Source organism: Rhodococcus sp. NPDC127527 (assembly GCF_042672245.1).
Classification (GTDB): domain Bacteria; phylum Actinomycetota; class Actinomycetes; order Mycobacteriales; family Mycobacteriaceae; genus Rhodococcus_G.
Genome location: NZ_JBHXVP010000004.1, coordinates 1 through 217978, shown reverse-complemented (window position 1 = coordinate 217978; position 217978 = coordinate 1). Strand labels below are relative to the sequence as shown.

Sequence of the window (217978 nt, the reverse complement as noted above, 5' to 3'; positions counted from 1 at the left end):
GACGTTGTCGTGTCCGGAGTACGTGGCGGTGATGACGCGGGCGCCTGCGGTGGTGGGTGTCCACGGCTGGGTGGCTACGCCGTCGGTGTCGACGGTTGCGGTGCCGATGACGGTGTCGCCGTCCTTGAATTCGACTGTGCCGCCGGCGTTTGCGGGGGTGATGGTGGCGGTGAGGGTGGCCTGCCGGCCTTCCTTGGCGCCGGTGACGGGTGCGAGGGTGGTGGTGGAGGCGACGTCGGCCGCGGCGACGGTGGTGTTCTGGGTGGTGGTGGAGCCGAGGACGTTGTCGTGTCCGGAGTACGTGGCGGTGATGACGCGGGCGCCTGCGGTGGTGGGTGTCCACGGCTGGGTGGCTACGCCGTCGGTGTCGACGGCCGCGGTGCCGATGACGGTGTCGCCGTCCTTGAATTCGACTGTGCCGCCGGCGTTTGCCGGGGTGATGGTGGCGGTGAGGGTGGCCTGCCGGCCTTCCTTGGCGCCGGTGACGGGTGCGAGGGTAGTCGTGGAGGCGACGTCGGCCGCCGCGACGGTCACATTCTGCGTCGCGGACTCGGAGGCGTTGGAGAACGCGGTGCCGAGGTACTTCGCGCGGAGGGTGTGAGCGCCCCCGGTGTTGGGTGTCCAGGCGAAGGTTGCGGTGTGATTCGCGTCGAGGCTGCCGGTCCCGATCTTCGTGGCGCCGTCGTAGAACTCGACGGTGTCGCCTGCGGCTCCGCCGCCGGCGAGGGTGGCGGTCAGCGTGGTCGCTGCACCTTCCCGCGCGCCGGTGACCGGGGCGAGGGTGGTCGTCGGGCTGTTCTTGGCGACGGTGATCGCGGGACCCTGCGTCGTGTAGGTACCCGCGCCCCGCGAGCCGTTGTAGGACAGGCCGGTGCTCAGGTTGGTGCCGCGGGCGCAGTCGTTGCCGACCGTGTACTGGATGCTCAGGACGGGGGTGTCGACATTCCTCTTCGCCAGCGGCTTGTAGCCGAGAGTGGCGAAGTCCACGGCGGTGTTGTCGGCGTTCGTCTGGACGTACGGCTCGATGGGGTGAACGCCGGCGGCATCGGTGAGCTTGGCGGAGCCGGGAACGTAGGTCAGACAGGTCGCGTGGTGGTCCTTCGCCCACCAGAGCTCTTCCCAGTTGGCGTCCGTGCGGGCCCACTTCGTGGTGACGGTGACAATGTCGCCGCCGGTGGGGGTGACGTTGTCGATGGTGCGGGTGAAGGTGGTTGCACCATCCGCCCAGTTGATGCTGCCCGGCGCTGCGTTGGCGACGCCGCCGGTGAGGAGGGCGAACGCGCCGATCGTGAACGTGGCGGCGGCGCCCGCGGCGACACCGCGAGAGGCTGCTCGATGGGCCATGTGTGGGTCCTTACTGTGTCCGGGGGCTACCGCTTGGTGGGCAACGGGCACCCGCGCCGCGCGGCGCGGGTGCCCGGGTGTGGCTACGAACCGAAGAGCGAGCCGAGGCTGCCGGTGGAGCTTCCGTCGCCGGATGCGGCCGTGACCGTCACGACGGCACTGGTGGTGGCGGTGCCGCCGGGGCCGTTGTAGGTGGCGGTGATGGTGCGATCGCCCGCGGTGGCGGGCGTCCAGGACTGGGTTGCGGTGCCGTCCGCGCCGACGGCGGCGGTGCCGATGACCGTGTCGCCGTCCTTGAACTCGACGTTGCCTGCACCGTGCGGGGTGACGGTGACGGTCAGGGTGGTTGCGGTGCCGACGACGGCGCCGCTGACCGGGGCCAGGGAGGCGCTGACGCTGTCGGCGGCCACGGTGACGGCCGGGCCCTTGTTGACGTAGTCGCCCTGGCCACGCGAGCCGTTGTAGCTCACCCCGGTGTACAGCGCAGTCCCGCGGGCGCAGTCGGCGCCGACGGTGTACTGGAAGCTGAGGGTCGGGGTGTCGTCGAAGTTCTTGGACAGCGGCTTGTAGCCGGAGGTGGCGAAGTCGGCGGCGGTGTAGTCGGGCTTGGTCTCGACGTACGGCTCGACCGTGTGGACACCGGCCTTGTCGGTCAGCTTGGCGGAGCCGGGGACGTACGTCAGGCAGGTGGGGTGAAAGTCCTTGGCCCACCAGAGCTCTTCGTAGTGGGCGTTGTTGCGTGCCCAGCGGGTGCTGACGGTGATCACGTCGCCGGGGTTCGGGTTGGTGTTGCTGACGGTGCGGGTGAGGTTCGTACCGCCGTCGTTCCACTCGATGGTGGCGGGGGCGGCGTTCGCGGCCGCGCCGCCGAGCAGGACGACGGCACCGGCTGCGAGTGCGGTGGTGGCGGCGGTGACGCCGCGGGTGATTGCCGGTCGAGCCATGTTGGTCTCCCTTGTGTGGTCGGAGTGCACTGGTGGTGGGTACGCGAGAGCTGAGCCGATCAGCTGCCGAACAGGGAGCCGAGGCTGCCGGCGTCGCCGCCGAGGTAGCTGATCGAGATGGACGGGCCCTTGGTGGCGTAGCTGCCGGCGCCGAGGGTGCCGTTGTACTCCATGCCGGTGGCGAGGTAGTTGCCGCGCGAGCAGTCGGCGCCGACCTTGTACTTGACGGTGAGCACGGGCGACTCGGCGGGGTTCTTCTGCACCGTCCAGTTGCCGGCGGAGATGTCGGCGGCGACGAACCCGGGCTGGACCTCCAGCTTCGGCTCGACGGCGAGGGTGCCTCGGTTGCCGCTGATCTTGGCGGAGCCCGGGACGTAGGTCAGGCAGGTGGGGTGGTGGTCCTTGATCCAGTAGAGCCGCTCGGGCGTGTCGTTGGTCCGCTCGAACTTGGTCGTCACGGTGACCGTGTCGCCCGGGTTCGGGCTGGTCTCGCTGATGGTGCGGGTGAAGTGGGAGTAGTAGTCGTCCCAGGCGGCCGACCCCTCCGCGGCGGCGGCGGTGCCACCGCCGAGCAGGGTCAGCGACCCGACCGCAACGGCGGTCGCCGCGGCGGCGACCGCGGTGCGCGTGATCGATCGATATGTCATGAGATGGTCCTTTCGAGGGCGGCGGACGGCGTCGCCTCGCTCCCGCGTCGCGCGACCGCGGCATCGGGAACGGGGACCGGCTTGCGTCCGGTGCCGACCCGTCAGGCAGTGACGGGTGCGGCGAGACATCGGATCGGTAGGGGAACCGCCATCGCAGATGGCACGAAAGCGAAAGCGTGAGAGCGGAAATCGTTCGTTCGACGGCGACGATCACCGACGAATCCCGACGCGGAGTACTCGTAGTCCTCAGTGCGGGCCGGCATGACCCGGCCCGGGTGGGGTCCGAAGTCCGTACCAGACGGTTTGTGACATCAGGCTAGGTGGGTGGGCGTCGGAACGACAAACACCTGCTTGTTGGCGATTGACAGCGTGGTGCTGTCAGTACGGCGCGGGTTCGGGCATCGCACGCTCGGTGAGGTCGGGCGTCTGCAGGCGGTCGACCAGATCCGGGTTCTCGTCGCGCACGCGCCGGGCGGTGGCGACGAACGAGCGGACCAGCTTCGACGCGTTCTCGCGCGGCCAGGCCAGCGAGACCTCGCACGGCGCGACGTCGGCGATCGGTACCAGTGTCACTCCCGGGAACGGGATCCAGCGCGCGCAGGCCGCAGTCACGCCGATACCGACGCCTGCCGAGACCTTCTGGTACTCCTCGAGGAGCGAGGCCGACCGGGACACGACTTGCCCCGGTACTCCGTCACGATGATCGTCCAGTTCCCAGTAGGCGTTCCACAACGGGTCGGTGCACGCCGCGCCGAAGATCGGCTCGTCGAGCAGCTCCGCGACCGCGACGTCGGGGCGAGCGGCGAGGCGATGGTCGTCCCGCACCATCGCCACGAGGGGCTCGGTGAACAGATGCTCGAAGTCGATGTCGCACGTCGTCAGTGGGCGCCGCACGAATGCCACGTCGACCGACCGCTCGTTCAGGCCGGCCGACGGGTCTTCGTAGTTGAACTGTCGCATCTCGATCGCGACACCGGGGTGGCGCCGGCGGAACGCCGAGATGATCGGCTCGGTCAGCATCAGTGCCGCCCCCTCGAGGAAGCCCAGCACCAGTCGCTCGCTCTCGGTGCGCTGCATCGAGCGGGCACGCTCGGCCGCGACGTCCATGGCCGTGAGCGTCGCCGTCGCGTCCTCGAAGAACGCCGTGCCGGCCGCGCTGAGGGTCACGCTGCGGGTGGTGCGGGTCAGCAGCACGACACCGAGTGTCTGCTCCAGCTGCTTGATCTGTGCGCTCAGCGTCTGCTGGGTGATGTGCAGCTTCGCCGCGGCGCGAGTGAAGCTCAGTTCCTCCGCAACGGCGACGAAATAGCGGAGATGACGCGTCTGGAGCTCCATGCCGCGAGTCTAGGCCGATCCGTGCTGCGAAAGCCGCAGATGCGGTGTACCGCTCGGTGATCCGCGTCCGGGTTGCGGCGACCGTGCCCGGAACCCGCTGTCAGCGCCGGTGGAAGCGGCTCGGGCCGGCCTGATCTCGTGGCTTCATGATGATCTGGTCGAGGTTCACGTGCGAGGGCCGGGACGCGACGAACCCGATGACCTCGGCAACGTCCGCCGCCACCAGCGGCGTGATGCCCTCGTAGACCTTCTTCGCGCGCTCGTCGTCGCCGGAGAACCGCACGAGCGAGAACTCGGTCTCCACAGCGCCGGGCGCGATCTCGGTCAGCCGCACCGGCTGGCCGAGCAGCTCCCCGCGCAGCGTCCGGTGCAGCACGGCCTGGGCGTGCTTTGCGGAGGTGTAGCCGGAGCCGTTGTCGTAGGCCTCGAAGGCCGCGACCGAGGTGATGGTGACGATCAGCCCGTCGCCGGACTCGATCAGCTTCGGCAGCAAGGCCTTCGTGACGCGGAGCGTGCCGAGGACGTTGGTCTCCCACATCCAGCGCCAGTCGTCGAGGTCGGCCTCCTGCACGGTCGCAAGGCCCTTCGCGCCGCCCGCGTTGTTGACGAGCACGTCGACCCGCGGCAGGACCGCGGCGAACGCGTCGACGGAATCCTCGTCGGTGACGTCGAGTTCGAGCGCGGTGCCGCCGATGTCCTTGGCCAGGCGTTCGAGCCGGTCGAGGCGCCGGGCCCCGACCACCACGTGAAAGCCCTGCGCGGCCAGGGTCCGCGCGGTGGCCTCCCCGATCCCGGAGCTCGCTCCGGTGACGACGGCGACGGTTGCATCAGGCGAAATGGTCATGGCCTCATCGTAGGACCGACTCGTCCGGTCGGCGTTCGGACGCGAGCAGCCCCGCCGCACCGGACGGGGTGCGACGGGGCTGCCCGCGGACCCTCCGGCGCGGAGGGGTCCGTCCGGGTGTCAGCCGGGGACGGAGAGGTTCTCGAAGACGGTGGCGTTGGCCATGCCGCCGCCCTCGCACATCGTCTGCAGTCCGTATCGAATGCCCTCGCCGCGCATGTGGTGGACGAGGGTGGTGGCCAGCCGGGCGCCCGACCCGCCGAGCGGGTGGCCGAGTGCGATCGCTCCACCGAGGGGGTTCACCAGGTCCTCGTCGGCGCCGGTCGCCCGCAGCCAGGCCCCGACGACGCTGGCGAACGCCTCGTTGACCTCGAAGGCGCCGATGTCGTCGAGGGTCAGGCCGGCGCGCTCGAGCACCCGCGCGGTCGCGGGAATCGGGCCGCCCAGCATCGCGACGGGATCGTCGCCGACCACCGTCGCCGTGTGCACCCGGGCCAGCGGGGTCAGTCCCAGCTGCCGGGCCCGTTCGCCGGACATCACCAGCAGTGCCGCGGCGCCGTCGGAGATCTGCGAGGCGTTGCCCGCCGTGACCCGGCCGTTCGCGTCGAACACCGTCTCGAGCTGTGCCAGCTTGTCGAGGGTGGTGCCGCGACGGATGCCCTCGTCGGCGTCGAACTTCGTGCCGTCCGGGAGGGTGACCGGCGCGATCTCGCCGGCGAAGCGGCCGTCGTCGGCGGCCTGCGCCGCGCGCTGGTGCGAACGCAGGCTGTACTCGTCGAGCCAGGCCCGGCTCAGTTCGTGTCGGGCGGCGAGGATCTCGGCGCCGCGACCCTGGTTGAACTCGATGCCCTCGTAGCGGCGCTTGATCGCCTCGCTGTTCGGGTCGCCGAGCCCGACGCGGCGCGCCGAGCCCATCGGGATCCGGGTCATCGACTCGACACCGCCCGCGACGACGACGTCGTACTGGCCGGAGATCACTCCAGCAGCGGCGAAGTGCAGCGCCTGCTGACTGGACCCGCACTGCCGCTCGATCGTGGTGCCGGGCACCGACTCCGGCCACCCGGCGGCGAGGACGGCGTTGCGAGCGATGTTTCCGGCCTGCTCGCCGACCTGCCCGACGCAGCCCCACACGACGTCATCGACGGTCCCGGCCTCGACACCGGAGCGGTCGAGCAGCGCGGTGAGGACGCTCGCGGAGAGGTCGACGGGGTGGACCTCGGCGAGGCTGCCCTTGCGGCGCCCGATCGGGGTCCGTACCGCCTCGACGATGACTGCATCACGCATGTTGTGTTCCTGTTCTCTCGTACCCGGTGCTCACGTAGCGGTCCAGACCGGGGTGCGTCGTTCGGTGAAGGCGGCCGCGCCCTCGCGTGCGTCGTTCGAGCCGAACACCGGCATCACGATCTGCCGGGTCCGTTCGAAGGTCTCGGTCGGTGGCCAGCCGGGGGACTCGTCGACGACCTTCTTGCTGGCCCGGACCGCGAGCGGACCGTTGGCGGCGATCTCGTCGGCGAGCGCGAGCGCCGCCGCGAGCACCTCGCCCTCGGCGGCGAGGCGGTTCACCAGGCCGTGCGGGTGGAGCTGCTGCGCCGTCATGGATCCCCCGGTGAGGATCATCTCCAACGCGACCGCGCGCGGCAGTCGCGTGGGCAGCCGGGTCAATCCGCCCGCGGCGGCGACCAGGCCACGACGCACCTCGGGCAGGCCGAAGGTCGCCGTCGGCGCGGCGACGACGAGGTCGGCGGCCAGCACGATCTCGAAGCCGCCGGCCAGCGCCGGCCCGTCGACGGCGGCGATCAGTGGCTTGGCGGGCGGTGCCTCCACGAGCCCGGCGAATCCGCGGCCCTCGACCCGCGGGCTCTCGCCCCGCAGGAAGGCCTTGAGATCCATTCCGGCGCAGAAGTATCCACCCGCACCGGTGAGCACTCCGACGCTGAGCTCCGGATCGTCGTCCAGCAGTTCCATCGCCGCGGCGACCGCGGCGGCGACCGCACCGTCGACGGCGTTGCGGGCCTGCGGACGGTTGAGCGTGATCACCAGGATCCGGCCCCGGCGCTCGGTCAGCACCACGGGCTGGTCGGTCACCGGGGTGCCATCCGGATGGCGCCGTCGAGGCGGATCGTCTCGCCGTTGAGCATGCCGTTGGAGATGATGTGCTCGGCCAGCGACGCGAACTCGGCGGGCTCGCCGAGCCGCTGCGGGTGCGGGACCGCCGCGGCCAGCGCGTCGCGGATGTCGTCGCGGGCGTTCAGCAGTAGCGGGGTGGCGAACACGCCCGGGGCGATCGTGTTGACGCGGATGCCGACGCTGGCGAGGTCGCGGGCGGCGGGCAGCGTCATGCCGACCACGCCGGCCTTGGAGGTCGCGTAGTTGATCTGCCCGATCTGCCCCTCGTAGGCGGCGACGGACGCGGTGAGCACGATCGCGCCGCGATCGCCGTCCTGCGGCTCGTTGGCGGCCATCGTCTGAGCCGCGTAGCGCAGCACGTTGAACGTGCCGATCACGTTGAGCCGGATCACCGATTCGAAGGGTTCGAGGTCGGTGGCCTTGCCCGCCTTGTCGAGGATGCGCATGGGCTTGCCGCGGCCTGCGCAGTGCACGACTGCACGCACCGGGCCGCGCTCGGCGGCGGCGGCGAACGCGGCCTCGACGGCCTCGGATTCGGTGACGTCGGTGGGTACGAACGTGGCGGCCGGGCCCAGCGCCGCGGCCTGCTCGGCGCCGGGGGAGCCGGGCAGGTCGAGCAGGGTGACGGTGGCGCCGGACTCGATCAGTCGGGTGGCGCTGGCCAGGCCGAGGCCGGAGGCGCCACCGGTGACGACGGCGTTGATGTCCTTGATCTGCATGGTGATTGGTCCTTCGGTGTGTCTGGGGCGCGGGTCTAGATTCCGAGCGACTTGGAGATCACGCTCTTCATGACCTCGCTGGTGCCGCCGTAGATCCGGGTGACGCGGGCATCGGTGTACAGGCGGGCGATCGGGTACTCGGTCATGTAGCCGTAGCCGCCGTGCAGCTGCAGGCACTTGTCGATGACCCGGGCCTGCATCTCGGTGCAGAACAGCTTCACCTTCGCGGCATCGGCCGGCGTGAGGGTGCGACCGTCGAGGGCGACCAGGGCCTGATCGATCATCGACTGCCCGGCCTGCAGCTCGGTCGCGCACTCGGCGAGCACGAACTTGGTGTTCTGGAAGCTGGCCAGCGGCTTGCCGAAGACCTGACGCTCCTGGGCGTACTCGATGGCCAGGTTCACCGCGGCGGTGGCCGTCGACTGGGCGGTGATCGCGATCGACAGCCGCTCCTGCGGCAGGTTGTGGCCGAGCATCGCGAACGCACCGCCCTCCTCGCCGAGCAGGTTGGCGACGGGCACGCGGACGTTGTCGAAGGTCAGCTCCGCGGTGTCGGACGACTTGATCCCGATCTTGTGCAGGTTCCGGCCGCGGATGAAGCCGGGCATGTCACGCTCGACCACGATCAGCGACAGGCCGTTGCGGCGGTTCGTCTCGTCCTTGGAGGTGCGCGCCACCACGATCACCAGGTCGGCGCCGATGCCGCCGGTGATGAACGTCTTGTTGCCGTTGAGGACGTAGTGGTCGCCGTCGCGGACCGCGGTGGTGGCGACGCCCGCGAGGTCCGACCCGATGCCGGGTTCGGTCATCGCGATCGAGCTCACCAGGCTGCCGTCGGCGAAGCCGGGGAACCAGCGTTGGCGCTGCTCCTCGTTGGCGTACTCGAGGAAGTAGGGCAGCACGGTGTTCAGGTGCACCTGGAAGCCGCCGAGAGACGCTGCCGCGTAACCGATCTCCTCGTAGACGACGGTGTTGAACAGGAAGCTGTCGATGCCGCCGCCGCCGTACTGCTCGGGCACCTGGAGGCCGTTGATGCCGATCTCCGCGGTCTTGTAGTAGAAGTCGCGGGGGATGCAGCCGGCCTCCTCCCACTCGGGCATTTTCGGAGTGATCTCCTTGGAGATGAACTGGCGGACCGAGTCCCGGAAGGCGTCGTGATCCGCGGTGAAAATAGTGCGCTGCATGATGATTCCTTCAAAGATGTGGTGGTGCGGGTGTTGAGGTGACTAGCGCCGGAGGACGACGCCGTCGGCTGCGAGGGCATCGATCGCCTCGCCGGGGTAGCCGAGCTCGGTGAGCAGTTCGGCGGTGTGCTGGCCCAGGTCGGGCGCGCCGGCCGTGGGCAGCTTCGGGACGCTCTCGAGGTGCCACGGCGTGCCGAGTGCGGTCGCGGGCATGCCGTCGGGTCGGCTGACCTCGATGAAGAGTCCGGACGCCTCGACGTCGGGGCTGCGCAACGCCTCGGGATAGGTGTTGATGCGACCGGCGACGACACCGTTGCCGGTCAGCATGCTCATCGCCTCGTCGCTGGTCAGCGTCGCGAACGCGGAGTGCAGTTCGGCGAGCAGGGCGGGCTTGTTGCGGACCCGGGACGGGTTGTCGGCGAAGCGGGGGTCCTCGGCGAGCTCGGGCCTGCCCAGCAACCGGCACAGCCTGCTGAAGTGAACCTCGGAGTAGGCGGAGACCACCACGCTGCCGTCGCGGGTCGGCATGATGTCCGCGGCAGGCGCCACCGTCGGCTGCCCGTTGCCCATCCGCTTCGGCTCGACCCCGGTGCTGAGGTAGGCGCCCCAGTTGGGGGTCTGCAGGTGCATGGCGACCTCGAGCAGCGAGACCTCGACGGTGTCGCCCTCCCCGGTGCGCAGGCGTCGGATGTAGGCGGCGAGAATCGCCTGGGCGCAGACGTAACCGGTTGCGGCGTCGACGATCTGGGCGCCGACCTTCTGCGGCTCCCCGTCCCGCTCGCCGGTCACCCACATCAGGCCGCTCTCCGCCTGTGCGGCGATGTCGAGGCCGGCGCGGTTGCGGGACGGCCCGTGCAGTCCGAATCCGCTGACGGTGGCGTAGACGAGGTGCGGGTGCTCGGCGCGCATGGCCTCGGCGCCTAGGCCGAGCGAGTCCATCACGCCGGGCCGCAGGTTCTGCACCACGATGTCGGCGGCGGCGATCAACTGCCGGGCGATCTCCTGGCCGCGCGGATCCTTGAGGTCCAGCGCGATGGCGCGCTTGCCGCGGTTGTAGTTCTGCACCATGGCCTCGCCGTGCGGGCCGATCCCGCGGGCGGACTCTCCGTGCACCGGTTCGATCTTGATCACGTCGGCGCCGAGATCCACGAGGACCTGGGTGGCGGCGGGGGCCGCGATGAACTGTCCGAAGTCGACGACGCGGACGTCGTCCAGAGGCTTGTCGATCATGGCTGGGGTGTTCACGCGGTCTCCTCGACGGTGGGACGTGGGGTCTGTTCGACGCTGCGGCGGATGAGGGCGATGTCGCGCTCGGGATTGACCAGGAAGACCGCGATGATCGCGCCGACGATCAGCAGGGCGCCGCTGGACTGGAAGCCGAACGCGTAGCCGGTGATCTTGTCGACGGACGAGCCGACGGCGAAGCCGATGACGAGCGGCGCGACCATGCCGGAGATGCTCGCGATCGCCGAGAGAATGCCGAGCACCATGCCGCGCTTCTTCGCCGAGACGACGTCGGCGACCGCCGAGAGCGCGACGCCGAAGGCCGCGGTGTTCAGCGAGAACGCGAGGGCGATCAGGATCAGCTGCGGGGCGCCCTGGTGGAGCAGGGTGAAGCCGGCCATCGAGAGCCCACCGCCGGCGACGAGCGCTGCGCTGAGGTAGCCGCGGGCGACCCGGCGGGAGACGCCCCGGGAGACCAGCCTGCCGGAGAACCAGCCGGCGGCGATCGCGCCGATGGCGGCGAGCCCGTAGGGCAGCATCATGAGCTGGCCGGTGGTGGCCGTGTCGTAGCCCAGCCCCTCCTGGAGGTAGACCGGCAGCCAGGAGATCTTCAGGGCAGTGGACCAGTACGAGCTGAACATCAGTACCGCGATGCCGATCACGGTGCCGGTCTTCAGGATCGTCTTGTACGGGGCGTCGACCGTCTCGACGACGACGCTGGAGGCAGCCTCGCCGCTGTCGCTTTCGCTGGCGCTGCGGCCGAGGATCAGCCAGGCCACCGCCCACAGGAGGCCCATCGCGATGAGCACGTAGAACGCGGCGTGCCAGTTCCAGCGGGAGATGATCAAGGTGAGCACCGGCGCGGCGACCAGGGTGCCGATCGAGGCGCCCGCGGAGACGAAACCGCCCGCCATGGCCCGCTTCTCCGGCGGGAACCAGGAGTGCGCGGCGTGGTTGGCCAGCGCGAAAGCGGGACCCTCGGCGAAGCCGAGGATGATGCGGGACGTGATGAGGACGCCGAAGCTGACCGAGCCGAGCAGCGGGACCATCGTGGCGACCCAGGTCAGCATCAGCCCGGCCAGCAGCCATCGGATGTTCACCCGGGACGAGAGCCAGCCGAAGAACAGCGCGCCGGCCGCGAACAGCCAGAAGAAGGCGCTCTGCAGCAGCCCGAACTGCTCCGAGGTCAGCCCGAGGTCCCGCTGGATCTGCACTCCGGCGAACGCGATGACGGTCTTGTCGGCGTGGTTGATGAGCATGAACAGGACCAGGAGGCCGACGACGATCCAGCCACGGCGCGTGTGCGAGGACTTCGTGTGCTGAGCCGGTGCACTCTCCGGCAGAGTTGTCTGTGTCATGGTGCCCCTTCGGCAACGAACTGCCGCGGCTACCTGCGTGGCAGGGTCCGATCCGGACGGGGGGAGGGGGCCGTCAGGGTGGGGGATCCGGCTCGCGCCGCGGTGTTGTGATCTGGTGCACACCATTCAAGGCGAGTGGATCAATTGGGTCAAAGACTAAAAAAGTAGCAAAAATACTGCCTCTACCTATGAATCGCCGGCCGTCCGTGCGTTGCCCTCGCGCAGGTCTCTGTCGGACTCGTCGCGGGTCAGCTTCGCGGCCTCCACCAGCGAGATGCCGGAGGACATGTGGTCGTCGATGGATGCCGCGAACTCCTCGAAGGACGCGCGGGAGGTCGCCAGGAACTGTGTGGAGGCCTCGGTGAGCCGGCCGGGACGGCGGATCACGCCCATTCCCGGGGTGAGTCGCGGCGAGAGTTCGCGGACCACCCCGCCCCGCAGCATGGCGTCGAGCCCGCTGCGTAGCGGGACGATCGACACCCCGCCGCCGGCGAGGACGATCGGCAGTACGGCGCCACGCTGGCGGACCTCCACCGCGACGTCCGGTTCCACGCCGTGCCGGCGCAGCGAGCGCTCGATGTAGTCCCTGGTCGCCGTGCCCCTTTCACCCATCACGAACTGGGTGCGCGAGAGGCGTTCGATGGGCACTGGATCCGGCCACTGCGCCTCGGTGCCCGGCGGGCACACGAGAACGAGCTGCTGGTCGATCAGCTTCTCGCCCTGGAGATCCTCGGTCGGCAACGGCGTCGAGAGGATGCCCAGCTCGCACGCCCCCGATCGCACCAGCGTGACGATGTCCGCGATCTTGTCCCGTTCCTCGATGTGGAACCGAACGTCCGGGTACTGGCGACGGAACTTGGCGACCCACACCGACAGTGGGTCGGAGGACAGATCGGAGAGCGAGGCGATGTCGATGCGGCCGCCGCGCATCGCTCCGACGTCGCGCACGGAGTTCTCTGCGGCCGTCACCTCCCGCAGGATGGTGCGGGCCGGACCGACGAGCGCCTCGCCGGCCGGAGACAGCACCAGTCCCCGGCCGACGCGGTGGAACAACTCGGTGCCCAGGTCCTTCTCGAGCTTGCGCACCGCCTGCGACAGCGACGGCTGTGCGACGCGCAGTTGAGCCGCCGCACGGGTGACTCCGCCGCAGTCGACCACAGCGAGGAAGTACTCCATCTGGCGCAGGTCCATTGCCCAAATCTATAGCCGGCGCCGTCGCTAGTCAGCCGCGAGTTCGGCCTCCCGCTCGACGCGGCCGATCACCTCGCCGGGTACCCGGACCGGCCCGGGCGAGTAGGTGACCGCACGCAGGCCGCCCGAGTAGCGGAAGGGTCCGCGGCGCTCGCGCAGGTCCCAGGACACCGGGCCGCGCGCGTCCACCCCGACCGAGATGCCGGTCCAGGGTGCCATCCCGACCAACTGCACCTGCCCGAGCAGGTCGGCGGCGGGGATGCCGTCGACCCGGACGGTGAAGTCCCAACGCAGTCGAGGCCGGACGGCCGCCGACACCTCGATCAGCCGTGATCCCACCGGCACCGGTCCCGCGTCGACCGAGGCGTACCGGCCGAAGCTGTTGAGCCCGAAGTGCAGATGGCCGTCTTCGATGTACAGCAGATAACCGCCCTGCGGGTCGCCGTGCGCAACGAGAACGCCCTCGTCGCCGTCCCGGAAGCCGTCGGCGTCGAACTCCGCGCCAATGACGAAGTCGCGAAAGGAGATCAGCCTCGACGAGCGGTAGCGTTCCAGGGTGGGGGTGCCCGCCAGGAGGCGGACCGGTCGCGACAACGCCTCCTCCGCGGGCCTGCGGACGGCGAGCCCGCTCGCGCTGACGAGCGGGAACACGGTGTTCGTCCACGCCGCGTCGTCCCAGGCCTGCGCGAGTTCGGCGACCTTCTCGGGGTGGCGGTCGGCGAGGTCGTGGAGTTCGGTCGGGTCGGTGCGCACGTCGAACAGCTGCCAGGCGGGGGCGTCCACGTCGGCGCCGGGGTGCGGGGCCAGCAGCTTCCAGCCGTCCCGGTAGAAGCCGCGGTTGCCGGTCATCTCGGTGTACTGCTCGGTGTGCGTACTCTCGGCGTCCCGATCGCGCAGCAGTGCCGACGCATCCACCCCGTCGAACTCCTTGGCGGGCAGGTTGTTCCGCACTCCCGGTGGCACGATGCCGGCCAGGGACAGCAGTGTCGGTGCGAGGTCGGTGACGTAGGCGAACTGGTCGCGGATGCCGCTGTCGTCGTCGGTCCTTCGCAGACCCTCGGGCCAGGACAGCACGAACGGTACCCGCACACCCCCGGCGAAGGACTGCCCCTTGTAGAAGCGGAACGGGGTGTTCGAGGTCTGCGCCCAGCCGCGCGGGTAGTGCACGCCGAGCCTGGCCGTGCCGATCAGTTCCTCGTCGTGTGGCACGTCGCCCACCCACGCGGGGTCGGTGACGTGGGCGAACTGCGCGAAGTAGCTGCGGGTGCCCTCGGGGCCGCCCTCCGCCGTGCCACCGTTGTCGGAGGTGAACACCACGATGGTGTTGTCGAGTTCGCCGAGGTCGGCCACGGTGTCGAGGATCCGCCCGACGCTCTGGTCGATCGAGTCGACCATGGCCGCGTACACCTCCATGTACCGGGCGAACCGGCGCTGCTGGTCCCCGGTGAGCGAATCCCAGGCGGGCACGTCGTAGCCCGGTTCGGCGTTGCGCGGGGCCTGCTCGGTGCCCTCGGGACACAGTCCCTGCGCCAGCTGTGCGGCGAAACGGCTCTCGCGCAGCACGTCCCAGCCCTCGGCGTATCGGCCGCGGTACTTGGCGATGTCGGCCTGCTTCGCCTGCAGGGGGCCGTGCATCGCGACGTGGGCGAAGTACAGGAAGAACGGCTTGTCCGGTTCGTGTGCCCGCAGGTCCTTCAGGTATCCGACCGCCTTGTCGGTGAGATCGTCGGTCAGGTAGTAGTTCTCGGGATACTCCTCGACGTCGACCACGGAACTGTCCGAGACGAGCTGGTTCGGGTGGTAGAAGGAATTGAGACCCTCCAGCGACCCGTAGTACCGGTCGAACCCGCGCTGGGTGGGCCACGAGGCCCGGGAGGCCCCGGGCCGCATGTCGGCATCGCGGACCAGGTGCCACTTGCCGACCGCGTAGGTGGCATACCCGTTGCCGCGCAGGATCTCCGGCAGTGTGAGCACGTCCTCCGCCAACTCGAGGCGTAGGCCCGGGTAGCCGGGGTCGGCGTTGGCGACGAAGCCGTAGCCCGCCCGGTGCGGGTTGAGTCCGGTGAGCAGGGCCGCGCGCGACGGCGAGCACAGCGGGGTGGTGTGGTAGTTCGTCAGCCGCACGCCCGAGGCGGCGAGTCGATCGAGGTTGGGCGTGTCGATCTCGGAGCCGAACGGTCCGATGTCGCTGTAGCCCATGTCGTCGATCAGGACGACCACGATGTTCGGTGATCCCGGGGCGGCGGTCGGAGTCGGCGTCCAGGACGGGGTCGAGTCGTCGGTGGTCCGGCCGATGCGGCCCGCGAATCCCTCGTAGCCCCTGGCGTGCGGCGGGACGGTCATCAGCTCGCGACCCGCACCGGCTGATCGATGGTCGAGTAGTGCGAGGCGTCGCCCGCGACGATGCGGCTGCGTTCCCCGTGGACGTTGACCGGGACGTCGCCGGCGAGCGTGATCCGGCCCAGACGGCGGCGCTGGCCGTCGTAGTCGTCGATCGCGTAGTGCTGAGTCGCGCGGTTGTCCCAGATCGCGACGTCACCGGCTGCCCAGTTCCACCGGGTGGTGTTCTCGAGCTTGGTGATGCGGGCCTGCAGCAGCTGGAACAGCGCCTGCGACTCGGTGGCGCCGAGGCCGACGAAGCCCTTGACGAAGTGACCGAGGAGCAGCGAGCGTTCGCCGGTCTCCGGGTGCACCCGCACCACGGGGTGCTGCGTCTCGTAGTAGGTGGACTGGAATTCCCTCCGGTACTCCTCGCCCTTGTCGTCGACGGTCTCGGCGGTGCTCGCCGCGTAGTCGTAGACGTTGGTGTGCGTTGCCCACAGGTTCTCCACCAGCGCCACGAGCGGCTCGGGCAGGGAGTCGTAGGCCGCGACGGTGGATGCCCAGGTGGTCGAGCCGCCGTAGGCAGGCAGCACCTCGGCCCGCAGGATCGAAGCCTTCGGGATGCGGTCGACGAACGTGACGTCGGTGTGCCAGCTGTTGGCGCGACCGTACTCGGAGTCGATCGGCAGGATCCTCTCGCCGCGGGAGGTGACGGTCGGGTGCGCGGTGGTGGGTTCGCCGAGCAGGCGGGCGAACTCGTACTGCGATTCCTCGTCCAGGTGATGCTGGCCGCGGAAGAAGACGACCTTGTGCTCGAGCAGCGACTGGCGGATCAGCGTGACCGTCGCCGGGTCGAGGTCGCCGCCGAGTGCAACCCCATCGACGCGGGCGCCGATGTGGGCGCCGAGCTTGACGACGGAGGCTCGTGTCGCCGCTGTCTGACTTGCGAAATCGATAGACATGAAAGACCTTTCGCCGGATTAGGGGTGGTTCTGTGCTGCGGTCCAGGCAACCAGTGGGCTCCGGTGCGGCCAAGGTTTTCCGTCACCCTGATCGCAACCGGTATCCGGAAACCGCCCATGCCGGAGGGGATTTCCCCTCGGTTGGAGGGGAATTCGACGGGGTGCTAACTTGGCGCCATGAACTCCGGCCGGCCGTCCCCGTTGCGGGTCACCTATGTGACCGCCGCACTGGGTTCTCGCCTGCCCCTGGCACGGGAACTGTGTTGTTCCCCTCGCGGTATCTGTAGCTAGTCCGCGCCGCCCGTTCTCGCACGTCGACTCCCGTTTCCGGCCGCTCTGAAGAGCGTCGCCGGCGATACGTCGGTGTCCCGTTCGACGGCAGCGCTCTCCCACACCGTGTAGGTCTGTCCCGCCAGGGACGAAGTGCAAGGAATTCGCGTGCTCACCTCAACTCTGTCGTCCGCGGCCGTGCTCGCCCGGCCCACCCCCCGTACCGCACAACGTGTCCAGATCGTTCCCCCGGAACTGCGGGTCGGCGACTCGCCGTCCGCGGCCGTCTTCCGGGTCGCATGCTCGCGCGGCCCGATCGCCCGGGACGCCGCGGCCAAGGCCACCGGCCTGTCCACCGCCACGGTGAACCGTCAGGTCGCCGCCCTCCTGGCGGAGGGGCTGCTGCGCGAGCGCGGTGACCTCACCGCGTCGGGTGCGGTGGGCAGGCCCCGGGTCCCCTTCGAGGCCAACCACGAGCCGTACCTCACCATCGGCGTTCACATCGGTGCGGTCGTCACCGGCATCGTCGCGAGCGACATCCGTGGCAAGGTTCTCGGCGCCGTGGAGATCGCCACTCCGGCCGGGCCGCAGCAGGCTGCGTTGGCCCAGATAACCCGCAGTGCAAGGATGTTCGTCTCCCGCTGGCACAAGCGCAAGCCGTTGTGGGTGGGCGTGGCACTCGGCGGCCGGGTCGACGCGACGACGGGCAGGGTCGACCACCCACGTCTCGGGTGGACCGACGCCCCGGTCGGCGCCGTTGTCGGCGAGGGTCTCGGCCTGCCGGTGTCCGTCGCCGCGCACGTGGAGGCGATGGCCGCCTCCGAGTTGCTGCTCGCACCGCAGCGTCCCGGCGACACCCCGGCGGCCGGCACCAGCCTCTACTTCTACGCCCGGGAGACCGCGGGGGTGGCGGTCACCATCGACGGTCGCGTGCACACCCCGGCCAGCGGCCCGGGCTCGATCGTGCACCTGCCGACCGGTTCCTCGGCACTGTGCTCCTGCGGAGCGCGCGGCTGCCTCGAGGCCACGGTCAGTGACCGGGCCACGATCGCCGCGGCCCGCGACGCCGGCATCCTGACCGACACGGACGAGCGGCCCGCCATCGCGGCCGTGTACCGCGCCGCATCGGCGGGATCGATTCCGGCACACGAACTTCTGGTCGAGCGAGCCCGGGTGCTCGGTCGCACCGTCGCGATGCTGCGCGACCTCTTCAACCCGGATCGGGTGATCCTCGGTGGGCAGGCGTTCACCGAGTACCCGGCCGGAATCCCGCACGTCGCGGAGGCGTTCGCGCACACGTCGAGCCTGGCCCGCAAGGACATCCGAATCACCGGTTTCGGAAACCGGGTGCAGGAGTTCGCCGCTGGTGTCGTCTCGCTCAGTGCCCTCTACGCCGATCCGCTCACCTCCATGCGAAGGACCTTCCCCCAGTGAGTTCCACGACGACCACATTCTCCGCCCTCGACCGACGCACGTTCTTCCGCGGTGCGGGTCTGACGGCCGCCGCGATCCTCGGTACCGGACTGCTGGGAGCGTGCTCCTCGGCAGTCGGCGAGCAGAAGGCGGGTGCCGGGACCGGTGCTGCCGGCACCCCCGTCCGCGGCGGCACCCTCCAGACCGGCATCACCGCCGACGTGATCCCGTCGACCTTCCTCACCAACACCGCCGGCTCGACCACCGTGATCGGCCTCGCCTACGACAGCCTGGTCCGGTACCCACACGACAAGGTCGAACCCGGTCCGCGACTGGCCAAGTCGTGGCGACTCGCCGCCGACGGGCTGTCGTTGACGCTGGATCTTCGCGACGACGTCACCTTCCACAGCGGGCGGCCGTTCACGTCCACGGACGCGGAGTTCTCGATCCGCACGTACGCGGACCCGAAGTGGACGGCGCAGTTGCGCAGTACCGCAGCCGCGATCACCGCGTTCGACACGAGCGATCCGCACCGGCTCGGACTGACGTTCGCGCATCCGCTGGGGAACATCTTCGACCTGCTCGACACGGTGCCGATTCTCGACCGCGAGTCCATCGACAAATTGTCGGCGGGAGAGGCGTTCGTCGGGACCGGGCCGTTCAAGCTGGTCTCGCGCACACCGAACACCGCGCTGGTCTTCGAGCGCAACGAGCACTACTGGATCCCGGACCGGCCGTTCCTGGACCGAGTCGAGGTCGCGATCATCCCGGACTCCCAGGCGCTGCTCAGCTCGCTGAAGTCGGGCCAGGTGGCGGTGGCGTCCGGACTGAACTATCGCGACAACGAAACACTCGGCAAGACGAACGGATTTCAGTCCGTCTCGCTCGAGGGCGCGGAGCTTCAGGTGTACGTGGGCGCCAACGTCACGCACCCGGCCCTCGCCGACGTGCGGGTGCGCAGGGCGGTCGCGTACGCGGTGGATCGCGACCGTGTCATCGCCGAGGTGTTCCGTGGTTCGGGCTACCCGGTGAACCTGCCGTGGCCCAAGACCTCGCCCGCCTACGACGAGGCCAAGAACGGGACGTACGCCCGGGACGTGGCCAAGGCGAAGGCCGTGCTCGTCGAGTACGGGACGCCGGTGCCGGAGCTGCCGCTGACCTACCAGGCCGGCAACCCCTTCTACGAGGCCACCGCGCAGATCGTGCAGGCGAACCTGGCGGAGGTCGGCATCCCCGTCCGCCTCGACCCCCAGGAGGGTGCGGCGTTCGTCAAACAGCTCATCGGTGGGACGATTCCGGGCCTGTGGACGACGTTCCACTCGTGGGCCCAGTACGTGCCCTCGACGCTCACCGTGAGCGCGTACCCGTTCAACGCGCTCAAGAATGCCTCGCACTACGAGAGCCCGGCCTACGTCGCCGCCGCCGACGAGGCCTGGCAGGTGGTCGACGGTACCGGCGCCGACGCCAAGGCCAAGTACGGGGCGGTGAGCGACCAGCTGCTGGACGGACTGTTCCTGGTGGAGATCGGGGTGGTGCTCAACCAGCTCGCCGCGGCCCAGAAGGTACACGGCATCGACTGGACCAAACGCTCGGAAATCGTCTACACGGACGCCTATCTGGCCTGACGGCCGACGCGAGAGGAGTCAACACGATGGTGCGATACCTCGCGCGCCGGCTGCCGTCGGCGCTCGCCGTTCTGCTGCTGGCCTCGCTGCTGATCTTCTTCGTGCTGCGGCTGGTGCCCGGCGACCCGGCGACCAGCCTGGCCGGACCCGATGCGTCGCCGGAAGCCGTTGCCGCGATAAGGCATTCGCTCGGTCTCGACCGGTCGATTCCCGCCCAGTACGTGGCGTGGCTCGGCTCGGTGGCCACCTTCGACCTGGGGCGGTCGTACGTGATCGGCGGCCAGATCTCCGACCTGGTGCTCGCCGGACTCGTCAACACCGTGGTGCTCGCGGCGACCGCGCTGGTGCTGGCACTGGTGGTCGCCCTGCTACTCGGCGTGGCGGTGGTGGTGTGGCCGAAACGGTGGCTGACCGGCTTCGTGGCCGGCTTCAACACGGTCGCGGTCGCGTTGCCGCCGTTCGTCAGCGGCGTGCTGCTGGTGCTGGTGTTCGCGGTGTTGGTGCCGGTGCTGCCCGCCGGTGGCATTCCGCCCGGCGGGTTCCTGGCCCGGCCCGACATCTCGATGCAGTACCTGCTGCTGCCTGCGGTGTGCCTCGGCTTGCCGGTGGCCGCTGCGCTGACCCGGTTTCTCACCGAGTCACTGCGCACCGAGATGCGTCAGCCCTACGTCCTCACCGCACGGGCGCTCGGAGTGTCTCGATGGAACCTGGTCAGCGGCAGCGCACTTCGCAACGCGCTCCCGACCATGCTGACCGTGCTCGGCCTGCAGACCGGTCAGCTGCTGGGCGGTGCGGTTCTGGTGGAGGCGATCTTCGCCTGGCCCGGCATCGGGCAGCTGATCGAGCAGGGCATCAGCCGACGCGACTACCCGGTGGTGCAGGTGCTGCTGCTGATCTCCGTCACCGTGTTCGTGTTCGTGCAGCTCGTGACGGACGTGGTGCACGCATACCTGGATCCGCGGATCCGCATCGGAGGTAGCTCGTGAGCGTCACCGAGATCGACGATCCGGCGGTCGCGAAGCGGGCGTTGCCCGCACCGGCGCCGCGCCGCCGAGGGCCGCTCGCCGCGCTCACCCGCGGGCAGGGGCTGGTCGGGGTGGTGCTGGTGGTCGCGGTGGCCGCCGCCGGCCTGCTGGCGCACTGGCTGGCACCGTTCGGGCCGAACGACCAGATCGTGGGTGCCAACCTGCTCGGCCCCAGTGCACAGCACTGGCTCGGCACCGACCAGGTCAACCGTGACGTCTACTCCCGGGTGCTGCACGGCATCACGGTCAACCTCGAGATCATCCTCGTGGCGGTGCCGGTGGGCGCGTTGATCGGATCGCTGCTTGGCCTGGTGTCCACCCTGCATCCCGTGAGCGACGTGCTGGCCCAACGGCTGTTCGACGTCGTACTCGCCTTCCCCGCGTTGATCCTCGCCATCGCGCTGGCCGCGATCATCGGGCCCGGCGCGGCGACGGTGGTCGTGGTGATCGTGGTCGCGGAGGTGCCGATCTTCGGCCGAACCATCCGCACCCAGGTGTTGCGCATCCGGGAGCAGCCGTTCGTCGAGTCGGCGGAGGTGATCGGGGCGAGTCGATGGTGGGTGCTGCGCAGGCACGTCCTGCCGAACACACTCGAACCCTTGGCCGTTCAGATCGCGCTGTCGCTTTCGATCGCGGTGTTCGTGGAGTCCGGAATGAGTTTCGTCGGCATCGGCGTCCGGCCCCCGGATCCCTCGTTGGGTTCGATCATCTCCGACGCAGTCCCCAATCTCGACGCCAACCCGGCCTTCGCGATCGGTCCACTCGTGGTCGTCGCGGTCCTGGTGCTCGGGTTCCTGCTCGTCGCCCAGGCGCTCGGTTCGGCGCGCCGGGCCTGACCCCTCTGAGAGGAGAAGACGATGGCCGACACGACCATCCTCGCCATCGACAACCTCACCATCCGTTTCGGGGACGACGCCGTCCCGGTCGTCGACGGGCTGAGCCTGACCGTGCACCGTGGCGAGATCCTCGCGCTGGTAGGCGAATCCGGCTCCGGAAAGTCGATGACCGCCAAGGCGGTGCTCGGACTGCTGCCGGAGCCTGCCACCGCGAGCGGTTCGGTCAGGCTCGGCGGGGACGAGGTGATCGGCGCCGGCGAGGACACGCTCGCCCCGTTGCGCGGCACCCGGGCGGCGATGGTGTTCCAGGAACCTCAGACAGCGCTGAACCCGGTCCGGACGATCGGCTGGCAGATCGCGCAGGCGCTGCGCGCCCACGGCCGCGTCACTCGGGCGCAGGCCAGGGCACGGGCGGTGGAGCTGTTGCGGCTGGTGGAGATTCCCGATCCCGAGGTTCGGGTGGACTGGTTCCCGCACCAGCTGTCCGGCGGGCAGAAGCAGCGGGTGGTGATCGCGCTCGCGCTGTCCGGAGAGCCCGACCTGCTGATCGCGGACGAGCCGACCACCGCGCTCGACGTGACGGTGCAGGCCGAGATCCTGGACCTGCTGCGGTCGCTGCGCGAGACGCGGGGCACGGCGATCCTGCTCATCACCCACAACATGGGGGTGGTGGCGGACGTGGCCGACCGCGTTGCCGTGCTGCACCGCGGACAACTGGTCGAGACCCGCGGAGTGGTGGAGCTGTTCACCCGGCCGAGGGAGAAGTACACCGCCGAGTTGTTGGCGGCGGTGCCGCGTATCCGGGAGGACGCGGACGGCGGCCCGTCTCGCGACGAGCCGCGACCGGAACCGGTACTGGCCGTCCGAGATCTCGACGTGGTGTACCCGGCGAGTCGTGGCGGCGAGCGGTTCCACGCGCTGCGCGCGGTGACGCTGGACGTCGCGGCCGGGGAGGTGCTCGGTGTGGTGGGGGAGTCGGGTTCGGGCAAGACGACTCTCGGCCGGACGGTGCTCGGGGCGGTGCGGGCGAGCCGCGGGCAGGTGCTGCTCGACGGCGTCGACCTGCGGTCGCTGTCGGGGCGCGAACTGCGCGCCGTGCGCCGTGGGGTCGCGTTGGTGCACCAGGATCCGGCAGCCTCGCTCGATCCGCGATGGTCGATCGGGGACAGCGTCGGGGAGCCGCTGCGAGTGCATCGGGCCGCCTCGGGCGCGCTGCTCCACGCCCGGGTGACCGCGCTGCTCGAATCAGTCCGGCTGCCACGCTCGTTCGCCACCCGCCTGCCGGGCGAGCTGTCGGGCGGACAGCGGCAGCGGGTCGCCCTGGCGCGGGCGTTGGCGTTGTCGCCGCGGCTGCTGGTCGCCGACGAGCCGACCAGCGCCCTGGACGTGTCGGTGCAGGCGGAGGTGCTCGAACTCTTCGCGGACCTGCGGGCCGAGTACCGCTTCGCCTGCCTGTTCATCAGTCACGACCTGGCGGTGGTGAGTCAGGTGTCCGACCGGGTTGCGGTGCTCAGGCGTGGGGAAATGGTCGAGATCGGCTCCACCCCAGCGGTGTTCGGTGACCCGCGTGACGACTACACGCGTGCCCTGCTGGAGGCGGTGCCGGTGCCGCACCCTATGGATCAGCGGGCGCGGCGCGACGACCGATCCGCCGCGCGGTTGGCCGCGGTCGGCTGACGCGCGGCGGATCAGTCCCCGGGTGTGCCCTCGACTACTTGCTGGAGCCGAAGCCGCCCAGCAACGAGTCGAGGCTCCCCGCGCCGTTGCCGTTGCCGCCGTCGGGGGCGACGATCACCGAGGCCTGGTCCGAGGAGGCGTTGACGTTGCCGTTTCCGGAGTACTCGGCGGTGACGGTGCTCTGGCCCGCGGCTGCCGGGGTCCACTGGGTGGTGGCGGTGCCGTCGGCCCCGACCTGGGCGGTGCCGACGACGGTGTTGCCGTTCTTGAAGGTGACGGTGCCGCCCGCGTCGGCGGGGTTGACCTTCGCCGTCAGCGTCGTGGCCTTGCCGACGGTGGCTCCGCTGACCGGGCTCAGCGTCGTGGTCGAGTTGGTCGACTGTGCCGGGGCATCGGCGACGCTGACCTGTTGGGTGGTGGTGGATCCCGCGACGCCGTCACGCCCGGAGAAGGTGGCGTGGAGGGTGTGGCTGCCTGCGGTGGCGGGGATCCACTGGTAGATCGCCCTGCCGTCGGCCGGGACGGGGATGGTGGCGAGGGAGGCGCTACCGTCGAGGAGTTCGATCGTGCCACCCGCCGCCGTGGGATTCACGGTGGCAGTGATCGTGGCGGCGCGGCCGACCTGCGCGCCGGTGACCGGGGCGAGGGTGACGGTGGAGTTGGCGTTCTGCTCGGATACCTGAATCGTCAGCGCTGCGGACTGGGATCCGTTGGCGTAGGCGGTGTCCGGGAATCGAGCGGAGAGGGTGTGGCCGCCCTTGACCGCGGGAGTCCAGGCGAGCGTCGCCGTGCCGGTAGCGTCGAGTGAGCCCTGACCGATCTTGGTGGTGGCGTCGTAGAACTCGACGGGGTTGCCTGGTGCGCCGCCGGTGACCGTGGCGGTCAGCGTGGTCGGCTGGCCGACACGAGCGCTGGGCACCGGCGCGAGCGTGGTGGTGGAGGAGTTCTTGGCCATCGTGATGGCGGGGCCCTTGGTGCCGTAGTTGCCGCTGCCGAGGGATCCGCCGTAGTCCATGCCGGTGGCGAGCGCGGTGCCGCGGGGGCAGTTCGAGCCGACCTTGTAGTCGACGCTGAACGTCGGAGACGAGTGGAAGCCCGGGCGGTTCTGGACGACCCAGGAGGTGACGCCCCAGGAGGCGCGGACGTAGCCGGTGCCGTTGCCCTCGTCGGCGTTGACCTCGGGGTTGGCCGGGGAATTGTCCATCTTGGCCGAGCCGGGGACGTAGGTCAGGCAGGACGGGTGCCGGTCCTTGACGTTGTAGATGAATTCGTCGACCCAGCTGGTTCGGTCGAATTTCGTTGTGACCGTGACGGTGTCGCCCTCGGCGGGGGTTGTGTTGCTGACGGTGCGGGTGAACCGGGAGCTGCCGTCGTCCCAGGTGATCGATCCGGGGGCGGCGCCGGCGGTGCCGGCGCCGAGGAGGGCGAGCGCGCCGACCGCGAGCGTGGTTGCCGCACCGGCGGCCACGCCGCGTGTCGTCGATCGTCGTGTCATGGTCTTCCTTCGGTCGTCGTGATGCGACCCCGACGTCGAGGTCGCCGCGTTCGGTGGGGGCGTGTGCTCGGCGCCCGGCGGTCGCGGCGCCGAGCACACAGGTCCGGCCGTCCGTGATGTCGACCGGACGATGGGGCTAGCTGCCGTTCTTGATGACTCGGGTGATGGTGTCGCCGAGGACGTCGCTGACCGAGCCGGTGGAGCTCAGCTGGCCTTCGGCGGAGCCGAGGCCGGCGGCGTCCGTGCTGCCCAGCGCGATCTCGCCCGGGTTCTTGTCGCGCACGGTGAAGCAGGCGTTGAGGTTCTCCCGCCGGATCCCGACGCCGACGGTGCCGCTGACGTCGATGCCGCCGCTGGTGATCGCCACTCCGGTCGCCGCCCCGTTCGGGACCTTGTAGGTGAACTCGGCGGTCACCGAGTTGCCCGAGTTGACGAACCATCCCGTGCTGCTGACCCGCCAGCCGCCGTCGTCGGTCGGCACCGGGGCGACGTCCTCGGTCTGCTGACCCTGGAGGAAGTGGTACGAGGTGACCTTCGCCGAGATGGGTTTGCCGAAGCCTGCCGGGGCGTAATCGCGGATGGTGTTGACGTAGGGGTTACCGATACCCGTGGTCCCGACCTCGATCTTGTAGGTCACGTTGGTGCCGGCGGCGGCCTCCTTGACTGTGACGCTCTTGGCGTAGGTGTGGGTCACCCATACCGTGCTGGCATCGTTCTTGGTGGTGTGGCTGGACTGGTTGCAGACCGGGCCGGCGGCGTTCGCGACGCCCGTTCCGAGGCCGGTCACCAGCAGTCCCGCTGGAAGGACGGACACCGCCGCGAGCGCTGCGAGGCGACGGACCGATTTCGAAGGCATGCGTGTTCCCTCACTTCTGGCTGGGTGCGGTCACGCGGAAGTGGTGACCGTGTGCTCGATTCGTGCCAGGGAAATATGTCCACGGAGAGATGAAGTTCCCCTGGGCGGGTAATTCCTATCACGGAAATCCGACCGGCGGGCGCGAAGTGCGAGAACCGCGGGACCGCATTCTTCGGTGCCGTTACGCAATGTAACGTATTCAATGTAATTCATTAGAGTGCCGTTGATTCGGAATTCGGAATATCCGGGATATTTGGGGGTATCCCCAGTTCAAAGGCATGCTTGATCGGCAGATCTCGGGCACGCGCACGGACCCCGGTGCGGAATTGTAATTCCGTGTCCGGTCCTCGACCGTTGACGCGTATTCGTGCCCGGGGGGTGAATCTCCGTCGGTCGAATGGGGCCGGTGCGTTCCTTGGGGCGGTTCGTCCGCTCCGCGCAGCCGACGACGCAAACACTAGGGCCGGGCGGGTCGGAACGGAAACACGCGTTTCCGGATGGATTGACAACATTCCGTTGTCAGTACGGGATCAGCGTCGGCATCGTGCGTTCGTCGAGGTCCGGTTCCTGCAGTTTCGTGACCAGGTCCGGCCGCGCGTCGCGCACTCGCCGGGCGGTGTCGACGAACGATCGCACCAGCGCCGAGTCGTTGTCGTGCTGCCACGCCACCGTGACCTCGGTCGGCTCGGCGTCGGCGATCGGGACCAGCTTCACGCCGGGGTAGTGGATCCAGCGGGCGCACGCGGCCGTCACCACGATGCCGACGCCGGCCGCCACCTTTTGGTACTCCTCCAGCAGGGTCGTGGAGCGGGACACCACCCGGGCCGGGGCCTCCCCGCGATGCTCGTCGAGCTCCCAGAACGCATTCCACACCGGGTCGGTGCACGCGGCCCCGAGGATCGGCTCCCGGATCAGCTCGGCCACACCGACCGAGGCGCGATCCGCAAGGGGATGGTCGGCGCGGAGCATCACCACCCGAGGCTCGGCGAACAGGCGCTCGAACTCGACGCCCTCCGTCGCGAGCGGACGGCGCGCGAACGCCACATCCACCGATCGGTCCGTCAGCCCGACCGACGGATCGTCGTAGTTGAACTGGCGCATCTCCACCGTCACTCCCGGGTGGCGATCGCGGAAAGCGGACAGGATCGGCTCGGTCAGGATCAGGGCCGCACCCTCCAGGAACCCCAGCACCAGGCGCTCGTGCTCGCTGCGCTGCATCGACCGGGCGCGTTCGGCAGCCTCGTCGAGGGCCGTCAGCAGGGCGCTCGTGTCCTCGAGGAACGCGGCACCGGCCGCGGTCAGGGTGACGCTGCGCGTGGTTCGGATCAGCAGCACCACGTCGAGGGTCTGTTCCAGCTGCTTGATCTGAGCACTGAGGGCCTGCTGCGCGATGTGCAGACGCCGTGCGGCGCGGGTGAAGCTCAACTCCTCGGCGACCGCGACGAAGTACCGCAGCTGACGCGTGTGGAGCTCCATGGCGCGAGTGTATGTCGATCGAGGGCCGCGAGGCGGGGGTCCGCGGCGATCACTGCGGCCAGGGCGGTAGGGGTGGGGCGTCGGCTGCATCGGGCCCCGCACCCCGCCGGTCGGCCTCGGCCCGGGCCAGCTTCAGGCCGCCGTGTTCGAGCGCGGCGAGGTCGGACTGCCCGGACCAGACCTCGCGCCCGCCTCGGCGCACCGTGACCGACATTTGCGCGCCGAGATGCTCGAGTGCGCCGGGGACGTTGCGCCGCTCGGCGGGCAGTGGCACCGGCAGCACGTGCGCGGCGTCGATCGCGCCGTACCCGTCGATCTCGACGCTCCAGCGGCGCCCGCGTCCGCGCAACGTCCAGTGCTCGTCGGTGACGGCGGTGCGGACCGGGGAGATCACCGGGTCACCGAGGCGCACCAACCGGCCGTCCGGCAGTCGCACCACCACCATGGTGACGTCGGTGTGCAGCGCTCCGGCCCGGACCTCGGCACCACCGAAGGCCACACATGCCGCCGGCTCGGCGAACCCCTGGGCCTGCCCCCACCACCAGGATTCGGGGAATCCCGCTCGGCCCCAGTTCTTCTCGGCGTACACCTGGGCCCCGGTCAGGTCCCACCGCTCGTCGCCGAGCACGGCGCTGCCCTCGACCCGGCCGCCGAGCAGCCATGGATGCCAGTACTGGTTGAGTCCCGGAATCGACTGGAGCACACCGGAACCGCCGAACGTCCGGCGCGGCCAGGGTGTCGGATTCGCGATCCGCACGTCGAGCCGGGCGTCCGGACCCAGGTCCACCCGCAGTCGGCCGGGCTCGCCGCGGAACGACTCCCCGGCGACGGCGCCGAGCCGGTCGGGGTCGGCGGCCGCGGCGGGATGCGCGACGGTCCGCAGGAAGCCGTTCGGGTGCCCGGCCAGGCCGAGGGTCGCCCAGGTGCCGTCGGCGGCCCGGTTGACCCCGCACAGTGCGATCACCACGCGACCCGACTCCGGATGGGTCAGTCGCCAGAAGTAGCCCTCCATGGCGACCCCGTGCGCGCACCGCGGATCGCCGAACGGGAGATCGGCCCCGGTACGGCGGTAGGCGTCCAGCAGACGCGACATTCGCCCACCGTAACCCGTGCCGTCCATGCCATCGCCGCAATCGTCGCGTGGCTAAGCGATCGCTTTTTCTCGAGCTCCAATCACCCGATCGACTTGACCATCCGTTCGGCGAGACCGGCATACGCCGTACCCACGGCCTCCGCGGTATGCAGCTCTCGGGAGGGGAACCAGCGGACGGTGTCGATGCACAGGGACAGCACGGACAGTGTCGTCGTGTCCACGCTGTCGACGGCGAACTCGCCTGTCCGGGCCCCTTCCGCGATGATCGCGCGCATCACCTGGACGATCTCCCTCCGCAGGCTTGCCACCTGGGCGCGGTTCTCCTCGGTCAGTGCGCTGCGCTCGTACTGGACGATGCGGCCGGTGGTGTGGTTCTCGGCATGCCAGTACGCGAAGGAGTACACCGCCGCACGCAGGCGTTTCGTTGCCGTACCGCCCGTCGCGGCGCCCGGTTCGAGCGCGGCGAGCGCGGACGCGTGCCCGGCGATGCTCAGCCGCAGCAGCACGTCCTGCTTGGAGTTGAAGTGGATGTACATGGCTGCCGGACTCATCCCGGCGCCCGCGGCGATCTCCCGGGTGGAGGTGCCGTGGTAGCCCTTCGCGGCGAAGGCGTCGCGGGCGGAGTCGAGCAGCCGCTGCTCCGCCTCGATCTTCCCGCGGTCGGCGCCACCGGTGCCGCCCTTCGGCCCGCCCGCTGCTGCTGCCATCGGTCCCACCTCCGTCGCCGAGCGATCGATCGTCGCCGCACAGGCATTGACTTTCTCACATCGTCACCCCAGACTAAGCGAGCGCTTAGCCGTTGACCACATGCCGGAAGGACACCAGGTGGACAGGTCCGTCTACACCGACGATCACGAGCAGTTCCGCAAGTCGCTCCACGACTTCCTCGCGCGGGACGTGGCCCCGCGGGTCGAGGAGTTCGCCGACCGGAAGCTCATCGCCCGCGAGGTGTGGCGGGCGGCGGGCGAGCAGGGACTGCTCGGCCTGGAGATCCCGGAGGAGTACGGCGGCGCGGCCGCGGGCGACTACCGGTTCAACGCCGTCGCGATCGAGGAACTCGCCGCCGTGACGATGGCGCTGGCGTCGAGCCTGAGCATCCACTTCGACGTGGTCACCCCGTACGTCGTCGACCTCGCCTCCGAGGAACAGAAGCGGCAGTGGCTGCCGCGGTTCGCGTCCGGCGAGGCGGTCTCCGCGATCGGCATGACCGAACCGTCCGCGGGCTCCGATCTGGCGAACCTGAAGACCACCGCGGTGCGCGACGGGTCCGACTGGATTCTGAGCGGCTCCAAGACCTTCATCACCAACGGCTACACCGCCGACGTCGTCGTGGTGGCGGCCCGCACCAACCCGGAGCAGCGCTCCAAGGGCATCAGCCTGTTCCTCGTCGACGCCTCGCTGCCGGGGTTCGAGCGGGGCCGCAAGCTGGACAAGGTCGGTCAGCCGGAGGCCGACACCGCCGAGCTGTTCTTCGACGCGGTCCGGCTTCCTGCCGATGCGATCCTCGGCGAGGTCGACCGCGGCTTCGTCGCGATGATGGAGCGTCTGCCCCAGGAGCGCATCGGGGCGGCGGTGTCGAACGTGGCGCACGCCAAGCAGATCCTGCTCGAGACCGTCGACTACGCCAAGGAGCGCAAGGCCTTCGGCACCGCGATCGGGTCGTTCCAGCACAACAAGTTCCTGCTCGCCGAACTCGTCACCAAGATCGAGGTCGCGCAGGCGTACGTCGACGCCGGTGTGGCCGCGCACGCCGACGGCGAGCTCACCGCGGTCGACGCCGCGAAGGCGAAGTGGTGGTCCGCGCAGGTGCAGAACGAGGTGCTCGACCACTGCGTGCAGCTGCACGGCGGCTACGGCTACATGCGCGAGTACCGCGTCGCCCGGGCCTGGATGGACGCCCGGGTCTCGAAGATCTGGGCCGGCTCCAACGAAATCATGAAGGAACTCATCGGGCGCGACCTCGCGCTCTGATCCCCGTCCGGCCCGTCGCGGCCATCGTCCTCCGAAAGGCACACCTGTCCATGACGACAACCGAAACCCAAACCACGACAACGACATCGAACGTCGCGTTCGACTTCACCGGCCAGACCGTCATCGTGACCGGTGCCGCCCGCGGCATCGGACTCGAGATCGGCCGCTTCTTCCACACCGCGGGTGCCAGCGTCTACCTGGTGGACTTCGACGGTGACGCGCTCGACGAGGCGACCGCCGAGGTCGGCTGCCGCGGCGCCGTCGCCGACGTCAGCGACACCGCATCGGTGCAGGCTGTCGTCGACAAGGTCGTCGCCGAGACCGGCCGGATCGACGTGCTGGTCAACAACGCCGGGATCCTGCGCGACCGGGTGCTGTGGAAGCTCACCGACGAGGACTACGAACAGGTGATGGCCGTGCACGCGGGCGGCACCTTCCGATTCACCCGGGCGGCCACCCCGCACTTCCGGGCGCAGCGGCACGGCCGAGTCGTCAACGTCACCTCCTACACCGGGCTGCACGGCAATGTCGGTCAGTCGAACTACGCGATGGCCAAGGCGGGGATCATCGGGTTCACCAAGACCGCGGCGAAGGAACTCGCCGGCTTCGGCGTCACCGTGAACGCGATCTCGCCGAACGCGGAGACCCGCATGATCGCGTCCATCCCGGACGACAAGCGGGCCGAGCTGACCGCACAGATCCCGGCGGGCCGCTTCGCCGATCCGCGCGAGATGGCCGCCGCCGTCGCCTTCCTGGCCTCAGCCGATGCCGGCTACATCACCGGCGCGGTAGTACCCGTGGACGGGGGTATCTCGATATGACGCACTTCGCGGACCTGCAGTCGGTGCGCGCGGCCGCCGGCGCCGATCTCGGCCACAGCGCCTGGATCGACGTGCCGCAGAGCAGAATCGACGCGTTCGCCGAGGCCACCGAGGACCGGCAGTGGATCCACACGGATGCGGTCGCGGCGGCGTCGGGGCCGTTCGGCGTACCGATCGCGCACGGTTACCTCACCCTCTCGCTGCTGTCGGTCTTCCTCGGAGACCTGCTCGTCATCGACGGAGTCGCGATGGCGGTGAACTACGGCCTGAACAAGGTCAGGTTCCCCGCACCTGTCCCTGCCGGCTCCCGCGTCCGCGGGCACGGGCGGCTCGCCGAGGTGGTCGAGATCCCCGGCGGGATCCAGACCACGACGGTGGTGACCGTCGAATGCGAGGGCGCCGCGAAACCGGTGTGCGTCGCCGAAGCCATCGCCCGTTTCCACGACCGCGGCACACCGTAGAGGAGGCACACATCATGGGAGTTCTCGACCGATTCCGGTTGGACGGCAGGGTCGCCGTCGTGACCGGGGCCTCCTCCGGCCTCGGCGTCGCGTTCGCCGTGGCACTCGCGGAGGCCGGCGCGGACGTCGTCCTCGCCGCCCGCCGCCTGGAGAAGATGGAGGAGACGGCCGAACAGGTGCGGCGCGCCGGTCGCGAGGCGCTGTGCGTGCCGACCGACGTCGCCGATCCCGAGCAGGCCCAGCGCCTGATCGACGCCGCGATGGACCGCTTCGGGCGGGTCGACGTGCTCGTCAACAATGCCGGCATCGGCACGGCGCACCCCGCCACCCGGGAAACGCCGGAGCAGTTCCGGCAGGTCATCGACATCAACTTGAGCGGCGCCTACTGGGTCGCGCAGGCGTGTGGTCGGGTCATGCGTCCCGGCTCGGCGATCGTCAACATCGCCAGCATCATCGGCCTGACCACGGCGGCGCTGCCGCAGGCCGCGTACAGCGCCAGCAAGGCGGGATTGATCGGGCTGACCCGCGACCTGGCGCAGCAGTGGGGCAGCCGCAAGGGCATCAGGGTGAACGCGATCGCCCCCGGGTTCTTCAAATCGGAGATGACCGACGAGTACCGCCCCGGATACCTGGACAGTATGGAGCCGCGGCTGGTCATCCCGCGGATGGGCGATCCCGAGGAGCTGGCCGCCAGCGTCGTCTGGTTGGCCTCCGACGCCGCGGGCTACGTCACCGGACAAACCATCGCCGTCGACGGCGGCATCACCATCACGTGACTCGCGGTGGCGGTGACGGTGCCCTTGCGGACGCTGCCCGGGTCAGGCTGTCGGCGTGACGAATTCGGGCTGATCGAGCACGCGCAACCAGCTGCCGTCGGCCTGTCTGCGGGCGACCTGGGCACGGGCTCCCGCGCCGTCGCGCGGGGGAGTGGCGGTCAGCGCGAGCTCGCCGCTGATCAGGGTGGGCAGCGGCGGCTCGGGCACCATCGTCGGGGCGTTCACGATCACCTTCTCCCACAGCCGCCGGATGGCCTCGCGGCCGACGGTCCGGCTGCCGGGCGGGTAGGCCATCACGGCGTCCTCCTCGTAGAGGGCCGCGACGCCGGCCGCGTCGCCCGCGTTGGTGCGCTCGACGAAGAGTCGGGTGAGGTCCTCGGGTCGCATCGCCTTCTCCCGGACGGGGGTGTTCTCGGTCATGGTGGGTCCTCTCGGTGGTCGGTCGACTGCGTCCAGCCTGCGGCCCACCGAGTGAGAAGTCCAACAGATAGTTCTGCTGGATACTAGAATCCAGGGTCATGGAACTGAGGCAGCTCGAGTACCTGATCGCGGTGGCGGAGGAGGCGAGTTTCACCCGCGCCGCCGAGCGGGTGCACATCAGTCAGTCGGGGGTCAGCGCACAGATCCGGCAACTCGAGCGCGAGCTCGGCGCCGCCCTGATCGACCGGTCCAGCCGGACCGCGACACTGACGGCGGCGGGCGAGGCGGCGATCGGGCACGCGCGCGCCGCGCTCGCCTCGGCGGCGGCGATGCGCCGCGCCGTCGACGACGTCTCGGCGGTGGTCCGTGGCCGGCTGGTCGTCGGGATGGTCACCGCGTGCACGGTGACCCCGCTCTTCGACGCCCTCTCCGCGTTCCATCGCGCGCACCCGGGCGTCGAGATCACCCTCGTCGAGGACGGCTCCGACCGCCTCACCGAGCAGGTCCGGTCGGGGTCGATGGACATGGCTCTGATCGGAGCAGCCACGGCAGCACCGAGCGGGCTCGGCGCGCTGCCGATCGTCAGTGAGCGACTCGTCGCCGCGGTCCCGATCGGGCACCCGCTGGCCCGTCGGCGCCGGGTCGCCCTGGCGGACGTCGCACGGTACCCGATCGTGTGCATGCCGCGGGGAACCGGCATCCGAACCGTGCTCGACCAGGCCTGCGCCGCCGCCGGTCTGCGCCCCGACATCGCTCTGCAGGCCAGCGCGCCGGATGCCGTTGCGGACCTTGCCATTCGGGGGCTCGGCGTCGCGATCCTGAGTGAGTCCATGGCGGGCGCGTACCACGGTCGGCTGAACGCGCCGGTCGTCGCGGACGTCGACATCCCCGCCGTGCTGGCCTTGATCTGGTCCGCAACCGAGAGTCCGGCGCTGCGAGAACTGCTGCGGCACAGTCACCGTGCGTTCGCCGGACCCGTCACCGAGGAGGCGCTGTCGTGAATGGACTGTCGATCGCCCGTAGTGATCTCGACCCCTTTGTTGCGCCACACCTGAATTCGTCGGCGCTGCTGGTGATCGACACCCAGCGCGACTTCGTCGACGGTGGTTCGAGCCCGATCTCCGGGACCACCCAGGTGCTGCCCGCGATCGCCGAACTACTCGCGGCGTACCGGGCCGCGGCGCGCCCGATCGTGCACGTGGTCCGACTCTACGAGGGAGCGGACGTCGACCTGGTGCGCCGGTCCGCGATCGAGGCGGGTGCGTCGATGGCCCGGCCGGGCACCGCGGGATCCCAGGTCGTGCCCGAGTTCGCCGTCGACGACCTGGACCCGGACCTGTTGCGTTCGGGCGAACTGCAGCGGGTCGGCGCCACCGAGGTCGTCCTGTTCAAGCCGCGCTGGAGTGCCTTCCACCGCACCGCACTCGAGGCGCACCTGCGCGAACTGGGTGTGGACACCGTCGTTCTCGCCGGCTGCAACTACCCGAACTGCCCGCGCGCCACCGTCTTCGGTGCGAGCGAACGCGACCTGCGGGTGCTGATCGCCTCGGACGCGATCAGCGGAGTCGATGCGCGGCACCTCGACGAGGCGGGCCGGATCGGCGCGGTGCACGGGACGGTCGAGGAGATCGTCGAGCGGTTGGGCTGAACGCGGTCCGCGCCTGTGGCGCAGAATGGTGCGCATGGCAATCCGGGAAACAACAAGTGCCGACGGCACATCCATCGTCTACCGCGTCGACGGCGAGCCCGGTTCCCGGCCGCTGGTGCTCCTGCACGGGTGGGCGCAGTCGCTGCAGTGCTGGGGCGAGGAGGTGCTCGGGGCGTTGGCCGCGAGGTACCGGGTGATCGCGGTGGACCTGCGCGGGCACGGCTACTCCGGCGCCCCCGCGACCGGCTACGACGACTCGACGTTGTGGGCCGCCGACGTCGCCGCGGTGCTCGGCGCCGAGGCGATCGAGTCGGGCGCGGTGCTGCTGGGCTGGTCCTACGGCGGCCTGGTGCTGTGCGACTACCTCGCCGTCCGCGGTGCGGAGGCGGTGGACGGGATCGTGCTCGTGGGGGCCATCACCAGCATCGGTCGAGGGGAGAAGGGCGGTCGGGTCGGTTCGGCCATGCGGGCCGCGGTCCCGGCGGCGATGTCCGAGGATCCTCGCGAGGCGATCCGCGCGCTGGGCAGCTTCGGCACCGCGCTGACCGGGCCGCCGGACGGCAAGGGCGTTGCCTCGCAAGCACTGTTCGGGGCCAGCCTCTCGACGCTTCCGCGGGTGCGCGCCGCCCTGTTCGACCGCGCGGTCGGCCACGACGACCTACTGACCGCACTCGAGGTCCCGGCCCTGGTGCTGCACGGCACCGCGGACACCGTCGTCGACGTGTCGGCGGGCCGGCACGCCGCCGAGCTGATTCCGAAGGCCACCGCCTCCTACTGGGAGGGCTGCGACCACGGCCCGTTCGTCGAGGACCCGCAGCGGTTCGTCGCAGAGGTGACTGGGTTCGTGGACGCGTTGTAGCAATCCGCACCCCGGTTGTACGCGTCGCGCCCGCAATCGAACGCGCGGAATGCACAACCGGGGCGCGGATCGGGCGGGGTGTCAGCGCGTCAGCTCCCAGGACCGCGACGCCGACGCGAGCTTGTCCGGGTTGCGCACCAAGTACACGCCCGACACCAGGCCGTCGGTGACCTCGATCAGCGCCACGAGATCCAGGACGTCCCCGGAGTAGACCAGCGCCGACGGCAGCCCGTTGAACACCCCGACCTCGAGGCGCAGGTCGGGTGGGCCGATCCGGACGAGTCCGGCCATGAACCTGGCCACCTTCTCGCGCCCGACGACGGGCCGTAGTGCGGCGCTGACCTTGCCGCCGCCGTCGGAGATCTCGACGACATCGGGCGCGAGCAGGTCCATCAGGGTCTGGATGTCACCGGTCACGGCGGCGCTGAGGAAGCTGCCCGCGATCTCCTGTGCGGCAGCGGAACTCGGCTCGAACCGCTTGCGCCGGGCGTGCACGTGCGACCGCGCGCGGTGCGCGGTCTGCCGCACCGCCACCTCCGACCGTCCCACGGCCTCGGCCACCTCCCGATGGCTGAATCCGAACACCTCGTGCAGCACGAAGACCACGCGCTCGTCGGGGCTGAGCGTCTCGAGAACCAGCAGCATCGCCATCGACACCGACTCGGCGAGCAGCGCGTCCTCGGACGCGTCGGGTGCGGTCCGGATCGGCTCCGGCAGCCAGCTGCCGGTGTAGTCCTCGCGCCGGCGCTGCACCGTCCGCAGCTGGTTGAGCGACTGGCGGGTGACGATCTGCGCGAGGTAGCCGCGCGGATTGTCGACCGTCGACGGATCCACCTCGGACCAGCGAATGTAGCTCTCCTGCAGCACGTCTTCCGCGTCGGCCGCGCTGCCGAGGATCTCGTACGCGACGGTGAACAGCAGCGGACGGTACTCGGTGAAGACTTCGGCGCCCGTCATGCGGGCACCCCCTGCTCCTCCCTGGCCGGTGCCGGCCCGGAGAGCCAACGGTACGACCCGGCCCGGGCGCCCCTCTTGCTGACGGTCTGCCTGCAGATCTGTTCCTTGACGAACGCACCCATCCGGCCCCGCAACGCCAGCTTCCGCGGGCTGTCGTCGGTGCGGACGAACTGGACCACGCCCGCCCGCCTGCCGAGGCTGACGCACTGCAGCAGGAACCCCATCGACAGCGGCTCGGGGTTCCTCCCGGCCAGCTGCGCGAGGACGGTGTCGGCGCCGTGCGCACCGAGCGGGAGCGCGGCCTGGCAGCTCATCCGGATGTGGCCGGCCACCGCCTCGGGCGGCGCGACCGCGTCGCCGACCCCGACGATCGCCGGGTTGCCGAGGCACACCAGGTTCTCATCGGTGCGCAACCGCCCTCCCGCGTCGACCGGCAGGCCGCTGCGCCGCGCCAGGTCCGGTACCGCGAAGGCGCCCGCCCACACCACGCAGTCCGCGGCCAGGTCGCTCCCGTCCGCCAGCACCACACGATCTGGTTCGATCCGCCGCACCCGGGCGCCCGCTCGCACGTCAACCCCGAGACTGCCGAGGGTCCTCGCCACCGAGCGACGCCCCCGCGGCGCGAGGCCTACCCCGACCGCCCCGGCGGAGGCCAGGCGCACCAGCAGGTCTGGGCGTCGCTCGGCGATCTCCGCGGCCGCCTCGATTCCCGTCAGTCCGCCGCCCACCACGACCACCGTCGCCCCGTCGCTCAGTTCGCGCAGCCGCGTCCGCAGCCGGTCGGCGTCCTCGAACCCGCCCACCGTGAACGCGTGCTCGGCGCCGTCCGGCCCGCCCGCGGTGCCGCTGCCCACCGCGTAGACCAGGTGATCGAAGCCCAGCACCTCGCCGTCGGCGAGCGTCAGTTCGCGTTCCCCGATCAGCTCGACGGACGCCACCCGCACCCGGGCGTCGGGGTGCAGCACCTCGGCGAGGGGGACGGTGGCGGTGCCGCTGTCGGCCGCGTACTGGTGCAACCGGATTCGTTCGACGAAGTCGGCTCGCGGATTGACCACGGTCACGGTGACGCCGGGCGGCCGAGCAGCCAGAATTCGATTCGCCGCCATCACTCCCGCGTATCCCGCACCGACCACGACAACGTGCCTGGGCTGGTTCATCTCGCATCCTCTCGTGACGAATTCGATCTCACACCCCAAGACACCGAAACCGCCGAGGACGTGACATCGCACCGGTGAGACGTGCGACACATTCGAGTCCCGGCGCCGACGGGGCCCGCGGTCGTGCGCGTGCTGCGTCACCGGCCGATCGGCCCGCAAGGCAAGATGGAGTGGTGACGCCAGCACAGAATCACCGGTTGAGACGGGTGGCCGTCCTCTCGGTCCACACCTCGCCCTTGGCGCAGCCGGGTACCGGTGACGCGGGCGGCATGAACGTCTACGTGCTGCAGAGCGCGCTGCAACTGGCGCGCCGCGGCGTCGAGGTGGAGATCTTCACGAGGGCCACCTCCTCCATGGACGCGCCGGTGGTCGAGGCTGCGCCCGGCGTACTGGTACGCAACGTGGTCGCGGGACCGTTCGAGGGACTCGACAAGCACGACCTGCCGACGCAGTTGTGCGCGTTCACGGCGGGGGTGCTGCGCGAGGAGGCGCATCACGAGCCCGGTCACTACGACCTGGTGCACTCGCACTACTGGCTCTCCGGCCAGGTCGGCTGGCTGGCTCGGGACCGCTGGGGGGTGCCGTTGGTGCACACCGCGCACACCCTGGCCGCGGTCAAGAACGCGTCCCTCGCCGACGGTGACACGCCGGAGCCGGTGGCGAGGCAGATCGGCGAGCAGCAGGTGGTCGCGGAGGCGGACCGGCTGGTCACCAACACCGGCGACGAGGCCACCCAGCTGGTCGACATCTACGGCGCCGACCCGAACCGGATCGACGTGGTCGCCCCCGGCGCGGACCTGACCCGCTACCGGCCGGGCGACCGGGGCGCGGCGCGAGCCGAGCTCGGCCTCGACCCGCGCGAGCTGATCGTCACCTTCGTCGGCCGGATCCAGCCCCTCAAGGCGCCCGACGTGCTGCTGCGCGCCGCCGCCGCGCTCAGCGAGCGCGAGCCGTCGCTGCCGCTGCGCGTGGTCGTGGTGGGCGGGCCGTCCGGCACCGGACTCGAGCGACCCGACTCGCTGATCGAGCTGGCCGCGTCGCTGGGCATCGCCGCCCGGGTGACGTTCCTGCCGCCGCAGCCGCCGGATCGGCTGGCCCAGGTGTACCGCGCCTCCGACCTCGTCGCGGTGCCCAGCTACTCCGAGTCCTTCGGGTTGGTCGCTCTCGAGGCGCAGGCCTGCGGCACCCCGGTGGTCGCCGCGGAGGTCGGCGGGCTCGGCGTCGCGGTACGTGGGGGTGAGACCGGACTGCTGGTGCCCGGCCACCGCACCGAGGACTGGGCCGCCGCGCTGGGGTCGCTGCTCACCGACCCGGGTCGGCTCGCCGAGATGTCCCGCAACGCGCCCCGGCACGCCGCGAACTTCTCCTGGGAGCACACCGCGGACGGGCTGCTCGAGAGCTATCACCGCGCCGTCGCCGGCTACCGGCGCAACACCGAACTGACCGCGCGCCGCGGCCGGGGGCTGTGGAAACTGCGACGACTGGGGGGAGTGCGGGCGTGAACGAGACCGCGACCGTGGCCGAGACCGCCACGCTGATCGACACCGAACTCGCCGAGCGGGAACTGGACTACAGCCGCAAGGGCGAGGACCAGTTCGTCGTCGAGCTGCCCGGCGAGCGCAAGCTCAAGACCACCTGCCTGCTGACGGTCGGGGTGCACGGCGTGCGGGTGGAGGCATTCGTCTGTCGTAAACCGGACGAGAACTTCGAGGGCGTCTACAAGTACCTGCTGCGCCGCAACCGGCGTCTCTACGGCGTGCACTACACGATCGACAAGATCGGCGACATCTACCTGGTCGGCCGGATCTCCACCCACGCGGTCACCGGCGCCGAGCTGGACCGGGTGCTCGGGCAGGTGCTCGAGGCCGCCGACGGCGACTTCAACGTGCTGCTCGAGCTGGGTTTCGCGACCTCGATCCGGCGGGAGTGGGACTGGCGGGTGTCGCGGGGCGAGTCGCTGGCGAATCTCCAGCCGTTCACGCACCTGATCGAGCCTTCGCAGCAGAGCGACTGACCGACCCGCACCCGATGAATGGGGGTTCAGTGGTCGGTTTCCCGGCGGAACCGCCCACTGAACCCCCATTCAATGCTTGGTGTGGGGTGGACGATGCACCGGCGGCAGGGTCATCTCGAGACGCACGCCCAGCAGCCTGACCTCCCGCCGGTGATCGAGGCGCTCGGTCAGTGCGGCGGCGGCATCTGCGATCAGATTCGCGTCGAGCGTCGGCTCCGGCAACGGTGCACTGGTCGTGTGCGTGTCGAAGGGCGCGTACCGCACCTTCAGTTCCACCCGCACCGCGGCCCGGCCCTCCCTGCGCAGGTCCTCGGTCACCCGCGCCGCCAGCCGTCGCACCGACGTCGTCACCTCCGCGGGATCGACGAGATTGTGCTGGAAGGTCGTCTCGCGGCTGTGCGAGCGGGCCACCCACGGCTCCGCGGTGACGGCGGTGTCGCCGATCCCGCGACCGAGGCGGCCCAGCCACGGCCCGATCGTCGGGCCGAGCGCGGCCGCGAGGTCCGCGTCCTCGGCGTCGGCCAGCTCCCGGACGGTGTGGATGCCAAGGGCAGCAAGCTTTTTCGCCGTCTTGCTGCCGATGCCCCACAGTGCCGACGTGTCCCGTGCGCCCATCACCTCGAACCAGTTCTCGACGGTCAGCCGGAACAGGCCGCGCGGCTTGCCGAATCCCGTCGCGATCTTCGCACGCAGCTTGTTGTCGCCGATCCCCACCGAGCAGTACAGCGCGGTCGCCTCGAGCACCGCGGCCTGCGCAGTCCGCGCGAACGCCTCCGGGTCGTCGGTCTCCACGCCCAGGAAGGCCTCGTCCCAGCCCAGCACCTCCACGACCGCGTCCAGGCCCCGCAGGGTGTCCATCACCGTCGTGGACACCACCGCGTACGCCGCGCCGTCGACCGGAAGGAACACCGCGTCCGTGACACCGCGGGAGGCGAGGCGCCGCGCGGCCACCCGCAGTGGCATGCCGGAACCGATGCCGTACTCGCGGGCCTCGTACGACGCGGTCGACACCACCGCCCGCTCGGTGGGATCGCCGCGGCCGCCGACGATCACCGGCAGGCCCCGCAGCTCCGGCCTGCGCAGCACCTCGACCGCCGCGACGAACTGGTCGAGGTCGAGGTGCAGCACCCACCGACGGCGTGTACCCATCCACACAGTCTGCGTCCGGGGCCTGTCCCGCGTGTGGCGCATGTCAGGATTGTGGGCATGAGTACCGGAACCCTTGTGCTGCTCCGCCACGGCGAGAGTGAATGGAACGCGATGAACCTGTTCACCGGATGGGTGGACGTGCCACTGACCGACAAGGGCATCGGTGAGGGCAAGCGCGCGGGCAAGCTCCTCAAGGAGCACGACCTGTTGCCCGACGTGCTGTACACCTCGGTCCTGCGCCGGGCGATCAGCACCGCGAACATCGCCCTCGACGAGGCCGACCGGCACTGGATCCCGGTCGTGCGGGACTGGCGGCTCAACGAGCGGCACTACGGCGCACTGCAGGGCAAGAACAAGGCGCAGACCAAGGCCGAGTACGGCGACGAGCAGTTCATGCTGTGGCGCCGCAGCTACGACACCCCGCCGCCGCCGATCGAGGCCGGCAGCACCTACAGCCAGGACGCCGACCAGCGCTACGCCGGTCTCGACGAGGTCCCGCTGACCGAGTGCCTGCTCGACGTCGTCAAGCGGCTGATCCCGTACTGGGAGGACACCATCTCCAAGGACCTGCTCGCCGGCAAGACGGTCCTGATCACCGCGCACGGCAACTCGCTGCGCGCGCTGGTCAAGCACCTCGACGGGATCTCCGACGAGGACATCGCCGGACTGAACATCCCCACCGGCATCCCGTTGCGGTACGACCTCGACGAGAACCTCCAGCCGCTGAACCGGGGCGGCACCTACCTCGATCCCGAGGCCGCCGCGGCCGGTGCCGCCGCGGTCGCCAACCAGGGCGCCAAGTAGCACCACTCGCATCCTCGGCCCGGCCCCGCACCCGCGGGAGCCGGGCCGCGGTCTTTCGAGTCGAACTGCAGGTGAACAGGCGGGAAACGGGGTCCGGCGGGCCCGTGACGTGCTGTGAAATGCCTCAACCCAGCGCCGGCCCGGGTTTTCGCGGCCGTACGATTCTGGTGTGAGTGTTGTTCAGGCCGTCATGCTGGCCCTGGTCGCCGCCGTCGGCGGCTACCTGGTCGGCGGTGTCCTGATCCCGCAGATCAAGAGCAGATACAGCAGGCGGGAATCCGAGCAGGCCGGGCTGACCATGTCCCAGGTGCTCGACCTGATCGTGCTGGCCTCCCGCAGCGGCATCGCCGTCGTCGACCGCTTCCACGACGTCGTCCTGTTCAACCCGCGCGCCGAGGAACTGGGTCTGGTCCACAACCGGACCGTCGAGCCGCGCGCGTGGGCGGCCGCCAACCAGGTGCTCGACACTGGGGAGCCCGTCGAGGTGGACCTGAGCATCAAGAGCCCGGTCCGGGGTCGGGGCAAGATCGCGGTCCGCGGCCTGGCCCGACTGCTCAGCGAGGAGGACCGCCGGTTCGTGGTCCTGTTCGCCGACGACGACTCCGAACAGGTTCGGATGGAGGCCACCCGCCGCGATTTCGTCGCCAACGTCAGCCACGAGCTCAAGACCCCGGTCGGGGCGATGGGGCTGCTGGCCGAGGCGCTGCTCGAGTCGGCCGACGACCCGGAGTCGGTCCGCCACTTCGGCGAGCGGGTGCTCGGCGAGTCCAAGCGGCTCGGGAACATGGTCGGCGAACTGATCGCGCTGTCCCGGCTGACCGGCGCCGAGAAACTGCCCGACCTCGAACCGGTCGACGTCGACGAGGTGATCGACGAGGCGCTGCGCCGCTCCAAGGTCACCGCAGAGACCGCCGGGATCACCGTGACCACCGATCGTCCCAGCGGGCTCGAGGTTCTCGGCGACCGCGCGCTCCTGGTCACGGCGCTGTCCAACCTCGTGCAGAACGCGATCGCGTACTCCGCAGAGGGGTCACCGGTGACGGTGAGCCGGTCCCTTCGCGGCGACGAGGTGGCCTTCGCCGTCACCGACCGAGGCATCGGCATCGCGAAGGAGGACCAGGAGCGGGTGTTCGAGCGCTTCTTCCGGGTGGACAAGGCCCGCGCTCGCTCGACCGGCGGCACCGGGTTGGGCCTGGCGATCGCCAAGCACATCGCCGCCAACCACAACGGTTCCATCACGCTGTGGAGCAAGCCCGGCACCGGGTCCACGTTCACCCTGCTGGTACCCGCCCACTTCGAACCGGACGACGAGCCGGGCGAAGCGCCGCCCGCGACCACAGTGTCCGGCTTCGGCACGACCGCTTCACCAGTGAAAACCGCATCTACAACGCACACAGTGCGGCCCGCAACGGCCGCGACGAGTATGGAGGCCAACCGGTGACGAATGTGTTGATCGTGGAGGACGAGGAGTCGCTGGCCGACCCGCTGGCGTTCCTGCTCCGCAAGGAGGGCTTCGAAACCACCGTGGTGTCGGACGGACCGTCCGCCCTCGCGGAGTTCGACCGCTCCGGGGCGGACATCGTCCTGCTCGACCTGATGCTGCCCGGGATGAGCGGCACCGACGTGTGCAAGCAGTTGCGCGCCCGGTCCGGGGTCCCCGTGATCATGGTGACCGCCCGCGACAGCGAGATCGACAAGGTCGTCGGACTCGAACTCGGTGCCGACGACTACGTCACCAAGCCGTACTCGGCCCGCGAGCTGATCGCCCGGATCCGGGCAGTGCTGCGCCGCGGCGCGGACAACGACGCCGAGGCCGCGCTCAGCGACGGCGTGCTCGAGGCGGGGCCGGTTCGGATGGATGTGGACCGGCACATCGTGCTGGTCGGGGGTGAGACCGTCACCCTGCCGCTCAAGGAGTTCGACCTGCTCGAGTACCTGCTGCGCAACTCGGGCCGGGTGCTGACCCGCGGCCAGCTCATCGACCGGGTGTGGGGTGCGGACTACGTCGGCGACACCAAGACCCTCGACGTGCACGTCAAGCGGTTGCGGTCGAAGATCGAGGCGGACCCGGCGAAGCCCGAGCACCTCGTCACCGTGCGTGGTCTCGGCTACAAGCTGGAGGGCTGACACCGCCCGCCCGGCGTCGAGTCGAAGCGTTGAATGGGGGTTCATGGTTCGGTTCCGACCCGGAACTCGACCGTGAACCCCCATTCAACGCATGCGGGGGGAGAGGGGTCAGGCGTGCGGCGTGCCGGTCCGGGCCGCGGCCTTCGCCTCGCGGGCCGCCGCGGTCGCCGGGTGCACGGCGATCAGGCCAAGTCCGGCCCGGCGACGGCAGTGCTTGACCAGTTCCTCGTACGCGGGCGCCCCGAGCAGTTCGGTCAGCTCGGGGCCGTAGCTCTGCCACACCGGCTTGGTGCCGACGTGTGCGTCCGGCGAGCCGGAGCAGTACCAGTGCAGCTCCTCACCGCCCTCGCCCCAGCCGCGGCGGTCGTACTCGGTGATGGTGGTCTTGAGGATCTGCTCGCCGTCCGGGCGTTCGACCCAGTCCTGGGTCCGGCGGATCGGCAGCTGCCAGCACACGTCCGGCTTCACCTCGAGCGGCTCGATGCCCTTGCGCAACGCCATCGAGTGCAGCGCGCAGCCGATCCCGCCCTCGAAACCCGGACGGTTGAGGAAGATGCACGCGCCCTTGTACCGCCGCGTCCGCAGCGCGGGCTCGTCGTCGAGGTCGTCCTCCTCGACGTAGCCCTTCTTTCCGAGGCCCTTGTCCATGAACTGCCAGTCCCGCGGAGTGAGCATCATCACCGACCGATCGAGCTTGTCCCGGTCGTCGGCGTCGGAGAGGAAGGCGCCGTGCGAACAGCAGCCGTCGTCGGGCCGGTCCGCCACGGTGCCCTGGCAGGCGGGGGTGCCGAACACGCAGGTCCAGCGCGAAAGCAGCCACGTCAGGTCCGCGACGATGACGTGCTCCGCGTTCGACGGGTCGACGAATTCGATCCATTCGCGCGGGAAGTCGAGGGCCACTTCGGGCGTCGGAGTCATCTTCTCCGAGGACGGGGTATTGCCTGCTGTCACAGTGCCCGACGGTAGACCCAGTACCGTGGTCACGTGCGATTAGGGGTACTCGACGTCGGAAGCAACACCGTCCACCTCCTCGTGGTGGACGCCCACAGGGGTGCGCATCCCACGCCGATGAGCTCGACCAAGTCCACACTGCGGCTGGCCGAGAACACCGACGACAACGGCGACATCACGAAGACGGGCGGCGATCGGCTGGTCGCCGCCGTCGGCGACTTCGCGTCCATCGCGGCCTCGTCGGGCTGCGGGGAGCTGATGGCGTTCGCGACCTCCGCGGTGCGCGACGCGAACAACTCCGAGTCGGTGCTGGCCCGGGTCCGGGCCGAGACCGGCGTCAACCTCGAGGTGCTGTCCGGGGTCGACGAGGCGCGGCTGACCTTCCTCGCGGTGCGCCGTTGGTACGGCTGGAGCGCCGGTCGCATCATGAACTTCGACATCGGCGGTGGTTCGCTGGAACTGACCTCCGGCGGCGACGAGGATCCGGACGTCGCGTTCTCGCTGCAGCTCGGCGCGGGCCGCCTGACCCGGGACTGGCTGCAGGGCGACCCGCCCGGCAAGCGGCGGGTCGCGGTGCTGCGTGACTGGCTCGACGCCGAACTCGTGGAGCCGGCCAAGGCGCTGCGCGCGGCAGGCACGCCGGACCGGATCGTCGGAACGTCCAAGACCTTCCGATCGCTGGCGCGACTCACCGGCGCCGCGCCCTCCGCCGCGGGACCGCGTGTGCAGAGGACACTGACGGCGAGCGGTTTGCGTCAACTGATCGCGTTCATCTCGCGGATGACGGCGGCCGACCGCGCAGAATTGGAAGGCGTGAGCGCCGACCGGTCGCAGCAGATCGTCGCCGGCGCACTGATTGCGGAGGCGAGCATGCGGGCACTGTCGGTCGATTCCCTCGAGATCTGCCCCTGGGCGCTGCGGGAAGGCCTGATCCTGCGCAAACTGGATACCGAGATGGGCGGAGAATTGGTGGTGACGAGATGAGCGAGGGTTCGGAGAACACCGGTCAGATCTCGGTCGCGGAGCTGCTCGCCCGCAACGGCCAACAGGTCGAGTCGCGCGGTGGCCGTCGGCGGCGGGGCGTCGCCGGGGGAATCAGCGTGGCGGAGCTGACCGGTGACATCCCGGTGATCAGGGACAGGGTCACCGACCGGTCGTTGCCGGAGCCGACGCCCGAACCCGCGCCCACGCCGCCCGCGCCCGCGCCCACGCCGCTCCCCACCCCGCCCGCGCCCGCCGCCGAGGTCACGCCCGCGCCTGCCGCGTCGAAGCTCGGCGCGTTCGCACCGCTGGCGGACACGCCGTCGCAGTTCCGCACCCCCGCGGCGCCGAGCGTCGAGCCGTCGACACCCTCTCCGGCCCTGCCGTCGCAGTATCAGGCGACGCCCGAGGTGGTCGACCACACGCAGCACATCCCCGCGCTGCGGCGCGCGGTCCTGGCGAAAGCGGATGCGGATCGCAAGGCCGCCGCCGCCCGCACGGCAGGCCAGGGCACGGCGACGCCCGAGCCCACGGCGTCGACCGGGCCGAAGACCCAGGCGATGGGGGCGGCCACCTTCGGTGCCGCCATCACGCCCGCGGCGCCCAAGTCCCCCGCGGCGCCCAAGTCTCCTGCCGCGCCCAAGCCTTCCGCCGCGCCAAAGGAAGCCGAGAAGCCCGCGGTTCGGGCCGGTTTCGTTCCCTACACCGGATCCGTGGTCCGCGAGCCGGCGCTGCTGTCGGGATCGTCCAGCCTCGAGGGCGACCTGATGCGGCAGGCCAGTGAGCGCACCGTCCGCAGCGAGACTCTCGACGAGGCGAGGGCGCTGGTGCACACCACAGGCGAGTTCCCGCGCATCACCGACACCCCGCGCCGCGAGGTTCCCGCACCCGTCGACGACCAGGTCTCCGACGCCGCGACCGAGCCGGACGAGGACGTCGACCTGCCGGCCGCCGAGGGGAGCGCCACCCGCCAGTGGGCGGTACTCGCGGGGCAGGCCGTCGTCGCGATCGTGGCGGGCGCGCTGCTGTTCAAGGGCTTCGAGAAGCTGTGGGAGTCACTGCCCTGGGTGGCGCTCGTCCTGGCCGTGCTGGTCATCGCGGGCCTGGTCGCGGTGGTCCGCATCCTGCGGCAGACCGAGGACATCCTGAGCCTGCTGATCGCGGTGATCGTCGGCGTCTTCGTCACCATCGGTCCGCTCGTATTCGTGCTCAGCTCGAGCTGACGGAGGCACGGTGGCCCGCGACGGCGCACGGAGGATTCTGGTCGGGCTCTCGACGGCGTCGGTGTACCCGCAGAACACCGAGGCGGCGTTCGAGTTCGCCGCGGAGCTGGGCTACGACGGCATCGAGCTGATGGTGTGGGCCGAGTCAGTGAGCCAGGACATGAGGGCGGTGCAGGCGCTGGTCCGCAAGTACGCGGTCCCGGTTCAGGCGGTGCACGCGCCGTGCCTGCTGATCTCCCAGCGGGTGTGGGGCGCGGACCCGGTCGCCAAGCTGGAGAAGTCGGTGCGCGCGGCCGAGACGCTCGGCGCACGGACCGTGGTGGTCCACCCGCCGTTCCGCTGGCAGCGTCGCTACGCGGACGGTTTCGCCGACCAGGTGCGTGATCTCGAGGAGCGCAGCGACGTGGCGGTCGCGGTGGAGAACATGTTTCCGATGCGGGCCGACCGGTTCTGGGGTCGTAAGGCGCGCTCGGCGGAGCGACTGGAGAAGCGCGGCGGTCCCGGCCCTGGGCTGTCCGCGTTCGCGCCCTCCTACGACCCGACCGACACCGGCCACGAGCACTACACGCTCGACCTGTCGCACACGGCGACCGCGGGGATGGACGCGATCGAACTCGCGGACCGGATGGGCCGCGGCCTGACGCATCTGCACCTCGCGGACGGGCGCGGTGCCTCGGTCGACGAGCATCTCATTCCCGGGCACGGCACGCAGCCCTGCGCGCAGGTGTGCCGACACCTGGTCGCGTCGGGGTTCGACGGGCAGGCGGTGCTCGAGATCAACACCCAGAACGCCCGCACCCGTGCCGAGCGGGCGTCGATGCTGGCCCAGTCGCTCAGCTTCGCGCGCGAACACCTCTCCTGACCGGTCGGATCAGAGACCGGAGACGCCCGCGGCGATCACCGAGACTCCCGCGACCACCACTCCGAGCACCAGGACGGCGAACCCGGCCCACACCGAGCGGATCCACCCGTTGGGGCGCTGGGGGTCGGTGCCGAGTACCGAGAAGAAGAAGCCGGCCGGGACGAAGATCGCCGCGCAGAGCACCAGGATCGAGCCGACGGCCGACCACACGGGGCCGACACCGGCCGCCTGGGTGAGCAGCGCGACCACCAGTCCCAGGGTGACGAGCACGCCCGCGTGCGCATGGCCGGCCCGGAACATGGTCTTCTGCAGTGCGTTGGCGCCCTGCGCGCCGCTGACGATTCGCAGCATGAAGGTGCCGCCGAACGCGATCCCCACGACGGTGAGCAGGGTGATGCCGACGACGAGAGTGAGTACGGGATCCATGGCGGGCTCCTCGGTGGTGGACTCCTACGGATTGGATAGTGATAGTATCCAAATTGGATACTAGAGCTATCCAATTTGGCCGTCAAGGGAGGATCCGATGCGCGTATCCGAGCTCGTGGAACGCTCCGGGGTGCCCCTGGCGACGATCAAGTACTACCTGCGTGAGGGCGTGCTCATGCCCGGCGAGTCGACCAGCGCGACGCAGTCCCGGTACGGCGATCAGCACGTGCAGCGGCTCGCGCTGATCAAGGCCCTGGCCGGCGCGGGACTGCCCATCCACAAGATCCGCGCCGTCGCCGCGCTCGTCGACGAACCCGGCGACGACCTCTACAGCACCCTCGGCCGCGCCATCGCCATGCTGCCCCCGTACCCGGACGGGGAGGGCGGCCGCGGCCCGGACTACCCCCGCGCCCGGCGGGTGCTCGAACGGCTCGGTCAGGTCTACGACCCCGAGTTCCCGGCGGTCGCGCAGCTCGAACGCGCACTCAAGGCGGTCGAGGAGGTCGGCATCCCGATGACCGACGAGCGCATCGATGCGTACGGCAGGCACATCATGGGCATTGCCCGGATGGAACTCGGCCTCATGCCGGAGGACTCCGCCGCGGCGGTCGAGTACGCCGTGCTCGGAACCGCCGTCTACGAGCCGGTGATCGCCGCCATGCGGCGCGTCGCCTACCAGGATCTCGCAACTCGAATCTTCTTGCAGGACATGCCGGAAACCCGAGAGGAACACTGATGACAGAACCCACCACCGTGACCTCCACCCGACCGTTCGGGGAGCTGACCACCCTCTCCGACCTCGGCGGGGGTGCGTTCGCGGCGACGATCGACGCGGTCTGGACCATCGGCCCCAAGGTGCACGGCGGTTGCATGATGGCCGTCTGCGCGGCGGCGGCCCGCGACGCGATCAGGGCGGCCGGTGACGAGGCGGGCGTGATGCAGCCGGTCTCGGTGAGCGCGAACTATCTCAGTGCGCCCGATCCGGGGGAGGTGCGGCTCGTGACCACCGTGCGAAAGCAGGGCAGACAGGTGTGCCTCGTCGACGTCGACCTCGTGCAGGGCGATCGGATCGCGGTGTCCGCGGCCGTCACGCTCGGCATTCCGGACGTCGGGGCGCCGCGCCACGAGGAGCCGTCGGCCCTCGCGGGGTTGTCCGCCGAGCCGCCTGCGGGCGCGGTCCACATCACACCCGACCATCCGATGGGCCAGATCGTGCACGTCGCCAAGGGTTGCGACCTGCGCGTCGATCCGGAGGCGGCCCGGTACCTCGCGGGCCAGCAGGGCGATCCGGTGAACCGGATGTGGGTGCGGCCCTTCGCCGAGGACGAGGCCGATCCCGACACCGCGGCCCTGTTCGCGCTGATGCTCGGCGACATCAGTGCCCCCGTGACGATGAATCGCGGGATGTTCGGCTGGGCCCCGACGGTTCAGCTCACCACCTATCTGCGGCACCGCCCGGCGCCCGGCTGGATGCGGGTGCAGGCCAGTGCGACGGTGCTCGGCGACACCTGGTTCGAGGAGGACCACGTGGTGCTGGACTCCGCGGGCCAGACCGTGGTGCAGTCCCGCCAGCTCGCCATGATCCCGAAGGGCTGACCTGCGCACGTGCATGGCAGGCTTGCCGCCATGACGAGAATTGCAGTGATCGGTGGCGGCCGGATCGGCGAGGCGCTGATCTCGGGTCTGTTGAAGGCGGGTCGCGCACCCAAGGACCTGGTGGTCGCCGAGCAGTACGCCCCCCGCGCCGAGGAGTTGGCGGGCCAGTTCGGGATCCGGGCCACGACCATCGCCGACGCCGCCGAGGGTGCCCACGTCATCGTGGTCGCGGTCAAGCCTGCCGACGTCGACTCGGTGATGACCGAGCTCGCGTCGATGGACCTCGACGGCGACGTCGAACAGCTCGTCGTCACGCTGGCGGCCGGGCTGCCGACCGCCCGCTACGAGGCCAAGCTGCCGGCGGGCTTCCCGGTGGTGCGCGTGATGCCCAACACCCCGATGCTGGTCGGGGAGGGCGTCAGCGCCATCGCCGCGGGCCGGTACGCGACCGCGGAGCACATGCAGACGGTCCGCGAGATCCTCGAGGCGGTCGGCAAGGTGGTCACCGTCGCGGAGTCGCAGATCGACGCGGTCACCGCCGTGTCCGGTTCGGGTCCGGCCTACATGTTCCTGGTCGCCGAGGCGATGATCGAGGCTGGTGTCGGCCTCGGGCTGACCCGGGCGACCACCACCGAGCTGGTGGTCCAGACGATGGTGGGGTCCGCGGCCATGCTCGCCGGTTCCGGGGAATCCGCGCACGATCTGCGGGCGGCCGTGACCTCGCCCGGTGGCACCACCGCCGCGGCGGTACGTGAGCTCGAGCGTGGGGGTGTACGGACGGCCTTCTACGAGGCTCTGGTGGCCGCGAAGAGCAGGTCCGCGGCGCTCGGCGCCTCGCCGGAGTAGGGACCGGCGCGCGGTCCGAACGGGCGGCGGAATCGAAATTCGTTTGCGTACACCCGTCGCAGTAACCCCACCAGTCCCGCTAAGCTCGTTACAGCACGTGCGTGTCTGTTCCGCCGGAGGGGAAGCCGGCGGCGCGGCACGTGCCGGAGGTATGCGGATTAATGGTGTCTACAAACAAGTCGACGCCGGCGAACAAGTCGGCTCCGACGAACAAGAGCAAGAGCTCCACCCCAGAAGGGCAACCCGTCCTCGGCGGCACTCAGTTCCTCACCGTCGCCGAGGTGGCGACCTTGATGCGGGTGTCGAAGATGACGGTGTACCGGCTGGTGCACAGTGGTGAGCTACCCGCCGTTCGGGTGGGGCGTTCGTTCAGGGTGCATGCGAAGGCGGTGCACGACTATCTGGAGACCTCGTATTTCGACGCCGGCTGAGGGCCGGGGGCGACCCCGGCCGACGGCAGAATCGGTGCTCGGTTTCGAGCAGGCACTGCCGCACCGGTACGATGACTACTTGTCGTGCCAGCCGGGTGTCGTCAGGCGCTGGGTTAGTCGAGACGAGGCCACAGCGCCACGTTGGTGGAGAGTAGCTGTAACGCACGCGTACGTGACCTGCGTGCGCAGGAACGCTAGAGAAGAACGTGAGGGACACCCGCCATGGGTTCAGTGATCAAGAAGCGACGCAAGCGCATGTCGAAGAAGAAGCACCGCAAGCTGCTTCGCAGGACGCGCGTGCAGCGTAGGAAACTCGGTAAGTAGTCTGCCGAGTCCGCAGGCTTGGGCTCGCGCCCGAACCGATGCCCGCCACCTCACGGTGGCGGGCATCGCTGCGTTCAGGGGGCGATCTGGTCGAGCGTCCATTTGTTAGGTCACAAAACGGTTGGTGGACAGTACGTTTCGGCATCGTTAAGTCTTTGGGTAGTCGCGTCGGAAGCGGCTAGGCTCGCGGGGGAGCGGGTGACGCAGTGACGAACAGGGGTGGAATCGTGACGGTCGGGGACAGGCGGGTAGAACCGCCGGGCGTGGTGCTGGTGACCGGGGCCAGCAGGTTCCTCGGTGGCTACCTGGTGACCAGGCTCGCTCAGGATCCGAGTATCGAACGGGTCATCGCCGTTGACGCCGTCTCGCCGAGCAAGGACATGCTGCGCCGGATGGGGCGCGCCGAGTTCGTCCGGGCCGACATCCGCAATCCGCTCATCGGAAAGGTGATCCGAGGCGCGAAGGTGGACACCGTCGTGCACGCCGCCACCATCGTCAAGGCCCCGAAGTCCGGTAGTCGCGCCGCGATGAAGGACATGAACGTGCTCGGTGCCATGCAGCTGTTCGCGGTCTGCCAGAAGTCGCCGGACGTGCGCAAGGTCGTGGTGCGTTCGTCCGCGGCGGTGTACGGCTGCAGCGCCAAGGACCCGGCGAAGTTCACCGAGGAGATGAGCGCGCGGAGGCCGCCGCAGGGAGCCTTCGCCCGTGACACGATCGAGATCGAGGGGTATGCACGTGGCCTCGGCAGGCGCCGGCCGGACATCGCGGTGTCGCTGCTGCGGATGGCACCGCTGATCGGGCCCCGGCTGCACGGCTCCGTCTCCCAGTACCTGAACTCGCCGGTGGTCCCGATGATCCTCGGCCGCGACGCCCGCATGCAGCTGCTGCACGAGGAGGACGCGCTCGCGGCGCTCGAGCGGGCCACGGTGACCGGTCCGGCCGGGACGTTCAACGTCGCGGCGGACGGTGTCGTCATGCTCTCCCAGGCCATCCGGCGGGCGGGCGGCGTCCCGGTGCCGGTCCCGTTCCAGCTGTTCCGAACGCTCGGGAAGGTAGTCATGGGCTCGTCCCTGCGTCAGTTCACCAAGGAACAACTCGAGTACTTCTACTTCGGCTGTGGCCTCGACACCGGGCGGATGAGATCCGAACTCGGCTTCGAACCACGCTGGACGACCCTGCAAGCACTCGACGACATGATCAGCGGCGCCGGGTTCCGACCGGTGCTCAGCCGGGACTGGCTGGAGTCGGTGGAGATCGGACTGCAGAACCTCGTCGGCGCGGGCGGAGGGGCACGGTGAACGAGGTGGCCAAGGTGATTCCGCTGCACGGCGACTCGGTCCCGCGCCGACCCAGGGCGCGGCCGCTGCGCACCGGTCCGGACGGTGGGGCCGCGAGTCCGACGCAATTGTTCGCCTCGCGGCAGCCGTCGGCCCCGCCCGCGCCGTCACTGACGGATTCGGTGCTCGAGTCGGCGCGCGGTCTGGTAGCGGACCAGGTGGTGGCGACGGCGGAGTTCATTCGTCGCCGGCTGACCGGCGACTACCAGGTCGACGAATTCGGTTTCGACCCGCACTTCGCCGAGAACGTCTGGCTGCCGTTGCTGCGACCGTTGTTCGAGTCGTGGTTCCGGGTGGAGGTGCGCGGCATCGAGAACGTGCCCGCCGAGGGCGGCGCGCTGGTGGTGGCGAACCACGCCGGCGTGGTGCCGATCGACGGCCTGATGACGTCGGTCGCGATGTTCGACAAGCATCCCGCCCACCGACCGCTGCGGATGCTCGCCGCAGACCTGGCGTTCGAGATGCCGGTCGTCGGCAACATCGCGCGCAAGGCCGGGCACACCCTGGCATGCAACCCGGACGCCGAACGACTGCTGCGCGGCGGCGAGGTCGCGGCGGTCTTCCCGGAGGGATTCAAGGGCATCGGCAAGCCGTTCGGCGAGCGGTACAAGCTGCAGCGGTTCGGCCGCGGCGGGTTCGTCTCGGCGGCCCTGCGCACGGGTGTGCCCATCGTGCCGTGCTCGATCGTCGGTTCCGAGGAGATCTACCCGAAGATCGGCGACCTCAAGTCGCTGGCACGGCTGCTAGGGATGCCCTACTTCCCGGTGACACCGCTGTTCCCGCACTTCGGGCCGTTGGGCCTGATCCCGCTGCCGTCGAAGTGGTACATCGAGTTCGGCGAGCCGATCGTCACCGACTCGTACGACACGGCCAGCGCGGAGGACCCGATGGTGCTCTTCGAACTGACCGACCACGTGCGCGAGACCATCCAGCAGACGCTGTACCGACTGCTGGCCCAGCGTCGGAACGTCTTCCTCGGCTAGGCAGTCAGGCCGCGACTCCGGCGGCTAGTGCCGCCTGCGCCCGATCACGGCCGCCAGCGCGCCGCCGACCGCGCCGAGCGCGAGGGCAGTGGGCACGCCGATCTTCGCCGCCTTTCGGCCGGTGCGGTAGTCCCGGATCTCCCAGCCACGGTTGCGGGCCAGTTCCTTCAGGTCCGCGTCCGGGTTGATCGCGACCGCGGTACCGACGAGCGAGAGCATGGGCACGTCGTTGTGGCTGTCCGAGTACGCGGTGCACCGCTTGAGGTTCAACCCCTCGCGCACCGCCAGGGTGCGCACCGCGTGCGCCTTGCCCGCACCGTGCAGGATGTCGCCGACCAGCCGGCCGGTGAACTTGCCGTCCTCGGACTCGACGACGGTGCCGAGCGCACCGGTCAGGCCGAGCCGCTTGGCGATCACCTGCGCGAGCTCCACCGGCGTCGCGGTCACCAGCCACACCTGCTGGCCCGCGTCGAGGTGCATCTGGGCCAGCGCCCGGGTGCCAGGCCAGATCTTGTCGGCGATCAGCTGGTCGTAGATGTCCTCGCCGAGCCGGGTGAACTCGGCGGTCTCGCGGCCGGCGATGAAGGCGAGGGCCTTCTCCTTGCCGCTGGCGACGTCGTCGCTGTTCTCCTTGCCGGTGACCCGGAACTTGAGCTGCTGCCAGCCGAAACGGGCCATGTCGGCGAGCGAGATGTACTTGCGGGCGGCGAGACCCCTGGCGAAGTGAATGATCGAGGCGCCCTGGACCATGGTGTTGTCCACGTCGAAGAACGCGGCGGCGGTGAGGTCGCGGGGGACCGCGGACTCGATGTCGGCGACGGCGGTGTCGCCCTCGGCGACCACCGACTCCGCCTCGTGCAACGCGAGTGCGGCATCGGCGCTGGCCTCACCGGCCAGGTTGGCGCGCAGCTGCGCGTCGCTCGGGCCCAGCGGGTTCCGGTTGCGTCGCCGACCTCCAACGCCGCGCCAGCCCGCGCCCAGTCCCGAACCCGTCGGACCCGTCAGACCAGGCACTCGTACCTCCCGTTTCGGGGTCGCACCCCGTCACTTCGCTCGCGCCAGACGACAATCCAGGTCGCTTCGCGAGCCTCGCTGCTTCTTGCCGCCAACCCTATCGTCCGTTTCGCGGGAGCACCGGCCGGATCGCCGGGCGGCGGCGCGGCTGTGACGTCCGTCTCGGCTGGTAGCCCGGCCGGCGCGGTGTGCGGTGATGGCACAGTGGACCCATGACGGCCTCCGCCCACACCATCACCCTGCTGACCCGAGCCGGCTGTTCCTCGTGCGTGACCGCCCACGATCGGTTGGTCCCGCTGTGTGAGGAATTCGGCATTCCGCTCGAATCCGTCGACGTCGACGAGGCGGCCGCGGCGGATCCCGAGCTCCGGGCCGAGTACGGCGACCGGCTGCCCGTCGTGCTGCTGGACGGTCGTGAGCACAGCTACTGGGAGGTCGACGAGGTCAGGTTGCGTTCGGATTTGACAATCTGAGGCCGACCTGCGAGCCCCCGCAGGCGGTCGCTGCGCAGGTCGCGGCGGGTGTTGTCGGAATCGTTGCGACTTTGTGCAGGGCTTCACAAGCAGTTACCGTGGTGTGAACAGTCCCCCGGATCAACGTGAAGACCGGTCGTGTGCATGGCCGGACGAGGAGCCACGAACGTGACCGAACAGCACCAGCCGCATGGGTTCTCCGCCCGTGGCGACGCCGGGGCTGACCGGGGCGCCCGTCCGGATCCGTCGCGCGCCGACACCACCGTGCGGGACCTGCCGCAAGCCACGGTCACCCGGCTCGCGGCCTACCTCCGGGTGCTCGGCCTGATGGCCGACGACGGCACGCTCATCGTCTCCAGCGAGGAACTCGCGACCGCCGCGGGAGTCGGCTCGGCGAAACTGCGCAAGGACCTGTCGTTCCTCGGCCCCAACGGTGTCCGCGGCGTCGGCTACGACGTGACCAAACTCCGCGCCCGGATCGAGGCCGCGCTCGGTCTCGACCGTGGCCACCAGGTGGTTCTGGTCGGCGTCGGCAACCTCGGCCAGGCACTGGCCCGGTACGGCGGCTTCGGCCGACGCGGATTCACCATGGTCGGGCTGTTCGACCGGGACCCCGGCCGGATCGGCACCGTCGTCGACGGGCTCACCGTCCGCGACGTCGCGGATCTCGAGTCGGACTGTCGCGAACTGCACGCCACCATCGGTGTCGTCGCGACGCCCGACGACTCGGCGCAGGAGGTGTGCGACCACCTCGTCAACGCGGGTGTGCGCTGCATCCTGACCTTCGCGGCCTCGCCGCTGGATGTACCCAGGCACGTCGAGATCCGTCGAGTGGATCTCGCCGTCGAGATGCAGGTGCTCTCGTTCCACAGCGCGCGCAACGCCGAGTCCGAGCCCGAGGTGGCCGCCACGGCGGTCGGGCTCGGTGCCGGCCGCGCGAGCACGGCACGCACCACACCTGCCCGCTCGGCTTCGACGGCTCTGGGTTCGACAAAGAATGGATCGGTGATCGCACCGTGAGTGTTCTCCTGGTCGGGATTTCGCACCGAAGTGCGCCCGTCTCCATCCTCGAGAAGGTCGCCGTCGGCGACACGGATCGGCCGAAGCTGATCGACAAGATGCTGGCCTCGCCGCACATCTCCGAGGTCATGATCGTCTCGACCTGCAACCGGGTCGAGATCTACTCGGTGGTGGACGCGTTCCACGGTGCGCTCGCCACGGTCGGGGACCTTCTCACCGAACACTCCGGACTCGCCCTCGGCGACGTCACCAAGCACGCCTACGTCCGCTACAGCGAGGCCGCCGCCGAGCACCTGTTCGCGGTCGCCAGCGGTCTGGACTCGATGGTGATCGGCGAGCAGCAGATCCTCGGACAGATCCGCACCGCCTACGCGACCTCCGACGGCCAGAAGGCCGCGGGCCGGGTGCTGCACGAGCTGGCCCAGCAGGCGCTGCGGGTCGGCAAGCGGGTGCACTCGGAAACCGGAATCGACAAGGCGGGCGCCTCGGTCGTCTCGGTGGCGCTGGACCGGGCCGCCGGACTGCTCGGCGCCAGCAACGGCCACGACGGACTCGCGGGCCGCACCGCGGTGGTGGTCGGTGCCGGCGCGATGGGCGGACTGTCGGTGGCCCACCTGACCCGGGCCGGCATCGGCCGGATCGTCGTCGCGAATCGCACCCGCGAGCGCGCCGAGCACCTGGCCGACACGGTCCGCGCCGCGGGCGTGGACGCGGACACCGTTGCGCTGTCCGATCTGACGACCGCCATCACCGAGGCCGACGTGATGGTCGCCTGTACCGGTGCGGTCGGCGCCGTGGTGACCCTCGCGGACGCGCACCTGGCGCTCGCGAAGCGCGATCCCGCGGTGCGACCGCTGGTCATCTGCGACCTCGGACTGCCCCGCGACGTCGAGCCGTCGGTCGCCGGACTGCCCGGCGTGAGCCTGCTCGACATGGCGTCCCTGCAGGCCGATCCCGCCGCCGGTGCGGCGGCCTCGGACGAGGACGCCGCCCGCGAGATCGTCGCGGGCGAGCTCGCCACCTACCTGGCCGGCCAGCGGCTCGCCGAGGTCACCCCGACCGTCACCGCCCTGCGTCAGCGCGCGGCCGAGGTGGTCGAGGGCGAACTGCTGCGGCTCGAGTCGCGGCTGCCCGGACTGGACGATCCGCAGCGTGACGAGGTCGCACGGACCGTGCGTCGCGTGGTCGACAAACTGCTGCACGCGCCGACCGTGCGGGTCAAGCAGCTTGCCTCGACGCCGGGCGGCGACGCCTACGCGGCGGCGCTGCGTGAGCTGTTCGAGCTGGCACCCGGCTCGGCGGAGGCAGTGGCCACGCCGATGGAGCTGCGCGCGGTCGAGCTCGCCGACGACTTCACCGCGGGCCGCGAGAACGAGAACGCACAGAACTGGTGGAAGGGGATGCAGGAATGAGTGCCCCGTCCCGGCCGACCGCACAGGCGGTCCCGAAGACCCTCCGCATCGGCACCCGTGGCAGCCTGCTGGCCACCACGCAGGCCGGTACGGTCCGTGACGCGCTGATCGCCGCCGGGCACCCCGCGGAGCTGGTGATCATCACGACCAAGGGCGACGTCACCGCGGGCCCGGTGCAGCGCATCGGCGTCGGTGTGTTCGTCGCGGAGCTGCGCGAGGCGCTGCTCGCCGGCGAGGTGGACGTGGCCGTCCACTCGTACAAGGACCTGCCCACCGCACAGCCGGCGGAGCTGACGATCGCCGCGGTCCCGCCCCGCGAGGACCCGCGCGACGCGTTGGTCGCCCGCGACGGCCTGGTGCTCGGCGAGCTGCCGCCCGGATCGAAGGTCGGGACCTCGGCGCCGCGCCGTCGGGCCCAGCTGCGCGCGCTCGGACTCGGCCTGGAGATCGCGCCGCTGCGCGGCAACATCGACACCCGGCTCGGGAAGGTCGCGTCGGGTGAACTCGACGCGATCGTGATCGCGCGGGCCGGACTGTCCCGGATCGGCCGGCTGGACGCGATCACCGAGTCGCTCGAGCCCGTCCAGATGCTGCCCGCGCCGTCGCAGGGCGCGCTCGCGGTCGAGTGTCGCGCCGACGATCCCACGCTCATCGCCGTCCTCGCCGAGCTCGACGACCCGGCCGCGCGCGCCGCGGTGGTCGCGGAGCGGGCGCTGCTCGCCGAGCTCGAGGCCGGCTGCACCGCACCGGTCGGGGCGCTCGCCGAGGTCGTCGAGTCCATGGACGACGACGGCAAGGTCTTCGACGAGCTGTCGGTGCGCGGCTGCGCCGCCGCGGTCGACGGGTCGGACTCGATCCGCGCGTCGGCGGTCGGCTCGCCGGCCCACGCCGAGGAGCTCGGTCGCGCCGTCGCCCGTGAACTCCTCGACCTCGGTGCCAGGGACCTGATGGCGGCCGCCGAAGCGGAGGAGGGATCGGCCGATGACTGATCCCAGGTACCGCTCGAAACCGCGCGTGCTGCCACCGCGCTGGCCCACAATCACACCCGACTCCGCACCACCCCGCACTGCTGGAATCCTGAACGCACTGGAGAACAACCGATGAGCCGAGTCCGTAAGAACACCCCCGGACGGATCCTGTTCGTGGGCTCCGGCCCGGGCGATCCGGCACTGCTCACCGTCCGGGCCCGGGACGTGCTCGCGAACGCGACCCTCGCCTACACCGACCCGGATGTCGACAAGGGCGTCACGGCCATCGTCGGCACCGCGCTCGAGGTCGCGGGCGTCGAGATCGATCCCGAGCATCCGCTCTCGGAGGTCCGTCCCGCACTCGGTGAGCCGGCCGAGGTCGCGAAGACCCTGGTGCACGAGGCGAAGAACGGTCACGACGTGGTCCGGCTCGTCTCGGGTGACCCGCTGACGACCGACTCGGTCATCGCCGAGGTCACGGCGGTCGCGCGCACCCAGGTGCAGTTCGAGATCCTGCCCGGTCTGCCCGCGGGGTCCGCCGTGCCGAGCTACGCCGGGATGGCGCTCGGCTCCGGGCACACCGAGGCCGACGTGCGCGGCGAGGTGGACTGGGCGGCGCTGGCCGCGGCGCCCGGACCGCTGGTGCTGCACGCAGGCGCCGCGCACCTGGCCGAGACCGCCAGCGCGCTGGTCGAGCACGGCCTCGCGCCGCAGACCCCCGCGGCGATCACCGTCCGTGGCACCACCCGGCAGCAGCGCACCGTCGAGGCGACCCTCGCGACGCTGAACGAGGCGGGGTCGGAACTGGTCGGTTCGCTGGTCGTCACCGTCGGCAAGATCGTCAGCCACCGAAACAAGATGTCCTGGTGGGAGTCGCGGGCCCTGTACGGCTGGACCGTGCTGGTGCCGCGCACCAAGGACCAGGCCGGGGAGATGAGCGATCGGCTCGTCACGCACGGGGCCATCCCGATCGAGGTCCCGACCATCGCCGTCGAGCCGCCGCGCAGTCCGGCGCAGATGGAGCGGTCGGTCAAGGGCCTGGTCGACGGCCGCTACCAGTGGGTGGTGTTCACCTCCACCAACGCGGTGCGTGCGGTGTGGGAGAAGTTCGAGGAGTTCGGTCTGGACGCCCGCGCCTTCTCCGGCGTGAAGATCGCCTGCGTCGGACAGGCCACCGCGGACAAGGTGCGCAGCTTCGGCATCAACCCCGAACTGGTGCCCTCCGGTGAGCAGTCCAGCGAGGGCCTGCTCGCCGAATTCGCCCCGTACGACGACGTCTTCGATCCGGTCAACCGGGTGCTGCTGCCCCGCGCGGACATCGCCACCGAGACCCTCGCCGAGGGCCTGCGTCAGCGTGGCTGGGAGATCGACGACGTCACCGCGTACCGCACCGTGCGGGCGGCGCCGCCGCCGGCCGAGACCCGCGAGATGATCAAGACCGGCGGGTTCGACGCGGTGTGCTTCACCTCCTCGTCCACCGTCCGGAACCTGGTCGGCATCGCGGGCAAGCCGCACGCGCGCACCCTGGTGGCGTGCATCGGACCGAAGACCGCGGAGACGGCGATCGAGTTCGGCCTGCGGGTCGACGTGCAGCCGGAGACCGCTCAGGTCGGACCGCTGGTGGAGGCGCTCGCCGAGCACGCGGCCCGGCTGCGTGCCGAGGGCGCGCTGCCGCCGCCGCGCAAGAAGTCCCGTAGGCGCTAGGCGCTACGCGCCCGTGAGTCCTTCCGGCCCCGTGACGGGCCGAAAGGGCTCACGGGTCCGACGAAGGAGGGCACCCTTGTTCCCGGCCGAACGACCCCGCCGTCTGCGCAGCACGAAGGCGCTGCGCCGACTTGTCGCTGAAACCTCTTTGGAGCCACGGCATCTGGTCTTGCCGATGTTCGTGGCCGACGGCATCGACGCGCCGCGCGAGATCAGCTCCATGCCCGGCGTCTTCCAGCACACCCTCGACTCGCTGCGCACCGCCGCGACCGAGGCGGTCGCGGCCGGGGTCGGCGGGCTGATGCTCTTCGGTGTCCCACGGCCCGAGGACAAGGACGCGCAGGGGTCGGGGGCGACCGACCCGGACGGCATCCTCAACCGGGGCCTGCGTGCGCTCCGCGCCGACCTCGGCGACGACACCGTGATCATGGCCGACACCTGCCTCGACGAGTTCACCGCGCACGGCCACTGCGGCGTGCTGACCGCGGACGGCACGGTCGACAACGACGCCACCCTCACCCGGTACGTGGACATGGCGCTGGCCCAGGCGGAGTCCGGCGCGCACCTGCTCGGACCGAGCGGGATGATGGACGGCCAGGTCGCCGCGATCCGCGAGGGTCTCGACGACGCCGGCCACGTCGACACCGGGATCCTGGCGTACGCGACGAAGTACGCCTCCGCGTTCTACGGGCCGTTCCGGGAGGCCGTCGGGTCCTCGCTCGAGGGCGATCGCCGCAGCTACCAACAGGATCCGGCGAACCGTCGCGAGTCGCTGCGCGAGGTGGACCTCGACCTCGAGGAGGGCGCCGACATGGTGATGGTCAAGCCCGCCATGAGTTACCTCGACGTACTGCGTGAGACCGCCGACATGTCCACCGTTCCCGTTGCGGCGTACCAGATCTCGGGTGAGTACTCGATGATCACGGCGGCCGCGCAGAACGGCTGGATCGACCGGGACGCCGCGATCGACGAGTCGCTGCTGTGCATCCGGCGGGCCGGTGCGGACATCGTGCTGACCTACTGGGCCGCCGAAGTGGCGGGCCGGCTGTGACCGCTCCGGTGCCGCCCGAGCGCGGCGGGAACTGGCCGGGTGGGGCCCAGCCGCCGATGGACCCGGTCCGCAACGGCGACCGGCAACCTCCCGTGGACGTGCTCACCGCGTTCCAATTGCTGTGCGGCGTGGCGGCTCTCGGGGTGGTCAACCTGTTCGCTTCGCTCGCCGCCGTGTACGGCGACCGTGCGACCTACGTGGACCAGTTGACGCGCGACCTGCGGGCGCAGGACCCGACGCTCGACATCAGCGGCTCCACCATGGACGCCCTGATCCTCGTCGGCCTCGGGGTGTCCGCGCTGATCGGACTCGCGATCACCGCGCTGTACCTGCTGTTCGTCTACAAGATGCGACGCGGCCGGAACTGGGCCCGGATGCTCGTCACCATGGCCGGCGTACTGATGGTGTTCCTCGCGGTGCCGACCCTGTTCGGGCTGGGGGCGGGCGGCGGGGCCGGCGCGATGATCTCCGGCGGCGCGGGCATCCTGCAGGCCGTGCTGTCGGTCGGCGCGGTGGTGCTCATGCACCGGGCGGATTCCAACCGCTACTTCCTGCCCGCGGTGAACGGCCGGTAGCGGCGGTGGGCGACGAGCCGACCCGCCCGCGGCCGGTCGAGATCGCGTACTGGCTGTGGCTGGCGAGCGCGGCGCTGCTCGTGCTGTTCGGACTGCTCGCCCTCACCACCTCCGGTTCGGCGCTACGCGAGACGCTGGCCGAACGCGGCGCCGACCCGGCCGGTGTCGACGCGCTGGTGCTGCTCCTCCGCGGCTCCGGAGTGGTGTCGCTGGTCGTCGGGCTCGCGGTCGGGCTGATGTCCGGGCCGACGAGAGCGGGGGACCCGCGGTTCCGGCGCGCGGTGGTCGCATTGTCGGTGGTCTATGCGTTGATTCAGTGCGCGCTGCTGCTCACCGGTCTGGGCCAGGCACCGATGCTGCTGGTGTCGATCGTGCTGTCGGCCGCGAGCGTGCTGGTGTACCTGCGGTCCGCGACCGGATGGTTCGTGCGTGAGTGACACCGCCGGCAAGCCGGCGCCCGACGTCGACAAGCCCGTCTTCGAGGAGCCCGGCGCCCGCTGGCGGGTGGTCGCCCTCGGTCCCGTGCTGTGCCTGGTGGTCCTCGTCGCCGACCTGTTCATCGGTGTCGGGGTGCACCTGCTGGGGCTGACGCTGTTCGCGGTGGCACTGGCGGGGCTGGTGGCCCTGCAGGTGGTCGCCGCGCGCAGGCACGCGAGCGTCGAGGTCACCGCGATCACGGTGCGCTGCGGCACGGAGACCGTGGAACTGGCGGACATCGTCGAGGTGTTGCCCGAGGCGGACCCGTTCGCGGACGATCTGGAACCGTGGGAGTCGGCGCGCGCCCTCGGCGACCTGTCGGGGGTGCCCCGTCGCCGCACGGGGATCGGACTCCGGTTGCGCGGCGGCGAGCTGGTTCGGGCGTGGGCCCGTGACGGCGACGCGCTGCGGGCCGTGCTCGAGGACGCGGTGCGTGACGGCGAGGGGGAGGGGAACGGGCGGTGAGTACACGGGTGGTGCGGCTCGCGGAGGCGGGCCTGGCGGTGGCCTTCGTGCTGCTGGGTGTGTGGTGTTGGAGCCGGGGCGTGCAGACGTCGGATTTCGCCCCGCTCGCCGAGGGGGCGCCGCCGTTCTCGACGACGCACTACTCGGGGTCCTGGATCGGTGCGGCAACGGCGTCGGCCGTCGCGGCGGGTCTGCTGGTGATCGACTTGATCCGGGGGGGACGAGCGGATCTCGGACGCCCAGGTGAGCGGGGCTCCCGGTGAGCTGGAGGCACGGCACCTGCGGTACTTCGCCGCCGTGGCGGAAGAGCTGAGTTTCACCCGCGCTGCCGGCCGGCTGCACATGGCGCAGCAGTCGTTGAGTGCGCAGATCAAGCAGCTGGAACAGATCCTCGGTGTACCGCTGCTGGTCCGGACCACGCGCAGTGTGCGCCTCACCGCCGCAGGTGAGGACTTCCTGCAGGACGCCCGGTCGATCCTGTCCGCCATGTCCGCCGCGGCGGAGCACGCACGCTCGACGCATCGCCGGGCATGCGACCGGCTGGTGCTGGGGTTCATGGAGGGAGCGGCTCTCACCCTGACGGAACCGATCCTGTCGGCATTTCGCGCGCGCCACCCACACGTGACCGTGGAGATGAGACAGTTCAATTACGACGATCCCTCGGCCGGGCTGGCCCAGGAGGCCGTGGATGTGGCGATCCTGCGTCGTCCGATCGGGACGCCAGGCATCTGCTTCGAGCGCCTGTTCGCGGAGCCGGTGGTGGCGGCGTTGCCGCAGGGGAACCGGCTGGCGGGTCGCGAGTCGGTGCAGGTGGGTGAGCTGCTCGCGGAACCGATTCTCGGGTCGGCGTGTGCCGATCGGACGTGGAATGCGTTCTGGGAGCTGGACGCACATCGCGACGGAGAGCCCGCGAACGTGGTCTCCCGGTCGACGACGGTCCTCGAGGAGCTGCAGAAGGTGTCGGCCGGCGTCGGGTTCGTGGTGACCGGCGCGGCGGCCCGGTGGCTCGACTATCCCGGGGTGCGGCTGGTGCCGATCACGGATGCCGCACCGAGCGAGGTTGCCGTCGGCTGGCGGCGGGATCGCGAGTCGGCTCTGGTGCGTGGGTTCGTGGAGGTAGCCAGGGACGTCCGGGAGGAGCACGGCGCGGTGGTCGCCCGGCTGTGTGCTCCAGACCTCGCGGAACGCACCATCAGTGCACCACTTCCCGACTGGCAGGCGCAGCCTGTGAGTGCACTCTGAACGAGTGTTTCCGTTGGCATCCCCGCCGCCCTAGCGTCACTTCTCATGGGTGAGATGACATGGACGAATTTCGCTGGCGACCAGGTCTGCCGGCCGCGATCGATCGAGCGCCCGGCGAGCCGGGACGGACTCGCGGAGGTGATCGAGCGCGCGGGGCGCGACGGCGACAGGGTGCGGGTCGCAGGCTCCGGCCATTCGTTCAACGACGGCGTGCTGACCGACGGGGTACTGGTCACCCTGGACAGGATGAACCGGGTGCTCGACGTCGACCCTTCATCGGGGCTGGTCCGGTGCGAGGCCGGGATCTCGCTCGGCGCGCTGAGCGCCGCGATGTGGGACCACGGCCTGGCGTTCGCGAACCTCGGTGACATCGACGTGCAGTCGATCGCGGGCGCGACCGCGACGGGCACGCACGGCGCGGGCATCCGGCTGCCCAACCTGTCGACGAGCCTGCGTTCGATCGAGCTGACCCTCGCCGACGGCACCGTGATCGAGGTCGATGCGGACGGCGACCCGGAGACCTACCGCGCCGCGCGCGTGAGCATCGGCGCGCTCGGTGTCGTCAGCGCGGTGACGCTGCAGGCGGTACCCGCGTTCACGCTGGAGGGCATCGACACGCTCGAACCGCTCGACGACGTCCTCGACAATCTCGGCGAACTCGCCGACAAGAACGATCATTTCGGCTTCTTCGTCTTCCCGCACACCCGGTTCGCGATGACCAAGACCTGGAACCGCACGACCGCCGAGCCGCGGCCACTCTCGAAGCGCCGGGAGTGGCTCCACGACGTCGTGATGACCAACTACGCCTTCTGGGCCGCCTGCCGCGTGGGCCGCGCACGCCCCGGGTGGATCCCGGCCATCAACCGCCTGTGCGCCAGCCAGTCCGGGACGACACACCGCATCGACCGCTCCTACCGGGTCTTCGCGACCCCGCGGCTCGTCCCCATCACGGAGATGGAGTACGCGATCCCCAGCGCGGATGCCGCACAGGCCGTGCGGCGGGTCCTCGCCGTCGCGCAGGAGTCGCGCTTCGACGTGCCGGTGCCGCTGGAGGTGCGGTTCGTCGCCCCCGACGACGCTTTCCTCAGCCCGGCCGGCGACCGCGAGACCTGCTACATCGCCGTGCACCAGTTCGAGGGGATGGAATGGGAGCCGTACTTCCGCGAGGTGGAGCGGGTGCTGCTCGAGTACGGCGGCCGACCGCACTGGGGCAAGCGCCATTTCCGCGCCGCCGACGATCTGCGCCCACACTTTCCGCACTGGGATCGATTCGCCGCGGTGCGTGACCGACTTGATCCGCAGCGACGATTCACCAACCCCTACGTCGAGCGCGTGTTGGGGGCCTGACGATGGCAATGCTGCACGACCGGTTCGGTGACCTCCGCGGCACGCTTCCGTACCTCCGGCTCGGCTCCGGCCCGACGTCGCTGCGGCCGCTGCCCGGCCTCACGGACGGTCCGGCCGAGATCTGGCTCAAGGACGAGGGCGAATACGGCGACGGCGGCTGGGGCGGCAACAAGGTCCGCAAACTCGAATGGCTCATCCCCGATGCGCGGCGTCGAGGCCGACGCACCATCCTCACCGTCGGTGGGCTGGGAACGAATTGGGGCCTGGCGACCGCTCTGTACGCGCGCGAACACGGGATGGACACCGCGATCGCCCTCGTAGACCAGCCGGTCGACGACCATGTCAGCGCGCAACTCGAACGCCTCGAAAGCAGCGGTGCCACGCTGCACTTCACCCGAACCAAGGCACGCACCGTCGCAGCCGTCCCGCTGCTGCTTGCCCGGCACGCCACCGGAGCCCGGCTGCCGTATCTCCTGCCCGCGGGCGGTTCGTCCGCGGTCGGGACCCTCGGCTACGTGGAGGCCGCGCTGGAACTGGCCGGTCAGGTATCGGCGGGGATCGTCACCGAGCCGACGCACGTCGTCACCGCTATCGGATCGGGTGGCACCGCGGCCGGACTGCTGCTCGGCCTTCGGCTCGCCGGGCTGTCCACCCGCGTGGTCGGCGTCGTGGTGAACGACAAGCTACGTCTCGACGAGACCACCCTGCTGCGCTCGGCGCGGCGCACCGAACGACTACTCCGCTCCCGCGGCGCCCGAGTACCCGAGCTCACGCTCGGCGCCGATGACCTGGTGCTGGTGCGCGACCAGCTCGGCGACGGCTACGGCCATCCCACCGACCAGGGAGACACCGCACTTGCCCTCGCCGGCGAGCGAGCCGGTCTCACCCTCGAACCCGTCTACACGGCCAAGGCCATGGCAGCGGTGCTCGCTCTCGATGCGGCCGGCCGCCTCGGCGGTGGTCCCGTCGTGTTCCTGAACACGAACGGTCCCAGACTGTCCCCGCGCTGATCGCCTGGCGCGAATATACCCATACCGGGTATCATCACGTCATGAACGGTTACTCCCCGCAGAAGGACGACCTCCTCAAGCGACTTCGCCGCATCGAGGGACAGGTCGCGGGCATCTCGCGCATGGTCGACGACGACCGTTACTGCATCGACATCCTGACCCAGGTGTCCGCGGCGACGAAGGCGCTGCAGTCGGTCTCGCTGAAGCTGATGGACGAGCACCTCGCGCACTGCGTCGTCGAGGCCGCCAGGAAGGGCGGCCCGGAGGCGGACGCGAAGGTCAAGGAGGCCTCGGACGCGATCGCCCGGCTGGTTCGCTCCTAGCGGCGACCGCGGCGTTCCGGCCGCCCGATTTGCGCTGCACTCCCTCCAACTTGAACACTGTTCAAGTTGGAGGGAGTGCAGCGATGTCGACTGAGACGGACAGGGACCGCGCCGAGCGGGTGCACCACACCGTGGTGATCGGGGCCGGGTTCGCCGGCCTCGGCATGGCCGCAGGTCTCGTCAGGGCCGGACATGCCGACTTCGTCGTTCTCGAGAAGGCGGACGACCTCGGCGGTACCTGGCGGGAGAACACGTATCCAGGCTGCGAGTGCGACGTGCCGTCGGTCCTGTACTCGTACTCGTTCGCGCCGAACAGGCGCTGGAGTGGGGTGCGGGCGGCGCAGTCGGAGATCCTGGGCTACCTCGGGCGCGTGGCAGACGAGCACCGGATCCGCGATCGCATCGAGTTCGGAGTCGAGGTCGCGGGCGCCCGCTGGGACGAGTCCGGTGCCCGCTGGCATGTGTACACCACCGCCGGCCGTGAGTACGTGGCCCGGTTTCTCGTCATCGGCACGGGCGCCCTGCACCTGCCGAAGGTGCCGAGGATCCCCGGTGCGGAATCCTTCCGGGGTGCACAGTTCCACACGGCGGGCTGGGACCACTCGGTGGACCTGGCCGGCAAGTCGGTTGCGGTGATCGGTACCGGCGCCAGCGCAGTTCAGTTGGTCCCGCAGATCGCCGAACGCGCGGGGTCGCTCCAGTTGTACCAGCGCACGCCCCCGTGGGTGCTGCCGCGCCGCGAACGGCTGCCGGTACCGCGTACCCGGCTGGGCGCCAAGATCCTTCGGGGGTTGACCTACTGCGGCGCCGAGACGCTCGCCGCCGGGCTGAACGGCCACCCGGCGCTCGTCCGGCCGCTCGAGCGCCGGGCGCTCCGGCATCTGCGCCGACAGGTCGGCGATCCGGCGCTCCGGGCCACCCTCACCCCCGACTACCGGATCGGCTGCAAGCGAATCCTGCGGTCCAACAACTATTTTCCGGCGGTGGCCGATCCGCGCACCGAGGTGGTCACCGAGCGCATTGCCGAGATCCGGCCCGACGCCGTCGTCACCGCAGACGGGACCGTCCGCCCGGTGGACGCCATCGTCTACGCCACCGGATTCCGGGTGGCCGGTGCGCTGGCCCGGCTGCCGCTCGTCGGGCGCGGCGGTGTCAGTCTTCAGCAGCGGTGGCAGCGGGACGGGATCCGGACGCACCTCGGCATCAGCGTGTCGGGGCTGCCCAACGCGTTCCTGCTGACCGGTCCCAACACCGGACTCGGCCACACCTCGGTGGTGTTCATGATCGAGTCCCAGGTCCGGTACGCGCTCGCGGCGATGGAATTGGTGGCGGACGCCGCGGCGCGAGCGATCGACGTGCGCGAGGACGCACAGTCGGAGTTTCACGAGGAACTGCACAGCAAGCTCGCCGCCGCCGTGTGGAGCACCGGTGGCTGCCGCAGCTGGTACGTGGATGCTCAGGGTGCCAATCACTCACTGTGGCCGGGCTTCTCGTGGCAGTACCGGATGCGGACCCGGCGGGTGGATCGGGGCGCGCACGAGCTGTTCTAGATGCCGGTGGACGCGGCGCCCGGCCCCACCAGGGCCGCGAGCACCTCGACCTCCTGGGTCTTGACCACGAAGTACACCCCGACGCCGGGGTGCAGGTCGAGGTCCGCGACCGCCGCGGGTGTCACGTCGGCGGTCAGGCCGGCGCTGCCGTCCGGGTTCCGCTCGCCGTGCACCCGCACCGCGGCTCCGTGTACCTCCAGCTCGGCGATCGTCACCGGAAAGACGTTGCGGGGACTGGCATGTGGTGGTTCGAGGTGCACGGCTACCGAGCCGGGCCGGAACAGTGCCACCGCAAGTGTGCCGGGCTCCACCTCGCCGATTCCGGAAATTGGGGCACCCCAGGATGTTTCGAGAGTGCCGGGTTCGACGATCCGACCCGAGACCAGATTGACGCCGGCGACCTTCGCCGCGAAGGTGCTGCGCGGGGTGGTGAGCACCTCGCGCACGGTGCCGGACTCGACCACCCGGCCGGCCTCGACCACGACCACCCGGTCCGCCAGGGCCAGGGCGTCGAGCAGATCATGGGTGACGATCACCGCGGTTCGCCCTTGCTCGCGCAGAATGCGACGCAGCAGTCGCCGCAGCGCGGGCGCGACCGTGACATCCAACGCGGCCATCGGCTCGTCGAGGAGCAGGACTCGCGGCTCGGCGGCGAGGGCGCGCGCGATCGCAATCCGCTGGGCCTGCCCGCCGGAGAGCTGTGCGGGGCGCCTGCGCGCGAGGTCCTCGGCGTCGACCTCGCGCAGCCACCTCGTCGCAGCAGCCCGCGCGGTCGACCGCCCGGCGCCGTGGCTGCGCGGGGCGAAGCCGACGTTCGCGGCGGCCGTCAGATGCGGAAACAGCAGCGGCCGCTGGCTGAGCAGGGCCACCCCGCGCGCGTGCGGCGCGACGAACACCCCCGTCTCGGTGTCGGTGAGGATGTCGCCGCCTACGGTCACGGTGCCGCGGTCGGGGCGCAGCAGTCCGGCGATCAGTGAGAGCAGAGTCGACTTGCCGGCCCCGTTGGGTCCGAGCACGGCGAGCACCTCCCCGTCCGCGATCGTGACGTCGAAGTCGACGCCTCGACGATCGAGGCGGGCACTGACCCGCACGCCGCTCACGGCGCACCCGACATCACAGCACTACCGACATTCACAGCGCGCCCGCGATCCGGCGGCCGCGGGTGGCGACCACGATCAGCGCCGCGACCACGATCAGCAGCAGCGAGAGTGCCACCGCCGCATCGGGATCGGTCTCGCGTTGCAGGTAGATCTCCAGCGGCAGGGTGCGGGTGACGCCCTGCAGCGAACCGGCGAAGGTGATGGTCGCGCCGAACTCGCCGAGGGCGCGCGCGAAGGCGAGCACCGCGCCGGAGACCAGTCCCGGCAGCACCAGCGGCAGCGTCACCCGGCGCAGCACGGTGGTCGGGCGGGCGCCGAGCGTCGCCGCCACCGTCTCGTACCCGCGGCCCGCCACCCGCAGGGATCCCTCGAGGCTGACCACGAGGAACGGCAGCGAGACGAAGGTCTGGGCCAGCACGACCGCGGTCGTGGAGAAGGCGATCCGGAGGCCGATGACCTCGAGCTGATGCCCGAGCAGGCCCTGTCTGCCGAAGGTGTACAGCAGCGCGATGCCCCCGACCACCGGCGGCAGCACGAGCGGCAGCAGCACCAGCGCGCGCAGCAGCGACCGGCCGCGAAAGCTCCCGCGTGCCAACACCAGTGCCAGCGGGATCCCCAGCAACAGGCACAGGGCGGTGCTCGCCGCCGCGGTCTTCAGGCTCAACAGCAGTGCGACGCGCGAGGATTCGGACGTGATCAGCGGCAGGAAATTCGCCCAGTCGATCTCGACGAGGATCGCGACCAGCGGCAGCAGCAGGAAGGCGACGCCGAGTGCGGCGGGCAGGTAGGCCCAGGCGGGAAGTCCCACCCGGACCGCTCCGCCGCCGCGCGCCCGGGTCACGGCGTCGCGAACCCCGCTGCGGACAGCACCTTCCGGCCGTCGGCCCCGGTGACCAGGGCGACGAACTCCTGTGCGGCGGCGGGGTTGCCGGACGCCTTCAGGGTGGCGATCGGATAGGTGTTCACCGCGCCCGCCGACTCCGGGAAGGCCACGGTGGTGACCTTGTCTCCGGCGCCCGCCGCATCGGTGACGTAGACCAGGCCCGCATCGGCCTGACCCGAGGTGACCTTCCCGAGCACGTCGGTCACCGAGGACTCCTCGCTGACCGGATGCAGGGTGATGCCGGTGGCGGTCTCGATCTTCTTCGTCGCGGCGCCGCACGGCACCTGCGGCGCGCAGACCACCACCTGGGCGTCCGGTCGCGCCAGGTCCGCGAATGTCGCGATGTGCGCGGGGTTGCCGGGCGGGGTGACGATGGTCAGGGTGTTCGTGGCGAAGTCGACCGGCGTGCCGGCGACCAGTCCGGCGTCGGTGGCCTTGGTCATGTTCGCCGTGTCGGCGGAGGCGAACACGTCACCGGGCGCGCCCTGGGTGAGCTGCGCGACCAGGTCGGAGGAGCCGGCGAAGTTCAGCTTCACGTGGGTCCCGGGGTGCTGCTGCTCGAATTGCTTGCCGAGTTCGGTGAAGGTGGACTTGAGCGATGCCGCGGCGAATACGGTGATCTCGCCGGTGACGGGTGTGGCCCCACTCGTGGTGGCCGACCCGGAATCGTCGGTGGTCGCGGTCGAACAGCCTGCCACCAGGGCCGTGGCGGCGATCGCGACCAGGGCCGCTCCGAGGGTGCGTTTCACGAGGATCCTCCAGGGTGGTGAGTGTCGGGGGTTTCGACGACGACGGTGGTGGCCTTGACCATGGCGACGGCGACCTTGCCGGGCACCAGGCCGAGCTCACGCGCGGACGCGCTGCTCATCAGGGACACGACCGTGAACGGGCCACACTGCATCTGGACCTCGGCCATCACCTTGTCCTCGGTGACCTTGGTGACGAGTCCGACGAACCGATTGCGCGCGGAACTTCCGGTGCCGAGCGGGTCGGGTGGGGGACTGGCGTGGGCTCGGGCGAACTCGGCGAGCACCTCGCCGTCGATCACCTTGCGCCCGGACTCGTCCTTGCCCGCGGCGAGGGCCCCACTGTCGATCCAGCGGCGCACGGTGTCGTCGCTGACCCCGAGCAGTCCGGCGGCGTCCTTGACGCGTATCGACGACATGTGGCCCTCCGTCCCGGTTCCGCAGATGCGTCGCAGACTGCGATACTAGGTCAGTGTTCACGCGTGTGATACCTCGAAGTATCCGCGGATGAGCTTTTAGCATCGCGTCGCTCCAGGCCGCCAGGTAAAATCACTCCCGCCGGTCGGAGGTGGTTCGATGAAACCAGCCGCGCCCCAAGTGCTGTCGGTGTTCGAGGCCGTCGCCGGGGGTCCGCTGCCGCTGCGGGTCCGCTGCTGGGACGAGTCGACCGCCGGACCGCCGTCCGCGCGGGTTGCCGTGGTCTTCCGGAACCGGCGAGCGTTGCGCCGAATTCTCTGGTCGCCGGGCGAGCTCGGACTCGCGAGGGCCTACGTCTCCGGCGATCTCGGTGTCGAGGGCGACCTGTTCGAACTGCTCGAAGGACCCGACGTTGTCGAGCGGGTCGCGCGCAGGGATCTGCGCACGTTCGGCCTGCACGAGGTGGCGCACTTCGCCTCGACGTTCCTGCGCCTCGGCGCGATCGGACCGCCCCCGCGACCCCCCGAGCTCGAGGTGGCCCGGCGGCGGGGGAGCAAGCACAGCAAGGCCCGCGACGCCGCGGTCGTCTCACACCACTACGACGTCGGAAACGACTTCTACCGACTGATTCTCGGCCCGTCGATGGTCTACTCCTGCGGCTACTGGGCGCGCGGCGAGGGCGGTTCGCTCGAGGACGCCCAGTACGACAAGCTGGATCTGGTGTGCCGAAAGCTGCGGCTGCGGCCCGGCATGCGACTGCTCGACGTCGGCTGCGGCTGGGGGGCGATGCCGATCCACGCCGCGCGGTACTACGGAGTCTCGGCGGTAGGCGTGACGATCAGCCGCCGGCAACACGACCTGGCCCGCACGCTGGTCGCGGAGGCCGGGGTCGCGGACCGGGTCGAGATCCGCCTCCAGGACTACCGCGACGTCCGGGACGGGCCGTACGACGCGATCTCGAGCATCGGGATGTCCGAGCACGTCGGGGACAGGCAGTTGAACGCCTACACGGCCGGGATGGCGGCCCTGCTGCGCCCGGAGGGACGCCTGCTCAACCACGCGATATCGTCGATCGCGCCGCTCGTGGAGTCGAGGCACGCGGCGCCGACGTTCACCGACCGCTACATCTTCCCGGACGGAGAACTGTTGCCGCTCAGCCGGATTCTCGACGGACTCGAGCACGCCGGACTCGAGACCCGCGACTGCGAGGCACTGCGGGAGCACTACGCGTCGACCCTGCGCCACTGGGTGGCGAACCTGCAGCGCGAGTGGGCCCCGGCCGTGCGTCTGGTCGGGGCGCCCCGGGCACGCACCTGGCTGCTGTACCTGACGGCGAGCGCGCTCGCGTTCGAACGCGGCCGGATCGGTGTCAACCAGGTGCTTGCCGTCCGGCCGGGGGAGCGCGGCGCGAGCGGGCTGCCCCGTACCCGTGGGGAATGGCTCGGTCCGGACGGCTCCGGATGACCGGCGGCCGGAAATATTCTGTGGCGTAAGACCGTTTCTTCTGGTGGTGTGACCTGAGCAACGGTCGACCGACAGTTCGGGAGGGAGTCGAGTGGCCGGGACACGAGATCGGGCAGCGGCGCTCGACGCCGTCGGAGCCCGGCGCCGGGTCGCGAGGCCGGGCCACAACCCGGCGTACTACGTCGGCGCCGTGGGGCTGCCGGCGATCGTGCTCGTGGTGCTCGCGGTCGGCACCGCCAAACACTTCAACGGCCACCACCTCTGGGTTTTCGCGCTCGCGCTCGCCGCTCTGTTCGTGGCACGGGGTGTGCACCTCGGCAGGCCCGTCACGGCCGCGCACGCCGCCGCAGCCGCGGCCACCGTGCTCGCCGCGCTGATGATCCAGGCGACCGGACACTCGGCGATCGCGCTCACCGTGCTCGCCCTCAGCGGACTGGTGCTGATGTGGCCTGCATCCAGCCGTCCGCAGCCGGAACGCCTGCCGAGCGTGTACGCGCTGGTCGACCGGACGGTCGCGGATCCGCTCGCGCCGTTCGCGATGCACTCGCTCAAGAGCTACTTCTTCGCGGAGGACCAGTCCGCGGCGATCGGCTACCACGCCAGGCTCGGCGTGGCGGTGGTCGGCGGCGACCCGATCGGCGACCCGGGGCAGTTCCCGGCGTTGGTGACGCAGTTCCAGCGATTCTGCCGGGAGCGCGGCTGGCGGATCGTGGTGCTCGGTGCCGGCGAGGGCCGTCGCGGGCTGTGGGAAACCGCCGTGTGGCCACCCCTTCGGGCGGTCCCCATCGGCCGCGACGTGGTGGTCGAGGTCGGCACCTTCGACATGGTCGGCAGGAGATTCCGCAACCTCCGTCAGGCCGTGAGCCGCACGCGCAACGCCGGTCTGACCACCGAGGTGATCGCGGAGACGGACCTACCGGACGAACTGGCAGCGGAACTGCGCGAGATCGCGTCCCAGACGCACGGTGTGCAGGCCGAGCGCGGCTTCTCGATGATCCTCGACCATGCCCTCGACGGCCGTTACCCCGGCATGCTGATCGTCCTGGCCCGCGACAGGGACGGCGTGGTGCAGGGATTTCAGCGGTACGCGGTCGCCGGACGCGGCACCGAGATCAGCCTCGACGTGCCATGGCGGCGTAAGGACGCACCCAACGGCATCGACGAGAGGCTGAGCGTGGCGATGATCGACTACGCCCGCGACCACGGCGGAAAACGCGTCTCGCTCGCCTTCGCGGCCTTCCCCGAACTGTTCGACGAGAAGGACCGCGGGTGGCTGCGGCAGGTGCTGTTCAACGTGATTCACCTGGGTGATCCGTTGCTGGCCCTCGAGTCGCTGTACCGCTACCTGAAGAAGTTCCACTCGATCGGCGACCGTCGCTACGTGCTGCTGAGCTTCCGGATGCTGCCGATCGCGGCGTTCGTGCTGCTGTCCCTCGAGTTCGTGCCGCACCGCAGATCCGACTAGCCAAAGCTGAGTCCGAAATATAGATTCAGCTACGTGGACGTCACTCTGGCCGAGACCCTGGCCGTGGTCGGGGAGCGCTGGGCGCTGCTCGTGGTTCGTGAGATCTCGCTCGGGTTGCGCCGCTTCGACGAACTCCGCGACGCCACCGGTGCGCCTCGCGGGGTGCTTTCGGACCGCCTGCAGCGACTCGTCGCCGCGGGCGTGCTCGACACCCGTGAGTACCGGTTGCCAGGCAGTCGGGCACGCCTCGAGTACGCGCTCACCGACGCCGGACTCGACCTGCTGCCGGTGCTCGCCGCGCTGACCGACTGGGGCGAGCGACATCTCGCGCCCGGCGCCGTACCCGAGGTGGTCTACCGGCACGGCGGCTGCGGCGGTCGCGTCACCGCCCGCCTCGTCTGCGAGTGCGGAGCGGAAGTCGGTGTGCGCCAACGACTGATCGCCCAAGTGAACCGTTGACCGGCTCGATCCCGACCCGGCCGCCCGAGAGAGAAGGACCGAACATGGCCCTCGCCGCCACCACCGACGCCGACTTCGCCGCCGACGTGCTCGACTCGAGTACACCGGTGCTCGTCGACTTCACCGCGACCCACTGCGGGCCGTGCAAGATGATCGCGCCGGTGCTCGAGCAGATCGCGACGGACGAGGCCGGGCGACTCCGCGTCGTCACCCTCGACGTCGACGTCAACCCGCTCACCACCCGCGACTACCAGGTGATGGGCACGCCGACGCTGGCGCTGTTCGTGGGTGGGCAACTGGTCGAGCGGCTGACCGGCGCCAAGCCGCGGGCGGCGATCCTGCGGGCGCTCGACCCGCACCTGGCGGTGGGGTGATCAGCCGGCGGCGATCCGGACCAACTGCTGGTGCCGCAACGGAATCGGCGTCTCCAACGCGATCGACGTCGCGGACCGCAGCACGTGCGTCCCGTCCACGATCTGGTTGATCACCCGCTGCAGGTCGGCGTGGGTGCGGGCGACCACCCGGATCAGCACGTCGCCCGCGCCGGTGATGGTGTGCGCCTCGAGCACCTCCGGGATCGCCGCGAGGTGCTCGACCACCGCCCCGTGCCCCTGCCCCTGCGCGATCTCGAGCGTGGCGAACGCGGTGACCGGGAAGCCCAGCGCCGCGGCGTCGAGGGTCGGGGCGAGGCCGGCGATCACCCCACTGCGCTCGAGCCGGGACAGGCGGGCCGCGGCGGTGCCGCGCGCGACGCCCAGCCGCCGGGAGGCCTCGAGCACCCCCACCCGCGGTTCGGCGTGCAGCAGGTCCAGCAGGTCGGCGTCCAGGCGGTCGATGCTCATCGGGCTCTCCCATCGGCGGGATCGATGGTCAACATGTCCAGCTGAACCCGCTCACAGGCCAGCATTCTGTACATGGTGACCAGCGTCAACCGGTGTCGTTGCGCAGTCGGCCGGGCGGGGTCACAGTGGGGGCATGACCACCGCGCGGCTGACCCCGCACGAGCGCGCAGCACACCTGGGCCGCGCCAGGCTGCGGCGCCTCGTCGGGCTCGTCGACCACGACGACGCCGCCGACCCCTTCCCGGTCGTCGGCATGGACGCCGTGGTGTTCGTGTGCGGCAACGCCACCCAGTGCGCGCACTACTTCGTCTCCGCGTGGGGGATGACCCTCGTCGCCTACGCCGGACCGGAAACCGGTCAGCGCGACCACAAGTCGTTCGTGCTCGAGTCCGGTTCGGTGCGGTTCGTGCTGACCGGTGCCGTCGACCCCGGCAGCGCACTGGCCGACCACCACCGCAGGCACGGTGACGGCGTCGTGGACCTGGCGATGGAGGTCCTCGACGTCGACCGGTGCGTCGAGCACGCCCGTGCCCACGGCGCCACCGTCCTCGAGGAACCGCGCGACGAGACCGACGAGCACGGTGTGGTCCGGCTCGCCGCGCTCGCGACCTACGGCAGCACCCGGCACACCCTCGTCGACCGGTCCCGGTACCACGGGGTGTACCTGCCCGGATTCGTGCCGCGGACAAGCGGATTCGAGGGCGGGCCGCGTCCCCTGTTCCAGGCGCTCGACCACGCCGTCGGGAACGTCGAGATGGGCCGGATGAACCACTGGGTGCACTTCTACAACGAGGTCATGGGGTTCACGAACCTGGCCGAGTTCGTCGGCGACGACATCGCCACCGAGTACTCCGCCCTGATGAGCAAGGTCGTCGCGAACGGCAACCACCGGGTGAAGTTCCCGCTCAACGAGCCGGCGGTCGGGCGAAAGCGCTCGCAGATCGACGAGTACCTCGACTTCTACGGCGAACCCGGCTGCCAGCACCTGGCCCTGGCCACCGACGACATCCTCGGCGCCGTCGACGTCCTGCGGGCGGCGGGGGTGGAGTTCCTCGACACCCCGGACGCCTACTACGACGACCCGCAGCTGCGGGCCAGGATCGGCCGGGTCAGGGTGCCCGTCGACCAGCTCAAGGCGCGCGGGGTCCTCGTCGACCGCGACGAGGACGGCTACCTCCTGCAGATCTTCACCAGGCCGCTCGGCGACCGGCCCACCGTCTTCTTCGAACTGATCGAGCGTCACGGCTCGCTCGGCTTCGGCAAGGGCAACTTCCGGGCCCTGTTCGAGTCCATCGAGCGCGAGCAGGCGGCGCGCGGCAATCTGTGAACCCCACTGTCACAGTCGGCCGGTCCGGCACGTCCCAGCGGGCACCGTGACCCGATCGGTATTGGTTGTCCTGGCAAATGATGCGCCGGTCGTGTTTCATCTGTGAACTATGAGCACTGTCACCCGAGTCACCCGCATCGTCGCCGCCACCGCCGGATCCGTCGCCGTGCTGGCCGCCTCGGCCGCCATCGCAACCGCGGCGCCGGCAGCGCCCGGTGCCGAGCGGTTCACCCCGCTGGCCGACGGCTCGCACACCGAGTTCCTGGTCAACCCGGTGCTCAACCAGGACGACCTGTTCAACACCAACAAGGACCTCACCACGCTGCCCGACGTGCGCGCGCACAGCATCGACGGTCGCAGCTTCTCCTTCTACCGGGTCGTCGACGGCGTCCGGATCGGGATGGTGCGCGTCAACGAGTTCTGCCTGCCGACCGGCGTCTGCCACGGCCTGATCGTGGACAACCCCACGCCCGTCATCTAGTCGGAACGATCCGTGGGCGTCACCCCGCCCAGGTCGTGGGCACGTCCCCGCCGCCCTCGGGGCTGACCCGCACCCCCACCTGAGTCAGCAGCGGAACGGGCGCGATCGGCCCGGCGAACAGCGCCTGCCCAAGCCCGAACCCGGTCGCGCGGTGCAGCATCGGGGCGGGCACGTGCGAGAACAGCGCGCACAGGTCCTCGATGTCGGCGGCACCGTTCATCCGCATCAGCACCAGGTTGTCGCACTGGGAGACCACGTTCGGGTGCACCTTCCCGGGTCGCTGGGTCGCCACGAACAGGTGCAGGCCGAACTTGCGGCCCTCCCCGGCGATCAGGATGCCGAGGTCGGCGGTGGCCTTCAGGAGCGGGTCGTCGGTGACGGCGGGCAGCACGTTGTGCGCCTCGTCGACGACCAGCAACACCGGCTCGCGGCGACGCCGGCCCGCCCAGCGCCTGCCGAGGATCGCCAGCGCCACCGCAGTCCGCTCGTCGGGCCGCGACAGGCTCCCGAGGTCGACGATCACGCAGCGGGCGGCGCTCATGTCGTACTCGACCGCCGACCGCTCGTCGCCGCGACGCCACAGATCCCACTCCGTGATGCGCAGGTTGCCGATCCGGGCGGCGAGCCGCTCGGTGTCCCGGTGGCCGGCCGCCGCGGCCGCCAGGTCGTGGACCGAGTAGGGCACGGTCAGGGTCGCGGTGACCTGGCGCAGCGCCCGAAACTCGTCGAGGTCGCGGATCGGGTCCATCCGCAGCAGCAGGGCCTGCGCGTCCAGGTCGAGGTCGCTGAAGTCGATGCACAGGGTGTGCTTCGCGTCGTAGCCGCGCGCCCGCGCGACGTGCACCCCCGGCGCGACCTCCCGGTGCCGCGCCGCCGCTTCGGACCCGTCCTCGGGATCGCAGGAGCCGAGGAACACGTGGTCGGAATTCGGGTCGAGCACCACGATCGGCAGTTCGGTCGAGCCGAGCAGCCGTTCGAGCAGCCCACCAGTGGTGTACGTCTTGCCGGAACCGGACTGACCGCACATGAAGGTGTGCCGCGCGAACCCCTTCGCCCGCAGCCGGGCCGGGACGTCCGGCGCCTGCCGCAGCACACCGATCTCTATGGTCGCCTCGGTCCCGGTCAGGCCCGCGGCGATCGCGGCGGTCTCGGCGCCGCTCGCCGGGCGAATCGGATGCTCGCCGAACGACTCGACCGCCCGCCGCTCGACGAAACCACTGTCGGTGAACTCGCCGAGGGTGGTCGCCGTCCCGTGCAGCGCGCGCATCAACGGCCGGGCGCTGGCCGAGACCACGCCGATCCGCGCCATCCCGTCGCGCACGGTGAAATCGAGCTGTGGGCCCTCGCGCTCGACCAGGTCGACCGCCCGAATCTGAACGACGACCCCGCGGCCGCCGTCGAACTCGATCACCGCGAACCCGCCGACCTCGACGCCGATCTCCAGCGGGCCCGCGAAGGACACCTCGCGACCGTCGGCGGACACGGCCACCTGGGCGACCTGGAAGCGTTCGTACAGTTCGTGGCGGTGGTCCTGCAACGCGTCGATCGTGGGTTCCATGCGGACATTCTGCGCGACCGGAGTGTCTGATATGTCACTCCGCAGGTCCGTCGAGTCGTTTCGCGGGGCGGCGTACCTGGTGTTTCGGGCGACTGTGCCGGGTGCGGTCCGGTGTTTCGCCTCGTTCCGGCGCATTCTCCTACACCCTGTCGTTGTCAAGATCGCAGGAACTGGGACACTGGGGGTCGTGACTGTATCCACCGGCGCATCCGCGCAGCCCAATCCTGGCGGCGCCGGGCATGTCCCCGCGAAGTCCGCCCAGCTCTTCGAACGGGCCAGTGCGGTCATCCCCGGGGGAGTCAACTCCCCGGTGCGGGCGTTCGGCTCGGTGGGCGGCACGCCCCGGTTCATCGCCAGCGCCTCCGGCTGCACCCTCACCGACGTGGACGGCAACGACTACGTCGACCTGGTGTGCTCGTGGGGTCCGATGATCCTCGGTCACGCGCACCCCGCGGTCGTCGAGGCCGTGCGCACGGCGGCGACGACCGGACTGTCCTTCGGTGCCCCCACCGAGGGCGAGATCGAGCTCGCCGAGACCATCGTCGACCGGGTCGGCTCCGTCGACGCGGTCCGTCTGGTCAACTCCGGCACCGAGGCGACGATGAGCGCCGTGCGCCTGGCCCGCGGCTTCACCGGCCGCACCAAGATCGTCAAGTTCGCCGGCTGCTACCACGGCCACGTCGACGCGCTGCTCGCCGAGGCGGGCTCGGGCCTGGCGACCTTCGGCCTGCCCACCTCTCCCGGCGTCACCGGCGCCCAGTCCTCCGACACCATCGTGCTGCCCTACAACGATCTCGACGCCGTCGCGCGGGTGTTCGCCGCGAATCCCGGCCAGATCGCGTGCGTGATCACCGAGGCCGCCGCGGGCAACATGGGCGCGATCGCGCCGCTGCCCGGCTTCAACGAGGGCCTACGCCGGCTGTGCACCGCCCACGACGCACTGCTGATCATGGACGAGGTGATGACGGGATTCCGGGTCAGCTCCGCCGGCTGGTACGGGCTCGACGGCGTCGCGGGCGACCTGACGACCTTCGGCAAGGTGATGAGCGGCGGCCTGCCCGCGGCCGCGTTCGGCGGTCGCGCCGACGTGATGGCGCACCTGGCGCCGGCCGGCCCGGTCTACCAGGCGGGCACCCTGTCCGGGAATCCCGTCGCCGTCGCTGCCGGACTGGCCAGCCTGCGCGCCGCGGACCAGAGCGTGTACGACGCCCTCGAACGTAACGCCGCGACCCTCGGCCGGCTGCTCGGTGACGCCCTCACCGAGGCGGGGGTCGAGCACCAGGTGCAATTTGCAGGCACCATGGTGAGCGTGTTCTTCGCCGACCGCCCCGTCACCGACTACGCGGCGGCGAAGGCCAGCGAGACCTGGCGGTTCCCAGCCTTCTTCCACACGCTGCTCTCCCGCGGCGTGTACCCGCCCCCGAGTGCCTACGAGGCGTGGTTCGTTTCGGCCGCCCTCGACGACGCCGCGTTCGACCGCATTGCGGACGCGCTGCCCGCCGCCGCGCGGGCAGCCGCAGCCGCGACGCCGACCAGCTAGACCCCGACCGTTCCTCCCGCCCCTTAGCTCACGGAGCAGACCACGTGACCAGCGCTCAGCAGACGCCGCCCGCAGACCCGGCCGAATCCCGCACCATCGTGCACGTTCTCCGGCACGGCGAGGTGCACAACCCGAAGGGGATCCTGTACGGCAGGCTCCCCGGCTACCGGCTGTCCGTCACCGGCCAGGCGCAGGCTCGCACCGTCGCCTCGGTGCTGGCGGGTCACGACATCACCCACGTGGTGGCCTCGCCGCTGCAGCGGGCGCAGGAGACGGCGACGCCGATCGCCGACGAGCACGGGCTGACGCTGGCCACCGACGACAACCTGATCGAGGCGGGCAACGAGTTCGAGGGGCTCAAGGTCTCCGTCGGAGACGGCGCGCTGCGCCGGCCGCGGCACTGGTGGAAGCTGCGCGACCCGTTCACCCCGTCCTGGGGCGAGCCGTACCTGCAGATCGCGCATCGCATGCTCGCCGCGGTCAACGCGGCCCGCGTCGCGGCGGTCGGGCACGAGGCCGTGTGCGTGAGCCATCAGCTGCCGGTGTGGACCCTGCGCCGGTTCCTGCAGGGCGAGCGGCTGTGGCACGACCCGCGGCACCGTCAGTGCGGCCTCGCCTCGCTCACCTCGCTGGTGTACGAGGGCGACACCCTCGTCGACATCGTCTACTCGGAGCCCGCGGGCGCGTCCGATCCGAGGGTGACCGGGGCATGAGGCGACGTGCGGCCGCACCCCGGGCGCTGGCGGGGGTGGCGGCGGTCCTGGCGACCGCCGTCTTCGTGACCGCCTGCGGTACCGGTACCGACGCGGTCGCGCAGGGCGGCACCTTCGACTTCGTCTCGCCTGGTGGCAAGACCGAGATCTACTACGACCCGCCGAGCGAGCGCGGCACCCTCGGACCGATGTCCGGTCCCGACGTGATGGTCGACGGCAAGACGACCTCGCTGTCCGACTTCGACGGCAAGGTCGTCGTGGTCAACCTGTGGGGTCAGTGGTGCGGGCCGTGCCGCGGCGAGGCCGACGCACTCGAGACGGTGTACGACAACACCAAGGACCTGGGCGTGGCGTTCCTCGGCATCAACGTCAAGGACTACCAGCAGCAGAAGGCACAGGACTTCATCGTCAACAACAAGGTCGGCTACCCGTCGATCTACGACCCGTCCATGCGCACCCTGACCGCGCTCGGGGGCAGCTTCCCGACCAGCGTCATCCCGTCCACCCTGGTCCTCGACCGGGAGCACCGGGTCGCCGCGGTCTTCCTCAAGGCGCTGCTCGCCGAGGACCTGCAGCCGGTGGTCGAGAGGGTCGCGGCAGAACAGTGAATACCGCAACGCTCGCCGCCGGGATAGGCGAGAGCTTCCAGAACACCGCGGCGTCCGGACCGCTGCTGCTCGCACTCGGCGCGTGCATGCTGGCCGGACTGGTGTCGTTCGCGTCGCCGTGCGTGGTGCCGTTGGTGCCCGGCTACCTGTCGTACCTGGCCGGCGTCGTCGGCGCCGACGCGCCTGCGGTCACCGCGGCCGAGGCGGGCGCGCTGAAGAGCCGGACCGACACCAAGAGCGCCGCGCGACTGCGCGTCGCGGGCGCGGCGGGACTGTTCGTTCTCGGTTTCACCGTCGTGTTCGTGCTGGCCACCGTCTCGGTGTTCGGGCTCATCTCCGCGGTGACGGTCAACCGCGAGGTGCTCCAGCGGATCGGCGGCGTGGTCACCATCGCGATGGGTCTGGTGTTCATCGGTCTGGTGCCCGCGCTGCAGCGCGACGTCCGGTTCGAGCCGCGACGGGTGTCCGGGCTGATCGGGGCGCCGATGCTGGGCGCGGTGTTCGGGCTCGGGTGGACGCCCTGCCTGGGGCCGACCTTGGCCGGCGTGCTGTCGGTCGCGGCGGGCACCGAGGGCGCGACCGCCGCGCGCGGGGTGGCGCTCATCGTGGCGTACTGCGTCGGACTCGGGTTGCCGTTCGTGATCCTGGCCTTCGGGTCGGTGAGCGCGCTGCGCGGCGTCGGCTGGCTGCGACGCAACGCACGGCTGATTCAGATCTTCGGCGGCGTGATGCTGGTGGCGGTGGGCCTGGCCCTGGTCACCGGCATGTGGGACGTCTTCGTCGGGTGGGTTCGGGACGCGTTCATTTCGGAGGTGACGTTGCCGATATGACGGTCAACGAAGAACAGACTGTGCACGATGACGCTGCCTCGCCGACTCCGCCGGCGCGGCAGTCGCTCGCCGGCCGTGCGGTGGCACTGGTGCGCAACACCTGGCGCGGCCTGACCTCCATGCGGACGGCGCTGGTCCTGCTGTTCCTGCTGGCATTCGCCGCGATCCCGGGCGCACTGCTGCCGCAGCGCAGCCTGAACGCGGGCAAGGTCGACGAGTACATCGCGAACCGGCCCACCCTCGGGCCGCTGATGGACAAGCTCGAACTGTTCGACGTGTTCGGCAGCTTCTGGTTCACCGCCGTGTACGTGCTGCTGTTCGTATCCCTGATCGGCTGCATCACGCCGCGCTGCTGGGAGCACTACCTGGCCCTGCGCGCCAAGCCGGTGGCCGCGCCGCGCAACCTGGCCCGACTGCCGCATCACGCGGACGCGACGGTCGACGCCGCGCCCGAGGCCGTCGCCGAGGCCGTCCGCGCGAGGCTGCGCGGCTGGAAGACCAGCACCCGTACCGGCGCCGAGTTGCGCGCGGGCAGGCCGGGCGAGATCGCCGTGTCGGCCGAGAAGGGGTACCTGCGCGAGGCGGGCAACCTGGTGTTCCACCTGTCGCTGGTGGGCCTGCTGGCCGCGATCGCGATCGGCAAGCTGTTCAGCTACGAGGGCAACGTCATCGTGATCGCCGACGACGGCCCCGGCATCTGCACCACCTCCCCGGCGGTGTTCGACTCGTTCCGCGCGGGCAATGTCGAGGACGGCACCGGCATGACGCCGCTGTGCGTGCGGGTCAAGGACTTCAAGGCCGACTACCTGGACAACGGGCAGGCCGAGATGTTCACCTCGAACATCGAGTACCAGTCCGGGGACGACATCGCGTCGAACACCTGGCGCAGCGACCAGCTGCAGGTCAACCACCCGCTCCGGGTCGCGGGCGACCGGGTCTACCTGCAGGGTCACGGGTTCGCCCCGACCTTCACGGTGACCTTCCCCAACGGCGAGACCCGCACCGAGACCCTGCAGTGGCGGCCCGACGACGCGCGGACGTTCCTGTCCAGCGGCGCCATGCGGTTCGACCCCCCGGGCGGGATGTACCCGGACTCGGCGGAGCGCCGCAAGAACCAGATCGCGCTCGAGGGACTGTTCGCGCCGACCGCGCTGATGCACGGCAACCTGCTCTCGTCGAGCTACCCGGCGATGCAGGATCCGGCGGTCGCGATCGACATCTACAAGGGCGACACCGGCCTGGACACCGGACTGCCGCAGTCGATCTTCTCGCTGAGCAAGGAACTGGTGAACCAGGGTCGGCTGACCAAACAGGATCGCGTCAACCTGCGGCCGGGGGAGAGTTCCACGCTGCCGGACGGCACCCAGGTGCGGTTCGACGGCGCCAAGGAATTCGTGAACCTGCAGGTCTCGCACGATCCGGCGCAGGGGTGGGTGCTGGTGTTCGCGCTGACCATGATGGCCGGGCTGCTGGTGTCGCTGGTGATCAAGCGCAGGCGGATCTGGGTGCGGGTGTACCCCGCGCCGGATGATGCCGACACTGTGTCGGATACATTGGACCCGCAACGACGACGTACCGTAGTAGAACTGGGTGGGCTCGCCCGCACCGACCAGGCCGGTTGGGGCGACGAGTTCGACCGCCTCTCCGGCCGCCTGCTGGGCGACCTGAGGAGCGGCGCCGGCGAAGCGAACACAGACCAGTCGACCCCGCAGAACCGCGCCTGAGCGCAGGAGACACACGATGCCGATCAACGAAAACCTGGCTCGCTACAGCGACCTGGCATTCCAGTCCTCGTTCGCGATCTACGTGCTGGCCTTCGTGCTGCTGATCGCGCAGTTCGCCACCACCAAGGCCGACGCGGTGGCGCAGCGCGAGGCGCGCGAGCTCGTCGGGGCAGGCGGGCCCAACCCCGCGCCGAGCGCCGCGGTCCCCGGCCGGGTGATCGAGGAGCCCCGCAAGCCCTGGTCCGAGCGGCTCGGCAACATGGCGATGGCCGTCCTCGTCGTCGGTGTCGCGCTGCAGATCGCGTCGATCGTGCTGCGCGGCTTCGCCACCGATCGGTTCCCGCTGGGCAACATGTACGAGTTCGTGACCATGGCGACGGCCGCGTCGATGGTGGTCGGGCTGGTCGCGCTGCGCAGCCAGACGTACCGGTCGCTGTGGGTGTACGTGCTGGTCGTGGTCATTCCGCTGATGTTCCTGGCGGCCACGGTGCTCTACGCCGACGCCGCGCCCGTGGTGCCCGCGCTCCGGTCCTACTGGCTGCCGATCCACGTGACGATCATCAGCGTCGGCAGCGGCATCTTCATGGTCGCGGGCGTCGCGAGCCTGATGTTCCTGCTGCGGCTGCGCCAGCCGAAGGGCGAGGAGTCCAGCGGCTTCTGGGGCAAGCTCGCCTCCCGACTGCCCGACGCCCAGACCCTCGACCGGCTCGCCTACAAGACCACGATCATCGCCTTCCCGCTGTTCGGCGCAGGCGTGATCCTCGGTGCGATCTGGGCGGAGGCCGCGTGGGGCCGGTTCTGGGGATGGGACCCCAAGGAGACCGTGTCCTTCATCGCCTGGGTCATCTACGCCGCCTACCTGCATGCGCGCGCGACCTCGGGCTGGCGGAACACCCGTGCGGCGTGGATCAACATCGCCGGTTTCGTGGCAATGCTGTTCAATCTCTTCATCATCAACATGGTCGTGTCGGGACTGCACTCCTACGCCGGCCTGAGCTGATCGCCGCGCCGAATCGGGCGAATCGTTACCGTGGCGGCTCGTGATCGGGCGTCAGGTCACGAGCTGGTTTCGGGCGAGCGGCCATCGACCCCGAAGGTCACGGAACTGTGGCGTAGTTGTGACCACTTCGGCGGTTCGGTCGCCAGACATCTCGGCCGCGGATACCCGATGATCGATACATGCGCACGGTTCGGCGGTCGCTTCGGGTCTGGAACGGAATCGCGCTGGGCACGGCGCTGGTGCTCGGGATCGGCGTGGTCTCAGGGGTCCTGCACAAAACGAAGACGTACGACCCCGAATCGGTGGTCGCGGAATTCGTCGGGGCCCTCAACGCGCACGATGTGGACGCCGCCGCCGATGTGACCTCGTATCCGAGCGCCGCGAAAGCGTCGATCAAGCAGATGTTCGACGCACTCGGGCCCGAGAAGGTCGACTTCGACGTCAACCAGGTGATCAGCCTCGGCCCGGACTCCGGCATGTTCAACGCCGCGGCGACCTGGGACCTCGGCAAGGACCGCACCTGGAACTACAACGTCAACGGCTGGGTCCGGAAGCTGTCGGTCGGATGGCGGGTGTCCTGGAACCCACAGACCCTCGCGCCCGGCATCGGCAACGGCCGCATCCTCCAACTCGATCGAACCGACGCCGCGCCGCCGACCGTGTTCGACATCTCGGGCGTGCCGATGATGACCGAGCAGCGCATCAACGCCGTGAAGCTCGACCCGGCGACCACGCCCGATCCGGTCGGTACCACCATCCGGCTCGCGAAGGTCATCGAACCGGTCGCCCCGTTGATCACCCCGGAGTCGATGCAGCAGGACCTCGCCGCCGCGCACGGCAAGCAGATCACCGCGGTGAGCCTGCGCGACGGGGACTTCGCGGTCCTCGAGAACGACCTGAGGGCGATCCCCGGCGTGGTGATCGACACCCAGCCCAAGCTCATCACCGTTGACCGCCGGGTCACCAGCCCGGTCGTGGACGCGATGCGCAACGTCTGGCAGGCGAACCGCGACGCGACCGCAGGGTGGGCGGTGAACGCGGTCGCCCCGGACGGCTCCCGGACTCCGCTCACCGGCTACCAGGGTCCGCCCGGGCCGGACATCCGGTCGACGCTCGAGCCGCGCCTGCAGTTGGCCGCCGAGGACGCGGTGGTGAGCGTGGGCACGCCCGCCGCGATCGTCGCGATCCAGCCGTCGACCGGTGCGCTGCTCGCGGTCGCACAGAACAACCAGGCCAGCGACCAGGGGCCGATCGCGTTCACCGGGCTGTACCCGTCCGGCTCGGCGCTCGACCTGGTCCGCACCGCCGCCGCGGCGCAGAACACCGACGTCGAGCACGCGGCGAAGGAGCTCGGACTCGCGCTCGGCTACAAGATTCCCGGCCTCGACCAGCAGACCGCGACCTTCCCGAGCGGCGGACCCAACCTGATGCGGGCGGCGTCGGACAAGAAGTCCGACGACGTGATGGTCAGCCCGTTCGGGATGGCGTTGGTGGCCGCGGCGATCTCGCGGGGCGCCCCTACCGTCCCGGTGATCGCGGCGGGACAGCCCGCGACGACCACGGAGACGGCGCCGCCGCTGCCGTCCGCGGTCGTCGACCAGCTGCGCGGGGTCATGCGTGACACGGTGCAGCGCGGCAACGCCAACCTCCTGGCCGGTTACGGGGACCTGGTCGGCGCGACGGGCGCGCACGACGACGACCGCTGGTTCTACGGTTCCCGCGGCGACCTGGCGTTCGCGGTGTTCGTGCAGAACGCGGACGGCGGCGATCAGGCGGTCAAGATGACCGACCGGATGTTCAAGGCGCTCGCGAAGCCGCCGGCCTGATCGGCGGACGATCAGTCGGAGTGGTCGCCCGGGTTGGTGTCCGGGGTGTCGCCGGACCGGGGGTGGTTCCGTCGGTTCATCTGCCACAAGAACTCCGGATCGTCGTCCGGACCCACGACTCGGCCGGCGGGCGGAGCCTGCGTGTCCGGCCCGAAGGCCTTCCACAGCAACACGGCCAGCGTCACCAGCCCGACGAGCGCCAACAGGTAGATCACGACGCACCTCCTCTGATCCAGGGTAGTCGCGTGATCGAGCCCTGACGACGACCACGATCCGTGACGGCAGAACGGCGAACGGGCGGTTGCCGGGCCGGCCTCTCGGCCGACGGTCCGACAACCGCCCGTTCGCGGAGGTGCGGGTGTTACACCGAGACGATGACCGACGAGCCGTGGCCGAAGAGGCCCTGGTTCGCGGTGATGCCGACCCGGGCGCCCTCCACCTGACGGCCCTCGGCCTGACCGCGCAACTGCCAGGTGAGCTCGCAGACCTGCGCGAGCGCTTGGGCGGGCACGGCCTCGCCGAAGCAGGCCAGGCCGCCGGACGGGTTGACCGGGATGCGGCCGCCGATGGTGGTGTCGCCGGCGCGCAGCAGGTGCTCGGCCTCGCCGCGCTTGCACAGCGCCAGGTCCTCGATCCAGTCCAGCTCCACCGAGGTGGCCAGGTCGTAGACCTCGGCGACGTCCACGTCCTCCGGCGAGATGCCGGCCTCCTCGTAGGCGGCGTGACCGATGGACTCCTTGAAGGTGCGCTCGGGGGCGGGCACCGCCGACGCCGAGTCGGTGGAGAAGTTCGGCATGTCCATGATCGTCTGCGGGAACGTCGGGGTGACGGTCGAGATCGCGCTGATCCGAACCGGATCCGCGATGCCCATCTTGCGGGCGTACTCCATCGACGTGACGAGCACGGCCGCACCTCCGTCGGAGGTGGCGCAGATGTCCAGCAGGTGCAGCGGGTTGGAGACCACGGGGGAGGCCAGCACGTTCTCGACCGTGACCTCCTTGCGGTAGCGCGCGTTCGGGTTGCTGAGCCCGTGCCTGGCGTTCTTGACCTTCACGTTGGCGAAGTCCTCGGAGGTGGCGCCGTAGAGGTCCATGCGCCGACGCGCGTTGAGGGCGAAGTACGCCGGGTTGGTCATGCCCATCAGGCGGAAGCGCAGCCAGTCCGGGTCGTCCCAGCGCTCGCCGGCGACGGGCGCCAGGAAGCCCTTGGGGGTGGTGTCGGCGCCGACGACCAGCGCGACCTCGGACAGTCCGGCCAGGATGCGGGCGCGGGCGGTGTCCAACGCCTGGGCGCCGGTGGCGCATGCCGCGTACGAGGTGGCGACGCGGGCGCCGTTCCAGCCGAGCGCCTGGGCGAACGTCGCGCCGGCGACGTATCCGCCGTAGCCGTTGCGGACGGTCTCGCCGCCGACGATGTAGTCGACGTCCTGCCACGGCACGTTGGCGTCGGCCAGCGCGGCGCGCGCGGCGGCGACGCCGTACTTGACGAACGAGTGGCCCCACTTGCCCCACGGGTGCATGCCCACACCGAGGATTGCGACGTCCTTGCTCATGCCTGCTGCTCCTCGTTCTCGGTGGTGCCGCCGGTGACAGGCTTCCAGGCCCACATCGTCCGGTCGCCGGTCTCGTCGGTGTAGATGGTCTCCACGACCAGCTCCACCTGGTTGCCCACCTTCAGGTCGTCCACGCCGAAGCCGTTGGCGGCCTGGCCGAGGATCACGATGCCCTCCGGCAGCTCGACCGCGACGAGCGCGAACGGCACGTACGGGTCGGTGATCGGGATGTACGGCGCGGGCGGCTGGTATTGGGCGTCCGTGTAGGACCAGATGGTGCCGATACGGGAGAGTTCGGTGTCCGCGAACTCCTCGCCGGAGCAGGCGGGGTTCTTGCAGAAGGTCAGCTCGCGCGGGAACGAGATGGTTCCGCACGAGGTGCACTTGCTGCCGATCAGGGCCGGCTCGGGGCCGGTGGTGAACCAGCCCTGCACGGCCGGTGTAGCGGTGTCGCTCATGCAAACCTCATCTGCTGGTCGAACCTGGTCGGTCGGCGGCTTTCGCGACCGACTAGAACGTGTTGCAGTATTACATCATTTTCGGTGGAATCGCGGTCGCGATCCCACCCAACGGACGTGCTGTGGGCTACTTTCGAGGCTATGGCCGCCGGCAGCGCCGGGAGGGCCGCCGTGGAGCTCGACGTCGGCGGCCGGACGGTGCGGGTCTCGCATCCGGACCGCATCTATTTTCCCGCAACGGGCGCCACCAAGCTCGACCTCGCGCGCTACTACCTGTCGGTCGGCGCCGGCATCGTGCGAGCGCTGCGGGAACGGCCGTGCATGCTGCACCGCTACCCGGAGGGGCTGGCGGGGGAGAAGGTCTACCAGAAGCGGCTGCCGCGGGGCGCGCCCGACTGGTTGCAGACCGTGCGGCTGCATTTCCCGCGATACGACCGGTACGCCGACGAGTTGTGCGTCACCGAGCTCGCCCACGTCATCTGGGCCGTGCAGATGAGCACGGTGGAGTTCCACCCCTGGAACTCTCGGCGCGCCGACGTCGAGCGGCCGGACGAGTGGCGAATCGATCTCGACCCGATGCCACTGTGCGAGTACGACCGGGTGCGCCGGGTCGCGCACGTGGTGCGCGAGGTGCTCGGCGAGATAGGTGCGACGGGCTGGCCGAAGACGTCCGGGGGACGCGGCCTGCACGTGTACGTCCGAATCCGGCCGGACCACGGCTTCGCCGACGTCCGACGGGCGGCGCTGGCGTTCGCGCGCGAGGTCGAGCGTCGGGTGCCGGACGAGGCGACCACCACCTGGTGGCGGCGCGACCGGGATCCGGCGGCGCTGTTCGTCGACTACAACCAGAACGCGCGCGACCACACCATGGCCGCGGCCTACTCGGTGCGCGGGGTGCCGGAGGCGCGGGTGTCGGCACCGATCCGCTGGGACGAGCTGGACGTCGCGACGCCGAAGGACTTCACCATCGCCACCATGACGCCGCGGTTCGCCGAACTCGGCGATCTCCACGCGGGCATCGACGACGCGGTGTTCGACATCGCGCCGCTGCTCGAGTGGGCCGAGCGCGACGAGCGCGACGGCATCGAGAACCCGCCCGAGCCGGACGGGCGTTAGGGACTCAGCGAGCGGTCGCCTCGGTGGTCAGCGAGCTCAGCAGGGCCATGACCTCGGACTCGCGGAAGCGACGATGGCCGCCCGGGGTGCGCAGGGATCCGAGTCGTCCGGCGTGCGCCCATCGCGTGACCGTCTTGGGGTCGACATGGAACAGGGCTGCCACCTGTCCAGGGGTGAGCAGTGATTCCTGGGTGGCTTGAAACGCGGGGACGCTCATCGAGGACCCTCCCGGAGATAGTTCGAAACGGATGATGCGCACATGGTGGCACCGGGACCCCTGGGTACTCGAACTGTCTAATGTCGGTAAAGGGGAGGTAATTCGCAAAACGGATAAGTCCGGCAGGCGTCGGCGGGTGCCGCCGGGTCGGTAGCCTGGAGCCGTGACTGATTCATCGCCCGCCGCCGATTCCTCCGACAACGCCGCCGCGGCGGGACCGTCCGCCAAGGGCAGGCTGGCCCGTGACCTGGGCCTGTACACGCTGGCCCGGCTCGGCCTCGTCGTCCTGATCGCGGCGCTGATCCTGGGTGTCAGCACGCTGATCGGCGTCGAGGTTCCGGTGCTGGTCGCGCTGATCTTCGCGGTCGTCATCGCGCTGCCGCTGTCGCTGGTGCTGTTCAAGACGCTGCGTACCCGAGTCAACGTGCAGATCTCGGCGGTCGACGAGCAGCGTCGCAGGGACCGCGACGATCTTCGAGCCAAGCTGCGGGGCGACACGACCGGCGACAAGTGACCTCGCCCGCGGATCGGACCGTCGACCACAGCGCTCCCCGCGACTGGGTCGACAACGCCGTCCGGCTGATCGACGCGGACGCACAGCGCAGCGCGGACACCCACCTGCTGCGCTACCCACTGCCGGTCGAGTGGAACGTCCAGCTCTACCTCAAGGACGAGTCCACCCACATCACCGGCAGCCTCAAGCACCGGCTGGCGCGGTCGCTGTTCCTGTACTCGATCTGCAACGGTTGGGTCACCGAGGACACCACGGTCATCGAGGCCTCGTCCGGGTCGACCGCGGTCAGCGAGGCGTACTTCGCGAAGCTGCTCGGACTCGACTTCGTCGCGGTGATGCCGCGCAGCACCAGCCCGGCGAAGGTCGCGCTGATCGAGGCGCAGGGCGGGCGCTGCCACTTCATCGACCGACCGTCGGAGATCTACACCGAGGCGAGCCGGCTGGCCGCCGAGTGCAACGGGCACTACATGGACCAGTTCACGCACGCCGAGCGGGCCACGGACTGGCGCGGGAACAACAACATCGCCGAGTCGATCTTCCAGCAGATGCGACTCGAGCAGCACCCCGTCCCGGACTGGGTGGTGGTCGGTGCGGGCACCGGCGGCACCAGCGCGACCATCGGCCGGTACCTCCGCTATCGCAGGCACGCCACCCGACTGCTCGTGGTCGACCCCGAGAACTCCGCATTCATCGGCGGCTACGAGACGGGGTCCGCGGACTACACGACCGGGATGCCCTCGCGGATCGAGGGAATCGGCAGGCCGCGCATCGAGCCCTCGTTCGTCGGGCAGGTGGTGGACCGGATGGTCGCGGTGCCGGACGCCGCCTCGATTGCCGCGGCCCGGCACGCCAGCAGTGCACTCGGTCGGCGGGTCGGCGGCTCCACCGGGACGAACCTGTGGGGCGCGTTCGCGGTGATCGCGGAGATGCTGGCCGCCGGTCGCAGCGGCAGCGTGGTCACCCTGCTGTGTGACGGCGGCGAACGGTACGCCGGAACGTACTTCGACGACGACTGGGTGCGCGGCGAGGGACTCGACCTGGCCGGCCCCGCAGCGGTGCTGGCGGAGTTCACCGCCAGCGGCCGCTGGCCCGCCTGACGTCAGCGGGCGGCGACCTTCGCTGCCTCGTCCGCGAACTGGGTGCGGTAGAGCTCCTCGTACCGTCCGCCCGCCGCGAGCAGTTCGCTGTGGGTGCCGCGCTCGACCACCCGGCCCGCCTCGACGACCAGGATCGCGTCCGCGGCGCGGATCGTCGAGAGCCGGTGCGCGATGACCACCGAGGTGCGCCCGCTCAGGGCCTCGCCGAGTGCCGCCTGGACGGCCGCCTCGGAGGTGGAGTCCAGGTGCGCGGTGGCCTCGTCGAGGATCACCACGCGCGGCTGTGCCAGCAGCAGCCGGGCGATGGTCAGGCGTTGGCGTTCGCCGCCCGACAACCGGTATCCGCGCTCGCCGACCACCGTGTCCAGCCCGTCGGGGAGGGAGTCGATCAGTTCGGTCAGGCGGGCGCGGCCGAGCACGTCGCGCAGCTCGTCCTCGTCGGCGTCCGGCCGGGCCAACAGCAGGTTCGCGCGGACCGTCTCGTGGAACAGGTGACCGTCCTGGGTGACCATGCCGACGGTCCGACGGATCGACTCGGCGGAGAGCTCACGCACGTCCACCCCGCCGAGCTGCACCGAGCCACTGTCGGTGTCGTAGAGCCGCGGAACCAGTTGCGCGATGGTCGACTTGCCCGCCCCCGACGAACCGACCAGCGCGATCATCTGTCCGGGCTCGGCGCGGAAGCTGATCTCGTGCAGGACCTCCACGCCGCCGCGTGAATCGAGGGTCGAGACCTCCTCGAGCGAGGCGAGCGACACCTTGTCCGCGGACGGGTAGGCGAATCGGACCCGGTCGAACTCGACGGACACCGGGCCGGCCGGCATGGGCTTCGGGTCGGCGGGCTCGGCGATCAGCGGTTCCAGGTCGAGCACCTCGAAGACCCGCTCGAAGCTGACCAGCGCGCTCATCACGTCGACGCGGGCGCTGGCCAGGGAGGTGAGGGGCGCGTACAGCCGGGTGAGCAGCAGCGCGAGCGAGACCACCGACCCGGCCTCCAGGGTGCCGCGCAGCGCGAACCAGCCGCCGAGGCCGTACACCAGCGCCAGCGCGAGCGCCGAGACCAGTGTCAGGGCCGTCACGAATGCGGACTGCGTCATCGCGGTGCGGACGCCGATGTCGCGGACCCGCCGGGCTCGGACCTCGAACTGGGTGGACTCGTCGGCGGGCCGGCCGAACAGCTTGACCAGGGTGGCGCCGGGCGCCGAGAAGCGCTCGGTCATCTGGGTGCTCATCGAGGAGTTCAGGTTCGCTGCCTCGCGCTGCAACCCGGCCATCTTGCGGCCGATCCGCCGCGCGGGCAGGACGAACACCGGCAGCAGCACCAGGGAGAGCACGGTGATCTGCCAGGAGATGCCGAGCATCACCACCAGCGTCAGGGACAACGTCACCACGTTCGCGACCACCCCGGAGAGGGTGTTGCTGAATGCGCGCTGCGCGCCGATGACGTCGTTGTTGAGCCTGCTGACAAGTGCGCCGGTACGGGTGCGGGTGAAGAACGCGATCGGCATCTTCTGGACGTGGTCGAAGACGGCCGTCCGCAGGTCCAGGATCAGGCCCTCGCCGATGCTCGACGAGAGGAATCGGTTGTAGAGCCCCAGCGCCGCCTCCATGACGGCGATCGCCGCGATCAGCAGCGCGAGCCGCACGACGACGGCGGCGTCGGAACCCTGGACGATCGCGTCGACGACGCGGCCAGCCAGCACCGGGGTGGCCACGGCCAGGGCCGCGGTCGCGACGCTGACGACGAGGAACAGGATCAGGCGTCGCCGGTGCGGTTGCGCGAAGCCGAGGATCCGGCGCAAGGTCGCTCGCGAAAAGGGGCGCTTCTCGTCCTGTGCGGTCATCATCTGGTGCATCGAGGACCAGGCGACCGATTCCATGCTCATAGGGGTGGGGCCTCTCACTGTCGGGTGCTGACCGGTGCAACGCTACGGAGGGGGTGGGACATGCCCGCCTCGCGTGACCATCCCGACGGTAAGACCTGAAGTGCACTCGAGGTCAAGCTAGGGGCAGTGCGCGGGTGCGTCCGTCGAGAACGGCGCCCCCTCCGGCAGCAGGTACACCACCTGCAGCACCACCGGCTCGGTGCCGAGATTGCGCCCGACGTGGTCGCTGTCGGGAGTCTCGGAGAGCAGCGACCCGGCGGGCGAGGTCTGCAGCGAGCAGTCGTCGAGCTGCCGGGTCAGCGTGCCGGAGACCACCACGCCGACGACGTGGCCGAGGTGGTGGTGCCAGCCGGTGGTGCCGCCGGGCGCGATGACGATCCGCCGGAGCGTGGCCGTCACCTGGGCGGGCAGTGGGGGGTGTCCGGCAGGGTCGGGCAGCAGGTCCCCGCTCACCGGCACCTGGCCGAGGGTCTCGGCCGTGACGCCCTGCGATGGTGTCGCGTGCGCGGGAGCGGCGCCGACCACGACGAGCGCGGCCACGGCGGTGGATGCTGCCAACGGGGCGACAGTGGTCAGGATGCGCATGTCCGGGTCCGTTCGGTCCGGAGATCCTCGGGCGCCGCGGGTCGCGGTCTCTGGGCGAGGCGCTCTCCACCCTCGATGGTGACGCAGCGCCGCACCCGTTCGTGGTCGAATGCCGGGAACTGCTCGGCGAACCCGCGGGACCGGCGGTCTCGTTCGGTTACGCTGCCGCCATGCGTGCGCGTCGACTCCTTGCCCTGTCCGCCCTCGGAATCGCGGCCGCGGCGGTGGTCGCGACGCTCCGCGGCGGCGCACGACCCACGGTCGGTGCCGCAGTCTCGGCCGACCCGACCCGTGAGGACACCGCGGGCGAGGCGCTGGCGCGGGCCTACATCGACGCGCTGATCTCACACGATCCGTCCGCCGTGCGGTTCGCCCCCGACGCGACCCGGGTCGAGGCCGGACTCAAGACCGGCTTCTCGGGCCCGCAGATGACCCGCGATCTGGCACGGGGTCCGCAGTACCGGGTCATCCAGGGCATCCGTGACCTGGTGATGTCGGAATCCGGTGACGTGGTGTCCACCCGGTACCTGCTCGACGCGGGAATCGGGCGGACCCGCCTCATGACGGTCGCGATCGACGAGACGTTCGAGATCTCGGACGGCGCCATCCGCGCGGTCGTCGCGCGCATCCGTCCGAAGTCGCTTTTGTGAGGTATGCACCTTCTCGCCGTCGCATGCCCACCTCGGTGAACAACCTTTAAGCCTCCGGACACCTTCGGACACCGTCTGGACATCTTTCGTCAATCGTGTGGACGCATTTCGTCCCTACGGTCGTGACGTCTCCAACCCCCGCATGCAGTCGCACGTTCCCGAAAGCGACTGCGCGCGTGCGTCCTCGCCACCCGGCGGGGTCGTCACCGGCTGGCTACGACCGACACAACCGCAGCATCCTCCGGGCTGCGGAACGGCGAAAAAACGAAGGAATCTCACCGACCATGAAGATGACCAAAATGGTGGCCGTCGCGGCCATGACCATCGCGTCCATGGGTGTCGTTGCCGGCACCGCCTACGCGGACCCCGCACCGGCTCCCGCGCCCGGCGTCGGGTGGAACGTCACCCGCAGCGGCGACAAGGTGATCGTCGACACGGCCGCCGGAACCCTCAGCAACGAGAACAACCTGCTCGTCGTGCGCGACGCGAGCGGCAACACGGTCGAGTCCGTGCCGCTGTCGATCGCCTACGACGGCTTCGCGCACCCGATCGCCGCGCAGATCGACGGTCGCACCGCGACCCTGACCGCCGACACCACCCCGGCCGCCGCGACCCCGGTCGCCCTGCCGGTCAAGGACATCGACATGCCCGCTGCCGTCGCGGCGGTCAAGGACCCGATCACCCTGACCGGTGCCGTCGGTGGCTTCCTCGGCGGCGCAACGGGACTCGTCGGTGGCTGCCTGCTCGGTGCCGTTGCTGCGGGCGTCGTCTCCGCCCCGGCAGCGATGCTGTTCGGCGCGGGTCCGATCGCGGGCTGCATCGGCGGCGCGCTGCTGCTGGGCTCGGGCGCCTCGCTGGCCGGTACCGCCATCGGCGGCCTCGGCGGTGCCGCTGCGAACGCGCAGCAGTTCATCACCCTGCTCAACGCCCCGCCGGCCAAGAAGTAGCACCGCACAGATTCAACGCTCACCGAGTACGGCCCGCCCGGAGTTCCGGGCGGGCCGTACTCGTGTGTCAACGACGATTGACAACCTCGTGGTGTCAACGTAAGTTGACACCATGACCGAAGCGACGAACCTGGCGGCAGCCGCAGGCAGCCCCGACCCCGCGGTCGGACTGCGAGCGGTGCTGGCGCTCCGTCGGTTGCTCGAGCGGCTCGAGGCGATTCAGGTCCGCAGCGCCCGTGACCAGGGTTGGTCCTGGCAGGCGATTGCGGACGCGCTCGAGGTGAGTCGGCAGGCAGTCCACCAGAAACACAACCGGAAAGGGCGGTAGTGGCGATGTTCGAACGGTTCACCGCCGACGCTCGCGCGACCGTCGTGCTCGCGCAGGACGAGGCAAAGTCGTTGGGGGCACCGCGAATCGAGCCGGAGCACCTGTTGCTCGGCGTGCTCGTCGCGGCGCACGCCACCGAACTCGGCGCGCTGCTCGACGATGCCGGCATCACCGGCGAGGCGGTCCGGGCCCGACTAACCCAGCGGAGCGGAGGTCAGGCGCTCGGGGCCGAGGACGCCGAGGCCCTCAGGTCGATCGGCATCGACCTCGATGCCGTGCGCGAGCGTCTCGAAGCGACCTTCGGTGCGGACGCGCTCGACGACCCCGGCACGGATTCCGACGAGCGGCGCGGCTGGTTCGGTCGCCGGATCGGGCACACCCCGTTCGACCCGACGGCCAAGAAGGTGATCGAACTCGGACTGCGGGAAGCGTTGGCGCGCAAGGACAACAGCATCGGGACCGAACACCTGTTGCTGGGCCTGATCCGCGGCGGCGACGAGCAGGCGTGCGGCCTGATCGAGGAGCACCTGGCCACTGCGGAACTTCGGCGGCGGGTCGTCGCCCTGCTGGACCGGGCCGCGTAGGCGGGGCGGGAGCGGAAGGCTTCAGATCCCGGTTCGCCGCCGCATCGTCACCCGCGGCCACGCGTCGAGCCCGTGCTGCGCCTCGTTGGCCCGGATCGCGCGGAGTCCGGCGGTGAGGTCCGCGTCCGGCACGATCGTGAATCCGAGCCGCTCGTAGTAGGGCGCGTTCCACGGCACCGCCGCGAAGGTGGTCAAGGTCAGCCACGGCAGCCCGCGGCCGGCGGCCCACGCGGACACCGCATCGACGAGGTCGGCACCGCGGCGCCTGCCGGCGTACCCGGGATGCACCGACACCTGTTCGAGGTGCGCGCCGTCGTCCACCTCGAGAGCCAGCGCGTACCCGACGGGGGCATCCCCGACGTCGGTGCAGACCCAGGCCCGGCCGCCGCGCCGGTACCCCTCGAGTTCCTCGACCGTGAACGGGTCGTCGTCGGCGACGGCCGCCATGCCCAGCTCACGGAACATCTCTCCGGCCGCGACCTCGATTGCGGCCAGCCGGGGCAGGTCGGCGGTGGTGGCGAGGCGGATCATCCGTCTTTTCTAACCCAGCGTGGCTAGTGTTGGCCGGGTGGACGGCACCAGCGTGCCCGAGGGAGTCGGCGGCACCGCCCTGGCGGTGGCCCGCGCCCGCGCAGCCGAGACGGCGCGACCGGACCGGCTGTTCGCGGATCCGCTCGCGTCGGTTTTCCTCGACGCGGCGGGCAACCCCGAGCCGCGAGCGCGTGCGGCGCTGGAACCGGAGGCCGTGCGGGCGGTGGTCGAGATGTACCACTGGATCGTCGCTCGCACCGTGTTCCTCGATGCGGTGGCGACGACGGCGGTGCGGGACGGAATCGAGCAGGTCGTCGTGCTCGGGGCGGGCCTCGACACCCGCGGCTTTCGACTCGGCTGGCCGGCGACGGTGGCGCTGTTCGAGGTCGACCGCTCGGACGTGTTCTCGTTCAAGGAGTCGGCGCTGCGGTCCGCGGGCGCCGAACCCACCTGCCTGCGTCGGACGGTCGCCGTGGACCTGCGCGAGGACTGGGTCCCCGCGCTCGCCGCGGCCGGCTTCGCCCCGGCCGTCCCGGCGCTGTGGATCGCGGAGGGACTGCTCACCTATCTGGAGGCGGACGAGGTGGAGCGGTTGCTGCGTGCGGTGACCGCGGCCTCGGCGCCCGGGGCGAGACTCGCCGTCACCGCCCTGGGGATCGCGCAGGACGAGGTGGCTGCCCGGGCGGCGGCCACGGATCCGTTCGCGGACATTCGCGGACTCTGGAAGCGACCCGGTCCGATCGACATCGTCGACCGGCTCGTCGAGCACGGCTGGACCGTCGAGGTGACGTACCCGCGGGACCTACTGGTCGAGGCGGGACGGATCGGCGTGCGGGAGGCGCCGAGCCTGGTCGGTCCGAGACTGGTCCAGGCCGTCCGGCCCGGGTAGGGCGGCGCACCGGCGCCGTCGATGTGCCAGCATGAATCCATGAGCTTTCTGGTACGTCTGGTGATCAATGCGATCGCGATCTGGCTGGCCGCCGCGTGGGTGAACGGCATCGAGATCGCCAGCTCCGACAAGGGCACCGGCTACGACATCCTGGTGGTCCTGTTCATCGCCCTGGTGTTCACCGTGGTGAACGTGTTCATCAAACCGTTCGTGCAGTTGCTGTCGCTGCCGCTGCTGATCCTGACCCTCGGCCTCTTCACGCTGGTGATCAACGCCCTGATGTTGTTGCTGACCTCGTGGATCACCGACTCGACCGAGTTCGGCATCTCGGTCGACGGTTTCTGGACGGCAGTGTGGGGTGCGCTGATCATCTCGGTCGTCAACTTCGTGCTCAGTGCAGTGATCCCCAACAGCAAGGGCTGATCCCGGCGCCGTTCGCCTGGGCGGCGGTCTGCCGGTCAGCCGAGTCCGAGGCCGAGTGCGGTCGCGATGCCCCACACCAGCATGGCCGCGCCGGTGCCGGCGAGCGCCGGGATCAGCGCCAGCCCCTGGGCGCCCGAGCGGACCGGGGCGTTTGCCTTGACCGCCAACGGAACTGCCACCAGGCCGACCAGTGCCCACGGCGTGCGGGCGACGAGCGCGAGCGTCACCACGAACGGCACCACCAGCAGGGCCAGGTGCAGGGTGCGGGTGCCCGCGTCGCCGAGCCGGACCGCCAGGGTGTTCTTGCCGGACTCGGCGTCGGTGGGGATGTCGCGCAGGTTGTTGGCGACCAGAACCGCGCTCGAGAACGACCCGACGGCGACGGCGGCGACCAGGCCGACCCAGTCCACGCGCTCGGCCTGCACGAACTGGGTGCCGCACACCGCGACCAGTCCGAAGAACACGAACACCGCAACCTCGCCGAAACCGCTGTAGCCGTAGGGGTTCCTGCCGCCGGTGTAGTACCAGGCGCCGGCGATGCACACCGCGCCCACCAGGATCAGCCACCAGGCCGAGGTGAGCGCCAGCACCACCCCGACGACGGCGGCCACACCGAAGCAGGCGAACGCGGCGCCCTTGACCGCGGCGGGGGAGGCCAGCTTGGACCCCACCAGACGCAGGGGGCCGACGCGCTCGTCGTCGGTGCCGCGGATGCCGTCCGAGTAGTCGTTGGCGAAGTTCACGCCGATGATCAGCGACATCGACACGACCAGCGCGAGCACGGCCTTCCACCACACGGCACCGCCGATCGAGGCGGCCGCGCCGGTACCGACGAGCACCGGTGCGATCGCGTTCGGCAGGGTGCGGGGACGGGCACCCTCGATCCATTCGGAGACAGAAGCCATGGGGCGATCCTTTCACCAGGCACTAGCATTGGCGCCGGTGCATCCCGTCACGAGTGTCTCCGCAGCGACTGCGCCCGTGGGACCGCCGATCGAGGTCGCCCTACTGGGTGAGGTCTCCACGCGCCGCGACGGCGTGCTGGTGCCGTTGCCGGGCGCGCGGGCGCGCAGCCTGCTGATCGCCCTCGCACGCAGGCCCGGTGCCGCGCGCAGCGCGCAGGCCCTGATCGAGGACGTGTGGGGCGAGAGTCCGCCGCGGGCACCGCTCAACGCCCTGCAGACCCAGATCTCCCGACTACGGGCGGCGCTGCCCCCGGGCGCGATCGAGATGGGACCCGCCGGCTACCGCCTCGACCTCGGCCGTGGCCAGGTCGACCTCACGCTGGCCCGGCTGCTCGAGCAGCAGGCGCAGCAGCAGCACTCCGAGGGTGACCACCACGGTGCGGTCGCGACAGCGCGGCGGGCGCGGGCGCTGTGGCGCGGCGAGCCCGCCGCCGACCTGCCGCCGGGTGACCTCGCCCGGGAACTGGCGGTCGAGGCGTCGGCGCGGCTCGCAGGGCTGGACGCGGTCGAACTCGCCGCACTGGTGGCGGCCGGGGACCTGGACCTGGCGCTGCCGATGGCGCGGGCGTCGGCCGACCGTTCGCCGCTCGACGAGACGGTGCACGGGCAGTTGATGGTCGTGCTGCACGGCCTCGGCCGGCCCAACGAGGCACTCGAGGTGTTCGCGGAGCTACGGGCGCGCCTCGCCGACCGGCTCGGCACGGGCCCGTCGCCGCGGCTGGTCGAGCTCAATGCGGCCGTGCTGACGGGGCGGCCGCCCACCGGTCCCACGCCGGTTCGGTCGGACCCGGCGCCGGTGGCGGATGCCCGGGCCGGGCGTCGCGACCACTCCGGCGCGGAGCCCGACCGGCCCGGCGTCAGGCCGCCGCCGTCGGCACTCGGGCTGAGGGCGGCGCCGAACGCGCTGCTCGGCCGCGACGACGACCTCGCCGCGATCGAGGATCTGCTGAGAACGAATCGGGTGGTCACCGTGCTCGGCCCGGGTGGGACCGGCAAGACCCGCGTCGCGCACGCGCTCGGTGCCATTGTCTCCGAACGTGTTCCGGTCGCCCTGGTCGAGCTGGCGCCGCTGGGCAGCGGCGGGGACCTGGTCGCGGCGATCAGCGGCACGCTCGGCCTCGGCGAGGCGGAACTGGCGCCCGGCACCGGCTTGACCAGGGCGCGCCTGCACGACGCACGCGATCGGCTGCGGGAGGCGCTCTCGGCGCGGCGTTCGCTGCTGATCCTCGACAACTGCGAGCACCTGGTGGACGACGTCGCGGAGGTGGTGGCGGATCTGGTGGCGGCCAGCGAGAACCTGACCGTTCTGGCCACCAGTCGCGCCCCGATGGCGATCACGGCCGAGGCGGTGTACCCGTTGCCGCCCTTGCTGATCGACGAGGCTGGCTCGCCGGCGACCGAGCTGTTCCGGGCCCGGGCGCTGGCGGTCCGCCCGTCGGCGCAGCTCGATCCGATCGAGGTCGCGCAGCTGTGCCGCACGCTCGACGGACTGCCGCTGGCGATCGAACTGGCGGCCGCGCGGGTGCGCACCATGAGCGTGCCGGAGATCAACGCCCGGCTCGGCGACCGGTTCGCGTTGTTGCGGTCGCGGGACCGCACCTCGCCGGAGCGTCACCGCACGTTGCGCGCGGTGATCGACTGGAGCTGGAACCTGCTCGAACAGCCGCAGCAGGCCGCGCTGCGCCGATTGTGCCGATTCCCAGGCGGTTTCACGCTCGCCGCGGCCACCCGGGTGGCGCAGTGGGGCGAGGTGACCGACATCGATGCCGCGCTCGACGGCCTGGTTCACCAGTCGATGCTGGCCGTCGTGGAGGGGCCGGACGTGCCCGGCCTGCGTTACCGCATGCTCGAGACCGTCCGGGAGTTCGGTGAGGAACGCCTGGCGGCCGCCGGGGAGACCGCGGAGGTGTCCGCGCGCACCGTCGCCTGGGCCGAGGCCTTCTGCCGGGACGCCGTGCGTGACTACGTCGCGGGCGATCAGATCGGAACCTCGCGGCGGGTCGAGGCCGAGCACGACAACCTGCTCGCCGTCCTGCGTCACGCGCTGTCCACGGGCGAGGGGCGTGCCGCCCTGACCGTGTTCCCGGTCCTGGGCGCGACCTGGTCGATGCGTGGCGCGCACTCCGAGGTGATCGCCTTCGCGCCCCGGATGCTCGAGATCGACCCCGGTCAGCACGGTCCCGAGCTGCCCGGCACCTTCCTGGCGCTGACGTACCTGGTGATCGGCGGGCACACCGCCTTCGCCGGGGTCAGCAGGGCCCTCGCCGTGATGCGCATCCGGCTGCGGTCGATCCTGGCCTCGCGCACCGACATCGACGAGTCGCTGCGGATGAGTGCCTCGCTGATGGTCCTGCCGGCGTCGGGAAAGGGCATGGCCCGCACGCTCGCTCGCGGTGTCAGATCGGCCGATCCGGGTGCGCGCAGCGCTGCGTACATGGCGCGTGCCAACTTGCGGGAGAACGCAGGCGATCTGCACGGTTCGTGGTCCGACGGCAAGCACGCGCTGGCCCTCGCCGAGGCGGCCGGGGACGTCTGGGGCCTCGCGATGGTCCTGCAGCACCTCGGCAGCCTCGCCGGGCAGTCCGCGAGATACGACGAGGCGGTCGGATACTACCGGCGCGGGGCCGACCTGATGTGGGACCTGCACGCCTACGAGGAGAGCACCACGCTGCGCAGCTACATCGCCGCGGCGCTGGTCGGTGCGGGCCGCGTCGAGGAGGCCCGGAGGGAGTTGGCGGCGGGCGGATCGGCCGCCGAGCAGGTGGAACTCGCGGTCGTCGGTGAGCGCGTCACCTTCGCGATCGGCGACGCCAATCAGAGCACCGCGGCCCTCGCGGCTGCCGCGGCCGAGGTGGATCTCGCGACGGGCGAGGTGGCCGCCGGCCTGCGCGGCTACCGGCACGCCCTCGAGCTGATCGGCTGGGAGACTGCGGGGGACAGTCCCGATCCGTTCGGATTGATGCTGGCTGCCGCGGCGGTGGCGGCGCACGTGCTCGCCGGCCGCAGCGACGAGATCGCCGACCGGGTCGACTCGTTCGCGCTGACGGTCGCGACCCGGCTCGGACCCGACGGCTACGCGGACCTGCCGCAGACCGGCGGGGTGGCGTGCGCGGTGGGCAGTTTCGACATCGCGACCGGATCGGACCTGGACGGTGGACTGAGGCTGGTGGCACTGGCAACCAGAGTTGCTGCCCGACAAGATCTTCCGTCGATGCAGTGGTCGCGGCACCTCGGCGCGGCACGAGCGGCGCTCGGACCCGAGCGGGTCGAGGCCGCGCTGGCGTCCGTCGAGGGGATGCCGCGGCGCGTGGCGCGCGCGGAGATCCTCGCCGCGCTCCGCGCCCGTGCGTGATCGATACCTTGATCGGGGTGCCGATCCCGCACAGGCGCGTAGCGCCTTCAGACCTGGGCCAGGGCCTCGGGCTCGTCGGTGGCGGGCCGCGGCGCGGGGGGAGCGGGCCGGCGGTTGGGGATGGCCAGCGTGACGGCGGCGGCGGCGAGGGCAACCGCGCAGCCGATCAACAGGCCGGTCCGGAAACCGCTCTCGGTCGGCAGGGTGTAGTTCCCGACCTGGACACTCATCTGCGCCAGCACCACGCCGACGACGGCGGCGGCGATCGACGTGCCGATGGATCGGCTGAGAGTGTTGAAGGCGTTGGCCGATGCCGTCTCCGAGTGCGGGACCGCGCTCATGATCAGGGCCGGCATCGCACCGTAGGCAAAGCCGGTGCCGGCACCGCAGATGGCGGCGACGATCATCAGGCCCCAGGCCGAGCCCATCAGCAGCATCGACGAGGCGTAGCCGATCGCGATGATCAGGGCACCGACGAACAGAGTCACCTTGGGCCCACGCGTCGAGGAGAGCTTGGCGCCGACCGGGGACAGGGCCATCATCACCAGGCCGCCCGGCGCCATCCACAGGCCCATCGCCAGCATCGACTGTCCCAGGCCGAATCCGGTGGACTCGGGCAGCTGCAACAGCTGCGGCAGGATCAGCGACTGCGCGTACATCGCGAAGCCGACGACCAGGCCTGCCACGTTGGTCAGCAACACCTGCGGCCGCGCGGTGGTCCGGAGGTCGACCAGCGGATCGCCGGTGCGCAGCTCCCACCAACCCCAGGCGAGCAGGACGACGATCGCGGCGACGAGGAGGCCGACGATGGTTCCGCTGGTCCAGCCCCAGACCGCGCCCTTGGACACGCCGAGGAGCAGGCACACCAGGCCGATGCCGAGTCCCACTGCGCCGATCGGGTCGAACCTGCCGGCGTCGGGGTCGACCGGGGTGGCGGGCACGACCTTCCAGATCAGTCCGGCGATCACGACACTGAGGACGGCGGCGCCCCAGAACAGCACCCGCCAGCTGGTGTTCTGGGTTACGGCCGCGGCGATCGGCAGGCCGAGCGCGCCGCCGATGCCCATCGACGCACTCATCAGTGCGATCGACGAGTTCAGCCTCTCCCTGGGTACCAGGTCACGCAGGGCGCTGATGCCGATCGGGATCAGGCCCATGCCCATGCCCTGCAGGGCGCGGCCGGCGATCATCGGCAGCACCGACGTCGCGAGCGCACACATCATCGAACCCGCGATCAGCGGCACCGTGCAGACGAGCAGCATCCGACGCTTGCCGTAGAGGTCGCCGAGCCGGCCGGTGATCGGGACGCACACCGCGCCCGCGACCAGCGTCGCAGTGATCACCCACGAGGCGTTCGACGCGGTGGTGTCGAGCAGCCTCGGCAGGTCTGAGATCAGCGGGACGACCAGCGTCTGCATCAGCGCGGCGACGATGCCGGTGAACGCCAGCACGGCGACCAGGCCGTTCGGGTTGACGGTGGGACTCGGACCTGACACGGGCGATCTCCTCGATTCACGGGCCGCGCCGGATGTGCGCGATACACAGGATTTGCACAATACACATCAATTGCATGATGCAAATTGTTCGGCTCCGCACAGGCGATACTTTGTCCGGCAGGCGCGATCGACGGAGGGACGGGAATGGACAAGCCGACGGACCGGGTGGAGTTCGAGACGATGCTGCTCGGCAGGCATCTCACCCGCCCTCGGCGCGGCGAGGGTCACCTCGACAGCAGCGCCTACGCGCTGCTCAGTCGGATCGACATCGACGGGCCGCTGTCCGTCGGCGAACTCAGCGACGCGTTCGGTCTGGACACCTCCACCATCAGCCGGCAGACGACCGCGATACTGAACGCCGCTCTCGTCGAACGCATCCCGGACCCGGACGGCGGCATGGCGAGGAAGTTCCGGATCACCGCCGACGGCAGGCGCCGGCTGCGCGCCGAACGGTCGGGCAATGTCAGCGGGCTCGAGGCGGTGATGGCGGACTGGACGTCGGCGGACGTCGAGGCGTTCGCCGCGTTGCTGGCCCGCTTCAACACAGACATCGAGCGCCTCGCCGGCCGGCCCTGGCCGCGACCGTGAGTGATCCGTACCCCGGTCGGGGTATGTCAGAGTTCAGGACTTGCAGGACAGTTGGTGCCTCAGGGCATCGAGGACACTGATCGGCCACCTCGTGACGATCGGGGATCGGCGGAAGAGGGTTCTCGATGACAACCGACCTGCGGGCCGCCACGTCCGAGGACAGAGAACGCCGGGCAAACCGCGATCGCGGTCGACTGCTCCGTCCGTGCGACTTCGCAGTGGCCAGTTCCACCACGAAGCCGCACGGCGCGAAGCGGCTGCGCCGAGCTGAGGCAGATCCCTACATGTTGCAACCACCGTAGGTGGGGCACGGGTGGCTACTCCCGACTTGATACAGGGCGATGATCGAAATGACGATCGGAGTAGCTATCACCGCGGCGAGGCTTTCGAGGGGGTGCTCCATTGCGATATCCACTGATCCGGTCGGGCCGTCAGCAACGGATTCCGCGGGTGCCGCGGACGCAGCACCTGACCCGGCGGCGAGGCCACCGGCCAGCACGGCAGCGGCAATGATCATCGAGGCAAGGCGACCTGCCTTGGGGCTACGCATATCTCGATACTCCTATCGGGTTGGTGGTGGACCTGAACTCGTCGACAGCATGGAGTGTCACTGATCCCGCATACGTCGCGAGCCACGCTAGCAACGGCGGCCTGCCCGCGTGGAGAAACGCGCATGCTGTTGCCTTGCAGGACAATTCGTTAAACATGACGACTGACGACGGCACCCTTCGCCAAGCTCCAGCGCCGCGCGCCGACTGATCCGCACACTCACCCTCGACAGGACCGTGGAATGTCAGAAACTGTCCCGGAAGTCCTGAGACACAGCTGTCCTCGATGTCCTGAGACACGACATACGCCGGTCGCGGTGCGGATCACGCCCGGTCGCGGCACAGCCGCTTTCAAGCCTTGCGCATGTAGGCGCGGACCGTCAGCGGCGCCATCACGGCGACGATGACCGCGGCGCCGAGCAGCGACCACAGCACGTGGATGCCGAAGTGGCCGTCGTTGACGAGCTCGCGGACCGCGGTCACCAGGTGCGAGACCGGGTTGACCTGCACGAAGGCCTGCATCCAGCCGGGCATGGTGTCGGCCGGGACGAACGCGTTGGACATGAACGTCAGCGGGAACAGCACCAGCATCGAGATGCCCTGGACCGACGACGCCTTGTTCATCAGCACGCCCATCAGCGCGAAGATCCAGCTGATCGCGAAGGCGCACACGATCACCAGCACCCCGGCCGCGACGATGCCCACCACGCCGCCCTGCGGGCGGTAGCCGATCGCGACGCCCATCGCGAAGGTGATGGTGGTGGCGATGGCGTAGCGGACCACGTCGGACAGCAGCGCGCCGGCGAGCGGCGCGATGCGGGCGATGGGCAGGGACCGGAACCGGTCGAACACGCCCTTGTCCATGTCCTCCCGCAACTGGGTGCCGGTGACGATGGACGCCGTGATCACGGTCTGGACCAGGATGCCGGGAATGATGATCGGCAGGTACGACTGCACGTCGCCGGAGACCGCACCGCCGAAGATGTAGGTGAACATCACCGTGAAGATGAGCGGCTGGATCACCACGTCGAACAGCTGCTCGGGGTTGTACTTGAGCTTGAGCAGGCCGCGGTACGCCATGGTCAGCGAGTTCGCAACGGACTGGCTCAGGCTGACGGACCGCACGAACGGCGGCGAGGCGGGGTGCGCGACGGTGGTGTCGGGCGCGAGGGTGGCGGTGCTCATGCGACGCTCCGTTCGGTGTCGGACTCGGCTGCGGCGGAATCGGATTCGTCGGTTCCATGTCCGGTGATGGTGAGGAAGACCTCGTCGAGGCTGGGCTTGCTGACGGTGATCTCGTCGACGGCGATCCCGTGCTCGCGCAACCGGATCAGAAGTTCGGGTGTGACGGACGGGTCGGTCATCGGGGCGGTGAGCCTGCCCGCCTCCGGGGTGATCGCGACCTCCACGCCGAGCGACTCGGACAGCAGCGAGCGGGTCCGCTCGACCTGCGTCTTGTCCACGAGCTTCAGTTGCAGGGACGACACCCCGACCGAGGCCTTCAGCTCGTCGGCGGTGCCGTCGGCGATCACCTTGCCGCGGTCGATGACCGCGATCCGGTCGGCGAGCTGGTCGGCCTCGTCGAGGTACTGGGTGGTGAGCAGCACCGTGGAGCCCTCCGCGACCAGTCTGCGGATGGTGTCCCACATCTGGGCGCGGGTGCGCGGGTCGAGTCCGGTGGTGGGCTCGTCGAGGAACAGCAGCGGCGGGTGCGCGATCAGGCTGGTGGCCAGGTCCAGGCGTCGGCGCATGCCACCGGAGAAGTTCTTCAGCGGCTTGCGCGCGGCCTCCACCAGGTCGAACTCCTCGAGCAGTTCGGTGGCCTTGCGCTTGGCGTCGATGCGGGACAGTCCGAGCAGCCTGGCGAAGATCACCAGGTTCTCGGTGGCGGACAGGTCCTCGTCCACGGAGGCGTACTGACCGGTGACGCCGACCAACGACCGCACGGCGGTGGGTTCGCGGACCACGTCGTGCCCGAAGATCCGGGCCGAGCCTGCATCGGGACGCAGCAGGGTGGCGAGCATGCGGACGGTGGTGGTCTTGCCGGCCCCGTTCGGTCCGAGCACGCCGTAGACGGTGCCGGTCGGGACGGTGAGGCTGACGCCGTCGACGGCGGCGCTGTCGCCGAAGCGCTTGACCAGTCCGACCGCCTCGATGGCGGGGGGAGCGGTGAGGTTCATGGGTGGTCCTCTCGGATCGGGTGTTGTCACCACCCTGCGCGCCCGCCCTTGCACCGCCCTTGCGTCGCGCATGCGCGTCCCCCGGATGCATTGAATGGTGGTTCAGTGGTCGGTTGAGGGCCGGACCTGGCCACTGAACCCCCGTTCAACGCATGCGGGGAGTGGCGGACAGCCGCTCGACCAGCGCGCGGCGGTCCACCTTGCCCGGGCCACGCAGCGGCAGCGCATCGAGCAGGTGCAGCTCGCGCGGCGCGGCGGTCGGGTCGAGGACCGCCTCCACCCGCGCACGGAGCTCGGCGAGAGTCGGCGTCGCGCCCGCGACCGGGACCACCGCGGCGACCACCCGCTGGCCCAACCGGGAGTCCGGGAGGCCGATCACCGCGCACTCCGCGACCGCGGGATGACCGGCCAGCGCCGCCTCCACCACCTGCGGGACCACCGTGAGCCCACCCGTGGTGATCGCCTCGTCGAGCCGGCCCGTCACGTGCAGTACGCCGTCGATCACCGTCCCGGCGTCATCGGTACGGAACCACCCGGGTTCCGCGAACGCCGGATGGTCGGGCAGGCCGCGGTAGCCCGACGCCAGCACCGGCCCGCCGAGCAGGACCCGACCGGTGACGCCTCGCTCGCCGGAGCCGTTTCGCTCGTCGCTGCGCTCGCCGGAGCCGTTTCGCTCGTCGCTGCGCTCGCCGGTGCCGTTCCGCTCGCCGTCCTCGACGATCCGCACCCGGACCCCGTCCAGGGGCACCCCGTCGTACACGCAGCCGCCGCAGGTCTCGCTCATCCCGTAGGTGCGCACCACGGTGATGCCCGCGTCCACCGCGCGGGCCAGCACCGGCGCGGGCGTGGCCGCGCCGCCGAGCATGACCGCGTCGAGGTCGGCGAGGGCAGCGGTCGCGCCGGGATGGTCCAGGGCCTTGATCAGCTGGGTGGGCACCAGCGAGGTGTACCGCCGCGGTCCGGTCATCGCGGCGACCGCCGCGGGCAGTGCCGCCGGATCGAAACCCTCTGCCACGTCGACGATTACCGGTTCAGTGCCCGCGAGGAGGCCGCGCAGCAGCACCTGCAGTCCGGCGATGTGGTGCGGCGGCAGCACCAGCAACCAGGATCCGGGTCCGCCTAGCCGGGTGTGGGTCGCGTCGCCGCTGGCCCGCAGTGCGTCGGCGGTGAGCATGGCGCCCTTGGGAATTCCGGTGCTTCCCGACGTCGCGACGACCAGCGCGATCGACTCGTCGATCGGCTCGCCGGGATGCAGCGCGTCGCTCAGACGCGCGATCTCGCGGTCGTCGCCCGCGGGCACGGGCAGCACGGCGTCGCCGCGGCCGGACAGCGCGCCGTCGAGCGTGGCGAGCACCGTGGCGGCAGCGGGGCCGGACGGGACGGACAGGGTCGACAGCAGACCGGTCACGGCCTCAGTCCTACGGCTGACATTCCTCCACCGTATCAGCGGCGCGATTGTGGCCTGGACCGGTCGCGCCGGTGCCCTTCGTGCCGGTACAACTCCATCCCTGACATGTCCAGTTGCTCACGCGCGCACCGGTATTCGAAGCTGCGACGCGTTCATCCGGAGATCGGCGTTGCGGCGGGTCACCTCCCACGCCGCGTCGACGGCGGATGCCGCCGCGCCAAGGAATCAGCCCGTACGGGCCGCGAGAACGCGGGGTTGCGGCTAGCTCACTCCGGGTCCTCGAGTGGCCAGCCGCCCTCGGCGAGATGCGCCCGCACCCGTGCGATGTCCGACTCGAGCGGCATCTCGTCGGTGACCTTGGTGATCAGGACGCCGATGTCGATCTTGTCGATGCGCGCGGGCGCCTGGTTCACCAACACGTCGGTGACGGTGCGGACCTCGTCGTCGGAGAGCCTGCGCCGCAGCAGGGCGATCAACGGGATGTAGTCCTGCTCGGGCACGCCGTTGGGGTACCCGGCGCGCAGCCAGCCGAGTATCGAGGTGAGAAGCGGAGGAAGGGCCACGGGTTCAGTCCCTTCTACGGTGCCGCATCGGAGTGGACACGCCGCTCGGGGGCGGTGACCAACTCGGGATCGTCGACCGGATCGGGGGCGGCGACAGGCTCGGGGGCGGCGAGCGGCTCGGGGGCGGCGAGCGGCCAGCCCGCGGCCGCCAGCACGGACGCAACGCGAGCGATGTCGCTGTCCGACGGCGCACTGTGGGTCGTCTGTTCGATCAGCTCGCCGATCTCCTCCCGGGTGATGACCGGGTCCTGTCCGTCGTGGGACTCGGCGAGCGCGACGGAGACGTCCTTGATCTGCTCGGCGGTGAGCTTGCGGTGCAGCAGAGCGACGAGCGGGATCCGGTCCTTCGGTGGAACGCCCTTGGGATAGCCGGCGCGCAGCCACTTGATCACCGACAGCGGGAAGGACGGTTTAGCGGTGGTCACAAACGTTGCCTCTCGACTCCGGGGCCGATGCCAGTACAGCTCTGTATGCGAACTGTCCGACGCTAGAACAGGTCGATGCCGAACGTGTTCGCGAGGAAATCCGACATTATGAACAGGATGCCAGTCACGATGGCGATCACCACGACGGCGAAGCAGGCGACCGCCCCGACGACGGCGAGCGGATTGCGGGTGGTGGTCACGGCGCCGGTCTCGGCGGTCACGCTCGTCGTGCCGGAGCCGAGCAGCCGCAGGCCCGCGGCGAACAGGGCCGGCAGGCCCGCGCCGAGCAGCAGTCCGACCAGGACCACCTGCCAGAGCGAATCGAGCGTCTTCGTCAGCAGATCCATCGTTCGCCTCTCAGGCCTTCACGTTGCTGGGGGGCTGGGCCAGTGGCGTCGCAAGAGGGGCCGGAGCCGGTGCCGGGACTGCGGGGGGAGCGGGGATCTCGGCCACGTCCGCCGGCTCGAGTCCGCCGGCCCAGTCGGCGTTGACGTTGCTCGGGTCGATCGGCTGACGCCGCGACCGGACGTACATCACCCCGGCCAGGACGAGCAGGACCGCGAACACGACCAGGACACCGGGCAGGCCGCCGATCAGATGGGCCACGCCCCAGCAGATCGCCCCGACCAGTGCCGCCGACGGCAGGGTGATCAGCCACGCGACCGCCATCCGTCCCGCCACACCCCACCGCACCTCGGCGCCGCGGCGGCCGATGCCGGTGCCCATGATCGAGCCGGTGGCGACGTGCGTGGTCGACAGCGGCAGTCCGAGGTGGCTCGAGGTGAGGATGATCGCGGCCGAGGACGCCTCGGCGGCCATGCCCTGCGGCGCGGCGATCTCGACCAGGCCCTTGCCGAGCGTGCGGATCACCCGCCATCCGCCGAGATAGGTGCCGAGGGCGATCGCGATCGCGCAGCTCAGCTTGACCCAGAACGGCATCTCGGCGTCGGCGGTGATGGTCCCGTGGGCGACCAGCGCGAGGAAGATCACGCCCATCGTCTTCTGGGCGTCGTTGGTGCCGTGGGCGAGGGAAACCAGGGAGGCGGAACCGATCTGGCCGAGCCGGAACCCGGACTCCTTGGTGTCCTCGCGGACCCCGGAGGTGATGCGGTAGATCAGCCAGGTGCCGGAGGCCGCGACCAGGGAGGCAACGACCGGCGCGAGGATCGCGGGGACGATCACCTTGCTCAGCACGCCCGACCACTCGACGCCGTTCATGCCGATGCCCGCGACGGCCGCGCCGATGAGCCCGCCGAACAGCGCGTGCGAGGAACTCGACGGGATGCCGAACAGCCAGGTGGCCAGGTTCCAGATGATGCCGCCGACGAGTCCGGCGAACACGATGATCAGCAGTGCCTCACCGCTGACGGAGCCGAGGTTCACGACGCCCTTGGCGACGGTGGCGGCCACTTCCACGGACAGGAACGCGCCGACCAGGTTCAGCGTTGCGGACAGCGCCACTGCGACTTTTGGTCGAAGAGCCCCGGTCGCGATGGAGGTTGCCATCGCGTTTCCGGTGTCGTGGAAGCCGTTGGTGAAGTCGAACCCGAGGGCTGTGACGACCACGACGAGAAGAACGATGAGTTCCGCGTTCACAAGCCTTGATCTTCCGTTACGACGGCGTAAAAGTCGAGTCGGTCCCTGCTGTTCGGGCGTGGTTTCCGGCACAGCCCACGACGTACGTTCCCGGGCCGGTCCGATAACCAGTGCGCAGGTCCCCACGAGGCGTCGATCGCATGGCGGCCGTCACAGGTCGAAGGGGCTGTGTCGTCCGTCACTGGGCGGTCTCACTGAGCGGGAAGTGCGCGAAGTCGGATCGGACCCGCTGTCTACCGTCCCCGCATCGAGTGACGCGGAACACGTGCGCTCGGCCCGCGAAGAATGGAGACCGCCATCGTGAAACCAAAGAAGGCCGCCGCATTGGTGTCGGCGCTCGCCCTGTCGGCAGTGTTGCTCTCGGCGTGCGCGTCGGACCGCGGCGGCGACGCGGGTGTCCCGTCCTCCGGCGGTGGATCGGGTGGCTCCGCCGCGGCGACGGCCTCGGACGCGACGTTCGGCACGCTGGCCTCGCCGTGCGGCAAGGGCGACGCGAAGGGCGCCACCGATCAGGGCGTCAGCGACACCGAGATCAAGATCGGGTACGGCGACGACCGCGGCTACGCGCAGAGCCCCGGGCTGAACAAGGAGATGTCCGACGCCGTCTCCGCGATGATCGACTGGTGCAACCAGCAGGGTGGCATCAACGGGCGCAAGGTCGTCGGCACCGACTACGACGCCGCGATGACCCAGGCGAACACCGTCATGCAGGAGGCCTGCGGGTCGCAGTTCATGATGGTCGGCCACGGCTTCGCGATGGACCAGACCGCCGAGCAGACCCGGGTGGCGTGCAACATGGCCGCCGTCCCAGGCTTCACCGTCTCGCCCGACGCGGCCAACGGCCCGATGACCTATCAGGGCGTGCCCTTCCCGGTGGACTACGGGAACGCGGCCGCCTGGTTCCAGATGGCCCAGATGCACCCCGACCTGAAGAACGACTTCGACCTGGTCGGGTCGACCATGCCGACGATCATCAGCTCGCTCGCGAAGGCCAGGTCGATGGCCGAGGCCGCGGGATTCAAGCTCAAGGACTGCGGCGTCACGCTGAACTACCAGGGTGAACCGACCTACGTGCCGTTCGCGGAGAAGTACAAGCAGTGCGGCGTCAAGGGCCTGTGGACCTCGCGCTCGCCCGTGCCGAACGAGTTCAACTTCTTCAAGGCGGTCGAGCAGGTCGGTATCGACCCGATCATTCTGGGTGAGGCCACCTGGTACGGAAACTCCGCGCAGCAGTTCAACTCCGGCAGCGGCGTCCTGGACACCCTCAATGCCGACATGACGTTCCAGATGCTGGAGAACGCGGACAAGGTGCCCGCGGTGAAGAAGTACCAGGAGCTGGTCTCGGCGAAGGGCGGCAAGACCGCGCTGCTCGGCATGCAGTCCACCTCGTCGTTCCTGCTGTGGGCGACCGCGGCCAAGGAGTGCGGCTCCGGCCTGACGCGTCAGTGCATGATCGACGAGCTCTCCAAGATTCACCAGTGGGACGGCGGCGGACTGCACGCGGTCACCGATCCCGGTAAGAACATGCCGGCCAAGTGCGGCCTGATGGTCGCGCTGAAGGGCGCCGAGTACACGCAGGTGTTCCCCTCGCAGGCCGCCGAGTTCGAGTGCAACGACAAGTACCTGATCAAGACGGACCCGTCGACCTGGGGCACCACGCTCGGCCCCGACCGCATCTCGACCAAGTACACGAACCCCAACGTGATCAAGCCCAAGGCCTAAGGCGGCTCCGCCGCAGTGGTGCGCTTACGGAGTCCCTGGACTCCACAAGCGCACCACTGCGGCACCGCCGCATCTCTCGAAACAGAGGGTTCCCACATGGACACATTCGTGACGTTCACGATCCTGGGCCTGGTGCTCGGATCCGTGTACGCGATCGCAGCCTCCGGGCTGGTGCTCACCTACAACACCTCCGGCATCTTCAACTTCGCGCACGGCGCGCAGGCGATGCTCGGCGCCTTCCTGTACTGGCAGCTCCGCTACGGCTGGAACCTGCCCACCCCGCTCGCCCTGCTGATCGTGCTCGGAGTCTTCGGCCCGTTGATGGGCCTGGCGCTCTACTTCGTGATCATGCGGGGCCTGCGCGACACCGCCGAGGTGACGAAGATCGTCGTCACCGTCTCGATCATGCTCGGCATGCTGTTCCTTTCCCAGTGGTTCTGGCACCCGGAGGAGCCGCGCACCCTGCGGATGTTCTTCGGGGACAGCGCCAAGGTCTCGTTCCTCGGGGCCACCGTGCACGTGCACGAGATCATCTGCCTCGTCGCGGCCGTGGCCATCGCCGTCGGGCTGCGGCTGCTGTTCACCCGCACCCGGATGGGCGCGACCATGCGCGGGGTCGTCGACGACCCGGACCTGCTGCGGCTCAACGGCCACGACCCCGAGCGGATCGCGGGCTTCTCGTGGGCGCTGAGCTCGATGCTCGCGGTGCTGGCCGGCATCCTGGTCACCCCGATCAGCGGTGGCACCCTCGAGGCGAACCTGCTGACCCTGCTGGTGATCGACGCGTTCGCGGCCGCGATGTTCGGCAGGCTGCGCAGCATTCCCCGCACCTTCGTCGGTGCGCTGGTGCTCGGCCTGGCCGGCACCTACCTGCTCGGGTACGCGCCGACGACCTGGACGTGGACCTCGAACCTGCGGGTCTCGCTGCCGATGATCGCGCTGTTCGTGGTGCTGATCGTGCTGCCGCAGGATCGCCTCCGCGGCGCCGCGGTCCGCACCCGCGAGCGCTACCACGTGCCGAGCGTGCGCAAGGCGATCGGCTGGGCAGTCGCACTGGTCGTGATCGTGTACCTGATCCGCCTGCTGATGGTGGAGTCCGCAGTCACCACGCTGACCATCGGCATCACCTTCGCGATCGTCGCGCTGTCGCTGACCGTGCTCACCGGGTATGCGGGTGAGATGAACCTGGCGCCGCTGTCTTTCGGTGCGGTGGCCACGATCGTCGTCTACCACTTCGGCATCTCCGGATCCGGGCTGGCGCAGCGGCTCACCCTCGTCGGCGTGGTGCTCGGCGTCATCGTCGCGGCACTGGTCGGCGGCCTGGTGGCGCTGCCCGCGTTACGGCTGCGCGGGTTGTACCTGGCGCTGGCGACCATGGCGTTCGGCGTGTTCCTGAGCAACATGGTGCTGCGCGACACCACCGAGCACGAGCTGTTCGGCGTCAAGTTCTCCCTTTTCACCGGCGGCTCGCTGGTGATCCCGCCGCTGCAGATCGGCCCGCTGGACCTGCAGAACAAGACCGCCTTCCTGATGACGGCAACCGTGTCGTTCGCCGTGCTCGGCGTCGCGGTGGTGGCCCTGCGCAACAGCGGCTACGGCCGGCGCCTGGCCGCGATGAAGGACAGCCCCGCGGCCTCGGCGATGCTCGGCCAGAGCCTGGTCAAGCTGAAGCTGAGCGTGTTCATGATCTCCGCGGGCATCGCCGGTCTCGGCGGCATCCTGATGTCCAGCGCGATGGGCTCGGTCTCCGGCGAGTCCTTCACCATCGTCGTCAGCCTCTCGCTGCTGATGCTGACCGTGGTCGCTGGCATCGGTTACGTCAGTGGCGCGTTCTTCGGCGGCGTCATGGCCGGCGTCGGCTTCTCGATCATCATGGTGTCGTTCAACAACCTCGCGAAGACACAACCCGAACTCGAGGGCCTGTACCTGTTGCTCGGCAACATCGCCGCGGTCAGCCCCGCGCTGATCGGCATCGGAGTAGGACACAACCCCTCCGGCAGTGTGCACGGGGTGATCGAGGGCTACCGGAAGCTGCGCGACGCGAAGCCGGTGCTGTTCGGCGGCGCGGCGTTCGTGGCCGTGCTGTACCTGCTGGCGCTGACCGGACTGCTCGACAACTGGTGGTTCGCGTCCCTGACCATCGTCACCGTGTTCCTGCTGCCCGTCGTCGGCGAATGGCTGATGCCGTCGAAGGTGCTCACCGCGGAGGAGTTGGCGGCTCGGGACGTCACGGATGTCGAGGACATCGGCGTCGTCGAGCCGTACTCCGAGCAGGACCGCGTCCGGGTCGAACGCGAACTCGGGCTGCCCGCGCAGAGTCCGCGTCCGGTACTCGAACCGGTTCGGGCGGGCCGGCACGCGGCGCCCGCACACCACATCACCGAGGTGAAGGAGTTGAGCGTCAATGCCGTTCACTGAACCGCCCGCGGGAACCCCGCTGCTGGAGACCCGGGGCATCACCGTCCGCTTCGGCGGCCACACCGCGGTCAAGGACGCGAGCATCGCGATCGAGCGCGCCGCCGTGACGGGGTTGATCGGCCCCAACGGCGCCGGCAAGACGACCCTGTTCAACACCGTCACCGGCCTGCAGAAGCCGAGTGAGGGCAAGGTGTTCGTCGACGGCGTCGACGTCACCGGCACGGCGCCGTACAAGCGGGCCCGGATGGGCCTGGCCCGCACCTTCCAGCGGCTGGAGCTGTTCCTGTCGCTGTCGGTGCGCGACAACATTCGCGTGGCCGGGGACATTCATCGCGCCGGTTCCCGGCGTCGTCGAACCGACCTCGAGGCCGAGACCGACCGACTGCTCGAACTGACCGGACTGGCCGACGTCGCGAGCAAGGACGTCTCCGACATCCCGACCGGCCGGGCCCGGGTGGTCGAGGTGGCGCGGGCGCTGATGACCGACCCGCGGGTGCTGCTGCTCGACGAGCCGGCGTCGGGGCAGACCGAGAAGGAGACGGAGGACTTCGCGGACCTGCTGGTCCGGCTGGCCGCGGACGGCCTCGGCATCTGCCTGGTCGAGCACGACCTGCCGCTGGTGATGAAGGTGTGCTCGCGGATTCACGTGCTCGACTACGGCGCGTTGATCGCGTCCGGCACGCCCGAGCAGGTCCAGGGCGATCCCGCGGTGATCGCGGCCTACATCGGAACGGAGGCGGTCGCATGACCGCGTCGGTGAGCGTCGCCGAATCGGATCCCGCCGCAGCGGGACCGGAGCCACTGCTCGAACTGTCCGGGGTGCGGTCCGCGTACGGCGCGATCGAGGTGCTCCACGGCGTCGACCTGGCGCTGCGCCCCGGCGCGGTGGTCGCGCTGCTCGGGCCCAACGGCGGCGGCAAGACCACCGCGCTGAAGGTGTGCTCGGGTCTGCAGCCGGTGACGGCGGGGGAGCTGCGGCTGGCCGGACGTGTCGTCAACGGCGCCGACGCGTCCGAGTTGGCGCGCCTCGGGGTGTGCTCGATACCCGAGGGCCGGGGGATCTTCCCGAACCTGACGGTGCGGGAGAACCTGTGGGTCGCCACCGGTACCGGGCACCGCCTCGAGGAGCTGGAAACAGCGGCCTACCAGCGTTTCCCGAGGCTCGGTGAGCGGCGGGGCCAGCTCGCCGGCTCGATGTCCGGCGGCGAGCAGCAGATGCTCGCGCTCTCCCGGGCGCTCGGCACGGCGCCGACGGTGCTGCTGCTCGACGAGCTCTCGATGGGGCTCGCGCCCCGGGTGGTCACCGAGATGTACGACATCGTCGGGCAACTGGCCGCCGACGGCCTGTCCATCCTGGTGGCCGAGCAGTTCGCCCGTGCGGTGCTGCCCATCGCCACCTCGGCGGCACTGATGTTGCAGGGCCGCGTGGTGCGCTCCGGCGACCCGCGCGAGATCGACCGTGAACTTTCAACCAGTTACCTAGGAGGATGACCATGACCGTTGTGGCGGAAGAGCGTCGTGAGCAGTTCAAGAAGGACGTCGCGGAAATGAAGCTGAAGGGCGGCCGGTCGGCGGGGGACGGCAGGGCCCGGATCGTCGGCCTGGTGCTGATGATCGCCGGGACGCTCGTCTCGTTCGTCCTGTACTTCGCGTCGCTGACCCAGTCGGACCTGCGCGACATCGCCTCGTACCAGGTCCTGGCGACCGCGTTCCTCGCGCTGACTGTGCTCGGCGGCGCGGTGTATCTCGCGGGTGCGGTGGCTCGGGTGCTGCGGCTGTGGCTGCTGCGTCAGCTAATGGAGAGCCAGGCGCAGGCCGACCAGATCACCGCTGCGCTGGGGAAGTAGCGGCTGCCGGGTGAATTTTTCGGCCGGGATCACCCGCGAGGGATGAGGCGGGCGCCGGTACGCTCGTGTGTACTCGTCCCGGGAGCGGCGCGGCGCGCGCGGCGTGACGGAAGGAGCTCCGCGATGGCGGACTCGGCATCGGACGACGCGCTCGACGGCGACGAACGGAGCGAGCTGCTCAGGCTGCGCCGCGAGGTCGCGGAGCTACGCGAGGCCAAGCAACAGTCCGACACGGCCCTCGCGTCGGCGCAACAGGTTTCGGGACAGGTGGCCGCGGAGCCCCCGCGGCGCGGCCACCCGGCCTGGCGCTGGACCGCGACCGCGCTGCTGCTCGTGCTGGTGATGGTGCTCGGGTACGCCTCGGTGGTCGCACGGTTCGCGCGCAGCGAGATCCTCGACACCGACCGGTACGTGCAGACCGTGACGCCGCTGGCCTCGAACCCGGTGCTGCAGGCCGAGCTGGCGAACCAGATCACCGACCAGATCATGACCCGGGTCGACGTGGAGAAGATGACCGCCGACGCCCTCGGCGCGCTCACCGAGATCGCGCCCCGGGTGCCGCCCGCCGTGGTCGGACTCGCCCCGGTGATCGCCGGCCAGGCCAAGTCCTTCGTGCACGACGCGGCCTCGTCGCTGGTGTCGTCGAGTCAGTTCGAGACCATGTGGGTCGAGGCCAACCGTCAGGCGCACGAGGAACTGGTCTCGGCGGCCACCGGTGAGAACTCCGGCAGCGTCAAGATCAACGAGAAGGGTGAGGTGAGCGTCTCGCTCGCCGCGATCATCGACACCGTGAAGGCCAACCTCGTGGAGCGCGGGTTCTCGTTCGTGGACAAGCTTCCCGACGTCAACGCCACCTTCGTGATCTTCGAGTCGGCCGACCTGGTCAAGGCGCAACGGGCGGTCAACGCCCTCAACAAGGCCTCGGCGGTGCTCCCGTGGCTGACGCTGCTCGCCGCGGTGGCCGCGATCTGGGCCGCACCACGGGCCGGGCGGCGTCGGGCTATGTCGCTCGTCGGTGCGGCCCTCGCGGTGGCGATGGCCCTGCTGGCCGTGTCCATCAGCATCGGCCGGGCCGTCTACCTCGGCGCGATCCCGTCGGACGTGCTGTCGGCGGACGCGGCGGCCGTTCTCTTCGACACCGTCGTGCAACCGCTCCGGACGACGCTGCGCGCGGTGTTCGTGGTGGCGGTACTGGTGGGCATCGTCGGCTACCTGTCGGGGTCGTCGGCCTCCGCGTCCGCGATCCGTCGGGGGTACAGCAGGGCGATGGACAAGCTGCGGTCGCCGCAGACCGACCGCGAACCGAGGTCGTTCGAGCGCGTGGCGGCCACCTTCCGGATCCCGCTGCGGGTGGGCATCATCGTCATCGCCATCGCGACCCTGGTCTTCTGGCGCTATCCGTCCGGAACCGTTGTCGTGGTCACGATCCTGATCGCGGTGCTGGCCCTGCTGGCGGTGGAGCTGGCGGCCCGGCCGGCGCTGGCCCACCGGGCGGAGCCGGACAAGGAGCCCGCCGGCATCGAGTGAAGGCCGCGCCGGTCAGCGGCTGTCCCGGCGCAGCGGATGGTCCTCGGGTATCTGCACCAGCACGATGGGGACGCCGTCCGGGTCCGCGATCCACATCTCGTGCAGGCCCCACGGTTCCTGCCGGGCCTCCCGGACGATCGGGACACCCGCGAGCTCGAGCTCCGACTGCGCCTGCCGCAGGTCCCGCACCTGCAGCCAGATCGCCCCGGCGAAGGTCGAACCGGCCCCCGGGCCGCCGTGCCCGGCGACCTCGATCAGGGACTGGCCGGCGAAGAACACCGTGCCGCCGGGGTACTCACGGGCCACCGCCAGGCCCAGGGTGTGCGCATAGAAGTCCCGCGTGACCGGATAGTCGGCCGGGCGCACGATGATTCGGCTGCTCAGTACCTCCACTGTCATCCCTCCTGAGTGGGTCGCGCCTCGTGCCCGGGCCTGCCGTGCGTGCGACGGTCTTCCTTCATCTCCGCCTCGTACACGTGCCGTCGACCGCCCGTGATCGCGTCCCGCACGTCCCGCTCGAGGCCGCGGAACTCCGACCAGTAGCCGTCGTCGAACTCCTCGACCACCTGGAAGGTCCAGCGCCCGGGCAGCACGTTGCGGCCGAGCAGTTCCTCCCGCAGGCGGGCGGCCAGGTCGCCGTGGCCGGCCGCGGCCAGCGCGTCGACGGCGTCACCGAGTTGGTGGTCGGCGTGGCCGATCAACTGGTGGAAGTCGTAGAGATGGCCGCGCGCCCGCTCGACGGTCTCGAAGGCTTCGGACAGCAGTCCGAGCGCCGCCACCTCGGCGTCGGTGACTCCGTCCGGCCGACGGTGCTCGGGTGCAGGCTGTTCCCGATCGAGGCCCATCCGATCAGTCTGCCCGACTGCACCCGTGGTCGCTCCGCAGGCTCGCTCCGTATCGCCCCGAAGCACGGCACGAGGTGCTTAAAGTGGGGGATCGGAAGCTCGACAGTTTCGCTCGGGGACGAGAGGACAGAGCCTGTGAGTTCGACAGTGAGTGCGGACCCGATTCCCGGCGGCGACACGCTGCCGTTCCCGCCGACGCCCTCGGGCAGCGTGGCCGGGCGGACCATGCAGGAGTCGGTGTACAGCCCGCGGGAGAAACCGCGCCGGCTGCCCGACGACGCTCCGAACGTCATCGTCGTGCTGATCGACGACGCCGGCCCCGGTCTGCCCAGCACATTCGGCGGGGAGGTCCGCACGCCGACACTGGAGAAGGTGCTCGCCGAGGGCGTCGGATACAACCGCTTCCACACCACCGCGATGTGCTCGCCGACCCGGGCCGCGCTGCTCACCGGTCGCAACCATCATCGCGTCGGGTACGGGCAGATCGCCGAGTTCGCGAACGACTGGGACGGCTACTCCGGCTACATCCCGAGATCGAGCGCCACGATGGCCGAGGTGCTGCGGCACTACGGCTACAGCACTGCGGCGTTCGGGAAGTGGCACAACACCCCGGCCACGGAGACCACCGCCGCGGGACCGTTCGACAACTGGCCCACGAGTGTCGGGTTCGAGTACTTCTACGGCTTCCTCGCGGGCGAGGCCTCGCAGTACGAGCCGAATCTGGTGCGCAACACCACCGTGGTGCTGCCGCCCAAGACACCCGAGCAGGGCTACCACCTCAGCGAGGACCTGGCCGACGACGCGATCGGCTGGCTGCGCCGGCATCAGGCGTTCGAGGCAGACAAGCCGTTCCTCATGTACTGGGCGAGCGGCTGCCTGCACGGGCCGCACCACGTGATGAAGCCGTGGGCCGATCGGTACGCGGGCAAGTTCGACGACGGCTGGGACGCCTACCGCGAGCGAGTCTTCGAGCGTGCGAAGGAGAAGGGCTGGATTCCGCCGGAGGCCGAACTCACCGCTCGGGACGCGACGATGGCGGCCTGGGACGACATCCCGGAGGGCGAGAGGCCGTTCCAACGGCGTCTGATGGAGGTGGCGGCAGGCTACGCCGAGCACTGCGACGTCCAGGTCGGGCGGCTGCTGGACGAGGTGGAGCGGCTCGGGCACTTGGACAACACCCTGGTCGTGTACATCTGGGGAGACAACGGCTCATCGGGGGAGGGACAGAACGGAACCATCAGTGAGTTGCTGGCGCAGAACGGGATTCCCACCACGGTGGCGCAGCACCTCGCGGCGCTCGACGAACTCGGCGGCCTCGACGTGCTGGGTTCGCCCCTGACCGACAACATGTATCACGCGGGCTGGGCGTGGGCGGGCAGCACGCCGTACAAGGGGATGAAGCTGCTGGCCTCGCACCTCGGCGGCACCCGCAATCCGATGGCGGTGCGCTGGCCTCGCAAGGTCGCCCCCGACGCGACGCCGCGGTCACAGTTCCTGCACTGCAACGACATCGCGCCGACCGTGTACGAAATCGTCGGAATCACGCCGCCGCGCACTGTCGACGGATTCCCGCAGGACCCCCTCGACGGTGCGAGCTTCGCCCGGACCCTTGTCGACCGGGATGCCAAGGCAGGCAAGCTCACCCAGTACTTCGAGATCATGGGCAGCCGGGCGATCTACCACGACGGCTGGATGGCGTCCGCCTTCGGACCGAAGGCGCCGTGGCTGCAGGGTATGCCGCCGGGGATCGCCGACTGGAGTCCGGACGACGACGTCTGGGAGCTGTACCACCTGGACGAGGACTGGACGCAGAACCACGACCTCGCCGCCGAGCAGCCGGAGAAGCTTGCGCAGCTGCGCGAGTTGTTCGCCATCGAAGCCGCGCGCAACGACGTGCTGCCGGTCGGGGGCGGGCTGTGGGTGCTCACCCATCCGCAGTACCTGTCCGCCTCGACCCAGCGCCGGTGGGAGTTCTCCGGCGACATCACCCGGATGCCCGAATTCTGCGCGCCCAGGCTCGGGAACGTCGACAACCTGGTGACGATCGAGCTGACGGCGCCCGAGCGGTCCTCCGGGGTGCTGTACGCGCTCGGCGCCAACTCGGGCGGGCTCACCTGCTACGTCGACGACGGACACCTCTGCTACGAGTACAACCTCTTCATCCTGATGCGCACCAAGATCCGGTCCGAGCACAGGCTCCCCGCCGGGGCGCACACCGTCACCGTTGCGACGTCGTTCGCCGAGGCACGGCCGGGCGGGCCCCTGCGTGTGGTGCTCGCGGTCGACGGCGAGACGTTCGCGGAGGGCGTGGTTCCGGTGAGTGTGCCGCTGCTGTTCACCGCCAACGACTGCCTCGACATCGGGACCTGCCTGGGGTCGCCGGTGTCGATGGACTACCGGGACCGGGCGCCGTTCCCGTTCGCCGGGCGCATCGAGGAGGTGCGGGTGGAGTACGTCTAGTCGGCGGCGCCCGGTGCGGTGATACCCCGCGTGATCACGGCTGCCGAGAACTCCGCGAAGGCCGTCGGGTCGAGGTCCGGCGCCCACCTGTTGACGATGGTGTCGGACACGCCCATCAGTCCCGACAGGACGAAGCGGATGAGCGAGGGATCGTCGAGCAGGGTCCGGTCCTCTGCCTCCGCTGCCTCGAGAATCGCCCGGAGTAGTTCCACGTTGTACTGCTCCGCCGTCACGCGCAGTTCGCGAACGGACTCGCGTTCGGAGCGGGCGGCCCCCTCGATGTCGCGCCAGGTCGCCGTCATACGCCCGACTCGCGCCCACTGTCGCGCCGAGTTCGGAATGACCGCCGCGATCAGCGAAGCGACGCCGCGGTCGCGGGGCAGCGCGGCGACGAAGGCTGCGGACTCGAGCTGGCTCTCGTTGAGCAGCGCGATGAAGATCTCCTGCTTGTCGGCGAAGTACTGGTAGATCAACCCGGTGCTGGTTCCCGCGCGCGCCGCCACGGATCGGATGGTCAGCGCGGTATAGCCGCCCTCGTCCAGCAGTGCGGCGGCCGCATCGAGGGTGCGGCGGCGCCTCGCCTCTGCGTCGCCGTAGATCGATTTTCCGTTCGATTCGCTCACCGCGTCACCGTATCCGTCCAGTTCGGGGCGGGCCCGCTCGCTGCAGAATGAACAATGTTCGATCTAGTATTGAACATTGTTCATTCTGTGGTTACAGTCACAGCGTGACTACAGATGCCGCGGCCCCCACGCCGCATCCCCCGGCCGTACACGGTTCGGTCGACGACCGCGCCGCAGCCGAAATTGCCACCGCTGCAGGGCAACTCCTGATGGCGTACCGCATGGATGCCGAGCGTGCCGGTCTCGACCCGGCCCAGGTACGCGGCGCGGGCGACCGGCTTTCCCACGAGTTCCTCGTCGCCGAGTTGGCGCGGCAGTTCCCGGCAGACGCCGTGCTGTCAGAGGAGGGTGTGGACGACCCCGCCCGCCTTGTCGCGGACCGGGTGTGGATCGTCGACCCGCTCGACGGCACCCGGGAGTTCGGCGAACCCGGCCGCATCGACTGGGCCGTCCATGTCGCGCTCGCCGAGCGCGGGGAGCTCACTTCCGGTGCGGTCGCGATGCCCGCACTCGGTGTCACCTACTCGACGGCGGATGCGCCGGCCCCGGCAGGATCGGTGCCGGCCACGCCCCGGGTCGTCGTCAGCCGGACCCGCAGACCCGAGCCCGTCATGGCAATGGCTGCCGCCCTCGGCGCCGAACTGGTCGAGATGGGCTCGGCCGGTGCGAAGGCGATGGCGGTGGTCCGCGGCGAGGTGGACATCTACGCCCACGCCGGAGGTCAGTACGAGTGGGACTCGGCGGCCCCGGTCGCCGTGGCCCGTGCTGCGGGACTACATGTTTCGCGAATCGACGGATCCGTTCCCGTCTACAACCAGGAGAACCCCTGGTTGCCCGACCTGTTGATCTGCCGCCCGGAGTTGGCAGGCAAAGCACTGGAGGTACTTGCGCGATGACACGTGCGCTGACCCACCTCGAGAGACTCGAGGCCGAGAGCATCCACATCATGAGGGAGGCGGTCGCGGGGAGTGAGAATCCCGTGATGCTCTACTCGGTCGGCAAGGACAGTGCGGTGATGCTGCACCTGGCCCGCAAGGCGTTCTTCCCGTCCCGGTTGCCGTTCCCGCTGCTGCACGTCGACACGACGTGGAAGTTCCAGGAGATGTACAAGCTCCGCGACGAATCCGCTGCCACAGGCGATTTCGATCTCCTCGTCCACCAGAATCCCGAGTGCGTCGAGAAGGGGATCAACCCGTTCACGCACGGATCGTCGACGCACACGGACATGTGGAAGACCGAGGGGCTCAAGCAGGCACTCGACCTCCACAAGTTCGACACGGCGTTCGGCGGCGCCCGCCGTGACGAGGAGAAGTCCCGGGCGAAGGAACGAGTGTTCTCGGTCCGCTCGGCCGAGCACCGATGGGATCCCAAGCGGCAGCGTCCCGAACTGTGGCACATGTACAACGTCCGGCGCTCGCCCGGCGAGACGCTGCGCGTCTTCCCGCTGTCGAACTGGACCGAACTGGACGTGTGGGAGTACATCCGGCAGGAGAACATCCCGATCGTGCCGCTGTACTTCGCCGCGAAGCGTCCCGTCGTCGAGCGGGACGGCACTCTGATCATGGTCGACGACGACCGGATGCCGTTGCGTCCCGGGGAGATTCCCGAACTCAAGAGCGTCCGGTTCCGGACCCTCGGCTGCTACCCGCTCACGGGCGCGGTCGAGTCGACGGCCGCGACCCTGACCGAGGTCATCCAGGAAATGTTGCTCACCACCACCTCCGAGCGTCAGGGCCGGGTGATCGACCACGACAGCAGCGCCTCGATGGAGAAGAAGAAGCAGGAAGGGTACTTCTGATGGTTCACTCGTCCAATCTGATCGCCGACGACATCGAGCAGTACCTCGAGCGGCACGCAACCAAGAGCATGCTGCGGTTCATCACCTGCGGCAGCGTCGACGACGGCAAGAGCACGCTGATCGGCCGGCTGCTGTACGAGTCGAAGCTGGTCTTCGAGGACCAGCTGAGCGCGCTCGAGAGCGACTCGAAGAAGGTCGGCACCCAGGGCGAGGGCCTCGACTTCGCACTGCTCGTCGACGGGCTCGCGGCCGAGCGAGAGCAGGGCATCACGATCGACGTGGCCTATCGCTACTTCACCACCGAGCGGCGCAAGTTCGTCGTCGCCGACACCCCGGGGCACGAGCAGTACACCCGCAACATGGTCACCGGTGCGTCGACGGCCGACCTCGCGGTGATCCTGATCGACGCCCGCAAGGGCGTGCTGACCCAGACCCGCAGGCACTCGTACCTCGTCTCGCTGCTCGGCATCCGGAACGTGGTGCTCGCGGTGAACAAGCTCGATCTCGTCGACTACTCGCAGGAGGTCTTCGAGCGGATCGTCGACGAGTACACCGCCTTCGCGGCCGAGATCGGACTGGGCAGCGTCGTCCCGATCCCGATGTCCGCCTACATGGGGGACAACCTCACCGAGCGAAGCCCGAACACGCCCTGGTACCAGGGTCCGTCGCTGATCGAGCACCTCGAGACCGTCGACATCGACGACGACCTCCGCACCGGTCCCTTCCGGATGCCCGTGCAGTGGGTGAACCGCCCGGATCTCGACTTCCGCGGATTCTCGGGACAGATCGTCGGCGGCGCGGTGCGCCCGGGCGACCGCGTCCGGGTGCTGCCCAGCGGCACCGAGTCCACCGCCCTGCGAATCGTCACGATGGACGGCGACCTCGACGAGGGCGTCGCGGGCCAGTCGGTCACGATCACCCTGGCCGACGAGATCGACATCAGCCGCGGTGACGTTCTCGCCGTCGCGGACGCCCTTCCCGGGGTCGCCGACCAGTTCGAGGCGCAGCTGGTGTGGATGGGCGAGCACGACATGCTGCCCGAGCGCCCGTACGTGTGCCAGATCGGCACGATGACCGTGCAGGCGCGGATCACCCGGCCCAAGTACAAGATCAACGTCAACACGCTCGAGCAGACGGCGACGAACACGCTGGCGCTCAACGAGATCGGCGTCTGCAACATCAGCTTCGATCGACCGGTCCCGTTCGACGCCTACACCGACAACCGCGACACGGGCGGCTTCATCCTGATCGACCGGCTGACCAACACCACGGTCGGTGCGGGCATGATCGCGCACTCGCTGCGCCGGTCGGACAACATCCACTGGCAGGCCGTGGACGTGAACGCCGAGTCCCGGGCGGTCCTGAACGGTCACCGGCCGCAGGTGCTGTGGTTCACGGGTCTGTCCGGGTCCGGCAAGTCGACCATCGCGAACGAGCTCGAGCGGCAGCTGCACGCGAGCGGCTGCCACACCTATCTGCTCGACGGCGACAACGTCCGCCACGGTCTGAACCGAGACCTCGGCTTCACCGAGGCCGACCGGGTGGAGAACATCCGCCGGGTCACCGAGGTCGCCCGGCTGATGGCCGATGCCGGCCTGATCGTGCTGGCGTCGTTCATCTCTCCGTTCCAGGCCGAGCGTGACGCGGCCCGCGAACTGATCGGCGAGGACCGCTACTGCGAGGTATTCGTCGACACCCCGATCGACGTCGCCGAGTCGCGGGATCCGAAGGGGCTCTACAAGAAGGCGAGGCGTGGCGACCTGACGAACTTCACCGGCATCGACTCCCCGTACGAGTCGCCGGAGAACCCCGAGCTGCGAGTCGACACGACCGTGACGAGTCCCGAGGAGGCCGCCGCCAGGATTGTCGAGAACCTCCGCAGCCGAGGCGTCATCGCCTGATCCGGCCCACTTCACCCACCACACCTGAGGAGCGTTCCCTGTGCCTACCCGAGACGAAATCTGTTCGGTGATCGATTCGTACGTAAAGCATCTCGGCAATCACGATGTCGACGAACTGGTGGCGCTGTTCGCGGCCGACGCGGTACAGCACGAGCCGCTGGGCGTGCGGACCTACCGCGGTATCGACGAGATCCGCGAGTTCGACATCGCGAACGCACAGGTGGCGTTCACGGTGAGCCGCCACTCGCCGATCCTCGTCTCCGGTCGGTATGCCGCGATGCAGTTGCGGGTGCAGCGAGAGGGCGTGCCCGACTTCCTCGCCAGCGATCTCTTCGAGTTCGACGACGACGGCAAGATCGTCTCGCTGAGCGTCGTTCTGGACCCCAAGGCACAGGTATGACGCTGGGGTTGCAGGCACCGCAGGTGATGCCGGCGATGCTCGACGGGAAGGTCGTGGTCGTCTCCGGTGTCGGGACGGGGCTCGGGCGCTCGGTGGCCGTCCGCGGCGCGCTGGCCGGTGCCCGGATCGTCCTGGCCGCGCGGACCGAGTCGCGGCTGACCGAGGTCGCCGAGGAGATCCGCGGACTCGGCGGTACCGCCGTGTCCGTACCGACCGACCTCACCGACGAGGCGTCGGTGACGAACCTCGTCGACATGGCACTCGCGGAGTTCGGAGTCGTCGACGCGGTGGTGCACAACGCGTTCGTGCAGCCACCACACGAGCGGCTCCTCGACACCGAGTTCGAATCGGTCCGGCAGGGCCTGGACATCAACCTCCTGGCAGCGCTCAACCTGACCCGGAAACTGGTGCCCGCGCTCGAGAAGTGCCAGGGGTCGGTCGTGATGATCAACTCGATGGTGCTGCGGAACCAGCTGCCGAACTTCGGGGCCTACCGGGTGATGAAGGCCGGGCTGCTCGCCCTCGCCCGCAGTCTCTCGGTGGAGATGGGCCCGATGGGTGTCCGGGTGAACTCCGTCGCACCGGGATACATCTGGGCGGAGCGGGTCCAGCGGATGGTCGAGAAGCAGGCCGAGCAGCGCGGTGTGGACCCGGCCGAGGTCTACGCCGAGATCGCGGCAGGCACCGACCTGCGCCGGCTGCCCGAACCCGACGACATCGCGAACGCGGTGCTGTTCCTCGCCTCCGACCTCGCTCGCGCGATCACCGGGCAGTGCCTGGACGTCAACTGCGGCCACGCCCACCACTGATCCACTCTCACAAGGACGTACGGATGACACACGATTACGACGGCATCGGTTCCATCGAGGACCTGCACCAGGCCGCGTGCGAGGCGGCCGGGTACAGCGATTTCGGCGGCGACCGCTACCTCGACGGGCTGCGGGTGCTGCTCGAGTCGTTCGAGCGGGAGGCCGACCTCACTCCCCACGGCAAGGTGATCGCCCGCAAGATGATCACCGGGGCGCTCGCGGGACGCCTGGCCAGCGAGGCCGGATTCGCGAAGTACCCCGAGCATGTCGACGTTCCGATCGAGCGCCCGATCTTCGTGGTCGGGTTGACGCGGACCGGTAGCACCGCGCTGCACCGGTTGCTCGGCGCCGACCCGGCGCATCAGGGTGCCGAGATGTGGCTCGCCGAGACCCCGCAGCCCCGTCCCGATCGCGACAAGTGGTCGGAGAACGAGGATTACGTGCGCTCCGACGCTTTCTACCGGGCGCGTCAGGCGAACGAGGCGGACCTGATGAAGGTGCACTTCATGGGTGCGGAGGAGGTCGAGGAATGCTGGCGTCTGCTGCAGCAGACGATGCTCTCGACCGCGTTCGAGACCGTCGCGTACGTGCCGAGTTACACGCGGTGGCTGGCGGGGCAGGACTGGACCGAGACGTACGCGCGGCACAAGAAGAACCTGCAGTTGATCGGGCTGAACGACTCGGACCGGCGGTGGGTGCTCAAGAGCCCGAGCCATGTCTTCGCGCTCGACGAGATCATGACGGTCTACCCGGACGCGTTGTTCGTTCGTACCTTCCGGGACCCGCAGACGTCGATGGCGTCCACCTTCAGCCTTGCGGAGCAGGGCGGACACGACATGTCGAAGGCCTTCGACCGCCCGGCCATCGGGCGCACCCAACTCGACCTGTGGGCGCGCGGCAACACGACGTTCAATCGTGCCCGCGCCCGGTACAACCCGGACCAGTTCATCGACGTCGACTACACGGACTTCTTCTCCGATGCGGTCGGCACCGTCGAGAAGATCTACTCGCAGTTCGCCATGCCGTTCACGGACGCGGCTCGCGCCGCGGTGGAGGCGTCGCACCAGGCCAGCCTCGCCGACCATCGCCGTCCGTCGCACCGCTATTCGCTCGAGGAGTTCGGCGTGACGGCCGCCGACGTCGAGGCGAAGTTCGCCACCACCGTCTGAATCTTCGAACATCAACCAGAACAGGAATACTCATATGAACGCCACATGGGAAAAGTTCTGCACGGACCTGCTCGAGGTCGGGAAGATCCTCGAGGACGAGATCGTCCCGCAGGACGCGCTGACGCAGGCGGAGGGCGTCCGCTACCTGAGCCGGCTGCTGCGCTACGCGACGATCAACTGCGTCGAGTACACCGATCCGCGGTGGCCGCAGTTCACGTCAGCGCCGAACCCGAACATGATGACCAAGATCGGCGCCGACAACCCGGACAACATCTACATGCGCGCCAACATCTCCGGGCAGTACACCTACCGGATCACCGGCACCCGGGGCACGGTTCCGCTGATCACCTTCGGCTCGCGGGTCAACCGTTACCACATCGACGGCACCATGCTGCAGACCGGCGACCTGCACATCCACGACCTCGCGGTCGACGAGAACGGACGCTTCCAGTTCATCGCGAGCGTGGACGAGCCGGCCGAGGGGGCGTGGCTGCCGCTCGCGCCGGAGAGCAATCTCATCTCCGTGCGGCAGACCTATGCGGACCGGCGGGCCGAGGTGCCCGGCGAGCTGTCCATCGAATGCCTCAACCCCGACGGCGAATTCGTGCCGCTGACCGAGGACGAGCTGGGCCGGCGACTGGACCGGGCGATCGGCATGCTGAAGGGCTCGGCCGCCACATTCCTCGAGTGGTCGCGCGACTTCATGCCGCAGCCCAACGAGATCTTCGACCGCGGGCAGGAGCAGTTCCAGAAGGCCGGCGGCGATCCGACGATCTTCTACCTGCACGGGTACTGGAAGCTCGCCGAGGACGAGGCGTGGGTCATCGAGACCGAGGTGCCGAACTGCGAGTACTTCAACTTCGTGCTGCAGAACTTCTGGGTGGAATCGCTCGACTACAACCGGACGAACATCTACCTCAACAACCACACCGCCAAGCTCAACGGCGACGGCACCCTGACGATCGTGGTGGCGGCGAAGGATCCCGGCTACGGCAACTGGATCGACACCGATTTCCACACCGAGGGGACATGGGCGATGCGCTGGATCAAGGCGGACTCGCACCCGATCCCGACGTCGAAGGTAGTGAAGATGTAAGTATCGCATCGACGAAGTGGTCGCTGGCAGCGGCGATGATCACGGCAAACGCATGTGAGCTCCCCACATCCTGGCGAATTCACATCCCGGGCTCAGATTGCGGCCTGGGTTGTCGAACACCGACCGCACTGAGCGCGAGCGGTGTCGCTCCCGCAGGGCCTCCGTACCCGGTTGACGCGCTTGAACACCGGCTTTGCCACCCGTCCGGCGGCGTGAGGGTGGTCGCGTAGGTGTCCATCGAGTCCCGGCCCTATGCGCGGCCGCGACTGACGGCCCGGTCGATTGTTGCTGCTGACCGGTCAGCGCATCAGAAGTACCAGGGGTACGGCGACCAGTCGGGATCGCGCTTCTCCAGGAACGAGTCGCGGCCCTCGACGGCCTCGTCGGTCATGTACGCCATCCGGGTGGCCTCGCCGGCGAACAGCTGCTGGCCGACCAGTCCGTCGTCGGTCAGGTTGAAGGCGTACTTGAGCATGCGCTGCGCCTGCGGGGACTTGCCGTTGATCTTGTCCGCCCACTCGAGCGCGACGTCCTCGAGCTCGGCGTGGTCGATGACCTTGTTCACCGCGCCCATCCGGTGCATCTCCTCGGCGGTGTACGTCTCGCCGAGGAAGAAGATCTCGCGGGCGAACTTCTGTCCCACCATCTTCGCGAGGTAGGCGCTGCCGTAGCCGCCGTCGAAGCTGCCCACGTCCGCGTCGGTCTGCTTGAAGCGCGCGTGCTCGCGGCTGGCCAGGGTCAGGTCGCAGACCACGTGCAGGGAGTGCCCGCCGCCCGCGGCCCAGCCGTTGACCAGGCAGATGACCACCTTCGGCATGAAGCGGATCAGCCGCTGGACCTCGAGGATGTGCAGCCGTCCCGCGCGGGCCTTGTCCACGGTGTCCGCGGTCTCGCCCGCGGCGTACTGGTAGCCGCTGCGTCCGCGGATCCGCTGGTCGCCGCCCGAGCAGAAGGCCCAGCCGCCGTCCTTGCTGCTCGGACCGTTGCCGGTCAGCAGCACCGCGCCGACGTCGGAGGTCATCCGGGCGTGGTCGAGCGCTCGGTACAGCTCGTCGACGGTGTGCGGGCGGAAGGCGTTGCGCACCTCCGGGCGGTCGAACGCGACGCGGACCGTGCCCTGCGTGACGTGCCGGTGATAGGTGATGTCCGTGAGGTTCTCGAACCCGGGGACGGGGCGCCACAGCTGCGGATTGAAGGTCACGATGCCCAAGGATATGCCCCGCGCGGCCGCGCCGGCCGGACGCCCGGACAACCCCGCGCTCAGCCCCGCGGTGCCTCCGGGCTTACCGTGCAGTCATGAGTGATCAGGTGGAGGGGACGCCGAGCCCGCGCGGCCGCGGCGATGTGGACGGCTACGAGCAGCACGGCGGGTTCCCGGTGTACAAGTCCGCGGAGGACGACGGCGGCCCCGACTTCGGCCGGCTGATCGCGGCGCTGCGCACCGTGCAGGACCTGGCCGTCTCGGCGGCGCCGTCCGCCGACGCCGCCCGCCTCGCCGCCGAGCAGGCGGAGGCGCTCGTCGCCACCCTCGAACCGTTCCGTGTGCGCGAGGGGTTGCAGCCGGGCGGACGGTCGATGGGCCTGCCCGGACGCGGCAGCCTGCTGATGATGCCGTGGACGATCGAGAAGTTCGACGAGACCGGCGTGCGCAGCACCGGAGTGTTCCGGCGGTTCCACATGGGAGGCAACGGCGCCGCGCACGGCGGCACGCTGCCGCTGCTGTTCGACGACCTGTTCGGGATGATCACCCACGCCTACGGCCGTCCGATCAGCCGCACCGCCTACCTGCACGTGAACTACCGCAACATCACCCCGATCGACACACCGCTGACCGTCGAGGGGCAGGTGGACCGGGTCGAGGGCCGCAAGACGTTCGTCAGCGCCCGACTCGTCGACGCCGAGGGCACCCTGCTCGCGGACTGCGACGCGCTGATGCTGGTGCTGCTGCCGGGGCAGCCCTGACGATGAGCGGACTGCGCGGGGAGGACGGGCGCATGCCGTCCGCCCACCGGCAGGGGGACTACCCGGTCCGGTTCGACTGGGGTGCCACCGGCGCGGCCGCGCTCACCCGGGACTGCGACGTCGCGGTGGTGGTGGACGTGCTGTCGTTCACCACCACGCTCACCGTCGCGCTCGACGCGGGCACCGTCGTCTACCCGTACCGCTGGGATCCGGGCTCGGCCGCCGGGTACGCCGCCGACCGGGAGGCGGCGGTCGCGGTCGGGCGGTCCCACGCCGCAGCCGGCGAGATCAGCCTGTCGCCGGCCTCGATGCGCGCCGCGCAGGCACCGGCCCGGCTGGTGCTGCCGTCGCCGAACGGGTCGGCCCTGTGCTTCGGGCTGGCCGAGTCCGGTGTCGAGGTGGTCGGCGCCTCGCTGCGCAACGCGAGCGCGGTGGCCGGGTGGGTCCGAGAACGTGGTGCCGAGCGGGTCGCCGTGATCGCGGCGGGGGAGCGATGGCCGGACCGGACCCTGCGCCCGGCGGCCGAGGACCTGTGGGGCGCGGGCGCGGTGCTGGCCGCCCTCGGTGTGGTGCCCGGCCGCTTCTCGCCCGAATCGCGGTCGGCGGCGGAGGCCTTCGCCGCCGCATCGGCCGATCTGGGCGCCCGCCTGCGCGAGTGCGCGAGCGGTCGGGAGCTGATCGACAAGGGCTTCCCGGCGGACGTGGAGATCGCCGCCGAGTTCGACACGAGCGCGGTGGTGCCCGTGCTGCGCGGCGAGGCCTTCGTGGACGCGACGGTGACGCCGTGACCGCCGCGGTGCCCGCCCTCGACGACCTGCTCGCCGCCGCCACGGTCGTGAGCCTGCCGATGCGGGTGCGATTCCGGGGCATCACCACCCGCGAGGTGTTGCTGCTGGACGGCCCGGCGGGCTGGGGCGAGTTCGGGCCCTTCCCCGAGTACCACGACGGCGAGGCCGCGTGCTGGCTGCGGTCGGCGATCGAGTGCGCCTGGCAGGGCCCGCCGCCCGCCCGCCGCGCCGAGGTGCCGGTCAACGCGACCGTGCCCGCGATCGAGGCCGCCCGGGTGCCGGAGATCCTGGCCCGCTTCCCGGGTGCGCGCACCGCGAAGGTCAAGGTCGCCGAGCAGGGCCAGACCCTTGCCGACGACCTGGCCCGCGTCGCGGCGGTCCGTGAGCACGTCGAGCACGTCCGGGTCGACGCGAACGGAGGCTGGTCCGTCGACGAGGCCGCCGCGGCGCTGACGGCGCTGACCGCCGACGGCGACCTGCAGTACGCCGAACAGCCCTGCGCGAGCGTGCCGGAACTCGTGGAACTGCGGCGCAGGCTCACCGGCCGCGGCATCCGGATCGCCGCCGACGAGAGCATCCGGCGGGCCGAGGACCCGATGCGGGTGGTCCGGGCGGGCGCGGCGGACGTCGCGGTGGTCAAGGTCGCGCCCCTCGGCGGCGTCCGGGCGCTGCTGCGGCTGTCGGAGGAACTCGCGGAGCACGGGGTGCCGGTCGTCGTGTCGAGCGCACTGGACTCGACGGTCGGGATCGGCGCCGGGCTCGCGGCCGCCGCCGCGTTGCCGGATCTCGAGTTCGCGTGCGGGCTCGGGACCGGCAGCCTCCTCGCGGAGGACGTCGCCGCGCCGCGCCGCATGCGCGACGGGGCGCTCTCGGCGGCCCTGGTGGACCCCGATCCGGAGCGGCTCGCACGGTTGCGCGCGACCGGTGAGCGGACCGACTGGTGGCTGGCCCGGCTGGCGCGCTGCCACACTCTCCTCGGCTGACATCGTCCCGCTCGGAGCCGACGGCCGCGAATGCGCTGGATTGTTGCCGGCGATCGCCCGCAGCGCAGATCGCCGAGTGGCAGGTGTGAACTGAGTGACTGGTGTGTACTGAGGGGTCGTGCCGTCGTATAAGGTCTGGCCTCGACATCCCAGTCAACATCGGAGGCATTGAAAGTGGTTGCAGCACTGAACGAAACCCTGCTCGCCCCGTCGCGGCTGCCCGCCGTCGTCGCGGACGTGCAGGAGCTGATCGACGCCGAGGTCTCGGACAAGTCGGGCGCCTCGGGTCTGGCCCTCAAGGGCGGCTACGGCGCCGTGAAGAAGGTCGGGCCGTCGATCGTTCCGGACGCGGTCGAGGGACTGCTCCCGGGCTTCGTGGCTCGCTTGGAGCCGTTCTGGCAGGACTTCGGCGCGACCGGTGCCGCCGGCTTCGGTGAGTTCCTCACCGGCCGCGGCGACGAGGTCGCGGACGCCCTGCTCGGCGTCACCGACGAGAAGATCGAGGGCACCAGCAAGTCCGCGATCAAGAAGGTCTACTCGAGCCTGCGCCCCTCGGCCAAGAAGAACGTCGTCGAGGCCCTGCCCCGGCTCGGCGCGCTCGTCGAGAAGCACGCCGGATAGGCAGCTTCGCTGCAGTGGAGTGCTCACGGATAGCGGGACCTCCGTAAGCACTCCACTGCGCGTAGCGCACTACGGCGCGGACTTGCCGAATCGCCAGAACCCGGTGAAGGCGATGTCGGCCTTCGCCACCCCGCGATCGCTCACGAGATGGCGCCGAACTCCGGTCGCCAGATCGGATTCTCCGGCGACGAAGGCGTACGACGGGGCGTCCGGCCACCGGGCCGCCCGGACGGTCTCGAGCGCGAGCACGCCCGGTCGGGCGTGCGAATCCCCGCGGACCAGCCAGTGCACCCGCACCCCCTCGGGCTCGCCGAGGTCCTGAGCGTCGTCGGCGTGCGGCACCTCGATGAACACCTCGGCCCGCAGGGTCGGCGCCGCCGACCCGAGGATGCCCGCGATCGCGGGCAGGGCGCTCTCGTCGCCGACCAGTAGCTGCCAGCCGGTCGTCGGCGCCGGGTTGTAGATCAGGCCCTCGTCGAGCAACGCCATCTCGTCGCCGGGTGCTACCCCGTTGGCCCAGATCGACGCGGGACCTGGGTCCCCGTGCCCGTCCGCGCCGTGGCAGACGAAGTCGATGTCCAGTTCGGGGGTGTCGCCGTGCTGCGCCCGGTCGGCGGGGCGGTACGCGCGGACGGTGTAGTTGCGCACCACCGGCCGGTTGCCCTTCGACATGGCCAGGTACTGGGCGTACCAGAGGTTGCTCGTCGCGCTCGGCAGTCGCAGCGCGCTCGCCCCGGCCTGTGGGACGAACATCCGGAACCACTGGTCGAAACCGAGCGGCGTGAACCCGCGCAACTCCTCACCGCCGACCGTCACGCGGACGAAGTTGGGGCTGATCTGCTTGCTGGCGAGCACCCGGGTCCGGATGAACTCGCGGTGCTCGGGTTTGACGAACTTGCTGCGCTTGGCCATCGACAGTCCTCGCCTGAGAGATGTTTCGGTGCGCTGCACGGGCACTCCACGTGAAGCTCAGGCAAGCCTAACCTACGGTTAACTGGGTTGGGGTCGCCCCGGTCGCTGCAGCACCCGAACCCGCGGCGGCAGTCCCCACTCCGCGCGCCCGAGCCGGCTCACCGGCGCGATCGCCGCGAAGTCCGGCAGGCCGTCCTCGGCCAGCGCGTCGGTGCGCACCGAGATCGCCCGCACCGCCCCCATCACCACGAAGCTGTTGCCCACCGCGATCACCCGGTGCAGGCCGCACTCGATCGCGACCGGCGACTCCGCGACCCGCGGCGGGCGCACCGAATCGCTCGGCTCCGGCGTCAGCCCGACCGCGTCGAACTCGCTCACGTCGGCGTCGAACACCGCCGAGCTGGCGTTCACCCGATCGATCAGCGACGCCGTCGCCAGGTTCACCACGAACTCGCCGCTCTCCTCGATGTTGCGCAGGCTGTCCTTGCGGGTGACCGAGGTGAACTGGACGACCGGCGGGTCCGTGCTCGCGACGGTGAAGAAGCTGTAGGGCGCCAGGTTCGTGCTGCCGTCCGCGCCGCGGGTGGACACCCACGCGATCGGTCGCGGCACGACCGAGGCGGTCAGCAGGGCATACATCCGTTCGGCGTCGACGAGCGAGGGGTCGAAGAGGGTGCGCACCGTAGCCATCGTGCCAGCGGCCAGACCGTGCCGGTGCCGACGATGGCGCGGCGCGCGTCGTCTGACACCCTGGAACCCGTGAATCCGTCCACCGCCCAGGCCACCGCAGTCGTCGACGAGCTGATCCGCGGCGGGGTCCGGGACGTGGTGCTGTGCCCGGGTTCCCGCAATGCGCCGCTGGCCTTCGCGCTGCAGCGCGCCGACACCGCCGGCCGGCTGCGACTGCACATGCGGATCGACGAGCGGACCGCCGGTTTCCTCGCGGTGGGGCTGGCGATCGCCGACGGCCGCCCGGTGCCGATCGTGATGACCTCGGGCACCGCGGTCGCGAACCTCGGCCCCGCGGTCCTCGAGGCCAACTACGCCCGGGTGCCGCTCGTGGTGCTCAGCGCCAACCGGCCGTACGAGATGCTCGGCACCGGTGCCAACCAGACCGTCGAGCAGCTCGGACTGTTCGGCAGCCAGGTCCGCGCGACCATCAGCCTGGGCCTGGCGGAGGAGGGCGTGGACCAGAACAGTCAGTGGCGTTCCGCGGTGTGCCGGGTCCTCGCCGCGGCCCGCGGCACCCGGTCGGGCAACGCCGGGCCCGTGCACTTCGACATCCCGCTGAGGGAGCCGCTGGTCCCGGACGTGCACCTGCAGGGGCCGGTCCCCGAGGGCAGGCCGGGCGGTGCGGCCTGGACCACCACCGAGCACGCCACCCTGGACGTCCCGCTCGAACTCGACCTCACCCCGGACACGGTGGTGATCTCCGGGCACGGCAGCGGCCATCGTCCCGAACTCGCGGGCCTGCCCACCGTCGCCGAGCCGACCGCCCCGCTGCACGGGGTGCCGCTGCACCCGCTCGCGCTCTCGCAGCTCAATCCGCGCCAGGCCGTCATCACCGGGCGGCCGACGCTGCACCGGCCGGTCTCCAAGCTGCTCGCCGACCCGAGGGTCTCGGTGTTCGCCCTGACCACCGGCCCGCGCTGGCCCGACGTCTCCGGCAACGTGCTCGCCACCGGCACCCGCGCGGTGATCACCGGGGCGCCGGAGCAGGCCTGGCTCGACCGCTGCCGGCACCTGACCGAGCACGCGGACAAGGCCGTGCGGCAACAACTCTCCGCGCATCCCCGGGCCACCGGACTGCACGTCGCGGCGGTCGTGACGGACGCGCTCGGGCCCGGCGACCAGCTGGTTCTCGGCGCCTCCAACCCGGTCCGGGACGCGGCGCTGGTCGGCTACCCGCGCGAGGGCGTGCGGGTGCTGTCGAACCGTGGTGTCGCGGGCATCGACGGCACCGTCTCGACCGCGGTCGGCGCGGCGCTGGTGGCGGCTCGTACCGGCGCGCGGACGGTCGCGCTGATGGGCGACCTGACCTTCCTGCACGACGCCTCCGGCCTGCTGATCGGCAGCGGCGAGCCCCGCCCGGCCGACCTGACGATCGTGGTGGCCAACGACGACGGCGGCGGCATCTTCGAACTGCTCGAGCAGGGCGACCCGCAGTACGCGGGTGTCTTCGAGCGGATCTTCGGCACCCCGCACGGGATGGACCTGTCCGCGCTGTGTGCCGCATACCGAGTCGTGCATCGTGCGGTGACGCCCGACCAGCTGGCGGTCGCGCTCTCGCAGCCGAACCCCGACCGCATCCGGGTGCTCGAGGTCGCCACCGACCGATCCGGCCTGCGCGAACTGCACGCGGCCGTGCGGGCCCAGCTGTGACGCCGACCGTCGCGCGCCGGGTCACCCGGGGCGTACTGGTCGTCGGGATCGGCATCTCCGTGCTCGCGGTGCTGCTGGTGCTCGCCGCCTGGCGCAACGACCACACCATCGACTCGGACAAGGGCGTCGCGACCGCCGAGGTGCTGTCCGCGGGCGCCCGCCGCTCGGCGGTCAGCTTCGTCACCCCGGACGGCGTCACCCACACGCCGCGTCTGGGCGTGCTGTACCCGACCAAGCTGATCGCCGGGCAGCGGATCGACGTCGAGTACGCCCGTTCCGACCCGGACCTGGTACGGGTGGCCGGCCGCGACGCCCGGGTGGCCCTGGTCCCGGCCGGCTCGGTGATCGTGGTGACCTGGATCGTGGCGCTGCCGGCGTTGTGGGTGGTGCGGCGCCGGACGAAGGTCGCGTAGATCCGAGGGTTCGCCCGAACTTTCCCGACCCGTCACCTGCGGCCCCCGCGCCCGTGGTCGCCGGGCCGGACACTGGTGCGGTGCGCGTAGCCGTTGTCGCGGAGTCGTTCCTGCCGAACGTGAACGGAGTCACCCACTCGGTGCTCCGGGTGGTCGAGCACCTCGGCCGGCGTGGGCACCAGGCGATGATCGTGGCCCCGGACACCGTCGCCGGGCGGCCGCCCGCGTCCGGCGACCACGACGGCGTTCCCGTCCACCGCGTGCCCGCCATGATGATTCCCAAGGTCAGCTCCCTGCCGGTCGGCATCCCTCAACCAGGACTGACCGCGGCCCTGCGGGCGTTCGCCCCCGACGTGGTGCACCTCGCGTCGCCGTTCGTGCTGGGCGCGGGCGGACTGGCGGCCGCGCGTCGGCTCGACGTGCCCGCCGTCGCGGTGTACCAGACCGACGTCGCAGGTTTCGCCGAGAGCTACGGCCTCGGGCTGACCAGCCGGGCCGCGTGGCGATGGACCCGGCGGCTGCACCGCGGTGCGCACCGGACCCTCGCGCCCTCGGTCGCCGCGATGGACGCGCTCGTCGCGCACGGGGTGCCTCGGGTGCATCGCTGGGCTCGCGGCGTGGACACCACCAGGTTCGCGCCGTCCCGCCGCAGCGCCGAACTGCGGACGCATTGGGACGACACCGGCGAGCGACTGATCGTCGGCTTCGTCGGCAGGCTGGCGCCCGAGAAGCACGTCGAACGGCTCGCGGTCCTCGCCGGCGACCCGAGTCTGCAGCTGGTGATCGTCGGGGACGGTCCCGAGCGTTCGCGACTGCAGGCCCTGCTGCCCTCCGCGGTGTTCACCGGCCAGCTCGGTGGCGGCGACCTCGCCCGCGCGTACGCGAGCCTCGACGTGTTCGTCCATCCCGGCGAGCACGAGACGTTCTGCCAGGCCGTGCAGGAGGCGCTGTCGAGCGGCGTGCCGGTGATCGGCCCGGACGCGGGCGGCCCGCGCGATCTGATCGCGCACTGCGGCAACGGGTACCTCCTGGCGGTGGACCGCTTCGGCGAGCTTCTGCCCAGCGCGGTGGACGCACTGCGAGAGCCGCTGCTGCGCGGTCGCTTCGCCGACGCGGCCCGGCGTTCGGTCCGCGGTCGGAGCTGGGCCGCCGTGTGTGACGAGCTGCTCGGTCACTACGCCGAGGTGACCGGGTCCGCGGCGGCGAGGTTTCCGCGTACCGCGTGAGTGACGGACGGCACCGGCGACGCCGTGAACTGGCCGCAGGCGGCCGTCGTCGCGCCTGTAACGTCAATGGCGTGGCAACAACACACGGGTCGCGGGCGTCGCTCGACAAGAAACCGCACGAGGTCGCGTCGATGTTCGACGGCGTCGCCAAGCGCTACGACCTCACCAACACCGTCCTCTCGTTCGGCCAGGATCGGAGCTGGCGCAAGGCAACGCGCGCCGCGCTCGACCTGAAGCCCGGGGAGCGGGTTCTCGACCTCGCGGCGGGCACCGGCGTCTCGACGGTCGAACTCGGACGGTCCGGCGCCTGGGTGGTCGCCACCGACTTCTCCAAGGGGATGCTGCACGCGGGCGCCGCCCGTCGGGTGCCGATGGTCGCCGGTGACGCGATGGCGCTGCCGTACGCGGACGCCGTGTTCGACGCCGCGACGATCTCCTTCGGGCTCCGCAACGTCTCCGACTTCGAAGCCGGACTGCGCGAGATCGCCCGCGTCACCAAGCCGGGCGGGCGCCTGGTGGTCAGCGAATTCTCCACCCCGACCTTCGGGCCGTTTCGGCAGGTCTACATGGAGTACCTGATGAAGGCGCTGCCGTGGGTCGCGCGCGCGGTGAGCAGTAACCCGGACGCGTACGTGTACCTGGCGGAGTCCATCCGGGCCTGGCCGACGCAGGAGCAGCTGGCGGCCACCATCGAGGCCGCGGGCTGGCGGCACGTGCAGTGGCGGAACCTGACCGGCGGGATCGTGGCGTTACATAGAGCACAGCGCTAGAAAATCCCGCGCCTCTCGGCACCGATCTAGATAGGTTGGCGTTTCGGCCGCGCCGCGGCCTGCCACCGAACTGTCCGCTGCGGGTCGTCGACGCGGGAGGAGTGACGCCTGATGAAGCAGTCCGCCGTCCGTGGTGTGCCGGGGTACCTGCCCCAGGAGCTGACCAGTTTCGTCGGCAGGCGCCGCGAGGTCACCGAGGCGAAGCGGCTGCTGTCGGTGTCCCGACTGGTGACGCTCACCGGAATCGGCGGCGTGGGCAAGACCCGGCTGTCGCTGCGGGTCGCCGAGGACTCGCGGCGGGCGTTCGACGACGGCGTGTGGCTGGTCGAACTCGGTGAACTCCAGGACGCCGCGCTGGTCGTCGACACCGTCGTGGCGGCGCTGGGACTGCGCGAGCTGCCGGGGCAGAGCGCGCTGACCCTGCTGACCGACTACCTGGCCACCCGGCGACTGCTGCTGGTCCTCGACAACTGCGAGCACCTGATCGATGCCGTCGCGAGTCTCACGGAGAACCTTCTGCGCGCCTGCCCGGAGCTGCGGATCCTGGCCACCAGCCGCGAACCCCTCGCCATCGGCGGCGAGGCCGTCATGCGGGTGCCGTCGTTGAGCGTGCCGGACCCCGACAAGCCGCCCACACTGCAGGGCCTGCCCCGCTACGAGGCGGTGACCCTGTTCGTCGAGCGGGCCGGCGCGGCGGTGCCCGGGTTCGCCCTGACCGAGGACAACCGGGCCGCGATCGCGCAGATCTGCCGCCAGCTCGACGGCCTGCCGCTGCCCATCGAGCTCGCGGCGGTGCGGTTGCGGGCGATGTCGGCGGAGCAGATTCTCGAACGGCTCACCGACCGGTACCGGCTGCTGACCATGGGCAGCCGCGGCGCGCCGACCCGCCAGCAGTCCTTGCGGATGAGCGTCGACTGGAGTCACGAGTTGTGCACGCCGGACGAACAGGTCCTGTGGCGGCGCCTCGCGGCGTTCGCCGGCAGTTTCGAACTCGACGCGGTCGAGGGCGTGTGCACCGGGGATCCGGCGCCCGTCGACCTGCTGGACGTGCTCGCTTCCCTGGTCGACAAGTCGATCCTGATCCGTGAGGAGGCCGGGACGGTCGTCCGCTACCGGATGCTCGAGACGCTGCGCGAGTACGGCCGCGAGAAGCTGGAGTCCTCGGGCGAGTACGAGGCGGTGCACCGCAGGCACCGGGACTGGTACGAGGCGCTGGTGCTGCGCGCGGAAGCGGAATGGATCAGCCCGAAGCAGGTGCACTGGCTCACCCGGCTCGAACGCGAGCAGCCCAACCTCCGCGAGGCCATGCTCTGCTGCATCGCGGTGCCGGGCGAGTCGCTGCCGGGCCTGCGCATCGCGACCGCGCTGTACCCGTACTGGCTGTGCCGGGGACTGCTCGTCGAGGGCCGGCTCTGGCTGGAGCGCACGGTGGCCGCGGCTCCGGAGTACCCGACCCCGGAACTGGTGACAGGTCTCTATGTCACGTGCGTGCTGGCAGGCACCCAGGGTGACCTCGACGCGGCTGGCGACCTGGTGGCGCGGGCGCGGGCGGTGGCGGACCGGCTCCGCGACCCGCGGTTGGACCTGCTGGTGACGTTGGCCGCCGGTTCGCGGGCCCTGTTCGGCGGTCGGCTCCCGGAGGCCGTCGAGTTGTTCGAGCCGGCGATCGAGGGATTCGAGGCGGAGGGTGACCTGCTCCGGCAGACCACCTCGCTGCTCGGCCTCGCTGTGGCGTGCGGACTCCTCGGCGACGAGGACCGCGCAGTGGAGTATCACGAGCGGGTGCTCGCCATCACCGAACCGCACGGAGAGTCGGCGTTCCGCGGGTACTCGGCACTGGCTCTCGGCCTGACCGTGTGGGCGGAGGATCCGGAGCGAGCCGAGGCCCTGCTCGAGCAGGGATTGCGGCTCTCGCGCGTGGTCGACGACCCGCTCGGATCCAGCTCCTGCCTCGAGGTTCTCGCCTGGATCGCCGCCCGCGACGGCAGGCACCGCCGCGCGGCGGTGCTGATGGGCGCCGCCGGGTCGCTGTCCCACACGGTCGGCAGCCCGCCGGTGCTCGTGCCCAACCTTCTCGTCTGCCACGAGGAGTGCGAGCGTGACGCCCGGGCGGGACTCGGTGAGGGGCTGTTCGAGGTCGCGCTCAAGCAGGGCCGGAACATGAGTTTCGAGGACGCGGTCGGCTACGCCCTCGACGAGCAGCAGGCGCCTGCCGCACCGCAGCCGGCCGCCGACGTCGGGCTCACGCGGCGCGAACAGCAGGTGGCCGAGCTGGTCGCCCAGGGCCTGACCAACAAGGCGATCGCGGCGAAGCTCGTGATCTCGCAGCGCACGGCCCAGGGGCATGTCGAGCACCTGCTCGCCAAGCTCGGGTTCACCTCACGCACCCAGATCGCCGCATGGGTCGTGGAGCAGGCACGGGACCAGGACTGACCAGGATCGACGGCAAAAGCAGGTATGTCCCCGGGTATTCCTGCCCTCGTCGGTTCCGGGCTTCGCGGGGAGTGTGAGTGGGGTCGCATTCATCCACTCGGCGAGTTGAGGTCTGAAGATGTACCAAACCACGTCACGCAGTGAACGTCAGGCCGGTGCGATGTCGGCTGTACTGGATCGTCGACCCGAGCCGGTGGCGGAGGTGCCCTGGCCGGGTGTCACGAGGGATGCGCTGATGATCCGTCGCTGCGATCGGTGTGAGGCCTTCCTCGCCCCGGGTACCGCACCGTGCGCCTCCTGCGGCAGCTCGGACCTGTCCGCGGTGGCGTCAACGGGGCTCGGCGCGGTCCAGCGGTGGACGGTGGTCGACTGCGCTCGTTCGGGCGCCGGCGCCGAGCCGATGCCGTGCCTGCTCGCGGTCGTGGCCCTGGACGACGGCCCGTGGATCTGTACCTGGATCGAAGGCGAGACCGCGGTGTGCACCGAACGGGAGGTCCGGGTGCGCTTCGACCACTCGGTGTCGGGGGAGCGGTATCCGGTGTTCTGCCGGTGTGGCGGTGACCCGTCGTCGGTGAGCTGACTTCCGCGGAGTATCCAGCGCGAAGGTAGCGTGGGCGCAGGGGACCGCCCACCGAAAGCGACATCTGATGCCACCCGCTGCCCGAGGACGCGCGCTCGGGAATCTGCCGCTGGACCTGACCAGCTTCGTCGGTCGCCGCCGCGAGGTGACCGAGGCGAAACGGCTGCTGACGGTCTCCCGGCTGGTGACGTTGACGGGGATCGGTGGTGTCGGCAAGACCCGACTGGCGTTGCGGGTGGCAGAGGAGACGGCACGGAGCTTCCCGGACGGGGTGTGGCTGATCGAGCTCGGCGAGCTGCACGATCCGGCTCTGGTGCCGGTGACCGTGGCTGCCGGGGTGGGGATGAGGGACAACTCGAGCAGGCCCTCCACCGACATGTTGGTGGAGCGGCTCCGGGATCGGAGCCTGTTGCTCGTGCTGGACAACTGTGAGCACCTGGTCGGAGCGGTCGCCGAACTCGGCGACACCGTGCTGCGCGCGTGCGAGGGCGTACGGATCCTCGCGACCAGCCGCGAGCCCTTGGAGATCCCCGGCGAGGCGTTGCTGCGGGTGCCGCCGCTGACCTTTCCGGCTCAGGACCCGGCATCGACGGTGCACGGCCTGCCCAGCTACGACGCGGTCGCGCTGTTCACCGAACGAGCCACGGCGATGGTCCACGGGTTCGAGGTCACCGAGGAGAACCGGCACGCCGTCGCCGAGATCTGCCGCCGGCTGGACGGTCTGCCGCTGTCCATCGAGCTGGCCGCGGCACGAGTTCGGGTGTTGTCGCCGGATCAGATCCTGCATCGCCTCACCGATCGCTTCCAGTTGCTGACCGGTGGCCTGCGTGGGTCGCCGAGCCGGCAGCAGAGCCTGCGTCTCTGCGTCGACTGGAGCCACGAGCTGTGTACCGCGCCGGAACGCGAATTGTGGGGGCGGCTGGCGGTGTTCGCGGGAGGCTTCGAACTCGACGCCGTCGAGGGGGTGTGCGCGGAGAGCCTGCCTGCCGACGAGGTGCTGGATCTTCTGGCGTCGCTGGTGGACAAGTCGATCCTGATCCGCGAGGACGTGGGGGCGGTGGTGCGCTACCGGATGCTCGAGACCCTTCGTGAGTACGGCCGGGACAAGCTGCTCGAGGCCGGCGACTTCGAGGACCTGCGTCGCCGTCACCGGGACTGGTACCAGCAGCTCGTGCTCGCAGTGCGGTCCGAGTGGATCGGACCGCAGCAGGTCGGCCTGACGGCCAGGCTCGATCGTGAGCAGTCGAATCTGCGGGAGGCGATGCAGTTCAGTCTGACCGAGCCGGGCGAGGCCGATCACGGGCTCAGGATTGCCGTCGCACTGTTCGCCTTCTGGATGTCGCAGGGACTGCTCCGCGAGGGCCGGTACTGGCTCGACCGCGCCCTCTCGCTCCAGGACGGCGAACCGGGCGTCACGCGGGTCAAGGCGCTGTGCGCGGACAGCCTGCTGGCCAGCAATCAGGGCGACATCGCCGCGGGGACCGCGCTGATCACGGAGGCGGCCGACCTCGCCGATCGGCTCGGTGACCCGATGACCCGCGCGCTGGTGATGCACGCCGCCGGATACCTGGCCGCGTTCAGCGGCGACCTCGCCGGCGCACTGGCCTCTCTGGAGGGGGCGCTCGAGGTCTTCCGGACCGAGGGGAATCCCATCCGGCAGATCTCGACCCTGCTCGGGATCGCGGTGGCGTCGGGGCTGCTCGGCGACGCCGCCCGGGCCGTCGAATGCCAGGAGGAGGCTCTCGCGATCAGCGAGTCGACGGGGGAGTCGGTCTACCGGGCGTACGCGGTGTGTGCGCTGGGGCTGTCCCTGTGGGAGAGCGATCCGCGGCGATCGCGGGCCCTGCTCGAGCAGGGCCTGCGGCTGACCCGGCCGACCGGTGACGTGATGGCCACCGCCATGTGCCTGGAGGCGTTGGCCTGGATCACCGGAGCCGAGCGGCGAGGTCGGCGGGCGGCCCTGTTGTTGGGTGCGGCGAGGTCGTTGTGGCGAGGCATCGGCAGTACCGGGGTGGTCGCGCCCAAACTGAAGACCTTCCACGCGGAGTGCGAACGGCGAACTCGACAGATGCTGGGGGACTCGGCGTTCGAGGCTGCGGTCGCCGAGGGTGCGGGGTGGAGCGCGGAGGACGCGATCGCCTTCGCGCTCCACGAACGCGCCGCCTGCCGCCCGTCCGACCCGGGCGACGGCCTCACCCGACGCGAACAGGAGGTCGCCGGCCTCGTCGCCCGCGGAATGACGAACAAGGAGATCGCCGCGGAGCTCGTCATCTCGCTGCGTACCGCGCAGGGGCACGTGGAGCGGCTGCTCGCGAAGCTCGGATTCGGCTCGCGCACCCAGATCGCCGCGTGGGTCGTCGAGCGGGCCGCTCGGGTGGATGCGGAGCGGGCCGCTCGGGTGGATGCGGAGCGGGTACCGCAGTCGGGTTCGGGACTGAACTGACCTGCGATTTTGCCGTAACCCAGGTACCCGTTCGGGCAAAAACAGGTACCTAGACCGGTAGTTCGGCCGTGGTGCGAATGCGCGATACCCGGCACTGTGATGCAAGTCTCAGATGTCTGTCGCGAAGTCGAGGTTCCGATGCACGAGTTCGATTACGGCCAGTCCCGACCCCATGTCCTGCGCCCGGCGCAGGACATTCGATGGCGGGACGTCCGCGTGGACTCGTCCGAGGTGTCCTACGGCGTCGGCGGGCACGGCCGCCCGGTGGTCTTCCTGCACGGGTGGGGGCTCGCTCCCGGTGCGTACCAGGCGGCACTGCGCAGTCTGGCTCACCGTGGTGTGCGGGTGTACGCCCCGGCCATGCCCGGGTTCGGCGGCACCGCGGAGCTCCCCGAGGGGGAGCGCGATCTGGCCGGCTACGCGCGATGGGTCGGCAGGTTCATCGACTCGGTCGGCATTCGCGGCGCCGTGACGGTGGTCGGCCACTCCTTCGGCGGCGGTGTCGCCGCCCGCGCCGCGCACGACCTGCCCGACCACGTCGATTCCCTGGTTCTCGTGAACGCGGTCGGTGGGGCGCACTGGTCACCCGACGGCGAGGTGCGACCGATCCGGGAGCGGCCGCTGTGGGAGTGGGCCTGGCACCTGCAGGCGACAGCGTTCTCGGCGCGCCCGTTCAAGCAGGTGGTCGGCGCGATCGCCGGTGACGCGCTGCCGAACGTGCTGCGTGATCCGATGGCCGTGTGGCGTGCCGGGCATGTCGCCCGCAAGGCGGACCTGCGGGCCGAACTCGCGCAGCTCGCCGACCGCGGCTTGCCGGTGACCCTGCTGTGGGGGACCGCCGACACCGTCATTCCGCACGTCAGCTTCGAGGCCATGCGGGAAGCGCTCGGCGATCCGCGCGTGGTCACGGTGGCGGGGAACCACTGCTGGTTGATCGGGGATCCGGAGGGGTTCGGCGACGCGATGGTGAGAGTGCTGAGATCGGAACGAGACGCGGTGTCGGCATGACCGCGATGCTCCGGCCGACGACGGTCGACGCCCTGATGATCCGCTGCTGCGAGGACTGCGCGACCATGTTCGCCCCGGACACCTGGGCATGCACGTCCTGCGGATGCGACGAGCTCGACTGGGTGCCGTGCTCGGGCACCGGATCGATCGTCTCGTGGACCCGCATGCAACCCGACGCCGTCCCGCCGGTGACCCGGCCCGGCTGCATGCCGCACACCCACGACGAGCCGGCCACGATCGCGATTGTCGAACTGGACGACGGACCGTGGGTCTACGCCTCGATCGAGGGAACGCTGCCCGACCGCGGCCGGTCGCACGCCCGAGTGGAATTCCGTGGGCACCGCGCCACTGGACGATTCCCCACGTTCTCGCTGGGAAGGAACTGATCCAGCCGCCGCGGGGGCCGGATCAGCTGAATGGCGGTCGACCGTCCATCCGCAGCGACGAGGCGCCGGAGGCTCGCCAGGCCCGGGCGGTGAGATCTCGGTCGGCGTCGGTGACCAGGTTGCCCATCACCCGCACCGCGACCGTCATCAGCGCGCGTGAGCGCATCGCCACCGGGCCGGACGCGGGCAGCACCCGCGGCACGGTGAGCAGGCCCGCGAGCCGTCGGGCGATGGAGAACGCCTGCCCGTACCGCCGCCGCAGCTCCGTCGGCCACAGCTCGGTGAGGTCGGGTTCGTCGAGCGCCGCCGCGACGACGCGGCCGGTTTCGAGTCCGTAGTCGATGCCTTCGCCGTTGAGCGGGTTCACACAGGCCGCGGCGTCGCCGATGATCGCCCAGTTCGGTCCTGCGACGTTCGAGACCGCGCCGCCCATCGGCAGCAGCGCCGACGCCACCGCGCGCACCGGACCGTCCAGCTCCCACTCGGTGCGGCGCTGCTGCGCGTACAGCTCGATGAGCGGTCGCAAGGCGCCGGGCGCCGGTCGCTTCCCGGTGGCCAGGGTGCCGACGCCGAGGTTGACCTCGCCGGTACCCAGCGGGAACACCCAGCCGTAGCCCGATTGCAGCGCGCCCTCGCGGTCCCGCAGTTCCAGATGTGAGGTGATCCATTCGTCGTCGCTGCGGCCGGAGTCGACGTACGCGCGGGCCGCGACGCCGTAGGCAGTGTCGCGGTGCCACTGCCGGCCCAGTTGTCGGCCGAGGGTCGAGCGCACCCCGTCGGCGACGATCAGCCGCTCGCACGAGACGACGCGCGGGCCGTGCGCGGTCTGCAGGGTCACGGAGCGGACGCGGGCGCCGGCGCGGTCGACGTCGACGGCCTTGGCGCCCTGCACCATTCGTGCGCCCGCGGCGATCGCGAGCTGGCGGATCCGGTCGTCGAGTTCGGTACGGGGTACGGCGCTCCCGGTTGCGGGCAGTGACCCGCCGGGCCACGGCAGCTCGAGTTCCTGTCCGAAGCCGGAGAGCCGGAGTCCGCGGTTGGTGGCGCGGCCTGCCAGCCAGTCGCCGAGGCCGAGAAGTTCGAGTTCGGCGATCGCGCGCGGGGTGAGCCCGTCGCCGCAGGTCTTGTCCCGCGGGAAGGTGGCGGCGTCGACGAGCAGCACGTCCCGGCCGGCGCGGGCAGCCCAGGCCGCCGCCGCGGAACCCGCCGGACCTGCGCCGATCACCAGCACGTCGGTCGCTGCGGGCATGACGGGGATGTCGCTGGACGGGATCGTCGACGAGTCTGGGTCGACCTGCGGAGGCACCACCGCAGTATCCTCTCAGGCCGACCCGCGACGGTCGGGGCGGCCCGGGGGAGCGGTCGACCCGATAGGTTCACTACCGTGGCACCAAACGCGGTTGCCGGGTGGCGGATGTCGGGTGCGGGTGCCGGTGTCCCCGAGAGCTGGTATTCCGGAGAACGAAGGATGGGTACTGAGATCGTGAGCACGAGCGAAGCGACGAACACCGTCGTCGCCGGTGTGGATCTGGGCGACCAGGCGCTGGCCGACGTGGTGCGGTCCGGGCTGGCCGACGTGGAGGCGTTGCTGGTCGGTGAGCTGTCCGACGGCGAGGACTTCCTGACCGAGGCGGCCCTGCACCTGGCGAAGGCGGGTGGCAAACGCTTCCGACCCCTGTTCACGGTGCTCACCGCGCAGCTGGGTCCCGATCCGACGGCCGCGGCGGTGACCACGGCCGCGACGGTTGTCGAGCTCACGCACCTCGCGACGCTGTACCACGACGACGTGATGGACGAGGCGTCCATGCGGCGCGGCGCCCCGAGCGCGAACTCCCGGTGGGGTAACAGCGTCGCGATCCTGGCGGGGGACTATCTGTTCGCACACGCGTCCCGGCTGGTCTCGACACTGGGGCCGGAGGCGGTGCAGATCATCGCGGAGACCTTCGCCGAGCTGGTGACCGGCCAGATGCGCGAGACGATCGGCGTCAAGAAGGACCAGGATCCGATCGAGCACTACCTGAAGGTGGTCTGGGAGAAGACGGGTTCGCTGATCGCCGCCTGCGGCCGGTTCGGCGGCACCTTCTCCGGCGCCGCGCCCGAGGACATCGAGCGGCTCGAGCGCCTGGGTGACGCGGTCGGGACGGCGTTCCAGATCTCCGACGACATCATCGACATCTCCTCGGTCGCGGCGCAGTCGGGCAAGACCCCGGGCACCGATCTTCGGGAGGGCGTGCACACCCTGCCGGTGCTGTACGCGCTGCGTGAGGAGGGCCAGGACGCGGACCGGCTCCGGGTGCTGCTGGCCGGACCCGTCACCGACGACGACGAGGTGGCCGAGGCGCTGGCCTTGCTCGAACGCTCGCCCGGAATGGCCGCGGCGAAGGCGAAGCTCGCCGAGTACGCGGACTCCGCCCGCGCCCAGCTCGCGCTGCTGCCGCAGGGGCCCGCCAACGATGCCCTGGCGCGCCTGGTCGAATACACGATCGAGCGGGTCGGCTGACGGTAGCGTTGGTCCCGGCGTGGTGGTGACGCCCCGCGTGTGGGAACGCTGATCGTGGTTTCGTTCGTTCACCTCGTGACTGACTGCGAGAGAAGAGGCGACGGTGCATCGGTACTCGAACGGGCTCAAGACCTTCGGCCTGCTGGTCGGAATGTCGGCGCTCATCGTCTTCATCGGGGCGCTGTTCCGGAATCCGACGATTCTGGTTCTGTCGATCGTGCTGGCGGTCGGCATGAACGCCTACGCGTACTTCAACAGCGACAAGCTGGCGCTCAAGGCGATGCACGCCCAGCCGATCACCGAGGTCGAGGCTCCGGTGATCTACCGGATCGTCCGGGAACTGGCGACCACCGCGCACCAGCCGATGCCCCGGCTGTACATCAGCCCGACCGCGGCGCCCAACGCGTTCGCCACCGGTCGCAACCCGCGCAACGCCGCGGTGTGCTGTACCAGCGGGATCCTGCAGATCCTCGACGAGCGGGAATTGCGCGCGGTGCTGGGGCACGAACTCTCGCACGTCTACAACCGCGACATCCTGATCTCCTCGGTCGCGGGTGCGATGGCCGCGGTGATCTCCGGGCTGGCCAACATGGCGATGTTCGCCGGCATGTTCGGTGGCCGCGGTGACGATCGCCCGAATCCGCTCGCGCTGCTGCTGGTCTCGCTGCTCGGGCCGATCGCCGCGACCGTGGTGAAGATGGCGGTGTCGCGGTCGCGGGAGTACCAGGCCGATCAGTCGGGTGCCGAGCTGAGCGGTGACCCGTTGGCGTTGGCGTCGGCGCTGCGCAAGCTCGAACGGGGTGTGCAGGCGGCGCCGCTGCCGCCGGAGCCGAAGATCGCCGCGCAGTCGCACATGATGATCGCGAATCCGTTCCGCGCCGGCGACAAGATGAGCCGGATGTTCTCGACCCATCCGCCGATGGCCGATCGCATCGCCCGGCTGGAGGATCTGGCCGGCCGCAAGCTGCCCGATTGACGGCCAGCGTGTCGCAAAACAGCCTTACCGGTCGGTAGGCGTAGATTGCCGGTGCCGACGGGGCGAAGTTCCTCGCCGGCACTGACGGTGTGCGACAGGACGGATTGGCTGATGACACGACGAACCAGGGCGGCCGGATCGGCCCTGACCGCGGCGCTGCTGGTGGCGGCCGCGATGACGATCGCCCCCGCCTCGGCGGCCGCGGAAACCCCCGGATTCATCGTGAGCACCCTGCACTTCGACGCCACCGTCGGGCCGGACGGCACCCAACACTGCGACGTCGAGGGTGACCTGTACACGCCTGCCGGGGTGTCTGCCGCCGCGCCCGCGCCTGCGGTGCTCACCACGCACGGGTTCGCGCAGACCAAGGACGCGCTGCGACCGACCGCCGAGTTCCTCGCCGGCAGAGGCTACGTGGTGCTGGCGTACTCGGGCCTCGGCTTCGGCGGGACGGGCTGCAAGGTCAGTCTCGACAGCCCCGACCAGGACGGTCGTGCGGCGCAGGACCTGGTCAGCTTCCTCGGTGGCGCGAACGGGATTGCCTACCGGGACGCCGCGCACACCCAGCCGGTACCGGGCCTGGACTACGTAGTGCACGACGCGGTCGCCCACAACGGCGAGACGCTCGGCAACGATCCCCGGGTCGGCATGGTCGGGGGGTCCTACGGTGGGGCGATTCAGTTCGCCGCCGCCGCCGTCGATCCCCGCATCGACGCGCTGGTGCCGATGATCACCTGGAACGATCTCAGCTACTCGCTGGCGCCCAACTCGGCCGCCGAGGGGGTCAGCTCCGAGGTGCCGGGGGTCGCGAAGACGTCGTGGGCCCTGCTGTTCACCGGAGCGGGTATCTCCGCGCCCGGGGCGGCCGGCTATCAGAAGTACCCGGAACGGGTGCTGCCCTGCCCGAACTTCGTCGATTTCGTCTGCGCCGAGCTGCCGCAGGCGGTGGCGCAGGGCTACCCGAACCCCGCGGCAGCGCAGTACCTGCGTTCGGCATCGGTCGCCTCGTATGCGGACCGGATCAGGATCCCCGTGCTGTTGGTGCAGGGCGAGCAGGACACGCTGTTCAACCTCAACGAGGCCCAGGCCACCTACGACGCCCTCGCCCGCCGGGACGTCCCGGTCAAGATGATCTGGCAGGACGCGGGGCACTCGTCGCCCGGGTTGCTGCGCGGCACGGCGCGGACCCCGGACCCGAACACCCAGTACCCGACCCGGCGTTACCTCGACTGGTTCGACCACTACCTGAAGGGCGCGGCGGTGGACACCGGTCCGACCTTCGCTTACCAGCGGGACTGGGTCCACGACGCCGACAACCCTGCGCGGGCATACGCCTCGGCGCCGAATACCGATGTCGGACAGCCACATTCGCTGTACCTGTCGGATGGTGGTCAGTTGACCGGCGAGCGTGACGCGATTCGTCCCGGGGTGCAGACGCTGGGTACGCCGGCGGGTGGGCTGGTCGCCGGTTCCACCCCGTCGAACATCTCGGTGCCGCCGGGGCCGCGGCCCGAGGACCAGCCGCCGGGCAGCTACGCGAGCTGGACCGGGGCGTCGTTGCCTGCGCCGCTGGACGTCGTGGGCGCACCCAAGGTGAACCTTCAGGTGTCGACGCCGAACCCGGTCACCGGACCGGCCGATGCCGTGGTCCTGTTCGCCAAGCTCTACGACGTGGCGCCGGACGGGGCGGCAACGCTCGTGAACGGCCAGATCGCCCCGGTGCGGGTCCTCGACCCGGCCAAGCCGGTGCAGGTGACGATTCCGGCGATCGTGCACCGGTTCGACGCCGGTCACCGGGTGCGCCTCGTGCTGGCCGGGGGCGACTCGAACTTCCGCGGCGGACTGGTCCCGCACCAGGTGAGCATCGCCGCGGGAGATCCCGCCCAGCGCCTGGTGCTGCCGGTGGTCGCCGAGTGAGCGCCGCATCGGCCTGAGCGGTCCGTGACTGCAACGGCGCCGGGGAGCCCGTCGTGGGCACCCCGGCGCCGTGGTGTCTCGGCCGCTGGCGGTGCGCCTAGCGGTAGTTCACGAACTGCAGGGCGATACCGAAGTCGGAGCCCTTGAGCAGCGCGATCACCGCCTGGAGATCGTCGCGGTTCTTGCTGGTCACCCGCAGTTCCTCGCCCTGGATCTGCGCCTTGACGCTCTTGGGGCCCTCGTCGCGGATCTTCTTCGAGATCTTCTTCGCGTTCTCGCTGGTGATGCCCTGGACCAGGGTGCCGGTGAGCTTGTAGACCTTGCCGGACTGCGCGGGCTCGCCTGCCTCGAAGGCCTTGAGCGAGATGTCCCGGCGGATCAGCTTCTCCTTGAACACCTCCAGCGCGGCGAGCAGGCGCTCCTCGGTGTCCGCAGTCAGCGCGATCGTCTCGTCGCCGGACCACTCGATGCTCGCGCCGGTGTTGCGGAAGTCGAACCGCGTCGACAGCTCCTTGCCGGCCTGGTTCAGCGCGTTGTCGACCTCCTGCCGGTCAACCTTGCTCACCACATCGAAGGACGAATCCGCCACGGCGTCTCCTAGTTCTGCTCGGTGCGCGCGGACCCGTTCCGGCGCTCGAGAACCCACGATAACCACACGGTTTGCATTTACCCGCCCCGGTCGAGGTATTCTGCTTTCCGCACCAGGGAACGTTCCGGGAGCGTCGGCGACGGCGGTTCGGATCCACTCTGGATGACACCAGGCAGGTTGCCCGAGCGGCCAATGGGAGCGGACTGTAAATCCGTCGGCTTATGCCTACGTAGGTTCGAATCCTACACCTGCCACACCTGGGTCCCGGTGAGCTCGCGCTCGCTGGGATCCGGTGGTTAGACAGTCGAAAACGGGTCCTGACCTCGCGGTTTGGAACTCCGGACCGAGACTGTGTAACCTCTTGGAGGCTTCAACGCACGAACGAAGTGCGCGGAAGCACGCCCCCTTAGCTCAGTCGGCAGAGCGTTTCCATGGTAAGGAAAAGGTCAACGGTTCGATTCCGTTAGGGGGCTCGCTGGATTGGGTGCCTATTAGACTGGCATCGATGCACCGAGGCGGTGTAGCTCAGTTGGTAGAGCAAACGACTCATAATCGTTGTGTCGCCGGTTCAAGTCCGGCCATCGCTACACAAGTGACACATGGTTTCACAGAAGTACATGGCAACACACCCTGATTGACCCCGATCAGATTCACCCGAAAGAAGGCATACCGTGGCCTCGACTGACGTTCGACCCAAGATCACCTTGGCCTGCGAGGTATGCAAGCACCGGAACTACATCACCAAGAAGAACCGGCGCAACGATCCCGATCGCCTCGAGATCAAGAAGTTCTGCCCGAACTGCGGAACTCACCAGGCGCATCGCGAATCCAAGTAGTCTCAGTCGCGTGCCCCGCAGTCTTCATCGCGGGGCACGCGTATTTTTTTTGGTGTGACGCACGCTCGATGGTGTCCGGAGCAGGTTTCCATGACCGACGACCGCACCTCAACTGCTGCGTCCAGTGCAGATAGGGTTCCTCTTCGGTGAAACTGACAGCTGACATCGTTGGCCTGCATCACAGGTTCAGCGATTACTACGAGGTCGGTCGCGAGAAGGTGCGCGAGTACGCGCGGGCGGTCAAGAACGACGACCTCGCCTTTCGTGACGAGGCCGCCGCGCAGGAGCTCGGGTACGACACCCTGATCGCCCCGCTGACGTTCATCTCGGTGTTCGGCTTCCTCGCTCAGGAAGAGTTCTTCAACACCCTGAACGTGGAGCTGGACCTCAGTCGGATCCTGCACACCGATCAGCGTCTGGTCTTTCACCGTCCGATGAAGGTCGGCGACCGTCTCTACTGCGATGTCTTCGTCGATTCGCTGCGGGTGATGGGCGGTAGCGACATCATCGTCACCCGCAACGACATCACCGATCAGAACGGCGAGCTGGTGCTCACCACCTACACCACACTGATGGGCCGACACGCCGAGGAGGGCGAGTGATGGCGCTGCGCGCTTTCGGCGAGATCGCCGAGGGTCAGGAACTCCCGGAGAAGACGGTCCGCCTGACCCGGTCCGACCTGGTGCAGTACGCGGGCGTGGCCGGCGACCCGAACCCGATCCACTGGGACGACGCCGTGGCGCAAGGGGTGGGTCTGCCGACGGCGGTCGCGCATGGCATGCTGACCATGGGAATCGGCGCCGGCTACATCACCGGATGGGTGGGTGACCCGGGCGCCGTTCTCGAGTACAACGTCCGCTTCACCAGCCCGGTTGCCGTTCCGAACGACACCAAGGGCACCGCGATCGTGCTGACCGGTAAGGTTAGGTCGGTCGACAGCGAGAACCGCACTGCGGTGATCGCCATCGTCGCCAAGGTGGACGAGAAGAAGATCTTCGGACGGGCCACCGCTACCGTCCGATTCGGCTGACTTCCAGCCGATTGGGAATGCAAGACCACCGTGCAGTACACTGAGATTTCTGCGATAACTCAGCGCTGCGCGCTGCCCTGGGGTGCCGGTTCATGGCCGATCGGGGTGGCGCGCGTGTTGTGTGGTCACAGATTGGTCGACTGGTTCGGGTCCTGAGGACTCGGACGCGACGGTCGACCAGAGGGGCGTAGCTCAACTGGCAGAGCAGCGGTCTCCAAAACCGCAGGTTGCAGGTTCAAGTCCTGTCGCCCCTGCCCCGGATGCCAGCGACTGAGAGGAACGACGGTGAGCGAGGATCGCGGAAACGCCGGCAACGCGGCGGGGTCCTCGGGCTCCGACGACATCGTTGACGACGCAAGTACCGTCGCTTCGGATTCCTCTCGGCCGACCGGCAAGCGTCCGGGACGTCGTACCCGCGCCAACGGCGCGGATGCCGACACCTCCGCCGCGACCACGGTCGCCGCCACCGCCGGAGCGCCGGCCGTGGCCAAGCCCGGTAAGAAGGCCAAGGCCGACAAGCCGCGCAAGGAGAACTTCTTCAAGCGTCTGCGGAAATTCCTGCGCGAGGTGATCGCCGAGCTCCGCAAGGTGATCTGGCCGAACCGCAAGCAGATGATCACCTACACGACCGTGGTCCTGGTCTTCGTCGCCTTCATGGTGGCGTTCATCAGTGGACTGGACCTGGCGTTCATCAAGGGCGTCAGCTGGTTGTTCGGCTGAAACCGGACACCGAAATGCGATGAGAGGAAGCGAGTGCGCCAGTGAGCACCCCCGAGAACGACGCAATTGAGGCTGCAGCGCAGGAGCATGTTGCCGATGACGCGGTCGCTGTGGAGTCCGCTGACGGCGTGATCGCCGACGAGGCCGACGAGCTGGCGGAAGCCGAGCTCGCGGACGTCGAGGCCGGCGAGGCCGAGGTTTCCGCCGACGAGGCCGTTGCCGACGAGGTCGTCGACCCGGTCGCCGAGATGAAGGCTGCGCTCCGTCGCGCCCCCGGTGACTGGTACGTCATCCACTCCTACGCCGGCTACGAGAACAAGGTGAAGGCCAACCTCGAGACCCGCGTCCAGAACCTCGACGTCGGTGACTACATCTTCCAGGTGGAGGTTCCCACCGAAGAGGTCACCGAGATCAAGAACGGCCAGCGCAAGCAGGTCAATCGCAAGGTTCTGCCCGGGTACATCCTGGTTCGCATGGAGCTCAACGACGAGTCGTGGGGCGCGGTGCGCAACACGCCTGGCGTCACCGGGTTCGTCGGCGCCACCTCGCGCCCGTCGCCGCTGACCATCAACGAGGTCGTCAAGTTCCTGATGCCGCAGGAGGGCGCGAAGAAGCCCGCCGCCGCGGCATCGGTCGCCGCGGGCGAGACCGCCGCCGGCGAGACCGCCGCGAAGCCGCTCATCGAGGTGGACTTCGAGGTCGGCGAGTCGGTCACCGTCATGGACGGTCCGTTCGCCACGCTGCCCGCCAGCATCAGCGAGGTCAACGCGGAGCAGCAGAAGCTCAAGGTGCTGGTCTCGATCTTCGGTCGCGAGACCCCGGTCGAGCTCTCGTTCAACCAGGTCTCGAAGATCTAGCGCCCCACACACTTGCACCGCAGCAAGAAACACACACCGCAAGAAATTAGGAACGAAGATGCCCCCCAAGAAGAAGAAGCTCGCCGGGCTCATCAAGCTCCAGATCCAGGCCGGTCAGGCTAACCCTGCCCCGCCCGTGGGTCCCGCGCTTGGTCAGCACGGCGTGAACATCATGGAGTTCTGCAAGGCCTACAACGCCGCGACCGAGTCGCAGCGCGGCAATGTGATCCCCGTGGAGATCTCCGTCTACGAGGACCGGACCTTCGACTTCAAGTTGAAGACCCCTCCGGCCGCCAAGCTGCTGCTCAAGGCCGCTGGCGTGCAGAAGGGCTCCGGCGAGCCGCACAAGACCAAGGTCGCGTCCGTGACCATGGACCAGGTGCGCGAGATCGCGAAGACCAAGGCCGAGGACCTCAACGCCAACGACATCGAGCAGGCCGCGAAGATCATCGCCGGCACCGCCCGCTCCATGGGCATCACGGTCGAAGGTTAAGAAGCACACAGCACGCGTGGGAGGGCCGGCCAGGCCCGCAACCACAACTGAACCATTCACCGCTGCAGGTACACACACTGTGGTGAGAAGTTAGGACAGAAGAAATGGCAAAGCGCAGCAAGGCGTACCTCGCCGCCGCTGAGAAGGTCGACCAGAGCAAGCTCTACAGCCCGCTGCAGGCTGCGAAGCTCGCCAAGGAGACCGCCTCCACGAAGATGGACGCGACCGTCGAGGTCGCCGTTCGGCTCGGCGTCGATCCCCGCAAGGCGGACCAGATGGTCCGTGGCACCGTCAACCTCCCGCACGGCACCGGCAAGACCGCCCGTGTGATCGTGTTCGCGGTCGGCGAGAAGGCCGCCGAGGCCGAGGCCGCCGGTGCGGACGCGGTCGGTGCCGAGGATCTGATCGAGCGCATCCAGGGCGGTTGGCTGGACTTCGACGCCGCGATCGCCACCCCGGATCAGATGGCCAAGGTCGGCCGCATCGCCCGTGTCCTCGGACCGCGTGGCCTGATGCCGAACCCGAAGACCGGCACCGTCACCGCTGACGTCGCCAAGGCCGTCACCGAGATCAAGGGCGGCAAGATCAACTTCCGCGTCGACAAGCAGGCCAACCTGCACTTCGTGATCGGCAAGGCGTCCTTCGACGACGCCCAGCTGGTGGAGAACTACGGCGCCGCGCTGGACGAGATCCTGCGTGCGAAGCCGTCCTCCGCCAAGGGCCGCTACGTCAAGAAGGTCACGGTTGCGACCACCACCGGACCGGGCATCCCGGTGGATCCGAACCGCACCCGCAACCTCCTCGAGGATGCTGCAGAGTAAGACAGTTCGAAAAGAAGGCCGGTACGGTTCTCCGTACCGGCCTTCTTCGTGTCCGTGGTCCCTACTCCTCGCTGTCTGCCTCGTCCGTCCGCCAGGCCAGCAGGACGGAGTCGCCGCCGGACGGAGCCCAGGGCAGGAATACCGCAACGACGAGCGCGCACACGAGCACCGCGCCCGCGGCCACGAGGGACGCGGTGTGCGAGCCGTGCAGCACCGTCGTCTTCATTGCGGTGATCAGGTGCTCACGCTGCGGTTCGAGGATCGCCGGGATTTCCCGCTTTCGGATCTCGAGCACGCTGAGCACCGTCGCGCGGGCGAAGCCCTTCTCGTCCTCGTTCATGAAGCTGTCGGGCACGCGGTTGACGACGGGCGCGATGGTGCTCGCGTAGTACGAGGCGACAATGGATCCGAGCACCGCGACGCCGAGGGTGCCGCCGATCTCGCGGGTCGTGTCGTTGACCGCCGAGCCCGCGCCTGCCTCGTCGAGGGGGAGCGAGGACATGATGGACTCCGTGGCCGGACCCTGCACGATGGCGAGGCCGAGTGCCATCGAGACCATCGAGGGCAGCACGCCGGTGAGGTAGGAGCTGTCGACGGTGACCTGCCCGCCGAGGTAGAGGCCGAGTCCGGTGAGCAGCAGCCCGAACACGATGACAGCGGCGGTGCCGACCCGCTGCGCGAGCAGGGTGGCGATCGGTGCGCCGACCGCCACCGAGACCGCGAACGGCAGCGAGGCGACGCCGAACTCGAACGGGGTGTACTCGCGCACACCCTGGAAGTACTGGGTGATCAGGAACAGGAACCCGAACATCGAGAAGTAGGCGATCGCGATCGCGAGCGCGGGCAGGGAGAAGCGGCGGTTGCGGAAGAGCGTCATGTCCAGGATCGGCGTCGGGGTGCGCAGTTCCCAGAGCACGAAGGCGACCAGCAGTGCCGCCGCGACCGCGATGCCGCCGAGGGTGGTGGCGGAGGTCCACCCGTGCTCGGGGGCTTCGATGATCGACCAGACCAGCAGGGTGATGCCCGCGATCGACAGTCCGATCCCGAGGGGGTCGAGGCGGCCGACCGACGAGGCCTTCGACTCGGGAACCAGGGCGAGGGTGGCGACGACCGCGACGGCGGCGACGGGGACATTGATCCAGAACACCGAATGCCAGGAGAAGTGCTCGAGCAGCCAGCCACCGGACATCGGTCCGATCGCGATCGCGAAGCCGGCCATCGCCGTCCAGGCCGCGATGGCCAACGCGCGCTCGCGGACGTCGGTGAAGATGTTGATGATCAGCGCCAGCGTGGCGGGAAAGACGGCGGCGGCGAACACGCCCATCGCGGCGCGCGCGGCGATCACCTGGCCGAGGGTCTCGGCGTTGGCGCCGGCCACGGACATCACACCGACCCCGACGAGGCCGATCACCATCACCCGGCGCCGTCCGTAGCGGTCGCCGAGGTTGCCGCAGGCCAGCAGCAGTCCGGCGAACGTCAGGGTGTAGGCGTCGACGACCCACTGCAATCCGCTGACGCCGGTGTGCAGGTCCACGCCGATGGACGGCAGCGCGACGTTGACGATGGTGTTGTCGAGGACGACGAGGAGTTCGGCCAGGCAGATGACGGCGAGGGCGGCGAACCGGCGCGAGCGTGAGCCGAGGAGCCCGGTCGGGGCTTCGAGTGTGGACGTCATGAGTCGACAATAGAACTATGTGTTACGGCATATAACAGCTAAATTGTCGACACTCTCGTCGACTGCATCACCTTCCGACTGTCGATGTGACGCGCATCTCGCCGGAGGTGCGGGGCTGCGGGGGGCGTTTTGGCGTTCACCTGCGGAGTCCGGTACTGTCTCGGAAAGAGTTCGACTTGTTTCGAGTTCACCCCAAAGAAGTTCTACCCAAGACCGTTGGTCACCGACGTTGGAAACAGCATCGGTTGAAGGTTCGGGACATGCCCGGCGGCCCACGCAGGAGGACGAGGTAGGGGAGATGTGCGTCCGGCGAGAGCTGGCGCGGACCTCCTCGTGTACGCCCCGTGTGCCCTGCACCGGGGCGTTTTGCATGTTGTGGCCACGTCCGCAGGGCGGACCAACACGATGTCACGAGAGGAGGCGAAGTATGGCAAAGCCCGAAAAGGTCTCCGCGGTTTCGGAGATCACTGAGCAGTTCAAGGGTTCGACCGCCGCTGTCATCACGGAATACCGTGGTCTGTCGGTGACGAGTCTGACGCAGCTGCGTCGTGCGCTCGGAGCAGGCGCTACCTACTCCGTCGCCAAGAACACCCTGGTCAAGCGCGCCGCCGCAGAGGCGGGCGTCGAGGGCCTTGACGACCTGTTCGTCGGACCGACCGCCATTGCATTCATCAAGGGCGAGCCGGTCGACGCCGCGAAGGCCATCAAGGCTTTCGCGAAGGACAACAAGGCGCTCGTCATCAAGGGCGGCTACATGGACGGCAACGCGCTGTCCGTGGACGAGGTCAACAAGATTGCGGACCTCGAGTCCCGCGAGATCTTGCTGGCCAAGCTCGCCGGCGCTATGAAGGGCAACTTGGCAAAGGCCGCTGGCCTGTTCAATGCCCCGGCATCGCAGGTGGCCCGTCTGGCCGCCGCGCTGCAGGAGAAGAAGGCCGCGGAAGGTTCCGCAGCCGAAAGCTGATCCGCACGAGGCCGCGTCCACCTCAGGGTGGACGCACCGAGGTCTTGCGTATCACGTAACACACCCCTCCCACTTCGTCGCGGATCAGCGACATGGGACTTACAGGAAGGACCGCCATCATGGCGAAGCTCACCACCGAAGAGTTGCTGGACCAGTTCAAGGAGCTCACCCTCCTCGAGCTCTCGGAGTTCGTGAAGGCGTTCGAGGAGACCTTCGAGGTCACCGCCGCTGCTCCGGTCGCCGTTGCCGCCGCCGGTGCCCCGGCCGCCGCCGCCGAGGCTGCTGAGGAGCAGGACGAGTTCGACGTCGTCCTCGAGTCGGCCGGCGACAAGAAGATCCAGGTCATCAAGGTCGTCCGTGAGGTCGTCGCCGGCCTGGGCCTGAAGGAGGCCAAGGACCTCGTCGAGGGTGCGCCGAAGGCCATCCTGGAGAAGGTTGCCAAGGACGCGGCCGACGCCGCCAAGGAGAAGCTCGAGGCTGCCGGAGCCACCATCTCCGTCAAGTAAGACTCCTCGTGTAACGCCTCGGCGTCACGATCGAAAAGAGGGTTGCTCCCCCGTGTGGGGAGCAGCCCTCTTTTTCGCGTTTCCGGGGCTTTCGTTCGGACGAACGACCAGCTGAAGAATGTCCACTTTGCGCAGGTCGGGGGCGTGGTTCGGGGGTTCTCGGGATGCTCTTGCGTTATGTACTTACTCGTGAGTAGCATCGTGGGTCACAGGTACCACATCGATGCGATAGAGTGACCCAACCCACAACAGGGGTCGGTGTATCGAACAGCGTGGAGGTTTGCGGTGGGAGTAGAGGTAGCGGTCGAGGGACTCACCAAGTCTTTCGGCTCTCAGAAGATCTGGCAGGACGTCACGTTGACGCTCCCGGCCGGCGAGGTCAGTGCCCTTCTCGGGCCTTCGGGAACCGGCAAGTCGGTGTTTCTGAAGTCGCTGATCGGCCTTCTCCGGCCCGAGCAGGGGTCGATCGTGATCGACGGCACCGACATCCTTCAGTGCTCGTCCAAGGAGCTCTACGAGATCCGGCAGATGTTCGGCGTCCTCTTCCAGGACGGTGCGCTGTTCGGTTCGATGAACCTCTACGACAATGTGGCGTTCCCGCTGCGTGAGCACACCAAGAAGTCCGAGTCCGACATCCGCAAGATCGTGATGGAGAAGCTCGAGCTCAACGGCCTCATCGGTGCCGAGAACAAACTTCCCGGCGAGATCTCCGGCGGTATGCGCAAGCGCGCCGGACTGGCCCGCGCGCTGGTGCTCGACCCCGAGATCATCCTCGTCGACGAGCCGGACTCCGGCCTCGACCCGGTACGCACCACGTACCTCAGCCAGCTGCTGATCGACATCAACGCGCAGATCGACGCGACGATCCTGATCGTGACGCACAACATCAACCTTGCCCGCACCGTGCCGGACAACCTGGGCATGCTCTTCCGTAAGCAGCTGGTGATGTTCGGCCCCCGCGAGGTCCTGCTCACCAGCGAGGAGCCGGTGGTCAAGCAGTTCCTCAACGGCAGCAAGATCGGCCCCATCGGCATGTCCGAGGAGAAGGACGACTCGCAGATGGCCGCCGAGCTGGCGATGAAGGAGGCCGGCCACCACGACGGTTCGCAGGAGGTCTCCGGCGTGGTCCCGCAGATGCAGGCGACCCCCGGCATGCCGGTGCGTCAGGCGGTCGGACGTCGGCAGGCCCGCGTGCGTTCGATCCTGCACACCCTTCCCCCGGAGGCGCAGCAGCCCATCCTGGAGAGCCTCGGCGACGACCAGGCGACCCAGGTGATTCCCGTGTACCACGACTCCGGTGCCGAGTCGTCCTCGTGGAGTCACGGGTAGTCCGCGCGAATGGGGGGTTCGAAGAGTTCGCTGCTCAGTCCCGTTTCAGCAGCGTTGACCCAGGCCGGCCTGATCGTCCAGCTTTTCGTCGACGTCGTCCGGAATCTGTTCCGTAAGCCGTTCCAGTTCCGCGAGTTCATCGAGCAGGCCTGGTTCATCGCGAGCGTCACCATCCTGCCGACCGCACTCGTCGCCATCCCGTTCGGCGCCGTCGTGTCGCTGCAGACGGGTTCGCTGATCAAGCAGCTCGGGGCGGAGTCGTTCACCGGTGCCGCGAGCGTCCTCGCGGTGATCCAGCAGGGCAGTCCGATCGTGACCGCCCTGCTGATCGCAGGAGCGGCGGGCTCGGCGGTCACCGCAGACCTCGGCTCCCGGACGATCCGCGAGGAGATCGACGCGATGGAGGTGCTGGGCATCAACCCGGTCCAGCGCCTGGTCGTGCCCCGCGTGCTGGCCATGGTGCTGGTCGCCCTCCTCCTCAACGGACTGGTGTCGGTCGTCGGTATCGCCGGCGGGTACTTCTTCAACGTGATCCTCCAGGGCGGCACCCCCGGCGCCTACCTGTCCTCGTTCTCCGCGCTGGCGCAGCTGCCCGACCTCTACATCGCCGAGGCGAAGGCCGCGATCTTCGGTGTCATCGCCGGCGTCGTGGCCGCCTACAAGGGCCTGCACCCGAACCCGGGTCCCAAGGGCGTCGGCGAGGCCGTGAACCAGACCGTCGTCATCACGTTCCTGCTGCTCTTCTTCGCGAACCTGATCCTGACCATGGTGTACCTGCAGATCGTTCCGGCGAAGGGGGCTTGACCGAATGACCATCTCGAAGGGGCACGGTGACCGCGCCCTGATGCGGGCGCGCAAGGTGGGTCGCGCGCCGCTGAACGTGCTCGACCGGGCGGGCGACCAGATGTCGTTCTACGCCCGGGCGATCGCGTGGATCCCGCGGACCGTCACGCACTACGGCCGCGAGGTGCTCAGGCTGCTCGCCGAGGTCACCTTCGGTAGCGGCGCGCTCGCCGTGATCGGCGGCACCATCGGCGTCATCGTGATGATGTCGGGCTTCACCGGTGTCGTCGTCGGACTGCAGGGCTACGCGGCGCTCGACCAGCTCGGCAGCTCGGTCCTCACCGGCTTCCTCTCCGCGTACGTCAACACCCGCGAGATCGCGCCCATCGTCGCGGGTCTGGCCCTGTCGGCGACGGTCGGCTGTGGTTTCACCGCCCAGCTCGGTGCCATGCGGATCTCGGAAGAGATCGACGCGCTCGAGGTGATGGCGGTGCCCAGCGTGCCCTTCCTGGTCACCACGCGCATGATCGCCGGGTTCATCGCGGTCATCCCGCTCTACATCGTGGGCCTGCTGGCCTCGTACTTCGCGTCGCGGATCATCAGCACGCTGTTCAACGGACAGTCGAGCGGCTCCTACGACCACTACTTCAACCTGTTCCTGCCGCCGGCCGACGTGTTGTGGTCGTTCGGCAAGGTGCTGGTCTTCGCCTTCGTGCTGATCATGATCCACTGCTATTACGGCTACAACGCCCACGGTGGCCCCGCCGGCGTCGGCGTGGCCGTGGGCCGGGCGGTCCGCACGGCGATCGTCACCATCGCCGTGCTCGACTTCTTCCTCAGCCTCGCGATCTGGGGAACCACGACCACAGTGAGGGTTGCTGGATGAGCGACACAGCTTCGGTCGTGCGCCGGCGGGTGCTCGGCCTGGTCTTCTTTCTCGTGCTCGCACTGTTCGTCGCGTTCACGATCGGCATGTACAACAAGTCCTTCAAGAAGGTCGTCAACGTCAACCTCGTCACCGACACGGTCGGCAACTCGCTGCCCGACCACGCGGATGTCAAGGTCCGCGGCCTGATCGTCGGTGAGGTCCGGTCCGCATCCACGTCGAACGGCAAGGTCACCTCGGTGCTGGCCATCGACCCGGACAAGGCCGAGCTGATCCCGGCCAACGCCACCGCGCGGCTGCTTCCGAAGACGCTGTTCGGTGAGCGCTACGTGTCGCTGATCGTGCCGCCGGGCGACACCACGACGCCGATCACCAACGGCGACACGCTGTACCAGGACGCGAGCGGCAACGCCATCGAGGTCGGCGAACTGCTCGACGGACTGCTCCCGCTGCTGCAGGCGGTCCCGCCGCAGGACCTCGCGAACACCCTCGGCGCGCTGAACCAGGCGCTGACCGGGCGCGGCGACGAGATCGGCGTGAGCCTGGAACGGCTCGAGACCATCTTCGCCGGCGTGAACACCGAGATGCCGAACCTGCGCCAGGGCCTGAAGGGGCTTGCGGACTTCTCGCAGACCTACGCCGACGCCGCACCGGAGCTGGTGAACGCGCTGGACAACCTGCGCACCACCGGCGCGACGGTGGTCGAGCAGCAGAACCAGATCCGCACCCTGATCTCGACGGCCACCGGCACCGCCGGCACCACGGCCGACTTCCTCGAGGTGAACAAGAACTCGCTGATCACCATCGCGAACGACTCCACCGAGACGCTCGAGGTGCTCGCCAACGCATCGCCGACGTTCGGGTGCACGTTCGCCCAGTTCGTCCCGATCGTCAAGAGCGCCAGCGACATTCTCGGCCTCAACGCGGACGGCAGCCTCAAGGACCATCCGGGCGCGCGGGCGGCGACGGTGTTCGTCAACCCGAAGGGCCGCTACCTGCCGAACCAGGACGAGCCGCGGCTCTTCGACACCCGCGGGGCCAAGTGCTACACCCCGGCGGCGCCGGGGGAGAAGTTCGGCCAGTACCCCGGCGGCTCCTACAACGACGGTTCGCTCCAGGTGCCGACCCGCAACCCGGGTCCCGCCTACGTGCCCGCGCCGGAGCGTCCGCAGTACTCGCCGGTCCCGACCGCTGCGGGCGCACAGAACACCCCTGCCAGCTACACCGGCTCGACACTCGAACAGGACACACTGGCCGTGATCTACGGGGCAGGGACCGGCACGTTGCCGGAGAACGTTCCAGGCTGGACGACACTGTTGGGCGCACCGGCACTGCGGGGGGCGGAGGTGAGCGTCAAGTGAAGCAGCAGCTTCGCGGCCTCGCCGCACCGTTGACCAAGCTCATCATCTTCGCCGTCGTCACCATCGTGGCCACCGCCATGCTCGCGTTCACCATCGCGAACACCAGTGGCGGCGGGGGCACCAAGTTCAACGCGGTGTTCTCCGACGTCGCCTCGCTCAACAAGGGCGACGAGGTTCGCATCGCGGGCGTTCGGGTCGGCCAGGTCGACAAGATCGCGATCGTCAACGACCGCGAGGCGGAGGTGCAGTTCTCGCTCACCGACCGGACCTGGCTGCCCGCGAGCTCCACCGCGACGATTCGGTACCGGAACCTGGTCGGTCAGCGCTACATCGCGCTGGAGCAGGGCCAGGGCCAGCAGGGCATGAAGATGACCGAGGGCGAGACGATCCCGCTCGACCACACCAAGCCGGCGGTCAATCTGACCACCCTGTTCAACGGCTTCCGGCCGCTGTTCCAGACGCTGAGCGCCGACGACGTGAACAAGCTGTCCTTCCAGATCATCCAGGTTTTCCAGGGCGAGGGCGGTTCCATCGCGGAGCTGGTGCGCAACACCGCGTCGCTGACCAACACCATCGCCGACAAGGACAAGGTCATCGGCGACGTGATCAACAACCTCAACGGCATCCTCACCACCGTGAACAAGCACGACGACCAGCTGAGCTCGCTGATCGTCAACACCCAGCAGTTGGTCACCGGCCTCGCCAACGACCGCGGCGTGCTGGGCAGCGCGGTGACCTCGCTCGCCGATCTCGCCGACACCACCGCTGGGCTGCTCGAGCCGACGCGGCCGTCCATCCAGGGTTCGGTGTCCGCGCTCAACACCCTCGCGGGCACGCTGAACGCGCAGAGCGACCAGGTGAACAAGATTCTCGAGACCCTGCCGGTCAAGCTCGACAAGCTGAGCCGGATCGCCAGCTACGGCTCGTGGTTCCAGTTCTACCTGTGCGGCATCGACGTCGTGGCAGGCCCCGGCGAGTCGAAGCACCTGAACCTGCCGACCGGGCTGCCGACCGTGAACCAGCCGCTCTACACCAACTCCGCACCGCGGTGCTCGGCGAACGGAGCAGGCCAGTGACGCAACGACGCAGCCCCGCAACGATCGGCGCGCTCGGCATCGTCGTGGTGCTGCTCGCCACCATGTCGGCCTTCTTCCTGGAGGACCTGCCGCTGATCGGGGCCGGTGCCACCTACCGAGCCGAGTTCAGCGAGGCGGCGGGCCTCAAGCCGAACAACGAGGTCCGCATCGCGGGCGTGAAGGTCGGCAAGGTCACGAACGTCTCGCTCGAGGGGGACAGGGTCGAGGTCGCCTTCAAGGTGAAGGACGCCTGGGTCGGCGATCAGACCACGGCGTCGATCCAGATCAAGACGATCCTCGGGCAGAAGTACCTGTCCCTGGACCCGCGCGGTTCGTCCTCGCTGCGCGCCAGTGACCCGATTCCGCTGGACCGCACCACCTCGCCGTACGACGTGATCGACGCGTTCTCGACCGCGGCGACCACACTGAGCGAGATCGACACCCCGGAGCTGGCGAAGAGCATGGAGACGCTCTCGGAGGCCTTCTCGGGTACCCCCGCGGACGTGCGGGCCTCGCTCGACGGTGTCTCGCGGCTGTCGAAGACCATCGAGAGCCGAGACGTGGAGCTCGACAAGCTGTTCGCGGCGACGTCGAAGACCTCCAAGGTGCTCGCCGACCGCAACGCCGAGTTCACCCAGCTGATCGGCAGCGCCGGGCTGTTGCTCGGCGAGCTCAACGACCGCCAGCAGTCGATCTCGAAGCTGCTCGCCGGAACTCAGCGGCTGTCGCAGCAGCTGACCGGGCTGGTCAAGGACAACGAGGCGCAGATCGGTCCCGCGCTGGAGCAGCTTCGCGGCGTGGTGCAGATCCTGCAGGACAACAACGCGAACCTGGACAAGGCGATCAAGTTGTACGCACCGTTCACCCGTCTGTACGCGAACATCGTCGGCAACGGCCGCTGGTTCGACCAGGTCGTCGTCAACCTGACGCCGCCCGCGCTCCCGCTCATCCCGGGATACCGCGATCCGGTGCGCACGCTGGGGGGTAGCTGATGACCGGCGTGAGCTCGGGTAAGAAGACGCGGTTCACCCGCGGCCAGATCATCGCCACGGCGTTGGTGCTGGTGGCTGCGCTGCTCCTGGCCTTCGGCGGCTGGTGGCTGTTCGCCCGTGCCGGCACCACCAAGATCACCGCGTACTTCGACAAGTCGGTCGGTATCTACTCGGGCTCGGACGTGCGGGTGCTCGGCGTGAAGGTCGGCTCGGTCACCGATGTCGAGCCGCAGGGAGACCAGGTCAAGGTGCAGATGCGCGTCGACCGCGGTGTGGACATCCCGGCCGACGCCAAGGCCGCGCAGATCACGCCCTCGGTGGTCTCGGACCGGTACATCCAGCTCGCCCCGGCCTACAGTGGCGGCGACGTGATGGCCTCCGGCGCGACCATCCCTCGTGAGCGCACCGCGACTCCGGTCGAGGTGGACCAGCTGTACTCGAGCATCGAGGGACTCTCCGAGGCTCTGGGCCCCAACGGCGCGAACAAGGACGGTGCGCTGTCCGATCTCGTCGACACGGCGTCGAAGAACCTCGACGGCAACGGCGAGGCGCTCGGGACCACGATCACCGAGCTGTCCAAGGCCGCGGCCACCCTCAACTACTACCGCGGGGACCTCTTCGACACGGTCAAGAACCTGCAGACCTTCGTCAGCGCGCTCGCCGCGAACGACGTCCAGGTGCGCCAGTTCAACAGCCAGCTCGCGGACTTGAGTGGGTTCCTCTCCGGCGAGCGCCAGAATCTCGGCGCCGCCCTGAACCAGCTGTCGTTCGCGCTCGGCGACGTGGCCAACTTCGTCCGTGACAACAAGGACCTGGTGGCCAGCAACGCCGAGGGCCTCGTGCAGGTCACGCAGACCCTCGCCGACAACCGCCAGGACCTGGTCGACTCGTTGACCACCCTGCCGGTGGCGATCAGCAACGTCGTCAACTCCTACGACGCCGAGTCCGGCACCCTGGCCTCGCGGGTGAACCTGCCCGAGACCCAGGATCCGTTCGGCACCCTGTGCAAGCTGATGGATCTGGGCAAGCTGATGCCGGGCGACCCGAAGTTCGACGCGCTCGGACGGCAGATGCGGCCGGTGCTCGACAACTGCAAGGCGATCATGGATCAGGTCACCGCCGGCGTGAAGACGCCGACCCTGAACCTGCCGTTCGGCATCCTCAGCGGTGACAACCTGCAGCGTCCGTCGCAGCCGGGCACCGTTCCCGGCGCTGTGTCGCCACGGCTCGGCAACTCGCAGGCGCCGGGTCTCAGCGAACAGAACATCCCCCGGGGTGGGCAGTGAAACGGGGTGGGAATGACTCCGTGTGGGCAGTGAAACGGGGGCGGGTAGTGAGACGGGAGTGGACAGTGAAGCGCTCGATGGCCATCGGCGCCGGTGTCTGCGTGATCACACTGGTCGCCACCGGCTGCGGTTCCCAGGGCATCTACAGCATCCCGCTGCCGGGCGGGGCAGCGATCGGTGACAACCCGATGCATCTGACGGTGCAGTTCGACGACGTGCTGGACCTGGTGCCGCAATCCACCGTCAAGGTCGACGGGGTGCCCGTCGGCCGCGTGGAGAACATCGGTGTGCCCACCGACGGCTGGACCGCGAACGTGGACGTCGTGGTGGACAGCTCCGTCAACCTGCCCGCGAACGCCCTCGCGAGCGTGCAGCAGACCAGCCTGCTCGGCGAGAAGTTCATCGAGCTCAAGGCGCCTGCGGCCAACCCGACGGTGGCGCGACTGTCGGACGGCGCGACGATTCCGGTGGACCGGACCCGGCACGCCACCGACATCGAGCAGGTGCTCGGCGCGCTCTCGCTGCTGCTCAACGGTGGCGGCGTCGCCCAGTTGCAGCCGATCATCCACGAGCTGACCCAGGTCTTCGACGGTCGCGAGCAGAAGGTGCGCGCGCTGCTCGACCAGGCCAACACGCTCGTCGACGGGCTCAATCAGCAGCGCGACGACATCACCCGTGCGCTGGACGGCCTCGACGCGCTCAGCGGCCGGGTGGTCGAGCAGACCGGGCAGATCGACAAGATTCTGGCCGAGATCCCGCCCGCGGTGCAGGTGCTCAACGAGCAGCGCCCGCAGTTCGTGCAGATGCTCGGCCAGCTCGATCGGCTCGGTCAGGTCGGCACGGACGTGCTCACCAAGTCGAAGGACAGCCTGATCACGGACCTGCGGGCGCTGCGGCCGACCCTGCAGGCGCTGGCGGACTCGGGCAACGACCTGGTCACCGTGCTGCCGCTGATCCCGACCTTCCCGTTCCCGGACGGAGCGGAGAAGGTCATCCACGGCAACTCGATGAACCTCTTCCTGTCGCTGGACATGCGGATCGGCCAGCAGCTCGACGCCCTCGGCGTCGGACAGCCGGACCCGCAGTACGTCCCGACGCCGCCGGGCTACGGCGGCTACGTGCCGAAGATCGACCCGTCCAACCCGTACTACAACGGGAACGGTCCGCGACCGGGATGGCCGACGGTCTCGCTGCTGCCGCTGCCCCCGATCGTGCCTGCGCCCGCGCCGCCGCCGGGCGCGCCGGTGGCGCCCGGCACCGAGCCGGTCAAGGGCAAGAAGGACGAGGCTCCGCAGAACCCGCTGAGCGGGCTCCTCGACAAGCTGGGGGTGGGTGGCCGATGAGGTCACGGTTGGTTCGCATACAGCTGGTCGCGTTCGTGCTGGTCGCGATCGTCGGGCTGCTGTACGTCGGCGCGAAGTACGTCCGACTGGACAACCTGCTCGGTTTCGGCCAGTACACGGTCAAGGCCGACTTCGCCGACTCCGGTGGCATCTTCACCAACGCCGAGGTCACCTACCGCGGCGTTCCGGTCGGCACGGTCGGTGACCTGCACCTGACCAGCGACGGCGTGCAGGTGGACCTGAAGCTCAAGAACGGTGCTCCGCAGGTCCCCGCCTCGGCCAAGGCCGTCGTCGCCAACAGGTCCGCGATCGGTGAGCAGTACGTGGATCTGCAGCCGACCAGCGACGAGGGCCCGTTCCTCGCGGACGGTTCGCTGATCACGCGGCCGAACACGGTCATTCCGGTGCCGGTGGAGCAGGTGCTCGCGAGCACCAACTCGCTGGTGCGGTCGGTGCCGCTCGATGCGCTCAACACCACGGTCACCGAGCTCGGCAAGGCGTTCGACGGCAAGGGCGACGACCTCCAGAAGCTGGTCGACTCGGTGAACTCGTTCACCCAGACCGGCATCGAGAACCTGCCGCAGACGCTGAAGCTGATCCACGACAGCCGGACCGTGCTCGACACGCAGTCCGAGCAGTCGTCGTCGATCAGGCAGTTCAGCTCCGATCTGAACCTGATCTCGGCGCAGCTCAAGGCCAACGACCCCGACATCCGCCGGCTGATCGCGACCGGGACGGCCGCGAGCGACCAGGTCGGTTCGCTGATCAGCACCGCCGGTCCCGCATTGACCACGGACCTGACGAACCTGTCGTTGCTCACGCAGACGCTCGGCCCGCGCAGTATCGCGCTGAACGCCCTCCTGATGTTCCTGCCGGGTCTGGCCGCGGGTGCGAGTACCGCCGCTCCCGGTGACGGAACGCTGCACCAGGGTCTGCTCCTCGAGACGAACAACCCGCCGCCCTGCACCCAGGGTTACGAGGGGACGTACCAGATCCTCGACCAGATGAAGAAGGAGAACCCGAACTTCGATCCCACCCGCGACGAGTTCCCGCTCAACACGAAGGCGAACTGCACCACGCCGCTGGGCAGCGTCACGGGTGTGCGCAGTGCGAATCGGGTTGTGTACGCGGATCCGCAGACGCCGCAGCCGTGGGACAACAAGCCGAAGAAGGCCCCGGAGACGTTGAACCTCAATCCGATCGCGACCCAGCTCGCGACCCTGCTCGGGGTGACCCCGAAGTAGGTGGGGGAAGTCATTTCCCGAGGCTCCGCTCGAGTCGGCTCGACGGACCAGAAGTTACTAGCTAGTAGGGTGTAGACGTGATGGGTAGCACGAAACTGCAGAAGGCCGCTCTGGCGGCGGTGAGCGCGCTCGCTGTCGTCGCACTCGGATTCGCCGTGTGGTTCGGCTACGGATGGGGGCACGCCCTCTTCAGTGACAAGCCGGCGGCCGCCGCCCGTGACGACGCGCTGACCGGTGCGAGGCAGGCCGCGATCAACCTCAACACGGTCGACTCGGCGAACCTCGACAAGACCTTCGCCGACATGGAGTCGTCGATCACGGGCGACGACATGCTGAAGTCGCTCAACGACACCAAGGGCCAGATGGCCGAACAGGTCAAGCAGACCGGTGCCAAGAGCGAGGCCCAGATCATCGACGCCGCGCTCACCGACTTCAGCCGCGACGAGGGCACGGCGACCTCGCTCGTGGTGCTCTCCACGACCACCACGTGGCCGGACAAGCCGGTCAAGAAGGTGAAGGTGACCATGCGCATCGGTCTGACCGATGTCGACGGCACCTGGAAGGCGTCGAAGGTCGAGAACGTCGGCGCGCCGCTGGCCATGGACCCGGGCACCCCCGCGCCTGCGCCCGCGCCTGCGCCGGGAGCCGAGACGCCCGCGCCCGCGCCCGCTGCGAACTCGGGCGGCCAGTAGCGGCTCGCAGCCCTACGCCCCGCCGAGGAAATCAAGGAGTATCGAACAGTGCCCCCAACTCGTCGCACGAGCAACACGCCGCAGCCCAAGGGGCGCCGACCCAAGATCGCCGGGACCGGGTCCGTGGCGGGCCGCAGGGGGCCCGTCGCGCCTGCGGGCGAGGCGAAGGAGGCTCCGCTCGTCGAGCCTGCCGAGATCACGCCCGCAGGCGTCGCTTCCGTCGTGGTGGATTCGGACCCCACGGCCGCGGCCGTCGAGGTGGCTGTCGCGGAGACCGAGGCCGTGGAGCCCGAGGCTCCGCGCAAGAGCATCAATCGCACCAGTTCGCTGCGTCCGCGCGGCGAAGGCGGCGCAGCCGTCGCCTCGGGTGTGGAGGCGACCGGCATCACGGCGGCCGACCGCGCCGCATGGAAGCCGGTCGTCGTGGTCGGTGCGGTCGCGGTGGTGCTGGCCGCATTCGCCGTCCTGGCCGCTTTCGAGCCCGGCGCGCACGTGTCCAACCGTGCGTGGGTGGACACCTCGGAGACGTCGAAGGTGACCGCGGATGCCAAACACGCCGTCGAGACGCTGTACACCTACAAGTTCGACACGGTCGACCAGGACTTCGACAACGCGCGCGCGGTGCTCACGGACGACATGCGTGCGGAGTTCGACAAGACCGCCAAGGTGACCCGGGACGCGGTCGTGCAGACGAAGACCGCGACGGCCGCGCAGGTCACCGACATCGGAGCCAAGCTGCTCTCCGAGGACAAGGCCGAACTGGTGGCCAGCATGAACGTCAGCGCGAGCAACGACGGACAGGCGCAGGGGAGCGCCGAGGGGCCGCTGTCGGTGACCATGACGAAGGTCGGCGACACCTGGTTGCTGTCCGGCATCCGGGACCGCTGACGACCGAGTGGAGTGCTCGTGCCGGCGATCCGTCGGGCGAATCGCCGCACCGGGTCTTGACGCGGAGGGCGTGAGGCGTCACTCTATTGGCGAGACATGCGAGTGATCGCGGGTCTGTGCGGGTTCGCGCCGGCGCAAATGGAGGCACTGGGCGCGAGTGACGGCACGGAAACACGAACCTCGCCCATGCCAGGTCGAACTGCACCTGGCTCGACATGCTTCTCGGGCATGATTCCGTGGACCATCGGTCGCGGTTGTCAGCTTGCTGGCACGCCCGGTTGTATTCTGCGCCGGATTCCGGTACCTTTGGACGTTGCGCTGGCTGCCTCCTGTCCACCTCTCAACCTCACCGCGTGTGAAGCGATCGCTTCCTACGTCTGTTGACGAGTTTCGTTCGGGTTGTGACCAGCGAATTCGCCCCACAGAAGAAGCAGATACAGCGGCGGTCGCAACAGCACGAGCGGCCCGCGTGAGGTGCTGGAAGGACGCATCTTGGCAGTCTCTAGCCAGACCAAGGCAGTTGCCGGAATCCCCGGAGCCCCGAAGAGGGTCTCGTTCGCGAAAATTCGCGAGCCTCTCGAAGTCCCCGGGCTACTTGATCTACAGACCGATTCCTTCGAATGGTTGATCGGCTCGCCGGCATCTCGTGAGCGGGCCAAGGCCCGCGGCGACGAGGGTGCCACCGGCGGTCTGGAGGACATCCTCACCGAGCTGTCCCCGATCGAGGACTTCTCGGGATCGATGTCCCTGTCGTTCTCGGACCCGCGCTTCGACGAGGTCAAGGCCTCGACCGACGAGTGCAAAGACAAGGACATGACGTACGCGGCCCCGCTGTTCGTCACGGCCGAGTTCATCAACAACAACACCGGTGAGATCAAGAGCCAGACGGTCTTCATGGGTGACTTCCCGATGATGACCGACAAGGGCACCTTCATCATCAACGGCACCGAGCGCGTCGTCGTCTCGCAGCTCGTGCGTTCGCCCGGCGTCTACTTCGACCACACGGTCGACAAGGGCACCGAGAAGGACCTGCACAGCGTCAAGGTGATCCCGGGTCGCGGCGCGTGGCTCGAGTTCGACGTGGACAAGCGCGACACCGTCGGCGTCCGCATCGACCGCAAGCGTCGTCAGCCGGTCACCGTCCTGCTCAAGGCCCTCGGCTGGACCACCGAGCAGATCACCGAGCGCTTCGGCTTCTCGGAGATCCTCATGGCCACGCTGGAGAAGGACAACACGGCGGGTACCGACGAGGCCCTGCTCGACATCTACCGCAAGCTGCGTCCGGGCGAGCCGCCGACCAAGGAGTCCGCGCAGACCCTGCTGGAGAACCTGTTCTTCAAGGAGAAGCGCTACGACCTCGCTCGCGTGGGTCGCTACAAGATCAACAAGAAGCTGGGCCTGAACACCGGCCTGCCGATCACGGCGTCGACCCTCACCGAGGAAGACATCGTCGCGACGATCGAGTACCTGGTGCGCCTGCACGCCGGCGACACCACGATGACCGCCCCCGGCGGCGTCGAGGTGCCGGTCGAGGTCGACGACATCGACCACTTCGGCAACCGTCGTCTGCGCACCGTGGGCGAGCTCATCCAGAACCAGATCCGCGTTGGCCTTTCCCGCATGGAGCGCGTGGTGCGCGAGCGGATGACCACTCAGGACGTCGAGGCGATCACGCCGCAGACCCTGATCAACATCCGTCCCGTCGTGGCCGCGATCAAGGAGTTCTTCGGAACCTCCCAGCTCTCGCAGTTCATGGACCAGAACAACCCGCTGTCGGGCCTGACCCACAAGCGTCGCCTGTCGGCGCTCGGCCCCGGTGGTCTGTCCCGTGAGCGCGCCGGCCTCGAGGTGCGAGACGTGCACCCGTCGCACTACGGCCGCATGTGCCCGATCGAGACCCCTGAGGGTCCGAACATCGGCCTGATCGGTTCGCTCTCGGTGTACGCGCGGGTCAACCCGTTCGGCTTCATCGAGACCCCGTACCGCAAGGTCGTCGACGGCCAGGTCACCGACCAGGTGGACTACCTCACCGCGGACGAGGAGGACCGCCACGTCGTGGCGCAGGCCAACTCGCCCGTCGACTCGGCCGGACACTTCACCGACGACCGGGTCCTGGTCCGCGTCAAGGGTGGCGAGGTCGAGTACGTCGCCTCCACCGCGGTCGACTACATGGACGTCTCGCCGCGACAGATGGTCTCCGTCGCGACCGCGATGATTCCGTTCCTCGAGCACGACGACGCCAACCGCGCACTGATGGGCGCGAACATGCAGCGTCAGGCCGTGCCGCTGGTCCGTTCCGAGGCGCCGCTCGTCGGCACCGGCATGGAGCTGCGGGCCGCGGTCGACGCAGGCGACGTCGTCGTCACCGAGAAGACCGGTGTCGTCGAGGAGGTCTCGGCCGACTACGTCACCGTGATGGCGGACGACGGCAGCCGCAAGACCTACCGGATGCGCAAGTTCGCTCGCTCGAACCAGGGCACCTGCGCCAACCAGCGTCCGATCGTGGACGAGGGTCAGCGCGTCGAGGCCGGTCAGGTCCTCGCCGACGGTCCTTGCACCGAGGAAGGCGAGATGGCCCTCGGCAAGAACCTGCTCGTGGCGATCATGCCGTGGGAGGGCCACAACTACGAGGACGCGATCATCCTGTCGCAGCGCCTCGTGGAGGAGGACGTCCTCACCTCGATCCACATCGAGGAGCACGAGATCGATGCTCGCGACACCAAGCTCGGTGCCGAGGAGATCACCCGGGACATCCCGAACGTCTCCGACGAGGTCCTCGCGGACCTGGACGAGCGCGGCATCATCCGGATCGGCGCCGAGGTTCGTGACGGCGACGTGCTGGTCGGCAAGGTCACCCCGAAGGGCGAGACCGAGCTGACCCCCGAGGAGCGCCTGCTGCGCGCCATCTTCGGCGAGAAGGCCCGCGAGGTGCGCGACACCTCGCTGAAGGTGCCGCACGGCGAGAACGGCAAGGTCATCGGTATTCGCGTGTTCTCGCGCGAGGACGACGACGACCTGCCCCCCGGCGTCAACGAGCTGGTCCGCGTGTACGTGGCCCAGAAGCGCAAGATCCAGGACGGCGACAAGCTCGCCGGCCGCCACGGCAACAAGGGCGTCATCGGCAAGATCCTCCCGCAGGAGGACATGCCGTTCCTGCCCGACGGCACCCCGGTCGACATCATCCTGAACACGCACGGCGTCCCGCGTCGTATGAACATCGGTCAGGTGCTCGAAACCCACCTCGGGTGGATCGGCAAGGCCGGCTGGAACGTGCAGATCGCGGCCGACGGCACCCGTCCCGACTGGGCGGAGAACCTGCCCGAGGAGATGCTCTCCGCACCCGTCGACTCGAACATCGCCACCCCGGTGTTCGACGGCGCCAAGGAGGACGAGCTCACGGGTCTGCTCGGGTCGACCCTGCCGAACCGTGACGGCGACCGGATGGTCGGCGCGGACGGCAAGGCCACCCTGTTCGACGGTCGTTCCGGTGAGCCGTTCCCGTACCCGGTGTCGGTCGGCTACATGTACATCATCAAGCTGCACCACCTGGTCGACGACAAGATCCACGCGCGTTCGACCGGTCCGTACTCGATGATCACCCAGCAGCCGCTCGGCGGTAAGGCCCAGTTCGGTGGCCAGCGCTTCGGTGAGATGGAGTGCTGGGCGATGCAGGCCTACGGTGCGGCGTACACGCTGCAGGAGCTGCTCACCATCAAGTCGGACGACGTGGTCGGCCGCGTGAAGGTGTACGAGGCGATCGTCAAGGGCGAGAACATCCCCGAGCCCGGCATCCCCGAGTCGTTCAAGGTGCTCCTCAAGGAGCTCCAGTCGCTCTGCCTCAACGTGGAGGTGCTGTCCTCGGACGGCGCGGCCATCGAGATGCGCGACGGCGACGACGAGGATCTCGAGCGGGCGGCGGCGAACCTGGGCATCAACCTGTCCAGGAACGAAGCGGCCACCGTGGACGACCTCGCAAACTAGCTGTTCGGTCCCCGGGTCGGGGGTTTCCTCGGCCCGGGGGCATAGACCACATTTGAATTTGGCAGACAGGTAGGCGCTCGCGAGAGCGCTCACCATAATCCCTCTGGGGAAAGGAAGTTACGTGCTCGACGTCAACTTCTTCGATGAACTCCGCATCGGCCTGGCCACCGCTGAGGACATCCGTCAGTGGTCCTACGGCGAGGTCAAGAAGCCGGAGACCATCAACTACCGCACGCTCAAGCCCGAGAAGGACGGCCTCTTCTGCGAGAAGATCTTCGGCCCCACCCGGGACTGGGAGTGCTACTGCGGTAAGTACAAGCGCGTCCGCTTCAAGGGCATCATCTGTGAGCGCTGCGGCGTCGAGGTGACCCGCGCGAAGGTGCGTCGCGAGCGCATGGGCCACATCGAGCTCGCCGCTCCCGTCACCCACATCTGGTACTTCAAGGGCGTGCCGAGCCGGCTCGGCTACCTGCTGGACCTGGCGCCGAAGGATCTCGAGAAGATCATCTACTTCGCTGCCTACGTCATCGTCGGCGTCGACGAGGAGCTCCGTCACAACGAGCTCTCCACGCTCGAGGCCGAGATGGAGGTCGAGAAGAAGTCGGTCGCCGACCAGCGCGACGCCGACCTCGAGGCCCGCGCCCAGAAGCTCGAGGCCGACATCGCCGAGCTCGAGGCCGAGGGCGCCAAGTCCGACGTCCGCCGCAAGGTCAAGGACGGCGGCGAGCGCGAGATGCGCCAGCTCCGTGACCGGGCGCAGCGTGAGCTGGACCGGCTCGACGAGATCTGGACCACGTTCACCAAGCTGGCCGTCAAGCAGCTCATCGTGGACGAGGGCCTGTACCGCGAGCTCGTCGACCGCTACGGCGAGTACTTCACCGGCGCGATGGGCGCGGAGTCCATCCAGAAGCTGATGGAGGTCTTCGACATCGACGCCGAGGCGGAGATCCTTCGGGAGACCATCCGCAGCGGCAAGGGCCAGAAGAAGCTGCGCGCGCTCAAGCGGCTCAAGGTCGTCGCTGCCTTCCAGTCCACCGGCAACTCGCCGATGGGCATGGTCCTCAACGCCGTCCCGGTGATCCCGCCGGAGCTGCGGCCGATGGTTCAGCTCGACGGTGGCCGGTTCGCCACCTCCGACCTGAACGACCTGTACCGCCGCGTGATCAACCGCAACAACCGCCTCAAGCGACTGATCGACCTCGGCGCGCCCGAGATCATCGTCAACAACGAGAAGCGGATGCTGCAGGAGTCCGTGGACGCGCTGTTCGACAACGGTCGTCGTGGCCGGCCGGTCACCGGTCCGGGCAACCGCCCGCTCAAGTCCCTGAGCGACCTGCTCAAGGGCAAGCAGGGTCGTTTCCGCCAGAACCTGCTCGGCAAGCGCGTCGACTACTCGGGCCGTTCGGTCATCGTCGTCGGTCCGCAGCTCAAGCTGCACCAGTGCGGTCTGCCGAAGCTGATGGCGCTCGAGCTGTTCAAGCCGTTCGTGATGAAGCGCCTGGTCGACCTGAACCACGCGCAGAACATCAAGTCCGCCAAGCGGATGGTCGAGCGGCAGCGCGCCCAGGTGTGGGACGTCCTCGAAGAGGTCATCGCCGAGCACCCCGTGCTGCTCAACCGTGCCCCCACGCTGCACCGCCTCGGCATCCAGGCGTTCGAGCCGCAGCTCGTCGAGGGCAAGGCCATCCAGCTGCACCCGCTCGTGTGTGAGGCCTTCAACGCCGACTTCGACGGTGACCAGATGGCCGTGCACCTGCCGCTGTCGGCGGAGGCGCAGGCCGAGGCCCGCATCCTGATGCTGTCCTCGAACAACATCCTCTCGCCCGCGTCGGGTCGTCCGCTCGCCATGCCGCGTCTGGACATGGTGACCGGTCTGTACCACCTGACCCGACTGGACGAGGGCGCCGAGGGTGAGCTCGTCGCCGCGTCGAAGGATCACGCCGAGACCGGTGTGTACTCCTCGCCGGCCGAGGCCATCATGGCCGTCGACCGTGGCGCGCTCGCGGTGCAGGCGAAGATCAAGGTCCGCCTGACCACGCAGCGTCCGTCGCGTGAGATCGAGGACGAGCTCTTCGGCGACGCGGGCTGGAACTACGGCGACAGCTGGATCGCCGAGACCACCCTCGGTCGCGTGCTGTTCAACGAGCTGCTCCCCGCGGACTACCCGTTCGTGAACGAGCAGATGCCGAAGAAGCGTCAGGCGACGATCATCAACGACCTCGCCGAGCGCTACCCGATGATCGTGGTCGCGCAGACCGTCGACAAGCTCAAGGACGCCGGCTTCTACTGGGCCACCCGCTCGGGTGTCACCGTGTCGATCTCGGACGTCCTGGTGCCGCCGGAGAAGACCCAGATCGTGGAGTCCTTCGAGGCGCAGGCCGACCAGATCGAGAAGAAGTACCAGCGCGGTGCCCTCAACCATGCCGAGCGCAACAGCGCCCTGGTGAAGATCTGGTCCGAGGCCACCGACGAGGTCGGCAAGGCCATGGAGGCGCACTTCCCCGACGACAACCCGATCCCGATGATCGTGAAGTCCGGCGCCGCCGGCAACATGACGCAGGTTCGGTCGCTCGCCGGTATGAAGGGCCTGGTGACGAACCCGAAGGGTGAGTTCATCCCGCGGCCGATCAAGTCTTCCTTCAAGGAAGGCCTGACCGTTCTCGAGTACTTCATCAACACGCACGGTGCCCGTAAGGGTCTGGCCGACACCGCCCTGCGTACCGCCGACTCGGGCTACCTGACCCGTCGTCTGGTCGACGTCTCGCAGGACGTCATCGTCCGCGAGACGGACTGTGGCACCGAGCGCGGCATCGTCACCACGATCTCGGAGAAGCAGCCGGACGGCTCGGTCATCCGCGATGCACACGTGGAGACCAGCACGTACGCCCGCACCCTGGCGGCGGACGCGGTGGACGAGAACGGCAACGTGATCGTCGAGCGCGGCCACGACCTGGGCGACCCGGCGATCGACGCGCTGCTCGCGGCGGGCATCACCGAGGTGAAGGTGCGCTCCGTGCTCACCTGCACCACCGGCACCGGCGTCTGCGCCACGTGCTACGGCCGCTCGATGGCGACGGGCAAGCTCGTCGACATCGGCGAGGCGGTCGGTATCGTCGCCGCGCAGTCGATCGGTGAGCCCGGCACGCAGCTGACCATGCGTACCTTCCACCAGGGTGGTGCGGCGGGTGCCGCCGACATCACCGGTGGTCTGCCGCGTGTCCAGGAGCTGTTCGAGGCCCGCGTCCCGAAGGGCAAGGCCCCGATCGCCGACGTCACCGGCCGCGTGCAGCTCGAGGACGGCGACCGCTTCTACAAGATCACCATCGTCCCGGACGACGGCGGCGAAGAGGTCGTGTACGACAAGCTGTCGAAGCGTCAGCGTCTGCGCGTGTTCAAGCACGACGACGGCTCCGAGCGACTGCTGTCGGACGGCGACCACGTCGAGGTCGGCCAGCAGCTCATGGAGGGTGCTGCCGATCCGCACGAGGTGCTGCGCGTGATGGGTCCGCGCCAGGTGCAGATCCACCTGGTCAACGAGGTCCAGGAGGTGTACCGGAGCCAGGGTGTGTCGATCCACGACAAGCACATCGAGGTGATCGTGCGCCAGATGCTGCGTCGCGTGACGATCATCGACTCCGGTGCCACCGAGTTCCTGCCCGGTTCGCTCACCGAGCGGGCCGAGTTCGAGGCGTCCAACCGTCGCGTCGTCGCCGAGGGTGGTGAGCCCGCCGCCGGTCGTCCGGTGCTCATGGGTATCACCAAGGCCTCGCTGGCGACCGACTCGTGGCTGTCGGCGGCGTCCTTCCAGGAGACCACTCGCGTGCTGACCGATGCGGCGATCAACTGCCGCTCGGACAAGCTGATCGGTCTCAAGGAGAACGTGATCATCGGCAAGCTGATCCCGGCCGGCACCGGCATCAACCGGTACCGGAACATCCAGGTCCAGCCGACCGAGGAGGCGCGCGCCGCGGCGTACGCCGTGCCGTCCTACGACGACCAGTACTACAGCCCGGAAGGCTTCGGCCAGGGCACCGGTGCTGCGGTTCCGCTGGACGACTACGGGTTCAGTACCGACTACCGCTAGCGCGTAGTTCACGAAACGGCCCTCGCCCCAGCAATGGGTGCGGGGGCCGTTTCGCGTCTACTGTGGGGGCAAACCGGACATCGGTTTCTCGAGCACGGAGGTCGACATGGCAGGCAAGGGAATCGACAAGGTCAAGACGCAGGCCGCCCTCGAGACGGTGCGCGAGAGCCCGGCCATCACGGCCATCGTCGCGGCGCCGGTGGTGATCCTGTTCGGTGTCATGTGGTGGGCGATGGGGTTCGGTGCGGCGCTCCTCAGCGCTATTGTGCTGGCAGTGGTCATCGTCGGCGCGCGCAAGCTGCTGAGTTAGGTGCTCGGACCGCGGCGACCATCGCACACGCCGCGGGCCGCCGGCGGGGGATGTCGCCAGCCTCGATCGGCGGTGACCGTCGTCACATTCGATCGATCTCGTGATTCGCGCCGCGGTGGACGGATTCTCCCGACGTGCTGTGACTTTCCTCGCAACTGCCAGGTATCGTTTGCGAGAACAGGTTCTAGTTTGGAGGAGATCGACAGTGGCGTTCGTGATCACTCAGCCTTGCTGCAACGATGCTAGTTGCACCGAGGTCTGCCCGGTGGACTGCATCCATCCGACGCCGGACGAGCGGGCGTTCAAGTCGACCGAGATGCTCTACATCGACCCGGAGACCTGCATCGACTGCGGTCTCTGTGTCGACGCGTGTCCGGTGGACGCCATCTTCCGTGACGACGACCTGCCCGAGTCGATGGCCCGCTACTCGAAGATCAACGCCGACTACTTCGAGGGCGCCGACCTCGAGGACTACGAGCCCGCACCGTCGCTGAAGTTCCCGAAGACCGACCAGGATCCGTTCCGCGTCGCGATCGTCGGATCCGGACCGTCCGGGTTCTACGCGGCTCGGGAACTGATGGCGTTCAAGCGGTCCGGCATCGAGGTCGACATGTTCGACCGGCTGCCCACCCCGTGGGGGCTGGTGCGCGCGGGCGTCGCCCCCGACCACCCGGAGACCAAGGCCGTGACCGAGCTCTTCGCGGAGGTCGCCCGCCGTCCCGGGTTCCGGCTGCATCTCAACGTCGAGGTCGGCAAGCACATCACCCACGACGATCTGCTCGCCCACCACCACGCGGTCATCTACGCGGTCGGCGCGCCGAGCGACCGGCACCTCGGCATCCCCGGCGAGGAACTCCCCGGCAGCCTGGCCGCAACCGAGTTCGTGGCCTGGTACAACGGCCATCCCGACTATGCGGACCACGCCTTCGACCTGACCGGCTCGCGGGCCGTGATCGTCGGCAACGGCAACGTGGCGCTCGACGTCGCGCGACTGCTGGTCGTCGACCCGGAGGTTCTGGCGAAGACGGACATGGCCGAGCACGCGGTCGAGGCATTGCGGTCGAGCGCGATCGAGGAGGTCGTCCTGCTCGGTCGCCGCGGTCCTGCCCAGGCCGCATTCACCAACCCCGAACTGCTCGCGCTCGGTCACCTGCCGGACGTCGATGTGGTCGTCGATCCCGCCGAGCTCGAGCTCGACGAGGTCAGCGCAGCGGAGGTCGCGGCCAGCCCCGCCAAGCGGCTCAAGCTCGACATCCTGCGCGAGTACGCGGCCCGTCCGCTGGCCGGCCACCGCAAGCGGATCGTGTTGCGGTTCCTGGTCTCCCCGGTGGAGGTGCAGGGCACCGACCACGTCACCGGTCTGGTGGTCGCGCGCAACGAGATGGTCGCGGGCGAGGACGGAACGCTGCGTGCCCGCAGCACCGAGCAGACCGAACTGCTCGACACCGGGCTGGTACTGCGCTCGGTCGGGTACCGGGGCGTGCCGGTTGCGGACCTGCCCTTCGACGAGCAGCGCGGCACAATCTCCAACGTCGGCGGCCGCGTCACCGAGGTCGGCACCGAGGTCCCGGTCCCGGGCACCTACACCGCGGGCTGGATCAAGCGCGGACCCTCCGGCGTGATCGGTACGAACCGCCAGTGCGCGCACGACACCATCGCGCTCATCCTCGAGGACCTCGCCGCGGACCGGTTGAACCCGCCGAAGGGCGACGGCGAGGCGCTCGCCTCGCTGCTCGCCGAGCGCGCGCCCGAGGAGCTCGACTGGGCCGGCTGGAAGCTGATCGACGCACGCGAACGCGAGCTGGGCAAGGCCGCCGGCCGGGCCCGGGTCAAGATGCTCGACATCGACGAGATGGTCGCGCTGGGTCGCTCGAAGAGCTGACCGCGCGGGTCTCGGGCGTCAGCGCTGGTTGATGCCCGAGACCCGCGCGACGGCTCGGACGGCGTCGTCGACCAGGAACCACAGCGTCATCGACTGTTCGTCGTCGCGGCGCCGGATGGTCAACCGCTCGCCGGCCCGGATCGGTGCGCGGTACTCGATGACCACCCGATGCGGTCGCTCGAGGAGGTCGCCGCGACGGGCCAGGTGCTCCTCGACGCCGTGCAGGTAGGCGGCGTTGTTGACGTGCTGCAACGGGTCGATGTCGGTCGATCGCAGCGGGAACACGGTGTCCGTGCCGTCCGATTCGGGTGCCGGATCGCCCAACCAGGACCGCCACTTGAGGCGGTGTTCGTCGGTGCTGCGGGCCAGGAGTTCCATCGCCGCGTCGCTGATCCGCGTCGGCATGCCGGTGTCGGGGTTGATGTTGATCCAGAATCCCTCGGTCTCGATCAGCGCACCCTTGTCGCTGGTGACTCGGACCCGCATCGACGACCATCGGCTCGACAGCGCCGAGCACCACCGATGCAGATGAACCCGGTCCGGCCAGAGCGCCGGCCGGACCACGTCGATCACCGAGCGACGCACTATCCACACCGGGTCGCTGTCGGCAAGTTCCGCGGCGTCGAGGTTGTCGGACGCGATGTCCTGCAGGTACCGGGCGATGCCGTCGAGTCGCAGCCGGTTCTCGGGGTCGACGTCTCCGGTGCGGACGGGCCGCGAGACGGAGAACCCGAACCCGTCGCTCGGGGGCGCGGCGAGTGGCTGATCGAAGTCCACGACGGGGTCCTCTCGGCAGGTGGGCGGCCGATCGCGGCGGCGATCCGCACACTATCGCCGAAATGGAACCGCGGCGACTAGCGTCGGAGTCACGGCGTGTGCGCGACGGCCGACGGAGGTGTCTCGTGCTGGCAGTGGTGGTGTCGGAGTTGACCGGCCCGGCCGGGATGGTGGTGCGGGAGGTGCCCGAACCCGACTGCGACGGCAACGTTCTCGTCGAGGTGAAGGTCGCGGGTGTGTGCTTCCCGGACCTGCTGATCAGTTACGGCAAGTACCAGCTGCGACCGGAGCCGCCGTTCGTGCCGGGCGCAGAGGTCGCGGGGGTGGTGGTCTCCGCTCCGGAGGGCAGCGGCCTGGCCGCGGGTGACCGGGTGCTCGCGATGTCCGATCTCGGCGGCTACGCGGAGCGGGTCGCGATACCCGCCCAGCGGGTGATGCGGATTCCCGTGCAGCTCGACTTCGAGCAGGCGGCCTCGCTGATCGTCAACTACCAGACCATGGAGTTCGCGCTCGCTCGTCGCGCCGGACTGGTCCCGGGGGAGACCGTGGTCGTGCTCGGCGCCGCGGGCGGGGTCGGTACGGCCGCGATCCAGCTGGCCTCGGCGCACGGCGCCCGGGTGATCGCGGTGGTGCGTCGGTCGGGTGCGGTCGACTTCCTGCGGGAACTGGGTGCAGACGAGGTCGTGGCGCTGGACGAGAACTGGACCGCACGGGTCGGTGAGCTAACCGGCGACGTCGGAGCTCAGGTTGTGGTGGACCCGGTCGGCGGGGACGCCTTCGACGGTGCGATGCGGGTCCTCGCGCCCGAGGGGCGGCTGGTGGTGATCGGATTCGCGGGCGGAACGATTCCGTCGGTGCGGGTGAACCGGGTGCTCTTCCGGAACATCAGTGTCGTCGGCGCGGCCTGGGGGGAATTCCTTCGTTCGCATCCCGACGCGATGGCGCAGACACACCAGGCCCTCGCCGACCTGGTTGCCGCCGGTCTGCGACCGTTGGTCACGGCACGCTACCCACTGACCGACGCTCCACGCGCGCTCGAGGACCTGGAGTCGGGCCTGGTCCTGGGCAAGGCCGTGCTGATCCGCGACTGACGCGCGGTCGGCGTGGAATCGACTGGCCCAGTCAGCGCGGCACGTGGAAGCCGGTGAGGGTGGCGTGGGTGGACAGGATCCGGGACCAGCTCCCCGTCACCGCGAGGGTGGCTATCGCCGAGGTGGGGAAGCGGTCGGCGATGCGATCGGCGAGCGCGCCGTTCGGGTCGAGCGCGACCGCGGCGTCGGGGACTCCGGGTTCGTGGCCGACGACCAGCAGGGTGTGCACCTCGTCGTCGGTCCGCGCGATCTCGCGCAGCACCCCTGCCGCGTTGGTCCCGTACAGCGACTCCGCGAATCGGGCCGGCGCCTCGATGCCGGTGGCGTCGAGTGTGAGTCGGGTGCGCGTGGCGGTCGAGCACAGCGCGGCGTCGACGTGGGGCTGGGTGCGACGAATCCAGTCGCCCGCGAGTCCGGCCTCCCGTTTGCCGCGGTCCGCGAGGGGCCGGTCGTGGTCGGCGACACCGGGCGGATAGGCGGACTTGCCGTGCCGCATCAGGATCAGGGTCCGTGGAGCCATGCCCAGACAGTAGCGAGCACGACCGCGGAGGCGCCGGGCAATCTGTGACGGCCCGAAATCCGTTTGCCTCGGTGACCGACCCCGTGGTCGGATTGTCGGGCGGGCGATGAGACGGTGTTCACATTAATCTCGATTGAGCAATAGTTGCGCCGTCGATACTATTGCGCAGTGGTTGTATCCCCGGAGGAGCTCGACGGCGCTCTCTACGAGTTCCTGATGCGTCTGTTGGGGATGGGGGAGTCGGGGTCCATGGACAAGCTGATCGAGATGGATCTGTCGTTCTCGCAGGCACGAACCCTGTTCGTGCTCGCGGAGTTCGGTGACCCGGTGCCGATCCACGACGTGGCCCGACGGCTGCGCCTGTCGGTCGCCGCCACCGGCCGGAACGTCGACCAGATGGTGCACCAGGACCTGGTGGTTCGTCGTGAGGACCCGAACGATCGGCGCATCAAGAGAATTTCCCTGTCGGAGTCCGGACGTAGCCTCGTGTCCGGGCACATCGAGACCAAACGCGGCGAACTGCGGGCCTTCGCGGCCAGGCTGCCGGAGTCGGAACGCACCCAGCTTTTCGATTCACTGAAACCCATTCTCGCGGGCGACGCCCTCCGAGCTCACTGTCAGGAGAATCCATGACGACGCCGACACCGGGAGTACCAGCTGCCTCGGACAAGATCGACGGCGCAGTTCTGAAAATTGCCAGCGTGGTGGTGCTCGGCGCCATCATGTCGATTCTCGACGTGACCGTCGTGAGCGTGGCGTTGCCGACGTTCCAATCGGTCTTCGGTCACGACGGAGTCCCGCTGTCCTATGCGACCGTCGCGTGGACCATGACGGCCTACACCCTCGCGCTGGCGACGGTCATTCCGGTGACCGGGTGGGCGTCGGACCGGTTCGGCACCAAGCGGCTCTACATCACCGCGCTGGTGCTGTTCGTGGGGGCGTCGGTGCTCTGCTCGATGGCCTGGAACATCGAGTCGCTGATCGGGTTCCGGGTGCTGCAGGGCCTGGGCGGCGGCATGCTGATGCCGCTGGGCATGACAATCATGACGCGGGCGGCAGGCCCGCACCGGGTCGGTCGGGTGATGGCCGTGCTCGGCATCCCGATGATGCTCGGTCCGATCTGTGGCCCGATCCTCGGCGGATGGCTGATCGAGGCCGTGAGCTGGCACTGGATCTTCCTGATCAACCTGCCGGTCGGCATCATCGCGTTGACCGCGGCATTCGTGCTGCTGCCCAAGGACGACCCCAGTCCGTCCGAGTCCTTCGACTTCGTCGGCATGCTGTTGCTCTCGCCTGGCCTGGCACTGTTCCTGTTCGGTGTGTCGTCGATCCCCGAGACCGGGACGGTGGCCTCGGCCCGGGTGCTGGTCTCGGCGGGGATCGGTCTGGCGCTGGTGATCGGCTTCATCTTCCACGCCCTCCGCAAGGCCGACCACCCGCTGATCGACCTGCACCTGTTCCGGCACCGCAACCTGACGATCTCCGTCGTCACCTCGACGATGTTCGTCATCGCGTTCATGGGCGCCGGACTGCTGTTCCCGAGCTACTTCCTGCAGGTACGCGGGGAGACCACCCTGGCGGCCGGGCTACTGCTCGCACCGCAGGGAATCGGCGCGATGCTGACGATGCCGCTGGCGGGCACCCTCGTCGACAAGATCGGCCCCGGCAAGATCGTGCTCGGCGGTATCAGCCTGATCGCGATCGGCATGGCGGTGTTCACCCAGGTCGGTGCGGACACCCCGTACCCGCTGCTGCTCGGCGCGCTGTTCGTGATGGGACTCGGCATGGGCTGCACGATGATGCCGATCATGACGGCCGCGATGCAGACGCTCACCCACGAGACGGTGGCCCGGGGATCGACCCTGATGAACATCGTCAACCAGGTGGCCGGGTCGATCGGCACCGCGACCATGTCGGTGGTGCTGACCAACCAGATGATGGACCGTCCGCTGGCGGGTCCGGCGACCGCGGCCCAGCACGACCCGCAGATCGCGGCACAGTTGCCGCCCGGCGCGGCGGAGCAGGGCCTGAGCGCGGCCGCCGACGCATTCGGCAACACCTTCCTGGTGGCTCTGGTGCTGATCCTGCTGACGCTGATCCCGGCGTTCTTCCTGCCCCGCACCAAGCCGGCGGCGCCGGCGGAGGACGGGGCGCCCACTGCGGCGATGATGCACTGACCGCTGCGGCGATCACGACGGCGACGGCCCGTCTCCCATCGGGAGGCGGGCCGTCGCCGTTCCGGCTGTAACGGTTCCGGCCGAATCGGGATGTGCAGGGTAGGGAACCGCGACCGGTCCCGGTTCGCCGGGCGTGGCTCCGCAACGGTGTCGGACCCCCGAGATACCGTCTAACCATTGAGACCGGACAGGGAAGAAGGCGCATCGTGGCGACCGAACCCGAACGTGACTGGCACTTCTACGCGGTGGTCGGAACCACCGTCCAGGGCGGGCACACCCTGGCCCGGTTCGGCCCGCAGCCGACCGCGATGGACGCGCTGCGACTCGCCGTCCAGTCGGTCAATCACACCGCATACTCCTTGCTCGAGCAGGGCGTGCCCGGTGACGCGTGTGCCGAGTCCGGGCTGCTCGAGCGGCTCCCGATCACCGACTTCACCATCGAGCGTCGTAGTCCGGCGTCGGAGGCGCCGGACGAGAGCTGGGGCCTGTCCGGCGGCAGGCACCACCGGCGTTCGAACCGTCGCGCCGCCTGAGGGTCCGTCACTCGCGGGTCAGATGGAACCAGCGCGGGTTCGAATTGCGCAGTGGCCGAGGCATTCCTGTCGTGTCGGCGGGGTCGTCCGAGTCGAGGGTCCAGTGCGGGAAGTTGCGTTCGACCTCGGCGTGCGCGACCCCGCGGGGCAGCGGCCGGCGATGGCCGGGACCGAAGGCGAACATCAGCAGCGAGGCGCCCGGCGCTGCGACGGCAGTGATCTCACGCGCGTAATCGAGTCGTTGCGGGGCGGTCAGCCCGTGGAAGCAGCCGACGTCGAGCACGAAGCGGAACCCGGATCCGGCCGCGGGCCCCAGCGTCGTCACGTCGCCGACCAGGAACGTGACGTCGACGCCCTCGGCGGCCGCCTTGCGTCTCGCGCGGTCCACCGCCCGCGGAACCGCGTCGACGCCGGTGACCTGCCAGCCGCGACCGGCCAGTTCGATCGAGTGGTCGCCGCTGCCGCAGCCGACGTCGAGGGCCCTGTCCGGCGCCCCGTGCACCTCCTCGTGGTCGAGGTACGTGCGTAACTGGGCTCGGAACCCCGGTCGGGCCCGCTCCCAGGGCGTGATGCCGAGCCGATAGGCCAAGGTGTATCCGAGGTTCATCGTTGCCTCACAGATCACTCGTGGCGACGCGTCGTTGTCGAGGTCTGTCGTGCAACTCAGTGTGCGCGTGCCGAAACGGTGGTGTCCAGGGCGGCGGGCGCGCGTAGAGTCCGGAACGAGAACGTGTTCTATATTTGCCATCTGGCAATCCCGTCGAATCCCTGGAGTTCACGACATGTACGAGTGGTCCGATACCGATCTGATGTTCCGCGACGCCCTGCGTGGGTTCATCGAGAAGGAGATCAAGCCGCACGTCGACAAGCTCGAGAGTGGTGAGCTGCCTCCGTTCGAGATCATCCGCAAGATGTACGCCACCTTCGGCATGGACGAGATGGCCACCGAGGCGCTCGACAAGGCGTTCGCGAAGGAGGAGGCGCGTGAGCGCGGCGAGGCGCTGCCCGAGTCCGGAGAGAAGGGCGGCGGCTTCAGCGGCGCCGGCAGCATGGGTGTGATCCTCAACAGCGAACTGGCGGGCGTGAGCCTGGGCCTCGTCGCATCGATGGGCGTGAGTCTCGGCCTCACGGTCGGCACGCTGCGCAGCCGCGGCACGCTCGCCCAGAAGAAGCGCTGGATGCCCGGGCTCGTGACGATGGAGAAGGTCGGCGCCTGGGCCATCACCGAGCCGGACTCGGGCTCGGACGCGTTCGGCGGCATGAAGTCGTACGTCCGGCGCGACGGTGAGGACTACATCCTCAACGGCCAGAAGACCTTCATCACCAACGGTCCGTACGCCGATGTCACCATCGTCTACGCCAAGCTCGACGAGGGCGATGCCTCCGTCGATCGTCGCGACCGCAAGGTGCTCGGTTTCGTGCTCGACAAGGGCATGGAGGGCTTCACGCAGAGCGCGCCGTTCAAGAAGATGGGCATGAACTCCTCGCCCACCGGCGAGCTGTTCTTCGACAACGTCCGCATCACCAAGGACCGGCTGCTCGGTGAGACCGAGAACCCGGCCAAGGGCGACGGCAAGGAGAGTGCGAAGGAGTCGTTCGCGGCCGAGCGGATCGGCATCGCCTCGCTGGCGCTGGGCATCATCAACGAGTGCCAGCGGCTGTGCATCGACTACGCGAAGAACCGCAAGCTGTGGGGCAAGGAGATCGCTCAGTTCCAGCTCATCCAGCTCAAGCTGGCCGAGATGGAGGTCGCCCGACTCAACGTGCAGAACATGGTGTTCAACGCGATCGAGCGCACCGCCGCCGGCAACAAGGTGACGCTGGCGGAGGCGTCGGCGATGAAGCTGTACTCCTCGCGCGCGGCGACCGAGGTCGCGATGGAGGCCGTCCAGTTGTTCGGCGGCAACGGCTACATGGCCGAGTACAAGGTCGAGCAGCTCGCGCGGGACGCGAAGTCGCTGATGATCTACGCGGGCAGCAACGAGATCCAGGTGACCCACATCGCCAAGGGCCTGCTCGCCTGACGGACCGACCGACTGTTTCGGGGCCCATCCGCTGTCGCGGGTGGGCCCCGAACGTCGTTCAGGCGCCCGAGCGGTCGTCCGCGAGGGCTTCGACCCGGGCGCGCAGGGTCGACTCGGTGTGCTTGATCGCCGTGCCGACGACCGGTTCGACGATCTTCGCGAGGGCCTTGCCGAGGAGGCCGCCGGGCAGCGTGTACTCGAAGTCGACGGTGAGCTCGGTGGCGCCGTCCGCGGTCGGAGCGAACCGCCAGGTCGACGAGTTGGGGATGCCGTCGATCGACTCGAGGCGGATCAGGCGGTCCTGCTCCCACCGGGTGATCTCGACCCGGGACCCGAGCGCCTTGGGGCCGATCTGCATGATCGCGTCGAACCTCGCGCCGAGCCCCCGGGTCTGCTCGCCGACCGGCTCGAACTTCGTCACGCCGAACATCCAGGACGGCACGTTGCGGTAGTCGTCGACGAAGGCGAAGCCCGCCTCGACGGGCACCCGGGCGACGGCGACGCGGTGAATATGGCCCATGCTCTCTCCTCGTGTGGCGGATCCCTCCAGACCCTGTTACCGACGGTAACGGTTACTTCGTCTCTTGGACAGTTGTTTGAGTGTCGACTTCGGGCGGAATTAGGGTGGACGCATGGATGGTCGCGAGCGGGACGCGCGGGGCAGGCCGCTCAACGCGCGGCCCCGCGACGGGCTCGGGCGGCCGCTTCCGCGGGGTTCGGTGGGCGTGCCGAGGATCTCCGAGGGACAGGTCCGCACTCCTGGGCAGTCGATTGCCGAAGCGCAGCGGCTGTTCGACGAGGGGATGCCGTTCCACGCCCACGAGGTGCTCGAGGACGCCTGGAAGTCCGCGCCCGAAACCGAGCGGGCACTGTGGCAGGGGCTCGCACAGCTCGCGGTCGGGATGACCCACCTGCTGCGCGGGAATCGGACGGGTGCGCGGTCGCTGCTCGAGCGGGGACGCGGGCAGATTCGCGCGTACGCGGGCGAACCGCCGCACGGCCTGGACGTCGCCGGCCTGCTCGACTGGTCCGGCGGTCTGCTCGACGACCTCACGGCCCCGACGCCGCCGCGGCTGTCGGCGCCCCGTGGTTGACCCACCGCCGGATCGGGAATGGAGGCCGCGGCTCCTACCGCTGGGACGGGAATGGCGGGACCGTGAGCACTCCACGATCCCGCCATGTCTCACCCGAAGGTATCGCTCAGGTCACGGGAAGGTGCTACCGACGTTGCCGGTGCTGCTGCCGACGAAGCCCCCCTGGGCGTTGCCGGTCGGGAGCAGGGCCAGGAGGGCGGCGATGAGTGCGGTCATTTCTGAGACTCCGTTTCTGGTTGTGAACGCGCCCCCGAACGCGGCGCGGAACCAGTTCTACCGCACCGGCGGGCATCGGATGGCAGCTTTGCGCTTTGGAGGTTGGTTCGCCCGGATCGGCAAATATGTTGAAACGGATAGGGTTTCACACAAAAAAGTGGGGGTCACCGGCGCGTGCCGGTGACCCCCACTTCTGCTCGGGGACCTTACTTCGAGGATCCGCCCGACGAGCCGCTGCCGCCGCCGGAGGATCCGGAGGAGAGGTTGTCGAGCGCGGTGAAGACGGTGTTGAGGCCACCGAAGAGGTCGGCGAGATCAGACGACATGGTCACTCCTGGTTTGCTCGGTACATTCCTTGGCGCCCGACTGGACGAGCGTTCGGCTATTTGTACCCGATGTGACCTCGTCGTGACCAGCGAATCGCGGGCGAATTCCTACTAAGTGGTTCGTTGTCCACCGATTGGCGGACAAATCGGGCGGTGTCCGAGCGCGTGGGGCGAACGCGTCAGCTTCCGAGGGTGATGCCGGGCAGGCCCAGGCCGATGCCGGGCAGTCCCACGCTGCTCCCGACCGCCGGGGGAGTGGGTGCGGTGCTCCCGATCGCGAGGGTCGGGGTGCCGATGAGGCCGAGAAGCGCGGTGACTACGTCGAACATGTGGCTCACTCCTGGAGGTGGTCGGTGTGCTGGGCGTTGCGCCGGGTGGCGGCGCGCGTCCGTTCTACCGCATGCGACCCGCCCGCGCGGCCAAAATCGCACGAACCGTCGAAGTGTTGAACGCCATTGCAGCGCACAGGTGTTCGTGCATCGATGCATGTTCGGCGGGGCGCCCGGCGGGATGTCGGAAAATAACAATCAGGCACGCTTGCTTTTTTCCTCCCGCGGGTTGATGCTGGACAGAGCATCGTCGAGGGAGACTCATGGCCGACCTGAACATCGTCCTAGCCGACCTGCGCGCCGAGGGCGACGCAGTGGACGCACTCGTCGCGGGCCTGGCGCCGCAGCGGTGGGCGACCGACACCCCGGCGGCGGGGTGGACAATCGCTCATCAGATCGGCCACCTGGCCTGGACCGATCGTGCTGCGCTGATGGCCGTCACCGACGCCGACGCCTTTGCGGCCTCGCTCGAGCGGGCCTGGGCCAACCCGACCGGCTTCGTGGACGAGGGCGCCGCGGTGGAGGCGGCCCACCCACCCGCCGAACTCCTCGCGGACTGGCGCGGCGGTCGTGACGCGCTCGCCGCGGCGCTGGCCGCCGTCCCGACGGGGACGAAACTGGCGTGGTACGGGCCGCCGATGAGTGCGATGTCGATGGCCACCGCGCGACTGATGGAGACCTGGGCGCACGGGCAGGACATAGCGGCGGCCCTCGAAACGGTCGTCGCGCCGACCAACCGACTGCGCGCGATCGCTCATCTCGGGGTCCGCACACGCGACTTCGCCTACGCCGTCAACGAGCTCACGCCGCCGACGGAGGAGTTCCGGGTCGAACTCACCGCACCGGAGGGCCACGAGGTCTGGACCTGGGGTCCGCCGGATGCGCCGCAACGTGTCACCGGTCCGGCCCACGACTTCTGCCTGCTGGTCACCCAGCGCGCGCACCGCGACGACCTCGCCCTGACGGCGGTCGGGTCCGACGCCGAGGCTTGGCTCGGCATCGCGCAGGTCTTCGCCGGCCCGCCCGGTGCAGGCCGCGAGCGGAAGGCCGGCGCATGAGCACCCCCGTTCGGATCGGAAACTGCTCGGGCTTCTACGGTGACCGCATCACCGCGATGCGCGAGATGCTCGAGGGCGGCGACCTCGACTACCTGACCGGCGACTATCTGGCCGAGCTCACCATGCTCATCCTGGGCCGGGACCGGATGAAGGATCCGAACCTCGGTTACGCGAAGACCTTTCTCCGCCAGATGGAGGACTGCCTCGGGCTGGCGGTCGACAAGGGCGTCCGGATCGTGGTCAACGCCGGCGGCCTCAACCCGGCAGGGCTGACCGTCAGGTTGCGGGAGATCGCCGACAAGCTGGGTGTGGCGGCGACGTTCGCGCACGTCGAGGGTGACGATCTCACCGGCCGCGCCACCGAACTCGGTCTGGGACAGCCGCTGACCGCGAACGCATATCTCGGAGCCTGGGGCATCGTGGAGTGCCTGAACTCCGGGGCCGACGTCGTGGTCACCGGTCGGGTCACCGACGCCTCGGTGATCGTGGGGCCGGCTGCGGCCCACTTCGGTTGGGCGCGTACCGACTACGACCGGCTGGCCGGGGCGGTCGTCGCCGGACACGTCATCGAGTGCGGTACCCAGGCCACCGGCGGCAACTATGCCTTCTTCCAGGAGATCACGGACCTGACCAGGCCAGGATTCCCGATCGCCGAGATCCGTAACGACGGGTCGTCGGTGATCACCAAGCACGACGGCACCGGGGGCGCGGTCTCCGTCGGCACCGTGACAGCACAGCTGATGTACGAGATCCAGGGCGCCCGCTACGCGGGGCCCGACGTCACCGCACGCCTCGACTCCGTCACCCTGACGCAGGCGGGTGAGGACCGAGTCGAGATCGGTCCGGTCGTCGGCGAGGCTCCGCCGCCGCAGCTGAAGGTCTCGCTCAACACGCTCGGCGGCTTCCGCAACGAAATGGCTTTCGTGCTCACCGGTCTCGACATCGAGGCCAAGGCGGAGCTGGCGCGCAAGCAACTCGAGTCGTGGCTGACAATCCGGCCCGCGGAACTCGACTGGGAGCTCGCTCGACTGGACCGCCCGAACGCCGAGACGGAGGAGCGGGCCAGTGCCATCCTGCGCTGCGTCGTCCGAGATCCCGATCCGAACAAGGTCGGACGGACCTTCTCCAATGTCGCCGTCGAACTGGCACTGGCCAGCTACCCCGGCTGCACCTTCACCTCGATGCCGGGCAACGGCGCACCCTACGGTGTATTCACCCCGGGATACGTGGACGCCCAGCAGGTTCCGCACATCGCGGTACTGCCCGACGGTACCCGGATCGACGTCGCGCAGGCCGCCGAGACGCGGGCCCTCGAGGCCGTGTCCGAGCCCGCCCTGCCCGAGCCGTTGCCGGCAGGCCCCGTCCGCGAGTTGCCGCTCGGCACCATCGTGGCGGCCCGCAGCGGTGACAAGGGTGGCAACGCCAACATCGGGGTCTGGGTTCGCACCGACGAGCAGTGGCGTTGGCTCGCACACGAGCTCACCGTCGACCGCCTCCGAACGATGCTGCCCGAGACCGCCGACCTGACGATCACTCGGACCGTGCTTCCGGCACTGCGGGCGGTCAACTTCGTCATCGAGGGAATTCTCGGACAGGGCGTGGCCTACCAGGCCCGGTTCGATCCACAGGCGAAGGGTCTCGCGGAATGGCTACGGTCCCGGCACATTCCGGTGCCCCGGACACTCATCGACTCCCAGGAGCAGGCGCAGTGACCGACGCATGGAACGACCCGCAGCGCAGCGAACTGCGCGCTACCGTCCGCAGGTTCATGGACAAGGAAGTTCTCCCGCATCAGGACGAGTGGGAGCGGGCAGGCGAACTGCCGCGCGAGCTGCACCGGCGGGCAGGCGAACTGGGGCTGCTCGGGGTGTCGTTCCCGGAATCGGTCGGCGGCGGTGGCGGCGAGCCGATCGACGCGATGGTGGTGTGCGAGGAGATGCACTACGCGGGGTGCTCGGGCGGGCTGTTTGCCTCCCTGTTCACCTGTGGCATCGCGTTGCCGCACCTTGTCGCCGCGGGTGATCGCGAGCAGATCGAGAAGTGGGTGAAGCCCACGCTCGCAGGCGATCTGATTGGCTCGCTCGCGATCACCGAGCCGGGCGGCGGGTCCGATGTGGGGCACCTGACCACCCGGGCAGTCCGCGATGGAGACGACTTCATCGTCAATGGTGCCAAGACCTTCATCACTTCGGGCTGCCGGGCCGATTTCGTCGTCACCGCGGTTCGCACCGGTGGGGAGGGGGCCGCCGGGGTCTCCCTGCTCGTGATCGAGAAGGGCACACCGGGATTCACCGTCTCCCGAAAGCTGGAGAAGATGGGCTGGCTGGCCTCGGACACCGCCGAGCTCTCGTTCGTCGACTGCCGGGTGCCGGCCTCCAACCTGGTCGGTGCGGAGAACACGGGTTTCGCGCAGATCGCGCAGGCCTTCGTCACCGAGCGGGTCGCGCTCGCCGCCCAGGCCTACGCGAGCGCCCAGCGCTGCCTCGACCTGACCGCGCAGTGGTGCCGGGACCGCGAGACCTTCGGCAGGCCGCTGATCACCAGGCAGTCCGTCCAGAACACACTGTCGGAGATGGCACGCAAGATCGACGTCGCACGGGTCTACACCCGTTCGGTCGTGGACAGGTACACCGCCGGTGACGTCAACCTGATCGCCGAGGTGTGCTTCGCGAAGAACACCGCCGTCGAGACCGGCGAATGGGTGGCGCACCAGGCCGTCCAGCTGTTCGGGGGCCTCGGCTACATGCGCGAGAGCGAGGTCGAGCGGCAGTACCGTGACATGCGCATTCTCGGCATCGGCGGCGGCACCAACGAGATCCTGACCTCCCTGGCGGCGAAGCTGCTGGGGTTCCAAGCCTGACCACACACCGACGACACACTGGGGTAGCAAGATGACGGTAGTGAGATCGACGCTCGACACCGCCGGTGGGGACTTCCTCGCCGCGGCGGAGTCGATGCAAACCAAACTCGCCGAGGTGCAGGTCGAGTTCGACAAGGCGCTCGCCGGTGGCGGGCCCAAATCGGTGGAGCGCCATCACAAGCGCGGCAAGCTGCTCGCCCGCGAGCGGATCGAGCTGTTGATCGACCCGGACTCTCCGTTTCTCGAACTGTGCACGCTGGCCGCTTGGGGCAGTGACTTTCCGGTCGGCGCCAACGTGGTCACGGGCATCGGCGTGATCGAGGGCGTCGAGTGCATGATCGTCGCGAACGACCCGACCTCCCGTGGCGGCGCGAGCAACCCGTGGACGATCAAGAAGAGCTTCCGGATCAACGAGATCTGCGAGCAGAACCGGCTGCCGGTGATCTCGCTCGTCGAGTCGGGCGGCGCGGACCTGCCCACCCAGAAGGAGGTCTTCATCCCCGGCGGCCGGATGTTCCGCGACCTCACCCGCGCCTCGGCGGCCGGGATCCCCACCGTCTCACTGGTGTTCGGCAACTCGACCGCGGGCGGCGCGTACATCCCCGGCATGTCCGACCACGTGGTGATGATCAAGGAACAGTCCAAGGTCTTCCTCGGCGGTCCGCCGTTGGTCAAGATGGCCACCGGCGAGGAGTCCGACGACGAGTCCCTCGGTGGCGCCGAGATGCACGCGCGCAAGTCCGGACTGGCCGACTACTACGCACAGGACGAGTACGACGCGATCCGCATCGGCCGCAACATCGTCAAGCGGCTCAACTGGAAGAAGCAGGGCCCGTCGCCCCGTGCGGAGGTCATCGAGCCGCTGCACGACCCGGAGGACCTGCTCGGGGTCGTGCCGACCGACCTGAAGGTGCCGTTCGACCCGCGCGAGGTGATCGCCCGGATCGTCGACGGCTCCGACTTCGACGAGTTCAAGGCGATGTACGGCAGCTCACTGGTCACGGGATGGGCGGAACTGCACGGGTACCCGGTAGGGATCCTCGCCAACGCGCGAGGCGTGCTGTTCTCCGAGGAGGCGCAGAAGGCGACCCAGTTCATCCAGCTTGCCAACCGGTCCGACACCCCGCTGATCTTCCTGCACAACACCACCGGCTACATGGTCGGCAAGGAATACGAGCAGGGCGGCATCATCAAGCACGGTGCGATGATGATCAACGCCGTGTCCAACTCGACGGTGCCGCACATCTCGATCCTGATGGGCGCCTCGTACGGAGCCGGGCACTACGGCATGTGCGGCCGCGCCTACGATCCGCGGTTCCTGTTCTCCTGGCCGAGCGCCAAGTCGGCCGTGATGGGCCCCGCCCAGCTGGCGGGCGTCGTGTCGATGGTGATGCGCGGGAGCGCGGAAGCCAAGGGACTGCCCTTCGACGAGGAAGCCGACAAGGGCATGCGCGCGATGATCGAGGCGCAGATCGAGGCGGAGTCGTTGCCGCTGTTCCTGTCCGGCCGTGTGTACGACGACGGCATCATCGACCCGCGCGACACGCGCACCGTGCTGGGTCTCTGTCTCTCGGCGATTGCCACCGCCCCGATCGAAGGCACCGAGAACTTCGGTGTCTTCAGAATGTGAGCGCCGCCTCCATGTCCGACCAGATCACCTCCGTCCTCGTCGCCAATCGCGGCGAGATCGCCCGGCGCGTGTTCGCCTCCGCCCGGAGCGCGGGCCTGGCCACGGTGGCCGTCTACTCAGACGCCGACGAGAACTCACCGCACGTGCACGAGGCCGACGCCGCGGTCCGACTGCCGGGCAACACGCCCGCGCAGACCTACCTGCGCGGCGAACTGATCATCGCGGCGGCGAAGGCGGCCGGTGCTGACGCGGTCCACCCGGGTTACGGATTCCTCTCCGAGAACGCGGAATTCGCGAAGGCCGTCCAGGACGCCGGACTGACCTGGGTCGGTCCGCCGGTCAAGGCCATCGAGCTGATGGGCTCGAAGGTCGAGTCCAAGAAGATGATGGATGCGGCGGGCGTTCCGGTGCTCGCCGAACTCGATCCCGCACTGGTGACCGAGGATCAGCTGCCGGTGCTGATCAAGGCCTCCGCCGGCGGCGGAGGTCGCGGCATGCGGGTGGTGCGCACCCTGGCCGAGTTGCCCGGGCAGCTCGAGGGGGCGCGGGCCGAGGCCGCGTCCGCCTTCGGCGATCCCACGGTCTTCTGCGAGCGCTACCTCGAGACCGGCAGGCACATCGAGGTGCAGGTGATGGCTGACGCGCACGGCACCGTCTGGGCGGTGGGGGAGCGCGAGTGCTCCATCCAGCGCAGGCACCAGAAGGTCGTCGAGGAGGCACCCTCTCCGCTGGTCGAGCGGATTCCGGCGATGCGCGCCAAGCTGTTCCAGGCGGCCGTCGACGCGGCTGCCGCGATCGGCTACGAGGGTGCGGGCACCGTCGAGTTCCTCGCGGACGAGGCCGGGGGCTTCTTCTTCCTCGAGATGAACACCCGACTGCAGGTCGAGCACCCGGTCACCGAGCTGACGACCGGATTGGATCTGGTCGAACTGCAGCTGCAGGTGGCGCAGGGCCTGGCGCTCGGTGAGCAGCCGCCCGTCCAGTACGGCCATGCCATCGAGGTCCGGCTGTACGCGGAGGACCCGGCGCAGGGCTGGCAGCCGCAGAGCGGCACCGTGCATCGATTCGAGATCCCCGGTGTGGACACCGAATTCGGCGTTCCTCCCGCGACCCGCGGTCTGCGACTCGACTCGGGCGTCGTGGACGGATCGGTCGTCGGGGTGTTCTACGATCCGATGCTCGCGAAGGTGATCGCGTGGGCTCCGACCAGGTCGGCCGCCGCGCTGCAGTTGGCGGCGGCGTTGTCGCGCGCGAAGATTCACGGCCTGGTCACCAACCGCGACCTGTTGGTCAACGTGCTGCGTCACCCCGCCTTCCTGGCCGGGGAGACCGACACCGCGTTCTTCGACCGACACGGTCTCGACGCGCTGTCCGCCCCGGCCGCCGCCGAGGAGTCGGAGCGGGTCTCGGCACTGGCCGCGACGCTGGCCCAGGCGGCCGCCAACCGGCGTTCGGCGCCCGTCAACGGCGCACTGCCGAGCGGCTGGCGCAACGTGTCCTCGCAGCCGCTGCGCAAGGTGTACGAAAGTGCCTCCGGCACCTACGAAGTGGACTACCGGCTGACCCGCAACGGCGGGTTGGTCACCGAGTTCGTGTCGGGAGCGGAACTCGAGTCCGCCACCCCCGAGGTCGTCGTGCTGACCGTCGACGGCCTGCGCCGTCGATTCGACGTCGCCCGCTACGGCGACCAGGTGTACGTCGACTCGCCGCTCGGCGCGGCCACGTTCACCGCGGTGCCGACCTTCGTGGACCCGGCGTCGGTGGTCGCGGCCGGATCGTTGCTCGCGCCCATGCCCGGCACCGTCATTCGGCTCGGGGCCTCCGTCGGCGATCGAGTGAGCGCGGGCCAGCCCATCCTGTGGCTCGAGGCCATGAAGATGGAGCACACCATCGCGGCGCCCGCGGACGGCGTGCTCACCGAACTGGACGTCGCCGTCGGCCAGCAGGTCGACGTCGGGGCGGTCCTCGCCATCGTCGAAGAACCCACCGCAGCAACCGCAACCGAGGAGAGCGCATGAGTTTCATCGAGACCGACGAGCAGAAGGAACTCCGCGCCGCGGTTTCCAAACTCGGTGAGCGCTTCAACTACATCGACTACGTGCTGCCGCGCTCGCGCAAGGGCGAACCGTTGACCGAGCTGTGGAACGAGGCGGGCAAGCTCGGTTTCCTCGGAGTCAACCTGCCCGAGGAGTACGGGGGTGGAGGCGCGGGGATCTACGAGCTCGCGCTGGTCCAGGAGGAGCTGGCCGCGCACGGCGCGGGGCTGCTGCTCGTGGTCGTCTCGCCCGCGATCTGCGGCACCATCATCGGCAAGTACGGCACCGAGGAGCAGAAGCAGCAGTGGCTGCCGGGTCTGGCGGACGGCAGCAAGATCATGGCGTTCGGCATCACCGAGGCCGATGCGGGTTCCAACTCCCACAACATCTCCACCACGGCCCGCCGGGACGGTGCCGACTGGATCCTGACCGGCAACAAGGTCTTCATCTCGGGTGTGGACCAGGCGGACGCGGTGCTGATCGTGGCCCGCACCGAGGACCACAAGACCGGCAAGCTCAAGCCGGCGTTGTTCATCGTGCCGACCGACACCGAGAACTTCGTCAAGACGCCGATGGAAATGGACGTCGTCGAACCGGACCACCAGTTCACGCTGTTCCTCGACGACGTGCGGGTGCCGGGCGAGGCATTGGTCGGATCGGAGGACGCCGCGCTGATGCAGTTGTTCGCAGGCCTGAACCCGGAGCGCATCCTGGGTGCGTCGATGGCGATCGGCGTGGGTCGGTACGCGATCGAGGCCGCCGTGAAGTACGCGAAGGAGCGCACCGTCTGGAAGACCCCGATCGGTGCGCACCAGGGCATCGCTCATCCGTTGGCGCAGTGCAAGATCGAGCTGGAGCTGGCCAAGCTGATGATGCAGAAGGCCGCCGTGCTCTACGACAGCGGCGACGACTTCGGCGCCGCGGAGGCCGCGAACATGGCGAAGTACGCGGCCGCCGAGGCCAGCATCAAGGCGCTCGACCAGGCCATCCAGACGCACGGCGGTGCCGGGCTGAGCAAGGAGTACGGACTGGCCGCGATGCTCGGGGCGGCCCGGATCGCGCGGGTCGCGCCGGTGAGCCGGGAGATGATCCTCAACTTCGTCTCCCAGCACTCGCTCGGGCTGCCGAGGTCGTACTAGACATGACCGACGTCAGCGAGCGGTACGTCCGCTACGAGGTGGCCGACGGGTTCGCGACCGTCACCCTGGACTCGCCGCACAACCGCAACGCCATTTCCTCGCGGTTGGTCGGCGAGCTCCGGCGGGCGCTGTCGGACGCCGCCGCCGACGACGCGGTCCGGGCGGTGGTGCTCACCCACACGGGGAGCACCTTCTGTGCGGGCGCCGATCTGTCGGAGGCGGCGGCGACGCCGGACGCGGACCCCGCTGAGCTCGCCGCGCAGCGCACCGCGCAGATGACCGACCTGCTGCGGGAGTTCCTCGAGCTGCCGAAGCCGATCGTGGCGCGTATCGACGGGCACGTCCGGGCCGGTGGCATGGGTCTGGTCGGGGCCTGCGACCTCGCGGTCGCAGGCCCGTCGAGCACCTTCGCATTGACCGAGGCGCGTCTCGGGCTGGCCGCCTCGATCATCTCGTTGACCGTGTTGCCGCGCCTGACCTCCCGCGCGGCCGGGCGCTACTTCCTGACCGGGGAGAAGTTCGGCCCCGAGCAGGCCGAGGCGATCGGTCTGATCACCGCGGCGGCATCGGATCCCGCCGCGACGGTCGACGAACTGCTCGCGGCCCTGCGACAGGGTTCGCCGCAGGGGCTGGCCGAGTCGAAGAAGCTCACCACCATGCGGGTGCTCGCCGATTTCGACCGGGACGCGGCGGAGTTGGCCGCGCAGTCGGCACGGCTGTTTGGCTCCGAGGAGGCACGTGAGGGCATGATGGCTTTCTTCGAGAAGCGGCCGCCGCGCTGGGCGTAGTGACGAGCGCAGAGGAGGGAGCGCGATGGAACGCGAACCGAAGCAGGACCGTAGCCGGGCCACCCGACTGAGGCTGCTCGAGGCGACCATCGACTGTCTTGCCACGCAGGGGTGGGGCGCGACGACGGTGTCGGTCGTCGCCGAGCAGGCGGGGGTCTCCCGTGGCGCCGCCCAGCATCACTTCCCGACCCGCGAGGATCTGATCACCGCGGCGCTGGACTTCATGTTCGACGGCAGGATGGCGGAGATCCGCGAGGAGGCCGTCGGGCTCCCGCTCGGACCGGGGCGGACCGAGGCGGTGGTGTCCCGGATGGTCGAGTACTTCACCGGCCCGCTGTTCCGGGCGGCGCTGCAGGTGTGGACCGCTGCCGCGGCGGACGACGCGCTGCGGCAGCGGGTGGTCCCGTTGGAGGCGAAGTTCGGTCGTGTCGCGCACCGCGTCACGGTCGAACTACTCGGGGCCGACGACACGGATCCGGTGGCGCACCGACTCGTGCAGGCGACGCTCGACCTGGCCCGCGGGCTCGGGCTGGCGGATGTGCTGACGGACGACTCGGTTCGGCGCTCGCACATCATTCGACAGTGGTCCGTGACCCTCGAGGCGGTGTTGGGGCAGCCGGCAGTGGGCTGAAACCGAGGCCTCGGACGCGAGAGGGCCCGCACTCGAATGTCGAGTGCGGGCCCTGTCGGGTACTGCGGAGACGATCAGGCCTTGGGGTTGACCAGTCCGTCGACGGAACCGATGAGGGTGCCCGCTCCGCCAGTGAGGTCGCTGATCGCGCCGGTGAAGGTGCTGATGGCGTCGAAAGCGGTGGCGAATTCAGCCGAACCCATGATGTGCTCCTTGTGTAGTCCGTGTCGTGCTCGGTAGGGGTGCAGTAGCTGCACCGCGTTCATTCGTAGTGGCTGGTCCCTAGCAAGTGCAACGAAATGTGGCGAAGATAACGAAAACTATTTTCGATAGCGATCCTGGTCGACGTGAACGTGCCGGGGGCGCGTCTCGTGACATAGACGGTGTGGCACCGATGTGCGCCGCGCCCTCCGATTCGGTCGCATTCTGCGAGGTGTCGCCATGGATCAGTTCGCTTCGAGCCCGCCGGAGGCGGGCATGCTGCGCCCGCGGGGGCGGAGGTCGCTCGAGACCGTCGTGCTCGGCATGTTCCGGATCGTCGTCGGGTTCCTCTTTCTCGTGCACGGCACGACCGACATGTTCGGCTTCCCGGCGAAACCGTGGAACGGGCACCTGGCGGCCTTCGCGAGTTGGCCCTACTGGTGGGCCGGGTTGATCGAACTGGTCGGCGGCTTCCTGGTCATGGTGGGGCTCGGGACCAGGATCGCGGCGCTGATCTGTTCCGGTGCAATGGCGTACGCGTACTTCACTGTTCACCAGCCGCGGGGCGCCCTGCCGATTCTCAACGGTGGGGAGCCGGCTGCGCTGTTCTGTTGGGCGTTCCTGCTCATCGCGGCCGCCGGCCCCGGTGCGTTCGCGGTGGACTCGGTGCTGCGACGTCGAGGCAGGGAAGGTCGAGTGCCGAGGCGCAGTCAGCGCCCTGCCGTCGCGCGCCCACTTTGACCCCGGACCGCGCCGACGGGTATCGTGGATCGCTGTGCCCGGAGCATGCGGGCAAGTTCGAGCATTCGGTAGGCCAGCGAAAGCGGCTGACGCGAGTCGGCGTGCCCTGAAATGGGCGGACTCCGGGTGCCGGACACGCCCGACCTCGGGTACGTGGAGGCGGGACGCAGAGCTCGACTAAAAGACGTTTGTAACAACACGAGGAAAGCCGGTCTATGCCAACCATCAACCAGCTGGTCCGCAAGGGTCGCCGCGACAAGGTCGCGAAGCTCAAGACCGCGGCCCTGAAGGGCAGCCCCCAGCGCCGCGGTGTGTGCACCCGCGTGTACACCACCACCCCCAAGAAGCCGAACTCCGCGCTCCGTAAGGTCGCGCGTGTTCGCCTGACCAGCTCGGTCGAGGTCACGGCCTACATCCCCGGCGAGGGTCACAACCTGCAGGAGCACTCGATGGTGCTCGTCCGCGGCGGTCGTGTGAAGGACCTCCCCGGTGTTCGCTACAAGATCATCCGTGGCTCGCTCGACACCCAGGGTGTCAAGGGTCGCAAGCAGGCCCGCAGCCGTTACGGTGCCAAGAAGGAGAAGAGCTAATGCCTCGTAAGGGCCCCGCTCCCAAGCGTCCGCTGATCGCCGACCCCGTGTACGGGTCGCCGCTGGTCACGCAGTTGGTCAACAAGATCCTGCTGGACGGCAAGAAGTCCACCGCCGAGCGCATCGTCTACGAGGCGCTCGAGCAGGCGCGTGAGAAGACCGGCACCGATCCGGTCGTCACCCTCAAGCGCGCGCTGGACAACGTCAAGCCCGCACTCGAGGTGCGCAGCCGCCGCGTCGGTGGCGCCACCTACCAGGTGCCGGTCGAGGTTCGTCCCGGCCGCTCGACCACCCTGGCCCTGCGCTGGCTGGTCACCTTCTCGCGTGCACGTCGCGAGAAGACCATGGTCGAGCGCCTCGCCAACGAGCTCATGGATGCCAGCAATGGCCTCGGTGCAGCCGTGAAGCGTCGCGAGGACACCCACAAGATGGCCGAAGCCAACAAGGCGTTCGCGCACTACCGCTGGTGATCTGACGCGCGGGCGGCACTCAGCGTGCCGCCCGTGCGTTGTCACTGAAGTGTCGGTTCCTCCCGGGCCGGCTGACAATACAAAAAGACGTGGTCCGAGAAGGACCGACACGAGATACGAGCGGGGACAGTCCTGTGGCACAGGAAGTGCTGACCGACCTGAACAAGGTCCGCAACATCGGCATCATGGCGCACATCGATGCCGGCAAGACCACCACCACCGAGCGCATCCTCTTCTACACCGGTGTGAACTACAAGATCGGTGAGACGCACGACGGCGCCTCGACCACCGACTGGATGGAGCAGGAGAAGGAGCGCGGCATCACGATCACGTCTGCCGCCGTGACCTGCTTCTGGAACAACAACCAGATCAACATCATCGACACCCCGGGCCACGTCGACTTCACCGTCGAGGTCGAGCGCTCGCTGCGCGTGCTCGACGGTGCCGTCGCGGTGTTCGACGGCAAGGAGGGCGTCGAGCCCCAGTCGGAGCAGGTGTGGCGTCAGGCCGCCAAGTACGACGTGCCGCGCATCTGTTTCGTCAACAAGATGGACAAGATGGGCGCGGACTTCTACTTCACCGTGCAGACCATCATCGACCGCCTCGGCGCGAAGCCGCTCGTCCTCCAGCTGCCGATCGGCGCCGAGGACGACTTCGACGGCGTCGTCGACCTGGTCGAGATGAAGGCCATCACCTGGCGCGGCGTGGTGCCGACCGGTGCCGAGCCGACCATCGAGGAGATCCCCGCGGATCTGGCCGACAAGGCCGCCGAGTACCGCGAGAAGCTGCTCGAGACCGTTGCCGAGTCCGACGAAGCTCTCATGGAGAAGTACTTCGGCGGCGAGGAGCTCACGGTCGAGGAGATCAAGGGCGCCATCCGCAAGATGACGGTCAACTCCGAGCTGTACCCGGTGCTCTGTGGCTCCGCGTTCAAGAACAAGGGCGTTCAGCCCATGCTCGACGCGGTCATCGACTACCTGCCGAACCCGCTGGACATCGGTGAGGTCGAGGGCCACGCGCTGAACAACGACGAGGAGATCCTCACTCGCAAGCCGAGCAAAGACGAGCCCTTCTCCGCGCTGGCGTTCAAGATCGCCGCGCACCCGTTCTTCGGCAAGCTGACCTTCGTGCGCGTGTACTCCGGCCGCCTCGATCCCGGTCAGCAGGTGCTGAACGCGACCAAGGGCAAGAAGGAGCGCATCGGAAAGCTCTTCCAGATGCACGCCAACAAGGAGAACCCGGTCGACGAGGCCGTGGCCGGCCACATCTACGCGATGATCGGCCTGAAGGACACGACCACCGGCGACACCCTGTGCGCGCAGGACGCTCCGATCGTCCTCGAGTCCATGAGCTTCCCGGATCCGGTCATCCAGGTCTCGATCGAGCCCAAGACCAAGTCCGACCAGGAGAAGCTGGGCACCGCGATCCAGAAGCTGGCCGAAGAGGACCCGACCTTCTCCGTCGAGCTCGACGAGGAGACCGGCCAGACCGTCATCGGCGGCATGGGCGAGCTCCACCTCGACATCCTCGTCGACCGCATGCGTCGCGAGTTCAAGGTCGAGGCCAACGTCGGCAAGCCGCAGGTCGCGTACCGCGAGACCATCACCAAGACGGTCGACAAGCACGAGTTCACCCACAAGAAGCAGACCGGTGGCTCGGGTCAGTTCGCGAAGGTGATCATCGCGCTGGAGCCGTACATCGGCGAGGAAGGCGAGTCGTACACCTTCGAGAACAAGGTGTCCGGTGGCCGCGTCCCGCGCGAGTACATCCCCTCCGTCGACCACGGCGCGCAGGATGCCATGCAGTACGGCGTCCTCGCCGGCTACCCGCTGGTGAACCTCAAGCTGACGCTGCTCGACGGCGCGTACCACGACGTCGACTCGTCGGAAATGGCCTTCAAGGTTGCCGGTTCGCAGGCCCTGAAGGAAGCCGCCCGCAAGGCCGGTCCGGTCATCCTCGAGCCGCTCATGGCGGTCGAGGTGACCACGCCCGAGGAGTACATGGGCGACGTGATCGGCGACCTCAACTCCCGCCGTGGCCAGATCCAGGCCATGGAGGAACGCAGTGGTGCCCGTGTCGTGAAGGCGCTGGTTCCGCTCTCGGAGATGTTCGGCTACATCGGTGACCTGCGGTCGAAGACCCAGGGTCGAGCGAACTTCTCCATGGTGTTTGATTCCTACGCAGAGGTTCCCGCGAACGTCTCGAAGGAAATCATCGCCAAGGCGACCGGCGAGTAACACCGGCTGGGAGCAAGACCGCTGGCGAGTTTTCACCAGCTGAGCACGACAGAAGTAACAACCAACCGCACTGCTGCATACCGCAAGCAACACAACAGGAGGCCATCAAGTGGCGAAGGCGAAGTTCGAGCGGACGAAGCCGCACGTGAACATCGGGACCATCGGTCACGTTGACCACGGCAAGACGACGCTGACCGCGGCCATCACCAAGGTCCTGCACGACAAGTTCCCGGACCTGAACGAGGCCTCGGCCTTCGATCAGATCGACAAGGCGCCGGAGGAGAAGGCTCGTGGTATCACGATCAACATCTCCCACGTCGAGTACCAGACGGAGAAGCGCCACTACGCGCACGTCGACGCCCCGGGTCACGCCGACTACATCAAGAACATGATCACCGGTGCTGCGCAGATGGACGGCGCGATCCTGGTCGTGGCGGCCACCGACGGCCCGATGCCGCAGACGCGTGAGCACGTGCTGCTCGCCCGCCAGGTCGGCGTGCCCTACATCCTCGTCGCGCTGAACAAGTCCGACATGGTCGACGACGAGGAAATCCTCGAGCTCGTCGAGATGGAGGTCCGCGAGCTGCTGTCCTCGCAGGAGTTCGACGGCGACAACGCCCCCGTCGTGAAGGTCTCGGCGCTCAAGGCGCTCGAGGGTGACCCGAAGTGGGCCGAGAGCGTTCTCGAGCTCATGCAGGCCGTCGACGACTCGATCCCGGACCCGGTCCGTGAGACCGACAAGCCGTTCCTCATGCCCGTCGAGGACGTCTTCACGATCACCGGTCGTGGCACCGTCGTCACCGGCCGCATCGAGCGTGGCGTGATCAACGTCAACGAAGAGGTCGAGATCGTCGGCATCAAGGAGACGGTCACCAAGACCACCGTCACCGGTATCGAGATGTTCCGCAAGCTGCTCGACTCCGGCCAGGCGGGCGACAACGTCGGTCTGCTGGTTCGTGGCATCAAGCGCGAGGACGTCGAGCGTGGCCAGGTCGTGGTCAAGCCCGGCACCACCACCCCGCACACCGAGTTCGAGGGCAACGCCTACATCCTGTCCAAGGACGAGGGCGGCCGCCACACGCCGTTCTTCAACAACTACCGCCCGCAGTTCTACTTCCGTACCACGGACGTTACGGGCGTCGTGACCCTGCCCGAGGGCACCGAGATGGTCATGCCCGGTGACAACACCGAGATGTCCGTCAAGCTGATCCAGCCGGTCGCCATGGACGAGGGCCTGCGGTTCGCCATCCGTGAGGGTGGCCGCACCGTCGGCGCCGGTCGCGTCACCAAGATCAACAAGTGATCCAGCATCACCCGTTGATCTAGCAGTACCAAGCCGAATGGCGCTCACTCCCTCGGGAGTGGGCGCCATTCGGCGTTCGTCGTGTGCCCTCGCTCCCACCGTCGGTGCGGGGCGTCCGGGTCAGGCGGACTGATCCACCGGATCGAGGTGCAGGAGCACCTGGGTGGCGACTGCGGCGCCGGGCAATGCCGCGGCCATCGACTGCGCCAACGCCTCGGCATTGCGAGTGAAGTCCTCGAGGTCGAGTGTCGGCTCGCCGACGACGGTGACCCTCAGTGTGGGGAGCCCGCGATCGTCGACGGCCGTCGCGCGGACCGTTCGGACCCCGTCGAAGGCGGACAGCTCGCTCGCCAGCCCGACCGCCATCGGTCCCAGGTCGACGGACAGGTCGCCGCCGCAGAGGTCGCCGCCGAGCTGAACCGTCGAGGTTCGCCCGCGGCGCAGGTTGAGCAGCAGCAGGGTGACGCCGGCGACGAGGGCGAGCACACACGTCGTGCCCAGCGCGGCGGGCCACCAGGACTGGTCGGGAACCGACGCGATCCGTGCGCGGTCGAGCCTGCTCACGACGTCGCGTGCGGCGTCGAGTCCCAGTCGCCATGTCACCGCCAGCGCGCCGCCGGCGAGCAGCGCACCGCCCACACCGAGCACGACCAGCCGGTCCACCACCGAGGTCCGCCGCTTCACGACTTCACCCGCCCGATTCGAACCCGCAGCTCGCGGGGTGTGGCCAGCATCGCCAGCCCCGGCTGGACCGCGTCACGCACGGTGGCCTCCAGCTCGTGCGGCTGCACCTCGCCGGTGGGGGTGACGTGGACGGTGGCACGTTTGCGGTCGACGGTGGTCTGCACGAACCGGATGCCGACGACGTTGCCGGCGCGGGCGCTGCACATGCGGGCGACGTCGGTGGGCCGCACCCACACCACCGAAGCCTTTCGCTCGCCGACCGGAAGGTGGGTGCGGGTCCGTGGTGTGACGGCGATGTAGATCAGCATGAGCCCGGCCAGCGCGGCGAGCGTGGCCGTCGGCAGCATCCAGGACTGCCAGTGCAGTCCAGCCACCCAGGACACCGAGTTACGCAGCCAGGCTGCGGGCGCGATGACTTCCTTCGCGATCAGGAACTCTCGGCCGGTGAGCCCGGCGACGACCAGCAACCCGACCGCCACGATCACCGTGACGAGCGCCGCCGCGGGGCGGGCCAGCGGTGCCCGCGGGGGTACCAGCGGGCGGTCAGGGGTCTCCGCCACCAACTGCCGGGTGTCCACGTCGGCGGGGGTGTCGGCGTCGCTGGGCACCGCCGCCGCGACCACCACGTGCAGGGTGTCCATCGGCAGCCCGGTGAGGGTTTCGATGCGCTCGCCGACCTCGTGGTGCACCTCCCGCGAGAGCACCGCGATCGGACACGGCCACGAGACCGCGATGTACAGCGCGACGGCCACCGACTCTGGGCCCATCGCCACCTCGGCCCTCGGCAGGTCTCGACCGGGCAGCTTGAACAGTCCGCCGCTCTGCCGGACCACGCCGGGCACACCCAGGGCCGCGGCGACCGCGATCCGCGAAACCGCCCGTTCCTTGACGATCAGCTGGCCGCGGGCGCCGCGCTCACGGTCGAGCGCGCTCTCCTCGTCGCTGACCGTCGGGCCTGCCGTGGCGAGGCCTGCGACCTGCTCGTCAGCCACGGCCGCGGCCGCGCAGCAGGGCGCCCAGGTCGACGTGCCCGTCGCGGTGCGCGCCGATCGCCATCCCCAGCCCGCCGAGCAGCACCGCGAATACGAAGCCGCCGAAGCCGCCGAGAATGCCTGCCAACGCCAGCAGCAGGCCGGCGATCAGACCGATGACCGTGCTGTTCATTGCGCTGTCCTCTCCAACTGAACGTCCTCGACCGTCACGTTCACCGGGACCGCCACCGCCGGGGTGACCGCCCGACGGACCGCCTCCGCGACATCCACGACATTGGCCGGGTAGGTGACGGTGATGTGCACGGCGCAGGACTCCTCGGTCAGGGCGACCCCCAGCAGTCTGCGGCCGGGCAGATAGGTGGCGACCTCACCGAACATGCCGCCGTGCAGGTCCGCGACGCCGGGTACCGCCAGCACCAGCGCAGCGATCCGGTCCGCGGCCTCCGTATCCTGCTGCGATCCGTCGGTCACTGGACTCGCGGCCTCGTGTCGGGTTCGCCCGCGGGCGCGGTCTCGTCGAACAGCACGACGTCGTAGACGGTGATGTTGACCTCGGTGACCTCGAGTCCGGTCATCCGCTCGACGGCCGCGATCACGTTCCGGCGGATACCGGCAGCCAACTCGTGCAGCGCGACGCCGTACTCGGCGACGATGCCGATGTCGATCGCGGCCTGCTTGGCGCCGACCTCCACGGCCACACCCTGGCCGTGGTTGACACGGGCACCAGGGATCCGGTCCCGCAGCGCTCCGACCACCCGTGCGGTCCCACCACCGACATCGAAGACGCCGCTGATCTCGCGTGTCGCGATACCGGCGATCTTCGCGACCACCGCGTCCGCGATGATGGTGCGACCCTGGGAACTCACCAGCTCGGTCGAGGAGGCGGCCCCGAACTGCACGGGGCTGTATCGCTCTTGCGGTGCCGGGGACGTCGGCTGTGCTGGGACTTCGGTCCGGTGCGGTTCGGTGGTCACACCGTCAACTTTAGTGAGTCCGGACGCCCCGCGACGCCTGTGAGCCGAATCACCTACCGTGGAGCGGACTCGCACACCACAGACAAGGATTTCGGACATGGGGGAAGCACAGGCCGCCGACGAGCGCGCGGCGGCCGAAGCGACGACCGAGCAGGTCGACGGTGGTGGTCGCCGCTCGAGCCTCGTGCTGCCCGCGGCACTGGGAGCGGCGGCGGTGCTGCTGGCCGGCGTCTGTGGTGTCCTGCTCTGGCACCACCACTTGGTGGACGCTGCGCAGTCGGTGCGGGAGAGCTTCCTGCAGGCGGCACGGGACGGTGCCACGAACATGACGACCATCTCCCACGAGCATCCCGAACAGGACGTGCGGCGGGTGCTGGACGGAGCGACGGGGCAATTCCGCGACGACTTCGAGCAGAGCGCCGAGTCGTACGTCTCGGTGGTCAAGCAGGCGCAGGTCAGTGCGGTTGCGGAGCGGGTCGACGCCGGCATCGAGTCGCAGGACGGCGACACCGCGACGGTCCTGGTGCAGGTGACGTCCAAGGTGACCAACAGGTCGGGGCCCGAGCCCCAGCCGCGAGTCTCCCGGTTGCGGGTGACCGTCGACCGGGCTGACGGCGGCTACAAGGTGTCGAAGATGGAGTTCGTGGCGTGAACGGTCGGACGAAACTGACGGTCGCGCTGGCGGTGCTCGCCGTGGCATTGGCGGCGCTCGCGACCACGCTGTACCTGACCCGGTACCGGGCCGACACGGCGGTCGACGACGCCGTGCGTGCCGAGGTGGGACAGGTCGCGGGGGACGGCGCGGCGGCGCTGCTTACCTACACCCCGGAGACCGTCGCCGCCGACATGTACGCGGCGCAGCAGCGCCTGACAGGCGGATTCAAGGACTACTACGGCCGGCTCACCGACGCGGTGATCGTGCCCGCCGCCCGCGACAAGCAGATCACCACGCACGCGACCGTCACCGGCACGGGCGTGTCCTCCGTCGACGAGGACAGCGCGGTCGTGCTGGTCTTCCTGAAGCAGGACACTGCATCCGCCGCGCAGCCCGCGCCGGTCGGAGCGACCACCACGGCGAGGGTCGAACTCCAGCGGATCGACGGCGACTGGTTGATCTCGGGATTCGACGCGACCTAGCTGGGAGTCCCGCGGCCGGGTCGGGCGGATCGGCGACCGCGAACCCGCCTCGGGTGGCGTCCGCGGCGGCCAAGGCCTTTCTAGAACATGTGTCAGTTTGGTATGACTTGTGCACGACGGTTCGCGGTCGCGGGCGTATCGGTAAGAGGGGTTGAGCAGATGAGTGTCGGTCGAATTGTGATCGTCGGGGCCGGGCTGGCCGGGCTACGGACCGCCGAGGAGCTGAGGCGGGCCGGGTACCCCGGTGAGGTGGTGCTGCTCGGGGAGGAGTCGCACCCGCCGTACGACCGGCCCCCGCTGTCGAAGGAGGTCGTCCGCGGCGAGGTCGACGACGTCACCCTCAAGCCCGCCGAGTTCTTCACCGAGCAGCAGATCGAGCTGCGGCTCGGGACGCGGGCGGTCGGGCTCGACACCGCCGCTCGCACCGTTGTCCTGGCCGACGGGTCCAGCCTCGGCTACGACGACCTGGTGATCGCGACCGGGCTGACCCCGCGCCGCATCCCCGGACTGGCAGACCTCGAGGGCGTGCACGTGTTGCGGACCCTCGAGGACTCGCGGGGTCTGCGTGCGGAGCTGACCGAGGGGCGGACGGCTCTCGTCGTCGGCGCCGGCTTCATCGGCTGCGAACTCGCCGCCAGCATGCGCAAGTCGGGACTCGAGGTGATCCTGGTCGAGCCGCAGCCGACCCCGCTGGCGTCGGTGCTGGGGGAGCAGGTCGGGGCGCTGGTGGCCCGGCTGCACAAGGACGAGGGCGTCGACGTGCGCACCGGTACCGGGCTGTCGGAGCTGGTCGGCGACCAGCGCGTCACCGGCGCGGTCCTCGGCGACGGCAGCGAGGTCCGTGCCGACCTGGTGGTGGTCGGCATCGGCTCGCACCCGGTCACCGGCTGGCTCGCCGATTCCGGCATCGAGCTGGCCGCACCGGCGGACGGCGGCGGCGTGCTCGCCGACGAGTCCGGTCGAACGAGTGATCCGCACGTCTGGGCTGCGGGCGACGTCGCCGCGTGGCGCCATCCCGAGGGTGAGCAGCGACGCGTCGAACACTGGAGTAACGCGGGCGAGCAGGCGCAGGCGCTGGCGCACGCGTTGGTCGGTGGGGACCGGCCGGTCGTGCCCGCTCAGGTGCCGTACTTCTGGAGTGATCAGTACGACGTGAAGATCCAGGCGCTGGGCGAGCCCTCCGCTACCGACACGGTGCACGTCGTCCGTGACGACGGCCGCAAGTTCGTCGCCTACTACGAACGCGACGGCCGACTCGTCGCGGTGGTCGGCGGCGGGCTGGCCGGCGCGGTGATGAAGATGCGCGCGAAGATCGCAGGTCGAGTCCCGATCGGAGAGGTGCTGACCGCCGCGGGCGTCTAACGTGGATTCATGGTCCACGGCTGCCGTGCCCTGCCGGAGCTGAGCGAGCTCACCGCGGCGCACTGGACGTCCGGAGCGTCCGGCCGGCTGTCCGTGCAGCGCTGTGCCACGTGCCTGCGTTGGTCGTTCCCGCCTGCCCCGTGCTGCCGGCACTGCTGGGGCACGGACCTGCGCTTCGAACCGGTCAGCGGCAAGGGGAGGCTGGTCAGCTGGACCGGGGTGGCGGAGGCGGTCGGCCTCGCCCCGCCGGCGCCCTACCTGGTTGTGGTCGTCGACCTCGAGGAGGGGGCGCGACTGCTGCTGAACCTGGTCGGTTCGGCCGCCGACGAGTTGCGGGTGGACGTGCCGGTCCGGCTCCGCTTCCAGCAGATCGACGCCGACGTGTGGCTGCCGCTCGCCGAACTCGAGGAACTCGAACAACCCGAGGACGAACTCGAGGCCGTGTCGTGAACACCGTCACGGTCACCGGCGTGGGGCGGGCATCCGCGCAGGCCCACGGTCCGGTCGCCGCTGCGGCGACGGCTCTGCACGCCGCGGTGGCCGATGCCGGGGCTTCCGGTTCGGCCGTCGACGGACTCGTCACCTGCGGGGTGCCTGCCGCCGACGTCGCCGATACTCTCGGGCTCGAATTGACTTGGCGGAGCGAGGAATCGGATCGATTCGGAGTGGGCGCCGCGCTGTCGCAAGCCGTGGTGGCGGTCGAGTCGGGCCGGGTGCGGAACGTGATCTGTGTCGAGGCGGCCGAGCCGGCATCCGATGCGCGACGCCCACGTGAGATGTTCGGACCGGCTCCGCGCGTCGGCGGGTGGCGGCGTTGGCACGCACCGTACGGGGCGGACTCGCCGCTCGTGGCGACCGCACTCGCTGCTCGGGCGTACATCGAGCGATTCGGTCTGACGCGGAGCGAGCTGGCGCAGGTGGCGTTGCTCGCCAGCCGCAACGGTGGACGCGGAACCCCGCTCGGACTGCGCGAGTACCTCGTGGCCTCGATGCTCGCCGATCCGTTGTGCGTCCACGATCGCGCCGTCGCGGTGGGCGGCGCCGCCGCTGTGGTGCTCGGCCACGCGGACGACATGGTCGAGCCGCGGCCGGTGCGCGTCGGTGCGGTCGGGTCGGCGTACGCGAGCAGCCCGCTCGCCGAGCAGGTGCCGGAGCCGTCGGCGAGCGCGGTACACCGAGCGGGTGCCGCGCTGTGGGCCGGCACCGACCTGCGCCCCGACGACGTCGATCTGGCCCTGCTCGGCGACGAGTTCAGCATTCTGGTGTTGCTGTGGCTCGAGGCGCTCGGCTTCTGCGAGGTCGGCACGGCAGGGGGTTTCGTCGCAGGTGGCGTCCGGATCGCACGGGAGGGGGCGCTGCCGGTCAACCCGGGTGGTGGCCTCCTCGGGCGGGGGCATCGAGTGGGACTGGACCTGGTTGTCGAGGCCGTCGAGCAGCTGCGCGGGGTGGCAGGCGCGGCCCAGATCGCGGATGGGCCCGAGGTCGCGGTGGTGGGTCTGGGTGCCCCCACGGTGGCCGGCTGCGTGCTGCTGCTCCGCTGAGTTCGACCCACTTTCGGTCGATCGCTCGACCGACGATAGTCTCGATCGTCGAGATGATCGGTGATCGAGGGGAGCGTTGGTGGACTCGGACTCCGCGTTGGCGCTGGTGCGCAGGTTGCGACGACTGGCCTCGGATCTCGACCAGTTCGGCGCCGCGTTCGCCGAGCGGAACGGGCTGCACGTGACCGACCTGCGCGCACTGATCGCGCTGCTCGACGCGGACCGAGCCGCGGTCGCGGCGACCCCGGGCTGGCTCGGTGCGCAGCTGGGGCTGGGGTCCGCGGCGACGACCGCGCTGATCGATCGGCTGGAGCGGGCGGGTCACCTGACCCGTGCGGCGGACCCGGCGGATCGACGCCGGGTGCTGCTGCGGGTCCAGGAGCAGGCCCGCTACCTGGGCTGGTCGTACTTCGGCCCGCTGGTGGGCCGGCTGGTCGCCCCGATCCGCGGATTCGACGCGGACGAACTGGCGACGGTCGAACGGTTCCTGTCGGTGATGAACGAGGCCGTCCGGGACGGCGGCCGAGGCGCGGACGCCGACCGGGCTGGGCAGGAGCGGAGCCTGCGGAGCGACCGGGCTGGGCAGGAGCGGAGCCTGCGGAGCGACCGGGCTGGGCAGGAGCGGAGCCTGCGGAGCGACCGAGATAAGTTGGTGCGGTGACTGTCGCGCTCATCGATTCCGGCCTGGGACTGCTGCCCACCTCGGCCTGGTTGCGTCGACTGCGTCCGGATCTGGACCTGTTGCTGTGCCTCGATCCGGAGGGTGCGCCGTGGGGTCCGAAGCCTGCGCCGTGGGTGATCGACCGGGTGGTCGGTGCGGCCGAGCGTGCGGTCGATCTCGGAGCCGAGGTGGTCGTGCTGCCCTGCAACACCGCGAGCGTGACCGCCCTCGATCACGTGCGGGCCAGGCTCGGTGACGGTGTTCCGGTGGTCGGGACCGTGCCGGCGATCAAGCCGGCGGCCGCGGTGTCTCGGTCGGTCGCGATCTGGGCGACAGCCGCGACCACCGCGAGCGCGTACCAGGCGAACCTGATCGACCGGTTCGCGAACGGCGCCGACGTGGTGGGTGTTGCCTGTCACGGGCTGGCCGACGCGATCGACCTCGGTGACCGGGATCTGGTGGCACGTGCGGTTGCGGATGCGGCCGCCCGTACACCCGCAGATTGCGACGCGGTGGTGCTGGGGTGCACTCACTATCCGCTCGTCACGGACGAGATCGCCGCGAGTCTGCCCACCGGTGTGACCCTGTTCGACAGTGCGGAAGCCGTTGCGGCGCAGACGTTGCGACGCATCGACGGACTCGGTGACCACCGAGTCGGTGGCGGCACGGTTTCGGTGCTGCTCAGCGGGCGTCCCGGACCGTTGCCGGCGAGCGCGGCCGCATACGAGGACGGCCGTGCCCTCGTCGCGAACGTCTGTTAGGCGCCGGCGGCGCTGAGCTGCGCCAGTCCCGCCGCCACCAGTCGCGCCACACCGCGCAGGTCATCGGCCCGCTCGCGCGCGAGTTCGTCGAGGTCCCGCAGGCGGTCGGTGCTGGCCGCGGAGAACATCGCCGCGACCCAGGCGGTGGCGCAGGAATCGAGGACGCGGGCCGGTGCGGTCAGCGGCGAACTCGCGCGCAGCACCTCGACGGTCGCGTCGTGCAGGTACGCCCGCAGGCGTCGGAGGTGTTCGCGCACGGCGGGGTGGGTCTCGGCCTCACGCCAGATGATCACCCGCATGACGGAGGAGTGGTGATCGCGCAGGTTCAGGGCCGCGTCCAGGTTCACCAGGGCCGACTCGGGTTCGCCGGTGACGACGAGGTCGCCGACGTCTGCGAGCGGTTCGGCGGGCAGTCGCTCGGCGATCAGGGTGGTGAGTATCGATTCCTTGGTGGGGAAGTAGTAGAAGACCAGTCCCTTGGGGACACCGGCCTTCGCCGCGATGGCGGCGGTCGGGGTGGCGTCGAATCCTCGTGCGGCGATGAGCTGCTCGGCGGCGTCGAGGATGAGTTTCCTCGCGTCACCGTCCACGCTGGCCGTCCGCCGCTGGCGCGGACGCGGCATGAGTACTCCTTCGGCCGGGTCGATCGAGGGCGACCCGGCTCGGTTGTCGTGGATGGTCGATGGTGTGTGTCAGTGATGCGCCGCCAGTCCGCCGCCGTGCCCGATGTGCATCGGCGACCCCTCGGGGAGTGCCGCCATCGCTGTCAGCACGGTGAGTACGCCGCCGACCCAGGAGGTCCACGAGGCGCCCATCATGCTCGAGTAGCCGGTGACCCACGGCGCGATGAACATCAGTACGCCGAGCACGCCCATTGCCCACACGACCATCTCGGTAGCGGGAGACATCATGTTGGCCAGGCCCGCGACGGCAACCAGCACGCCGAGCACGATCATCGACCAACGTGCGGCGCTGTTGGTGCTGACCCAGATCGGCGACAGCGCCACGACCACACCGATCACGACGGCGGCCCAGTCCTGCCACCGTGCCCATGCTGCCTTCATTTCCTGCCTCCTTGCACAGAGAACTGATACCTCCGGTATAGACCTGATTGACCGCCCGGTCAATGGTGCGGAGCGGGCCACCGGGCGGCGCCCGCCAGGTCGTGGCAGGGTCGGGTCATGAACGTGACGGACGAGGTCATCCGGGCGCTGGACGGGGTGTCGAACGCGCAGGATGCCGCGCACCTACAGCGATTCTTCAAGACGGGTCCGGGGGAGTACGGCGAGGGCGACGTCTTCATCGGGGTGCGCGTGCCGGCGATCCGGAAGGTGGCGGCGGAGTTCGCCGAGCTGGGCCTCGCGGAGGTCGACGTGCTGCTCGACAGCCCGGTGCACGAGCACCGGATGGCGGCACTTGTCATCACGGCCCGACGCTTCGAGCGGGCCGGCGCGGCGCGCACCCGCGACGACGCCGAGCGGGAGCGCATCGCGGACTTCTACCTCGCCGCGGTGCTCCGTGGCCGGGTGAACAACTGGGATCTCGTCGACACGTCCGCGGAGCGGATCCTCGGCGGGTGGCTCTACGACCGACGTCGTGACCTCGTGTTCGAACTAGGCGCCGACGACGACCTGTGGCGCCGGCGGGTGGCCCTGCTGACGACCTTCGGGTTCATCCGGCGGGGCGACGCGAGCACGACACTCGAACTCGCTCCCGAGTTGCTCGACGACCGCCGCGACCTCACGCAGAAGGCGGTGGGCTGGATGCTGCGGGAGGTCGGCAAGCGGGTGGACCGGCGGTTGCTGCTCGACTTTCTCGACGAGCACGCCGCGCGGATGGGTGCCACGACACTCGGCTATGCCACCGAGCACCTGGACCCGGACGCCCGTGCCGAGTATCGGCGGCTACGCCGCAGTGGTGCGGTTGCGGAGGGCAGACCCTCCGCACTG

The 217978-nt window shown here is 69.5% G+C and carries 217 protein-coding genes, 4 tRNA genes and 1 pseudogene; 152 read left to right on the top strand and 70 right to left on the bottom strand.

Annotation, left to right across the window (positions count from 1 at the left end; genetic code table 11):
- The 14 genes from ACFVH2_RS09640 to ACFVH2_RS09575 form a co-directional block, all read right to left on the bottom strand.
- Window positions 1-1344, bottom strand: a 1344-nt coding sequence (locus ACFVH2_RS09640; protein ID WP_378475699.1) for an Ig-like domain-containing protein, incomplete at its 3' end; no start/stop codon positions are given.
- An 83-nt stretch (window positions 1345-1427) separates the two neighbouring features.
- On the bottom strand, window positions 1428-2288 hold the full coding sequence (locus ACFVH2_RS09635) for an Ig-like domain-containing protein (RefSeq protein WP_378421885.1): 861 nt from the start codon (window positions 2286-2288) through the stop codon (window positions 1428-1430).
- A 59-nt stretch (window positions 2289-2347) separates the two neighbouring features.
- The gene (locus ACFVH2_RS09630) at window positions 2348-2935 is read right to left on the bottom strand and encodes a hypothetical protein (RefSeq protein WP_378421883.1); all 588 of its coding nucleotides are present in this window, start codon (window positions 2933-2935) and stop codon (window positions 2348-2350) included.
- A 378-nt stretch (window positions 2936-3313) separates the two neighbouring features.
- Entirely contained in the window at window positions 3314-4270 is a 957-nt protein-coding gene (locus ACFVH2_RS09625) for a LysR family transcriptional regulator (RefSeq protein WP_378421881.1), read from the bottom strand.
- 100 nt (window positions 4271-4370) lie between these two features.
- Window positions 4371-5114 (bottom strand): SDR family NAD(P)-dependent oxidoreductase, encoded by a 744-nt coding sequence (locus tag ACFVH2_RS09620; protein ID WP_378421880.1) that lies wholly within the window; start codon window positions 5112-5114, stop codon window positions 4371-4373.
- A 120-nt stretch (window positions 5115-5234) separates the two neighbouring features.
- Window positions 5235-6398, bottom strand: a complete 1164-nt coding sequence (locus ACFVH2_RS09615) for a thiolase family protein (protein WP_378421878.1) — start codon at window positions 6396-6398, stop codon at window positions 5235-5237.
- 30 nt (window positions 6399-6428) lie between these two features.
- Window positions 6429-7199 carry a crotonase/enoyl-CoA hydratase family protein gene (locus tag ACFVH2_RS09610; protein WP_378421876.1) on the bottom strand — a complete coding sequence of 257 codons (771 nt, stop codon included), beginning with the start codon at window positions 7197-7199 and terminating at the stop codon, window positions 6429-6431.
- On the bottom strand, window positions 7196-7960 hold the full coding sequence (locus ACFVH2_RS09605; RefSeq protein ID WP_378421874.1) for an SDR family NAD(P)-dependent oxidoreductase: 765 nt from the start codon (window positions 7958-7960) through the stop codon (window positions 7196-7198). The genes ACFVH2_RS09610 and ACFVH2_RS09605 overlap by 4 nt, the downstream gene beginning before the upstream one ends.
- Window positions 7961-7995: 35 nt before the next feature.
- Complete coding sequence (locus ACFVH2_RS09600) at window positions 7996-9144, bottom strand: acyl-CoA dehydrogenase family protein (RefSeq protein WP_378421872.1); 1149 nt, start codon at window positions 9142-9144, stop codon at window positions 7996-7998.
- A 42-nt stretch (window positions 9145-9186) separates the two neighbouring features.
- Window positions 9187-10389 (bottom strand): CaiB/BaiF CoA transferase family protein, encoded by a 1203-nt coding sequence (locus ACFVH2_RS09595; protein WP_378421870.1) that lies wholly within the window; start codon window positions 10387-10389, stop codon window positions 9187-9189.
- Window positions 10386-11726, bottom strand: a complete 1341-nt coding sequence (locus tag ACFVH2_RS09590) for an MFS transporter (RefSeq protein ID WP_378421868.1) — start codon at window positions 11724-11726, stop codon at window positions 10386-10388. Before ACFVH2_RS09590 ends, ACFVH2_RS09595 begins: the two co-directional genes overlap by 4 nt.
- Window positions 11727-11912: 186 nt before the next feature.
- Entirely contained in the window at window positions 11913-12917 is a 1005-nt protein-coding gene (locus ACFVH2_RS09585) for a LysR family transcriptional regulator (RefSeq protein WP_378421866.1), read from the bottom strand.
- A gap of 27 nt (window positions 12918-12944) precedes the next feature.
- On the bottom strand, window positions 12945-15260 hold the full coding sequence (locus ACFVH2_RS09580; RefSeq protein ID WP_378421865.1) for an arylsulfatase: 2316 nt from the start codon (window positions 15258-15260) through the stop codon (window positions 12945-12947).
- Window positions 15260-16201, bottom strand: coding sequence for a TauD/TfdA dioxygenase family protein (locus ACFVH2_RS09575; protein ID WP_378421863.1), 942 nt, complete (start codon window positions 16199-16201; stop codon window positions 15260-15262). Before ACFVH2_RS09575 ends, ACFVH2_RS09580 begins: the two co-directional genes overlap by 1 nt.
- 453 nt (window positions 16202-16654) lie before the next feature.
- On the opposite strand from ACFVH2_RS09575, the gene ACFVH2_RS09570 reads away from it, so the two are divergent.
- The 6 genes and pseudogenes from ACFVH2_RS09570 (at window position 16655) to ACFVH2_RS09545 (ending at window position 23047) form a co-directional block, all read left to right on the top strand.
- Window positions 16655-17905 carry an ROK family protein gene (locus ACFVH2_RS09570; protein WP_378422188.1) on the top strand — a complete coding sequence of 417 codons (1251 nt, stop codon included), beginning with the start codon at window positions 16655-16657 and terminating at the stop codon, window positions 17903-17905.
- Window positions 17902-19509 carry an ABC transporter substrate-binding protein gene (locus ACFVH2_RS09565; RefSeq protein WP_378421861.1) on the top strand — a complete coding sequence of 536 codons (1608 nt, stop codon included), beginning with the start codon at window positions 17902-17904 and terminating at the stop codon, window positions 19507-19509. The genes ACFVH2_RS09570 and ACFVH2_RS09565 overlap by 4 nt, the downstream gene beginning before the upstream one ends.
- Window positions 19510-19535: 26 nt before the next feature.
- A complete protein-coding gene (locus ACFVH2_RS09560; protein ID WP_378421858.1) occupies window positions 19536-20495 on the top strand; it encodes an ABC transporter permease in 960 nt (319 codons plus the stop codon).
- On the top strand, window positions 20492-21370 hold the full coding sequence (locus ACFVH2_RS09555) for an ABC transporter permease (protein ID WP_378421856.1): 879 nt from the start codon (window positions 20492-20494) through the stop codon (window positions 21368-21370). The genes ACFVH2_RS09560 and ACFVH2_RS09555 overlap by 4 nt, the downstream gene beginning before the upstream one ends.
- Window positions 21371-21391: 21 nt before the next feature.
- Window positions 21392-22186: pseudogene (locus ACFVH2_RS09550) on the top strand (ATP-binding cassette domain-containing protein); the annotation flags it as partial.
- On the top strand, window positions 22160-23047 hold the full coding sequence (locus ACFVH2_RS09545; RefSeq protein ID WP_378422186.1) for an ABC transporter ATP-binding protein: 888 nt from the start codon (window positions 22160-22162) through the stop codon (window positions 23045-23047). The pseudogene ACFVH2_RS09550 and the gene ACFVH2_RS09545, both read left to right, overlap by 27 nt.
- A gap of 34 nt (window positions 23048-23081) precedes the next feature.
- On the opposite strand, the gene ACFVH2_RS09540 is transcribed toward ACFVH2_RS09545, so the two are convergent.
- The 5 genes from ACFVH2_RS09540 to ACFVH2_RS09520 form a co-directional block, all read right to left on the bottom strand.
- Window positions 23082-24542, bottom strand: a complete 1461-nt coding sequence (locus ACFVH2_RS09540) for an Ig-like domain-containing protein (RefSeq protein ID WP_378421854.1) — start codon at window positions 24540-24542, stop codon at window positions 23082-23084.
- Between the two features lie 136 nt (window positions 24543-24678).
- The gene (locus tag ACFVH2_RS09535) at window positions 24679-25398 is read right to left on the bottom strand and encodes a hypothetical protein (RefSeq protein WP_378421852.1); all 720 of its coding nucleotides are present in this window, start codon (window positions 25396-25398) and stop codon (window positions 24679-24681) included.
- 519 nt (window positions 25399-25917) lie between these two features.
- Entirely contained in the window at window positions 25918-26874 is a 957-nt protein-coding gene (locus ACFVH2_RS09530) for a LysR family transcriptional regulator (protein ID WP_378421850.1), read from the bottom strand.
- Window positions 26875-26923: 49 nt separating this feature from the next.
- Window positions 26924-27967 carry a tocopherol cyclase family protein gene (locus ACFVH2_RS09525; RefSeq protein WP_378421848.1) on the bottom strand — a complete coding sequence of 348 codons (1044 nt, stop codon included), beginning with the start codon at window positions 27965-27967 and terminating at the stop codon, window positions 26924-26926.
- Window positions 27968-28047: 80 nt separating this feature from the next.
- Window positions 28048-28674 carry a TetR/AcrR family transcriptional regulator gene (locus ACFVH2_RS09520; RefSeq protein ID WP_378421846.1) on the bottom strand — a complete coding sequence of 209 codons (627 nt, stop codon included), beginning with the start codon at window positions 28672-28674 and terminating at the stop codon, window positions 28048-28050.
- Between the two features lie 118 nt (window positions 28675-28792).
- On the opposite strand from ACFVH2_RS09520, the gene ACFVH2_RS09515 reads away from it, so the two are divergent.
- Genes ACFVH2_RS09515 through ACFVH2_RS09500 form a run of 4 tightly spaced genes read left to right on the top strand, consistent with a single transcriptional unit; the run spans window position 28793 to window position 31996 of the window.
- The gene (locus ACFVH2_RS09515) at window positions 28793-29938 is read left to right on the top strand and encodes an acyl-CoA dehydrogenase family protein (protein WP_378421844.1); all 1146 of its coding nucleotides are present in this window, start codon (window positions 28793-28795) and stop codon (window positions 29936-29938) included.
- A 50-nt stretch (window positions 29939-29988) separates the two neighbouring features.
- Window positions 29989-30759 (top strand): SDR family oxidoreductase, encoded by a 771-nt coding sequence (locus ACFVH2_RS09510; protein ID WP_378421842.1) that lies wholly within the window; start codon window positions 29989-29991, stop codon window positions 30757-30759.
- Window positions 30756-31220, top strand: coding sequence for a MaoC family dehydratase (locus tag ACFVH2_RS09505; protein WP_378421840.1), 465 nt, complete (start codon window positions 30756-30758; stop codon window positions 31218-31220). Before ACFVH2_RS09510 ends, ACFVH2_RS09505 begins: the two co-directional genes overlap by 4 nt.
- A 14-nt stretch (window positions 31221-31234) precedes the next feature.
- Window positions 31235-31996 (top strand): SDR family NAD(P)-dependent oxidoreductase, encoded by a 762-nt coding sequence (locus ACFVH2_RS09500; RefSeq protein WP_378421838.1) that lies wholly within the window; start codon window positions 31235-31237, stop codon window positions 31994-31996.
- 42 nt (window positions 31997-32038) lie between these two features.
- Here the strand turns inward: ACFVH2_RS09500 and ACFVH2_RS09495 are convergent, their stop codons facing one another.
- Window positions 32039-32416 (bottom strand): YybH family protein, encoded by a 378-nt coding sequence (locus tag ACFVH2_RS09495; RefSeq protein WP_378421836.1) that lies wholly within the window; start codon window positions 32414-32416, stop codon window positions 32039-32041.
- 98 nt (window positions 32417-32514) lie between these two features.
- On the opposite strand from ACFVH2_RS09495, the gene ACFVH2_RS09490 reads away from it, so the two are divergent.
- The 3 genes from ACFVH2_RS09490 to ACFVH2_RS09480 are packed head-to-tail and all read left to right on the top strand — an operon-like array spanning window position 32515 to window position 34923.
- Entirely contained in the window at window positions 32515-33417 is a 903-nt protein-coding gene (locus tag ACFVH2_RS09490) for a LysR family transcriptional regulator (protein WP_378421834.1), read from the top strand.
- Window positions 33414-34064 carry a cysteine hydrolase family protein gene (locus tag ACFVH2_RS09485; RefSeq protein ID WP_378421832.1) on the top strand — a complete coding sequence of 217 codons (651 nt, stop codon included), beginning with the start codon at window positions 33414-33416 and terminating at the stop codon, window positions 34062-34064. The genes ACFVH2_RS09490 and ACFVH2_RS09485 overlap by 4 nt, the downstream gene beginning before the upstream one ends.
- A gap of 34 nt (window positions 34065-34098) precedes the next feature.
- A complete protein-coding gene (locus ACFVH2_RS09480; protein ID WP_378421830.1) occupies window positions 34099-34923 on the top strand; it encodes an alpha/beta fold hydrolase in 825 nt (274 codons plus the stop codon).
- Window positions 34924-35004: 81 nt separating this feature from the next.
- Here ACFVH2_RS09480 and ACFVH2_RS09475 read toward each other — a convergent pair whose 3' ends face one another.
- Together ACFVH2_RS09475 and ACFVH2_RS09470 are read right to left on the bottom strand one after the other, a co-directional pair.
- Window positions 35005-35880 carry an RNA polymerase sigma-70 factor gene (locus ACFVH2_RS09475; RefSeq protein WP_378421828.1) on the bottom strand — a complete coding sequence of 292 codons (876 nt, stop codon included), beginning with the start codon at window positions 35878-35880 and terminating at the stop codon, window positions 35005-35007.
- Entirely contained in the window at window positions 35877-37037 is a 1161-nt protein-coding gene (locus ACFVH2_RS09470) for an NAD(P)/FAD-dependent oxidoreductase (protein ID WP_378421826.1), read from the bottom strand. The genes ACFVH2_RS09475 and ACFVH2_RS09470 overlap by 4 nt, the downstream gene beginning before the upstream one ends.
- 170 nt (window positions 37038-37207) lie before the next feature.
- Between ACFVH2_RS09470 and mshA the strand changes: the two genes are divergently transcribed.
- Window positions 37208-38539, top strand: a complete 1332-nt coding sequence (gene mshA / locus ACFVH2_RS09465; protein WP_378421824.1) for a D-inositol-3-phosphate glycosyltransferase — start codon at window positions 37208-37210, stop codon at window positions 38537-38539.
- Window positions 38536-39051: a YbjN domain-containing protein gene (locus tag ACFVH2_RS09460; protein WP_378421822.1), complete on the top strand. Its 516-nt coding sequence runs from the start codon at window positions 38536-38538 to the stop codon at window positions 39049-39051. The genes mshA and ACFVH2_RS09460 overlap by 4 nt, the downstream gene beginning before the upstream one ends.
- Window positions 39052-39120: 69 nt before the next feature.
- Here ACFVH2_RS09460 and ACFVH2_RS09455 read toward each other — a convergent pair whose 3' ends face one another.
- Complete coding sequence (locus ACFVH2_RS09455; RefSeq protein WP_378421820.1) at window positions 39121-40200, bottom strand: DNA polymerase IV; 1080 nt, start codon at window positions 40198-40200, stop codon at window positions 39121-39123.
- Window positions 40201-40248: 48 nt separating this feature from the next.
- Here ACFVH2_RS09455 and ACFVH2_RS09450 point away from each other — a divergent pair, with 48 nt between their 5' ends.
- The 3 genes from ACFVH2_RS09450 (at window position 40249) to ACFVH2_RS09440 (ending at window position 43131) form a co-directional block, all read left to right on the top strand.
- A complete protein-coding gene (locus ACFVH2_RS09450; protein WP_378422184.1) occupies window positions 40249-41004 on the top strand; it encodes a phosphoglyceromutase in 756 nt (251 codons plus the stop codon).
- A 169-nt stretch (window positions 41005-41173) separates the two neighbouring features.
- Entirely contained in the window at window positions 41174-42445 is a 1272-nt protein-coding gene (locus ACFVH2_RS09445; RefSeq protein WP_378421818.1) for a sensor histidine kinase, read from the top strand.
- Window positions 42442-43131, top strand: a complete 690-nt coding sequence (locus ACFVH2_RS09440) for a winged helix-turn-helix domain-containing protein (RefSeq protein WP_378421816.1) — start codon at window positions 42442-42444, stop codon at window positions 43129-43131. The genes ACFVH2_RS09445 and ACFVH2_RS09440 overlap by 4 nt, the downstream gene beginning before the upstream one ends.
- Before the next feature lie 108 nt (window positions 43132-43239).
- Here the strand turns inward: ACFVH2_RS09440 and ACFVH2_RS09435 are convergent, their stop codons facing one another.
- Window positions 43240-44049, bottom strand: coding sequence for a hypothetical protein (locus ACFVH2_RS09435; RefSeq protein ID WP_378422182.1), 810 nt, complete (start codon window positions 44047-44049; stop codon window positions 43240-43242).
- A gap of 66 nt (window positions 44050-44115) precedes the next feature.
- On the opposite strand from ACFVH2_RS09435, the gene ACFVH2_RS09430 reads away from it, so the two are divergent.
- The 3 genes from ACFVH2_RS09430 to ACFVH2_RS09420 are packed head-to-tail and all read left to right on the top strand — an operon-like array spanning window position 44116 to window position 47148.
- Window positions 44116-45066 carry a hypothetical protein gene (locus ACFVH2_RS09430; protein ID WP_378421814.1) on the top strand — a complete coding sequence of 317 codons (951 nt, stop codon included), beginning with the start codon at window positions 44116-44118 and terminating at the stop codon, window positions 45064-45066.
- A complete protein-coding gene (locus tag ACFVH2_RS09425; protein WP_378421812.1) occupies window positions 45063-46286 on the top strand; it encodes a hypothetical protein in 1224 nt (407 codons plus the stop codon). The genes ACFVH2_RS09430 and ACFVH2_RS09425 overlap by 4 nt, the downstream gene beginning before the upstream one ends.
- A gap of 10 nt (window positions 46287-46296) precedes the next feature.
- Entirely contained in the window at window positions 46297-47148 is an 852-nt protein-coding gene (locus tag ACFVH2_RS09420; RefSeq protein ID WP_378421810.1) for a sugar phosphate isomerase/epimerase family protein, read from the top strand.
- A gap of 9 nt (window positions 47149-47157) precedes the next feature.
- Here the strand turns inward: ACFVH2_RS09420 and ACFVH2_RS09415 are convergent, their stop codons facing one another.
- A complete protein-coding gene (locus ACFVH2_RS09415) occupies window positions 47158-47574 on the bottom strand; it encodes a hypothetical protein (protein ID WP_378421808.1) in 417 nt (138 codons plus the stop codon).
- Window positions 47575-47671: 97 nt separating this feature from the next.
- Between ACFVH2_RS09415 and ACFVH2_RS09410 the strand changes: the two genes are divergently transcribed.
- The 7 genes from ACFVH2_RS09410 to ACFVH2_RS09380 all read left to right on the top strand — a co-directional run bounded on the left by ACFVH2_RS09410 (window position 47672) and on the right by ACFVH2_RS09380 (window position 53091).
- Window positions 47672-48310 carry a MerR family transcriptional regulator gene (locus ACFVH2_RS09410; RefSeq protein ID WP_378421806.1) on the top strand — a complete coding sequence of 213 codons (639 nt, stop codon included), beginning with the start codon at window positions 47672-47674 and terminating at the stop codon, window positions 48308-48310.
- A complete protein-coding gene (locus tag ACFVH2_RS09405) occupies window positions 48310-49170 on the top strand; it encodes a thioesterase family protein (protein ID WP_378421804.1) in 861 nt (286 codons plus the stop codon). The genes ACFVH2_RS09410 and ACFVH2_RS09405 overlap by 1 nt, the downstream gene beginning before the upstream one ends.
- 30 nt (window positions 49171-49200) lie before the next feature.
- Window positions 49201-50016 (top strand): pyrroline-5-carboxylate reductase, encoded by an 816-nt coding sequence (proC, locus tag ACFVH2_RS09400; protein ID WP_378421802.1) that lies wholly within the window; start codon window positions 49201-49203, stop codon window positions 50014-50016.
- Between the two features lie 161 nt (window positions 50017-50177).
- Window positions 50178-50447 carry a helix-turn-helix domain-containing protein gene (locus ACFVH2_RS09395; RefSeq protein ID WP_378421800.1) on the top strand — a complete coding sequence of 90 codons (270 nt, stop codon included), beginning with the start codon at window positions 50178-50180 and terminating at the stop codon, window positions 50445-50447.
- A 222-nt stretch (window positions 50448-50669) separates the two neighbouring features.
- Window positions 50670-50771, top strand: a complete 102-nt coding sequence (locus ACFVH2_RS09390; RefSeq protein WP_003402602.1) for a 30S ribosomal protein bS22 — start codon at window positions 50670-50672, stop codon at window positions 50769-50771.
- 224 nt (window positions 50772-50995) lie between these two features.
- Entirely contained in the window at window positions 50996-52069 is a 1074-nt protein-coding gene (locus ACFVH2_RS09385) for an NAD-dependent epimerase/dehydratase family protein (RefSeq protein WP_378422180.1), read from the top strand.
- A complete protein-coding gene (locus ACFVH2_RS09380) occupies window positions 52066-53091 on the top strand; it encodes a lysophospholipid acyltransferase family protein (RefSeq protein WP_378421798.1) in 1026 nt (341 codons plus the stop codon). The genes ACFVH2_RS09385 and ACFVH2_RS09380 overlap by 4 nt, the downstream gene beginning before the upstream one ends.
- Before the next feature lie 24 nt (window positions 53092-53115).
- Here the strand turns inward: ACFVH2_RS09380 and ACFVH2_RS09375 are convergent, their stop codons facing one another.
- Complete coding sequence (locus ACFVH2_RS09375; protein WP_378421796.1) at window positions 53116-54105, bottom strand: HAD family hydrolase; 990 nt, start codon at window positions 54103-54105, stop codon at window positions 53116-53118.
- Between the two features lie 212 nt (window positions 54106-54317).
- Between ACFVH2_RS09375 and ACFVH2_RS09370 the strand changes: the two genes are divergently transcribed.
- The 15 genes from ACFVH2_RS09370 (at window position 54318) to ACFVH2_RS09300 (ending at window position 67722) form a co-directional block, all read left to right on the top strand.
- On the top strand, window positions 54318-54578 hold the full coding sequence (locus ACFVH2_RS09370; protein ID WP_378421794.1) for a glutaredoxin family protein: 261 nt from the start codon (window positions 54318-54320) through the stop codon (window positions 54576-54578).
- Window positions 54579-54746: 168 nt separating this feature from the next.
- A complete protein-coding gene (locus ACFVH2_RS09365; protein WP_378421792.1) occupies window positions 54747-55598 on the top strand; it encodes a redox-sensing transcriptional repressor Rex in 852 nt (283 codons plus the stop codon).
- Window positions 55595-57010, top strand: coding sequence for a glutamyl-tRNA reductase (locus tag ACFVH2_RS09360; RefSeq protein WP_378421790.1), 1416 nt, complete (start codon window positions 55595-55597; stop codon window positions 57008-57010). The genes ACFVH2_RS09365 and ACFVH2_RS09360 overlap by 4 nt, the downstream gene beginning before the upstream one ends.
- Window positions 57007-57999, top strand: a complete 993-nt coding sequence (gene hemC / locus ACFVH2_RS09355) for a hydroxymethylbilane synthase (RefSeq protein ID WP_378421788.1) — start codon at window positions 57007-57009, stop codon at window positions 57997-57999. The genes ACFVH2_RS09360 and hemC overlap by 4 nt, the downstream gene beginning before the upstream one ends.
- Window positions 58000-58110: 111 nt before the next feature.
- Window positions 58111-59682: a uroporphyrinogen-III synthase gene (locus ACFVH2_RS09350; RefSeq protein ID WP_378421786.1), complete on the top strand. Its 1572-nt coding sequence runs from the start codon at window positions 58111-58113 to the stop codon at window positions 59680-59682.
- Between the two features lie 76 nt (window positions 59683-59758).
- Entirely contained in the window at window positions 59759-60733 is a 975-nt protein-coding gene (gene hemB, locus ACFVH2_RS09345; RefSeq protein WP_378421784.1) for a porphobilinogen synthase, read from the top strand.
- Complete coding sequence (locus tag ACFVH2_RS09340) at window positions 60730-61308, top strand: hypothetical protein (RefSeq protein WP_378421782.1); 579 nt, start codon at window positions 60730-60732, stop codon at window positions 61306-61308. The genes hemB and ACFVH2_RS09340 overlap by 4 nt, the downstream gene beginning before the upstream one ends.
- 5 nt (window positions 61309-61313) lie before the next feature.
- Complete coding sequence (locus ACFVH2_RS09335; protein WP_378421780.1) at window positions 61314-61745, top strand: hypothetical protein; 432 nt, start codon at window positions 61314-61316, stop codon at window positions 61743-61745.
- Complete coding sequence (locus tag ACFVH2_RS09330) at window positions 61738-62250, top strand: hypothetical protein (RefSeq protein ID WP_378421778.1); 513 nt, start codon at window positions 61738-61740, stop codon at window positions 62248-62250. The genes ACFVH2_RS09335 and ACFVH2_RS09330 overlap by 8 nt, the downstream gene beginning before the upstream one ends.
- A complete protein-coding gene (locus ACFVH2_RS09325; protein ID WP_378421776.1) occupies window positions 62247-62513 on the top strand; it encodes a hypothetical protein in 267 nt (88 codons plus the stop codon). Before ACFVH2_RS09330 ends, ACFVH2_RS09325 begins: the two co-directional genes overlap by 4 nt.
- Window positions 62494-63492, top strand: a complete 999-nt coding sequence (locus ACFVH2_RS09320; protein WP_378421774.1) for a LysR family transcriptional regulator — start codon at window positions 62494-62496, stop codon at window positions 63490-63492. The genes ACFVH2_RS09325 and ACFVH2_RS09320 overlap by 20 nt, the downstream gene beginning before the upstream one ends.
- A gap of 45 nt (window positions 63493-63537) precedes the next feature.
- On the top strand, window positions 63538-64839 hold the full coding sequence (locus ACFVH2_RS09315; protein ID WP_378421772.1) for a D-arabinono-1,4-lactone oxidase: 1302 nt from the start codon (window positions 63538-63540) through the stop codon (window positions 64837-64839).
- Between the two features lie 2 nt (window positions 64840-64841).
- Window positions 64842-65849 (top strand): 1-aminocyclopropane-1-carboxylate deaminase/D-cysteine desulfhydrase, encoded by a 1008-nt coding sequence (locus ACFVH2_RS09310; protein WP_378421770.1) that lies wholly within the window; start codon window positions 64842-64844, stop codon window positions 65847-65849.
- A gap of 41 nt (window positions 65850-65890) precedes the next feature.
- A complete protein-coding gene (locus ACFVH2_RS09305) occupies window positions 65891-66172 on the top strand; it encodes a metal-sensitive transcriptional regulator (RefSeq protein WP_378421768.1) in 282 nt (93 codons plus the stop codon).
- Window positions 66173-66255: 83 nt separating this feature from the next.
- Window positions 66256-67722, top strand: a complete 1467-nt coding sequence (locus tag ACFVH2_RS09300; RefSeq protein ID WP_378421766.1) for a flavin-containing monooxygenase — start codon at window positions 66256-66258, stop codon at window positions 67720-67722.
- Here ACFVH2_RS09300 and ACFVH2_RS09295 read toward each other — a convergent pair.
- From ACFVH2_RS09295 to ACFVH2_RS09280, 4 genes are read right to left on the bottom strand one after another with little or no spacing between them, the layout of a single operon-like run.
- Window positions 67719-68822 carry a sulfate/molybdate ABC transporter ATP-binding protein gene (locus ACFVH2_RS09295; RefSeq protein ID WP_378421764.1) on the bottom strand — a complete coding sequence of 368 codons (1104 nt, stop codon included), beginning with the start codon at window positions 68820-68822 and terminating at the stop codon, window positions 67719-67721. The genes ACFVH2_RS09300 and ACFVH2_RS09295 overlap by 4 nt on opposite strands.
- Window positions 68823-68853: 31 nt before the next feature.
- Window positions 68854-69663, bottom strand: coding sequence for an ABC transporter permease (locus tag ACFVH2_RS09290; protein WP_378421763.1), 810 nt, complete (start codon window positions 69661-69663; stop codon window positions 68854-68856).
- A complete protein-coding gene (gene modA / locus ACFVH2_RS09285) occupies window positions 69660-70454 on the bottom strand; it encodes a molybdate ABC transporter substrate-binding protein (protein WP_378421761.1) in 795 nt (264 codons plus the stop codon). The genes ACFVH2_RS09290 and modA overlap by 4 nt, the downstream gene beginning before the upstream one ends.
- Window positions 70451-70870 carry a molybdopterin-binding protein gene (locus ACFVH2_RS09280; RefSeq protein ID WP_378421760.1) on the bottom strand — a complete coding sequence of 140 codons (420 nt, stop codon included), beginning with the start codon at window positions 70868-70870 and terminating at the stop codon, window positions 70451-70453. Before ACFVH2_RS09280 ends, modA begins: the two co-directional genes overlap by 4 nt.
- 157 nt (window positions 70871-71027) lie before the next feature.
- Here ACFVH2_RS09280 and ACFVH2_RS09275 point away from each other — a divergent pair, with 157 nt between their 5' ends.
- The 4 genes from ACFVH2_RS09275 (at window position 71028) to ACFVH2_RS09260 (ending at window position 74630) form a co-directional block, all read left to right on the top strand.
- Window positions 71028-72332, top strand: a complete 1305-nt coding sequence (locus ACFVH2_RS09275; RefSeq protein ID WP_378421758.1) for a class I SAM-dependent methyltransferase — start codon at window positions 71028-71030, stop codon at window positions 72330-72332.
- Window positions 72333-72423: 91 nt separating this feature from the next.
- On the top strand, window positions 72424-73797 hold the full coding sequence (locus ACFVH2_RS09270) for a bifunctional lysylphosphatidylglycerol flippase/synthetase MprF (protein WP_378421756.1): 1374 nt from the start codon (window positions 72424-72426) through the stop codon (window positions 73795-73797).
- 33 nt (window positions 73798-73830) lie between these two features.
- Window positions 73831-74256 (top strand): winged helix-turn-helix transcriptional regulator, encoded by a 426-nt coding sequence (locus ACFVH2_RS09265; RefSeq protein ID WP_378421754.1) that lies wholly within the window; start codon window positions 73831-73833, stop codon window positions 74254-74256.
- 44 nt (window positions 74257-74300) lie between these two features.
- Window positions 74301-74630, top strand: a complete 330-nt coding sequence (locus tag ACFVH2_RS09260; protein WP_378421752.1) for a thioredoxin family protein — start codon at window positions 74301-74303, stop codon at window positions 74628-74630.
- Here the strand turns inward: ACFVH2_RS09260 and ACFVH2_RS09255 are convergent, their stop codons facing one another.
- On the bottom strand, window positions 74631-75098 hold the full coding sequence (locus ACFVH2_RS09255) for an Lrp/AsnC family transcriptional regulator (RefSeq protein WP_378421750.1): 468 nt from the start codon (window positions 75096-75098) through the stop codon (window positions 74631-74633).
- 133 nt (window positions 75099-75231) lie between these two features.
- On the opposite strand from ACFVH2_RS09255, the gene hppD reads away from it, so the two are divergent.
- Window positions 75232-76425, top strand: coding sequence for a 4-hydroxyphenylpyruvate dioxygenase (hppD, locus tag ACFVH2_RS09250; RefSeq protein WP_378421749.1), 1194 nt, complete (start codon window positions 75232-75234; stop codon window positions 76423-76425).
- 109 nt (window positions 76426-76534) lie between these two features.
- Window positions 76535-76906 (top strand): hypothetical protein, encoded by a 372-nt coding sequence (locus ACFVH2_RS09245; RefSeq protein WP_378421747.1) that lies wholly within the window; start codon window positions 76535-76537, stop codon window positions 76904-76906.
- A gap of 19 nt (window positions 76907-76925) precedes the next feature.
- Here ACFVH2_RS09245 and ACFVH2_RS09240 read toward each other — a convergent pair whose 3' ends face one another.
- Window positions 76926-78464, bottom strand: a complete 1539-nt coding sequence (locus ACFVH2_RS09240; protein ID WP_378421745.1) for an ATP-binding protein — start codon at window positions 78462-78464, stop codon at window positions 76926-76928.
- A 286-nt stretch (window positions 78465-78750) separates the two neighbouring features.
- On the opposite strand from ACFVH2_RS09240, the gene hemL reads away from it, so the two are divergent.
- The 7 genes from hemL (at window position 78751) to ACFVH2_RS09205 (ending at window position 86705) form a co-directional block, all read left to right on the top strand.
- The gene (hemL, locus tag ACFVH2_RS09235; RefSeq protein WP_378422178.1) at window positions 78751-80004 is read left to right on the top strand and encodes a glutamate-1-semialdehyde 2,1-aminomutase; all 1254 of its coding nucleotides are present in this window, start codon (window positions 78751-78753) and stop codon (window positions 80002-80004) included.
- A 44-nt stretch (window positions 80005-80048) separates the two neighbouring features.
- The gene (locus ACFVH2_RS09230; RefSeq protein ID WP_378421743.1) at window positions 80049-80717 is read left to right on the top strand and encodes a histidine phosphatase family protein; all 669 of its coding nucleotides are present in this window, start codon (window positions 80049-80051) and stop codon (window positions 80715-80717) included.
- The gene (locus ACFVH2_RS09225; protein ID WP_378421741.1) at window positions 80714-81325 is read left to right on the top strand and encodes a TlpA disulfide reductase family protein; all 612 of its coding nucleotides are present in this window, start codon (window positions 80714-80716) and stop codon (window positions 81323-81325) included. Before ACFVH2_RS09230 ends, ACFVH2_RS09225 begins: the two co-directional genes overlap by 4 nt.
- A complete protein-coding gene (locus ACFVH2_RS09220) occupies window positions 81322-82155 on the top strand; it encodes a cytochrome c biogenesis CcdA family protein (protein WP_378421739.1) in 834 nt (277 codons plus the stop codon). Before ACFVH2_RS09225 ends, ACFVH2_RS09220 begins: the two co-directional genes overlap by 4 nt.
- The gene (locus tag ACFVH2_RS09215; RefSeq protein ID WP_378421737.1) at window positions 82152-83879 is read left to right on the top strand and encodes a cytochrome c biogenesis protein ResB; all 1728 of its coding nucleotides are present in this window, start codon (window positions 82152-82154) and stop codon (window positions 83877-83879) included. Before ACFVH2_RS09220 ends, ACFVH2_RS09215 begins: the two co-directional genes overlap by 4 nt.
- A 16-nt stretch (window positions 83880-83895) precedes the next feature.
- Window positions 83896-84879, top strand: coding sequence for a c-type cytochrome biogenesis protein CcsB (ccsB, locus tag ACFVH2_RS09210; RefSeq protein ID WP_378421735.1), 984 nt, complete (start codon window positions 83896-83898; stop codon window positions 84877-84879).
- Window positions 84880-85058: 179 nt separating this feature from the next.
- Window positions 85059-86705, top strand: a complete 1647-nt coding sequence (locus ACFVH2_RS09205; protein ID WP_378421733.1) for an NTF2-like N-terminal transpeptidase domain-containing protein — start codon at window positions 85059-85061, stop codon at window positions 86703-86705.
- An 11-nt stretch (window positions 86706-86716) separates the two neighbouring features.
- Here ACFVH2_RS09205 and ACFVH2_RS09200 read toward each other — a convergent pair whose 3' ends face one another.
- The 3 genes from ACFVH2_RS09200 to ACFVH2_RS09190 form a co-directional block, all read right to left on the bottom strand.
- Window positions 86717-86920, bottom strand: coding sequence for a hypothetical protein (locus ACFVH2_RS09200; RefSeq protein WP_378421731.1), 204 nt, complete (start codon window positions 86918-86920; stop codon window positions 86717-86719).
- A gap of 146 nt (window positions 86921-87066) precedes the next feature.
- Window positions 87067-88257 (bottom strand): lipid-transfer protein, encoded by a 1191-nt coding sequence (locus ACFVH2_RS09195; RefSeq protein WP_378421729.1) that lies wholly within the window; start codon window positions 88255-88257, stop codon window positions 87067-87069.
- Window positions 88254-88715, bottom strand: coding sequence for a Zn-ribbon domain-containing OB-fold protein (locus ACFVH2_RS09190; protein ID WP_378421727.1), 462 nt, complete (start codon window positions 88713-88715; stop codon window positions 88254-88256). Before ACFVH2_RS09190 ends, ACFVH2_RS09195 begins: the two co-directional genes overlap by 4 nt.
- A gap of 141 nt (window positions 88716-88856) precedes the next feature.
- Here ACFVH2_RS09190 and ligD point away from each other — a divergent pair, with 141 nt between their 5' ends.
- Window positions 88857-89831, top strand: coding sequence for a non-homologous end-joining DNA ligase (gene ligD, locus ACFVH2_RS09185; RefSeq protein ID WP_378421725.1), 975 nt, complete (start codon window positions 88857-88859; stop codon window positions 89829-89831).
- A gap of 4 nt (window positions 89832-89835) precedes the next feature.
- On the opposite strand, the gene ACFVH2_RS09180 is transcribed toward ligD, so the two are convergent.
- Window positions 89836-90048 (bottom strand): BldC family transcriptional regulator, encoded by a 213-nt coding sequence (locus tag ACFVH2_RS09180; RefSeq protein WP_142099777.1) that lies wholly within the window; start codon window positions 90046-90048, stop codon window positions 89836-89838.
- Between the two features lie 163 nt (window positions 90049-90211).
- Between ACFVH2_RS09180 and ACFVH2_RS09175 the strand changes: the two genes are divergently transcribed.
- Together ACFVH2_RS09175 and ACFVH2_RS09170 are read left to right on the top strand one after the other, a co-directional pair.
- Window positions 90212-90562 (top strand): DUF4229 domain-containing protein, encoded by a 351-nt coding sequence (locus tag ACFVH2_RS09175; protein ID WP_378421723.1) that lies wholly within the window; start codon window positions 90212-90214, stop codon window positions 90560-90562.
- A complete protein-coding gene (locus tag ACFVH2_RS09170; RefSeq protein ID WP_378421721.1) occupies window positions 90559-91659 on the top strand; it encodes a PLP-dependent cysteine synthase family protein in 1101 nt (366 codons plus the stop codon). The genes ACFVH2_RS09175 and ACFVH2_RS09170 overlap by 4 nt, the downstream gene beginning before the upstream one ends.
- Window positions 91660-91661: 2 nt before the next feature.
- On the opposite strand, the gene ACFVH2_RS09165 is transcribed toward ACFVH2_RS09170, so the two are convergent.
- Both ACFVH2_RS09165 and ACFVH2_RS09160 read right to left on the bottom strand, forming a co-directional pair.
- On the bottom strand, window positions 91662-93545 hold the full coding sequence (locus ACFVH2_RS09165) for an ABC transporter ATP-binding protein (RefSeq protein ID WP_378421719.1): 1884 nt from the start codon (window positions 93543-93545) through the stop codon (window positions 91662-91664).
- A gap of 117 nt (window positions 93546-93662) precedes the next feature.
- The gene (locus ACFVH2_RS09160) at window positions 93663-94130 is read right to left on the bottom strand and encodes a cupin domain-containing protein (RefSeq protein WP_378421717.1); all 468 of its coding nucleotides are present in this window, start codon (window positions 94128-94130) and stop codon (window positions 93663-93665) included.
- 170 nt (window positions 94131-94300) lie between these two features.
- Between ACFVH2_RS09160 and ACFVH2_RS09155 the strand changes: the two genes are divergently transcribed.
- From ACFVH2_RS09155 to ACFVH2_RS09140, 4 genes are all read left to right on the top strand, one after another.
- A complete protein-coding gene (locus ACFVH2_RS09155; protein WP_378421715.1) occupies window positions 94301-94780 on the top strand; it encodes a hypothetical protein in 480 nt (159 codons plus the stop codon).
- Window positions 94781-95064: 284 nt separating this feature from the next.
- Window positions 95065-95727 (top strand): hypothetical protein, encoded by a 663-nt coding sequence (locus tag ACFVH2_RS09150; RefSeq protein ID WP_378421713.1) that lies wholly within the window; start codon window positions 95065-95067, stop codon window positions 95725-95727.
- A 112-nt stretch (window positions 95728-95839) separates the two neighbouring features.
- Complete coding sequence (locus tag ACFVH2_RS09145; protein WP_378421711.1) at window positions 95840-96055, top strand: helix-turn-helix domain-containing protein; 216 nt, start codon at window positions 95840-95842, stop codon at window positions 96053-96055.
- Window positions 96056-96060: 5 nt separating this feature from the next.
- Window positions 96061-96639 (top strand): Clp protease N-terminal domain-containing protein, encoded by a 579-nt coding sequence (locus tag ACFVH2_RS09140; protein ID WP_378421709.1) that lies wholly within the window; start codon window positions 96061-96063, stop codon window positions 96637-96639.
- Window positions 96640-96660: 21 nt separating this feature from the next.
- Here the strand turns inward: ACFVH2_RS09140 and ACFVH2_RS09135 are convergent, their stop codons facing one another.
- Window positions 96661-97170, bottom strand: coding sequence for a GNAT family N-acetyltransferase (locus tag ACFVH2_RS09135; protein ID WP_378421708.1), 510 nt, complete (start codon window positions 97168-97170; stop codon window positions 96661-96663).
- A gap of 37 nt (window positions 97171-97207) precedes the next feature.
- Here ACFVH2_RS09135 and ACFVH2_RS09130 point away from each other — a divergent pair, with 37 nt between their 5' ends.
- Window positions 97208-98059, top strand: a complete 852-nt coding sequence (locus tag ACFVH2_RS09130; RefSeq protein WP_378421706.1) for an SAM-dependent methyltransferase — start codon at window positions 97208-97210, stop codon at window positions 98057-98059.
- A gap of 39 nt (window positions 98060-98098) precedes the next feature.
- Window positions 98099-98482 (top strand): phage holin family protein, encoded by a 384-nt coding sequence (locus ACFVH2_RS09125; protein ID WP_378421704.1) that lies wholly within the window; start codon window positions 98099-98101, stop codon window positions 98480-98482.
- Between the two features lie 35 nt (window positions 98483-98517).
- On the opposite strand, the gene ACFVH2_RS09120 is transcribed toward ACFVH2_RS09125, so the two are convergent.
- Window positions 98518-99387 (bottom strand): 1,4-dihydroxy-2-naphthoate polyprenyltransferase, encoded by an 870-nt coding sequence (locus ACFVH2_RS09120; protein WP_378421702.1) that lies wholly within the window; start codon window positions 99385-99387, stop codon window positions 98518-98520.
- Window positions 99388-99463: 76 nt separating this feature from the next.
- Between ACFVH2_RS09120 and ACFVH2_RS09115 the strand changes: the two genes are divergently transcribed.
- On the top strand, window positions 99464-102799 hold the full coding sequence (locus ACFVH2_RS09115; protein WP_378421700.1) for a BTAD domain-containing putative transcriptional regulator: 3336 nt from the start codon (window positions 99464-99466) through the stop codon (window positions 102797-102799).
- 47 nt (window positions 102800-102846) lie between these two features.
- On the opposite strand, the gene ACFVH2_RS09110 is transcribed toward ACFVH2_RS09115, so the two are convergent.
- Entirely contained in the window at window positions 102847-104295 is a 1449-nt protein-coding gene (locus tag ACFVH2_RS09110; protein WP_378421698.1) for an MFS transporter, read from the bottom strand.
- A 144-nt stretch (window positions 104296-104439) separates the two neighbouring features.
- On the opposite strand from ACFVH2_RS09110, the gene ACFVH2_RS09105 reads away from it, so the two are divergent.
- Window positions 104440-104883 (top strand): MarR family winged helix-turn-helix transcriptional regulator, encoded by a 444-nt coding sequence (locus ACFVH2_RS09105; RefSeq protein ID WP_378421696.1) that lies wholly within the window; start codon window positions 104440-104442, stop codon window positions 104881-104883.
- An 899-nt stretch (window positions 104884-105782) separates the two neighbouring features.
- On the opposite strand, the gene ACFVH2_RS09100 is transcribed toward ACFVH2_RS09105, so the two are convergent.
- From ACFVH2_RS09100 to ACFVH2_RS09070, 7 genes are all read right to left on the bottom strand, one after another.
- Window positions 105783-106616 carry an ABC transporter permease gene (locus ACFVH2_RS09100; protein ID WP_378421694.1) on the bottom strand — a complete coding sequence of 278 codons (834 nt, stop codon included), beginning with the start codon at window positions 106614-106616 and terminating at the stop codon, window positions 105783-105785.
- Complete coding sequence (locus ACFVH2_RS09095) at window positions 106613-107611, bottom strand: ATP-binding cassette domain-containing protein (protein WP_378421692.1); 999 nt, start codon at window positions 107609-107611, stop codon at window positions 106613-106615. The genes ACFVH2_RS09100 and ACFVH2_RS09095 overlap by 4 nt, the downstream gene beginning before the upstream one ends.
- A gap of 145 nt (window positions 107612-107756) precedes the next feature.
- Window positions 107757-109019, bottom strand: a complete 1263-nt coding sequence (locus ACFVH2_RS09090; RefSeq protein ID WP_378421690.1) for an AMP-binding protein — start codon at window positions 109017-109019, stop codon at window positions 107757-107759.
- Between the two features lie 266 nt (window positions 109020-109285).
- A complete protein-coding gene (locus ACFVH2_RS09085) occupies window positions 109286-109582 on the bottom strand; it encodes a DUF3349 domain-containing protein (protein WP_378421688.1) in 297 nt (98 codons plus the stop codon).
- 14 nt (window positions 109583-109596) lie between these two features.
- Window positions 109597-110007, bottom strand: a complete 411-nt coding sequence (locus tag ACFVH2_RS09080; RefSeq protein ID WP_378421686.1) for a DUF3349 domain-containing protein — start codon at window positions 110005-110007, stop codon at window positions 109597-109599.
- 62 nt (window positions 110008-110069) lie between these two features.
- Window positions 110070-110354: a hypothetical protein gene (locus ACFVH2_RS09075; RefSeq protein ID WP_378421684.1), complete on the bottom strand. Its 285-nt coding sequence runs from the start codon at window positions 110352-110354 to the stop codon at window positions 110070-110072.
- A gap of 10 nt (window positions 110355-110364) precedes the next feature.
- A complete protein-coding gene (locus ACFVH2_RS09070; RefSeq protein WP_378421682.1) occupies window positions 110365-111603 on the bottom strand; it encodes an anion permease in 1239 nt (412 codons plus the stop codon).
- A gap of 285 nt (window positions 111604-111888) precedes the next feature.
- On the opposite strand from ACFVH2_RS09070, the gene ACFVH2_RS09065 reads away from it, so the two are divergent.
- From ACFVH2_RS09065 to ACFVH2_RS09040, 6 genes are all read left to right on the top strand, one after another.
- Complete coding sequence (locus tag ACFVH2_RS09065) at window positions 111889-113325, top strand: ABC transporter substrate-binding protein (RefSeq protein ID WP_378421680.1); 1437 nt, start codon at window positions 111889-111891, stop codon at window positions 113323-113325.
- Window positions 113326-113421: 96 nt separating this feature from the next.
- Window positions 113422-115743: an ABC transporter permease gene (locus ACFVH2_RS09060; RefSeq protein ID WP_378421679.1), complete on the top strand. Its 2322-nt coding sequence runs from the start codon at window positions 113422-113424 to the stop codon at window positions 115741-115743.
- Complete coding sequence (locus ACFVH2_RS09055) at window positions 115730-116491, top strand: ABC transporter ATP-binding protein (RefSeq protein WP_378421677.1); 762 nt, start codon at window positions 115730-115732, stop codon at window positions 116489-116491. Before ACFVH2_RS09060 ends, ACFVH2_RS09055 begins: the two co-directional genes overlap by 14 nt.
- On the top strand, window positions 116488-117234 hold the full coding sequence (locus ACFVH2_RS09050) for an ABC transporter ATP-binding protein (protein ID WP_378421675.1): 747 nt from the start codon (window positions 116488-116490) through the stop codon (window positions 117232-117234). Before ACFVH2_RS09055 ends, ACFVH2_RS09050 begins: the two co-directional genes overlap by 4 nt.
- A gap of 2 nt (window positions 117235-117236) precedes the next feature.
- A complete protein-coding gene (locus tag ACFVH2_RS09045; RefSeq protein ID WP_378421674.1) occupies window positions 117237-117590 on the top strand; it encodes a hypothetical protein in 354 nt (117 codons plus the stop codon).
- A 123-nt stretch (window positions 117591-117713) separates the two neighbouring features.
- Complete coding sequence (locus tag ACFVH2_RS09040) at window positions 117714-119117, top strand: hypothetical protein (RefSeq protein WP_378421672.1); 1404 nt, start codon at window positions 117714-117716, stop codon at window positions 119115-119117.
- A gap of 12 nt (window positions 119118-119129) precedes the next feature.
- Here ACFVH2_RS09040 and ACFVH2_RS09035 read toward each other — a convergent pair whose 3' ends face one another.
- Both ACFVH2_RS09035 and ACFVH2_RS09030 read right to left on the bottom strand, forming a co-directional pair.
- Entirely contained in the window at window positions 119130-119510 is a 381-nt protein-coding gene (locus ACFVH2_RS09035; RefSeq protein ID WP_378422176.1) for a VOC family protein, read from the bottom strand.
- A 2-nt stretch (window positions 119511-119512) separates the two neighbouring features.
- The gene (locus ACFVH2_RS09030) at window positions 119513-119962 is read right to left on the bottom strand and encodes a hypothetical protein (protein ID WP_378421671.1); all 450 of its coding nucleotides are present in this window, start codon (window positions 119960-119962) and stop codon (window positions 119513-119515) included.
- 225 nt (window positions 119963-120187) lie between these two features.
- On the opposite strand from ACFVH2_RS09030, the gene ACFVH2_RS09025 reads away from it, so the two are divergent.
- Window positions 120188-122422 carry an arylsulfatase gene (locus ACFVH2_RS09025; RefSeq protein WP_378422174.1) on the top strand — a complete coding sequence of 745 codons (2235 nt, stop codon included), beginning with the start codon at window positions 120188-120190 and terminating at the stop codon, window positions 122420-122422.
- Here ACFVH2_RS09025 and ACFVH2_RS09020 read toward each other — a convergent pair.
- Window positions 122419-123045 (bottom strand): TetR/AcrR family transcriptional regulator, encoded by a 627-nt coding sequence (locus ACFVH2_RS09020; RefSeq protein WP_378421669.1) that lies wholly within the window; start codon window positions 123043-123045, stop codon window positions 122419-122421. The two genes, ACFVH2_RS09025 and ACFVH2_RS09020, sit on opposite strands and share 4 nt — an antisense overlap.
- Window positions 123046-123149: 104 nt before the next feature.
- Here ACFVH2_RS09020 and ACFVH2_RS09015 point away from each other — a divergent pair, with 104 nt between their 5' ends.
- Genes ACFVH2_RS09015 through ACFVH2_RS08985 form a run of 7 tightly spaced genes read left to right on the top strand, consistent with a single transcriptional unit; the run spans window position 123150 to window position 130218 of the window.
- Window positions 123150-123941 carry a 3'(2'),5'-bisphosphate nucleotidase CysQ gene (locus ACFVH2_RS09015; RefSeq protein ID WP_378421667.1) on the top strand — a complete coding sequence of 264 codons (792 nt, stop codon included), beginning with the start codon at window positions 123150-123152 and terminating at the stop codon, window positions 123939-123941.
- On the top strand, window positions 123938-124843 hold the full coding sequence (cysD, locus tag ACFVH2_RS09010; protein ID WP_378421665.1) for a sulfate adenylyltransferase subunit CysD: 906 nt from the start codon (window positions 123938-123940) through the stop codon (window positions 124841-124843). Before ACFVH2_RS09015 ends, cysD begins: the two co-directional genes overlap by 4 nt.
- Window positions 124843-126744 carry a sulfate adenylyltransferase subunit CysN gene (gene cysN / locus ACFVH2_RS09005; protein WP_378421663.1) on the top strand — a complete coding sequence of 634 codons (1902 nt, stop codon included), beginning with the start codon at window positions 124843-124845 and terminating at the stop codon, window positions 126742-126744. The genes cysD and cysN overlap by 1 nt, the downstream gene beginning before the upstream one ends.
- Window positions 126745-126784: 40 nt before the next feature.
- The gene (locus ACFVH2_RS09000; protein WP_378421661.1) at window positions 126785-127144 is read left to right on the top strand and encodes a nuclear transport factor 2 family protein; all 360 of its coding nucleotides are present in this window, start codon (window positions 126785-126787) and stop codon (window positions 127142-127144) included.
- Window positions 127141-127953, top strand: coding sequence for an SDR family oxidoreductase (locus ACFVH2_RS08995; protein WP_378421659.1), 813 nt, complete (start codon window positions 127141-127143; stop codon window positions 127951-127953). Before ACFVH2_RS09000 ends, ACFVH2_RS08995 begins: the two co-directional genes overlap by 4 nt.
- Window positions 127954-127976: 23 nt before the next feature.
- A complete protein-coding gene (locus ACFVH2_RS08990) occupies window positions 127977-129122 on the top strand; it encodes a sulfotransferase family protein (RefSeq protein ID WP_378421658.1) in 1146 nt (381 codons plus the stop codon).
- Window positions 129123-129156: 34 nt separating this feature from the next.
- The gene (locus tag ACFVH2_RS08985; protein WP_378421656.1) at window positions 129157-130218 is read left to right on the top strand and encodes a hypothetical protein; all 1062 of its coding nucleotides are present in this window, start codon (window positions 129157-129159) and stop codon (window positions 130216-130218) included.
- Between the two features lie 307 nt (window positions 130219-130525).
- On the opposite strand, the gene ACFVH2_RS08980 is transcribed toward ACFVH2_RS08985, so the two are convergent.
- On the bottom strand, window positions 130526-131419 hold the full coding sequence (locus ACFVH2_RS08980; RefSeq protein WP_378421654.1) for a 1,4-dihydroxy-2-naphthoyl-CoA synthase: 894 nt from the start codon (window positions 131417-131419) through the stop codon (window positions 130526-130528).
- A gap of 95 nt (window positions 131420-131514) precedes the next feature.
- Between ACFVH2_RS08980 and ACFVH2_RS08975 the strand changes: the two genes are divergently transcribed.
- From ACFVH2_RS08975 to ACFVH2_RS08960, 4 genes are all read left to right on the top strand, one after another.
- Window positions 131515-132180, top strand: a complete 666-nt coding sequence (locus tag ACFVH2_RS08975) for a PaaI family thioesterase (RefSeq protein WP_378421652.1) — start codon at window positions 131515-131517, stop codon at window positions 132178-132180.
- A gap of 32 nt (window positions 132181-132212) precedes the next feature.
- Window positions 132213-132968: a 2-phosphosulfolactate phosphatase gene (locus ACFVH2_RS08970; RefSeq protein ID WP_378421650.1), complete on the top strand. Its 756-nt coding sequence runs from the start codon at window positions 132213-132215 to the stop codon at window positions 132966-132968.
- The gene (locus ACFVH2_RS08965) at window positions 132965-133951 is read left to right on the top strand and encodes an o-succinylbenzoate synthase (protein ID WP_378421648.1); all 987 of its coding nucleotides are present in this window, start codon (window positions 132965-132967) and stop codon (window positions 133949-133951) included. The genes ACFVH2_RS08970 and ACFVH2_RS08965 overlap by 4 nt, the downstream gene beginning before the upstream one ends.
- 174 nt (window positions 133952-134125) lie before the next feature.
- Entirely contained in the window at window positions 134126-134572 is a 447-nt protein-coding gene (locus tag ACFVH2_RS08960; protein ID WP_378421646.1) for a DUF6918 family protein, read from the top strand.
- A gap of 69 nt (window positions 134573-134641) precedes the next feature.
- Here the strand turns inward: ACFVH2_RS08960 and ACFVH2_RS08955 are convergent, their stop codons facing one another.
- Both ACFVH2_RS08955 and ACFVH2_RS08950 read right to left on the bottom strand, forming a co-directional pair.
- The gene (locus ACFVH2_RS08955; RefSeq protein ID WP_378421644.1) at window positions 134642-135484 is read right to left on the bottom strand and encodes a siderophore-interacting protein; all 843 of its coding nucleotides are present in this window, start codon (window positions 135482-135484) and stop codon (window positions 134642-134644) included.
- Window positions 135485-135562: 78 nt separating this feature from the next.
- The gene (locus ACFVH2_RS08950) at window positions 135563-136165 is read right to left on the bottom strand and encodes a flavin reductase family protein (protein WP_378421642.1); all 603 of its coding nucleotides are present in this window, start codon (window positions 136163-136165) and stop codon (window positions 135563-135565) included.
- 78 nt (window positions 136166-136243) lie between these two features.
- Here ACFVH2_RS08950 and menD point away from each other — a divergent pair, with 78 nt between their 5' ends.
- The 9 genes from menD to ACFVH2_RS08905 all read left to right on the top strand — a co-directional run bounded on the left by menD (window position 136244) and on the right by ACFVH2_RS08905 (window position 147125).
- Window positions 136244-137866 carry a 2-succinyl-5-enolpyruvyl-6-hydroxy-3-cyclohexene-1-carboxylic-acid synthase gene (menD, locus tag ACFVH2_RS08945; protein WP_378421640.1) on the top strand — a complete coding sequence of 541 codons (1623 nt, stop codon included), beginning with the start codon at window positions 136244-136246 and terminating at the stop codon, window positions 137864-137866.
- Window positions 137863-138279, top strand: a complete 417-nt coding sequence (locus ACFVH2_RS08940; protein WP_378421638.1) for a DUF3592 domain-containing protein — start codon at window positions 137863-137865, stop codon at window positions 138277-138279. Before menD ends, ACFVH2_RS08940 begins: the two co-directional genes overlap by 4 nt.
- An 80-nt stretch (window positions 138280-138359) precedes the next feature.
- The gene (locus ACFVH2_RS08935) at window positions 138360-139505 is read left to right on the top strand and encodes a glycosyltransferase family 4 protein (RefSeq protein ID WP_378421636.1); all 1146 of its coding nucleotides are present in this window, start codon (window positions 138360-138362) and stop codon (window positions 139503-139505) included.
- Between the two features lie 71 nt (window positions 139506-139576).
- Window positions 139577-140275 (top strand): demethylmenaquinone methyltransferase, encoded by a 699-nt coding sequence (locus tag ACFVH2_RS08930; RefSeq protein WP_378421634.1) that lies wholly within the window; start codon window positions 139577-139579, stop codon window positions 140273-140275.
- A 111-nt stretch (window positions 140276-140386) separates the two neighbouring features.
- On the top strand, window positions 140387-142708 hold the full coding sequence (locus ACFVH2_RS08925; RefSeq protein WP_378421632.1) for an ATP-binding protein: 2322 nt from the start codon (window positions 140387-140389) through the stop codon (window positions 142706-142708).
- Window positions 142709-142868: 160 nt separating this feature from the next.
- A complete protein-coding gene (locus tag ACFVH2_RS08920) occupies window positions 142869-143288 on the top strand; it encodes a Zn-ribbon domain-containing OB-fold protein (RefSeq protein ID WP_378421630.1) in 420 nt (139 codons plus the stop codon).
- 67 nt (window positions 143289-143355) lie between these two features.
- A complete protein-coding gene (locus tag ACFVH2_RS08915) occupies window positions 143356-145731 on the top strand; it encodes an ATP-binding protein (RefSeq protein WP_378421628.1) in 2376 nt (791 codons plus the stop codon).
- A 138-nt stretch (window positions 145732-145869) separates the two neighbouring features.
- Entirely contained in the window at window positions 145870-146739 is an 870-nt protein-coding gene (locus tag ACFVH2_RS08910) for an alpha/beta fold hydrolase (RefSeq protein WP_378421626.1), read from the top strand.
- Entirely contained in the window at window positions 146736-147125 is a 390-nt protein-coding gene (locus ACFVH2_RS08905; protein ID WP_378421624.1) for a Zn-ribbon domain-containing OB-fold protein, read from the top strand. Before ACFVH2_RS08910 ends, ACFVH2_RS08905 begins: the two co-directional genes overlap by 4 nt.
- 22 nt (window positions 147126-147147) lie before the next feature.
- On the opposite strand, the gene ACFVH2_RS08900 is transcribed toward ACFVH2_RS08905, so the two are convergent.
- Complete coding sequence (locus ACFVH2_RS08900) at window positions 147148-148374, bottom strand: geranylgeranyl reductase family protein (protein ID WP_378422173.1); 1227 nt, start codon at window positions 148372-148374, stop codon at window positions 147148-147150.
- Window positions 148375-148593: 219 nt separating this feature from the next.
- Between ACFVH2_RS08900 and ACFVH2_RS08895 the strand changes: the two genes are divergently transcribed.
- From ACFVH2_RS08895 to ACFVH2_RS08885, 3 genes are all read left to right on the top strand, one after another.
- Window positions 148594-149625, top strand: coding sequence for a polyprenyl synthetase family protein (locus ACFVH2_RS08895; protein ID WP_378421622.1), 1032 nt, complete (start codon window positions 148594-148596; stop codon window positions 149623-149625).
- Window positions 149626-149728: 103 nt separating this feature from the next.
- Window positions 149729-150601, top strand: a complete 873-nt coding sequence (gene htpX / locus ACFVH2_RS08890) for a zinc metalloprotease HtpX (protein WP_378421620.1) — start codon at window positions 149729-149731, stop codon at window positions 150599-150601.
- 111 nt (window positions 150602-150712) lie between these two features.
- Complete coding sequence (locus tag ACFVH2_RS08885; protein WP_378421618.1) at window positions 150713-152518, top strand: CocE/NonD family hydrolase; 1806 nt, start codon at window positions 150713-150715, stop codon at window positions 152516-152518.
- A gap of 97 nt (window positions 152519-152615) precedes the next feature.
- On the opposite strand, the gene ACFVH2_RS08880 is transcribed toward ACFVH2_RS08885, so the two are convergent.
- Window positions 152616-153107 carry a YajQ family cyclic di-GMP-binding protein gene (locus ACFVH2_RS08880; RefSeq protein ID WP_378421616.1) on the bottom strand — a complete coding sequence of 164 codons (492 nt, stop codon included), beginning with the start codon at window positions 153105-153107 and terminating at the stop codon, window positions 152616-152618.
- A 171-nt stretch (window positions 153108-153278) separates the two neighbouring features.
- Between ACFVH2_RS08880 and ACFVH2_RS08875 the strand changes: the two genes are divergently transcribed.
- The 11 genes from ACFVH2_RS08875 to rplA all read left to right on the top strand — a co-directional run bounded on the left by ACFVH2_RS08875 (window position 153279) and on the right by rplA (window position 157864).
- A tRNA-Tyr gene (locus tag ACFVH2_RS08875) sits at window positions 153279-153361 on the top strand.
- 146 nt (window positions 153362-153507) lie between these two features.
- A tRNA-Thr gene (locus ACFVH2_RS08870) sits at window positions 153508-153580 on the top strand.
- 41 nt (window positions 153581-153621) lie between these two features.
- A tRNA-Met gene (locus ACFVH2_RS08865) sits at window positions 153622-153694 on the top strand.
- Between the two features lie 84 nt (window positions 153695-153778).
- Entirely contained in the window at window positions 153779-153943 is a 165-nt protein-coding gene (gene rpmG, locus ACFVH2_RS08860; RefSeq protein WP_142099888.1) for a 50S ribosomal protein L33, read from the top strand.
- A gap of 146 nt (window positions 153944-154089) precedes the next feature.
- Window positions 154090-154545, top strand: coding sequence for a (3R)-hydroxyacyl-ACP dehydratase subunit HadA (gene hadA, locus ACFVH2_RS08855; protein ID WP_378421614.1), 456 nt, complete (start codon window positions 154090-154092; stop codon window positions 154543-154545).
- Entirely contained in the window at window positions 154545-154973 is a 429-nt protein-coding gene (gene hadB, locus ACFVH2_RS08850) for a (3R)-hydroxyacyl-ACP dehydratase subunit HadB (RefSeq protein WP_378421612.1), read from the top strand. Before hadA ends, hadB begins: the two co-directional genes overlap by 1 nt.
- Before the next feature lie 181 nt (window positions 154974-155154).
- A tRNA-Trp gene (locus tag ACFVH2_RS08845) sits at window positions 155155-155227 on the top strand.
- Window positions 155228-155258: 31 nt separating this feature from the next.
- Complete coding sequence (gene secE, locus ACFVH2_RS08840) at window positions 155259-155693, top strand: preprotein translocase subunit SecE (RefSeq protein WP_378421610.1); 435 nt, start codon at window positions 155259-155261, stop codon at window positions 155691-155693.
- Window positions 155694-155734: 41 nt separating this feature from the next.
- Entirely contained in the window at window positions 155735-156550 is an 816-nt protein-coding gene (nusG, locus tag ACFVH2_RS08835; protein ID WP_378421608.1) for a transcription termination/antitermination protein NusG, read from the top strand.
- Between the two features lie 58 nt (window positions 156551-156608).
- A complete protein-coding gene (rplK, locus tag ACFVH2_RS08830) occupies window positions 156609-157043 on the top strand; it encodes a 50S ribosomal protein L11 (RefSeq protein ID WP_378421606.1) in 435 nt (144 codons plus the stop codon).
- A 104-nt stretch (window positions 157044-157147) separates the two neighbouring features.
- The gene (gene rplA / locus ACFVH2_RS08825; RefSeq protein WP_142099900.1) at window positions 157148-157864 is read left to right on the top strand and encodes a 50S ribosomal protein L1; all 717 of its coding nucleotides are present in this window, start codon (window positions 157148-157150) and stop codon (window positions 157862-157864) included.
- 61 nt (window positions 157865-157925) lie between these two features.
- Here the strand turns inward: rplA and ACFVH2_RS08820 are convergent, their stop codons facing one another.
- Window positions 157926-159539 carry an MFS transporter gene (locus ACFVH2_RS08820; RefSeq protein ID WP_378421604.1) on the bottom strand — a complete coding sequence of 538 codons (1614 nt, stop codon included), beginning with the start codon at window positions 159537-159539 and terminating at the stop codon, window positions 157926-157928.
- Window positions 159540-159966: 427 nt separating this feature from the next.
- On the opposite strand from ACFVH2_RS08820, the gene rplJ reads away from it, so the two are divergent.
- From rplJ to ACFVH2_RS08735, 17 genes are all read left to right on the top strand, one after another.
- Window positions 159967-160503, top strand: a complete 537-nt coding sequence (rplJ, locus tag ACFVH2_RS08815; RefSeq protein WP_378421603.1) for a 50S ribosomal protein L10 — start codon at window positions 159967-159969, stop codon at window positions 160501-160503.
- A gap of 119 nt (window positions 160504-160622) precedes the next feature.
- Window positions 160623-161009, top strand: coding sequence for a 50S ribosomal protein L7/L12 (gene rplL, locus ACFVH2_RS08810; RefSeq protein ID WP_378421601.1), 387 nt, complete (start codon window positions 160623-160625; stop codon window positions 161007-161009).
- A gap of 285 nt (window positions 161010-161294) precedes the next feature.
- On the top strand, window positions 161295-162338 hold the full coding sequence (locus ACFVH2_RS08805) for an ABC transporter ATP-binding protein (RefSeq protein ID WP_378421599.1): 1044 nt from the start codon (window positions 161295-161297) through the stop codon (window positions 162336-162338).
- Between the two features lie 9 nt (window positions 162339-162347).
- Window positions 162348-163142: an MlaE family ABC transporter permease gene (locus tag ACFVH2_RS08800; RefSeq protein WP_378421597.1), complete on the top strand. Its 795-nt coding sequence runs from the start codon at window positions 162348-162350 to the stop codon at window positions 163140-163142.
- Between the two features lie 4 nt (window positions 163143-163146).
- Entirely contained in the window at window positions 163147-164007 is an 861-nt protein-coding gene (locus ACFVH2_RS08795) for an MlaE family ABC transporter permease (RefSeq protein WP_378421596.1), read from the top strand.
- Entirely contained in the window at window positions 164004-165368 is a 1365-nt protein-coding gene (locus tag ACFVH2_RS08790; RefSeq protein WP_378421594.1) for an MCE family protein, read from the top strand. The genes ACFVH2_RS08795 and ACFVH2_RS08790 overlap by 4 nt, the downstream gene beginning before the upstream one ends.
- Entirely contained in the window at window positions 165365-166444 is a 1080-nt protein-coding gene (locus ACFVH2_RS08785) for an MCE family protein (protein ID WP_378421592.1), read from the top strand. The genes ACFVH2_RS08790 and ACFVH2_RS08785 overlap by 4 nt, the downstream gene beginning before the upstream one ends.
- Window positions 166441-167436, top strand: a complete 996-nt coding sequence (locus tag ACFVH2_RS08780; protein WP_378421590.1) for an MCE family protein — start codon at window positions 166441-166443, stop codon at window positions 167434-167436. Before ACFVH2_RS08785 ends, ACFVH2_RS08780 begins: the two co-directional genes overlap by 4 nt.
- On the top strand, window positions 167436-168722 hold the full coding sequence (locus ACFVH2_RS08775; RefSeq protein WP_378421589.1) for an MCE family protein: 1287 nt from the start codon (window positions 167436-167438) through the stop codon (window positions 168720-168722). The genes ACFVH2_RS08780 and ACFVH2_RS08775 overlap by 1 nt, the downstream gene beginning before the upstream one ends.
- Before the next feature lie 65 nt (window positions 168723-168787).
- Window positions 168788-170065: an MCE family protein gene (locus ACFVH2_RS08770; RefSeq protein WP_378421587.1), complete on the top strand. Its 1278-nt coding sequence runs from the start codon at window positions 168788-168790 to the stop codon at window positions 170063-170065.
- Window positions 170062-171309, top strand: a complete 1248-nt coding sequence (locus tag ACFVH2_RS08765) for an MCE family protein (protein ID WP_378421585.1) — start codon at window positions 170062-170064, stop codon at window positions 171307-171309. Before ACFVH2_RS08770 ends, ACFVH2_RS08765 begins: the two co-directional genes overlap by 4 nt.
- A gap of 80 nt (window positions 171310-171389) precedes the next feature.
- Window positions 171390-172001, top strand: a complete 612-nt coding sequence (locus ACFVH2_RS08760) for a hypothetical protein (RefSeq protein WP_378421583.1) — start codon at window positions 171390-171392, stop codon at window positions 171999-172001.
- A 48-nt stretch (window positions 172002-172049) separates the two neighbouring features.
- Window positions 172050-172889, top strand: coding sequence for a hypothetical protein (locus ACFVH2_RS08755; protein WP_378421581.1), 840 nt, complete (start codon window positions 172050-172052; stop codon window positions 172887-172889).
- Window positions 172890-173363: 474 nt separating this feature from the next.
- Window positions 173364-176870, top strand: coding sequence for a DNA-directed RNA polymerase subunit beta (gene rpoB / locus ACFVH2_RS08750; RefSeq protein ID WP_378421579.1), 3507 nt, complete (start codon window positions 173364-173366; stop codon window positions 176868-176870).
- Window positions 176871-176991: 121 nt separating this feature from the next.
- Window positions 176992-180954 (top strand): DNA-directed RNA polymerase subunit beta', encoded by a 3963-nt coding sequence (locus tag ACFVH2_RS08745; protein ID WP_378421578.1) that lies wholly within the window; start codon window positions 176992-176994, stop codon window positions 180952-180954.
- A 106-nt stretch (window positions 180955-181060) separates the two neighbouring features.
- Complete coding sequence (locus ACFVH2_RS08740) at window positions 181061-181264, top strand: hypothetical protein (RefSeq protein ID WP_378421576.1); 204 nt, start codon at window positions 181061-181063, stop codon at window positions 181262-181264.
- Between the two features lie 205 nt (window positions 181265-181469).
- Window positions 181470-183146, top strand: coding sequence for a 4Fe-4S binding protein (locus tag ACFVH2_RS08735; RefSeq protein ID WP_378421574.1), 1677 nt, complete (start codon window positions 181470-181472; stop codon window positions 183144-183146).
- Between the two features lie 18 nt (window positions 183147-183164).
- Here ACFVH2_RS08735 and ACFVH2_RS08730 read toward each other — a convergent pair whose 3' ends face one another.
- Window positions 183165-183923, bottom strand: coding sequence for an acyl-[acyl-carrier-protein] thioesterase (locus tag ACFVH2_RS08730; RefSeq protein WP_378421572.1), 759 nt, complete (start codon window positions 183921-183923; stop codon window positions 183165-183167).
- Between the two features lie 125 nt (window positions 183924-184048).
- Between ACFVH2_RS08730 and ACFVH2_RS08725 the strand changes: the two genes are divergently transcribed.
- On the top strand, window positions 184049-185014 hold the full coding sequence (locus ACFVH2_RS08725; RefSeq protein WP_378421571.1) for an NADPH:quinone oxidoreductase family protein: 966 nt from the start codon (window positions 184049-184051) through the stop codon (window positions 185012-185014).
- Between the two features lie 31 nt (window positions 185015-185045).
- On the opposite strand, the gene ACFVH2_RS08720 is transcribed toward ACFVH2_RS08725, so the two are convergent.
- Entirely contained in the window at window positions 185046-185534 is a 489-nt protein-coding gene (locus tag ACFVH2_RS08720) for a SixA phosphatase family protein (RefSeq protein WP_378421569.1), read from the bottom strand.
- 216 nt (window positions 185535-185750) lie between these two features.
- Here ACFVH2_RS08720 and ACFVH2_RS08715 point away from each other — a divergent pair, with 216 nt between their 5' ends.
- The 3 genes from ACFVH2_RS08715 to ACFVH2_RS08705 all read left to right on the top strand — a co-directional run bounded on the left by ACFVH2_RS08715 (window position 185751) and on the right by ACFVH2_RS08705 (window position 188244).
- Window positions 185751-186167, top strand: a complete 417-nt coding sequence (locus ACFVH2_RS08715; protein ID WP_378422171.1) for a MarR family winged helix-turn-helix transcriptional regulator — start codon at window positions 185751-185753, stop codon at window positions 186165-186167.
- Window positions 186164-187711 (top strand): DHA2 family efflux MFS transporter permease subunit, encoded by a 1548-nt coding sequence (locus ACFVH2_RS08710; protein WP_378421566.1) that lies wholly within the window; start codon window positions 186164-186166, stop codon window positions 187709-187711. The genes ACFVH2_RS08715 and ACFVH2_RS08710 overlap by 4 nt, the downstream gene beginning before the upstream one ends.
- Before the next feature lie 206 nt (window positions 187712-187917).
- The gene (locus tag ACFVH2_RS08705) at window positions 187918-188244 is read left to right on the top strand and encodes a hypothetical protein (RefSeq protein ID WP_378421565.1); all 327 of its coding nucleotides are present in this window, start codon (window positions 187918-187920) and stop codon (window positions 188242-188244) included.
- A gap of 7 nt (window positions 188245-188251) precedes the next feature.
- Here the strand turns inward: ACFVH2_RS08705 and ACFVH2_RS08700 are convergent, their stop codons facing one another.
- The gene (locus tag ACFVH2_RS08700) at window positions 188252-188851 is read right to left on the bottom strand and encodes a class I SAM-dependent methyltransferase (protein ID WP_378421563.1); all 600 of its coding nucleotides are present in this window, start codon (window positions 188849-188851) and stop codon (window positions 188252-188254) included.
- Window positions 188852-189026: 175 nt separating this feature from the next.
- Here ACFVH2_RS08700 and ACFVH2_RS08695 point away from each other — a divergent pair, with 175 nt between their 5' ends.
- A complete protein-coding gene (locus ACFVH2_RS08695) occupies window positions 189027-190268 on the top strand; it encodes an acyl-CoA dehydrogenase family protein (protein WP_378421561.1) in 1242 nt (413 codons plus the stop codon).
- A gap of 58 nt (window positions 190269-190326) precedes the next feature.
- Here the strand turns inward: ACFVH2_RS08695 and ACFVH2_RS08690 are convergent, their stop codons facing one another.
- Window positions 190327-190788, bottom strand: a complete 462-nt coding sequence (locus ACFVH2_RS08690; protein WP_378421559.1) for an SRPBCC family protein — start codon at window positions 190786-190788, stop codon at window positions 190327-190329.
- 112 nt (window positions 190789-190900) lie between these two features.
- Between ACFVH2_RS08690 and ACFVH2_RS08685 the strand changes: the two genes are divergently transcribed.
- Window positions 190901-191362, top strand: a complete 462-nt coding sequence (locus tag ACFVH2_RS08685) for a DUF309 domain-containing protein (RefSeq protein WP_378421558.1) — start codon at window positions 190901-190903, stop codon at window positions 191360-191362.
- A 721-nt stretch (window positions 191363-192083) separates the two neighbouring features.
- Here the strand turns inward: ACFVH2_RS08685 and ACFVH2_RS08680 are convergent.
- Window positions 192084-192233 carry a hypothetical protein gene (locus ACFVH2_RS08680; RefSeq protein ID WP_378421556.1) on the bottom strand — a complete coding sequence of 50 codons (150 nt, stop codon included), beginning with the start codon at window positions 192231-192233 and terminating at the stop codon, window positions 192084-192086.
- Between the two features lie 263 nt (window positions 192234-192496).
- Here ACFVH2_RS08680 and ACFVH2_RS08675 point away from each other — a divergent pair, with 263 nt between their 5' ends.
- Genes ACFVH2_RS08675 through ACFVH2_RS08640 form a run of 8 tightly spaced genes read left to right on the top strand, consistent with a single transcriptional unit; the run spans window position 192497 to window position 202375 of the window.
- On the top strand, window positions 192497-193291 hold the full coding sequence (locus ACFVH2_RS08675; RefSeq protein WP_378421554.1) for a TIGR03084 family metal-binding protein: 795 nt from the start codon (window positions 192497-192499) through the stop codon (window positions 193289-193291).
- Window positions 193288-195003 (top strand): acyclic terpene utilization AtuA family protein, encoded by a 1716-nt coding sequence (locus tag ACFVH2_RS08670; protein ID WP_378421552.1) that lies wholly within the window; start codon window positions 193288-193290, stop codon window positions 195001-195003. Before ACFVH2_RS08675 ends, ACFVH2_RS08670 begins: the two co-directional genes overlap by 4 nt.
- Complete coding sequence (locus ACFVH2_RS08665) at window positions 195000-196151, top strand: acyl-CoA dehydrogenase family protein (protein WP_378421550.1); 1152 nt, start codon at window positions 195000-195002, stop codon at window positions 196149-196151. The genes ACFVH2_RS08670 and ACFVH2_RS08665 overlap by 4 nt, the downstream gene beginning before the upstream one ends.
- A 31-nt stretch (window positions 196152-196182) precedes the next feature.
- Window positions 196183-197781, top strand: a complete 1599-nt coding sequence (locus ACFVH2_RS08660; RefSeq protein WP_378421548.1) for an acyl-CoA carboxylase subunit beta — start codon at window positions 196183-196185, stop codon at window positions 197779-197781.
- A gap of 11 nt (window positions 197782-197792) precedes the next feature.
- Complete coding sequence (locus tag ACFVH2_RS08655) at window positions 197793-199799, top strand: biotin carboxylase N-terminal domain-containing protein (RefSeq protein WP_378422169.1); 2007 nt, start codon at window positions 197793-197795, stop codon at window positions 199797-199799.
- Window positions 199796-200956, top strand: a complete 1161-nt coding sequence (locus ACFVH2_RS08650; RefSeq protein WP_378421546.1) for an acyl-CoA dehydrogenase family protein — start codon at window positions 199796-199798, stop codon at window positions 200954-200956. The genes ACFVH2_RS08655 and ACFVH2_RS08650 overlap by 4 nt, the downstream gene beginning before the upstream one ends.
- Before the next feature lie 2 nt (window positions 200957-200958).
- Entirely contained in the window at window positions 200959-201744 is a 786-nt protein-coding gene (locus ACFVH2_RS08645) for an enoyl-CoA hydratase family protein (RefSeq protein ID WP_378421544.1), read from the top strand.
- A 25-nt stretch (window positions 201745-201769) separates the two neighbouring features.
- The gene (locus tag ACFVH2_RS08640; protein ID WP_378421542.1) at window positions 201770-202375 is read left to right on the top strand and encodes a TetR/AcrR family transcriptional regulator; all 606 of its coding nucleotides are present in this window, start codon (window positions 201770-201772) and stop codon (window positions 202373-202375) included.
- Window positions 202376-202449: 74 nt separating this feature from the next.
- Here the strand turns inward: ACFVH2_RS08640 and ACFVH2_RS08635 are convergent, their stop codons facing one another.
- Window positions 202450-202578, bottom strand: coding sequence for a hypothetical protein (locus tag ACFVH2_RS08635; RefSeq protein ID WP_378421540.1), 129 nt, complete (start codon window positions 202576-202578; stop codon window positions 202450-202452).
- 238 nt (window positions 202579-202816) lie between these two features.
- On the opposite strand from ACFVH2_RS08635, the gene ACFVH2_RS08630 reads away from it, so the two are divergent.
- The 5 genes from ACFVH2_RS08630 to tuf all read left to right on the top strand — a co-directional run bounded on the left by ACFVH2_RS08630 (window position 202817) and on the right by tuf (window position 207917).
- Window positions 202817-203317: a DoxX family protein gene (locus ACFVH2_RS08630; protein WP_378421538.1), complete on the top strand. Its 501-nt coding sequence runs from the start codon at window positions 202817-202819 to the stop codon at window positions 203315-203317.
- A gap of 215 nt (window positions 203318-203532) precedes the next feature.
- On the top strand, window positions 203533-203907 hold the full coding sequence (rpsL, locus tag ACFVH2_RS08625) for a 30S ribosomal protein S12 (protein ID WP_027500620.1): 375 nt from the start codon (window positions 203533-203535) through the stop codon (window positions 203905-203907).
- Window positions 203907-204377: a 30S ribosomal protein S7 gene (gene rpsG / locus ACFVH2_RS08620; protein WP_114718789.1), complete on the top strand. Its 471-nt coding sequence runs from the start codon at window positions 203907-203909 to the stop codon at window positions 204375-204377. Before rpsL ends, rpsG begins: the two co-directional genes overlap by 1 nt.
- A gap of 134 nt (window positions 204378-204511) precedes the next feature.
- Complete coding sequence (fusA, locus tag ACFVH2_RS08615) at window positions 204512-206614, top strand: elongation factor G (protein ID WP_378421536.1); 2103 nt, start codon at window positions 204512-204514, stop codon at window positions 206612-206614.
- A 109-nt stretch (window positions 206615-206723) separates the two neighbouring features.
- A complete protein-coding gene (gene tuf / locus ACFVH2_RS08610; protein WP_378421534.1) occupies window positions 206724-207917 on the top strand; it encodes an elongation factor Tu in 1194 nt (397 codons plus the stop codon).
- 120 nt (window positions 207918-208037) lie between these two features.
- Here tuf and ACFVH2_RS08605 read toward each other — a convergent pair whose 3' ends face one another.
- From ACFVH2_RS08605 to ACFVH2_RS08585, 5 genes are read right to left on the bottom strand one after another with little or no spacing between them, the layout of a single operon-like run.
- A complete protein-coding gene (locus ACFVH2_RS08605; RefSeq protein ID WP_378421532.1) occupies window positions 208038-208601 on the bottom strand; it encodes a hypothetical protein in 564 nt (187 codons plus the stop codon).
- Entirely contained in the window at window positions 208598-209593 is a 996-nt protein-coding gene (locus ACFVH2_RS08600; RefSeq protein ID WP_378421530.1) for a DUF6286 domain-containing protein, read from the bottom strand. The genes ACFVH2_RS08605 and ACFVH2_RS08600 overlap by 4 nt, the downstream gene beginning before the upstream one ends.
- Window positions 209586-209765 (bottom strand): DUF2273 domain-containing protein, encoded by a 180-nt coding sequence (locus ACFVH2_RS08595; protein WP_378421528.1) that lies wholly within the window; start codon window positions 209763-209765, stop codon window positions 209586-209588. The genes ACFVH2_RS08600 and ACFVH2_RS08595 overlap by 8 nt, the downstream gene beginning before the upstream one ends.
- The gene (locus tag ACFVH2_RS08590; RefSeq protein WP_378421526.1) at window positions 209762-210064 is read right to left on the bottom strand and encodes a hypothetical protein; all 303 of its coding nucleotides are present in this window, start codon (window positions 210062-210064) and stop codon (window positions 209762-209764) included. The genes ACFVH2_RS08595 and ACFVH2_RS08590 overlap by 4 nt, the downstream gene beginning before the upstream one ends.
- Window positions 210061-210492 (bottom strand): Asp23/Gls24 family envelope stress response protein, encoded by a 432-nt coding sequence (locus ACFVH2_RS08585; RefSeq protein WP_378422167.1) that lies wholly within the window; start codon window positions 210490-210492, stop codon window positions 210061-210063. Before ACFVH2_RS08585 ends, ACFVH2_RS08590 begins: the two co-directional genes overlap by 4 nt.
- A 172-nt stretch (window positions 210493-210664) precedes the next feature.
- Between ACFVH2_RS08585 and ACFVH2_RS08580 the strand changes: the two genes are divergently transcribed.
- The 7 genes from ACFVH2_RS08580 to ACFVH2_RS08550 all read left to right on the top strand — a co-directional run bounded on the left by ACFVH2_RS08580 (window position 210665) and on the right by ACFVH2_RS08550 (window position 216029).
- Window positions 210665-211219, top strand: coding sequence for a hypothetical protein (locus tag ACFVH2_RS08580; RefSeq protein WP_378421524.1), 555 nt, complete (start codon window positions 210665-210667; stop codon window positions 211217-211219).
- Entirely contained in the window at window positions 211216-211704 is a 489-nt protein-coding gene (locus ACFVH2_RS08575) for a twin-arginine translocation pathway signal (RefSeq protein ID WP_378421522.1), read from the top strand. The genes ACFVH2_RS08580 and ACFVH2_RS08575 overlap by 4 nt, the downstream gene beginning before the upstream one ends.
- 159 nt (window positions 211705-211863) lie before the next feature.
- Window positions 211864-213066 carry an NAD(P)/FAD-dependent oxidoreductase gene (locus tag ACFVH2_RS08570; protein ID WP_378421520.1) on the top strand — a complete coding sequence of 401 codons (1203 nt, stop codon included), beginning with the start codon at window positions 211864-211866 and terminating at the stop codon, window positions 213064-213066.
- Window positions 213067-213075: 9 nt separating this feature from the next.
- The gene (locus ACFVH2_RS08565) at window positions 213076-213516 is read left to right on the top strand and encodes a Zn-ribbon domain-containing OB-fold protein (protein ID WP_378421519.1); all 441 of its coding nucleotides are present in this window, start codon (window positions 213076-213078) and stop codon (window positions 213514-213516) included.
- Entirely contained in the window at window positions 213513-214607 is a 1095-nt protein-coding gene (locus ACFVH2_RS08560) for a thiolase family protein (protein WP_378421517.1), read from the top strand. Before ACFVH2_RS08565 ends, ACFVH2_RS08560 begins: the two co-directional genes overlap by 4 nt.
- A 79-nt stretch (window positions 214608-214686) precedes the next feature.
- Entirely contained in the window at window positions 214687-215268 is a 582-nt protein-coding gene (locus ACFVH2_RS08555; RefSeq protein ID WP_378421514.1) for a MarR family winged helix-turn-helix transcriptional regulator, read from the top strand.
- Complete coding sequence (locus ACFVH2_RS08550; RefSeq protein ID WP_378421512.1) at window positions 215265-216029, top strand: glutamate racemase; 765 nt, start codon at window positions 215265-215267, stop codon at window positions 216027-216029. The genes ACFVH2_RS08555 and ACFVH2_RS08550 overlap by 4 nt, the downstream gene beginning before the upstream one ends.
- Here the strand turns inward: ACFVH2_RS08550 and ACFVH2_RS08545 are convergent.
- Entirely contained in the window at window positions 216026-216652 is a 627-nt protein-coding gene (locus tag ACFVH2_RS08545) for a TetR/AcrR family transcriptional regulator (RefSeq protein WP_378421510.1), read from the bottom strand. The genes ACFVH2_RS08550 and ACFVH2_RS08545 overlap by 4 nt on opposite strands.
- 69 nt (window positions 216653-216721) lie before the next feature.
- Complete coding sequence (locus ACFVH2_RS08540) at window positions 216722-217093, bottom strand: SPW repeat protein (RefSeq protein WP_378421508.1); 372 nt, start codon at window positions 217091-217093, stop codon at window positions 216722-216724.
- Window positions 217094-217210: 117 nt separating this feature from the next.
- Between ACFVH2_RS08540 and ACFVH2_RS08535 the strand changes: the two genes are divergently transcribed.
- Window positions 217211-217978 (top strand): DNA alkylation repair protein (locus tag ACFVH2_RS08535; RefSeq protein WP_378475698.1); only part of this gene is annotated, 768 nt, incomplete at its 3' end.

Bases quoted from the DNA above. Each gene is read 5' to 3' on its own strand.
- ACFVH2_RS09155 (WP_378421715.1), top strand. From the start codon at position 94,301: ATGCGTGCGCGTCGACTCCTTGCCCTGTCCGCCCTCGGAATCGCGGCC.
- ACFVH2_RS09225 (WP_378421741.1), top strand. From the start codon at position 80,714: ATGAGGCGACGTGCGGCCGCACCCCGGGCGCTGGCGGGGGTGGCGGCG.
- ACFVH2_RS08565 (WP_378421519.1), top strand. From the start codon at position 213,076: ATGGTCCACGGCTGCCGTGCCCTGCCGGAGCTGAGCGAGCTCACCGCG.
- ACFVH2_RS08635 (WP_378421540.1), bottom strand. From the start codon at position 202,578: ATGGGTTCGGCTGAATTCGCCACCGCTTTCGACGCCATCAGCACCTTC.
- ACFVH2_RS09305 (WP_378421768.1), top strand. From the start codon at position 65,891: ATGAACGGTTACTCCCCGCAGAAGGACGACCTCCTCAAGCGACTTCGC.
- ACFVH2_RS09240 (WP_378421745.1), bottom strand. From the start codon at position 78,464: ATGGAACCCACGATCGACGCGTTGCAGGACCACCGCCACGAACTGTAC.
- ACFVH2_RS09525 (WP_378421848.1), bottom strand. From the start codon at position 27,967: ATGTCGCGTCTGCTGGACGCCTACCGCCGTACCGGGGCCGATCTCCCG.
- rplJ (WP_378421603.1), top strand. From the start codon at position 159,967: ATGGCAAAGCCCGAAAAGGTCTCCGCGGTTTCGGAGATCACTGAGCAG.
- ACFVH2_RS09540 (WP_378421854.1), bottom strand. From the start codon at position 24,542: ATGACACGACGATCGACGACACGCGGCGTGGCCGCCGGTGCGGCAACC.
- ACFVH2_RS09600 (WP_378421872.1), bottom strand. From the start codon at position 9,144: ATGCAGCGCACTATTTTCACCGCGGATCACGACGCCTTCCGGGACTCG.
- ACFVH2_RS09140 (WP_378421709.1), top strand. From the start codon at position 96,061: ATGTTCGAACGGTTCACCGCCGACGCTCGCGCGACCGTCGTGCTCGCG.
- ACFVH2_RS08640 (WP_378421542.1), top strand. From the start codon at position 201,770: ATGGAACGCGAACCGAAGCAGGACCGTAGCCGGGCCACCCGACTGAGG.
- ACFVH2_RS08775 (WP_378421589.1), top strand. From the start codon at position 167,436: ATGACCGGCGTGAGCTCGGGTAAGAAGACGCGGTTCACCCGCGGCCAG.
- hemC (WP_378421788.1), top strand. From the start codon at position 57,007: ATGAGTGCCCCGTCCCGGCCGACCGCACAGGCGGTCCCGAAGACCCTC.
- ACFVH2_RS09260 (WP_378421752.1), top strand. From the start codon at position 74,301: ATGGCCCTCGCCGCCACCACCGACGCCGACTTCGCCGCCGACGTGCTC.
- ACFVH2_RS09120 (WP_378421702.1), bottom strand. From the start codon at position 99,387: ATGGCTTCTGTCTCCGAATGGATCGAGGGTGCCCGTCCCCGCACCCTG.
- ACFVH2_RS08975 (WP_378421652.1), top strand. From the start codon at position 131,515: ATGAGTGATCAGGTGGAGGGGACGCCGAGCCCGCGCGGCCGCGGCGAT.
- ACFVH2_RS09370 (WP_378421794.1), top strand. From the start codon at position 54,318: ATGACGGCCTCCGCCCACACCATCACCCTGCTGACCCGAGCCGGCTGT.
- ACFVH2_RS09050 (WP_378421675.1), top strand. From the start codon at position 116,488: ATGACCGCGTCGGTGAGCGTCGCCGAATCGGATCCCGCCGCAGCGGGA.
- hadB (WP_378421612.1), top strand. From the start codon at position 154,545: ATGGCGCTGCGCGCTTTCGGCGAGATCGCCGAGGGTCAGGAACTCCCG.
- ACFVH2_RS09245 (WP_378421747.1), top strand. From the start codon at position 76,535: ATGAGCACTGTCACCCGAGTCACCCGCATCGTCGCCGCCACCGCCGGA.
- rpsL (WP_027500620.1), top strand. From the start codon at position 203,533: ATGCCAACCATCAACCAGCTGGTCCGCAAGGGTCGCCGCGACAAGGTC.
- ACFVH2_RS08695 (WP_378421561.1), top strand. From the start codon at position 189,027: ATGTACGAGTGGTCCGATACCGATCTGATGTTCCGCGACGCCCTGCGT.
- ACFVH2_RS09045 (WP_378421674.1), top strand. From the start codon at position 117,237: ATGACCGTTGTGGCGGAAGAGCGTCGTGAGCAGTTCAAGAAGGACGTC.
- ACFVH2_RS09560 (WP_378421858.1), top strand. From the start codon at position 19,536: ATGGTGCGATACCTCGCGCGCCGGCTGCCGTCGGCGCTCGCCGTTCTG.
- ACFVH2_RS08990 (WP_378421658.1), top strand. From the start codon at position 127,977: ATGACACACGATTACGACGGCATCGGTTCCATCGAGGACCTGCACCAG.
- ACFVH2_RS08740 (WP_378421576.1), top strand. From the start codon at position 181,061: ATGGCAGGCAAGGGAATCGACAAGGTCAAGACGCAGGCCGCCCTCGAG.
- ACFVH2_RS09470 (WP_378421826.1), bottom strand. From the start codon at position 37,037: ATGAACCAGCCCAGGCACGTTGTCGTGGTCGGTGCGGGATACGCGGGA.
- ACFVH2_RS09585 (WP_378421866.1), bottom strand. From the start codon at position 12,917: ATGGACCTGCGCCAGATGGAGTACTTCCTCGCTGTGGTCGACTGCGGC.
- rplK (WP_378421606.1), top strand. From the start codon at position 156,609: ATGCCCCCCAAGAAGAAGAAGCTCGCCGGGCTCATCAAGCTCCAGATC.
- rplA (WP_142099900.1), top strand. From the start codon at position 157,148: ATGGCAAAGCGCAGCAAGGCGTACCTCGCCGCCGCTGAGAAGGTCGAC.
- ACFVH2_RS09150 (WP_378421713.1), top strand. From the start codon at position 95,065: ATGAAGATGACCAAAATGGTGGCCGTCGCGGCCATGACCATCGCGTCC.
- ACFVH2_RS08685 (WP_378421558.1), top strand. From the start codon at position 190,901: ATGGATGGTCGCGAGCGGGACGCGCGGGGCAGGCCGCTCAACGCGCGG.
- ACFVH2_RS08700 (WP_378421563.1), bottom strand. From the start codon at position 188,851: ATGAACCTCGGATACACCTTGGCCTATCGGCTCGGCATCACGCCCTGG.
- ACFVH2_RS08900 (WP_378422173.1), bottom strand. From the start codon at position 148,374: ATGCCCGCAGCGACCGACGTGCTGGTGATCGGCGCAGGTCCGGCGGGT.
- hppD (WP_378421749.1), top strand. From the start codon at position 75,232: ATGACCACCGCGCGGCTGACCCCGCACGAGCGCGCAGCACACCTGGGC.
- ACFVH2_RS09580 (WP_378421865.1), bottom strand. From the start codon at position 15,260: ATGACCGTCCCGCCGCACGCCAGGGGCTACGAGGGATTCGCGGGCCGC.
- ACFVH2_RS09075 (WP_378421684.1), bottom strand. From the start codon at position 110,354: ATGGATCTGCTGACGAAGACGCTCGATTCGCTCTGGCAGGTGGTCCTG.
- ACFVH2_RS08790 (WP_378421594.1), top strand. From the start codon at position 164,004: ATGAGCGACACAGCTTCGGTCGTGCGCCGGCGGGTGCTCGGCCTGGTC.
- ACFVH2_RS09180 (WP_142099777.1), bottom strand. From the start codon at position 90,048: ATGAGCGTCCCCGCGTTTCAAGCCACCCAGGAATCACTGCTCACCCCT.
- ACFVH2_RS09510 (WP_378421842.1), top strand. From the start codon at position 29,989: ATGACGACAACCGAAACCCAAACCACGACAACGACATCGAACGTCGCG.
- ACFVH2_RS08895 (WP_378421622.1), top strand. From the start codon at position 148,594: ATGGGTACTGAGATCGTGAGCACGAGCGAAGCGACGAACACCGTCGTC.
- ACFVH2_RS08820 (WP_378421604.1), bottom strand. From the start codon at position 159,539: ATGACGTCCACACTCGAAGCCCCGACCGGGCTCCTCGGCTCACGCTCG.
- cysD (WP_378421665.1), top strand. From the start codon at position 123,938: ATGACACGTGCGCTGACCCACCTCGAGAGACTCGAGGCCGAGAGCATC.
- ACFVH2_RS09105 (WP_378421696.1), top strand. From the start codon at position 104,440: ATGGACAAGCCGACGGACCGGGTGGAGTTCGAGACGATGCTGCTCGGC.
- ACFVH2_RS09350 (WP_378421786.1), top strand. From the start codon at position 58,111: ATGAGCCGAGTCCGTAAGAACACCCCCGGACGGATCCTGTTCGTGGGC.
- ACFVH2_RS08715 (WP_378422171.1), top strand. From the start codon at position 185,751: ATGCGTCTGTTGGGGATGGGGGAGTCGGGGTCCATGGACAAGCTGATC.
- ACFVH2_RS08720 (WP_378421569.1), bottom strand. From the start codon at position 185,534: ATGGCTCCACGGACCCTGATCCTGATGCGGCACGGCAAGTCCGCCTAT.
- ACFVH2_RS08545 (WP_378421510.1), bottom strand. From the start codon at position 216,652: ATGCCGCGTCCGCGCCAGCGGCGGACGGCCAGCGTGGACGGTGACGCG.
- ACFVH2_RS08905 (WP_378421624.1), top strand. From the start codon at position 146,736: ATGACCGCGATGCTCCGGCCGACGACGGTCGACGCCCTGATGATCCGC.
- ACFVH2_RS09095 (WP_378421692.1), bottom strand. From the start codon at position 107,611: ATGAACCTCACCGCTCCCCCCGCCATCGAGGCGGTCGGACTGGTCAAG.
- ACFVH2_RS08690 (WP_378421559.1), bottom strand. From the start codon at position 190,788: ATGGGCCATATTCACCGCGTCGCCGTCGCCCGGGTGCCCGTCGAGGCG.
- rpsG (WP_114718789.1), top strand. From the start codon at position 203,907: ATGCCTCGTAAGGGCCCCGCTCCCAAGCGTCCGCTGATCGCCGACCCC.
- ACFVH2_RS09505 (WP_378421840.1), top strand. From the start codon at position 30,756: ATGACGCACTTCGCGGACCTGCAGTCGGTGCGCGCGGCCGCCGGCGCC.
- ACFVH2_RS09455 (WP_378421820.1), bottom strand. From the start codon at position 40,200: ATGGGTACACGCCGTCGGTGGGTGCTGCACCTCGACCTCGACCAGTTC.
- ACFVH2_RS08570 (WP_378421520.1), top strand. From the start codon at position 211,864: ATGAGTGTCGGTCGAATTGTGATCGTCGGGGCCGGGCTGGCCGGGCTA.
- ACFVH2_RS09405 (WP_378421804.1), top strand. From the start codon at position 48,310: ATGACAGAACCCACCACCGTGACCTCCACCCGACCGTTCGGGGAGCTG.
- ACFVH2_RS08655 (WP_378422169.1), top strand. From the start codon at position 197,793: ATGTCCGACCAGATCACCTCCGTCCTCGTCGCCAATCGCGGCGAGATC.
- ACFVH2_RS09255 (WP_378421750.1), bottom strand. From the start codon at position 75,098: ATGAGCATCGACCGCCTGGACGCCGACCTGCTGGACCTGCTGCACGCC.
- ACFVH2_RS09415 (WP_378421808.1), bottom strand. From the start codon at position 47,574: ATGGATCCCGTACTCACTCTCGTCGTCGGCATCACCCTGCTCACCGTC.
- ACFVH2_RS09145 (WP_378421711.1), top strand. From the start codon at position 95,840: ATGACCGAAGCGACGAACCTGGCGGCAGCCGCAGGCAGCCCCGACCCC.
- ACFVH2_RS08670 (WP_378421552.1), top strand. From the start codon at position 193,288: ATGAGCACCCCCGTTCGGATCGGAAACTGCTCGGGCTTCTACGGTGAC.
- ACFVH2_RS09490 (WP_378421834.1), top strand. From the start codon at position 32,515: ATGGAACTGAGGCAGCTCGAGTACCTGATCGCGGTGGCGGAGGAGGCG.
- ACFVH2_RS08650 (WP_378421546.1), top strand. From the start codon at position 199,796: ATGAGTTTCATCGAGACCGACGAGCAGAAGGAACTCCGCGCCGCGGTT.
- ACFVH2_RS09100 (WP_378421694.1), bottom strand. From the start codon at position 106,616: ATGAGCACCGCCACCCTCGCGCCCGACACCACCGTCGCGCACCCCGCC.
- ACFVH2_RS08985 (WP_378421656.1), top strand. From the start codon at position 129,157: ATGAACGCCACATGGGAAAAGTTCTGCACGGACCTGCTCGAGGTCGGG.
- ACFVH2_RS08760 (WP_378421583.1), top strand. From the start codon at position 171,390: ATGGGTAGCACGAAACTGCAGAAGGCCGCTCTGGCGGCGGTGAGCGCG.
- ACFVH2_RS09310 (WP_378421770.1), top strand. From the start codon at position 64,842: ATGGCAATGCTGCACGACCGGTTCGGTGACCTCCGCGGCACGCTTCCG.
- ACFVH2_RS09625 (WP_378421881.1), bottom strand. From the start codon at position 4,270: ATGGAGCTCCAGACGCGTCATCTCCGCTATTTCGTCGCCGTTGCGGAG.
- ACFVH2_RS08920 (WP_378421630.1), top strand. From the start codon at position 142,869: ATGTCGGCTGTACTGGATCGTCGACCCGAGCCGGTGGCGGAGGTGCCC.
- ACFVH2_RS09425 (WP_378421812.1), top strand. From the start codon at position 45,063: ATGAGCGAGGGTTCGGAGAACACCGGTCAGATCTCGGTCGCGGAGCTG.
- ccsB (WP_378421735.1), top strand. From the start codon at position 83,896: ATGCCGATCAACGAAAACCTGGCTCGCTACAGCGACCTGGCATTCCAG.
- ACFVH2_RS08910 (WP_378421626.1), top strand. From the start codon at position 145,870: ATGCACGAGTTCGATTACGGCCAGTCCCGACCCCATGTCCTGCGCCCG.
- ligD (WP_378421725.1), top strand. From the start codon at position 88,857: ATGGCCGCCGGCAGCGCCGGGAGGGCCGCCGTGGAGCTCGACGTCGGC.
- ACFVH2_RS09190 (WP_378421727.1), bottom strand. From the start codon at position 88,715: ATGAGCGACACCGCTACACCGGCCGTGCAGGGCTGGTTCACCACCGGC.
- ACFVH2_RS08710 (WP_378421566.1), top strand. From the start codon at position 186,164: ATGACGACGCCGACACCGGGAGTACCAGCTGCCTCGGACAAGATCGAC.
- ACFVH2_RS08925 (WP_378421632.1), top strand. From the start codon at position 140,387: ATGAAGCAGTCCGCCGTCCGTGGTGTGCCGGGGTACCTGCCCCAGGAG.
- ACFVH2_RS09060 (WP_378421679.1), top strand. From the start codon at position 113,422: ATGGACACATTCGTGACGTTCACGATCCTGGGCCTGGTGCTCGGATCC.
- ACFVH2_RS09195 (WP_378421729.1), bottom strand. From the start codon at position 88,257: ATGAGCAAGGACGTCGCAATCCTCGGTGTGGGCATGCACCCGTGGGGC.
- ACFVH2_RS08630 (WP_378421538.1), top strand. From the start codon at position 202,817: ATGGATCAGTTCGCTTCGAGCCCGCCGGAGGCGGGCATGCTGCGCCCG.
- ACFVH2_RS08765 (WP_378421585.1), top strand. From the start codon at position 170,062: ATGAGGTCACGGTTGGTTCGCATACAGCTGGTCGCGTTCGTGCTGGTC.
- ACFVH2_RS08595 (WP_378421528.1), bottom strand. From the start codon at position 209,765: ATGAACAGCACGGTCATCGGTCTGATCGCCGGCCTGCTGCTGGCGTTG.
- ACFVH2_RS09280 (WP_378421760.1), bottom strand. From the start codon at position 70,870: ATGTCGTCGATACGCGTCAAGGACGCCGCCGGACTGCTCGGGGTCAGC.
- ACFVH2_RS09435 (WP_378422182.1), bottom strand. From the start codon at position 44,049: ATGACTCCGACGCCCGAAGTGGCCCTCGACTTCCCGCGCGAATGGATC.
- ACFVH2_RS09495 (WP_378421836.1), bottom strand. From the start codon at position 32,416: ATGACCGAGAACACCCCCGTCCGGGAGAAGGCGATGCGACCCGAGGAC.
- ACFVH2_RS09160 (WP_378421717.1), bottom strand. From the start codon at position 94,130: ATGCGCATCCTGACCACTGTCGCCCCGTTGGCAGCATCCACCGCCGTG.
- ACFVH2_RS09055 (WP_378421677.1), top strand. From the start codon at position 115,730: ATGCCGTTCACTGAACCGCCCGCGGGAACCCCGCTGCTGGAGACCCGG.
- ACFVH2_RS08800 (WP_378421597.1), top strand. From the start codon at position 162,348: ATGGGGGGTTCGAAGAGTTCGCTGCTCAGTCCCGTTTCAGCAGCGTTG.
- ACFVH2_RS08995 (WP_378421659.1), top strand. From the start codon at position 127,141: ATGACGCTGGGGTTGCAGGCACCGCAGGTGATGCCGGCGATGCTCGAC.
- ACFVH2_RS09125 (WP_378421704.1), top strand. From the start codon at position 98,099: ATGAGCTTTCTGGTACGTCTGGTGATCAATGCGATCGCGATCTGGCTG.
- ACFVH2_RS08645 (WP_378421544.1), top strand. From the start codon at position 200,959: ATGACCGACGTCAGCGAGCGGTACGTCCGCTACGAGGTGGCCGACGGG.
- ACFVH2_RS08955 (WP_378421644.1), bottom strand. From the start codon at position 135,484: ATGGCCAAGCGCAGCAAGTTCGTCAAACCCGAGCACCGCGAGTTCATC.
- ACFVH2_RS09410 (WP_378421806.1), top strand. From the start codon at position 47,672: ATGCGCGTATCCGAGCTCGTGGAACGCTCCGGGGTGCCCCTGGCGACG.
- ACFVH2_RS08680 (WP_378421556.1), bottom strand. From the start codon at position 192,233: ATGTTCGACGTAGTCACCGCGCTTCTCGGCCTCATCGGCACCCCGACC.
- ACFVH2_RS08675 (WP_378421554.1), top strand. From the start codon at position 192,497: ATGGCCGACCTGAACATCGTCCTAGCCGACCTGCGCGCCGAGGGCGAC.
- ACFVH2_RS09520 (WP_378421846.1), bottom strand. From the start codon at position 28,674: ATGGCAGCAGCAGCGGGCGGGCCGAAGGGCGGCACCGGTGGCGCCGAC.
- ACFVH2_RS09500 (WP_378421838.1), top strand. From the start codon at position 31,235: ATGGGAGTTCTCGACCGATTCCGGTTGGACGGCAGGGTCGCCGTCGTG.
- ACFVH2_RS09030 (WP_378421671.1), bottom strand. From the start codon at position 119,962: ATGGGCCTCGATCGGGAACAGCCTGCACCCGAGCACCGTCGGCCGGAC.
- ACFVH2_RS09040 (WP_378421672.1), top strand. From the start codon at position 117,714: ATGGCGGACTCGGCATCGGACGACGCGCTCGACGGCGACGAACGGAGC.
- ACFVH2_RS09635 (WP_378421885.1), bottom strand. From the start codon at position 2,288: ATGGCTCGACCGGCAATCACCCGCGGCGTCACCGCCGCCACCACCGCA.
- ACFVH2_RS09300 (WP_378421766.1), top strand. From the start codon at position 66,256: ATGTCGACTGAGACGGACAGGGACCGCGCCGAGCGGGTGCACCACACC.
- ACFVH2_RS08795 (WP_378421596.1), top strand. From the start codon at position 163,147: ATGACCATCTCGAAGGGGCACGGTGACCGCGCCCTGATGCGGGCGCGC.
- ACFVH2_RS09165 (WP_378421719.1), bottom strand. From the start codon at position 93,545: ATGAGCATGGAATCGGTCGCCTGGTCCTCGATGCACCAGATGATGACC.
- ACFVH2_RS09575 (WP_378421863.1), bottom strand. From the start codon at position 16,201: ATGTCTATCGATTTCGCAAGTCAGACAGCGGCGACACGAGCCTCCGTC.
- ACFVH2_RS09590 (WP_378421868.1), bottom strand. From the start codon at position 11,726: ATGACACAGACAACTCTGCCGGAGAGTGCACCGGCTCAGCACACGAAG.
- ACFVH2_RS09390 (WP_003402602.1), top strand. From the start codon at position 50,670: ATGGGTTCAGTGATCAAGAAGCGACGCAAGCGCATGTCGAAGAAGAAG.
- ACFVH2_RS08580 (WP_378421524.1), top strand. From the start codon at position 210,665: ATGGGGGAAGCACAGGCCGCCGACGAGCGCGCGGCGGCCGAAGCGACG.
- ACFVH2_RS09535 (WP_378421852.1), bottom strand. From the start codon at position 25,398: ATGCCTTCGAAATCGGTCCGTCGCCTCGCAGCGCTCGCGGCGGTGTCC.
- ACFVH2_RS09275 (WP_378421758.1), top strand. From the start codon at position 71,028: ATGAAACCAGCCGCGCCCCAAGTGCTGTCGGTGTTCGAGGCCGTCGCC.
- ACFVH2_RS09630 (WP_378421883.1), bottom strand. From the start codon at position 2,935: ATGACATATCGATCGATCACGCGCACCGCGGTCGCCGCCGCGGCGACC.
- ACFVH2_RS09205 (WP_378421733.1), top strand. From the start codon at position 85,059: ATGCGCACGGTTCGGCGGTCGCTTCGGGTCTGGAACGGAATCGCGCTG.
- ACFVH2_RS09605 (WP_378421874.1), bottom strand. From the start codon at position 7,960: ATGCAGATCAAGGACATCAACGCCGTCGTCACCGGTGGCGCCTCCGGC.
- ACFVH2_RS09620 (WP_378421880.1), bottom strand. From the start codon at position 5,114: ATGACCATTTCGCCTGATGCAACCGTCGCCGTCGTCACCGGAGCGAGC.
- ACFVH2_RS09065 (WP_378421680.1), top strand. From the start codon at position 111,889: ATGGAGACCGCCATCGTGAAACCAAAGAAGGCCGCCGCATTGGTGTCG.
- ACFVH2_RS09395 (WP_378421800.1), top strand. From the start codon at position 50,178: ATGGTGTCTACAAACAAGTCGACGCCGGCGAACAAGTCGGCTCCGACG.
- ACFVH2_RS08915 (WP_378421628.1), top strand. From the start codon at position 143,356: ATGCCACCCGCTGCCCGAGGACGCGCGCTCGGGAATCTGCCGCTGGAC.
- ACFVH2_RS08970 (WP_378421650.1), top strand. From the start codon at position 132,213: ATGCCGTCCGCCCACCGGCAGGGGGACTACCCGGTCCGGTTCGACTGG.
- proC (WP_378421802.1), top strand. From the start codon at position 49,201: ATGACGAGAATTGCAGTGATCGGTGGCGGCCGGATCGGCGAGGCGCTG.
- ACFVH2_RS09530 (WP_378421850.1), bottom strand. From the start codon at position 26,874: ATGGAGCTCCACACGCGTCAGCTGCGGTACTTCGTCGCGGTCGCCGAG.
- ACFVH2_RS08660 (WP_378421548.1), top strand. From the start codon at position 196,183: ATGACGGTAGTGAGATCGACGCTCGACACCGCCGGTGGGGACTTCCTC.
- ACFVH2_RS09315 (WP_378421772.1), top strand. From the start codon at position 63,538: ATGGGTGAGATGACATGGACGAATTTCGCTGGCGACCAGGTCTGCCGG.
- ACFVH2_RS09025 (WP_378422174.1), top strand. From the start codon at position 120,188: ATGCAGGAGTCGGTGTACAGCCCGCGGGAGAAACCGCGCCGGCTGCCC.
- ACFVH2_RS09480 (WP_378421830.1), top strand. From the start codon at position 34,099: ATGGCAATCCGGGAAACAACAAGTGCCGACGGCACATCCATCGTCTAC.
- ACFVH2_RS09215 (WP_378421737.1), top strand. From the start codon at position 82,152: ATGACGGTCAACGAAGAACAGACTGTGCACGATGACGCTGCCTCGCCG.
- cysN (WP_378421663.1), top strand. From the start codon at position 124,843: ATGGTTCACTCGTCCAATCTGATCGCCGACGACATCGAGCAGTACCTC.
- ACFVH2_RS08540 (WP_378421508.1), bottom strand. From the start codon at position 217,093: ATGAAGGCAGCATGGGCACGGTGGCAGGACTGGGCCGCCGTCGTGATC.
- ACFVH2_RS09475 (WP_378421828.1), bottom strand. From the start codon at position 35,880: ATGACGGGCGCCGAAGTCTTCACCGAGTACCGTCCGCTGCTGTTCACC.
- ACFVH2_RS08885 (WP_378421618.1), top strand. From the start codon at position 150,713: ATGACACGACGAACCAGGGCGGCCGGATCGGCCCTGACCGCGGCGCTG.
- ACFVH2_RS09135 (WP_378421708.1), bottom strand. From the start codon at position 97,170: ATGATCCGCCTCGCCACCACCGCCGACCTGCCCCGGCTGGCCGCAATC.
- rplL (WP_378421601.1), top strand. From the start codon at position 160,623: ATGGCGAAGCTCACCACCGAAGAGTTGCTGGACCAGTTCAAGGAGCTC.
- ACFVH2_RS09615 (WP_378421878.1), bottom strand. From the start codon at position 6,398: ATGCGTGATGCAGTCATCGTCGAGGCGGTACGGACCCCGATCGGGCGC.